This window comes from Acidovorax temperans, assembly GCF_006716905.1.
Lineage (GTDB): Bacteria > Pseudomonadota > Gammaproteobacteria > Burkholderiales > Burkholderiaceae_C > Acidovorax > Acidovorax temperans.
In genome coordinates, this window is the sequence record NZ_VFPV01000001.1 from 870,001 (window position 1) to 1,096,768 (window position 226,768).

Annotated in this window: 204 protein-coding genes, 1 tRNA gene and 8 pseudogenes (2 of these 213 running past the window's edge); 95 read left to right on the forward strand and 118 right to left on the reverse strand. The window is 62.7% G+C overall.

Annotated features, from left to right (window positions below; translation table 11 throughout):
* The 21 genes from BDD18_RS04285 to surE form a co-directional block, all read right to left on the reverse strand.
* A protein-coding gene (locus tag BDD18_RS04285; protein ID WP_066695361.1) for an adenylosuccinate synthase crosses the window boundary here: on the reverse strand, positions 1-864 show its 5' portion. The gene continues 513 nt to the left of window position 1, outside the view; the window shows 864 of its 1,377 coding nt (coding positions 1-864); it begins with the start codon at positions 862-864; its stop codon lies beyond the left edge, outside the window.
* Between the two features lie 12 nt (positions 865-876).
* A complete protein-coding gene (locus BDD18_RS04290) occupies positions 877-2,040 on the reverse strand; it encodes an ATP phosphoribosyltransferase regulatory subunit (protein ID WP_066695359.1) in 1,164 nt (387 codons plus the stop codon).
* A gap of 135 nt (positions 2,041-2,175) precedes the next feature.
* Complete coding sequence (hflC, locus tag BDD18_RS04295; RefSeq protein ID WP_044400000.1) at positions 2,176-3,081, reverse strand: protease modulator HflC; 906 nt, start codon at positions 3,079-3,081, stop codon at positions 2,176-2,178.
* Between the two features lie 9 nt (positions 3,082-3,090).
* Complete coding sequence (gene hflK, locus BDD18_RS04300; RefSeq protein ID WP_142081578.1) at positions 3,091-4,425, reverse strand: FtsH protease activity modulator HflK; 1,335 nt, start codon at positions 4,423-4,425, stop codon at positions 3,091-3,093.
* 65 nt (positions 4,426-4,490) lie between these two features.
* The gene (gene hflX, locus BDD18_RS04305; protein WP_142081579.1) at positions 4,491-5,639 is read right to left on the reverse strand and encodes a GTPase HflX; all 1,149 of its coding nucleotides are present in this window, start codon (positions 5,637-5,639) and stop codon (positions 4,491-4,493) included.
* 75 nt (positions 5,640-5,714) lie between these two features.
* Positions 5,715-5,966, reverse strand: coding sequence for an RNA chaperone Hfq (gene hfq / locus BDD18_RS04310; protein ID WP_082759041.1), 252 nt, complete (start codon positions 5,964-5,966; stop codon positions 5,715-5,717).
* A gap of 148 nt (positions 5,967-6,114) precedes the next feature.
* A complete protein-coding gene (gene der / locus BDD18_RS04315) occupies positions 6,115-7,461 on the reverse strand; it encodes a ribosome biogenesis GTPase Der (protein WP_066784597.1) in 1,347 nt (448 codons plus the stop codon).
* A 13-nt stretch (positions 7,462-7,474) separates the two neighbouring features.
* Positions 7,475-8,644 (reverse strand): outer membrane protein assembly factor BamB, encoded by a 1,170-nt coding sequence (gene bamB / locus BDD18_RS04320; RefSeq protein WP_142081581.1) that lies wholly within the window; start codon positions 8,642-8,644, stop codon positions 7,475-7,477.
* Positions 8,641-9,327, reverse strand: coding sequence for a YfgM family protein (locus BDD18_RS04325; RefSeq protein WP_066784600.1), 687 nt, complete (start codon positions 9,325-9,327; stop codon positions 8,641-8,643). Before BDD18_RS04325 ends, bamB begins: the two co-directional genes overlap by 4 nt.
* 16 nt (positions 9,328-9,343) lie before the next feature.
* Entirely contained in the window at positions 9,344-10,615 is a 1,272-nt protein-coding gene (hisS, locus tag BDD18_RS04330; protein WP_244939024.1) for a histidine--tRNA ligase, read from the reverse strand.
* 103 nt (positions 10,616-10,718) lie between these two features.
* On the reverse strand, positions 10,719-12,011 hold the full coding sequence (gene ispG / locus BDD18_RS04335) for a flavodoxin-dependent (E)-4-hydroxy-3-methylbut-2-enyl-diphosphate synthase (protein ID WP_142081585.1): 1,293 nt from the start codon (positions 12,009-12,011) through the stop codon (positions 10,719-10,721).
* Positions 12,008-12,940, reverse strand: coding sequence for a helix-turn-helix domain-containing protein (locus BDD18_RS04340; RefSeq protein ID WP_142081586.1), 933 nt, complete (start codon positions 12,938-12,940; stop codon positions 12,008-12,010). Before BDD18_RS04340 ends, ispG begins: the two co-directional genes overlap by 4 nt.
* Positions 12,933-13,766, reverse strand: a complete 834-nt coding sequence (pilW, locus tag BDD18_RS04345; RefSeq protein ID WP_142081588.1) for a type IV pilus biogenesis/stability protein PilW — start codon at positions 13,764-13,766, stop codon at positions 12,933-12,935. Before pilW ends, BDD18_RS04340 begins: the two co-directional genes overlap by 8 nt.
* Before the next feature lie 25 nt (positions 13,767-13,791).
* Positions 13,792-14,913 carry a dual-specificity RNA methyltransferase RlmN gene (rlmN, locus tag BDD18_RS04350; RefSeq protein WP_142081590.1) on the reverse strand — a complete coding sequence of 374 codons (1,122 nt, stop codon included), beginning with the start codon at positions 14,911-14,913 and terminating at the stop codon, positions 13,792-13,794.
* 87 nt (positions 14,914-15,000) lie between these two features.
* On the reverse strand, positions 15,001-15,426 hold the full coding sequence (gene ndk / locus BDD18_RS04355; protein WP_044399970.1) for a nucleoside-diphosphate kinase: 426 nt from the start codon (positions 15,424-15,426) through the stop codon (positions 15,001-15,003).
* A gap of 83 nt (positions 15,427-15,509) precedes the next feature.
* Complete coding sequence (locus BDD18_RS04360) at positions 15,510-16,937, reverse strand: pseudouridine synthase (protein ID WP_142081591.1); 1,428 nt, start codon at positions 16,935-16,937, stop codon at positions 15,510-15,512.
* Positions 16,930-17,646: an SMC-Scp complex subunit ScpB gene (gene scpB / locus BDD18_RS04365; protein ID WP_142081593.1), complete on the reverse strand. Its 717-nt coding sequence runs from the start codon at positions 17,644-17,646 to the stop codon at positions 16,930-16,932. Before scpB ends, BDD18_RS04360 begins: the two co-directional genes overlap by 8 nt.
* Positions 17,647-17,786: 140 nt before the next feature.
* The gene (locus BDD18_RS04370) at positions 17,787-18,785 is read right to left on the reverse strand and encodes an RluA family pseudouridine synthase (protein ID WP_142082515.1); all 999 of its coding nucleotides are present in this window, start codon (positions 18,783-18,785) and stop codon (positions 17,787-17,789) included.
* A 119-nt stretch (positions 18,786-18,904) separates the two neighbouring features.
* Entirely contained in the window at positions 18,905-19,834 is a 930-nt protein-coding gene (locus tag BDD18_RS04375) for a peptidoglycan DD-metalloendopeptidase family protein (RefSeq protein WP_142081595.1), read from the reverse strand.
* Positions 19,835-19,846: 12 nt separating this feature from the next.
* Positions 19,847-20,515, reverse strand: a complete 669-nt coding sequence (locus BDD18_RS04380) for a protein-L-isoaspartate(D-aspartate) O-methyltransferase (RefSeq protein ID WP_409857881.1) — start codon at positions 20,513-20,515, stop codon at positions 19,847-19,849.
* Positions 20,516-20,622: 107 nt separating this feature from the next.
* Positions 20,623-21,423, reverse strand: coding sequence for a 5'/3'-nucleotidase SurE (surE, locus tag BDD18_RS04385; RefSeq protein ID WP_044399952.1), 801 nt, complete (start codon positions 21,421-21,423; stop codon positions 20,623-20,625).
* 201 nt (positions 21,424-21,624) lie between these two features.
* Between surE and BDD18_RS04390 the strand changes: the two genes are divergently transcribed.
* From BDD18_RS04390 to BDD18_RS04400, 3 genes are all read left to right on the forward strand, one after another.
* Complete coding sequence (locus tag BDD18_RS04390; RefSeq protein ID WP_142081598.1) at positions 21,625-22,599, forward strand: NADPH:quinone oxidoreductase family protein; 975 nt, start codon at positions 21,625-21,627, stop codon at positions 22,597-22,599.
* A 96-nt stretch (positions 22,600-22,695) separates the two neighbouring features.
* Positions 22,696-24,222 carry a GGDEF domain-containing protein gene (locus tag BDD18_RS04395; protein WP_142081600.1) on the forward strand — a complete coding sequence of 509 codons (1,527 nt, stop codon included), beginning with the start codon at positions 22,696-22,698 and terminating at the stop codon, positions 24,220-24,222.
* A gap of 41 nt (positions 24,223-24,263) precedes the next feature.
* Complete coding sequence (locus BDD18_RS04400) at positions 24,264-25,820, forward strand: alkaline phosphatase D family protein (RefSeq protein WP_142081602.1); 1,557 nt, start codon at positions 24,264-24,266, stop codon at positions 25,818-25,820.
* A gap of 417 nt (positions 25,821-26,237) precedes the next feature.
* On the opposite strand, the gene tnpA (BDD18_RS04405) is transcribed toward BDD18_RS04400, so the two are convergent.
* On the reverse strand, positions 26,238-26,669 hold the full coding sequence (tnpA, locus tag BDD18_RS04405; RefSeq protein WP_026437438.1) for an IS200/IS605 family transposase: 432 nt from the start codon (positions 26,667-26,669) through the stop codon (positions 26,238-26,240).
* A gap of 201 nt (positions 26,670-26,870) precedes the next feature.
* Between tnpA (BDD18_RS04405) and BDD18_RS04410 the strand changes: the two genes are divergently transcribed.
* Complete coding sequence (locus BDD18_RS04410) at positions 26,871-27,950, forward strand: IS630 family transposase (protein WP_142081604.1); 1,080 nt, start codon at positions 26,871-26,873, stop codon at positions 27,948-27,950.
* 191 nt (positions 27,951-28,141) lie between these two features.
* Here BDD18_RS04410 and BDD18_RS04415 read toward each other — a convergent pair whose 3' ends face one another.
* Positions 28,142-29,833: a Na/Pi cotransporter family protein gene (locus BDD18_RS04415; RefSeq protein WP_244938981.1), complete on the reverse strand. Its 1,692-nt coding sequence runs from the start codon at positions 29,831-29,833 to the stop codon at positions 28,142-28,144.
* 63 nt (positions 29,834-29,896) lie between these two features.
* Positions 29,897-31,543: an acyl-CoA synthetase gene (locus tag BDD18_RS04420; protein ID WP_142081608.1), complete on the reverse strand. Its 1,647-nt coding sequence runs from the start codon at positions 31,541-31,543 to the stop codon at positions 29,897-29,899.
* A gap of 137 nt (positions 31,544-31,680) precedes the next feature.
* On the opposite strand from BDD18_RS04420, the gene BDD18_RS04425 reads away from it, so the two are divergent.
* The 6 genes from BDD18_RS04425 to BDD18_RS04450 all read left to right on the forward strand — a co-directional run bounded on the left by BDD18_RS04425 (position 31,681) and on the right by BDD18_RS04450 (position 42,918).
* Positions 31,681-33,012, forward strand: a complete 1,332-nt coding sequence (locus BDD18_RS04425; protein ID WP_103737289.1) for an IS1380 family transposase — start codon at positions 31,681-31,683, stop codon at positions 33,010-33,012.
* A 299-nt stretch (positions 33,013-33,311) separates the two neighbouring features.
* The gene (locus BDD18_RS04430; RefSeq protein WP_103737289.1) at positions 33,312-34,643 is read left to right on the forward strand and encodes an IS1380 family transposase; all 1,332 of its coding nucleotides are present in this window, start codon (positions 33,312-33,314) and stop codon (positions 34,641-34,643) included.
* 319 nt (positions 34,644-34,962) lie between these two features.
* On the forward strand, positions 34,963-36,990 hold the full coding sequence (gene dnaG, locus BDD18_RS04435) for a DNA primase (RefSeq protein WP_142081610.1): 2,028 nt from the start codon (positions 34,963-34,965) through the stop codon (positions 36,988-36,990).
* Between the two features lie 375 nt (positions 36,991-37,365).
* Entirely contained in the window at positions 37,366-39,747 is a 2,382-nt protein-coding gene (gene rpoD / locus BDD18_RS04440; RefSeq protein WP_142081612.1) for an RNA polymerase sigma factor RpoD, read from the forward strand.
* A gap of 516 nt (positions 39,748-40,263) precedes the next feature.
* Positions 40,264-41,274, forward strand: a complete 1,011-nt coding sequence (locus BDD18_RS04445; RefSeq protein ID WP_211360665.1) for a Bug family tripartite tricarboxylate transporter substrate binding protein — start codon at positions 40,264-40,266, stop codon at positions 41,272-41,274.
* Between the two features lie 69 nt (positions 41,275-41,343).
* The gene (locus tag BDD18_RS04450) at positions 41,344-42,918 is read left to right on the forward strand and encodes a methyl-accepting chemotaxis protein (RefSeq protein ID WP_142081616.1); all 1,575 of its coding nucleotides are present in this window, start codon (positions 41,344-41,346) and stop codon (positions 42,916-42,918) included.
* Between the two features lie 119 nt (positions 42,919-43,037).
* On the opposite strand, the gene tnpA (BDD18_RS04455) is transcribed toward BDD18_RS04450, so the two are convergent.
* The 5 genes and pseudogenes from tnpA (BDD18_RS04455) to BDD18_RS04475 form a co-directional block, all read right to left on the reverse strand.
* Complete coding sequence (gene tnpA, locus BDD18_RS04455) at positions 43,038-43,469, reverse strand: IS200/IS605 family transposase (protein WP_026437438.1); 432 nt, start codon at positions 43,467-43,469, stop codon at positions 43,038-43,040.
* 464 nt (positions 43,470-43,933) lie between these two features.
* Entirely contained in the window at positions 43,934-44,983 is a 1,050-nt protein-coding gene (locus tag BDD18_RS04460) for an IS110 family RNA-guided transposase (RefSeq protein ID WP_027814485.1), read from the reverse strand.
* Between the two features lie 397 nt (positions 44,984-45,380).
* A pseudogene (locus tag BDD18_RS04465) lies at positions 45,381-46,492 on the reverse strand (tripartite tricarboxylate transporter substrate-binding protein).
* Positions 46,493-46,582: 90 nt separating this feature from the next.
* Positions 46,583-47,818, reverse strand: coding sequence for a CaiB/BaiF CoA transferase family protein (locus BDD18_RS04470; RefSeq protein ID WP_142081618.1), 1,236 nt, complete (start codon positions 47,816-47,818; stop codon positions 46,583-46,585).
* An 18-nt stretch (positions 47,819-47,836) separates the two neighbouring features.
* Positions 47,837-48,820 (reverse strand): hydroxymethylglutaryl-CoA lyase, encoded by a 984-nt coding sequence (locus BDD18_RS04475; RefSeq protein WP_066783664.1) that lies wholly within the window; start codon positions 48,818-48,820, stop codon positions 47,837-47,839.
* Between the two features lie 111 nt (positions 48,821-48,931).
* On the opposite strand from BDD18_RS04475, the gene BDD18_RS04480 reads away from it, so the two are divergent.
* The 3 genes from BDD18_RS04480 (at position 48,932) to BDD18_RS04490 (ending at position 50,868) form a co-directional block, all read left to right on the forward strand.
* A complete protein-coding gene (locus BDD18_RS04480) occupies positions 48,932-49,855 on the forward strand; it encodes a LysR family transcriptional regulator (protein ID WP_142081620.1) in 924 nt (307 codons plus the stop codon).
* Positions 49,856-50,095: 240 nt separating this feature from the next.
* Positions 50,096-50,407 carry a winged helix-turn-helix transcriptional regulator gene (locus BDD18_RS04485; RefSeq protein WP_044399922.1) on the forward strand — a complete coding sequence of 104 codons (312 nt, stop codon included), beginning with the start codon at positions 50,096-50,098 and terminating at the stop codon, positions 50,405-50,407.
* 104 nt (positions 50,408-50,511) lie between these two features.
* Positions 50,512-50,868, forward strand: a complete 357-nt coding sequence (locus BDD18_RS04490; RefSeq protein WP_044399919.1) for an FKBP-type peptidyl-prolyl cis-trans isomerase — start codon at positions 50,512-50,514, stop codon at positions 50,866-50,868.
* Between the two features lie 101 nt (positions 50,869-50,969).
* On the opposite strand, the gene BDD18_RS04495 is transcribed toward BDD18_RS04490, so the two are convergent.
* The 4 genes from BDD18_RS04495 to ppsA form a co-directional block, all read right to left on the reverse strand.
* Positions 50,970-51,455: a hypothetical protein gene (locus BDD18_RS04495; protein WP_142081622.1), complete on the reverse strand. Its 486-nt coding sequence runs from the start codon at positions 51,453-51,455 to the stop codon at positions 50,970-50,972.
* Positions 51,456-51,576: 121 nt separating this feature from the next.
* Positions 51,577-53,646: a VC_2705 family sodium/solute symporter gene (locus BDD18_RS04500; RefSeq protein ID WP_142082518.1), complete on the reverse strand. Its 2,070-nt coding sequence runs from the start codon at positions 53,644-53,646 to the stop codon at positions 51,577-51,579.
* 22 nt (positions 53,647-53,668) lie between these two features.
* Entirely contained in the window at positions 53,669-54,022 is a 354-nt protein-coding gene (locus tag BDD18_RS04505) for a DUF4212 domain-containing protein (protein WP_142081624.1), read from the reverse strand.
* Positions 54,023-54,076: 54 nt separating this feature from the next.
* Positions 54,077-56,467 carry a phosphoenolpyruvate synthase gene (gene ppsA / locus BDD18_RS04510; protein ID WP_142081626.1) on the reverse strand — a complete coding sequence of 797 codons (2,391 nt, stop codon included), beginning with the start codon at positions 56,465-56,467 and terminating at the stop codon, positions 54,077-54,079.
* A 193-nt stretch (positions 56,468-56,660) separates the two neighbouring features.
* On the opposite strand from ppsA, the gene ppsR reads away from it, so the two are divergent.
* Complete coding sequence (ppsR, locus tag BDD18_RS04515) at positions 56,661-57,482, forward strand: posphoenolpyruvate synthetase regulatory kinase/phosphorylase PpsR (RefSeq protein WP_044399904.1); 822 nt, start codon at positions 56,661-56,663, stop codon at positions 57,480-57,482.
* A 209-nt stretch (positions 57,483-57,691) separates the two neighbouring features.
* Here ppsR and ahpF read toward each other — a convergent pair whose 3' ends face one another.
* Together ahpF and ahpC are read right to left on the reverse strand one after the other, a co-directional pair.
* Positions 57,692-59,260 (reverse strand): alkyl hydroperoxide reductase subunit F, encoded by a 1,569-nt coding sequence (gene ahpF / locus BDD18_RS04520; RefSeq protein WP_142081627.1) that lies wholly within the window; start codon positions 59,258-59,260, stop codon positions 57,692-57,694.
* A gap of 181 nt (positions 59,261-59,441) precedes the next feature.
* Positions 59,442-60,017: an alkyl hydroperoxide reductase subunit C gene (gene ahpC, locus BDD18_RS04525; RefSeq protein ID WP_044399898.1), complete on the reverse strand. Its 576-nt coding sequence runs from the start codon at positions 60,015-60,017 to the stop codon at positions 59,442-59,444.
* 253 nt (positions 60,018-60,270) lie between these two features.
* Here ahpC and bfr point away from each other — a divergent pair, with 253 nt between their 5' ends.
* From bfr to BDD18_RS04580, 10 genes and pseudogenes are all read left to right on the forward strand, one after another.
* Entirely contained in the window at positions 60,271-60,747 is a 477-nt protein-coding gene (gene bfr, locus BDD18_RS04530) for a bacterioferritin (protein WP_044399895.1), read from the forward strand.
* 320 nt (positions 60,748-61,067) lie between these two features.
* On the forward strand, positions 61,068-61,376 hold the full coding sequence (locus BDD18_RS04535; protein ID WP_142081629.1) for a DUF3649 domain-containing protein: 309 nt from the start codon (positions 61,068-61,070) through the stop codon (positions 61,374-61,376).
* Positions 61,373-63,157, forward strand: a complete 1,785-nt coding sequence (locus BDD18_RS04540) for a PepSY-associated TM helix domain-containing protein (RefSeq protein WP_142081631.1) — start codon at positions 61,373-61,375, stop codon at positions 63,155-63,157. The genes BDD18_RS04535 and BDD18_RS04540 overlap by 4 nt, the downstream gene beginning before the upstream one ends.
* Positions 63,158-63,161: 4 nt before the next feature.
* Positions 63,162-63,494, forward strand: a complete 333-nt coding sequence (locus tag BDD18_RS04545; RefSeq protein ID WP_142081633.1) for a DUF3325 domain-containing protein — start codon at positions 63,162-63,164, stop codon at positions 63,492-63,494.
* 134 nt (positions 63,495-63,628) lie between these two features.
* Positions 63,629-65,798 (forward strand): annotated as a pseudogene (locus BDD18_RS04550) (TonB-dependent receptor).
* A 481-nt stretch (positions 65,799-66,279) separates the two neighbouring features.
* On the forward strand, positions 66,280-67,482 hold the full coding sequence (locus BDD18_RS04555; RefSeq protein ID WP_142081634.1) for a PepSY-associated TM helix domain-containing protein: 1,203 nt from the start codon (positions 66,280-66,282) through the stop codon (positions 67,480-67,482).
* On the forward strand, positions 67,479-67,724 hold the full coding sequence (locus tag BDD18_RS04560) for a hypothetical protein (protein WP_142081636.1): 246 nt from the start codon (positions 67,479-67,481) through the stop codon (positions 67,722-67,724). The genes BDD18_RS04555 and BDD18_RS04560 overlap by 4 nt, the downstream gene beginning before the upstream one ends.
* A gap of 112 nt (positions 67,725-67,836) precedes the next feature.
* Positions 67,837-68,397, forward strand: a pseudogene (locus BDD18_RS04565) (TonB-dependent receptor plug domain-containing protein); the annotation flags it as partial.
* A gap of 157 nt (positions 68,398-68,554) precedes the next feature.
* A complete protein-coding gene (locus BDD18_RS04570; RefSeq protein WP_142081327.1) occupies positions 68,555-69,643 on the forward strand; it encodes an IS5 family transposase in 1,089 nt (362 codons plus the stop codon).
* Between the two features lie 371 nt (positions 69,644-70,014).
* Entirely contained in the window at positions 70,015-70,752 is a 738-nt protein-coding gene (locus tag BDD18_RS04580) for a DUF4198 domain-containing protein (protein ID WP_142081638.1), read from the forward strand.
* 108 nt (positions 70,753-70,860) lie between these two features.
* Here BDD18_RS04580 and BDD18_RS04585 read toward each other — a convergent pair whose 3' ends face one another.
* A complete protein-coding gene (locus BDD18_RS04585; protein WP_044399884.1) occupies positions 70,861-71,202 on the reverse strand; it encodes an HPF/RaiA family ribosome-associated protein in 342 nt (113 codons plus the stop codon).
* Between the two features lie 219 nt (positions 71,203-71,421).
* Between BDD18_RS04585 and BDD18_RS04590 the strand changes: the two genes are divergently transcribed.
* The gene (locus BDD18_RS04590) at positions 71,422-71,628 is read left to right on the forward strand and encodes a hypothetical protein (RefSeq protein ID WP_142081639.1); all 207 of its coding nucleotides are present in this window, start codon (positions 71,422-71,424) and stop codon (positions 71,626-71,628) included.
* Between the two features lie 46 nt (positions 71,629-71,674).
* Positions 71,675-72,079: a hypothetical protein gene (locus BDD18_RS04595; RefSeq protein ID WP_044399881.1), complete on the forward strand. Its 405-nt coding sequence runs from the start codon at positions 71,675-71,677 to the stop codon at positions 72,077-72,079.
* Positions 72,080-72,095: 16 nt separating this feature from the next.
* Here BDD18_RS04595 and BDD18_RS04600 read toward each other — a convergent pair whose 3' ends face one another.
* Positions 72,096-72,992 (reverse strand): LysR substrate-binding domain-containing protein, encoded by an 897-nt coding sequence (locus tag BDD18_RS04600; protein ID WP_066692308.1) that lies wholly within the window; start codon positions 72,990-72,992, stop codon positions 72,096-72,098.
* A gap of 139 nt (positions 72,993-73,131) precedes the next feature.
* Positions 73,132-73,563, reverse strand: coding sequence for an IS200/IS605 family transposase (gene tnpA / locus BDD18_RS04605; protein ID WP_026437438.1), 432 nt, complete (start codon positions 73,561-73,563; stop codon positions 73,132-73,134).
* Between the two features lie 202 nt (positions 73,564-73,765).
* On the opposite strand from tnpA (BDD18_RS04605), the gene BDD18_RS04610 reads away from it, so the two are divergent.
* On the forward strand, positions 73,766-74,203 hold the full coding sequence (locus BDD18_RS04610) for a hypothetical protein (RefSeq protein WP_142081641.1): 438 nt from the start codon (positions 73,766-73,768) through the stop codon (positions 74,201-74,203).
* 25 nt (positions 74,204-74,228) lie between these two features.
* On the opposite strand, the gene BDD18_RS22715 is transcribed toward BDD18_RS04610, so the two are convergent.
* From BDD18_RS22715 to BDD18_RS04640, 7 genes and pseudogenes are all read right to left on the reverse strand, one after another.
* Positions 74,229-74,357 (reverse strand): hypothetical protein, encoded by a 129-nt coding sequence (locus BDD18_RS22715; RefSeq protein WP_276490456.1) that lies wholly within the window; start codon positions 74,355-74,357, stop codon positions 74,229-74,231.
* A 27-nt stretch (positions 74,358-74,384) separates the two neighbouring features.
* Positions 74,385-75,139, reverse strand: a protein-coding gene (locus tag BDD18_RS04615; RefSeq protein ID WP_125958937.1) for an IS5 family transposase whose coding sequence is annotated in 2 segments (ribosomal slippage) — positions 74,385-74,806 and positions 74,806-75,139 — 756 coding nt in all. Because the reading frame shifts where the segments join, the coding sequence is not laid out codon by codon here.
* Positions 75,140-75,182: 43 nt separating this feature from the next.
* Positions 75,183-75,548 carry a hypothetical protein gene (locus BDD18_RS04620; protein WP_142081642.1) on the reverse strand — a complete coding sequence of 122 codons (366 nt, stop codon included), beginning with the start codon at positions 75,546-75,548 and terminating at the stop codon, positions 75,183-75,185.
* 61 nt (positions 75,549-75,609) lie between these two features.
* Entirely contained in the window at positions 75,610-77,046 is a 1,437-nt protein-coding gene (locus BDD18_RS04625; RefSeq protein WP_142081645.1) for an NAD-dependent succinate-semialdehyde dehydrogenase, read from the reverse strand.
* A gap of 239 nt (positions 77,047-77,285) precedes the next feature.
* The gene (locus BDD18_RS04630) at positions 77,286-78,779 is read right to left on the reverse strand and encodes an efflux transporter outer membrane subunit (protein ID WP_142081647.1); all 1,494 of its coding nucleotides are present in this window, start codon (positions 78,777-78,779) and stop codon (positions 77,286-77,288) included.
* A 96-nt stretch (positions 78,780-78,875) separates the two neighbouring features.
* Positions 78,876-82,105 (reverse strand): annotated as a pseudogene (locus BDD18_RS04635) (efflux RND transporter permease subunit).
* A gap of 47 nt (positions 82,106-82,152) precedes the next feature.
* Entirely contained in the window at positions 82,153-83,187 is a 1,035-nt protein-coding gene (locus tag BDD18_RS04640; RefSeq protein ID WP_244939026.1) for an efflux RND transporter periplasmic adaptor subunit, read from the reverse strand.
* Between the two features lie 34 nt (positions 83,188-83,221).
* Here BDD18_RS04640 and BDD18_RS04645 point away from each other — a divergent pair, with 34 nt between their 5' ends.
* Complete coding sequence (locus BDD18_RS04645) at positions 83,222-84,310, forward strand: IS5 family transposase (RefSeq protein ID WP_142081327.1); 1,089 nt, start codon at positions 83,222-83,224, stop codon at positions 84,308-84,310.
* A 154-nt stretch (positions 84,311-84,464) separates the two neighbouring features.
* Here BDD18_RS04645 and BDD18_RS04655 read toward each other — a convergent pair.
* Both BDD18_RS04655 and BDD18_RS04660 read right to left on the reverse strand, forming a co-directional pair.
* Positions 84,465-84,620, reverse strand: a pseudogene (locus BDD18_RS04655) (efflux transporter periplasmic adaptor subunit); the annotation flags it as partial.
* Positions 84,621-84,671: 51 nt separating this feature from the next.
* Positions 84,672-85,547: an alpha/beta hydrolase gene (locus BDD18_RS04660; RefSeq protein WP_142081649.1), complete on the reverse strand. Its 876-nt coding sequence runs from the start codon at positions 85,545-85,547 to the stop codon at positions 84,672-84,674.
* 210 nt (positions 85,548-85,757) lie between these two features.
* Between BDD18_RS04660 and BDD18_RS04665 the strand changes: the two genes are divergently transcribed.
* The gene (locus BDD18_RS04665) at positions 85,758-86,678 is read left to right on the forward strand and encodes a LysR family transcriptional regulator (protein WP_142081650.1); all 921 of its coding nucleotides are present in this window, start codon (positions 85,758-85,760) and stop codon (positions 86,676-86,678) included.
* Between the two features lie 34 nt (positions 86,679-86,712).
* Positions 86,713-87,048, forward strand: coding sequence for a VF530 family protein (locus BDD18_RS22405; RefSeq protein ID WP_244938982.1), 336 nt, complete (start codon positions 86,713-86,715; stop codon positions 87,046-87,048).
* A 74-nt stretch (positions 87,049-87,122) separates the two neighbouring features.
* On the opposite strand, the gene BDD18_RS04675 is transcribed toward BDD18_RS22405, so the two are convergent.
* The 4 genes from BDD18_RS04675 to BDD18_RS04690 form a co-directional block, all read right to left on the reverse strand.
* Positions 87,123-88,082 carry an alpha-E domain-containing protein gene (locus BDD18_RS04675; RefSeq protein ID WP_142081652.1) on the reverse strand — a complete coding sequence of 320 codons (960 nt, stop codon included), beginning with the start codon at positions 88,080-88,082 and terminating at the stop codon, positions 87,123-87,125.
* A complete protein-coding gene (locus BDD18_RS22900; protein ID WP_420837299.1) occupies positions 88,076-88,234 on the reverse strand; it encodes an alpha-E domain-containing protein in 159 nt (52 codons plus the stop codon). The genes BDD18_RS04675 and BDD18_RS22900 overlap by 7 nt, the downstream gene beginning before the upstream one ends.
* On the reverse strand, positions 88,231-89,688 hold the full coding sequence (locus BDD18_RS04685; RefSeq protein WP_142081656.1) for a circularly permuted type 2 ATP-grasp protein: 1,458 nt from the start codon (positions 89,686-89,688) through the stop codon (positions 88,231-88,233). Before BDD18_RS04685 ends, BDD18_RS22900 begins: the two co-directional genes overlap by 4 nt.
* Positions 89,689-89,775: 87 nt before the next feature.
* The gene (locus BDD18_RS04690; protein WP_244938983.1) at positions 89,776-92,280 is read right to left on the reverse strand and encodes a DNA internalization-related competence protein ComEC/Rec2; all 2,505 of its coding nucleotides are present in this window, start codon (positions 92,278-92,280) and stop codon (positions 89,776-89,778) included.
* A gap of 285 nt (positions 92,281-92,565) precedes the next feature.
* Between BDD18_RS04690 and BDD18_RS04695 the strand changes: the two genes are divergently transcribed.
* On the forward strand, positions 92,566-93,024 hold the full coding sequence (locus BDD18_RS04695) for a RidA family protein (protein ID WP_142081662.1): 459 nt from the start codon (positions 92,566-92,568) through the stop codon (positions 93,022-93,024).
* A 71-nt stretch (positions 93,025-93,095) separates the two neighbouring features.
* Here BDD18_RS04695 and parC read toward each other — a convergent pair whose 3' ends face one another.
* Genes parC through BDD18_RS04710 form a run of 3 tightly spaced genes read right to left on the reverse strand, consistent with a single transcriptional unit; the run spans position 93,096 to position 98,325 of the window.
* The gene (gene parC, locus BDD18_RS04700) at positions 93,096-95,453 is read right to left on the reverse strand and encodes a DNA topoisomerase IV subunit A (protein ID WP_142081664.1); all 2,358 of its coding nucleotides are present in this window, start codon (positions 95,451-95,453) and stop codon (positions 93,096-93,098) included.
* Between the two features lie 10 nt (positions 95,454-95,463).
* The gene (locus BDD18_RS04705) at positions 95,464-96,309 is read right to left on the reverse strand and encodes a lytic transglycosylase domain-containing protein (RefSeq protein WP_142081666.1); all 846 of its coding nucleotides are present in this window, start codon (positions 96,307-96,309) and stop codon (positions 95,464-95,466) included.
* Positions 96,310-96,342: 33 nt separating this feature from the next.
* The gene (locus tag BDD18_RS04710) at positions 96,343-98,325 is read right to left on the reverse strand and encodes a DNA topoisomerase IV subunit B (RefSeq protein WP_142081668.1); all 1,983 of its coding nucleotides are present in this window, start codon (positions 98,323-98,325) and stop codon (positions 96,343-96,345) included.
* A 127-nt stretch (positions 98,326-98,452) separates the two neighbouring features.
* Here BDD18_RS04710 and BDD18_RS04715 point away from each other — a divergent pair, with 127 nt between their 5' ends.
* The 6 genes from BDD18_RS04715 to BDD18_RS04735 all read left to right on the forward strand — a co-directional run bounded on the left by BDD18_RS04715 (position 98,453) and on the right by BDD18_RS04735 (position 103,415).
* Complete coding sequence (locus BDD18_RS04715; protein ID WP_142081670.1) at positions 98,453-99,670, forward strand: MFS transporter; 1,218 nt, start codon at positions 98,453-98,455, stop codon at positions 99,668-99,670.
* Between the two features lie 20 nt (positions 99,671-99,690).
* Positions 99,691-99,846, forward strand: a complete 156-nt coding sequence (locus tag BDD18_RS22045; protein ID WP_170207373.1) for a hypothetical protein — start codon at positions 99,691-99,693, stop codon at positions 99,844-99,846.
* 71 nt (positions 99,847-99,917) lie between these two features.
* Positions 99,918-100,472 carry a class I SAM-dependent methyltransferase gene (locus BDD18_RS04720; RefSeq protein WP_142081672.1) on the forward strand — a complete coding sequence of 185 codons (555 nt, stop codon included), beginning with the start codon at positions 99,918-99,920 and terminating at the stop codon, positions 100,470-100,472.
* A 30-nt stretch (positions 100,473-100,502) separates the two neighbouring features.
* Positions 100,503-101,399, forward strand: coding sequence for a 4-hydroxy-tetrahydrodipicolinate synthase (gene dapA, locus BDD18_RS04725; RefSeq protein ID WP_142081674.1), 897 nt, complete (start codon positions 100,503-100,505; stop codon positions 101,397-101,399).
* A 36-nt stretch (positions 101,400-101,435) separates the two neighbouring features.
* Positions 101,436-102,533 carry an outer membrane protein assembly factor BamC gene (gene bamC / locus BDD18_RS04730; protein ID WP_142081675.1) on the forward strand — a complete coding sequence of 366 codons (1,098 nt, stop codon included), beginning with the start codon at positions 101,436-101,438 and terminating at the stop codon, positions 102,531-102,533.
* Between the two features lie 93 nt (positions 102,534-102,626).
* Positions 102,627-103,415 (forward strand): MBL fold metallo-hydrolase, encoded by a 789-nt coding sequence (locus tag BDD18_RS04735; RefSeq protein WP_142081677.1) that lies wholly within the window; start codon positions 102,627-102,629, stop codon positions 103,413-103,415.
* A gap of 166 nt (positions 103,416-103,581) precedes the next feature.
* On the opposite strand, the gene BDD18_RS04740 is transcribed toward BDD18_RS04735, so the two are convergent.
* From BDD18_RS04740 to BDD18_RS04750, 3 genes are all read right to left on the reverse strand, one after another.
* A complete protein-coding gene (locus BDD18_RS04740) occupies positions 103,582-103,839 on the reverse strand; it encodes a hypothetical protein (protein WP_066785041.1) in 258 nt (85 codons plus the stop codon).
* A 250-nt stretch (positions 103,840-104,089) separates the two neighbouring features.
* Positions 104,090-104,608, reverse strand: coding sequence for a hypothetical protein (locus tag BDD18_RS04745; protein WP_142081679.1), 519 nt, complete (start codon positions 104,606-104,608; stop codon positions 104,090-104,092).
* Positions 104,605-105,744 (reverse strand): cupin domain-containing protein, encoded by a 1,140-nt coding sequence (locus tag BDD18_RS04750; protein ID WP_142081680.1) that lies wholly within the window; start codon positions 105,742-105,744, stop codon positions 104,605-104,607. Before BDD18_RS04750 ends, BDD18_RS04745 begins: the two co-directional genes overlap by 4 nt.
* 55 nt (positions 105,745-105,799) lie before the next feature.
* Here BDD18_RS04750 and BDD18_RS04755 point away from each other — a divergent pair, with 55 nt between their 5' ends.
* Positions 105,800-106,324, forward strand: a complete 525-nt coding sequence (locus BDD18_RS04755) for an FKBP-type peptidyl-prolyl cis-trans isomerase (RefSeq protein ID WP_044401469.1) — start codon at positions 105,800-105,802, stop codon at positions 106,322-106,324.
* A 79-nt stretch (positions 106,325-106,403) separates the two neighbouring features.
* Here BDD18_RS04755 and BDD18_RS04760 read toward each other — a convergent pair whose 3' ends face one another.
* From BDD18_RS04760 to coaBC, 3 genes are all read right to left on the reverse strand, one after another.
* Positions 106,404-106,910, reverse strand: coding sequence for an outer membrane lipoprotein (locus BDD18_RS04760; protein ID WP_142081682.1), 507 nt, complete (start codon positions 106,908-106,910; stop codon positions 106,404-106,406).
* A 207-nt stretch (positions 106,911-107,117) separates the two neighbouring features.
* Positions 107,118-107,564: a dUTP diphosphatase gene (gene dut, locus BDD18_RS04765; protein WP_066693746.1), complete on the reverse strand. Its 447-nt coding sequence runs from the start codon at positions 107,562-107,564 to the stop codon at positions 107,118-107,120.
* A 111-nt stretch (positions 107,565-107,675) separates the two neighbouring features.
* A complete protein-coding gene (coaBC, locus tag BDD18_RS04770) occupies positions 107,676-108,890 on the reverse strand; it encodes a bifunctional phosphopantothenoylcysteine decarboxylase/phosphopantothenate--cysteine ligase CoaBC (RefSeq protein WP_142081684.1) in 1,215 nt (404 codons plus the stop codon).
* 103 nt (positions 108,891-108,993) lie between these two features.
* On the opposite strand from coaBC, the gene BDD18_RS04775 reads away from it, so the two are divergent.
* The 6 genes from BDD18_RS04775 to BDD18_RS04800 all read left to right on the forward strand — a co-directional run bounded on the left by BDD18_RS04775 (position 108,994) and on the right by BDD18_RS04800 (position 114,128).
* Positions 108,994-110,652, forward strand: coding sequence for a CTP synthase (locus BDD18_RS04775; protein WP_142081686.1), 1,659 nt, complete (start codon positions 108,994-108,996; stop codon positions 110,650-110,652).
* Positions 110,653-110,663: 11 nt separating this feature from the next.
* Positions 110,664-111,521 (forward strand): 3-deoxy-8-phosphooctulonate synthase, encoded by an 858-nt coding sequence (gene kdsA / locus BDD18_RS04780; protein WP_044401453.1) that lies wholly within the window; start codon positions 110,664-110,666, stop codon positions 111,519-111,521.
* 4 nt (positions 111,522-111,525) lie between these two features.
* The gene (locus BDD18_RS04785; RefSeq protein WP_142081687.1) at positions 111,526-111,816 is read left to right on the forward strand and encodes a DUF1330 domain-containing protein; all 291 of its coding nucleotides are present in this window, start codon (positions 111,526-111,528) and stop codon (positions 111,814-111,816) included.
* Positions 111,817-111,900: 84 nt separating this feature from the next.
* Positions 111,901-113,187, forward strand: a complete 1,287-nt coding sequence (eno, locus tag BDD18_RS04790) for a phosphopyruvate hydratase (protein ID WP_142081689.1) — start codon at positions 111,901-111,903, stop codon at positions 113,185-113,187.
* A gap of 74 nt (positions 113,188-113,261) precedes the next feature.
* Positions 113,262-113,540, forward strand: coding sequence for a cell division protein FtsB (ftsB, locus tag BDD18_RS04795; RefSeq protein ID WP_044401446.1), 279 nt, complete (start codon positions 113,262-113,264; stop codon positions 113,538-113,540).
* Between the two features lie 54 nt (positions 113,541-113,594).
* Positions 113,595-114,128 carry a hypothetical protein gene (locus BDD18_RS04800; protein WP_142081691.1) on the forward strand — a complete coding sequence of 178 codons (534 nt, stop codon included), beginning with the start codon at positions 113,595-113,597 and terminating at the stop codon, positions 114,126-114,128.
* 153 nt (positions 114,129-114,281) lie between these two features.
* On the opposite strand, the gene BDD18_RS04805 is transcribed toward BDD18_RS04800, so the two are convergent.
* From BDD18_RS04805 to BDD18_RS04815, 3 genes are all read right to left on the reverse strand, one after another.
* Positions 114,282-114,644 carry a CZB domain-containing protein gene (locus tag BDD18_RS04805; RefSeq protein WP_244938984.1) on the reverse strand — a complete coding sequence of 121 codons (363 nt, stop codon included), beginning with the start codon at positions 114,642-114,644 and terminating at the stop codon, positions 114,282-114,284.
* 144 nt (positions 114,645-114,788) lie between these two features.
* Positions 114,789-115,781 carry an Hsp33 family molecular chaperone HslO gene (gene hslO / locus BDD18_RS04810; protein ID WP_142081693.1) on the reverse strand — a complete coding sequence of 331 codons (993 nt, stop codon included), beginning with the start codon at positions 115,779-115,781 and terminating at the stop codon, positions 114,789-114,791.
* A 41-nt stretch (positions 115,782-115,822) separates the two neighbouring features.
* On the reverse strand, positions 115,823-116,347 hold the full coding sequence (locus BDD18_RS04815) for a gamma carbonic anhydrase family protein (protein WP_066785023.1): 525 nt from the start codon (positions 116,345-116,347) through the stop codon (positions 115,823-115,825).
* 90 nt (positions 116,348-116,437) lie between these two features.
* On the opposite strand from BDD18_RS04815, the gene BDD18_RS04820 reads away from it, so the two are divergent.
* The 3 genes from BDD18_RS04820 (at position 116,438) to BDD18_RS04830 (ending at position 120,044) form a co-directional block, all read left to right on the forward strand.
* Positions 116,438-117,241, forward strand: a complete 804-nt coding sequence (locus BDD18_RS04820) for a ferritin-like domain-containing protein (protein ID WP_142081694.1) — start codon at positions 116,438-116,440, stop codon at positions 117,239-117,241.
* An 85-nt stretch (positions 117,242-117,326) separates the two neighbouring features.
* Positions 117,327-118,595: an EAL and HDOD domain-containing protein gene (locus BDD18_RS04825; protein WP_066693718.1), complete on the forward strand. Its 1,269-nt coding sequence runs from the start codon at positions 117,327-117,329 to the stop codon at positions 118,593-118,595.
* Positions 118,596-118,760: 165 nt separating this feature from the next.
* Positions 118,761-120,044: an EAL and HDOD domain-containing protein gene (locus BDD18_RS04830; protein WP_142081696.1), complete on the forward strand. Its 1,284-nt coding sequence runs from the start codon at positions 118,761-118,763 to the stop codon at positions 120,042-120,044.
* A 98-nt stretch (positions 120,045-120,142) separates the two neighbouring features.
* On the opposite strand, the gene xerD is transcribed toward BDD18_RS04830, so the two are convergent.
* Both xerD and BDD18_RS04840 read right to left on the reverse strand, forming a co-directional pair.
* Positions 120,143-121,042 (reverse strand): site-specific tyrosine recombinase XerD, encoded by a 900-nt coding sequence (gene xerD, locus BDD18_RS04835; RefSeq protein ID WP_066693714.1) that lies wholly within the window; start codon positions 121,040-121,042, stop codon positions 120,143-120,145.
* Between the two features lie 84 nt (positions 121,043-121,126).
* Positions 121,127-122,089 carry a tripartite tricarboxylate transporter substrate binding protein BugE gene (locus BDD18_RS04840; protein WP_142081698.1) on the reverse strand — a complete coding sequence of 321 codons (963 nt, stop codon included), beginning with the start codon at positions 122,087-122,089 and terminating at the stop codon, positions 121,127-121,129.
* A gap of 179 nt (positions 122,090-122,268) precedes the next feature.
* Here BDD18_RS04840 and BDD18_RS04845 point away from each other — a divergent pair, with 179 nt between their 5' ends.
* Positions 122,269-123,174 (forward strand): AEC family transporter, encoded by a 906-nt coding sequence (locus tag BDD18_RS04845; RefSeq protein WP_066695605.1) that lies wholly within the window; start codon positions 122,269-122,271, stop codon positions 123,172-123,174.
* Entirely contained in the window at positions 123,171-123,824 is a 654-nt protein-coding gene (locus BDD18_RS04850; RefSeq protein WP_142081699.1) for a GDSL-type esterase/lipase family protein, read from the forward strand. The genes BDD18_RS04845 and BDD18_RS04850 overlap by 4 nt, the downstream gene beginning before the upstream one ends.
* A 42-nt stretch (positions 123,825-123,866) precedes the next feature.
* Here BDD18_RS04850 and queG read toward each other — a convergent pair whose 3' ends face one another.
* Positions 123,867-124,955, reverse strand: a complete 1,089-nt coding sequence (queG, locus tag BDD18_RS04855) for a tRNA epoxyqueuosine(34) reductase QueG (protein ID WP_170207374.1) — start codon at positions 124,953-124,955, stop codon at positions 123,867-123,869.
* Between queG and tsaE the strand changes: the two genes are divergently transcribed.
* A complete protein-coding gene (tsaE, locus tag BDD18_RS04860; RefSeq protein WP_142081701.1) occupies positions 124,938-125,450 on the forward strand; it encodes a tRNA (adenosine(37)-N6)-threonylcarbamoyltransferase complex ATPase subunit type 1 TsaE in 513 nt (170 codons plus the stop codon). The genes queG and tsaE overlap by 18 nt on opposite strands.
* Entirely contained in the window at positions 125,447-126,868 is a 1,422-nt protein-coding gene (locus BDD18_RS04865; RefSeq protein WP_142081703.1) for an N-acetylmuramoyl-L-alanine amidase, read from the forward strand. Before tsaE ends, BDD18_RS04865 begins: the two co-directional genes overlap by 4 nt.
* Positions 126,869-126,937: 69 nt before the next feature.
* Here the strand turns inward: BDD18_RS04865 and BDD18_RS22410 are convergent, their stop codons facing one another.
* Together BDD18_RS22410 and BDD18_RS22905 are read right to left on the reverse strand one after the other, a co-directional pair.
* The gene (locus tag BDD18_RS22410) at positions 126,938-128,134 is read right to left on the reverse strand and encodes a methyl-accepting chemotaxis protein (protein WP_420837300.1); all 1,197 of its coding nucleotides are present in this window, start codon (positions 128,132-128,134) and stop codon (positions 126,938-126,940) included.
* Complete coding sequence (locus BDD18_RS22905) at positions 128,089-128,520, reverse strand: MCP four helix bundle domain-containing protein (protein WP_244938985.1); 432 nt, start codon at positions 128,518-128,520, stop codon at positions 128,089-128,091. Before BDD18_RS22905 ends, BDD18_RS22410 begins: the two co-directional genes overlap by 46 nt.
* A 295-nt stretch (positions 128,521-128,815) precedes the next feature.
* Here BDD18_RS22905 and BDD18_RS04875 point away from each other — a divergent pair, with 295 nt between their 5' ends.
* Positions 128,816-129,058, forward strand: coding sequence for a glycine zipper 2TM domain-containing protein (locus BDD18_RS04875; protein WP_044401408.1), 243 nt, complete (start codon positions 128,816-128,818; stop codon positions 129,056-129,058).
* 72 nt (positions 129,059-129,130) lie between these two features.
* Here BDD18_RS04875 and BDD18_RS04880 read toward each other — a convergent pair whose 3' ends face one another.
* Complete coding sequence (locus BDD18_RS04880) at positions 129,131-129,781, reverse strand: DedA family protein (protein ID WP_142081704.1); 651 nt, start codon at positions 129,779-129,781, stop codon at positions 129,131-129,133.
* Positions 129,782-129,885: 104 nt separating this feature from the next.
* On the opposite strand from BDD18_RS04880, the gene mutL reads away from it, so the two are divergent.
* Together mutL and BDD18_RS04890 are read left to right on the forward strand one after the other, a co-directional pair.
* Positions 129,886-131,916 (forward strand): DNA mismatch repair endonuclease MutL, encoded by a 2,031-nt coding sequence (gene mutL / locus BDD18_RS04885; RefSeq protein ID WP_244938986.1) that lies wholly within the window; start codon positions 129,886-129,888, stop codon positions 131,914-131,916.
* A gap of 117 nt (positions 131,917-132,033) precedes the next feature.
* Positions 132,034-133,344, forward strand: a complete 1,311-nt coding sequence (locus tag BDD18_RS04890; protein ID WP_142081708.1) for an IS4 family transposase — start codon at positions 132,034-132,036, stop codon at positions 133,342-133,344.
* Between the two features lie 49 nt (positions 133,345-133,393).
* On the opposite strand, the gene BDD18_RS04895 is transcribed toward BDD18_RS04890, so the two are convergent.
* On the reverse strand, positions 133,394-134,563 hold the full coding sequence (locus tag BDD18_RS04895; protein ID WP_142081709.1) for a glycerophosphodiester phosphodiesterase: 1,170 nt from the start codon (positions 134,561-134,563) through the stop codon (positions 133,394-133,396).
* A gap of 441 nt (positions 134,564-135,004) precedes the next feature.
* On the opposite strand from BDD18_RS04895, the gene gdhA reads away from it, so the two are divergent.
* Together gdhA and BDD18_RS04905 are read left to right on the forward strand one after the other, a co-directional pair.
* Positions 135,005-136,348 carry an NADP-specific glutamate dehydrogenase gene (gdhA, locus tag BDD18_RS04900; protein WP_142081711.1) on the forward strand — a complete coding sequence of 448 codons (1,344 nt, stop codon included), beginning with the start codon at positions 135,005-135,007 and terminating at the stop codon, positions 136,346-136,348.
* Positions 136,349-136,510: 162 nt separating this feature from the next.
* The gene (locus BDD18_RS04905; RefSeq protein ID WP_244938987.1) at positions 136,511-136,729 is read left to right on the forward strand and encodes a hypothetical protein; all 219 of its coding nucleotides are present in this window, start codon (positions 136,511-136,513) and stop codon (positions 136,727-136,729) included.
* A 39-nt stretch (positions 136,730-136,768) separates the two neighbouring features.
* Here BDD18_RS04905 and tnpA (BDD18_RS04910) read toward each other — a convergent pair whose 3' ends face one another.
* Complete coding sequence (gene tnpA, locus BDD18_RS04910) at positions 136,769-137,200, reverse strand: IS200/IS605 family transposase (protein WP_026437438.1); 432 nt, start codon at positions 137,198-137,200, stop codon at positions 136,769-136,771.
* Between the two features lie 121 nt (positions 137,201-137,321).
* On the opposite strand from tnpA (BDD18_RS04910), the pseudogene BDD18_RS04915 reads away from it, so the two are divergent.
* From BDD18_RS04915 to BDD18_RS04935, 5 genes and pseudogenes are all read left to right on the forward strand, one after another.
* Positions 137,322-138,308: pseudogene (locus BDD18_RS04915) on the forward strand (PilT/PilU family type 4a pilus ATPase); the annotation flags it as partial.
* Positions 138,309-138,682: 374 nt separating this feature from the next.
* Entirely contained in the window at positions 138,683-139,522 is an 840-nt protein-coding gene (locus BDD18_RS04920) for an alpha/beta hydrolase (protein ID WP_142082522.1), read from the forward strand.
* Between the two features lie 68 nt (positions 139,523-139,590).
* Positions 139,591-140,835, forward strand: a complete 1,245-nt coding sequence (locus tag BDD18_RS04925; RefSeq protein ID WP_142081712.1) for a multidrug effflux MFS transporter — start codon at positions 139,591-139,593, stop codon at positions 140,833-140,835.
* Entirely contained in the window at positions 140,825-141,838 is a 1,014-nt protein-coding gene (gene miaA, locus BDD18_RS04930; protein WP_142081714.1) for a tRNA (adenosine(37)-N6)-dimethylallyltransferase MiaA, read from the forward strand. The genes BDD18_RS04925 and miaA overlap by 11 nt, the downstream gene beginning before the upstream one ends.
* 10 nt (positions 141,839-141,848) lie before the next feature.
* Positions 141,849-142,523, forward strand: a complete 675-nt coding sequence (locus BDD18_RS04935) for an ABC transporter ATP-binding protein (protein WP_142081716.1) — start codon at positions 141,849-141,851, stop codon at positions 142,521-142,523.
* A 9-nt stretch (positions 142,524-142,532) separates the two neighbouring features.
* On the opposite strand, the gene BDD18_RS04940 is transcribed toward BDD18_RS04935, so the two are convergent.
* Positions 142,533-142,964 carry an Hsp20/alpha crystallin family protein gene (locus BDD18_RS04940; protein WP_142081717.1) on the reverse strand — a complete coding sequence of 144 codons (432 nt, stop codon included), beginning with the start codon at positions 142,962-142,964 and terminating at the stop codon, positions 142,533-142,535.
* A 222-nt stretch (positions 142,965-143,186) separates the two neighbouring features.
* On the opposite strand from BDD18_RS04940, the gene BDD18_RS04945 reads away from it, so the two are divergent.
* From BDD18_RS04945 to BDD18_RS04955, 3 genes are all read left to right on the forward strand, one after another.
* Positions 143,187-145,835 (forward strand): FtsX-like permease family protein, encoded by a 2,649-nt coding sequence (locus tag BDD18_RS04945; RefSeq protein ID WP_142081719.1) that lies wholly within the window; start codon positions 143,187-143,189, stop codon positions 145,833-145,835.
* Between the two features lie 485 nt (positions 145,836-146,320).
* Positions 146,321-147,376, forward strand: coding sequence for a PLP-dependent cysteine synthase family protein (locus tag BDD18_RS04950; protein WP_142081720.1), 1,056 nt, complete (start codon positions 146,321-146,323; stop codon positions 147,374-147,376).
* A gap of 55 nt (positions 147,377-147,431) precedes the next feature.
* Positions 147,432-148,547, forward strand: coding sequence for a lipocalin-like domain-containing protein (locus BDD18_RS04955; protein WP_142081722.1), 1,116 nt, complete (start codon positions 147,432-147,434; stop codon positions 148,545-148,547).
* A 120-nt stretch (positions 148,548-148,667) separates the two neighbouring features.
* Here the strand turns inward: BDD18_RS04955 and BDD18_RS22720 are convergent.
* From BDD18_RS22720 to rpsO, 23 genes and pseudogenes are all read right to left on the reverse strand, one after another.
* Positions 148,668-150,532, reverse strand: a pseudogene (locus BDD18_RS22720) (methyl-accepting chemotaxis protein).
* 311 nt (positions 150,533-150,843) lie between these two features.
* Entirely contained in the window at positions 150,844-151,299 is a 456-nt protein-coding gene (locus tag BDD18_RS04965; protein WP_066691290.1) for a DUF1178 family protein, read from the reverse strand.
* A gap of 36 nt (positions 151,300-151,335) precedes the next feature.
* Entirely contained in the window at positions 151,336-151,641 is a 306-nt protein-coding gene (locus tag BDD18_RS04970; protein ID WP_066691293.1) for a DUF2818 family protein, read from the reverse strand.
* A gap of 7 nt (positions 151,642-151,648) precedes the next feature.
* Positions 151,649-153,142, reverse strand: coding sequence for an NADH-quinone oxidoreductase subunit NuoN (gene nuoN / locus BDD18_RS04975; protein ID WP_044401377.1), 1,494 nt, complete (start codon positions 153,140-153,142; stop codon positions 151,649-151,651).
* 27 nt (positions 153,143-153,169) lie between these two features.
* The gene (locus BDD18_RS04980) at positions 153,170-154,648 is read right to left on the reverse strand and encodes an NADH-quinone oxidoreductase subunit M (RefSeq protein ID WP_066788798.1); all 1,479 of its coding nucleotides are present in this window, start codon (positions 154,646-154,648) and stop codon (positions 153,170-153,172) included.
* 13 nt (positions 154,649-154,661) lie between these two features.
* Positions 154,662-156,695 carry an NADH-quinone oxidoreductase subunit L gene (gene nuoL / locus BDD18_RS04985; RefSeq protein WP_066691299.1) on the reverse strand — a complete coding sequence of 678 codons (2,034 nt, stop codon included), beginning with the start codon at positions 156,693-156,695 and terminating at the stop codon, positions 154,662-154,664.
* Between the two features lie 31 nt (positions 156,696-156,726).
* Positions 156,727-157,035 carry an NADH-quinone oxidoreductase subunit NuoK gene (gene nuoK / locus BDD18_RS04990; protein WP_044401370.1) on the reverse strand — a complete coding sequence of 103 codons (309 nt, stop codon included), beginning with the start codon at positions 157,033-157,035 and terminating at the stop codon, positions 156,727-156,729.
* Complete coding sequence (locus BDD18_RS04995; protein ID WP_044401367.1) at positions 157,032-157,700, reverse strand: NADH-quinone oxidoreductase subunit J; 669 nt, start codon at positions 157,698-157,700, stop codon at positions 157,032-157,034. Before BDD18_RS04995 ends, nuoK begins: the two co-directional genes overlap by 4 nt.
* 50 nt (positions 157,701-157,750) lie before the next feature.
* Positions 157,751-158,263 (reverse strand): NADH-quinone oxidoreductase subunit NuoI, encoded by a 513-nt coding sequence (gene nuoI, locus BDD18_RS05000; protein ID WP_044401364.1) that lies wholly within the window; start codon positions 158,261-158,263, stop codon positions 157,751-157,753.
* A 12-nt stretch (positions 158,264-158,275) separates the two neighbouring features.
* Positions 158,276-159,352: an NADH-quinone oxidoreductase subunit NuoH gene (gene nuoH, locus BDD18_RS05005; RefSeq protein ID WP_044401361.1), complete on the reverse strand. Its 1,077-nt coding sequence runs from the start codon at positions 159,350-159,352 to the stop codon at positions 158,276-158,278.
* On the reverse strand, positions 159,349-161,487 hold the full coding sequence (gene nuoG / locus BDD18_RS05010) for an NADH-quinone oxidoreductase subunit NuoG (protein ID WP_142081724.1): 2,139 nt from the start codon (positions 161,485-161,487) through the stop codon (positions 159,349-159,351). The genes nuoH and nuoG overlap by 4 nt, the downstream gene beginning before the upstream one ends.
* Before the next feature lie 14 nt (positions 161,488-161,501).
* Entirely contained in the window at positions 161,502-162,857 is a 1,356-nt protein-coding gene (nuoF, locus tag BDD18_RS05015) for an NADH-quinone oxidoreductase subunit NuoF (protein ID WP_142081725.1), read from the reverse strand.
* Positions 162,854-163,345, reverse strand: coding sequence for an NADH-quinone oxidoreductase subunit NuoE (gene nuoE / locus BDD18_RS05020; RefSeq protein WP_044401352.1), 492 nt, complete (start codon positions 163,343-163,345; stop codon positions 162,854-162,856). The genes nuoF and nuoE overlap by 4 nt, the downstream gene beginning before the upstream one ends.
* Positions 163,342-164,595, reverse strand: coding sequence for an NADH-quinone oxidoreductase subunit D (locus BDD18_RS05025; protein ID WP_142081727.1), 1,254 nt, complete (start codon positions 164,593-164,595; stop codon positions 163,342-163,344). The genes nuoE and BDD18_RS05025 overlap by 4 nt, the downstream gene beginning before the upstream one ends.
* A gap of 26 nt (positions 164,596-164,621) precedes the next feature.
* The gene (locus tag BDD18_RS05030) at positions 164,622-165,230 is read right to left on the reverse strand and encodes an NADH-quinone oxidoreductase subunit C (RefSeq protein WP_142081728.1); all 609 of its coding nucleotides are present in this window, start codon (positions 165,228-165,230) and stop codon (positions 164,622-164,624) included.
* Between the two features lie 10 nt (positions 165,231-165,240).
* Positions 165,241-165,720, reverse strand: a complete 480-nt coding sequence (locus BDD18_RS05035; protein ID WP_005793239.1) for a NuoB/complex I 20 kDa subunit family protein — start codon at positions 165,718-165,720, stop codon at positions 165,241-165,243.
* Positions 165,721-165,745: 25 nt separating this feature from the next.
* Positions 165,746-166,105: an NADH-quinone oxidoreductase subunit A gene (locus BDD18_RS05040; protein ID WP_044401345.1), complete on the reverse strand. Its 360-nt coding sequence runs from the start codon at positions 166,103-166,105 to the stop codon at positions 165,746-165,748.
* A 68-nt stretch (positions 166,106-166,173) separates the two neighbouring features.
* Positions 166,174-166,258 (reverse strand) — tRNA-Leu (locus BDD18_RS05045).
* A gap of 116 nt (positions 166,259-166,374) precedes the next feature.
* A complete protein-coding gene (gene secG / locus BDD18_RS05050; RefSeq protein ID WP_142081730.1) occupies positions 166,375-166,743 on the reverse strand; it encodes a preprotein translocase subunit SecG in 369 nt (122 codons plus the stop codon).
* A gap of 35 nt (positions 166,744-166,778) precedes the next feature.
* Complete coding sequence (tpiA, locus tag BDD18_RS05055; protein WP_142081731.1) at positions 166,779-167,522, reverse strand: triose-phosphate isomerase; 744 nt, start codon at positions 167,520-167,522, stop codon at positions 166,779-166,781.
* Between the two features lie 2 nt (positions 167,523-167,524).
* Positions 167,525-168,511: an NAD(P)H-quinone oxidoreductase gene (locus BDD18_RS05060; protein ID WP_142082524.1), complete on the reverse strand. Its 987-nt coding sequence runs from the start codon at positions 168,509-168,511 to the stop codon at positions 167,525-167,527.
* A gap of 128 nt (positions 168,512-168,639) precedes the next feature.
* Positions 168,640-170,844: a polyribonucleotide nucleotidyltransferase gene (pnp, locus tag BDD18_RS05065; RefSeq protein WP_142081733.1), complete on the reverse strand. Its 2,205-nt coding sequence runs from the start codon at positions 170,842-170,844 to the stop codon at positions 168,640-168,642.
* 208 nt (positions 170,845-171,052) lie between these two features.
* A complete protein-coding gene (gene rpsO / locus BDD18_RS05070) occupies positions 171,053-171,319 on the reverse strand; it encodes a 30S ribosomal protein S15 (protein ID WP_005793232.1) in 267 nt (88 codons plus the stop codon).
* Positions 171,320-171,610: 291 nt separating this feature from the next.
* Between rpsO and BDD18_RS05075 the strand changes: the two genes are divergently transcribed.
* The 11 genes from BDD18_RS05075 to BDD18_RS05125 all read left to right on the forward strand — a co-directional run bounded on the left by BDD18_RS05075 (position 171,611) and on the right by BDD18_RS05125 (position 184,098).
* Positions 171,611-171,895, forward strand: a complete 285-nt coding sequence (locus BDD18_RS05075; RefSeq protein ID WP_142081735.1) for a hypothetical protein — start codon at positions 171,611-171,613, stop codon at positions 171,893-171,895.
* A gap of 95 nt (positions 171,896-171,990) precedes the next feature.
* The gene (locus BDD18_RS05080) at positions 171,991-172,620 is read left to right on the forward strand and encodes a GspH/FimT family pseudopilin (RefSeq protein ID WP_142081736.1); all 630 of its coding nucleotides are present in this window, start codon (positions 171,991-171,993) and stop codon (positions 172,618-172,620) included.
* Positions 172,621-172,638: 18 nt separating this feature from the next.
* Positions 172,639-173,226, forward strand: coding sequence for a GspH/FimT family pseudopilin (locus BDD18_RS05085; RefSeq protein WP_244938989.1), 588 nt, complete (start codon positions 172,639-172,641; stop codon positions 173,224-173,226).
* On the forward strand, positions 173,214-173,870 hold the full coding sequence (pilV, locus tag BDD18_RS05090) for a type IV pilus modification protein PilV (RefSeq protein WP_142081738.1): 657 nt from the start codon (positions 173,214-173,216) through the stop codon (positions 173,868-173,870). Before BDD18_RS05085 ends, pilV begins: the two co-directional genes overlap by 13 nt.
* 62 nt (positions 173,871-173,932) lie before the next feature.
* Entirely contained in the window at positions 173,933-174,811 is an 879-nt protein-coding gene (locus BDD18_RS05095) for a PilW family protein (protein WP_142081739.1), read from the forward strand.
* 35 nt (positions 174,812-174,846) lie between these two features.
* Positions 174,847-175,656 (forward strand): pilus assembly PilX family protein, encoded by an 810-nt coding sequence (locus BDD18_RS05100; protein ID WP_170207375.1) that lies wholly within the window; start codon positions 174,847-174,849, stop codon positions 175,654-175,656.
* A gap of 108 nt (positions 175,657-175,764) precedes the next feature.
* Positions 175,765-179,469 carry a pilus assembly protein gene (locus tag BDD18_RS05105; protein WP_082758838.1) on the forward strand — a complete coding sequence of 1,235 codons (3,705 nt, stop codon included), beginning with the start codon at positions 175,765-175,767 and terminating at the stop codon, positions 179,467-179,469.
* Between the two features lie 7 nt (positions 179,470-179,476).
* Complete coding sequence (locus BDD18_RS05110; RefSeq protein ID WP_142081743.1) at positions 179,477-179,905, forward strand: type IV pilin protein; 429 nt, start codon at positions 179,477-179,479, stop codon at positions 179,903-179,905.
* A gap of 25 nt (positions 179,906-179,930) precedes the next feature.
* A complete protein-coding gene (ribD, locus tag BDD18_RS05115; RefSeq protein WP_142081744.1) occupies positions 179,931-181,076 on the forward strand; it encodes a bifunctional diaminohydroxyphosphoribosylaminopyrimidine deaminase/5-amino-6-(5-phosphoribosylamino)uracil reductase RibD in 1,146 nt (381 codons plus the stop codon).
* 195 nt (positions 181,077-181,271) lie between these two features.
* The gene (locus BDD18_RS05120; RefSeq protein WP_142081746.1) at positions 181,272-181,901 is read left to right on the forward strand and encodes a riboflavin synthase; all 630 of its coding nucleotides are present in this window, start codon (positions 181,272-181,274) and stop codon (positions 181,899-181,901) included.
* Between the two features lie 523 nt (positions 181,902-182,424).
* Positions 182,425-184,098: a phospholipase D family protein gene (locus BDD18_RS05125; protein WP_244939030.1), complete on the forward strand. Its 1,674-nt coding sequence runs from the start codon at positions 182,425-182,427 to the stop codon at positions 184,096-184,098.
* Between the two features lie 14 nt (positions 184,099-184,112).
* Here BDD18_RS05125 and BDD18_RS05130 read toward each other — a convergent pair whose 3' ends face one another.
* Positions 184,113-185,078: a tRNA dihydrouridine synthase gene (locus BDD18_RS05130; RefSeq protein ID WP_066692840.1), complete on the reverse strand. Its 966-nt coding sequence runs from the start codon at positions 185,076-185,078 to the stop codon at positions 184,113-184,115.
* A 233-nt stretch (positions 185,079-185,311) separates the two neighbouring features.
* Between BDD18_RS05130 and BDD18_RS05135 the strand changes: the two genes are divergently transcribed.
* Positions 185,312-185,863: a hypothetical protein gene (locus BDD18_RS05135; protein WP_142081749.1), complete on the forward strand. Its 552-nt coding sequence runs from the start codon at positions 185,312-185,314 to the stop codon at positions 185,861-185,863.
* A gap of 13 nt (positions 185,864-185,876) precedes the next feature.
* Here BDD18_RS05135 and BDD18_RS05140 read toward each other — a convergent pair whose 3' ends face one another.
* From BDD18_RS05140 to BDD18_RS05170, 7 genes are all read right to left on the reverse strand, one after another.
* A complete protein-coding gene (locus BDD18_RS05140) occupies positions 185,877-187,025 on the reverse strand; it encodes a methyltransferase (protein ID WP_142081751.1) in 1,149 nt (382 codons plus the stop codon).
* Positions 187,026-187,033: 8 nt separating this feature from the next.
* Positions 187,034-187,558 carry a GNAT family N-acetyltransferase gene (locus BDD18_RS05145; RefSeq protein WP_044400098.1) on the reverse strand — a complete coding sequence of 175 codons (525 nt, stop codon included), beginning with the start codon at positions 187,556-187,558 and terminating at the stop codon, positions 187,034-187,036.
* 612 nt (positions 187,559-188,170) lie between these two features.
* Positions 188,171-189,610, reverse strand: coding sequence for a coniferyl aldehyde dehydrogenase (locus tag BDD18_RS05150; RefSeq protein WP_142081753.1), 1,440 nt, complete (start codon positions 189,608-189,610; stop codon positions 188,171-188,173).
* Positions 189,611-189,761: 151 nt separating this feature from the next.
* The gene (locus BDD18_RS05155) at positions 189,762-190,115 is read right to left on the reverse strand and encodes a hypothetical protein (protein WP_142081754.1); all 354 of its coding nucleotides are present in this window, start codon (positions 190,113-190,115) and stop codon (positions 189,762-189,764) included.
* Positions 190,116-190,186: 71 nt separating this feature from the next.
* Positions 190,187-192,793, reverse strand: coding sequence for an ATP-dependent chaperone ClpB (clpB, locus tag BDD18_RS05160; protein ID WP_066690503.1), 2,607 nt, complete (start codon positions 192,791-192,793; stop codon positions 190,187-190,189).
* Positions 192,794-192,992: 199 nt separating this feature from the next.
* Complete coding sequence (locus BDD18_RS05165; protein WP_142081756.1) at positions 192,993-193,469, reverse strand: molybdenum cofactor biosynthesis protein MoaE; 477 nt, start codon at positions 193,467-193,469, stop codon at positions 192,993-192,995.
* On the reverse strand, positions 193,466-193,696 hold the full coding sequence (locus BDD18_RS05170; RefSeq protein WP_044400080.1) for a hypothetical protein: 231 nt from the start codon (positions 193,694-193,696) through the stop codon (positions 193,466-193,468). Before BDD18_RS05170 ends, BDD18_RS05165 begins: the two co-directional genes overlap by 4 nt.
* Positions 193,697-193,795: 99 nt before the next feature.
* On the opposite strand from BDD18_RS05170, the gene BDD18_RS05175 reads away from it, so the two are divergent.
* Both BDD18_RS05175 and BDD18_RS05180 read left to right on the forward strand, forming a co-directional pair.
* Positions 193,796-194,050, forward strand: coding sequence for a hypothetical protein (locus BDD18_RS05175; RefSeq protein WP_142081758.1), 255 nt, complete (start codon positions 193,796-193,798; stop codon positions 194,048-194,050).
* Between the two features lie 15 nt (positions 194,051-194,065).
* Complete coding sequence (locus tag BDD18_RS05180) at positions 194,066-194,437, forward strand: hypothetical protein (RefSeq protein WP_142081759.1); 372 nt, start codon at positions 194,066-194,068, stop codon at positions 194,435-194,437.
* A gap of 90 nt (positions 194,438-194,527) precedes the next feature.
* Here BDD18_RS05180 and ffh read toward each other — a convergent pair whose 3' ends face one another.
* Complete coding sequence (gene ffh, locus BDD18_RS05185; RefSeq protein WP_044400089.1) at positions 194,528-195,910, reverse strand: signal recognition particle protein; 1,383 nt, start codon at positions 195,908-195,910, stop codon at positions 194,528-194,530.
* A gap of 106 nt (positions 195,911-196,016) precedes the next feature.
* Between ffh and BDD18_RS05190 the strand changes: the two genes are divergently transcribed.
* From BDD18_RS05190 to BDD18_RS05225, 8 genes are all read left to right on the forward strand, one after another.
* Positions 196,017-196,814, forward strand: coding sequence for a cytochrome C assembly family protein (locus BDD18_RS05190; protein ID WP_066695055.1), 798 nt, complete (start codon positions 196,017-196,019; stop codon positions 196,812-196,814).
* Entirely contained in the window at positions 196,811-197,041 is a 231-nt protein-coding gene (locus BDD18_RS05195) for a PP0621 family protein (protein ID WP_066695053.1), read from the forward strand. Before BDD18_RS05190 ends, BDD18_RS05195 begins: the two co-directional genes overlap by 4 nt.
* 11 nt (positions 197,042-197,052) lie before the next feature.
* Positions 197,053-198,747, forward strand: a complete 1,695-nt coding sequence (locus BDD18_RS05200; RefSeq protein ID WP_233099681.1) for a two-component system sensor histidine kinase NtrB — start codon at positions 197,053-197,055, stop codon at positions 198,745-198,747.
* Positions 198,748-198,752: 5 nt separating this feature from the next.
* The gene (locus BDD18_RS05205; protein WP_142081761.1) at positions 198,753-200,291 is read left to right on the forward strand and encodes a sigma-54-dependent transcriptional regulator; all 1,539 of its coding nucleotides are present in this window, start codon (positions 198,753-198,755) and stop codon (positions 200,289-200,291) included.
* Position 200,292: 1 nt separating this feature from the next.
* Complete coding sequence (gene ampD / locus BDD18_RS05210) at positions 200,293-200,886, forward strand: 1,6-anhydro-N-acetylmuramyl-L-alanine amidase AmpD (RefSeq protein WP_142081763.1); 594 nt, start codon at positions 200,293-200,295, stop codon at positions 200,884-200,886.
* Between the two features lie 370 nt (positions 200,887-201,256).
* Positions 201,257-204,163 (forward strand): ribonucleoside-diphosphate reductase subunit alpha, encoded by a 2,907-nt coding sequence (locus BDD18_RS05215; protein WP_142081764.1) that lies wholly within the window; start codon positions 201,257-201,259, stop codon positions 204,161-204,163.
* Positions 204,164-204,298: 135 nt separating this feature from the next.
* Positions 204,299-205,486 carry a ribonucleotide-diphosphate reductase subunit beta gene (locus BDD18_RS05220; RefSeq protein WP_066696320.1) on the forward strand — a complete coding sequence of 396 codons (1,188 nt, stop codon included), beginning with the start codon at positions 204,299-204,301 and terminating at the stop codon, positions 205,484-205,486.
* A gap of 192 nt (positions 205,487-205,678) precedes the next feature.
* Positions 205,679-206,299, forward strand: a complete 621-nt coding sequence (locus tag BDD18_RS05225) for a histone (protein ID WP_142081766.1) — start codon at positions 205,679-205,681, stop codon at positions 206,297-206,299.
* A 136-nt stretch (positions 206,300-206,435) separates the two neighbouring features.
* Here BDD18_RS05225 and BDD18_RS05230 read toward each other — a convergent pair whose 3' ends face one another.
* From BDD18_RS05230 to BDD18_RS05290, 13 genes and pseudogenes are all read right to left on the reverse strand, one after another.
* Positions 206,436-207,332: a carbohydrate kinase family protein gene (locus tag BDD18_RS05230; RefSeq protein WP_142081767.1), complete on the reverse strand. Its 897-nt coding sequence runs from the start codon at positions 207,330-207,332 to the stop codon at positions 206,436-206,438.
* Between the two features lie 24 nt (positions 207,333-207,356).
* Positions 207,357-208,394 carry a DUF3426 domain-containing protein gene (locus BDD18_RS05235; protein ID WP_244939031.1) on the reverse strand — a complete coding sequence of 346 codons (1,038 nt, stop codon included), beginning with the start codon at positions 208,392-208,394 and terminating at the stop codon, positions 207,357-207,359.
* Positions 208,395-208,856: 462 nt separating this feature from the next.
* Positions 208,857-208,961 (reverse strand): annotated as a pseudogene (locus tag BDD18_RS22725) (zinc-ribbon domain-containing protein); the annotation flags it as partial.
* A 52-nt stretch (positions 208,962-209,013) separates the two neighbouring features.
* Positions 209,014-209,916, reverse strand: a complete 903-nt coding sequence (prmA, locus tag BDD18_RS05245) for a 50S ribosomal protein L11 methyltransferase (protein ID WP_142081769.1) — start codon at positions 209,914-209,916, stop codon at positions 209,014-209,016.
* A 227-nt stretch (positions 209,917-210,143) separates the two neighbouring features.
* Positions 210,144-211,493 carry an acetyl-CoA carboxylase biotin carboxylase subunit gene (gene accC, locus BDD18_RS05250; RefSeq protein ID WP_044401556.1) on the reverse strand — a complete coding sequence of 450 codons (1,350 nt, stop codon included), beginning with the start codon at positions 211,491-211,493 and terminating at the stop codon, positions 210,144-210,146.
* Positions 211,494-211,500: 7 nt separating this feature from the next.
* Positions 211,501-211,953, reverse strand: a complete 453-nt coding sequence (gene accB / locus BDD18_RS05255) for an acetyl-CoA carboxylase biotin carboxyl carrier protein (protein ID WP_066782614.1) — start codon at positions 211,951-211,953, stop codon at positions 211,501-211,503.
* Positions 211,954-212,097: 144 nt separating this feature from the next.
* Positions 212,098-212,688, reverse strand: a complete 591-nt coding sequence (locus BDD18_RS05260; RefSeq protein WP_142081770.1) for a TlpA family protein disulfide reductase — start codon at positions 212,686-212,688, stop codon at positions 212,098-212,100.
* Complete coding sequence (locus BDD18_RS05265) at positions 212,685-213,287, reverse strand: hypothetical protein (RefSeq protein ID WP_044401564.1); 603 nt, start codon at positions 213,285-213,287, stop codon at positions 212,685-212,687. Before BDD18_RS05265 ends, BDD18_RS05260 begins: the two co-directional genes overlap by 4 nt.
* Positions 213,288-213,495: 208 nt before the next feature.
* Entirely contained in the window at positions 213,496-214,497 is a 1,002-nt protein-coding gene (locus tag BDD18_RS05270) for a Bug family tripartite tricarboxylate transporter substrate binding protein (protein WP_142081772.1), read from the reverse strand.
* 191 nt (positions 214,498-214,688) lie between these two features.
* Positions 214,689-215,423 (reverse strand): SDR family NAD(P)-dependent oxidoreductase, encoded by a 735-nt coding sequence (locus BDD18_RS05275; RefSeq protein ID WP_420837301.1) that lies wholly within the window; start codon positions 215,421-215,423, stop codon positions 214,689-214,691.
* A 2-nt stretch (positions 215,424-215,425) separates the two neighbouring features.
* The gene (gene pcaF, locus BDD18_RS05280) at positions 215,426-216,655 is read right to left on the reverse strand and encodes a 3-oxoadipyl-CoA thiolase (protein WP_142081776.1); all 1,230 of its coding nucleotides are present in this window, start codon (positions 216,653-216,655) and stop codon (positions 215,426-215,428) included.
* A 35-nt stretch (positions 216,656-216,690) separates the two neighbouring features.
* Entirely contained in the window at positions 216,691-217,341 is a 651-nt protein-coding gene (locus BDD18_RS05285; RefSeq protein ID WP_066695771.1) for a 3-oxoacid CoA-transferase subunit B, read from the reverse strand.
* Positions 217,342-217,370: 29 nt separating this feature from the next.
* The gene (locus BDD18_RS05290; protein ID WP_142081779.1) at positions 217,371-218,087 is read right to left on the reverse strand and encodes a 3-oxoacid CoA-transferase subunit A; all 717 of its coding nucleotides are present in this window, start codon (positions 218,085-218,087) and stop codon (positions 217,371-217,373) included.
* A gap of 131 nt (positions 218,088-218,218) precedes the next feature.
* Between BDD18_RS05290 and BDD18_RS05295 the strand changes: the two genes are divergently transcribed.
* The 4 genes from BDD18_RS05295 (at position 218,219) to BDD18_RS05310 (ending at position 221,564) form a co-directional block, all read left to right on the forward strand.
* Positions 218,219-219,046 carry an IclR family transcriptional regulator domain-containing protein gene (locus BDD18_RS05295; RefSeq protein WP_142081781.1) on the forward strand — a complete coding sequence of 276 codons (828 nt, stop codon included), beginning with the start codon at positions 218,219-218,221 and terminating at the stop codon, positions 219,044-219,046.
* 62 nt (positions 219,047-219,108) lie between these two features.
* Positions 219,109-219,543 (forward strand): DUF1841 family protein, encoded by a 435-nt coding sequence (locus BDD18_RS05300; RefSeq protein ID WP_044401590.1) that lies wholly within the window; start codon positions 219,109-219,111, stop codon positions 219,541-219,543.
* 193 nt (positions 219,544-219,736) lie between these two features.
* Entirely contained in the window at positions 219,737-220,219 is a 483-nt protein-coding gene (locus BDD18_RS05305) for a DUF3429 domain-containing protein (protein ID WP_142081783.1), read from the forward strand.
* The gene (locus BDD18_RS05310) at positions 220,212-221,564 is read left to right on the forward strand and encodes an ABC1 kinase family protein (RefSeq protein WP_142081785.1); all 1,353 of its coding nucleotides are present in this window, start codon (positions 220,212-220,214) and stop codon (positions 221,562-221,564) included. The genes BDD18_RS05305 and BDD18_RS05310 overlap by 8 nt, the downstream gene beginning before the upstream one ends.
* A 91-nt stretch (positions 221,565-221,655) precedes the next feature.
* On the opposite strand, the gene BDD18_RS05315 is transcribed toward BDD18_RS05310, so the two are convergent.
* Positions 221,656-222,321, reverse strand: coding sequence for a c-type cytochrome (locus BDD18_RS05315; protein WP_044401599.1), 666 nt, complete (start codon positions 222,319-222,321; stop codon positions 221,656-221,658).
* 111 nt (positions 222,322-222,432) lie between these two features.
* Between BDD18_RS05315 and BDD18_RS05320 the strand changes: the two genes are divergently transcribed.
* From BDD18_RS05320 to BDD18_RS05340, 5 genes are all read left to right on the forward strand, one after another.
* On the forward strand, positions 222,433-223,287 hold the full coding sequence (locus BDD18_RS05320; protein WP_044401602.1) for an AAA family ATPase: 855 nt from the start codon (positions 222,433-222,435) through the stop codon (positions 223,285-223,287).
* Positions 223,288-223,296: 9 nt separating this feature from the next.
* Positions 223,297-223,530, forward strand: coding sequence for a hypothetical protein (locus BDD18_RS05325; protein WP_142082529.1), 234 nt, complete (start codon positions 223,297-223,299; stop codon positions 223,528-223,530).
* 4 nt (positions 223,531-223,534) lie between these two features.
* The gene (locus BDD18_RS05330) at positions 223,535-224,134 is read left to right on the forward strand and encodes a GNAT family N-acetyltransferase (RefSeq protein ID WP_142081787.1); all 600 of its coding nucleotides are present in this window, start codon (positions 223,535-223,537) and stop codon (positions 224,132-224,134) included.
* A 21-nt stretch (positions 224,135-224,155) separates the two neighbouring features.
* The gene (locus BDD18_RS05335; protein WP_142081789.1) at positions 224,156-225,343 is read left to right on the forward strand and encodes a vWA domain-containing protein; all 1,188 of its coding nucleotides are present in this window, start codon (positions 224,156-224,158) and stop codon (positions 225,341-225,343) included.
* A gap of 129 nt (positions 225,344-225,472) precedes the next feature.
* Positions 225,473-226,768, forward strand: the 5' portion of a protein-coding gene (locus BDD18_RS05340) for an autotransporter assembly complex protein TamA (RefSeq protein WP_142081791.1). Its footprint extends 615 nt past the window's final position; the window shows 1,296 of its 1,911 coding nt (coding positions 1-1,296); it begins with the start codon at positions 225,473-225,475; its stop codon lies off the right edge, out of view.

The following is a 226,768-nucleotide window of genomic DNA, read 5'->3' on the forward strand; positions in this document are numbered from 1 at the left end:
GATACCCAGAACATAGTGAAGCATGCTGGGACCTACGCCGGCTCCCGCAGCAGCATTTCCAGCAACACAGTTGCTAGATGTCACATAGGGGTATGTTCCATGGTCCACATCCAGCAAAGTACCCTGAGCTCCTTCAAATAGGAGATTGCATCCCTCGCCATGCGCTTCATTCAGTTCACGAGAAACATCAGCCATCATGGGGCGGAGCATTTCTGCATGGCGCATAGCCTCTGCGTACACCACATCGAACTGAACTTCTCCATCTTTCAAGTAAGGAGCCAGAGCCTCTCCGAACGTGAAACGTGCCGACCCAAGGTAGGTAGTTAACACGTGGTTGTGCAAAGCTAGCAATTCCTTAAGCTTCGATGCAAATCGTTCGGGATGCTTCAAATCCTGCACACGAAGAGCTCGCCTAGCAATTTTGTCTTCATAGGCAGGACCGATACCTCGACCCGTTGTGCCAATTTTTTCAATACCGCCCTGCTCTCTGGCCGCCTCACGAGCAACGTCCAAAGCTGCATGAAAAGGAAGAATCAAAGGGCAAGCTTCACTAATGCGAAGACGCGAACGCACTTCCACACCTGCTCGTTCAAGGCCTTCGATCTCTTCAAATAACTTTGAGGCGGAGAGCACCACACCATTGCCGATGTAGCACTTCACCCCTGGGCGCATGATACCGCTGGGGATAAGGTGGAGTGCTGTCTTCACGCCGTTAATCACCAAAGTATGACCAGCGTTGTGCCCACCTTGAAAACGCACTACACCTTGGGCACTTTCCGTGAGCCAATCGACCAGCTTTCCTTTGCCTTCATCACCCCACTGAGTTCCAACGACAACGACGTTACGACCTTTGGTTGCTTTCATCTCAAACCCAATTCAAATTTCAGTTGGTTTTATTGCGCGAACTATCCATTGCCCGGAAACTTCAACAAGCTCTCGGTCACAGTTGAATTCATCCACTTTGCTCTCACACCCGGGAAGAACGCACACCACGGTTTCTCCGCGCCTGCGCAATGCGGCTATAGCGTCATTCGCAGCAGCACTCTCCAACCAAGGGGCTCTAATGGCGGCACGAAGGTCTCTGTCCGGAGTTACACATGCAATTTGCTTAACGTCCAGGCTGAAGCCTACGGCGGGCCTATTCCTACCAAAAACAGAACCTACCTCATCGTATCTTCCGCCACGCACTAACGCATCGCTGCCACCTGGCACAAACATAGCGAAGCGAATGCCGCTGTAATACGAGTACCCACGCAGATCCGCTAGATCAAAAGAGAGACGTGGAGCATTCAGCATGGACGCAAAACGTTTCAACTCACCGAGCAAACCAGAGATACCAGGTACCAGACCAAGAGTCTGTTCGGCCTCCTTCAGCACCTCGATATCGCCGAACAGGTGAGGCAAGGCTCTTAAACCTTCACGCTGGCTTTCCGGGAAAGCACGAGTAAGTCGGCCGATCTCAGCGCCATCTTTGCGAGCCAATGCTCCATGCAAATCACGCAGCAACGCTGGTGCTACCTCGACGCCATCTAATAGTCGACGAACTATGCGTACATCCGCCACATCGGTGGTGAAATCGGTAACACCTGCAGCTTCAAGACACTGCCTGGCCAACGTCAAAATCTCAACATCCGCCTCCAACCCTGAGTGGCCATAGATTTCGCTACCAAATTGAAGGGGCTCCCGAGTTGCATGAGGCTTTTCAGGCTTCGCGTGCAGCACAGGACCGCAGTAACACAAGCGCGTCACACCCTGGCGATTCAGAAGATGCGCATCAATTCTGGCTACCTGCTGAGTGGTGTCTGCACGCAGCCCCATGGAGCGCCCAGACAACTGATCCACCAGCTTGAACGTCTGCAGATCTAACGCTTCACCGGATCCGGTCAGCAATGAATCCAGGTGCTCTAGCAGGGGGGGAATAACCAACTCATAGCCATAGCTGCGCGCTGTATCGAGAAAGGCTCGACGCAACTCTTCGATGTGTCGAGCCTCTGAGGGCAGAACATCGGCAATATGATCCGGCAGGATCCAAGCAGACATTTAAATCGGTGGAGGCTGTTAAAACCGTGATTCTACCGGCTGATAGCACCGAGCCATCGAGCTTTCCTCTGTTCGCCTCCCTGGAGTACAGGCTCGGCAGCAAGCAATTGCTACCGAACTCACTCTAATTTAGCTTCAACGACGCGATGAAGACAGATTGGAAGCCTGACCGTCTCGTAGAACTTTAAAGAACTCAGAGCCTGATGGATCCACAACCATCACGTCCGACTTCTTGCTCAACGTCGCTTTGTAAGCTTCTAGACTGCGATAAAAGTGCGCAAATTGAGGATCTCGCCCAAAGGCCTCCGCGTAGATACGCGCTGCCTCTGCATCGCCTTCACCCTTCACTCTCTGTGCGTCACGGGTAGCGTTGGCAATGGCCACTTCTCGCTGACGATCAGCATCCGCACGGATCTTTTCACCTTCAGCAGCCCCTGTTGATCGAAGTTCATTCGCAACTCGCTTACGCTCCGCCTCCATACGTCGGTAAACAGATTCTGTGATTGCCTCAACGTAGTCCACCCGGGTGATGCGTACATCAACGACATCAACACCCCAAGGCTTAGCGCCACGAACCGCCCCCAGAACTTCGCGTTTTACGTCTTCCATCACGGCTTCACGCTTGAGGGAAAGCAATTCCTTGACGGTACGTTTGTTGATTTCTTCCTGAAAAGCATTGCGGACAACCCTATTGAGCTGCGCTGCGCCTGCCTCCTCGTCCAAACCCACGTTTCGAATGTACTGCGCAGGCTCAGAAATTCGCCACCGCACATACCAATCAATGACAACGCGCTGCTTCTCGGCCGTCAGCATGGGCTCAGTGTCCTTGCTATCCAAAGTGAGAAGCCGTTTATCAATGTATGAAACATTTTGAAAAGGGGGAGGCAGCTTGAAGTTCAAACCAGGCTCGGTAATCACCTCCTTGATTTGCCCAAGCGCGTACACCACACCAAACTGACGCTGATCCACTACGAAGAACATGGAGCTCATGAGCGCCAGCACTACCAAACATGTAGTAGCCAAAAATCCGATACGGTTCACAAGTTTCTCCTAACGAACTTCACGCTCGCGAGTGCGACCACTGTCTCGAGCTCTCGTTTCGAGCGGGACTGCGGTACTGGGGACAGTTGATGGAGTCACGGCTGAACTCGGAGGTATCTCCAGCGAACTGGAACCAGCTGCGTTGCCAGTGCTCTGCATCAACTTGTCCAAAGGCATGTAAAGCAAATTAGAGCCTTGACGCGACTCGATGATCACCTTGGTGACATTTCCATATATCTGCTGCATGGCATCGATATACATTCGATCACGGGTCACCTGAGGCGCCTTCTGGTACTCCGCTAAGACGGAGGCAAAACGCTGAGCGTCACCTTGTGCCTGAGCGACAATCTTGGCTTTGTAGGCGGCAGACTCCTCAGCCAAGCGGGATGCCGCACCAACAGCCCTGGGAACTACATCATTCGCATAGGCTTGGGCTTCATTCTTTGCCCTTTCACGCTCCTGCCCGGCCTTGAGCACGTCATCAAACGATGCCTGCACTTGCTCTGGCGGGCGAACTCCCCCTTGCTGCAAATTAATACCTACCACTTCCACTCCGACGCCATAACGGTCCAGGATTGTCTGCATCAGTTGGCGAACACGAGGGGCTATTTGATCGCGCTCCTCCGCCAAAGCCGTATCCATTCGCATTTTCCCGACAACCTCACGAACCGCAGTCTCTGCCGCCTGTACAACAGCATCGGACGGGTTTTTGCTCTCAAACAACCAAGCGCGGGCATCATTCAAACGGTATTGCACCGCAAATTTGATTTCAACAATGTTCTCGTCTTCGGTCAGCATCGCAGACTCTCGCAGCCCGGTGCTCTTGACAATAGCGTCCCTCCCCACGTCCGCGGACCGAATCTGCGTCACAAAAACCAATTCGTGACGCTCAATCGGATAGGGCAAGCGCCAATTGAAACCTGCGCCCACTGTCGTCTTGTATTTACCAAACTGAGTAATCACAGCTTGCTGCCCTTCCTTCACGATGAAGAAGCCAGAACCCATCCAGACGGCAAATGCAACACCTCCCAGTAGCGCCAAGCCAATGCCTGCACTGCGCATGTCCGGCTGCCCACCCCCTTTAGGCCCCCCCCCCGAGCTGCCTCCGAAGAATCCAGACAACCGGCGGTTCAAATCACGCCAGAGTTCATCCAAATCGGAAGACTGACCAGGGCCACCAGGACCAGGCCTGCGCTCTGGGCCTGCACTGCCCCTATCCTCAGGTCGATGGGCATCGTCGCCTTTATCCTCGCCACGCCCCCATCGCGGATCGTTCAGATTGAACATTCCTTGTGCGAAAGTACGCAACGATGCAAAGCGTGAGCTATGATTTTGAAAATTCATGCGCAAAATCTCTTGATCTCTGTAGATATCGTTTCATACGGCATTGTGCCGAACCGACCTGACCATTAAGTCAATTCAACGGTAGACGCTGGGGACATCTGATCGCTTTCTTTGGCCACAATTTCACCCAACACAGAGCGCAATACGCCCAAACCAGATCCCGTCAAAGCACTGACGAATACACGACGATGCTCACGTCCGGCCAACTCGTAGGAATCACTCTCAGCGGTCGGACGCAATGACTCATCCAACGCATCCATTTTGTTAAAAACGAGTAGTTGCGGAATATGATCTGCGCCGATTTCAGCAAGCACGCGCTGCACCTGCTCGATTTGTTCTGGATAGGCTGGATTAGATCCATCGACGACATGCAGCAGAAGATCTGCATCTACAGCCTCTTGCAAGGTCGCCTGAAATGCATCAACCAATCCGTGAGGCAGGTCACGAATGAATCCCACAGTATCAGACAGAGACACAGAACGCTGAGCCTCAGACAGATACAACTGCCGAGTGGTCGTATCTAGCGTTGCAAACAACTGATCTGCAGCATACGCACGAGCTTTGACCAAGGCGTTAAATAGCGTTGACTTCCCTGCGTTCGTATAGCCCACCAAAGAGATAGTGAAAGCCTCGCGCCGCTCGCGTTGCCTGCGCTGAGTATTCCGTTGGCGCTTCACTTTCTGCAATCGCTCTTTGGTGCGCTTGATTGCATCCCCAATCATCCGCCGATCTAGCTCGATCTGAGTCTCGCCTGGCCCGCCTCGCGTCCCGATACCACCACGCTGACGCTCAAGGTGCGACCATCTACGCACTAGCCGGGTACTCAGGTACTGTAATTTGGCCAATTCCACTTGCAGTTTGCCTTCATGGCTTCTGGCACGCTGAGCAAATATTTCCAGAATCAGCAGCGTGCGGTCGTTGACCGGCAACTCCAAATAGCGTTCGAGATTACGCTGCTGTGCAGGACTCAAGGCTTGATCAAAAAGCACCTCGACAGCGCCATGCATTTGCGCGAGCGAGCGAATTTCATCGGCCTTTCCGCTTCCCACAAACAGTGCCGCGTCCGGGGCTTTGCGCTTGCAGGTGATACGAGCCACAGGCTGGAGACCCGCCGTTTGGGCAAGCAAACCAAGCTCTTCCAACTCGGCGTCGAAATGGGGAAGCCCCAGATCTACACCAACCAAGATAACGGACGGTGCTGACTGGGGCTTCATGCATTCAACCTCGGCATGTCAGTTGAAGACCATGCCATACGCGTACGACGGAACCAAATAGTTGCGATGTCAGACTCAGGCAACAGCGTCAGACTCAGCGGAGTCGGCAGTCGAGAAGCTGACGGCACGACCAGGGACAATGGTCGATATAGCGTGTTTGTAAACCATCTGGGTCACTGTATTGCGCAGCAAGACCACATACTGATCAAAAGATTCAATCTGTCCTTGCAGTTTGATTCCGTTAACCAGATAGATGGAAACTGGGACGTGCTCACGACGCAGTGCGTTCAGGAACGGATCTTGGAGAAGTTGGCCTTTATTGCTCACGATATGCTCCGTGTTCAAAATGTTGTTGTAAAACCGCACCTTACCACACCAACTGACTGCCAACGGGAGAACCGTGCTTAGCCCTTAGAAACAAATGGCAAGACACATCCAGAACAATCATGGGGACAACCGGCAATGTGTCCCAACATCACGCCCCTTCTCCCTCCTTGAACGGATTGTGAGAAGTCTTCATCTCGATTCGAAGCGGTGTACCCACCAAGTCGAACTCCTTGCGGAAACGGCCTTCAAGAAACCGTTTGTAGGCGGCTGTTACGTGCTCCAGCGAATTGCCATGGATGACGATCACTGGGGGATTCATTCCACCCTGGTGGGCATAACGCAGCTTTGGTCGAAACATCCCAGCGCGTTGCGGACTTTGGAACTGAACGGCTTCCAACAGCAATCGTGTGAGTACCGGAGTCGGCATCTTGCAATTGGCTGCCTTGTACGCTTGGGCAATAGACGCCCACAGAGGACCAAGACCTTGCCTTTTTTTCGCTGAAATGAAATGCAGTGAAGCAAATTTCAGAAATGACAAACGTGACTCAATGGAACGCTCCAGCAGCTGACGCTGGTAATCGTCCACGGCATCCCATTTGTTGACAGCAATCACGACAGCCCGACCACTCTCCAGTACATACCCAGCAATGTGCGCGTCTTGGTCTGTCACACCTTGGGTCGCATCCAGAAGCAACAACACCACATCCGACGACTCAATCGCCTGCAAAGTTTTGACTACTGAGAATTTTTCGATGGCTTCGAATACGCGACCTTTGCGACGTAAGCCAGCAGTGTCAATCAGCTCGAACTTCTGGCCATTCCTTTCGAAAGGTACGGAAATGGCATCTCGCGTCGTGCCAGGCATATCGAAAGCGACAAGACGCTCCTCGCCGAGCCAAGTATTAATGAGTGTGGACTTGCCCACATTTGGTCGACCTGCGACCGCGAGCTTGATGACATCCGAGGATTCTTGTGCTCCATCTTCTTCATCTGGTTCAGGGATCTCCAGCAACGCAAAAGCCGCATCCACCAGCCCCCTGATGCCTTGACCATGCGCTGCCGAAACAGGTACGACGGCGCCAAGCCCTAGCTCATAAAACTCAGCAAGTTGAACGCCTTCCACCATGCCTTCAGCTTTGTTGGCAATGAGAATGCATGGCTTGCTCAAACGACGCAGGTATTTGGCAATGTCATGGTCTTGCGCCGACACTCCAGCACGGGCATCCACCACAAAAAAGACGACGTCAGACTCTGCAACTGCCTGCTGAGTTTGCTTTGCCATTTCGCGGTAAATACCAGCGGAGGCGTCGGGCTCAAATCCACCCGTATCCACAACAATGTATTCGTGTCTCCCTTGTCTTCCGTTACCGTAATGACGATCCCGCGTCAATCCAGCAAAATCAGCAACGATGGCGTCGCGAGATTTGGTCAAGCGATTGAAAAGCGTGGACTTTCCAACATTGGGACGCCCCACGAGGGCGATAACTGGCTTCATTAAACAGAACCTATCATTCGGGGCGGAAGCCGAAAACGCCGCCATTACGCGTAATGACAACCAGTGTGTCAGCAGCCACTACAGGAGCTGCAGCAATCCCCGACGAGTCTGTGCTGACTCGATTGAGAGGTGCTCCATCGGTACGCGACAAAAAGTGAACCCAACCTTCGCCATCGCCGACAACGACGGATCGTCCCAGCAGCAAAGGTGAAGTCAACTTGCGCAACTTGAGTCGATCCGAAGACCAGACACGGGCACCATCACTACGCCGCCAGGCAAGGACGTTGCCGTTGCTCTCAGTTCCATAAACAGTTTCGGCATCACCGTGCAAACCTTCAGAGCCATTGGCTGACTGAGTCCAAGAGACACTGGCCCGATCCCTGGTAATGTTCACACATCCAACCGCCGCCTGAAAAGCTCGCGCACAAACGGAGTCACCCACACGGCTGACTCGACCGACCAACTCGACCAAGCGCTCCACGTCATTGACGCCGCGTGGACTAGCAAGGGGCACCTCCCAACGGATAGAGCCTGTGTCAGGGTTGTGTCCAACCATACGCCCAGCAGCGCCAACGACTAACGTGTCGCCCACAGCCAAGATCACACCACTTTGCTTAAGTACCAGCGCATCTCCACCGGTTCTTGCCTGAGACCAAAGCTTTTTGCCGGTAGCCAAGTCAAAAGCGGATACAGAACGATCGGCAGCCAGCACGAAGACTCGGCCACCCGCAATCAAAGGTGCCGTAAACACCTGCGAGGGCAGCGTCTGACGCCACACCTCTTTCCCCTGATCCAGCAGGACAAGGGCATTCGCATGCGAAACCACGACGGCATATCTGCCGTCGGTACCAACCCCCGCAGATAACGGCTCTCCGACATTGGTACGCCACAAATCGCCACCTGTACGTGCATCAAGCGCAGCCACGCTGCCATCCGCAGCTGCAATAGTGACAAGATGCTCCTGAACGCGCACATCCAACGGTTTGGCACCGCCCCCCCCCACCTTCGCGGACCAAGCTTGCCTAACTCCCAGCAAAGGAACGTTTTCCCCCAATTCAGGCAGCTTCACTTTGCTCCCGCCCCACAAGGAACAGCCGCTCAACAAGGCAGCGAACAACACAGGAAAAACGCAAGCGCGCACCCGGATAGGGCCAGCTGAGGTTACGGAAGCGGCAATTTTCATTTTTTAAGCTCCTGCGAGGTAGACGCAGTAGAAGAGCCACCCAAGGGATCAACGCCGAGTGCATTCAACTTGATCTCAACCAGGCGCCTGTACTCAATTGTTTCATCTAGCGTTTTAAATGCAATCTTGTATTCTGCGATGGCGTCGGCTCGGCGATCCAATAGAACCAGCAGGTCTCCCTTGCGATCGGCAACGACGCCCTCAAACTCCGCCGGGAAATTGCCTTGCAATTGCTGCAAGGCAGAGGCGTAGTCTTTTTGCTCGAGCAAGATGGCGGAAAGACGGAGCTTAGCAATGGCCTTGTATCCAGCATCCGAGGAGTGTTCTGCCACCCAAGCCAACGCCGACTTGGCGGCATCAAGATTCCCAGAATCCTGCATCGCCTTCGCTGACGCAAAAGCCCCCATATCTGCCTGCGGCGTACCAGCGTACTTGCTCTTGAGATCCCCAAAAGCGAGTTCAACTCGCGCTTGATCTCGCGCCTGCACGGCCACCTCCACTGCATCCAGAAGAGCAGCGGCCTGCGAAGCCTGGCGATTTTGCCAATACTGGTATCCGTTCCAAGCTGCGAGGCCACCCATGACTACCAGCAATACTGCCGTGATTGGGGTACCCCATGTGTTCCAAAAATGCTTGAGTTGGTCAAGCTGCTCTTGTTCTTCTAGATCTAAGTGGTTTGCCATGAAGCTTTACGTCAGTTCAGTTGGTTGCGCGCGATTGTAGGTTGGGAGCCCAAGAGGAGACATCGTTCAAGGCCTGCTCGACCTGAGCCCCAGATCCGTCACGAAGGGATTTGACCGAAACAACCCCACGGGCCATTTCATCCTCGCCAAACACAACGGCGTAGGCCGCCCCACTACTGTCAGCACGCTTGAACTGGGATTTCATGCTACCCATGCCAGCACCTGACGCAGCACAAGCGTGCATCTGCACGCTTGTGCCCGCAGCACGCATTGCCTCAATAGCCTTGATCGCTGCAGGCAATGAAGCCGCATTTGGAATGATGGCGTACACATCACAAGCAGGGGCAACCAGAACCTTGCCTTGCTCTTTGAGCAACTCAAGCACCCGCTCCACACCCAATGCCCAACCCACAGCGGGTGCGGCCTTGGCTCCGACTTGCTCCATCAGATAGTCGTAACGCCCCCCCCCGCATATCGTCCCCTGCGATCCAAGCTGATCGGTAACGAACTCAAATACGGTCAGGTTGTAATAGTCCATGCCCCGAACGAGCCTTGGGTTCAACGTCCAAGCAATCTCATTGGCATCCAGTATGGCAGTTACCGTTTCAAAGTGAGTGAGCGACTCGGCACCGAGAAAATCGATCAGCCGTGGTGCAGCGTTCACTACATCTTGCATAGCGGGATTCTTGGTATCCAGAATGCGCAAGGGATTGCTGTGCAAACGACGGCGTGCTTCGTCATCCAATAGCGCGCTGTGCTGCTCCAGGTAAGAAATCAACGCCACCCGATGCGCCTGACGTTCATGCGGCTGCCCCAGACTATTCAACTCCAGCCGCACGTTCTGCAACCCGAGTTCATGCCAGAGCGCATTGGCCAACAGGATCAACTCTGCGTCAATCTCAGCTCCAGGGAAGCCCAAGGCCTCTGCACCAATCTGGTGGAACTGGCGATAACGTCCGCGCTGTGGCCTTTCATGGCGAAACATCGGTCCCATGTAGTACAGACGTTTGCCACCGTCATACAGCAGAGAGTTCTCAGAAACCGCCCTGACCACTCCGGCAGTGGCCTCCGGCCGCAGACTCAAATGCTCTCCGTTGAGTCGATCCTCAAAGGAGTACATCTCTTTTTCGACGATATCAGTGACTTCACCCAAACCACGCACAAAGAGTGCAGTGGGTTCGACAATGGGTGTTCGAATATTTCGATAGGCATAACGGTCCATCAAAGAACGAACCACACTTTCCAGCCACTCCCAACGAGCGGAATCTGGCGGAAGAATATCGTTCATCCCTTTAACGGACGTCACTTTTCCACTCTTCGGTGCCGCTGCAACCTTTTCAGTACTCACGTCGATGCTTTTCTATGTTGATTGAATGAGGGTGGATTAAGGCTCACCGCGCATCGGCATCTGTCGGCGAGTTGCCTCCAAACCGACGCGCGACATACCTTTCAACAATGTCCCGGAACTCCGCAGCGATGTTCTCGCCACGCAAAGTAAGAGCCTTTTCTCCATCAATGAAAACAGGGGCTGCTGGCGCTTCACCGGTACCCGGCAAGCTGATACCAATATCGGCATGCTTGCTTTCTCCGGGCCCATTCACGATGCAGCCCATCACGGCAACGCGCAATCCTTCAACCCCTGGATACTGAACTCGCCACACTGGCATTTGCGCACGCAAAAAGTCATCGATTTGCTTGGCAAGTTCTTGGAACGTGGTGCTGGTTGTGCGTCCACAACCGGGACATGCAGTGACACTCGGCACAAAGACACGCAATCCAAGCGCCTGCAGTATTTCAGACGCGACCACGACTTCCTGGTTACGAGACTCTCCTGGCTGAGGGGTGAGTGAAACACGAATCGTGTCTCCGATCCCCTCTTGCAGCAGAATGGAAAGGGCTGCGGTCGAAGCCACTGTTCCCTTGGTACCCATGCCAGCTTCCGTCAGTCCAAGATGCAAGGCATAGTCGCACCTGCGAGCCAACTCCCGGTACACACCGATCAGGTCTTGAACTCCGCTGACTTTGCAGGAGAGGATGATCTGATTACCATCCATACCCATTTCCTCAGCTCTGAGCGCGGAGTCAATCGCGGAAGAAATCAAAGCCTCGTACATGACCTGCCGGGCATCCCAAGGCTGACTTCTGCGGCTGTTCACATCCATCAAGTGGGCAAGCAACTCCTGATCAAGACTCCCCCAGTTCACGCCAATGCGCACCGGCTTATTCCACCGCATGGCGGCCTCGATCATCTGACCAAACTGACGATCCCGCTTTTCACCTTTGCCCACGTTACCTGGATTGATCCGGTACTTGGACAGTGCTTCGGCACATGCCGGAAAATCTGTGAGAAGCTTGTGGCCGTTGTAGTGGAAGTCTCCTACCAGCGGGACGTTTTCCCCCATGCGGTCGAGCTGTTCACGAATATAGGGAACCGCCGCTGCTGCCTCTGGAGTATTCACGGTAATACGAACGAACTCTGACCCCGCCTGTGCGAGCTCCTTCACCTGAATGGCTGTCCCAATCACGTCTACCGTATCCGTGTTGGTCATGGACTGAACGCGCACCATCGATCCGCCACCCACCGTCACCACACGGTCCCCCCAAACGACGCGCGCTTGCCGGGATTTACGCAAAGATGGAGCAGACAACGGAATGGGGCCCTGAGCACTGAATAGGCTAGTCACTGTTTCACCTCAAATCGAGCCACATTCTCGCGAGACACCGAGTTCAACTCGAAGAGCTTTCCTCGCACATACACATCGGTCACATCGGCGCGACCGACCACTACGCTGAACGGCAAAACGCCAGACACTGGCGCCGAATCGCCTTGGACCATTTTCTTTTCAAACACAACACGCCCAGAAGCATCACGAACTTGAACCCAGGATTCACCTCGTGTACGCACCATCAAAGGCACATTGACAGACTCGGGCGCAACCGCTGGATCAGCGGGCTGGAGTGTGACTGGTGCTGCAGCCTGCGCAACAGAGGAACTTGGTTGCGAGGCGCTCATCTGAATACCCACAGACACCGATTCACTTACTGTCGTTGCAGATGGCGAAGTAGGCAACACAGACACAGTAGCTGCATCAGGAGGAACGGGTTCGGGGGCAGCGGGAACGGCAACGGCTGGAATCTGCTTCGTGCGCCATGCATCCCAAGGCTGATACCCAGCTGGCCAATAAAAAACTGCGGCGGCGCCAGCCAGAAGCAATAGAACACTGGCTGTCAACCAAGAAGAATGCCGTGAGCTTTTAGTGGTGACGAATGTCTTGCCCGCTGTCTTGACTGGAGTATTGATATCCGTTCGCTCAGGAATCAATCGGGGAGCTTGAGACTGTGGCAGCAACGATAAAACGGAGGCGGGATCCAATTTGAGGGTACGACACACACTGGACGCCAAAGCTCGCAAAAAAACAGTGTCTGAGAGCAGATCGAAATTGTTGGACTCTAGCGCCTCCAACTTGCTCACTGGCACCTTCAACGCGACGGCCAGGGCCTCGATGTGAATACCCGCCGATTGGCGAGCATTTTTGAGAATATCTCCAGCCGTGGTTTGCAGGGCGTCAACGCCGTCCGCACTCAACTTGGACTCAACCACAGAATCACTCATTGAAAGCTCCACGCTGATAAGCGCTCAATTCCGCAGAATCGGGAAACCGCTTGCGCAACTGGTCCGCCAACTGAAGCAACGCCACGTTATCGCCAAGTGCTTTCTCCACTTTGATCCCCAACCACAATGACTCAGAGTTCGCTAGCGCGCCGTTGTTGAGGCGGCGGATGTAAAACTGCGCCCGGGTGAACTCGTTACGGCGAAACAACAACGAGGCCAAGTGATAACTGACCACTGGATTGCCGGCATCCAACTGGTAGGACTTCAACAGCGACTGCTCAGCCTCGTCATACTTTCCAGCAGCGGACTGGCAGAGCCCTCGCGCCATCAACGTCTTGCCACGAGCCATGTAAGCAGGGTTGGCCAAGGCCTTATCAAACTGCTGCTCAGCATCGAGATATCTCTTCATTTGGCATAAAAGCCAACCGTAGTTGTGCAGAAGATTGGCGTCGCCTGATCGCATCGAGACAGCCCTGCGAAAACTATCCTCTGCCTGGGCAAGGTCGTTAAGACGCATGTAAATGAGCCCACGCATGTTGTAGGCGTCTGCATAGGACGGGTCTGTAGCGAGCGACTGTTTGACTTCGTCCAGCGCAACCGTGGTCTGGCCATTTTCAAAATACTTCGCTGCCAGTTCAAGACGGATTCGAGCCCTACGCCGAACATCCGTTTCATCGGATGGCGTCACGATACCGGCGTCGGCACTGCTGGTTTGAACCCCACCGTCAGTGGCACAGCCCTGGATGAAGAGCCCGGCACCAGCTACGCCCAGCGATACCAGCGCCTTGCGGAAAAAGATATCACCTCGCCCCAACAGTCTCGCCATACAGCCCCCTATTTATATTTGCAACTCAAGTGATCGGCTTCAGCACAATGGTGCGTTGCTTAGCCATACGCTCTGCCGCACGCGTCCTGTCTTTGACGTCGCCGGCCAATTGCCCGCAAGCAGCGTCGATATCGTCCCCGCGTGTCTTGCGCACGGTGGTGACGATACCTGCATCGCTAAGCAATTTGGCAAATGCCAGCACTCGATGCTGGGGTGAGCGAAGAAGGCCGGACGCAGGAAACGGGTTGAATGGAATCAGGTTGAATTTGCACCGAACACCTGGGCCACGTGTTGGCTGCACCAGGTCAATGAGTTGCTGCGCGTGCTCGGGCTGGTCATTGACTCCGTCCAGCATGCAGTACTCAAAAGTAATGAAGTCGCGAGGAGCGTGCTCCAGATACCGGTTGCACGCATCCAGCAACTCGTGAATGGGGTATTTGCGGTTGAGCGGAACGAGGTTGTCACGCAGCGCATCACTCGGTGCATGAAGCGATACAGCCAGTGCCACAGGGCAATCTTGTGCAAGGCGATCCATCATCGGCACTACACCGGACGTAGAAACCGTAACCCGGCGACGGGAAAGGCCGTAACCATGATCATCCAGCATGATGCGAAGAGCAGGCACCAACGCTGCGTAGTTCTGCAAAGGCTCGCCCATGCCCATCATCACCACATTGGAGATCACTCGCTCAGACGTCTGCAACCGAGTACGCAGCGCGTGCTCTGCAAACCACAGCTGGGCAATGATTTCACCGGAAGTCAGATTACGACTGAATCCCTGGTGACCCGTCGAGCAAAAACGGCAGCCGACGGCACAGCCCGCCTGCGAAGAAACACACAAGGTGCCACGATCATCTTCTGGAATGAACACAGACTCCACCGCATTGCCGTCACCCACATCAAAAAGCCACTTGATGGTGCCGTCTGCAGAGACGTGTTCGCTGATAACTGGCAGCGCCTCAATACGGGCGCAGCCCTGGAGCTTTTCCCTCAGTGACTTCGCCAAATCACTCATGGCACCAAAATCCTTGGCGCCGCGCTGGTGAATCCAGCGGAAAAGCTGCGTTGCGCGGAAACGTTTTTCACCCAGCCGCTCGCAAAAGGCGATCAATGCGTCCAGGTCAAACTCTAGAAGATTAGTGGTCATTGCGGCAGCCTTGCGCGAGACCGCTCGCAGCTGTCCCCATGGCGTGAAAACCCCACTGAAGTGGGATCAGGCATGGGGACCGCCATCTCAGCGGGAGTAGATGTTCAAGCCAGGGAAGAAGAATGCCACTTCGGCTTGTGCGGTTTCAGGGGCGTCAGAGCCGTGCACAGCGTTTGCATCGATGCTGTCAGCAAAGTCAGCGCGGATCGTGCCTGGTTCTGCCTTCTTGGGATCCGTTGCGCCCATCAGCTCACGGTTTTTCAGGATGGCGTTTTCACCTTCCAGCGCCTGGATCATCACAGGACCGGAGATCATGAAATCCACCAGATCCTTGAAGAAAGGACGTTCCTTGTGCACAGCATAGAACTGCTCGGCTTCCAAGCGGGACAGGTGAGCCATGCGAGCGGCTACCACCTTGAGGCCAGCGGCTTCAAAACGGGCGTAGATCTGACCGATCACGTTCTTAGCAACTGCGTCGGGCTTGATGATGGAGAGAGTACGTTCGATGGCCATGGTATTTTTCCTGAATGGATGTTACTGAAGTTCTTTTGTCCAGCGGACAAAACCCTCGATTCTAACCGTGCTGCGCAAATAGACTAGCGACTGCGGCCTCGGCGACCGCCGCCTGTTGATTTCTGCGCTTGTCGATAACGAGAAAGACTGTCGGAGCCGATGTATCCCACAGATGTTTTCATAGGATCGGGCTGCGCGCCAGCGCGGGATCGATCGCCTGCCGACCCAGCACTTTCACCACGGCGCCCACGGGCCGCCCCCTGCGAACCGGCGGGACCGCCTGGGGCGCGACGCCCCCGCCCCGCAGCAACTCCACCACTGCGCCCCAAAGGCGGAGGGCCAGACCTGCGAGCAGCAGCTGAGCCGCCTTGATGATCAGCTCCGTCCGCATGCTGCGAACCACCCGCTGCCTTCAACAGGGAACGGATGTCGGCATCGTCAAGCTCAAGCCAAGCCCCACGTTTGAGCCCACGCGGCAGCATCATGGCCCCGTATCGAATGCGAATCAGACGGCTCACTGCATGACCGACAGCCTCCATCATCCGACGCACTTCACGATTACGCCCCTCAGAGATCGTGACGCGATACCAGCAGTTGGAGCCCTCTCCACCGCCATCTTCAATGGACCCAAACGCAGCCATGCCATCGTCCAGGCGAACGCCCTCCAAAAGGCGTTGCTTCTCTTCGTTGCTCAACGCACCCAACACCCGGACCGCGTACTCACGTTCCAGGCCAAAGCGCGGATGCATCAGCTTGTTTGCCAACTCGCCAGAGCTGGTGAACAAAAGCAGCCCTTCTGTGTTGAGGTCGAGCCGGCCTACCGACTGCCATTTGCCGTGTTGCAGACGCGGCAACTTGCGGAACACAGTGGGTCGGTTCTGAGGGTCATCATGCGTCACCACCTCGCCAACCGGCTTGTGATAGGCGATCACACGCGGTGGCGGGGGATCGATGCGATAACGAATAGGCTTCCCATTGACTTTGACCTGGTCGCCAAACTGGATGCGTTGCCCTATGTGCGCTGGCTCGTTGTTGACGGAGATACGCCCTTCCAGGATGAGTTGCTCCATTTCAAGGCGAGAACCAAGACCCGCTTGCGCCAGAACCTTGTGCAGCTTGGGCGTTTCGACCTGCGGCTGCAACACCCGTTTGACAGGCAAGGCCTCAGCATCAGCCCCCTCGTCACTGTCAAAGCGCCCGGATACAACGTCAGCGAACTGATAGCCCTGCGGAGTCTTGCCTTGTCCAGAGCGAGCATGGCGAGGCTTGGGCGACGTTGGAGTTACAGATGCTTCGGCAGTACCAGAAACGGTCGGTTCCTGGGTTTCGGACGCATGCTCTGCGACCGCCTCGGCAATTGCACTTCCATGATCAGCCACAGACGAGTCGGCCTTGCTGCTTGAACGCTTGCGCGGGGTCCGTGCTTTCGGCACGGATACAGCCGCTTCATCAACGGTCGAGGTGGAATCTGGCTGCGAGCCTTCTGCCGTCACCTGGGGGGAATCATTCATGGGAGCTTCCTGTAACGCCGTGGTCGGCATCTACATCGTCATTGCGGGGTTGTTCCACCGCCATATCAAATAAATCGTTACCCATCGGCGCAACCTGCTCCGATGGATTCTCTGCGGCACCTTCCGACGCAAGGGGGTCAGCAACATCGCCCCCCCCACGCGCCGAAGCCAAGGTGTCCAGCAGATGAGGATTGGACGTGGGATCATCCAGTACCGGCAACTGGTCCAGCGAGGCCAAACCCAGATCATCCAAAAACTGCCGCGTGGTCGCAAACAGTGCTGGACGGCCGACTGTTTCCCGATGGCCGATCACCTCCACCCAGCCACGATCCTCCAACTGCTTGATGATCAGGCTGTTGACGGTCACGCCCCGTATGTCTTCGATGTCGCCACGCGTCACAGGCTGCCGATAAGCAATGATGGCCAGGGTTTCGAGAGTCGCCCGAGAGTACCGGGGAGGCTTCTCAGGATGGAGTCGATCCAGGTATTCACGCATTTCGGGACGGCTCTGAAAGCGCCAACCGGTAGCCACCTGCACCAATTCCACGCCCCGCTGCGACCAGTCTCGCTGCAGGTCCTGCAGCAACATCTTCAGAGTATCCGACCCCAGCGCGTCATTGAAGAGCACCCTCAACTCACGCAGGGGCACCGGCTGAGGCGCACAAATCAAGGCTGTCTCAAGGACCCGCTTGGCATCCACCGTATTCATGGTTCAGCGATTCCGGGAAAGAAGCACGCCTGTTACGGCGACTTACGGATGGCAGAGATTGGTTGGGAGCGCTGGAAGCGCGCGGTCGGTACAACGACACTCAGCCCGGCGGGATACCGTCTTCGGGCACTACATGGATCTCACGACCCAGTGGAAGGATTGTAGCTCAGACCCCAATCTGCCATTGCCTCCCGCATGTCGGCGGGCAAAGGAGCATGCAAGACCAGTTGCTGTCCAGTCACGGGGTGCTGAAACGCTAGCCGGTACGCGTGCAGCGCTTGTCGACCCATTTTTCCCACCAGCGACCCACCGTAAAGCGCATCAGCCACCAGAGGATGCCCTATGGAAGCCATGTGGACGCGAATCTGATGGGTGCGCCCCGTGTGCAACGTGCATTCGACCCAACACCCTGAGTCGGCCGACTCCAGCAAGCGAATATCGGTGCGCGCCGCCTTGCCTGCATGGACCGCCAAATCCACCACCGCCATGCGCAGTCGATTACGCGGATCGCGGCCAATGGGCGCAGCCACCGTTCGCATGGCCGGGCCAGTCCACGGCTTGTGCGCCAAGGCCAGATATTTGCGACTGACTTCCCGCGCGGCAATCATGCTGACCAGGGCGTCCATGGTAGACCGATCTCGCGCTACCACCATCAGGCCGCTGGTGTCCTTGTCCAACCTGTGCACGATTCCAGCACGAGGCACCAGAGCTGCACGGGCATCGCGCCCCAACAGCGCGTTGAGCAGTGTTCCGCTCCAGTTACCGGGAGCAGGATGCACCACAAGACCCGCCGGCTTATTCACCACCAGCAAGTGTTCATCCTCATACACCACATCAATGAGAATCTGCTCGGGTCGGAACGCTTGACTCTGCAACGTGGGCCGCATCTCCAATGCCACCACGTCACCCGCCTTGACCTTGAACGCGGACTTGGATATCGGCTTGCCATTGAGCGCCACCAGCCCCTGCCCCAGCAACTGCTGCAGGTAGCTGCGGGAAAACTCTGGAACCAGTTCAGCCAAAGCGCGATCGATGCGCTCACTATGCAACGCTGCGCCAATCGGCACAGACCGAATCTCGCTCTCGCCCTGAGTGCCTTCCACCAACTCGGCATCCAGCGACTCATCCAGGCTGGGCATCAGCTCAGAGGAGTTGACCGGTTGGGAACCCTCCACGCCAGACCCCAAGTCGACGGCCACACCCTCCAAAACGTTCAAAGGGGCTTGCGCCCCTTTGACTGACTTGGCCTTGACCACGCTCAGCGCGCAGCCAGGTAACGAGCCGGATCCACCGGCTTGCCCTGGCGACGTATTTCGAAATGCAACTTGACACGGTCCGCGTCGGTATTGCCCATCTCAGCAATTTTTTGGCCACGCCGTACCGTTTGATCTTCCTTGACCAGCAAAGCCTGGTTGTGGGCGTAGGCCGTCAAAAACGTGTTGTTGTGCTTGAGGATGATCAGGTTGCCATAACCACGCAAACCCGCGCCTGCGTACACCACACGTCCGTCTGCTGCGGCCAGCACAGGGTCACCGGCTTTGCCGGCGATGTCATAGCCTTTGTTTCGCACCTCATCAAACCCAGCCAATAGCGCGCCGGAAGCGGGCCAGATGAAAGCGACATCTTCGTCGCCCGCTGCGGCTGGCGAAGCAGCGGGCGCCGCGGCTGGTGCCGAAGCCGCCGATGCGGTGGACGCGGGCGCAGAAACCGGCGCCTTGGGGGCACTTGCCGCGCTGGCAGCGGAGGCTGGCGCAACCGAAGAAGACGCCACCGGGCGCGTGACGACACCGGTATCCGCGGCAACAGCGGCTGCCGCAGCACTTGGCGGCGCAGGCACGGTGGATGTGACACGAAGCACCTGCCCGACTTCGATCAGGTTGGGGTTCTCGAGATTGTTCCAGCGGGCGATGTCTTTCCAGCCCTGACCTGTTTCCAGGCCAATGCGAATCAGGGTGTCTCCGGGCTTGACGGTGTAATAGCCGGGCTTTCCAGCATTTTCAGCACCGGGCAGAGGCTTGATGGGTGTCGCGACGACAGTACCTGGCTGAACGCTGGGGCTGGACGCATGGTTAGAAGATGTTCCGCGATCTTCCACAGGAGCCTTGTTCAGCCGGGTGCCGCAGCCTGCCAGCAGAACTCCCGCCAGCGCTACGGTAAACCCAACCACAAGACCACGCGATACGAACATAAGCAATTCCCTTTAGGCAATCCCCGATTTTAGGGGGACAAAATGAACGGGTTCGAGCACGTTTTGTTTCAAACCGTGCGCACTTTTGTCGATTACAAGCAACATTTGCTGGCCACCGGCGACAGCCATGGGAGCAACAAGTCGTCCACCCACCGCCAACTGATCGCACCAAGCCTGGGGCACAGAATCCCCCCCGGCTGCAGCGATGATGGCGGAGTAAGGCGCCCCGCTGGGGTAGCCGAGCATTCCATCGCCAAACATCAGGTGCACATTGGCCAGCCGAAAAGGGCGCAGGTTGTCACGCGCTTTCTCGTGCAGGCTGCGAACGCGCTCCAGTGTGTAAACCTCGCGGGCCAGCAAACTCAACACAGCCGCCTGGTAGCCGCACCCCGTGCCTATTTCCAGCACCCTCCCCAGCCCTGCCGTGCGTGCGACTTCGGCGCCGAGCAACAGCTCACACATGCGGGCAACGATGCTGGGTTTGGAGATGGTTTGGCCCATACCGATGGGCAAACTGGTGTCTTCATAGGCTTGGTTGCCCAGGGCGCTGTCCACAAACCTGTGGCGCTCTACCTGGCCCATGGCCTGCAACACCTGGGGTGACGTCACACCCCCAGCTGCCAGCTTTTGGACCATTCGTGTCCGAACGGCCGCCGAATCCAGCCCCACGCCCACGGCCATGGCGGCAATGGGTCTGGCGCCCAAGGCTGCAGATCTTTGAGAGGGCGCTCCCGCAGGGGTCGTCGCAGACCCTGGCAGCTTGGCCGGGAAGCCAGGGCGCCGCTGCATCAGCGAACGCCCTCGACCGCGACAGAGGCCTGCATGCGCGCGGCAGTCTGCGCCCAGTAACCAAGGTTGTCGTGATCGGTCAGATCCACTTTCAGGGGGGTCATGGATACATGCCCCTGCGCCGTTGCGTGGAAATCTGTGCCCTCCGCGTCATCCTTCGCGGCTCCCGCTCCCCCGATCCAGTACATCTTCTCGCCGCGTGGGCTGTCTTGAACAATCACCCGCTCCGCTGCATGGCGGCGGCCCAGGCGGCACAGCTTCAGCGGCTTGAGCGCTTCCAGAGGCATATTGGGGATGTTGACGTTGAGCAACCACGGCGCAGCGTCTGAAGACTCAGCAGGGTTCACCAAACGGTTACCCATGAGCTGCTGAACGATTTCACGCGCCTTTGCAGCCGCAGACTCAATCTCTCCCCAGCCCTTGTCCACCTGCGAGAACGCAATCGCCGGGATACCAAACAGATACCCCTCCATGGCAGCGCCCACAGTGCCGGAGTAAATAGTGTCATCACCCATGTTGGCACCGTTGTTGATGCCCGACACGACCAAATCGGGCCGGTAGCCCAACAGCCCCGTCAGCGCAATGTGCACGCAGTCTGCCGGGGTGCCATTCACATAACGAAAGCCGTTGGCCGCCTGGTGCACGTACAGCGGCGAATGCAAGGTCAAGGCGTTCGACTTTGCGCTGTTGTTGTGCTCTGGAGCCACAACCTCAACGTCTGCCAGGGTTTTGAGCGCCTCGTACAACGCCACAATGCCGGGCGCCTGGAAGCCGTCGTCGTTGGAGAGGAGAATTTTCATGGGTTGCTGGTGCTGAATGAGGCGAATTGTAGGGTGGGCATCGCATCTGCGTTCCCGCCCAGCGCTGCGCAGCAGACGCAGATCAACCGATGCAGCCAGCCCACGACAGACCACACCACGCCCACGTCGCTCGTGGGACATCGACGCACAGCCCCCCCACCTATGATTTGACTTCACACAAGATCAACGGAGACGCACCCCATGCACGCTTGGCTTTGCACCAACCCCACTGGCGTTGAAGCGCTGACCTGGACCGAACTGCCCACCCCCACCCCCCAGGCGGGCGAGGTTCTCATCGAAATCAAGGCAGCCAGTCTGAATTTCCCGGACCTGCTGATCGTGCAGAACAAGTACCAGATGAAGCCCCCCCTGCCCTTCGTGCCCGGGTCCGAATACGCAGGCACCGTGGTCGCAGTGGGCGAGGGGGTGAAGCACCTTCAGGTGGGCCAAAACGTGGCCTGCCTGTCTGGCACCGGCGGCTTTGGTACGCACACCATTGCCCCTGCCGCGCTGTGCATGCCGCCGCCCCCCGGGTTTCCGGCGGTGGACGCTGCTGCATTCATCATGATTTACGCCACATCACACCACGCGCTGGTAGACCGAGCCCAACTCAAGGCCGGTGAAACCGTGCTGGTGCTGGGCGCTGCCGGGGGGGTGGGCACGGCCGCCATCCAGATCGCCAAGGCCCTGGGTGCCCGCGTGATTGCCGCGGCTTCCAGCGATGAAAAGTGCGCGCTGTGCACCTCCATCGGTGCGGATGCCACCATCAACTACAGCAAGGAAAACCTGCGCGAGGCCATCAAGACCCTGACGGATGGCAAGGGGCCTGATGTGATCTACGACCCCGTCGGGGGCGACTTTGCCGAACCGGCTTTCCGCTCCATCGCCTGGCGGGGGCGGTATCTGGTGGTGGGCTTTGCATCGGGCCCGATTCCAGCGCTGCCCTTCAACCTCGCGCTGCTCAAGGGCGCATCGATCGTGGGCGTGTTCTGGGGCGAATTCGCCAAGCGCGAGCCCAAGGCCAACGCAGCCATGATGGCCGAGCTGGCCCAGTGGTATGGGCAAGGCAAGATCAAGCCCGTGATTGACCGCACCATGCCTATGGCGCAGCTGCCCCAGGCCTACGCCCACATGGGCTCACGCGGGGTGATGGGCAAGCTGGTGATGGTGAACTGACGCTAGGAACGGGCCCAGCCGCCACAAAGGGGGGCGCTTACGGCTGGGCTGTGTCACACTCGGGCACCCCGTTGCCCTTGATACTGGTGTCCGCACATGGCAGACCGTCCCCCCTACGAAATCGCGCGTGAAACGCTCAAGCAACTGGCCACCCGCCGGTTGGCACCCACCCCGGACAACTACCTCGCCATTTACGACGAAATTGCGGGCAGCCGCAGCTTCCAGCCCTTTCCGGATGCGCAGCTAAGCAGCATCCAGCGCGTGCTGCCTGCGCAAACCCCGGGGCAAAAACGGCTTCTCACCCAATTTGAAAGAGCCATCGCCACCAAAGACTGGTCGGCACTGCAAAGCGTGCTGGTGGGCTACGCCAACCTGGGGCTCAACCCTGTGGCGGCCACGCCTGTGGTGAGCGAACCTGCGGCAGTGCACATTCTTCCCGCTGACTTTGCCGAGGCACTCGCGCGGCTGATTGACAACACGCTGCCAGCCCTGGGCGAAGACGACGCCCGAGTGCACGACATGGCGACGCAGCTCATCACCTTCTTGCGCGAGCCCGATCCGCCGCTGTCTACCGTGCAGCTCATGCTCAGCAACTTCACCTACCGGCTCTCGTTTGCCACGGAGGATCAGGCCGCCATCCGCGCCAGCCTGCTGCAGTTGCTGCACATGATTTTTGAAAACATCGCAGTGCTCAGTGTGGACGACCGCTGGCTGCGCGGGCAGGCCGAATCGCTCATGGCGGCCTCCACCCCACCGCTGACGCTGCGGCGCCTGGACGATGTGCAACTGCGCCTGAAGGACGTGATCTTCAAACAGACCGAAGCCAAGGCGCGCGCCGCCGAAGCCCAGGAGCAGATGAAGGACATGCTGGCCACGTTCATCGAACGCCTGGCGCAGATGACGGCCTCCAGCACCACGTATCACGAGACCATGGAACGCTGCGCCGACCTGATCGGCAAGGCCTCCAGCCTGCAGGAAATTGCCCCGGTGCTGGCCGAGGTGATGTCAGCCACCCGCGCCATGGCGCTGGATACCAAACTCACCCACACCGAGCTGCAGGACTTGCGAGACCGCACCGACGCCAAGCATGCCGAAGTGGCCCGGCTGCAACAGGAACTCGAACGCGCCAGCACCCAGGCGCGGCACGACCCGCTGACGGGCACCCTCAACCGCAAGGGACTGGACGAAGCCATGGAGCGCGAGATTGCCCGCTCGCGCCGCCTGGGCAGCCCGCTGTGCCTGGCGCTGCTCGACATCGACAACTTCAAGAGCATCAACGACCGACTGGGCCACACCGTGGGCGACGCTGCCCTGGTGCACCTGGCCCAGGTCACCCGCGAGGTGATGCGCCCGCAAGACCTGCTGGCCCGCTATGGCGGTGAAGAGTTTGTGCTGCTGCTGCCCGACACCAATGTAGAAAGCGGCGTGGCTGCCATGACCCGCCTGCAACGTGAGCTGACCACGCGCTTCTTCCTGCAAGGCAGCGAAAAAATCCTCATCACCTTCAGCGCCGGTGTGGCCCAGTTGCACGACAGCGAAACCAGCATGGATGCGCTCCAGCGTGCTGACAAGAGCATGTACCTGGCCAAGCGCTCGGGCAAAAACCGCGTGATGGCGGCCTGACGCAGCCCCGGCGCTCCCTGCGTTCACAAGCCCGTTTACCCATGCCCCTGCAGCGCCGCCAGTGGGTCCAGCGTGCCGCCATGGCGGCTGCGGCCACTGCCCTGCCCCGGTGGGCATGGTTGCAGCCCACACCCCTGGCTGCCAACCCTTTTGCACTGGGAGTTGCCAGCGGCGACCCTGCACCCGATGGCATGGTGCTGTGGACGCGGCTGCTGCCCTCACCCGGTGAGCCCCTGCCTGCCCAAACCGTGCACTGGGAGCTGGCACACGATGAAGGATTTGCGCGCATCGTGCAAAAGGGCCAGGCCACCGCAGCACCAGAGCGCGGCCACAGCGTGCATGTGGAAGTGCGTGGGCTGGAGCCGGGCCGCTGGTACCACTACCGCTTCATGCTGGGGCCGGCCACCAGCACCACCGGCCGCACCTGCACTGCGCCCGCCCTGGATGCGCTGCCGGGGCGTCTGCGCGTGGCGTTTGCGTCGTGCCAGCGGTGGGAGCATGGCCACTACGCCGCCTGGCGCCATGTCTGCAACGACCAGCCCGACCTGGCGCTGTTTCTGGGCGACTACATCTACGAATACGCCACGCCCAAAAACACCGAGGGCCTGGCCCGCACCCACACATTGCGTTATGCGACCACGCTGGCCGACTACCGCGACCGCTACGCCCTGCACAAGAGCGACCCTGCACTGCAGGCCGCCCACGCCGCCTGCCCCTGGGCCGTGACCTGGGACGACCACGAAGTGCAAAACGACTATGCAGGGGGCACGAATGCACAGGCCGATGCCGCGGCCTTCCTGGCCCAACGCGCTGCAGCCTGGCAGGCGTTCTACGAAAACATGCCCCTGCGTGCCACGGCCCTGGCGGGCGCGCAGTTCGACCGGCTGCAGGTGCACCGCCGCCTGCCCTGGGGCCGGCTGGCCCAGTTGCACCTGCTGGATGACCGCCAACACCGCGCCCTGCAGGCATGCCGCAAACCCGGCGCCACCAACGCGGGGAGCGTGCGCCCCGCCGACTGCGCCGAATTGGCCGACCCCGCCCGCAGCCTGCTGGGCCCTGCGCAGGAACAGTGGCTGGGCGAGGGCCTGGCCGCAGATGCGAAGCACGACCACACCCGCTGGAGTGTGCTGGCCCAGCAAACCCTGTTCTCGCCCCGCCGCTACCCCAGCGGCCAGGTGGCCGCCGACGGATGGGATGGCTACCCTGCGGCGCGCGAACGCCTGCTGCAATCCATGCAGGGCCACAACCCGCGCAACACGGTGCTGCTGGGTGGGGACATCCACCAAAACTATGTGTGCAACGTGCACGCACCGGGTGCTGGCGGCGACCGGCCTGTGCTGGCCAGCGAGTTCTGCGGCACGTCCATCAGCTCACGCGCTGGCACCACGCAAGACAAGGTGGACGCCATTGCCCGCCACAACCCGCATGTGCTGCTGGCCCGCTGCGAAGAGCGGGGCTACGGGCTGGCAGACATCACCCCAGAGCAATGGACGACCACCCTGCGCGCGGTGGACAACCCCCTAGACCCGCACAGCAGCGCCCACACCCTAGCCCGGTTTGTGGTGCAAGACCGCAAGCCCGGCCCCGTGCGCGCCTGAGGGCCCGCTCGCACCATCAGACTGCCGGGCGGGGTGCGGCCGTGATTCAGGGAAACCAAGGATTTAAATAAAAATGCCTGATTAGGTACATGTCTCAGACCGATCTTCCTCAACCGTTCGGGCTGAGCTTGTCGAAGCCAGGGCGCTCCTTGAGAGCAGCCCTTCGACAAGCTCAGGGCGAACGGGTCTATCTGAGATAAGTCGCTAATCAGGTAAAAATGGGCTCTTCTAGCGAATAGTAGTGATGGAAATCGCCGCACGTCTGTAAACGACGATTTCGACGTACGACATTTATCGAGTGCATCAGTAACCATCCCCCGGCAAAGCCGGGGGCATTCGGGATGTGAGCCGCTCAAAGCGGCTGTAAGGGGTCGCTAACGCGGCCCCTCATTCTTGGGGCCACCTATCGGTGGCTACTCACCTCCATAGACCGAGTTGGTCCAACCTCTCGTCTTCCTTCTCCTGGTTTCGGATGTACTCCCGTATCACCGCTTCGTCGCGTCCCACCGTCGAGACGAAGTACCCTCGCGCCCAGAAGTGCTGACCCACGAAGTTGCGCTTTCGCTCTCCGTACACCCGCGCAAGGTGGATTGCGCTCTTGCCTTTGATAAAGCCCACCACCTGCGACACCGAGTACTTCGGTGGGATCGACAGCATCATGTGCACGTGATCGGGCATCAGATGCCCCTCTTCAACCCTGCATTCCTTTTGCGCGGCCAACTTTCTGAATACCTCACCCAGGTGTTCGCGTAGCTGCTTGTACAGCGTTCGCCTTCGACACTTGGGGATGAAGACCACGTGATATTTGCAATCCCAGGCCGTGTGACTCAAACTTTCATACTTGTCCATCGTGTTTCTTCCTTTCGTTTGCTTGGCGGCTCACGATTGAAAGTCTCTACGGTGGACAACCTCCTGAAAAGTCAAACTTCTACTGCCTCCCCGGCAGAGCCGGGGGGCCTCCTTTTGGTAGCTAGTGTGGCGTCTCAAAAATAGATAGAACTATTTTGACCGGTGTTGGTCGAATCAGCTTCCTTATAGGAGACTACACCGATGGCCCACCCTGGACGCCCCGCCACGAAACTGCAGATCACCGATGCCGAGCGCGCAGAGCTGCATGCGCGACTGCGCGTACGCAAAGCGCCCGAGGACGAGAAGCTGCGCATGCGAATCGTGCTGGGCTGCGCAGATGGGGAGTCAGGCACCATGATTGCCCAACGCTTGGGCACGACGGTGCAAACTGTCTCCAAGTGGCGGCGGCGCTACCGGGCGTATCGTCTGGCGGGTTTGACCGATGCCCCGCGCGCTGGCCGCCCGCGCAGTGTGGGCGACGAGCAGGTTCAGCTCATTGTGGACAAGGTTCGCCAGAGCAAGCCTGACAACGCCACGCACTGGAGCGTGCGCCAGATGAGTCGGCACGCTGGCGTATCGCCCGCGACGGTGCAGCGCATCTGGCATGCCTTTGGGCTGAAGCCGCACCTGCAAGAAACCTTCAAGCTATCGACGGATCCCCATTTCGTGGACAAGGTACGGGATGTGGTGGGGCTGTATATGGCACCACCCGATCGCGCCTTGGTGCTGTGCGTGGACGAGAAGAGCCAGATCCAGGCTCTGGATCGCACCCAACCAGGGTTACCACTGACGTTTGGCAAACCCAGCATGCGCACGCACGATTACAAGCGCCATGGCACAACGTCGCTGTTTGCAGCGCTGGATGTGGCCACTGGCAAAGTCATAGGACAGCTCAAGCGCCGTCACCGCAGTGTGGAATTCCTGCAGTTCCTCAAAGCCATCGATGCAGCGGTGCCTGGCGAACAAGACATTCACCTGATCATGGACAACTACGGCACGCACAAGACGCAGGCAGTGCGGGCCTGGCTAGCAGCCCATCCTCGCTACCACGTTCACTTCACGCCCACCTCAGCGTCCTGGCTCAATCTGGTCGAGCGTTTCTTTAGCCAGATCAGCGAGCAGTGGATCAAGCGCAGCGCCCACACCAGCGTTGCTCAGCTGGAGCAATCCATACGGGAATACATTGATCGTCACAACGAGGATCCCAAGCCGTTCGTGTGGCATAAAAGTGCGGACACCATCTTGGCATCTGTGGCGCGGGCAGCGAGTACCATTATTTGATGATTACTTTTGAGACACCACACTAGTGATGCACTCGATAAATGTCGTACGTCGAAATCGTCGTTTACAGACGTGCGGCGATTTCCATCACTACTATTCGCTAGAAGAGCCCAAAAATGCCTCTAGCGCTTTACCACAAAGCGTCAGCAGCTATGAAAAACATAGCAAACAAACACCTTTGCGCCATTGGGCTACTCCGCAGACTCAACACTCCGCCCACTGTCGGACTCGGCCGCAGGCCGGGTGGGTGCGCCATGGCTGAGTGTCGATAGCTCCGGCAAAGCCGCCATGCGCTGCACGGCCTTGAACCCCTGCCCCACCGCCCGGCGCAGATCGCTGAGCCGGGCAAGGTGCTCGTACACCGCCACCACATCCACCGTGCCACCTGCGCCGGCCTGCAGCAAACCCGCCTTGGCAATCTGGTACGCATCCTCGAACGTGTCACGCGCCTCCAGGGCCAGCCAAGGGCCGCCAGCTTGCGCGGGAGCATTCGCCGATTCGGGGTCGGCGGCTTCAAAAAAGGCGCGCGCCGCATCAAACACCGGCTGCACCAGGCTTTCAATGCCCGGGTGCGTTCCTGGTACAGGGCGCTGCTGGCCTATGTGATGCATCACGCGCGCCAGCGTGTCGAAGTGCGTGGCAATGCGCAACAGCTCTGGCAACTGCGCGGACACATCGCGGTGCATCTGCTGGCGGCTGACCTCACTGACAAACGCGCCGATGGCGCGCTGCAAATGCTCCACCGTGCCCAGTTGCAGGGCCAGGCGAACATCGCCCTGCGCATGGGCGGGCGTGGCGTTACGCGCCAGTGCAAACGCGAGGCTGCCCATGCGCGCCAGCTCATGGCGCAGCGCCTGCAGCGCCAGCACCGGCACGGCCGCCACGTTGCGGTCCAGGTAGCGAGGCCGTGCCGCATCCTCGTCTGCTGAGTGGAAACGTGCCAGCAGAAAACGCACCAGCGGTGCCGACAGCGGCAGCATCAGCAACACGCCCAGCAAGTTGAACAGGCTGTGGAACAGCACCAGCTGCATCACGGCGTCGCCACTGCCCGTGAGCCAGACGCCCAACGCATGGATGAGGTCCAGCAGCGGCGAGAACACCGCCAGCGCCACCACGGCCGTCAGCACGTTGAACAGCACATGCGCGGCCGCCAAGCGGCGGGCGTTGGAGGTGGCGCCAATCGCAGCCAGGATGGCCGTGAGCGTGGTGCCCACGTTGGCGCCAATCACGATGCCAGCCCCCGCCTCAACAGGCATCATGCCCCCACCCACGGCCGTGAGCGCCAGGGCCAGCGTGGCCGAGGAAGCCTGCAGCACGATGGTGAGCAGCACCCCCACCAAGACCGACAGGGTCACGCCTGCGGCATCGCCGCTGAGCGAGGGCAGAGCCTGTGGCCCCAGCCCCTCAAAGCCCTGCTTGAGCATGTCGATGCCCAGAAACAGCAGGCCAAACCCGGCCACCGCCATGCCCAGCGCACCGCGACGCGAGCCCTCGCCCGTGAGCTTGAGCGCCATGCCAATGCCGATGAACGGCAGGGCAAACGCATCAATCTTCAGCTTGAAGCCCAGCCACGCCACCAGCCAGCCAGTGACCGTGGAGCCGAAGTTGGAGCCGAACACCACCCACAGCGCCGAGGTGAAACTCAGCAGCCCGGCGTTGACGAAACCAATGGCCGCCACGGTCATGGCCGTGGAAGATTGCACCAGCGCCGTCAGCAAAACACCCGTGAACAGCCCATGCAGCCAGGTTCGCGTCCAGGCCTCCAGCATGCGCTCCAGCGCCCGGCCAGCCGCCAGCTTGAGACCATCGGACAGCATGGTCATCCCAAGCAGGAACAACCCGAGTCCGCCCAGCAGAGAAACGAACAGGGTGCTGTAAGACACAGGCGCTGTCATGCCTTCATGCAGCCATCAGCGGCAGGCTGTGCCCAGACCAGTCCCCCATGGTCACACGTCAATCGCCGTGGCCGAGCCCGCCTGCTTGCGCAGCTCAAACTTCTGGATCTTGCCGGTGCTGGTCTTGGGCAACTCGCCAAACACCACGGCGCGCGGCACCTTGAAGCCGGCCAGATGCTTCTTGCAGTGGGCCACGATGTCTTCGGGCGTGGCGGTGGCGCCGGCCTTCAGCTCCACAAAGGCGCAGGGCGTTTCGCCCCACTTGGCGTCGGGCTTGGCCACCACAGCGGCGGCCAGTACGTCAGGGTGGCGGTAGAGCACGTCTTCCACTTCGATGGACGAGATGTTCTCGCCGCCCGAGATGATGATGTCTTTGCTGCGGTCCTTGATCTTGATGTAGCCGTCGGGGTACTGCACCGCCAGGTCGCCGCTGTGGAACCACCCGCCACGAAAGGCGTCTTCGGTGGCTTTGGGGTTCTTCAGGTAGCCCTTCATGGCGATGTTGCCCTTGAACATGATTTCGCCCATGGTCTCGCCATCCCATGGCACGGGCTGCATGGTTTCGGGGTCCAGCACGCGCACGTCGCGCTGCAGGTGGTAGCGCACGCCCTGGCGGGCGTTGAGGCGGGCGCGCTCGCCAATGTCCAGGTCGTTCCAGGCCTCGTGTTTGGCGCACACCGTGGCCGGGCCATACACCTCGGTCAGGCCGTACACATGGGTCAAATCGAACCCCATCTTTTCCATGCCTTCGATCATCGAGGCCGGGGGCGCCGCCCCTGCCACCATGGCCTTCACTCCCGCGGGCACACCCACCTTCATCGCATCCGGGGCGTTGACCAGCAGGCCGTGCACGATGGGTGCGCCGCAGTAATGCGTGACGCCGTGGTTGCGGATCGCATCGAAGATGGCCTGGGCTTCCACCCGGCGCAAGCACACGTTCACGCCCGCGCGGGCAGCCACCGTCCACGGAAAACACCAGCCGTTGCAGTGGAACATGGGCAAGGTCCACAGGTACACCGCGTGCTTGGGCATGTCCCACTCCAGCACATTGCTGATGGCGTTGGTGGCTGCGCCGCGGTGGTGGTAGACCACGCCCTTGGGGTTGCCGGTGGTGCCGCTGGTGTAGTTCAAGGCAATGGCATCCCACTCGTCGGCGGGCAGCTCCCAGGCAAATTGCGCATCGCCACTGGCCAGGAAGGCTTCGTAGTCTGTGCCATGGAGCGACTGCGCAGGCGCGCCGTACAGCTCGTCTTGCACCTCCACGATGAGCAGCGGCGTAGTGGCCTGGCGCAAGGCCAACGCCTTGGCCATGGTGCCGTTGAATTCGGGGTCCACGATCACGGCCTTGGCTTCGCCGTGGTCCAGCATGAAGGCGATGGTTTCGGGGTCCAGCCGGGTGTTCAGGGCATTGAGCACCGCGCCGGCCATGGGCACGCCAAAGTGGGCCTCGACCATGGGCGGTGTGTTGGGAAGCATGACGGCCACGGTGTCGTTCTTGCCGATGCCGGCGCGCTGCAGGGCACTGGCCAGCTGGCGGCAGCGGGTGTACGTCTGGCTCCAGGTCTGCCGCAGGCTGCCATGCACGATGGCCAGGCGCTCGGGGTACACCTCGGCCGTGCGCTGGATGAAGCCCAGGGGCGACAGCGGCGCAAAGTTGGCGGGGTTGCGTGGCAGGTGCTGGTCGTACTTCGAAGTCATCACATCCATCCTCAGGCTGAAAACAGGGAATCGGCCATTAGCCCGGATATTTCACCGTAGTAGAGCCACAAACGAGGACGGCATTGCCCTTGTGTGCCCGAAAATCCAGGTGTCGAATCTTGATCAACGAGCGGGCAATGCCGAAGCCAAACTGTACCGAAGAAATTGACGTTGGGAGCATGGACTTTGGCCGGTTGGGCCGGCGCGTGGTGCAGGGGTGTTTTGACGGCGGCAGCATGACCAGCGATGGTGGCGTGATGCTGCTTGGCCAGGTCGATCGCAAGCTGGGCTTGATGGATGCGGCGGCGCGCTGCATCGCCGATCCGCGCAATCCGCTACTGATCACGCACGACGTGCGCGACATGTTGCGCCAGCGGGTGTACGGCCTGGCGCTGGGCTGGGAAGACCTCAACGACCACGGTGCTCTGCGCTGTGACGTGGCTGTGCAGACGGCTGTTGGCGTGGACCACGAGATTGCCAGCGCGCCTACGCTTTGCCGACTGGAGAAATGGGCCGACCGTGCCACGGCGTGGCGGCTGCACGAGGTGTTGGTCAATCAGTTCATCGCCAGCTTCGAGAGCGCGCCCGAAGAGTTGGTGCTGGACTTTGATGCCACCGACAACCCGTTGCACGGCCAGCAGGAGGCACGCTTCTTCCATGGTTACTACGACAGCTACTGCTACCTGCCCCTGTACGTGTTCTGCGGCCAGCAACTGCTGTGCGCCTACTTGCGGCCCAGCAACATCGATGCGGCGCAGCACGCTGGGGCTATCCTCAAGCTGCTGGTGCGCCGACTGCGCCAGAGTTGGCCGCAGGTGCGCATCGTGTTTCGGGCCGACTCCGGGTTCTGCCGCCAACGCATCCTGAACTGGTGCGAGCGCGCCGGCGTGCACTACATCGTGGGTCTGGCGCGCAATGCACGGCTGCAGGCGCGCGTGGCGTTTGCCGAACTCTCAATGAAAGACGAATACGAGCGCAGCGGGGCCAAACAGCGCATGGTCGATGAATTCGACTACGCCGCACAGAGCTGGCCGCACGAGCGGCGCGTGATCACGCGGCTTGAATGGGGCGCGCAAGGCTGCAACCCGCGCTTCATCGTGACAAACCTTGCCGGTGATCCCCAGGCGCTGTACGACGGCGTGTACTGCCAGCGCGGCGAGGCGGAGAACCGGATCAAGGAAGCGCAGGTAGGGCTGTTCGCCACGCGCACGAGCTGCCATGTGCTGCGCTCCAACCAACTGCGCATGCTGCTGGCCGCGCTGGGCTACGTGCTGGTAGAGAGGCTGCGCGCGTTGGCGTTGCAGGGCACAGAGCTGGCCACGGCGCAGATCGACACGCTGCGCATGAAGCTGCTCAAGGTGGCGGCAGTGGTGACGCGCAACACGCGGCGCATCCGCCTGTACCTGGCCTCCAACTGGCCCAGTGCGCAGACCTTCGCGCACGCCATGAGCCAGCTGCGCTCACCCTGAACACACCAGCAGCGCCTGGCCGGCGCGATGAAACAAAAACGGCCCGCAACCCAAGCCGGGGTGGGGGTCAGTGCGACCGCATTGCGCATGCCAACCATCACACCCATGGCTGCGGCCAACATCGTGGCCTTGCTCGCTCAAATCCGCGCCGCGATGCCCCGCTGCGCAGGCCGTTGCCTACATGCGTGAAATATCCGGGCTAACCCGGATATTTCACCGTAGTAGAGCCACAAACGAGGACGGCATTGCCCTTGTGTGCCCGAAAATCCAGGTGTCGAATCTTGATCAACGAGCGGGCAATGCCGAAGCCAAACTGTACCGAAGAAATTGACGTTGGGAGCATGGACTTTGGCCGGTTGGGCCGGCGCGTGGTGCAGGGGTGTTTTGACGGCGGCAGCATGACCAGCGATGGTGGCGTGATGCTGCTTGGCCAGGTCGATCGCAAGCTGGGCTTGATGGATGCGGCGGCGCGCTGCATCGCCGATCCGCGCAATCCGCTACTGATCACGCACGACGTGCGCGACATGTTGCGCCAGCGGGTGTACGGCCTGGCGCTGGGCTGGGAAGACCTCAACGACCACGGTGCTCTGCGCTGTGACGTGGCTGTGCAGACGGCTGTTGGCGTGGACCACGAGATTGCCAGCGCGCCTACGCTTTGCCGACTGGAGAAATGGGCCGACCGTGCCACGGCGTGGCGGCTGCACGAGGTGTTGGTCAATCAGTTCATCGCCAGCTTCGAGAGCGCGCCCGAAGAGTTGGTGCTGGACTTTGATGCCACCGACAACCCGTTGCACGGCCAGCAGGAGGCACGCTTCTTCCATGGTTACTACGACAGCTACTGCTACCTGCCCCTGTACGTGTTCTGCGGCCAGCAACTGCTGTGCGCCTACTTGCGGCCCAGCAACATCGATGCGGCGCAGCACGCTGGGGCTATCCTCAAGCTGCTGGTGCGCCGACTGCGCCAGAGTTGGCCGCAGGTGCGCATCGTGTTTCGGGCCGACTCCGGGTTCTGCCGCCAACGCATCCTGAACTGGTGCGAGCGCGCCGGCGTGCACTACATCGTGGGTCTGGCGCGCAATGCACGGCTGCAGGCGCGCGTGGCGTTTGCCGAACTCTCAATGAAAGACGAATACGAGCGCAGCGGGGCCAAACAGCGCATGGTCGATGAATTCGACTACGCCGCACAGAGCTGGCCGCACGAGCGGCGCGTGATCACGCGGCTTGAATGGGGCGCGCAAGGCTGCAACCCGCGCTTCATCGTGACAAACCTTGCCGGTGATCCCCAGGCGCTGTACGACGGCGTGTACTGCCAGCGCGGCGAGGCGGAGAACCGGATCAAGGAAGCGCAGGTAGGGCTGTTCGCCACGCGCACGAGCTGCCATGTGCTGCGCTCCAACCAACTGCGCATGCTGCTGGCCGCGCTGGGCTACGTGCTGGTAGAGAGGCTGCGCGCGTTGGCGTTGCAGGGCACAGAGCTGGCCACGGCGCAGATCGACACGCTGCGCATGAAGCTGCTCAAGGTGGCGGCAGTGGTGACGCGCAACACGCGGCGCATCCGCCTGTACCTGGCCTCCAACTGGCCCAGTGCGCAGACCTTCGCGCACGCCATGAGCCAGCTGCGCTCACCCTGAACACACCAGCAGCGCCTGGCCGGCGCGATGAAACAAAAACGGCCCGCAACCCAAGCCGGGGTGGGGGTCAGTGCGACCGCATTGCGCATGCCAACCATCACACCCATGGCTGCGGCCAACATCGTGGCCTTGCTCGCTCAAATCCGCGCCGCGATGCCCCGCTGCGCAGGCCGTTGCCTACATGCGTGAAATATCCGGGTTAGAGCGCCCCCGGCTGACAGGGCGCTGAAAAGCCCCGCGTCGGGGCGCCGGACAAGGGCGGCCGGGTCTTTGGTTTGTAACCGCTCTGCCGCGGCCAGCCATGGGGGAAAATACGCGCGTGTCTATCCCCCAGTCGTTCATCCAGGAGTTGCTCTCGCGCGTCGACGTGGTCGATATCGTGGGCCGCTATGTGCAGCTCAAAAAAGGGGGCGCCAACTTCATGGGGCTGTGCCCCTTTCACGGGGAAAAGTCGCCCTCGTTCAGCGTGAGCCCCTCCAAGCAGTTCTACCACTGCTTTGGCTGCGGCAAGAACGGCAACGCCATCAGCTTTCTGATGGACCACGCGGGCATGGGCTTCATCGAAGCGGTGAATGACCTGGCCCAGAGCGTGGGCCTGCAGGTGCCTGATGACGACATTTCACCCCAGGACCGAGAACGTGCCGCCGCCGCCCGCCAAAAGCAGGCCACGCTGACCGACGTGCTGGAAAAAGCCGCCGACGCCTACCGCCGCCACCTGCGCGAATCGCAGCGCGCCATTGGCTACTTCAAGGCGCGGGGAGTGTCAGGCCATGTGGCCAAGCGCTATGGCCTGGGCTACGCCCCTGAGGGCTGGCGCAGCCTGGCCAGCGTGTTCCCGGCGTACGACGACCCGTTGCTGGAAGAAAGCGGCCTGGTCATCGTCAACGAAGAAGACGGCGGCAAGCGCTACGACCGCTTCCGCGACCGGGTGATGTTTCCGATCCGCAACGTCAAGGGCGAATGCATTGGCTTTGGCGGGCGGGTGCTGGGCGATGAAAAACCCAAGTACCTCAACTCACCTGAAACCCCGGTCTTCCACAAGGGCCGCGAGCTGTATGGCCTGTTCGAGGCCCGCACCCCCATCCGCGAGGCGGGCTATGCGCTGGTGACCGAGGGCTACATGGACGTGGTGGCCCTGGCCCAACTGGGCTTTCCCAACGCCGTGGCCACGCTGGGCACTGCCTGCACACCCGAGCATGTGCAAAAGCTGCTGCGTTTTACCGATGCCGTGGTGTTCAGCTTTGACGGCGATGCTGCCGGGCGCCGCGCCGCGCGCAAGGCGCTCGATGGCGCCCTGCCCCACGCCACGGATACGCGCAGCATCAAATTCCTGTTTTTGCCCGCCGAGCACGACCCCGACAGCTATGTGCGCGAGCACGGCGCCGACGCCTTCGCCCGCTGCATTGCCGAGGCCATGCCGCTGAGCCGCTTCCTGATCGAAACCGCCAGCGACGGCTGCGACCTGGCCACCGCCGAGGGCCGCGCCCACATGGCCAGCAACGCCCGCCCGCTGTGGTCTGCACTGCCTGACGGCGTGCTGCGCCGCCAGCTGCTGGGCGAGCTGGCCCAGCTCACACAACTGCCCGCCAACGACCTGGCGGCCTTGTGGAGCCAGGCATCGGCCCACGACACGCACCGCCGCGCCCCTGCTGGCGCGGGCGCAGGGCACGCTGCCCATGCACAGCCCCACCCCACCGACGATTCCCCGTGGGGCGCTGGCGCAGACGGCGCCCCACCCTGGCAAGGCGGCCCCGATGCCGGCTACGACGCGAACTACGGCAGCGCCTATCCCTCTACCAGCGCGCCCTACCGCAAGAGCGGAGACTGGAAGGGCAAAGGCGACTGGAAAGGCAAGGGCCCATGGAAAAAGCGCGACGACAGCCCCTGGCCGCCCCAGCCCCGCCTGCCCGCCACCCCCATGGCCAGCAGGGTGGACCATGCCGCACGGCTGCTGCTGTCGCACATGGGCTTTTTGGAGCACCTGGCGCAAGAAGACCACACCGCGCTGTGCGCCCAGCCGGCGCCGCACGGCCCCTTGTTCGCGTGGCTGGAGGCACAGTTTCACGAGCATGGCCCCCAGCCCTGGGCCGTGCTGCGTGAAAGCCTGCGCGGGCACGAATGCGAAGCCGTGGCCGTGAAGGTGATGACTGGCGCCCATGCGCAAACCGAAGGCGACGTAGCGGAGCTGCGGGCCGAGCTGAGCGACCTGCTAACGCGCATTCAGCTGGAGCAGATCGAAAAGCAGCGCAACCTCGCCAGCGCTCAAAACGATTTGAACCGCTTCAAAGAACTTGATACTCAATGGCGTGCACTCAAGGCCGCGCTAGAACCAGCAGCCCCCAAGTAACGCAACGGTGCAGGGGCGTGGCGGCGCGCAGGCCACCATCCACGCACCAAAAACAAAAAGGCACACCGCAGGCCCCAACGGCTGAGAATTACAGCAAAAAGCCCTTGAAATTTACCCCTCTTGGTATAATGTAAGGTTCATCGGCAAGAGCGACAGCAGCACCTCCGAGCCGGGCCCCCTGACACGCGCGCACCTCAGCGCGGATAGGCCCACTTATCGCAAGGACTGCACACCAAATGATCGCCCAGACATCTTGCCCCTGAGGGTCTCCCCTCAAAACGCCAAGCCGTACTGCTTTGGCGTTGCCACCCGCGCCGGGATCTGTGGCGTTCGATAGCGTTTTCTTTGTGTCAGTTTTTGAATCTGAGGTTTTTCATGCCCGCTCAAAAGTCCGCGAAGCCGCCCAAGACTGCTCCAGACACCGCCGCCAAGGCTGTCTCCAAAACCGCTGCCAAAGCACCGGCCAAAGCCGCGCCCAAAAAGGCCGCTGCTGTTGCCGAGGCTGCGGACGCCAAGAAAGTGAAAAACGTGCCTGTGAAAAGTACTGCCGAGCTGATCAAAGCTGCTGATGAATTGCTGAAGAAAAAGCCTGCGCGCGCCAAGGCAGCCGCCGCGGCCACTGACGACGAAGAAGTCCCCAAGAAGAAGCCCGGCCGCCCTGCCAAGGCAGCAGCCGCTGGTGGCGAAGCCAAGGCCCCCGCCAAGCGTGGCCGCAAGCCCAAGGCCGCAGCTGCCAGCGATGACGTGGGCGACGACGCCGACCTGTCCGACATCGAAGCCGATCTGGAAGGCGAAGTCGAAGAGTCCACCGAAGCAGCAGCCACGGTCGAAAAGGTCAAGCCGCTGCGCATGAAGATCAGCAAGGCCAAGGAACGCGCCTTGATGAAGGAATTCGGCCTGGACGAAACGGTCCTGTCCGAAGAAGACCTGCAAAAGCGCCGCTCGCGCCTGAAGACGCTGATCAAGCTGGGCAAGACCCGCGGTTACCTCACGCACGTAGAAATCAACGACCACCTGCCCGACAAGCTGGTCGATGCCGAAACGCTCGAAGCCGTTATCACCACCCTGAACGATCTGGGCGTGGCGGTGTACGAGCAAACCCCTGACGCCGAAGCGCTGATCATCACGGACAACGCCCCCGCTGGCGCCACCGAAGAAGAGGCCGAAGAAGCGGCCGAAGCCGCGCTCTCGACCGTGGACTCGGAATTCGGCCGCACCACCGACCCCGTGCGTATGTACATGCGCGAAATGGGCACGGTGGAATTGCTGACCCGCGAAGGCGAAATCGAAATCGCCAAGCGCATCGAAGGCGGTCTGATGGCCATGATGGAAGCGATCAGCGCATCGCCCGCCACCATCGCCGAAATCCTGAACATGGGCGAAGAGATCCGCGAAGGCAAGGTCGTCATCTCGACCATCGTGGACGGGTTCTCCAACCCCAACGAGGCCGATGACTATGTGGCCGAAGAAGACTTCGACGAATTCGACGAAGCCGACGATGACGACGGCAAAGGCGGCAGCAAGGCACTGACCAAGAAGCTGGAAGAACTCAAGAACGAAGCGCTGCGCCGCTTCGACCGCATCCGCGAACTGTTCGAGAAGATCCACAAGATCTATGACAAGGAAGGCTACGGCACCCCTGCCTACATGAAGGCCCAGGCCGCCCTGTCGGAAGAGCTGATGACCATCCGCTTCACAGCCAAGACCATCGAAAAGCTGTGCGACATGGTGCGCGGCCAGGTGGACGATGTGCGCAAGAAGGAGCGCGAGCTGCGCCGCATCATCGTGGACAAGTGCGGCATGCCCCAAGAGACCTTCATCAAGGACTTCCCGCCCAACCTGCTGAACCTGCAGTGGGTCGAGAAGCAGGCCGCCGCTGGCAAGCCCTGGTCGGCCGTGATGGCGCGCAACATCCCGCCCATCCAGGACCTGCAGCAAAAGCTGATCGACTTGCAGTCGCGCGTCGTGGTGCCGCTGGCCGAGCTCAAAGGCATCAACAAGCGCATGAACGAAGGTGAAGCCACCTCGCGCGATGCCAAGAAGGAAATGATCGAGGCCAACCTGCGCCTCGTGATCTCCATCGCCAAGAAGTACACCAACCGTGGCCTGCAGTTCCTCGACCTGATCCAGGAAGGCAACATCGGCCTGATGAAGGCGGTGGACAAGTTCGAATACCGCCGGGGCTACAAGTTCTCGACCTACGCCACCTGGTGGATTCGCCAGGCCATCACCCGCTCGATCGCCGACCAGGCGCGCACCATCCGTATCCCGGTGCACATGATCGAGACGATCAACAAGATGAACCGCATCAGCCGCCAGCACTTGCAAGAGTTTGGCTTCGAGCCCGATGCGTCCATCCTGGCGGCGAAGATGGAAATCCCCGAGGACAAGATCCGCAAGATCATGAAGATCGCCAAGGAGCCGATCTCCATGGAAACGCCGATCGGGGACGACGACGACAGCCACCTGGGCGACTTCATCGAGGACGGTGCCAACACCGCGCCTATCGAAGCCGCCATGCAGGCCGGCCTGCGCGATGTGGTGAAGGACATCCTCGATGGCCTGACCCCCCGCGAAGCCAAGGTGCTGCGCATGCGCTTCGGTATCGAAATGACCAGCGACCACACCCTGGAAGAAGTGGGCAAGCAGTTCGACGTGACCCGCGAGCGCATTCGCCAAATAGAAGCCAAGGCGCTGCGCAAGCTCAAGCACCCCTCGCGCTCGGACAAGCTGCGCAGCTTCATCGATTCGCTGTAACAGCCCTTTGAGAGCAGCCACGGGCTGCCCCGGCACAGCCTCTACAGCCCACCGCCCTTGCACCGGCCGGTGGGCTTTTTTGTGCCTGGCGCTGGCGCCCCCGGCACCGCCACCCGATTGAAGCAAAAATGCACCCTGGCGCTTGATAGATAAGCGCCAGCAGCTATTATTTTCATAGCAACACACTATGAGACTGGCGCCAGCCCTGCGCGCAGGCACAGCATTTCATGGCCCGGCTACGTCCCACAGAACACCGTTGCAAGTCACACCAAGGCGCTTCGGATTCAGGGGATACCCTAATCCGCGGGACAGCCAATTGACAGTTTTGCAAGTCAGCATTAACGGCACTACAAAAACATCCAGGCGTTCGGTGCGGCCACCGCATGACCTGGCAAGGGCTTGAGCTGTCATCGTTGGGAGACAGAATTCAGCGCACCGTGCCCGCCCCTACCCATGACTCGTGTTGATGGCGCCCGGCGCGGCATTCACACCCCACCCTCACCCAAGGTTTTTCACATGCAACGCAGACAAATCCTCGCCCGCAGCGCCGCTTTGGCCTCCTTGTTGACCCCGCTGGCACCTGCAGCCCTGGCGCAAGCCACTGCCGCCCGCGCAGCCGCGCCTGCCGCCAAGGCGGCCAAGGTGGCGGGCACGCTGCGCATCGTCATTCCCGCCAACCCTGGCGGCGGCTGGGACCAGACGGGCCGTGCGCTGGGCGCCGCCCTCAAGGCTGTGGGCGCGGCAGACCAGGTGGAATATGAAAACATCGGTGGCAAGGGCGGCACCATTGGCCTGGCCAAGTACGCGGAAAAATACGGTAGCGATGCCAACACCCTGCTGATGGGCGGCATGGTGATGGTGGGCGCCGTGGCCCTGCAAAAGCCTGCGGTGGACATGGGCCACATCCAGCCCCTGGCCCGCCTGACCAGCGACTACCTCATCGCGGCCGTGCCCGCCTCCTCCTCCATCAAAACGGGCAAGGACCTGGCCAACGCCATGCGCACCGACCTGGCCGCCCTGCCGGTGGCCGGTGGCTCAGCCGGGGGCGTGGACCACATCTACGCCGGCGTGCTGGCCCGCGCGGCCAAGGCCAAGCCCGAAGCACTGGTGTACCGCCCCTTTGCCAGCGGCCCCGAGGTGGTGGCTTCGCTGCTCAAAGGCGACGCGGCCGTGGGCCTGTCGGGCTACAGCGAATTCAGCGACGCGCTGGCCTCGGGCAAGCTGCGGGCCGTGGGCGTATCGGCCCGGCGCAATGCCTTTGGCATCCCCGCCTTCAAGGACCAGGGCATTGACGCGGTGATGGCCAACTGGCGCGGCGTGTTCACCGGCAAGGACGTGAGCCCCGCCCGCACCGCCGAACTGCTGGCCGCCGTGGAACAGGCCACGCACCACGAAAGCTGGCAGCAAACCCTCAAGCAAAACCGCTGGGAAGCCTCGTGGCTGTCGGGCAAGGACCTGAGCGAATTCTTGGAGCTGGACCTGACCACCGCCCGCGTGATGGTGTACCTGCTCAAGCTCAAGGCCTGATGGCCCCGCCCTGGGCGGCAGGCCGCGCGATACCGGGGCAAGCGCCCCATTGATTCAGAGAGTTGACCCATGAAACTGTCCAACCACTCCATCGGTGCACGCATGGCCACGGCCCTGGGCCTGGTGCTGGCCCTGCTGCTGGGCGCAGCGCTGTTCGGCATTGCCACGCTGTACCGCACGCTGGGTACCTACGACAGCACCGTGCTGCAACGCGTGGCGCAAGAGCGCGCCGTGAGCCGCATGGAAAGCGAGTTCAAGACCCAGGTGCTGGAGTGGAAGAACACGCTGCTGCGCGGCGAGGACTCGCGCAAGCGCGAACTGCACTGGGCTGCCTTCCAGGCCAGCGAAAAGCGCGTGGCCGACGCCGCCCGTGCGCTGGAGCCGCAACTGAGCGACGCCAACGAACGTGCCGCGCTGCAGAAGTTCACCGACGCCCACGCGCAGATGGCACAGGGCTATCGCAAGGGGTTTGAGGTGTTCCAGTCGCTCGGCTTTGTGCCCGCAGCGGGCGATGCCGACGTGGCCGACATCGACCAGGGCCCGGCCAAGCTGCTCACGGCGCTGAGCGAGCAAGTGGCCGCCAGCAGCGCCGCCATTGCCCAGGCGGCCGCGCAGGATGCGCGCAACGCGCTGGTCAGCAGCTTGGTGGCGCTGGGCCTGGTGACGGGCCTGGGCGTGCTGGCCGGGCTGGTGCTGACGCGCTCGGTGGTGCGGCCACTGCGCGAGGCGGTATCGGTTGCGCACAAGGTGGCGGCGGGCGATTTGACTTCGGACATTCCGCTGGACGGGCAGGACGAGCCCGCCCGGCTGCTGCAGGCCCTCAAGGCCATGCAGGACAACCTGGAGAACGTGGTCTCGGGCGTGCGCAGCAGCGCCGAAAGCGTGGCCAGCGCCAGCGCAGAGATTGCGCAGGGCAATGCCGACCTGAGCGCGCGCACAGAGCAGCAGGCCAGCTCGCTGGACGAAACCGCAGCCTCCATGCAGCAACTGCAGACCACGGTGCAGCAAAACGCTGCCACGGCCCAGCGCGCCAGCGACCTGGCCCGCAATGGCTCGGCCGTGGCAGAGCGCGGCGGCGCGGTGGTGGAGCAGATGGTGCAGGTGGTGCAAGGCATTCAAGACACCTCGCGCCGCATTGCCGACATCACCGGCGTGATCGATTCGATTGCCTTCCAGACCAACATCCTCGCACTGAACGCGGCCGTGGAGGCTGCCCGTGCGGGCGAGCAAGGCCGGGGCTTTGCCGTGGTGGCCAGCGAGGTGCGCAACCTGGCCACGCGCAGCGCGGGCGCCGCGCAAGAGATCAAGACCCTGATCCAGGCCAGTGTGGAGCGGGTGCAGGCAGGCTCCGAGCTGGCCCACAACGCCGGTGGCACCATGGCCGAAGTGGTGTCGTCCATTCGCAGCGTGAGCGAGCTGATGCAGGAAATCAGCCACGCCAGCAGCAGCCAGACCAACGACATGCTGAACGTGACCCAGGCCATCGTGCGCATGGACGAAGCCACGCAGCAAAACGCCGCCCTGGTGGAAGAAAGCGCGGCCGCAGCCGGCAGCCTGAGCACCCAGGCGCGCGAGCTGGTGCAGGCCGTGGCCGTGTTCCGCCTGCGCCGCCAAGGCGGCCACGCCACCGCCTTGCTGCGGTAAACGGCCCAGTAACCATCCCCCGGCAAAGCCGGGGGCATTCGGGATGTGAGCCGCTCAAAGCGGCTGTAAGGGGTCGCTAACGCGGCCCCTCATTCTTGGGGCCACCTATCGGTGGCTACTCACCTCCATAGACCGAGTTGGTCCAACCTCTCGTCTTCCTTCTCCTGGTTTCGGATGTACTCCCGTATCACCGCTTCGTCGCGTCCCACCGTCGAGACGAAGTACCCTCGCGCCCAGAAGTGCTGACCCACGAAGTTGCGCTTTCGCTCTCCGTACACCCGCGCAAGGTGGATTGCGCTCTTGCCTTTGATAAAGCCCACCACCTGCGACACCGAGTACTTCGGTGGGATCGACAGCATCATGTGCACGTGATCGGGCATCAGATGCCCCTCTTCAACCCTGCATTCCTTTTGCGCGGCCAACTTTCTGAATACCTCACCCAGGTGTTCGCGTAGCTGCTTGTACAGCGTTCGCCTTCGACACTTGGGGATGAAGACCACGTGATATTTGCAATCCCAGGCCGTGTGACTCAAACTTTCATACTTGTCCATCGTGTTTCTTCCTTTCGTTTGCTTGGCGGCTCACGATTGAAAGTCTCTACGGTGGACAACCTCCTGAAAAGTCAAACTTCTACTGCCTCCCCGGCAGAGCCGGGGGGCCTCCTTTTGGTAGCTAGCTCACTTTTTCATAGCTGCCAGCGCTTGCCAGATAAGCGCTGGAGGCCTAAAAGGCTTTAAGAACCTTATATGGACGCCCCGAATAAGCCAAGCCCTCACTCACTGCTGCCAAGAAGGTAAAGATTGCACCCGTATATCCGGACTTGTTGTGGCGCGAGCCACGGTCCCTGATGGGAATCGCTGGTGGAGGTCCTATCGGTTCAACGCACTCCAAGTGCCACGTTCTTATCGGATTTCATCCACCACGGTCTGACCTGTCTTGCCATCACTTCATGATTGCTTGAGCAATCGGTTGGTTTTCTCCCGCTCCTCGTTCTTGTCGTGCCGGCGCTAGTTGCTCAGACCGACTCTCGTACGTAGCCCGGCTCGTAGCTCCTGTCATGCGCGAGCAACGCCCACACGATGCGGGCATTCTTGTTGGCCAGCGCCACCGCCGCTACGTTCTTGTTGCGCCGCTGCAGCACACCATTGAGCCAGCCACACTGCGCGCTGCCCTGGCCTTGGTGCTGGTCTTTTTTCTGGGCGTGATAGATCACCGAGCGCGCTCCGTGAATCAGCAAGGTGCGCAAATACGTGTCGCCCCGTTTGCTGATACCCAGCAGGTTTTGTTTGCCCCCGCTGGAGTGTTGGCGTGGCACCAGCCCTAGCCAGGCTGCCACCTGCCTGCCATCCTTGAAGTTCTTTGCATCCCCCAGAGATGCCACCAATGCGCAGGCCGTGATGGGGCCAATGCCGGGGATCTGCCCGAGTTTGCGACTCAAGTCGCTTTGGCGGTGCCAGGCCACGATTTGTGCCTCCAGCTCCTGCACCTGGCAGTCAAGCTCCTTGAGGTGCTCGAGCAGACGTTGTATCAACAGTCTAAACACGCCGGGCAACTCGTTGGCTGCATCCTCAATGAGCATTGGCACCCGTTGGGTAATGTGGCCTATGCCTTGGGGAACGATCACCCCAAACTCGGCCAGCAGGCCCCGGATCTGGTTGGCCTGTGCAGTGCGGGCCTTGACAAAGCCCTGGCGCACCCGGTGCAGGGCCAGCACGCCTTGCTGCTCCACGTTCTTGATCGGTACGAAGCGCATGCTCGGGCGGGTGACGGCTTCGCAGATGGCAGCCGCATCGGCTGCATCGTTCTTGTTGGTCTTGACGTAGGGCTTGACGAACTGGGGTGCCATCAGGCGCACGGTGTGGCCCATGCCCTGAAGCTTGCGCGCCCAGTGGTGGGCGCTGCCGCAGGCTTCCATGCCAATCAGGCAGGGCGGCAGGTTCACGAAGAAGGCAGCCATCTGTTCGCGCTTGAGCGGCTTGTTGAACACGGCTTTGCCGTGCTCATCCACGCCGTGGACCTGGAACACATTCTTGGCCAAATCGATGCCAATGGTTGTAATCTTCATGGTGGACGCTCCTGCTCGTTGAGGTGGAAAAACTGACATCTCCACTGTGGCACTTTCGATGCCGTTTAGGGTGGGGGCGTCCATCCCATTGGTTCAATATCTTTTTGGAGATTGCATTGGAGTGCAATCGGGACGAGTGGATGCTTCGGGTGCGCCGCATGGGCTGGTGCCCATGCAAGCAGCCGAGGCGCCAAAGCTCCAAGTTCATCGGCCCGATTTCACTCCAACCCTTCGGGCAAGTGCCTTGCCGGGCGGTCTGCGTTGTTGCACCGCTTGCCAATAGCACGGGCTATTGGCGGCGCGCTGCGCCTAGCAGCCCATCCCCTAGCCGGGCGCCCGGCAAGGCACTTGTGCAACTCCAAGAAGATATTGAACAGGTTCTAAGCCCTGGAACCGCTCAATCCAGCTTCACGTTGGCGTTTTTCACCAGCTGCGCCATGCGCGCGGCTTCGCTGCGGAAGAAGGCGGCAGCGGCATCGGGCGGGGTGAGCTTGATTTCGTAGCCCTGGGCGACGAGCGCATCGCGCGCTTCGGGCATCTCCATCGCTGCCTTGAAGGCGTTGTACAGCCGGGCCAGCTCGGTCTTGGGCAGGCCGGCAGGGGCCACGGGGGCAATCCAGCCGTCCAGCTCGTAGGCGGGCAGGCCCTGCTCGGCAATGGTCGGCACGCCGGGCAGCGAGACCACGCGCGTGCTGGTCGTCACGCCCATGGCCCGCAGTGCGCCCGACTTGATGTGCGCCGCCGCAGGGGCCACCGCCACCACCGCCAGCTGCACCTGGCCGCCCAGCACGTCGTTCATCAGCGGGCCCATGCCCTTGTAAGGGATGTGCTGAATGGCCAGCTTGGCCTGGTCCACAAACATGGCCGCGCCCAGGTGCAGGATGGTGCCGTTGCCCGATGAGCCGTAGTTGAGCACCCCCGGTTTGGACTTGGCGTAGGCGATCAGCTCCTGCACATTCTTGGCCGGCACGGAAGGGTGCGCTACCAGCACAAAGGGCGTGGCACCGATGATGGTGATGGGCGTGATGTCGGCCAGCGAATCGAACGGAATGTTCTTGTACACGCTGGGGTTGACCACGTGGTTGTTGGACACCACACCGATCACCGAGCCGTCCCAGAACCTGCTCGCCGCCTTTTTGCAGCTGTAAAAAGGCGGCGAGCAGGTTCATGCGCGCGCACGATCTGCGTGGTGCCGGTGATGCCACCCGCGCCGGGCAGGTTTTCGATCACCACCGGCTGGCCCAGCGCCTTGGCCAGGCTGTTGCTGATGGCGCGGATGGCGCCATCGGCCCCCGAGCCCGCAGACAGCGGCAGGATGATGCGCAGGGGCCGGTCGCCCAGGCTCTGGGCCCGCACCAGGCCCAAGGGTGCCAGCGCTGCAGCGCCCAAGGCAGGCGCGCCAAAGCACAGGGCGCGGCGCCGGACGGGAGATGCCAGCGCGGAAGATGCTTCGCTGTCGCCAGCACCGGGGTGCCTAGAGCCTGTGGGTTGGAAGGTAGGTGTCGTCATGGTCTTGTCTCCGTTGTTGTTGTGAATCAGGGGCTGGCAGGGCTCTGTCTGCCCGTCGTACCGGCCCGTTGCGCCTGCCCGTCGTACCTCTCAGGCCACGGCGCCCGCTTGCTGTAGCGCCTGCACCTGCTCGGGCGTGTAGCCCAGCTCTTGCATCAAAGCCGCCGTGTGCTGGCCCAACACCGGGGGCTGCAGGCGCACGCCCAGGCGCTGGCCGTCCATGGCCAGGGGCAGCAGCGTGGTGCGGGCGGTCTGCCCGGCGCGCTCGCCGTCGGGCAAAGTGATGTCGGCCAGGCCGCCAGTGGCGTTGAGGTGCGGGTCGTCCAGCAACTGCTCGGGCCGCGAGATGGGGGCGAACGGCAGGCCGTGCTTTTCAAAAATGGCGGCCAGTTCGGCCACGCTGTGGTTTGCCAGGCGTTGGCGCAGGTCAGGCATCAGCGTGGGGCGGGCGCGCACGCGGTCGTTGTTGGTGGCGAGCTGCGGGTTGGCCTTCAGGTCTGCATAGCCCATGGCGTCGCAGAAGGTGACCCACTGCGCATCGCTCACGGCGGCCAGGAAGATCTGCTCGCCCTCTTTCACCGTGAACACGTCGTACAGCGCCCACGAGGAGATGCGGTCGGGCATGGGGGCGGCAGGCTTGCCCGTCACGGCGTACTGCATCATGTGCTGGCCGACGAGGAAGACGTTGTTCTCGAAGAGTGCCGAGTCCACCTCTTGCCCGCGCCCGGTGATGCCGCGCTGCATCAGCGCCGCCATGGCGCCAATCGCGCCAAACATGCCACCCATGATGTCGTTGACGCTGCTGCCTGCGCGCAGCGGGTCGCCGGGGCGGCCGGTCATGTAGGCCAGGCCGCCCATCATCTGCACCACTTCATCGAGCGCGGTGCGGTGCTCGTACGGCCCGGCCAGAAAGCCGGTGTGGTTCACGTAGATGAGGCGGGGGTTGATCTGCGACAGCGCGGCGTAATCCAGCCCGTACTTGGTCATCACGCCGGGCTTGAAGTTTTGCGCCACCACGTCGGCCGATGCGGCCAGCTTGTGGGCCACCTCCAGCGCTTCGGGGTTGCGCAGGTCCAGCGCAATGCTTTTCTTGTTGCGGTTGAACATGGGAAAGAAGCCCGCGCCAGCCCCCAACAGGTGGCGGGTGCGGTCGCCCTCCACGGGCTCGACCTTGATGACCTCGGCCCCCAGGTCGGCCAGCACCATGCCGCAGGTGGGGCCCATGACCATGTGGGTGAATTCAACGACCCGCAGGCCCGCCAAGGGCAAGGGGCGTGGGGACGATTTGGGCGATTCGGACGGGAAAGAAGAGGTGGTGCTTGTCATGGGTGAACGATACAGAAATCAAACCGCTGCGGCGGCCAGGGTGGGCTGTGCGTGGCGGGGCAGGCCCGCCTGCCACAGGGCGCCGTGCAGGGTCTCGCCTGCCAGCCAGTCGGCTACGCGCTGGCGCAGCGCCAGCAGCGCGGGCACATCCACACCCGTGGTAACGCCCATGCGCTGCAGCATGTATTCCAGGTCTTCAGTGGTGACGTTGCCGCTGGCACCGGGCGCGTGGGGGCAGCCGCCAATGCCCGCCAGGCAGGCATCAAAACGGGTGATGCCGGTTTGCCACGCCGCATAGGCGTTGGCCAGGCCCATGCCACGCGTGTCGTGAAAGTGCGCGCAGGCCAGCCGGTCGCCCACCAGGGCGCGGGCCTTGGCAAACAGGCGCTGCACACTGGCCGGGTCGGCAAAACCCACGGTGTCGGCCAGGCTCACGCGGTCGGCGCCCGCATCGAGCAGGGCTTGCATCAGGCGCAGCACTTCGCTCTCAGCCACCTCGCCCTGCAGGGTGCAGCCAAAGGCGGTGCCCACACCGCCTTCGATCAGCGTGGCGCTGCCGGCCGCATCGCGCGCAGCGCGAATGCGGGCCACCTCGGCCACCACCTCGTCAGGGGTCTTGCGCAGGTTGGCCAGGCTGTGGGCGTGGCTGGCCGATAGGGGCACAACCATCAGGTGGGCGCCACATTCCAGCGCGCGCTCAGCCCCTCTCAGGTTGGGCACCAGCACCGACGCGCGCAGGCCCGGCAGCGTTTGCGCGTGGGCCAGCACCTCGGCGGTGTCGGCCAGCTGGGGCAGCAGGCGGGCGGGGACGAAAGAGCCCACCTCGATCTCGCGCTGCCCGGCGGCGTAGGCAGCGTTCACCCATTCAATCTTCTGCGCGGAGGGCAGCACGCGGGCGATGCTCTGCAAGCCATCGCGCAGGCCGACTTCACGCACCACGGCGTGGGTGGGGCCAGTGGCCGTAACGGCGGATGCGGGCCCGCCGGGTAAAGATGGGTTCACAGGGCTGTCTCCGAAAGCGTTGGAAGCATGCAGGTGATTCTAGAAATTCCGTTTTGAATCAGAAAATCAATTTTGGAACCATTATGATTCCCGAAAGGAACATCACAACCCATGCGCGATCTTGATCTGCAAACCCTGCGCCTGTTTGCCGCCGTGTGCGACCAGCGCAGCATTGCGCGGGTGGCCGAGCAGGAGTCCATCGTGGGCTCGGCCATCAGCAAGCGGCTGGCCCAGCTGGAAGACACCGTGGGCACGCCACTGCTGCTGCGCAAGCGCCGGGGCGTGGTGCCCACCCCGGCGGGCGAGACGCTGCTGGAGCACGCCCGCACCATGCTGGCCAGCGTGGGGCAGATCGAGCGCGACATGGCCGCATATGCCACCGGCACCCGGGGCCATGTGCGCATGCTGGTCACGGCCTCGGTCATGGCCGAATCGCTGGCCGATGATGTGGCAGCGTTCTTGCAAGACCCGGCCCACCGCAGCATCCAGATCAGCATGGAAGAGCGGGTGAGCCCCGACGTGGTGCAGGGCATCCGCGAGGGCAGCGCGTCCATCGGCATCTGCTGGGACGCCGCCGACCTGAGCGGCCTGCAAACCCGCAACTACCGCAGCGACCACCTGGCCATCGTGGCGCACGAGTCGCATCCCGTGGCGCAGCTACCCACCGTGCGCTTTGCCGATGTGCTGAGTTACGAATTTGTGAGCATGCCCGCCCTGAGCGCGGTGCAGGTGCTGCTGGCGCGCGCAGCGGCGGTGGAAGGCAAGACGCTGGCCCACCGGGTGCTGGTGTCCAACTTTGACGCGGCCCTGCGCGTGGTGCGGGCCAACCTGGCCATCAGCGTGGTGCCGCGCGAGGTGGTAGCGCCGTTTGCGCAGACCGCCCCGGTGCGCGTCGTGCCGCTCAGCGATGCGTGGGCGCAGCGCCGGTTTGCGATTTGCTACCGCGACGAGCAGGCCCTTTCGCCTGCGGCCCAACTGCTGGTGCAGCACCTGGCGCGCGCATCGGCCCACGAGGCGCCAGAGGCGCTGGCGTAGCCTTCGCACCACACCCCCAGCCAGGGGCTAAACCACCCTGCACGGGGGCCCAGTGCCCTGCAAAATCCTGCTAAAAACAAGCCCCAAAATCACCGGTCTATGGCATATGCACATTGCCTTGTGAGCTACCAAACTTGTAGCAAAATGGGTTCCGCGCTATAGTCTGAGCGCATTGGCGGGCCGCCCCGGCGCCCTGCTCCCAAATAACCGATCCAATACCTCGCGCAAGGAGAAGCATCCATGAGCTCCAAAGAAAACGCCGCCATCCACCAGCTGTTCGAACGGCTCGAATGCCGTTACGCGCTGCGCGTGCTGTGGGCCCTGCGCGACGGGCACCCCCAAACCTTCCGCCTGCTGCAAGACAGCGTGGGCGGCATCACCCCCAACACCTTGAACACCCGCATCAAGGAACTGCGCGAAGCTGGCCTGCTGGACCATGGCGCTGACGGCTACACCGTGACCGCCGCCGGGGCCGACCTGCTCAAGCGCCTGAACGATGTACAGGCGTTTGCCACCCGCTGGGTCGCCGGCCGGGCCAAGAAAGCCGCCTGAACGAAAACCTGCCCCACCGCGGGCAGTTGGTTTCAGCAAAAACACCCTCTAGCGCTTGTCCAGCAAGCGCTACCAGCTACCATTTCAATAGCAAAGGACATACCATGGCCCTCACCACCACCGCCTCTGGCCTGCAATACGAAGACACCACCGTGGGCGAAGGCGCCGAAGCCACCAAGGGCAACAACGTGTCGGTGCACTACACCGGCTGGCTGTACAACAACGGCGAGCAAGGCGCCAAGTTCGACTCCAGCCGCGACCGCAACGACCCCTTCGAGTTCTCTCTGGGCGCTGGCATGGTCATCAAGGGCTGGGACGAAGGCGTGCAGGGCATGAAGATTGGCGGCAAGCGCACGCTGATCATCCCCGCAGCCCTGGGTTACGGCGCCCGCGGCGCTGGCGGTGTGATCCCCCCGAACGCCACGCTGAAGTTTGATGTCGAGCTGCTGAAGGTTCGCTGAGCCGCCCGCGCACTTCGCCAAACGCAAAAAAGCCAACCCATCGGGTTGGCTTTTTTCATGGGGCAGAGCATTCAGGCGATGCCGGCGCGCAACGCCGTCGCTCAGCCAAACAGGGCCTTGCGCAAAGGCTCGTACTTCTCTTCTCCCACCGCCTCTTTGATCTTGGGGGCCAATGCGGCCAGGTCTTCAAAGCTGGAGGCGGATTCGACCGCCAGATTGAGCCGGAAGCCGCGCAGGCCCATGGCAGCTGTCATGGCGGTGGCGGCCGGGTAAGCGTCTTTGTAGCGCTGCTGTGAGGACCGGGCAGTTTCACTAGAACCCGACTGTGCCGCCGGGGGAGTGACACCCGCCCCACCCTGGTCGGCCGCTGGTGGCAGTGAAGCACCCCCGGCTGGGGCCAGCAGGCCCTGGGCAATCATGGTCTGCACATCGTCCTGGGTGATGCCCATGGCGGCGGTGGCAGCCAGCACCTCGCTCAGGGTGCGCTTGCCATCGAACAAGATGAACGCAGAGCGTTGCCTGGACGACAGGCCACCGTGCCGATCTTTCAATGCTTCTTGACCTGCCTGCGTTTTGACGAAAACCATGGGGCTCCTGGAAATGAACGGACTGCAACACTGACCACAGCCCTGCCCAGAGGTTGGCACAATTGGTGACAATTGGGTATCGGGGTTTATCCATAAGCCCCCGTCCCAAAAGGCTATTGGTTCAGATTTCCAGGCGCACGCCCGTGGGCACGGGCGCGGGGCGGGTGATGCGGCTCACCACAGCTGCCGCCACAAAACCGGCCGGCACCCCAAACACCCCGGCCGAGATGGGCTGGATGCCAAACCACAGACCATCGGCCAACAGCCAGCCAGGCAGCGCACCCCTTACGGCAGGTACGTGTGAAAGCAGGTAGTACACCGCCACCCCCAGGCCCGCCAGCATGCCTGCCACGGCCCCCTTTCGCGTGGTGCCGCGCCAGAAGATACCCATCACCATCACCGGCACAAAAGCCGAAGCTGCCAGCGAGAAGGAGGCAGACACCATGGTCAAAATCTCTGAAGGCTTGAGCGCCGCGACAAAGGCGGCAGACAAGGCCACCGTGAGCAATGTGAACTTGGTCAGGATCACCCGCTGCTCGGGCGATGCATCGCGCTTGGTGCCTCGGAAGTACAGGTCGCGCACCAGTGCGTTGCTGATGGTGAGCAACAAGCCATCAGCCGTGGACAACGCCGCTGCCAGCCCCCCCGCCGCCACCAGCCCCGACACCACATAAGGCAGCCCCCCCAGTTCGGGCGTGGCCAGCATGATGAGGTCAGCGCCCAGTCGAATCTCGCCAAACTGCACGATGCCATCACCGTTCACGTCTTCAATGGACAACAGGGAACTGTCCACGCGCGCCCACTGGGCCATCCAGTTGGGCAAGGCTTCAAAGCTGCTGCCCACCAGGTTCTGCATGACCTCGAACTTCACCAGCACCGCCAGGGCGGGCGCGCTCAGGTACAGCAAGGCAATGAAAAACAGCGACCACGCCACCGAGGCCCGCGCTCCAGCCACCGTGGGTGAGGTGTAGTAGCGGGTGAGCAGATGCGGCAACCCTGCTGTGCCCACCATCAGGCAAAACATCAGCGCCAGAAAGTTGCGGCGGGCCAACTCGTATTCGCGCTGCTCTTCGGGTGTGCCATTGGGGTCGCCCGCATAGGCCTGGCTGTGCGGCGGCAGGCCACCCAGCGGTTTGGCCCGCTCGTAGTTCTCGTGCATTTCACGCGTCCAGCGCTCACGGGCAGAGGCAGCGTCGCGCGGCAAGGCGGCCAGTTCGCGGCTGGCCGAAACAATCAGCCCCACATCGGCGTTTTGCGCACGCAACTGGCGAATGCGCTCGCGCCCCAGTTCGCGTTCACGCTCCAGCGCACCTTCCACATCCTGCAGACGTGCCTCCATTTCCTTGGCGCGGCGCAGGTAGGCCTGCACCACCTGGTGCTCTGCCGCCGAGTCAAGAAGCTGGGTTTCCAGCTCTGCAATCTTGCTGATCTGCTCGCCATAAACGGCCGGGGCCATGGGGTTGCCCAGTTGCTTGTAGGCCAACCAGGACACGGGAATCAAAAACGCCAGCAGCAGCACCACGTACTGCGCCACCTGCGTCCAGGTGATGGCACGCATGCCGCCCAAGAACGAGCACAGCAGCACGCCCCCCAGGCCCAGCATGATGCCGATCTCGAACTGCACCCCCGTCAGGCGCGAAGCGATCAACCCCACGCCATAGATCTGCGCCACCACGTAGGTGAACGAGCACATCACCGCCGCCAGCGCTGCAATGATGCGCGGCCAGCGCCCGCCAAAGCGCACATGGAAAAAATCGGGCACGGTGTACAGCCCCATGGCCCGCAGGTGTGGTGCAATCAGCATCGCCACCAGACAAAACCCGCCCGTCCAGCCCAGCAGGTAGGCCAGCCCACCGGCCTGCCCCGAAGTGCCCGAGAACCCCTGCAGGTACAGCGCCCCCGAGAGACTGATGAACGAGGCCGCGCTCATCCAGTCGGCGGCGGCCGCCATGCCGTTGTACATGGGCGGTATGCGCCTGCCTGCTACGTAGTACTCGTCGGAATCTGACGTGCGGCCATACACACCGATGCCGGCGTACACCATCACGGTGAGGAAAAGAAAGATCGGACCGATCCAGTGGCGCGACAGCCCCTGGTGCTCGGCCCAGGTCATGAGTGCCAGGAAGCCCAGCACCCCCAGCACGTACAAGATGAAAAACTGGTGAGGCCGCAGCCATGCGGGCAAACGCACACCCCGCCTGCGGCGGGCCTGGTTAGCCACGGCGGTGCTCCGATGGTTGCGCCCCTTCAGCCGATGCGGCACTGGCAGCCTGGGCGTCCTGCCGCTCGAACCGGCTCATGGCCCAGGCGTACACCACCACGATGGCGATGAACACCAGCACCGCCCCCTGGGCGGCAATCCAGTAGCCCAAAGGCCATTCGCCCACCACGATGTCCTGCAGATCGCGAGCGAAATAAGTGGCGACAAACGACGCCAGCACCCAAACAGCCAGCAGGACTGCCTTGAGCCACAGGTGGCGAACGTCGTGCAGATCGGGAGGGAAAGGCCCCGCGAGTTCGGGCTCGCGGGGCGGAGTTTGCTGGGGGCGTAGCGCGGAAGGTCGCATGGATCAGAAATCCCTCACGCCTGCGATCTCATGCGCCGCCCCGCTGGCCAGGCGTCAGCCGGCCAGTTGCTGCCAGGTGGCCACCACGCTGTCAGGGTTCAGCGAAATGGAAGAGATGCCTTCCTTCGCCAGCCACTGTGCAAAGTCAGGGTGGTCGCTGGGGCCCTGGCCGCAGATGCCGATGTACTTGCCCTGGGCCAGGCAGGCCTTGATGGCCTGGTGGATCAGCACCTCGACAGCCGGGTCGCGCTCATCAAAGTCCTGCGCCAGCAATTCCAGGCCCGAGTCACGGTCCAGACCCAGGGTGAGCTGGGTCAGGTCGTTGGAGCCGATGGAGAAGCCGTCGAAGAACTGCAGGAAGCGCTCAGCCAGGATGGCGTTGCTGGGCACTTCGCACATCATGATGACCTTGAGGTCGTCCTTGCCGCGCTCCAGGCCATGGGTGGCCAGCAGCTTGGTCACACGCTCGGCCTGGCCCAGCGTGCGCACAAAGGGCACCATCACCTGCACATTGGTCAGGCCCATGTCATTGCGTACGCGCTTGAGCGCTTCGCATTCCATCGCAAAGGCTTCGCCGAAGTCTTCGCTGATGTAGCGGGCCGCACCGCGGAAGCCCAGCATCGGGTTTTCTTCCTCTGGCTCGTAGCGGCTGCCGCCGATCAGCTTGCGGTATTCGTTGGACTTGAAGTCCGACAGGCGCACGATGACGGGCTTGGGCCAGAAGGCGGCGGCAATGGTGGCCACGCCTTCAGCCACCTTGTCCACATAGAAGGCGCGAGGCGATGCATGGCCACGGGCCACGGATTCCACGGCCTTCTTCAGGTCGGCATCGATCTGGGGGTAGTCCAGAATCGCCTTGGGGTGCACACCAATGTTGTTGTTGATGATGAACTCCAGGCGCGCCAGGCCCACGCCCTCATTGGGCAGCTGGGCAAAGTCAAACGCCAGCTGGGGGTTGCCCACGTTCATCATGATCTTGGTCTTGATGGGGGGCATCTCGCCGCGCTGCACTTCGGTCACTTCGGTTTCGAGCAGGCCGTCGTAGATCTTGCCGGTGTCACCCTCAGAGCAGCTCACCGTGACCAGCGTGCCGTCTTTCAGGCGCTCGGTCGCGTCACCACAGCCCACCACGGCCGGAATACCCAGCTCGCGCGCAATGATGGCGGCGTGGCAGGTGCGGCCACCGCGGTTGGTGACGATGGCGCTGGCGCGCTTCATCACGGGTTCCCAGTTGGGGTCGGTCATGTCCGTCACCAGCACATCGCCAGGCTGGACCTTGTCCATCTCGGCAATGTTGTGTACGAGGCGGACGGGGCCGGTACCAATCTTCTGGCCGATGGCGCGGCCCTCAGCCAGCACCGTGCCGTGGCCCTTGAGCTTGTAGCGCAGTTCGGCCTGGTCCTTGGCTTGGCTCTTCACGGTTTCAGGGCGTGCCTGCAGGATGTAGAGCTGGCCGTCGGTGCCGTCCTTGCCCCACTCGATGTCCATGGGGCGGCCGTAGTGCTGCTCGATCACCAGGGCGTAGTGGGCCAGTTGCTCCACGTCGGCGTCGGTCAGCGAGTAACGGTTGCGCTGCTCGGCAGGCACGTCGATGGTCTTGACCAGCTTGCGGGTGGCGGCCTTTTCTTCAGGTGTAGAGAACACCATCTGGATCAGCTTGGAGCCCAGGTTGCGGCGGATCACTGCTTTTTTGCCCGCCTTGAGCATGGGCTTGTGCACGTAGAACTCGTCGGGGTTCACGGCGCCCTGCACCACGGTTTCGCCCAGGCCATAGCTGCTGGTGATGAACACCACGTCTTCAAAGCCGGATTCGGTGTCGATGGTGAACATCACACCGGCCGCGCCCAGGTCCGAGCGCACCATGCGCTGCACACCGGCCGACAGGGCGACCACGTCGTGCTCAAAACCTTTGTGCACGCGGTAGGAGATGGCGCGGTCGTTGTACAGCGACGCGAACACTTCCTTCATCTTGTGCATGACTTCATCGATGCCCACCACGTTCAGGAAGGTTTCCTGCTGGCCAGCAAACGATGCGTCAGGCAAGTCTTCAGCCGTGGCAGACGAGCGCACAGCAAACGATGCGTTGGGGTTGCCAGCGCTGAGCTTGGCAAATTCGTCGGCAATGGCCTTTTGCAGGTCGGCCGGGAAGGGCTGGGCCTCGACCATGGCGCGGATCTCGGCGCCGACCTGCGCCAGGGCGCGCACGTCTTCAGTATCCAGGCTCTTGAGCTTGGCGCTGATCTTGTCGGCCAGGCCGTCGTAGGCCAGGAATTCGCGGAACGCGTGGGCGGTGGTGGCGAAGCCCGTGGGCACGCGCACGCCTTGCGGCAGTTGGGAGATCATTTCGCCGAGGCTGGCGTTTTTACCGCCAACGACCTCGACGTCGGTCATTCTCAGGTTTTCAAACGGTACGACCAGGGCGGTCGGGCTGAAAAGTGCAGACATGGGAAAGCTCCAGAAGTTGAAACCGGGTCTGCATGCCAGGCCCGTCGTGGCCTCTGGCAAGCGGCCATGCGCAGGCTGCAGCTTTGTCGTTGTGGTTGTAGGCCGACGGTACGCATGGTGAGAATTTGGATAATTGCGGCAATTGTAGGCCCCCGCTTCTGGCAAAGGGCTGACGCTTTTAAAAAGGGCCCCCATGCACTCGCGAACTGTATTTTTTGTGTCAGACGGCACCGGCATCACTGCGGAGACGTTCGGCAACGCCATCCTGGCCCAGTTTGAATTCAAGCCGCGCCATGTGCGCCTGCCCTTCATCGACACGGTGGACAAGGCCCACCAAGTGGTGCGCCAGATCAACCACACCGGCGAGGTAGAGGGCAAAAAACCCATCGTCTTCACCACGCTGGTCGATATGGAAGTGCTCAAGGTGATTCAGGACGGCTGCAAGGGCATGCTGCTGGACATGTTTGGCACCTTTGTGCACCCGCTGGAAGAAGAGCTGGGCATCAAGTCGCACCACCGCGTGGGGCGCTTCTCGGACGTGAGCCGCAGCAAGGAATACAACGACCGCATCGAAGCCATCAACTTCAGCCTGGCGCACGATGACGGCCAGAGCAACCGCGACCTGGCGGGGGCTGACGTGATCCTGGTGGGCGTGAGCCGCAGTGGCAAGACCCCGACCAGCCTGTACCTGGCCATGCAGTTCGGCCTGAAGGCGGCCAACTACCCGCTCATCCCCGAAGACTTTGAGCGCAAGCAGCTGCCACCCGCGCTGGTGCCCTACCAGAAGAAGATTTTTGGCCTGACCATCAGCCCCGAGCGGCTGGCCGAGATTCGCAGCGAACGGCGCCCGAACTCCAAGTACGCCAGCCTGCTGAACTGCCGCGCCGAGGTGGCCGAGGCCGAGGCGATGATGCGCCGGTCCGGCATCCGCTGGCTGTCCACCACCACCAAGTCGATCGAAGAGATCGCCACCACCATCCTGCAGGAAGTGCGGCCAGAACGGCTGATGTATTGAAGCCCATGCAGCCCCGCCGTGGCCGGCGGCATTTGCTATTTCATTGATAGCGCCCGGCGCTTTCCCTGATTGGCCTCCAGGGTGATTTACTGCCAACGCAAGCAGCCCCCCAAAGGTCAAAAACCCAGGCCACTTTCGCGGCCTGGGCTTTGCTACTTTTTATATAGCAACCAGCGCTTACTGGGTGGGCGCTGGAGGCTATTTTGGCTTCAAACCGCCGCAGGCGTGCGGATCAGGTGGTCGAACGCGCTCAGGGCGGCGGTGGCACCGGCACCCGCTGCAATCACGATCTGCTTGTAAGGCACCGTGGTGCAGTCGCCGGCGGCAAACACGCCGGGCACGTTGGTGTGGCCCTTGGCATCGATCACGATTTCGCCGAACTTGGAGAGTTCGACCGTGCCCTTGAGCCATTCGGTGTTGGGCACCAGGCCGATCTGCACGAACACCCCTTCCAGCGGCACCAGGTGCTCTTCGCCGGTGGCGCGGTCCTTGTATTTCAGGCCGTTCACCTTGCCATCAGCACCGGTGATTTCGGTGGTCTGGGCGTTGGTGTGGATGGTGACGTTGGGCAGGCTCTTGAGCTTGTTCACCAGCACTGCGTCGGCCTTGAGCTGGTCGGCAAACTCGATGAGGGTGACGTGGGCCACCACGCCAGCCAGGTCAATGGCTGCTTCAACACCCGAATTCCCGCCGCCGATCACGGCCGTGCGCTTGCCCTTGAACAGGGGCCCGTCGCAGTGCGGGCAGTAGGCCACGCCCTTGTTCTTGTACTCGGCTTCGCCGGGCACGTTCACGTTGCGCCAGCGGGCGCCGGTGGACAGGATCACCGTCTTGGACTTGAGCGTGCCGCCGTTGGCCAGCTGCACTTCGATCAGGCCGCCGGGTTGCGCGGCGGGGATGATCTTCTCGGCGCGCTGCAGGTTCATGATGTCCACGTCGTAGGCACGGGTGTGGGCTTCCAGCGCAGCAGCAAACTTGGGGCCGTCGGTTTCCAGCACCGAGATGTAGTTCTCAATGCCCAGGGTGTCATTCACCTGGCCGCCAAAGCGCTCGGCAGCCACGCCGGTGCGGATGCCCTTGCGAGCAGCGTACACCGCAGCAGCTGCGCCTGCGGGGCCACCGCCCACCACCAGCACGTCATACGCTTCCTTGGCGCTGAGCTTGGCAGCTTCACGGGCAGCAGCGCCGGTGTCGAGCTTGGCAGCGATTTCTTCCAGCGACATGCGGCCCGAGCCGAACACCTGGCCATTGAGGAACACCATGGGCACAGCCATGATTTCGCGCTTGGTCACTTCTTCCTGGAAGGCGCCGCCTTCGATCACCGTGGTCTTGATCTTGGGATTGAGGATGGCCATGAGCGACAACGCCTGCACCACGTCGGGGCAGTTGTGGCAGGTCAGGCTCATGTAGACCTCGAAGTTGAAGTCGCCGTCCAGTGCCTTGACCTGGTCGATCACATCCTGCTCGACCTTGGGTGGGTGGCCGCCCGTCCACAGCAGGGCCAGCACGAGCGAGGTGAACTCGTGGCCCAGCGGCAGCCCGGCAAAACGCAGGCTGTTGGTGGCGCCTACGCGCTGCAGGCTGAACGAGGGCTTGCGGGCGTCGTTGCCATCGGTGCGCAGGGTGATCTTGTCGCTGCGCAGGGACTGGATGGTTTCGAGCAGCTCGCGCATGTCGCGGGCGGTTTCGCTGTCGTCCAGAGAAGCCACCAGTTCAAACGGCTGCTGTACGCGTTCCAGGTAGGCAGAGAGTTGCGATTTGAGTTGGTCGTCGAGCATGGTGGCTTCCTAAAATTAGAGTTGTGGTCTTGTAGGTTTAAGGGCTTCAGGCGATTCATTCAAGCCTGATGGCCAAATTCCGGGCGAAAAAAAGCCGGACGGCATGGCGCAAGCACCATGGCGCTGTCCGGCTTTGGGGAGCACGCCAGTTGCGGCGCGCTCAGCCGATGCATGAAGCGGCTTAGATTTTGCCGACCAGGTCCAGCGAAGGAGTCAAAGTCTTGGCGCCTTCCTTCCACTTGGCGGGGCACACCTGGCCGGGGTTGGCGGCGGTGAACTGGGCAGCCTTGAGCTTGCGCAGGGTTTCCGACACGTCACGGGCGATTTCGTTGGAGTGCACTTCCATGGTCTTGATCACGCCATCGGGGTTGATCACGAAGGTGCCGCGCAGTGCCAGGCCTTCTTCAGGGATGTGCACGCCGAAAGCGTTGGTCAGTTGGTGAGTTGGGTCGCCGACCAGAGGGAACTTGGCCTTGCCCACAGCGTCGGAAGTTTCGTGCCACACCTTGTGCGAGAAGTGGGTGTCGGTGGTCACGATGTAGACCTCGGCACCAGCGGCCTGGAAGGCAGCGTAGTTGTCAGCGGCGTCTTCGATTTCTGTGGGGCAGTTGAAGGTGAACGCTGCTGGCATGAAGATCAGCACAGACCACTTGCCCTTCAGGCTTTCTTCCGTCACGGTGATGAATTCACCCTTGCCGTTGCGGTTCACAAAAGCTTCGGTCTTGAAAGGCTGGACTTGCGTATTGATCAGGGACATTGCTGTTTCCTTAAAGGGTTGGTTGACAGAACAGACTGAAGTCTAGGCTTTTTGATGCAATGTATCCAATTAATTGATTTGATTGAATCAATTGCCAATGACTATTCTACGACACGCCATCCGGGCGCCAAGGGGCACTCTAACCCTTTCCCTCGGCAGAGGGCTCCGGCGGGGCTACTCGCGCAGGGACTTGGCTTGTCAGACACCGGGGCACCCTCCACAATCGTACGTCAATAACCCACAAGGAGGCCCCATGAAAGGCGACCCACAAGTCATCGCGCACCTGCAAGCGCAACTGAAGAACGAACTCACCGCCATCAACCAGTACTTCCTGCACTACCGCATGCTCAAGCACTGGGGCTTCGACAAGCTGGCCAAGAAGGAATACGAAGAATCCATCGGCGAGATGAAGCACGCGGACTGGCTGATGGACCGCATCTTCATGCTCGACGGCCTGCCCAACCTGCAAGACCTGGGCAAGCTGCAAGTGGGCGAGGATGTGCCAGAAATCCTGGCCTGCGACCTGCGCTCGGAACAAGGCGCCCAAGCCACCATCAAGGAAGGCATGGCCCACTGCGAAAGCGTGCGCGACTATGTCTCGCGCGACCTGCTGCAAAAGATTCTGGACGACACCGAAGAGCACATCGACTTTCTGGAAACCCAGATCGACCTCATCGAAAAGGTGGGTCTGCCGAACTACCTCCAGTCCCAAATGGGGGATGCTGACTGAGGCAGTCGATACCCTCTGGGGCGCACGGCCAGCCGCCGCGCCATCGAACGGGCCTGCGGGCCCGTTTTTTTCGTCTGCACCAGGCGGCCCGCTCACTCTCCACCCGCAGCGGTCTGTTGCAACCTTGCGCCAACGCAAGCAGAACTTTACAAACAAAACAAGAATGCTTCTCAATAACTGTAGAATTCCGCGCTAGCAAGCCAGCACGAACGGGACCCCGCCGGGTGCAGCCAGCCTTTGGATCAACCCAGACTGGAGCCCCTGCCCATGCCTTGCCGCCGCCCCCTGTGCACCCACTTCCCGAGCCTCTCGGTGCAGCCATGAAAACGGCCCGAGTGGACTGGCGGTACCGCCTCACTATTTTGTCGCGCACCCTGGCCGCTGCGTTGGGGGGCTATGCACTGACGGCAGCGTTTGCCGGGGCGTTGTCGCTGGCGCTGGCCCAGGCCATGCCCCGGGTGGATGCCGTGCTCACCGCCACCATGCTGGCCTGGCTGGTCTACGCCGCCGCGGTGGCCTGGGTGTTTTATGCACGCACCAGCTGGGGCGCCTGGCTGGGCATGCTGGCACCCGCCGCCGTGATGGGCGCCATGGCCATGGCGCCGCGCTGGCTGGGGGCTGCGGCATGAGCACGGCGCCAACCACTGAGAGCGCCCTGCCCGCACAGGCAAGGGCCAAGACCCCAACCAAGGCCCCCAACGACCGCGAAGGCTTTCGCCAGGCCATGTCGTGGCTGCACACCTGGGCGGGGCTGGTGCTGGGCTGGCTGCTGTTTGCCATCTTCCTCACAGGCACGCTGTCGTTCTTTAGAAACGAGCTGAACCTGTGGACGCACCCCGAGCTGCACGGCTTGCCCACCACCGCAGCAGGCACCGAGACAAACACCGCTGAAAAAGCCCTGGCTGCGCTGCACCGCAAGGTGCCCGACGTAACCCAGTGGATCATCCACCTGCCCGACGAGCGCGATCCGGCAGTGAATGTGCTGTGGCGCGGCAGTGGCAATGGCCGCTTTGAAACCCTGCGCATGAACCCGCAAACGGGCGAGCCAGTGGACATCCGCCAGTCCATGGGCGGCGACTTCTTCTACCGCTTTCACTTCGAGCTGCGCACCGCGCAAAAAGGCCGCTGGACGCTGGAAGGCCGCTGGGTGGTGGGCGTGGCCACGCTGCTCATGTTCATGGCACTGCTCACCGGGGTGGTCACGCACCGGCGCATCTTCAAGGACTTCTTCACCTTCCGCCCCGGCAAGGGCGGCCAGCGGGCCTGGCTGGACGCGCACAACGTCTCGGGCGTACTGGTGCTGCCGTTTTACCTGATGATCACCTTCAGCGGGCTGATGATCTTCCACTCAATGTACCTGCCCAGCGGCATCGCCACGGCGTATGCCGGGGCCGATGGCAAGGTGGACTCGAACACCTACTTTGCCGACCTGCAAGGCGACCAGCCCGAGCGCCGGGCCCGGCGCGAGCCAGGCGCCAAGGTCGAGCCCCTGCCGCTGATCCCTGTGGCCACCATCCTCACTGCCGCACAAAAGCACTGGGACGGCGGCCGCATCGGCTCCATCCAGGCGCGACGCGATGCCCAAGGCAAACCGGTGGTGGAAGTCACCCGCCACGAGGGCGACCGCCTGCAATACCGCCCGCCCCGCCTGCTGTTTGATGCCACCACCGCACAACCCGTGGGCGAGCTCAACCCCACCAGCGCCGCCGTCACCACCTACGGCGTGCTGTACGGGCTGCACATGGCACGCTTCGCCAGCCCCGGCCTGCGCTGGGCGTTGTTCGGTTTTGGGCTGCTGGGCTGCCTGATGATTGCCACCGGCATGGTGCTGTGGTCCGTCAAACGCAGCGCGCAGGCCCAGCGCAAGGTTGCTGCCCAGGCCACCCCAGCCCCGCAGCGACTGCCGCTGGGCGAGCGCCTGGTGGCAGGGCTGAACATTGGCACCCTGGCGGGTCTGCCGCTGGCTTGCGCGGTGTTTTTGGCGGCCAACCGGCTGCTGCCGCTGGAACTGCCCCAGCGCGCAGACACCGAGCTGGCCTGCTTCTTCGCCACCTGGGCCCTGGCCCTGGTGTGGGGCCTGGCGTGCCCCCGCCGCCTGGGCTGGACGGCAGTGTTGGCCTTGGCTGCTGCGGCATGGGCCCTGCTGCCCGTGCTCAATGCCCTGACCACCTCCACCCACCTGGGTGCCACGCTGCCTGCGGGCGACTGGACCTGGGCGGCGCTGGACCTGGCCTTCCTGGCCGCGAGCGCCGTGCTGGGTGCCGTGGCGTGGCAGCTGCACCGCCGCCGCCCTGCCCCTGCAACCCCTGCCAGGCGCGCGGCCCGCACCCACGTAGCGGCGCCCCAAGCCCCCACACCGGCAGCGCACACCGTGCCCAACGCGGCCTCGGAAATCACCGCAGGAACCTGAAGCCATGTCCGCCTTTCTGTTTTGCTTTGCCGCCTGGCTGGCCATGGCCCTGGGCATGGACAAACACCACGAAGACGCCTTGGGCCGCGAGGCTTCCCCCACGCGCCTGCGCCACCTGCGCAGCGCGGGCTGGGTGATCTTGCTGGCATCGCTGTGGCTGGCCACGCGCACACCGGCCGGCGTGCCCGCCTCCCTGGGCGTCACGGCATGGGCTGTGGCCCTGTCGGTGGCTGCCATGGCCGCCACCGCGGCCCTTACCTGGTTGCCCCAGCGCGCTCCGCCGCTGGGTGCCGCGTCGCTGGCAGCAGGGCTGCTGGCGTACGTCAGCGGCCTCTAGCCCGGCGGGCTCCACCCCCCAGCAAACGCTCTCTTGATGCGGCGCCGCCGTGCGCAGGCAGACGCCTGCGCGGCTGTGCAACGCCCCTGTGTTTTTTCACTCTCGTTACAGGAACCACCATGCATTCATCTTCCATGCCCCGTGTGCGGCACCCTGCGCCCCTGGCCCACACCCTCAGCCCTCTGGCGGCCGCCGTGTTGCTGCTGGCCTGTGGCAACGCCCTGGCCCAGGGCACGCCAGCCGACACCAGCGCCCCCAAGGCACTGGGCGAAGTCACCATCAAGGCCGCGCCGCAAGGCGACAGCTACACACCCACAGCCACCTCGACCGCCACCAAAGGCAGCGCCCCCCTGCGCGATGTGCCGCAGGCCGTGAACGTGGTGCCAGCCCAGTTGCTGCGCGACCAAGGCGCCCGTTCGATGGAAGACGCGCTGCGCAACGTGCCCGGTGTGGCCATGAGCCATGGCGACGGCCAGCGATCAGGTGGTCATCCGTGGCTTCACCGCCATTGCTGACCAGTTTGTGGATGGTGTGCGCGACGACGCGCTGTACTTCCGCGACCTGGCCGATATTGAGCGCATCGAAGTCCTCAAAGGCCCAGCGGCCGTGCTGTATGGGCGCGGATCTTCGGGCGGCCTCATCAACCGCATCACCAAGAAACCGCAGTTTGGCGAGACCTCGGGCGAAGCCTCGGTGGGCGCGGGCAGCTACGCCTGGCGCCGCGCCACGGCCGACCTGAACGTGGGCATCAGCGATACGGCGGCCTTTCGTCTCAATGCCGCCGTGGAAGATTCGGGCAGCTACCGCGACCAGCAGTTTGTGAAGCGCCACAACTTCGCCCCATCGCTCGCCCTCAAGCTCGCGCCGCAAACCGACCTGCTGCTGCAATACACCCACGCCCGCGACAAGCGCCTGACGGACTTCGGCATCCCGGCCCTGAACGGCCGCCCGGTGAACGTGGCGGCAGGCACCTACTACGGCTCCAGCAACGCCGCGCAGGACGACACCACCACCAGCGCCATGCAGTCATTCACCGCCACGCTCAACCACCGGTTCAACGACGACTGGTCCGTGCGCAACGTGACCCGCGTTTACGGCTACACACTTGACCGCTACAACACCCTGCCCGGCGGCACCACCGACCCGGTCACCATGACCGTGGGACGATCACGCGCCTTCATCCTGCGCGACGAAAAGGGCGTGTTCAACCAGACCGACGTGACCTGGCGTAACCAGCTCGGCGGGCTCCGGCAAGAGTGGCTGATGGGCATGGAACTGGGCCAGCAAAAGAAACGCTCGGAATCCGTTTCGGGCGGGGCCGACCGGGTGTCCATCCTCAACCCCAGCGCCGCTGCGCCCGTGATTCCTGCGGCCAACTACAACGCAGACAACGCCATCCCCAGCCACACCACGCAAGACACCGCTGCGCTGTATTGGCAAAACCAGATCACCCTGGCCCCGCAGTGGAAGGCACTGATTGGCGCGCGGTATGACGTGTACGGGCAGGAGACGCGCTACGACCGCAAGCTCGCCACCCTCTCGCGCACCGACAAAAAATTCAGCCCCCGCGCCGGGCTGGTGTGGCAGCCCAGCGATACGGTGTCGTACTACGTGTCGTACAGCAAATCGTTCCAGCCCTCGGCCGAGGCGTTTGCCCTGGCTGCCAACATCACGGCCGCCGAGCCTGAAATCACCCAGAACAAGGAGATTGGCGTGAAGCTGGACCTGCTGGGCGGCAAGCTGAGCGTGACCGGCGCCCTGTTCAACCTGGAGCGCACCAACATCAAGAACACCGACCCGGCCAACCCCTCGCGCCAGATCAACGTGGGCACGCAGCGCACCAACGGCTTTGAGCTGACCGCCAGCGGCCGCCTGCCTGGCCGCTGGGACGTGAGCGCGGGCTACGCCTACCTGGACGGGCGCACCACCAAGTCGCTGGCCACCACCAGCTCGTCGCAGCTGCCCGTGGTGGCCGTGCCTGCCCTGGGCAAGGTGCCCTCGCTCACTCCGCGCAACAGCGCCTCGGTGTGGGTGATGAAAGACCTGGGCCAGGGCCTGCGCCTGGGCGGCGGCGTGAGCCATGTGGGCGAGCGCTTCACCTCCCTCACCAACCTCGTCACCCTGCCCGCCTACACCACGTTCGACGCTGCCCTGCAGTTCGCGCTGGGCGAGTGGGATCTGGACGTGAACGTGAAGAACCTCACCAACCGCAAGCACTACGTGTCGGCCCACGGCAGCAACGACAACCTGATCCTGCCGGGCTCACCCCGCGCCGTGCAAGTCACGCTGCGCACGCACTTCTGAGCACCGTGCATCCACCGGCGTGCGCATGGCCTGCGCGCGCCACTTCAAGCCAAATTGGCCTGTAGCGCTTTATCCACAAGCGCCAGCAGCTTCTATTTTGATAGCAAATACCCAATGCAGTGGAGGAGACACCCCCTGCGCAGGCACCCGGTGGTCCAGCCTGCACACCCTCCCGCTCCAGAAGAGACGCACGCGGCGTTCTGGCAGCGGGCTTTTTTCCAACACCACCGCCTTCACCACCACATCAAATACAAACAATTCCTATTTGCAATGTAAAATTCAGATTTTCTGCAAGCCACAGCCTTCCTTTTAGATCCGCTCTAAGGCTGCCGCCAGCGCCCACCGTCTTTCGATGTTTTCGGGTTGTCTGGCTTGAACCACTCCTTCTTCACCGCTACTGACGCCGCCCTGGCCGCCCCGCACCGCGGGCTGGCCCTGCGGACGTGCGCCTGCGCAACCTGCTGACCCCCGCCCCCACACCATGCTGAGCCCCACCGCCCTTCGCCGCTGGAGCTGGACCCACAAGTGGTCCAGCCTGGTGTGCACCGTCTTCATGCTGCTGCTGTGCATCACCGGCCTGCCGCTGATCTTTCACCACGAAATCGGCCACCTGCTGGGCACCGAAGTCGAAGCGCCCGCCATGCCCGCCAATACGCCGCGCGCCAGCCTCGACCAGGTGCTGGCCACCGCGCAGGCGCTGCACCCGGACCGTGTGGTGCAGTTCGCATCGCCTGCCGAGGACGATGACAACGTGTGGTTCGTCACCCTCACGCCCACGCCAGCGCCCACCGATGATTTCCGCTCGGTGGCGGTGGATGCGCGCACAGCGCAGGTGCTGGCGCAGCCCCGGTTTGACGAGGGCTTCATGCATGTGATGTTCCGCCTGCATGTGGACCTGTTCGCAGGCCTGCCGGGCAAGCTGTTCCTGGGCTTCATGGGCTTGCTGCTGCTGGTGGCCATCGTCACCGGGGTGGTGCTGTATGCGCCCTTCATGCGCAAGCTGGCGTTTGGCGAGGTGCGGCGGGACCGCTCCACACGCGTGAAGTGGCTCGATCTGCACAACCTGCTGGGCATCGTCACGCTGGTGTGGGCGTTTGTGGTGGGCGGCACGGGCATGATCAACACGTGGGCCGACCTGCTCATCAAATACTGGCAGTACGACCAGCTCTCGCTGCTGCTCAAGCCGTATGAGGGCCAGCCCATCGTGCCCGCTGCCGAACGCGGGCCGCTGCAGCAGGCGCTGGAGGCGGCGCAGGCCCAGGCGCCGGGCACCAAGCTGTCGTTCATTGCGTTCCCCGGCACAGCGTTCTCCAGCCCGCACCACAACACGTTTTTCCTGCGCGGCAATGAGCCGCTCACCTCCAAGCTGCTCAAGCCAGTGCTGGTGGATGCGCGCACGGCGCAGGTCACCGCCGCGCCCCAGCTGCCCTGGTACCTGACGGCGCTGCTGGTGTCGCAGCCGCTGCACTTTGGCGACTACGGCGGCATGCCGATGAAGATCCTCTGGGCGCTGCTGGACATCGCCACCATCGTGGTGCTGGGCAGTGGGCTGTACCTGTGGCTGCGCAAGGGTGTGCAGGCGGCCAGCCCTTCAGTCCACGCGGCGGACAAGTCTGCTGGCGTTTTTGCAGGCGGCGCATTGCCTGCATCGGGCGCAGCGCGCTCCACCGAGGGCGCTGTATGAACAAGCACCGCCGTTTCTGGGCCCTGTGGGGCTGGCCCATCGTGATGGGCGTGCTCACCACCACCGGGCTGCTCACGGCCCTGGTGTCTGACACCTGGGGCGATTGGTGGTCGTGGGCAGCGCTGGGTGTGCCGGTGGCGGTGATGGGCTGGTACAGCTGGCCCCGCAGATCCGCAGCCACTGCACACGCCGTCCCACCCCCCACCAATCCATCCGGCACGTCCGGCGCATCTCCGCGCTGAGTTTCTTGTTTCCTTGATCGCATCCTCCATGCATTACCAACCGTCACCCTGCGCCGCCCCTCTGCTGCGCCCTGCGCTGTCTGCCACCCCCATTGCACTGGCTGCGGCCGCGATGGTGCTGGCCCTGGCCACACCCGCGCTGCATGCACAGCCCACCGCAGCCCCCACCACGGCGGGCGAGGGCAAGGCCCTGTCCACCGTCACCGTCAACGCCAGTGCCGACGCATCGGCCCAAGGCCTGTCGCCCGCCTACCCCGGCGGCCAGGTGGCGCGCGGCGCGCGCGCGGGCATTCTGGGCACGCGCGATGCGATGGACACGCCGTTCTCCGCCATCAGCTACACCAACGAATTGATCCTGGACCGCCACGCCCGCAGCGTGGGCGATGTGCTGCAAAACGACCCCACCGTGCGCGTGGCGCGTGGCTTTGGCAACTTCCAGGAGTCGTACTTCATCCGCGGCTTCCTGCTCGACTCGGACGACACCGCGTTCAACGGCCTGTACAGCCTGCTGCCCCGCCAGTACATCGCCACCGAACTGTTCGAGCGCGTGGAAGTGCTGCGCGGTGCATCGGCCTTCTTGAACGGTGCCAGCCCCGCAGGCGGGGGCATTGGCGGCAGCACGCAACTGGCGGCCGACATTGCCCGCCGCTTTGGGCCCGATGGCAACACCGGTGGCTACCCCGGCTCGGGCTACCTGACGGTGAGCGCCCCGCGCACCGTGAGCCTGAGCGCCAGCGTGGACTTCTAACAGGCCGTTGAAAAATCCCCCGCCGACGCTGGCGTCGGCCAGTACGATCTGAAGCCATCGGCGAACAACCCAGACGAGGACGATGAGAGGCAACCAAGACTTCCAGGGGGCGATGTTCAGCTACATCAGCCTTGAAGAGCGCGTGCCGCAGACACACCCGCTGCGCAAACTGCGCGCCGCAGTCGATGCGCTGCTGGCGACGATGAACCGCGAGTTCGACGCGGTGTACGCCCGCCGGGGCCGCCCCTCGGTGCCGCCGGAGATGCTGCTCAAGGCCCTGCTGCTGCAGATCCTGTTCTCCATCCGCAGCGAGCGCCAGTTGGTCGAAGCGGTCAACTACAACCTGCTGTACCGCTGGTTCGTGGGCCTGAACATCGAGGACAAGGTCTGGGACCACTCCACCTTCAGCGCCAACCGCGAGCGGCTCTTCAACGAAGACTTGGCCCGCGCCTTCTTCGAGCGGGTCAAGCACACCGCCGATTGGGCGAAGTTGACCAGCGACGAACACTTCAGCGTGGACGGCACGCTGATCGAGGCCTGGGCCTCGCACAAAAGTTTCAAGCGCCGGGACGACGACCAAACCCCGACTGAGGGGCGCAATCCCGAGGTGGACTTCAAAGGACAGCAGCGCTGCAACGACACCCACGCCAGTACCACGGACCCCGATGCCCGGCTGTTCAAGAAGAGCGCGGGCGACAAGGCTCGCCTGTGCCACATGGCGCACATCCTCATGGAAAACCGCAACGGTCTGATCGTGGACGTGGAGATCACCCATGCCAGCGGCACCGCCGAGCGCGAGGCGGCGCTCGCGATGCTTGGGCGCCGGGACAACAAGAACAAGCGGGCTACGGTCGGGGCCGACAAGGGCTACGACAGCAAGGCCTTCATCAAGGGCTGCCGAAAGCTCAAGGTCACGCCGCACGTGGCGGCCAAGGACAAGCACTCGGCGGTGGATGCCCGGATCACCCGACACGAGGGCTACAAGACCAGTCAGAAGGTGCGCAAGCGCATTGAGGAGGCCTTTGGCTGGATCAAGACCGTGGGTGGTCTGGCCAAGACCAAGCTCATCGGTCAGGCCAAGCTCACGGGTCAGGCGCTGCTGTGCTTTGCCACCTACAACCTGGTGCGCATGGGCAGCATCGGCGGCTGGTGGGACGCGCATCATGCGTGAGCCCGGGGATACGTGCGCCCGAAATGGGCGAGATGGCCTGCAAACAGGCCAGATTGGCCGGTGCAATCGCTGCGCAGACGCGTCTGGGCCACTCGTTTCTTCGAAAACAGCGTCCCTGATGCGTTCGATGCCCACTTTTTCAACGGCCTGCTAAGCCTCCGAACGCTCACTGGCGCAGGCTCTGTGCAGCCCGCTGCACAGCATGGGCTGCACCCAAAAACTTTAAGTCAAAACAGCCACCAGCGCTTATTTAGCAAGCGCAGGCAGCTATCAAAACATGAGCGTTTTCATCCCCACACGCGTGGGGCTGGACGTGCTCGCCCTGTGATTTCTGCAAACCCGTTTTAACCCACCGCAAGGAGCTGACTGCCATGAACCAACGTTTGCACACCCGCGCCACAGGCCTGACCCGCAGCCTGATCGCCGCCGCCCTGCTCGCCACCACCGGCCTGGCCGCACAAGCCCACCAGGTGTGGCTGGAGCACAGCGGCAGCCAGGCCAAACTGCACTTTGGTGAATACAACGATAACGTGCGCGAAACCTCGCCCGGCCTGCTCGACAAGTTCAAGGGTGTGCCCATGCTGGAGCAATCGGTGGCAGGTGCCAAGCAGCGCGTGGAAGGTCAGCTCACCAAAGAAGCCTTCACCTACACCACCGCCGCGAATGCCGAGACGCTGTTTGCCGACGCTGCCTACCCGCTGATCGACCGCACCAAGGCCAACCTGCCCCCGCTGCTGTGGAAGCCCACCGCCCGCTGGGTGGCCAGCCTGGCCAAACCCGTGGCACCCACGGCTGCACTGGACCTCGTTCCCACCGGCAAGCCCGGCCAGCTGAAGGTGGTGTTCAACGGCGCCCCGCTGCCCAAGGCCAAGGTGGAGCTGGTGTCCCCCTCCGGCTGGGCGCGTGAAGCCACCAGCGGCGACGACGGCACCGTCACCTTCGCACTGCCCTGGAAGGGCCAGTATGTGGCCGAGGTCAAGCACAGCGACAAAACCCCTGGCGAGGCCCAGGGCCAGAAGTACGGCGAGGTCAGCCACCTCATCACGCTGAGCTTTGTGCAAGCCGAAGGCATGACGTCGCCTGCGATGCCTGCTGGCCACGCACACTGAATAAAAATGGCTGTTAGCGCTTGATACACAAGCGCCAACAGCTATATTTTTAATAGCATCAACTTGAATGCTGCCGCTGGCACTGGCGGTAAGCCAGTGCGGCGGCGCTCACCCTTGCAGGGCCAGCGGCCGGTGGCGGCCTCTGCGCGCCACGGTGGCGCGGCGCCACACCTTCAGCACATGCCGCACCGCGCGGGCCAGGGCTTCATCCAGCGCGGTGCGCCAATCGCCTGCCACCGAAGACACGACCACCTCACCCGCGCCATCGGTGCGCAAGGCAATCTGGCAGCGCTTGTCCAGCCCGCCGCGGGGGCCATTCACATCAGCCAACTGCACATCGGCCCTGGGCACCAGGGCATTCAATCGCCGCAACGCAAACCGCACGCGGCGCTCTACGGTGTCACGCATCAAGGCGGCTTCGGGGTGGCGAGACTTGAAAAGTATCTGCATCAGCGTTCTCCTTGGTTGGAGCCCTCACCTTAGTGCCGCACATGCCGCCATCACAGCAGGTTTTCTCAGAACATGGCCTCTAAAAAACCTGTGTCGCCGTCACAAGCGATATCCAATTCATTTCGATAAAACCAACGCAGTGCTCACAAAAAACCTGCTTGGTGGCACGGGTGGGAAGCCACACATTCAAGGCTGTGTTCACCACCCAGGAGATGCTCCATGAAAACCCATCGCACCTTGCGCCCCACGCTATTGCAGCGCCTGCGGGTCTTGTGGAACCAGGCCTTGCACAGGCTTTGGTATTGGTCTCAACGCAGCACCACCACACGGGCGCCCGTCCTGGTACCCGTGCGTGTGCGGGATGAGCGCCACCTGCCGCACCACCCACAGCACCAGAGGCAGCGCTATCGCCCCTACCGCGACTAACCATCACCATCGAAACCACCCACACACACTTGGAGGAAACCACCCCATGCGCAGCTACCCCCGCAACAGTCCCCAGGCCGCCGCACGCATCGTTGCGCTGCTGTTGATTGCCGACGGCCATGTCAGCCGCTCGGAAATGGATGCCCTGTACGGGCGCGACATTGAGCACGAGCTGGGCTTACCACCCAGCGCATTCGGCAAGGTGCTGCATACGCTGTGCGAAGACCTGCTGATGGGCATGCGCGACCGGCGTTTGCTCACAGGCCACATCGACGATGCCACGCTGGCCGCGCTCCTGGACGAAGTGACCGATGCCGTCCTGCGCCAAAAGGTTTTGTACTTTGCCGATGCGGCCGCCACCGCAGACCAGCATGTGGCATCGGCCGAGGCGTGGGTGATGGAAGCAGCGCTGAAGCGCTGGCACATGGAAGAAGCCGCAGCCCAGGCTTGAGGCACCGGCAACTTGCCTACCGCGGCGAGCCACCCCCGTGCGCAGCAGCCACCATCTGGCGCACCAGGGGATGGTGCTGCCCCCGGCGCGACCAGATGGCGTGCACTTCTTCGTGAATGTCGGGGCTGTCGCCCAGCAGGCGCAGCCCGCGCACCAGACCCACATCCTGCGCACCCAGCTGGCTGACGGGGAACACCCCCAGCCCACGCGCAGCAAACACCGCCAGCAGGGCGCTGTCCTCAAACTCGCCCACCACCCGGGGCCGCAGGCCCAGGTCGTGAAACCACCCGTCCAAGGTCGTGCGCAACGGCGAATGCACGGTGGGCAGCAGCACCGGCAATTCCTGGAGCGACTGCGGAAACCGGTCACGCGCTGATTTCTTGACCAGCGAGGCCGGCCCGTACCACTGCACCGCAGTGCGTGCCATGCGCTCGCTGGAAAGCCGCTGGTTGGGATTGCGCGGCGCGGCCTGGCCTGCCAACACCACGTCCAGCTGGTGCAGCGCCAGTTCGGACAGCAGCTCGTCAAACTCGCCCTCGTGGCACACCAGTCGCAATTGGGGGTGGGCCAGCACGGGCTCCAGCAGCGCATGGGCTGCCAGTTTAGAGATGCCATCTGACAGCCCGACCGACAGCCGCGCCACCGGGCTGCTGGCCGCTTCACGCACTTCCTGGGTGATGCACTCACCCAACTGAAAGATGGCTTCTGCCCGCGCGTAGGCTGCCTGGCCCGCCTCGGTCAGGGCCACGCCACGGCCCGAGGGCTTGAGCAACTGGTGCCCCAGGGACTTTTCCAGTTCTCGCACCTGCGCGCTGATGGTTTGCACGGCCATCTGCAACCGGTCTGCCGCGCGGGCAAAGCCGCCTTCCTTGGCAACCATCCAGAAGTAGTACAGGTGACGGTAGTTGAGCATGCACCCTCCGGTTCGAAAAAACCGAATAGTAACCATCCCCCGGCAAAGCCGGGGGCATTCGGGATGTGAGCCGCTCAAAGCGGCTGTAAGGGGTCGCTAACGCGGCCCCTCATTCTTGGGGCCACCTATCGGTGGCTACTCACCTCCATAGACCGAGTTGGTCCAACCTCTCGTCTTCCTTCTCCTGGTTTCGGATGTACTCCCGTATCACCGCTTCGTCGCGTCCCACCGTCGAGACGAAGTACCCTCGCGCCCAGAAGTGCTGACCCACGAAGTTGCGCTTTCGCTCTCCGTACACCCGCGCAAGGTGGATTGCGCTCTTGCCTTTGATAAAGCCCACCACCTGCGACACCGAGTACTTCGGTGGGATCGACAGCATCATGTGCACGTGATCGGGCATCAGATGCCCCTCTTCAACCCTGCATTCCTTTTGCGCGGCCAACTTTCTGAATACCTCACCCAGGTGTTCGCGTAGCTGCTTGTACAGCGTTCGCCTTCGACACTTGGGGATGAAGACCACGTGATATTTGCAATCCCAGGCCGTGTGACTCAAACTTTCATACTTGTCCATCGTGTTTCTTCCTTTCGTTTGCTTGGCGGCTCACGATTGAAAGTCTCTACGGTGGACAACCTCCTGAAAAGTCAAACTTCTACTGCCTCCCCGGCAGAGCCGGGGGGCCTCCTTTTGGTAGCTAGGTTCGAGCCAGGCTGGTGTCTATTTCTCGTCGCCATCCCCATACTGCACGCCTGTATTTCACTAAAGGAAACGATCCATGTTCTATGCCATCAGCTGGTTTGTCTCGTTGTCGTTGCTGGCGATCTGGTCGCTGCTGTGCTGGAGCGTGCATGCATTCACCGTGTGGGCCATGTCCAGCGCTGGCGCTCTGGCAACCGGTGCGGCAGGCGCTGCATCAGTGCAGGCCGTGCTGCTGCCTGCGTGGCTGCAAGGGTGGATACCGCCCGAGCTGCTGCAAACGCTGGAGAGCTGGGTCACTTCCGCAGGCCCCATGTTGCAAGGTGTGCTGGAAAGCGTGCCCGCCCTGGCTGGCGCCGTGACCGTGCTGGCCTGGGGCATCTGGGGGTTGGGAGCGATCTTCCTACTCGCCCTGGCAGTGGGCGTGCATGTGCTGATCAGCCTGATCAAGCGCAACGGTCGCTCGTTGGAGCAAGTAGCGCAAACGGCCCGCAGCCGCATGGCGCAAGGAGGCTGAACACGCGGCTACGCCGCCAGGCTATTCAGGCGCCGGGCTGCGTAGCGGCAGGCTTGGTTTGCATGGCGCGGTGAGCCGCCAGCACCAGCAGCGCCAAGAAGGCCACGGCGCCCCACAGCATCCAGCGCAGATAGGCGGGGGGCGATACGTCCACCCGCGCCTCACTAGGACGTGTTGAGAATCAGCGAGAGTTGATAACCCCAGCTGCGAGATAGATCATCGCTGCGAAGCTGCTATCCGTCTTGTCGCTGCGCATTGCGATACGTTTGAACTCCTTGAGCTTGCAAAAGAAGTTCTCGATCAAGTGGCGCCATTTGTAGACCTCCAGGTCAATCTCCAGTGGCGCTCTCCTGCGGGGCATCTGTGAGATCACCACCTGCGCCCCGCGCTTACCCAACTCCTGGATCAGCCAATTCACATCGAAGGCCTTGTCGGCAAGCAAGGCATCAAAGCGCACATCGGCAATCAGCTCTCTGACCCCTTTGGTGTCGTGGCGCTGCCCTGGCATCAAGACGAACTTCACCAGATTGCCCAATGCATCCGTCAGCGCCAGTATCTTCGTGGTCATGCCGCCCCTCGAGTGGCCTATGGCCTGGCCCGAAGTCCCCCTTTTGCCCCCTGGCCGTGCCGATGCACTTTCACAATCGTGGCATCCACCATCGCATATTCCATGTCCGGCTGCTCGCTCACTGCATCGAACAGACGTTGGAACACATCGGCCTTAACCCAGTCTCTAAAGCGTTTGAACACCGTGTTCCACTTGCCGAACTCTGGCGGCAGGTCTCGCCAGGGGCTGCCTGTGCGGGCAATCCACAGCACTGCCTCAACGAAGCGGCGGTTGTCTGTGCCGCTGCGTCCAGGATCACTTGGCTTGCCAAGGCATTGAGGCTCCATCTTGGCCCATTGCTCGTCTGTCAGTACCCATCGAATGCTCATGCGTCTATTGCATCACAGCCCTCCGAGCCGTTGTGCTTGATTCTCAACAGCCCCTAGGCTGTGTGGCAGCAAACACGCCATTGAGCCGCGCAGCCGCCGCCTCTGCCTCAGACAGTGCGCTGCCTCCCTCGAACTCGGCCGCAAAGACCTCGCCCACCGAGGAAACCAGGTACAGCAGTATCCGGTCTGGCCCCTTGCGAACGTCTTGCACACGCACCACCGCTTTCGGGTCGCTGCCCAGCGTGAACCGATGGGCCGTGGTGGCCGAAGACGTTTCGCGTTCGATGGCACAAGTGATCTGCACGTCTTTTCTGCATTCCACGCTATAGCCCCGCACCGGCCCCCAATAGGCGACGGCGAACGCCGCCACCAGCAAAGGGCCCAGCAGCAGAGGGACGATGTACTTCATGCGCAGGCGACCACGGGAGTGAAGCGGGGGCCACGGCAACGTGCGGGCACAGGCAGACTCGTTACGCGTTCATGATCGAGACCAGGCGCGTGTTCAAGTGCGCCTCCACCGCCTCGGAGCCACCTTCGGAGCCATAGCCCGAATCCTTCAAGCCCCCGAAGGGCAGCTCAGCCGCAGGCGCAGCCGCCTGGTTGATCCAGAGCATGCCCACTTCCAGGCGCTGGGCCAGCAGGTGGGCGTATTTCAGCGAGGTGGTGAAGGCGTATCCGGCCAGGCCAAACGGCAGGCGGTTGGCTTCGGCAATGGCGTCTTCGATCTTCTCGAAACCACGCACAGCGGCCACGGGGCCGAAGGGCTCTTCGTTGAAGATGCGGGCCGACAGGGGCACGTCGTTGAGCACCGTGGGCTGGAAGAAGTTGCCTTCCGTACCAATGCGCTGGCCACCTGCCGCCAGTTGGGCGCCTTGCTGCACGGCGTCGGCCAGCAGGTCAGTCATGGCGGTGATGCGGCGCGGGTTGGCCAGCGGGCCCATCTGCGTGCCTTCAGCCAGGCCGTCGCCCACCTTCAGGCTTTGGGCGTGGCGAGCGAAGGCCGCCACGAACTCAGGGCGAATGCTTTCGTGCACCAAAAAGCGCGTGGGCGAGATGCAGACCTGACCCGCGTTGCGGAACTTGGCGCCGCTGGCCACGCGAATGGCCAGCTCGACGTCGGCGTCCTCGGCCACGATGACGGGGGCGTGGCCACCCAGCTCCATGGTCACGCGCTTCATGTGCTTGCCAGCCAGGGCGGCCAGTTGCTTGCCCACGGGGGTAGAGCCGGTGAAGGTGACCTTGCGGATGACTGGGTGGGGGATGAGGTAGTTGGAGATTTCTGCCGGGTCGCCATAGACCAGGCCCACGGTGCCAGCGGGCACGCCGGCATCGGCAAAGGCGCGGATCAGTTCAGCAGGGCTGGCGGGGGTTTCTTCAGGCGCCTTGACGAGGATGGAGCAGCCTGCGGCCAGGGCTGCGGCGAGCTTGCGCACCACCTGGTTGATGGGGAAGTTCCAGGGCGTGAAGGCGGCGACGGGGCCCACGGGGTCTTTGATGACCAGCTGCTGGGCCTTGAGGTTGCGCGAAGGCACGATGCGGCCGTACACGCGCTGGGATTCGTCGGCAAACCATTCGATGATTTCTGCAGCCGACATGGTTTCCACCTTGGCTTCGGCCAGGGGCTTGCCCTGCTCTTGCACCATGATGGCGGCTATTGATTCGGCGCGTTCGCGGATCAACGCAGCGGCGCGGCGCATGGTCTTGGCGCGGTCTACGGCGGGGATGTCGCGCCAGGCTTCAAAGCCCTTTTGGGCAGCTTCCAGGGCACGGTCCAGATCGGCCTTGCTGGCGTGCGCCACCCGGCCAATTTCTTTGCCGGTGGCGGGGTTGTGCACGGCAATGGTCTTGCCGTCTGCAGCGTCCTGCCATGTGCCTGCAATGAAAAGACGGGTGTGGGGGTAGCTCATGCAAAAACTCCTGTGGTGGGAACAAAAGACGGTGGCCAGCACGGCTGTGCACCTTGGTGAGATGACTTTCAAGCCAGACAAAGTGCCGGTGCCCGGGCGAACACCACACTATAGGCGCAGCGCCAGCGGGCCGTTGTAGTTGTATGACAACCCGAGGCAAAGGTGGGGGTACTGCACCCCTGCCCTTTGCGCTCCGTCAACGGCTTGCGCCTTGCAGCGCCTGCACCTTCACCCGCTGATCAGGGTGCAGCGGCCACACGCGGAGCCGCATCGCCCCAGTCGCCGCCCAGCGCGCGGATGAGCCCCACCGTGGCGGTGTACTGGGCGGTGCGCACCTGCAGCGCCTGGCGGCGGTTGCGCAGCTCGCTGCGGCGGGCGTCCAGCAACTCCAGCTGGCTGACCAAGCCGTTGCGGTAGCGCGTGTCAGACAGCTGCGTGGCGCGGCGGGCGGCCGTGACGGCACGGCCTTGCGCCTCGGCCTGGCCAGCCAGCCAGCGCAGCGATGCCAACTGGTCTTCCACCTCACGGAAGGCCGTCAGCACCTGCTCGCGGTGGCTGGCCAGGGCCTGCTCCAGCCGGGCGTTGGCACCCTGCACTTGCGCATCGCGCTGGCCGCCGTCCCACAGGGGCAGCGAGAGCAAGGCGCTCACGCCCCAGGCGCGGGCCGACCACTTGAAGAGGTCGCCCAGCTCGAGCGATGCATGGCCCGCATTGCCCGTGAGCGTGATGGCCGGAAACCAAGCCGTTTGCGCCACGCCCACGCGGGCCTGTGCCGCCATCACGGCAGCCTGCGCGGCCGACACATCCGGCCTGCGGGCGAGCACCGTGCCGGGCACGCCGGGCGGGATGACGGGCAAGGCGGCGTCACCCGCAGCAGCGGGCAAGGCAAAGCTGCCGGGCACCTCGCCCACCAGCACCGCCAGGGCGTTGGCCAGCAGGGCTTGCTGGCGCTGCAGGGCCAGGGCTTCGGACTCGGTGGCGGCCACCTCGGTCTGCACGCGGGCCACATCCAGCTCGGCCACATCACCGGCCTGCTGGCGACGCTGCGTCAGGCGCAGGGTGTCCTGGTACGCAGCCAGGCTTTCGTTGACGAGTTGCAGTTCGGTCTGCGCGGCGCGCAGTTGCAGGTAGGTTTGCGCCACATCGGCCTGCACCATTAGGCGCGTGCTTTGCAGCAGCGCGGCGCGGGCATCGGCGTCCAGCCGCGCGGCATCGCTGGTTTGCGACAGCTTGCCAAACAGGTCCAGCTCATAAGACACATTGAGCCCGGCCGTGCCCAGCGTGGCGGGGGTGGCACTGCCCGTGGTGGCGGCACCGGCCTGGAGGGTGACACCGGCCGATGCGTCCACCTGCACCAAGCGCGCAGCGTCGGCCGAGCGCAGCAGCGAGCGGGCCTCGGCCAGCCGCCCTGCGGCTTGTTGGATGCTGGTGTTGGCACTACCTGCGCGCTGCACCAGCTCGGCCAGTGCGGGGTCTTGAAAACCCAGCCACCATTCGCCACGAGGCTGCGCCTCGGCGGGCGAGGCCACCGTCCACAGGGCGGGTGGAACGGCAGCTTGTGGGCCGCCTGCACTGAAGGCCTCGGGCACGGGCACACCGGCGTGCTGCGCGGGCACCACGGGCTGCGTCATGCAGCCCGCCAGCACCAGTGCGGCGGCCAGGGGGCCCAGCAGGCTGCGCCTGCGGGCGGAGGGGGTCGGCACGGCCCCGGGGTGATTTGCGTTGTCTGTCATGTTGAATCTCCTGCCAGGCCCACAGCCCAGGTGTTCCCGGACTGTGGGCGGCTTTGGGCGCAGGGCCTGGGCCCATTGCAAATGGCTCAAAGGCGTTCAGGCACCTTCATGGGGGTGGCGTGGCGCTGCCAGCACGGGGTGCGCGGCACTGCCTGCAGCATGCGGGGCGTGGGAAATGGGTGCCACGTGCGATCCATGCTCCACCAGAGGGCGGTTGCCTGCCAGCTTGCGCAGCAGCACGTAGAACACGGGCGTGAGGAACAAGCCAAAGGCCGTCACCCCAATCATCCCGGCGAACACGGCCACACCCATGGCGCTGCGCATTTCTGCGCCCGCACCGGTGGACAGCACCAGGGGCAGCACGCCCATCACGAAGGCCAGCGAGGTCATCAGGATGGGGCGCAGACGCAGGCGGCTGGCATCAATGGCGGCCTGCACGGGGCTGCGGCGCGCAAACTCCACGATCAGGATCGCGTTCTTGGCCGATAGCCCCACCAGCACGATGAGCCCGATCTGCGTGAACACGTTGTTGTCACCCTTGGTGAGCCACACGCCCGTCATCGCAGCCAGAATGCCCATGGGCACGATCAGGATGATGGCGATGGGCAGCGTGAGGCTTTCGTACTGCGCAGCCAGCACCAGGAACACCAGCAAGATGGCCAGCGGGAACACCAGCACCGCAGAGTTACCCGCCAGGATTTCCTGGTAGGTCAGCTCGGTCCATTCAAACGTGATGCCCTGGGGCAGCGTCTCTGCCGCAATGCGCTCGATAGCGGCCTGGGCCTGGCCCGACGAGAAGCCGGGCGCAGGGCCACCGTTCACATCGGCGGCCAGGTAGCCGTTGTAGCGCATGGCACGTTCAGGGCCAAAGCTGGGCTCGATCTTCATCAGCGCAGACAGCGGCACCATCTCGCCCGTGCTGGAGCGCACCTTGAGCGCAGCCACGTCCTCAGCCCGCGCACGGTAGGCCGCATCGGCCTGCACGCGCACGCTGTAGGTGCGACCAAACTGGTTGAAGTCGTTGGCGTACAGGCTGCCCAGGTAGATCTGCAGGGTGTCGAAGATGTCCGTCACGGGCACGCCCAGCTGGCGCGCCTTGGTGCGGTCGATGTTGGCGTACAGCTGCGGCACGTTGACCTGCCAGCTGGTGAACAGGCCAGCCAGCTCGGGCGTCTGGTAGGCCTTGCCCATGAAGGCTTTCACAGCGGCGTCCATGGCTTCGTAGCCCAGCGAGGCGCGGTCTTCGATTTGCAGCTTGAAGCCACCGGTGGTGCCCAGGCCCGCCACGGGTGGCGGCGGGAACATGGCGATGAACGCTTCCTGGATGCTGCCAAACGCCTGGTTCAACTGCATGGCCACGGCACCGCCACTTTGGTCAGCGCGGGTGCGCTCGGCAAAAGGCTTGAGCGTGACGAACACGATGCCCGAGTTGGAGCTGTTGGTAAAGCCGTTGATCGACAGGCCCGGAAAGGCGATGGCGTCTTCCACGTTCGGGTTGGTCTTGACGATTTCACCCATGCGGCGAATCACGTCTTCGGTGCGGTCCAGCGTGGCGCCATCGGGCAGCTGGGCAAAGCCCACCAGGTACTGCTTGTCTTGTGCAGGCACAAAGCCGCCGGGTACCACCTTGAACAAGCCCCAGGTAGCGCCCACCAAGGCCAGGTAGATCACCAGCATCAGCGCCTTGCGGCCAATGACGCGCGTCACACCACCGCTGTAGGCATCAGAGCCGCGCTGGAACACGCGGTTGAAAGCGCCAAAGAAGCGGCCCAGCACCTTGTCCATGCCACACGTCAGAGCGTCCTTGGGCTCGTGGTGGCCCTTGAGCAGCAGTGCGCTCAGCGCGGGTGACAAGGTCAACGAGTTGATGGCCGAGATCACCGTGGAGATGGCAATGGTGACCGCAAACTGGCGGTAGAACTGGCCTGTGAGCCCGCTGATAAAGGCCAGCGGCACGAACACCGCCACCAGCACCAGCGCAATCGCGATGATGGGGCCAGAGACTTCGCGCATGGCGCGGTAGGTGGCCTCGCGCGGAGTCAGGCCTTCTTCGATGTTGCGTTCGACGTTCTCCACCACCACGATGGCATCGTCCACCACGATACCAATGGCCAGCACCAGGCCGAACAGGCTCAAAGCGTTGATCGAGAAGCCCAGCAGGTGCAGCACCGCAAACGTGCCCACTACCGACACTGGCACAGCCAGCAGCGGAATGATGGAGGCGCGCCAGGTCTACAGGAACAGAATCACCACGATCACCACCAGGGCGATGGCTTCGATCAGCGTCTGGATAACGGACTTGATGGACGCACGCACGAACTGTGTGGGGTCGTACGCAATCCGGTACTCCACACCTTCGGGCATGTTCTTCTGGATCTCGTCCATGGCCCGGCGCACATTGGCCGAGATGTCGAGCGCGTTGGAGCCCGGGGCCTGGAACACGCCCATGCCCACGGCAGGGTCGTTGTTGAGCAGCGAGCGCAGCGAATAGTCGGCAGCACCCAGCTCCAGGCGGGCGATGTCGCGCAGGCGTGTCACCGCGCCGTCGGCGCTGGTCTTGACGATGATGTCGCCAAACTCTTCCTCGGTCGTCAAACGGCCTTGGGCGTTGATGGACAGCTGCAAATCCACGCCGGGCAAGCCGGGTGATGCGCCCACCACGCCGGCGGCGGCCTGCACGTTCTGGCCCCGGATGGCCGTGACCACGTCGCTGGCCGACAGGCCGCGCTGCGCGACCTTTTGCGGGTCCAGCCACACGCGCATGGAATAGTCGCCACCACCGAAGATCTGCACCTGGCCCACGCCCTGGATGCGCGCGAGCCGGTCCTTCACGTTGAGCACGGCGTAGTTGCGCAGGTAGTCGATGTCATAGCGGTTGTTGGGCGAGACCAGGTGCACCACCATGGTCAGGTCCGGCGCGCTCTTGACGGTGGTAACACTCAGGCGGCGCACTTCTTCAGGCAAGCGCGGTTCGGCCTGCGAGACACGGTTTTGCACCAGCTGCTGCGCCTTGTCCGGGTCGGTGCCCAGCTTGAAGGTCACGGTGAGCGTCATCACGCCATCGGTCGTAGCCTGGCTGCCCATGTAGAGCATGCCTTCCACACCGTTGATGGACTCCTCCAGCGGCGTGGCCACGGTCTCGGCGATCACCTTGGGGTTGGCGCCTGGGTACTGGGCGCGCACCACCACAGACGGCGGCGCGACCTCGGGGTATTCGGAGATGGGCAAACCGCGCAATGCGATCAGCCCCCCCCCCCCAGGAAGATGAGCACCGACAGCACCCCGGCAAAGATGGGGCGGTCAATGAAAAAACGGGACAGGTTCATACAAAAAATTCCTGATGACTCAGATCACTCACTGTGCTCACACGCGCTCACACAGCGGGCGACTTGGTGGCGCCCTGGGCTTGCTTGCGCTCGCCGGGCAGCTCTGCTTTGGCAGTCATGGGCACGGCCTTCGGTGCCAGCACGGCACCAGGGCGCACACGCTGCAAGCCGTTGACCACAATGGTCTCGCCCGCTTTCAGGCCCAAGGTCACCACGCGCAGGCCGTCCACCGGGGCGCCCAGCGTCACCTCGCGGTACTCGGCCTTGTTGCCTTCGGCCACCACCATCACAAACTTCTTGCTCTGGTCGGTGCCCACGGCGCGCTCGTTGATGAGCACGGCCTGGGTGCTGCGTGCCTGGCCCATGCGAATGCGCGCAAACTGGCCGGGGATGAGTGCGCCATCGGCGTTGTCAAACACCGCACGCACGCGCACGGTGCCGCTCTTGGCGTCCACCTGGTTGTCAATCAGCTGCAGGTGGCCGGCGTGCGGCGTGCCGCCACTGGTGCTGGTGCCCGTGCCCATTTGCACAGGGATACGCTCCAGCAACTGGCGCGCACTTTGCCCCTTGGCGCCGCTGCCCAGGTCTTGCAGGGCCTTCACCACGATCTGCTCGTCGGTGTCAAAGCTCGCATAAATGGGGCTGACAGAGACCAGCGACGTCAACACCGGCGCGCCCGCACCGGCAGACACCAGGTTGCCCACGGTGACTTCGATGCGGCCCACACGGCCCGCCACCGGCGCGCGCACCTGGGTGTACGACAGGTTCAGGCGTGCGGTTTGCAATGCGGCCTGCGCAGCGCGCAGGTTGGCATCGGCCTCGCGGTGGGCGTTCTGGCGCTCGTCGTGCTCACGCTGGGCGATGGCGCTTTCTTGCAGCAAGCGGGTGGAGCGGTCCAGCTCACTGCGCGTGTATGACACGCGGGCCTGCGCAGCCGCCACCTGGGCTTCGGCGCGGTCCACCTCAGCGGCGTAGGGGGCGGGGTCCACCGTCACCAGCAGGTCGCCCTGCTTGACGAGGGCACCCTCCTTTAACAGGCCGTTGAAAAATCCCCCGCCGACGCTGGCGTCGGCCAGTACGATCTGAAGCCATCGGCGAACAACCCAGACGAGGACGATGAGAGGCAACCAAGACTTCCAGGGGGCGATGTTCAGCTACATCAGCCTTGAAGAGCGCGTGCCGCAGACACACCCGCTGCGCAAACTGCGCGCCGCAGTCGATGCGCTGCTGGCGACGATGAACCGCGAGTTCGACGCGGTGTACGCCCGCCGGGGCCGCCCCTCGGTGCCGCCGGAGATGCTGCTCAAGGCCCTGCTGCTGCAGATCCTGTTCTCCATCCGCAGCGAGCGCCAGTTGGTCGAAGCGGTCAACTACAACCTGCTGTACCGCTGGTTCGTGGGCCTGAACATCGAGGACAAGGTCTGGGACCACTCCACCTTCAGCGCCAACCGCGAGCGGCTCTTCAACGAAGACTTGGCCCGCGCCTTCTTCGAGCGGGTCAAGCACACCGCCGATTGGGCGAAGTTGACCAGCGACGAACACTTCAGCGTGGACGGCACGCTGATCGAGGCCTGGGCCTCGCACAAAAGTTTCAAGCGCCGGGACGACGACCAAACCCCGACTGAGGGGCGCAATCCCGAGGTGGACTTCAAAGGACAGCAGCGCTGCAACGACACCCACGCCAGTACCACGGACCCCGATGCCCGGCTGTTCAAGAAGAGCGCGGGCGACAAGGCTCGCCTGTGCCACATGGCGCACATCCTCATGGAAAACCGCAACGGTCTGATCGTGGACGTGGAGATCACCCATGCCAGCGGCACCGCCGAGCGCGAGGCGGCGCTCGCGATGCTTGGGCGCCGGGACAACAAGAACAAGCGGGCTACGGTCGGGGCCGACAAGGGCTACGACAGCAAGGCCTTCATCAAGGGCTGCCGAAAGCTCAAGGTCACGCCGCACGTGGCGGCCAAGGACAAGCACTCGGCGGTGGATGCCCGGATCACCCGACACGAGGGCTACAAGACCAGTCAGAAGGTGCGCAAGCGCATTGAGGAGGCCTTTGGCTGGATCAAGACCGTGGGTGGTCTGGCCAAGACCAAGCTCATCGGTCAGGCCAAGCTCACGGGTCAGGCGCTGCTGTGCTTTGCCACCTACAACCTGGTGCGCATGGGCAGCATCGGCGGCTGGTGGGACGCGCATCATGCGTGAGCCCGGGGATACGTGCGCCCGAAATGGGCGAGATGGCCTGCAAACAGGCCAGATTGGCCGGTGCAATCGCTGCGCAGACGCGTCTGGGCCACTCGTTTCTTCGAAAACAGCGTCCCTGATGCGTTCGATGCCCACTTTTTCAACGGCCTGTTAAGTGCACGGCCTGCAGCGCACCCGCAACACGGGGGCGCACCTCCACGCGCTGCACGGCCTCCATGCGGCCCGAGAAATCGGCCCACAGCGCTATGTCTTTTTGCAGCACGGCTGCCACGGACACAGGCACGCCCTGCGGGGCGGCGCCTGCAAAAGGGCCAGAAAGGCGTGTGGGGTGGTGACTCAGGGAATCAGCGGATCAGCGGCGTCAGGAGGACTCCCGACATCGGGTGGCTTCGAAGAACCGCCGGAACTCTTCCTGCACCGCCCCGGCACAGGGGCATTCGTGCGGGCCGGTTTCCAGCAGCGGCTCGGGCCACTTCTCGGCTTTGGCAAACACATGCTGCGTGACTTGCAGGCCTGCGGCGTGCAGGCGCGCTGCGTAGGCCAGGGCTTCGTCACGCATGGGATCGGTGTCGCCCACCAACACCAGCGTGGGGGGCAAGCCCGCCAGGCGATGGGCCGAGGCAGGCACGGCATAAGGGTGCTCGGCATCGCGCGGGCAGCGCAGGAAATTGCGCCAGCCCTGAACCCACTTGCAGTCCACCGCGTCTCCGGTGGTGCGCCGCTGCGAAGCAGACCCTACGCAAGGGTCGAGCATGGGAGACAACAAAATTTGCCCGGCCAGTGGTGGGTGGGCCTGGTCGCGCGCCATCAGCGCCACGGCCGCCACCAGATTGCCTCCGGCCTCTTCCCCTGCCAGATACACCAAGGCCCCTTGCCCGCCCAGCTTGGTGCGATGGCGGTGCACCCACTGCAACACGCCATAGCCAGTGTCCACCGGCTGCGGAAAGGGCGTGAGCGGATAAGCCACCGACACCACCACAGCGCCCGCGCCTTCCAGCAAATGGGCCACGGTGTGGCCGTTGTCCAGATCACCCGAAACGAAAGCACCGCCGTGAAAATGCACCACCAGGGGCGACGCATGACCCGCCTTCTTGCGGCCATACATGCGCACTACCACAGGTTCACCGCTTGCCAGATCGATGGCGCTGTCTACACAGCGCGCAGAGGCAGGCTGCGCCTTGGCAGGGGCTGCTGCTGGGTGGGGCTGCGGGGCGGGACGAGGTGCGTCGGGCGGCATGGCGATGGCCTGTGAAGGAAAGGCGGGTAGGTTTGCGATGTTGGGAAATGTACCGGCTGCGCGCAAGCCGATAAACCCGGCAAACACCACTGCAGTGTTTCCAATCTCACAACAATCAAGGTGCTGGTTGCGTGTGAGAATTCTTCAGCGCCCACAGAACCTGGTTCTGTGGGCGCTGATCCACCCGTTGTCAGGATTCCAGGAGGGGCGATGGACCAAATACAGGCCATGCGCATATTCACCCGTGTCGTTGAAGCCGGCACATTCACGCGCGCCGCCGATTCGTTGTCGCTGCCCAAGGCCACCGTCACCAAGCACGTGCAAGCGCTGGAAGAACGCCTGCGCGTAAAGCTGCTCAACCGCACCACCCGCCGCGTGACCGTGACGGCCGATGGCGCGGCCTACTACGAGCGTACCGTGCGGCTGCTGTCTGACCTGGATGACATTGAAGCCAGCATGACCAACGCCCGCGCCAACCCCATGGGCCGGCTGCGGGTGGACGTGGGCACCTCGGTGGCGCAGTTGCTCATCATTCCGCACCTGGCGGACTTCCAGACACGCTTTCCCGACATCCAGCTCGACCTGGGCGTGAGCGACCGCACCGTGGACCTGATTGGCGACAACGTGGACTGCGTGATCCGCGGGGGCGAGCTGAGCGACCAATCGCTGGTGGCACGGCGCATTGGCAATCTGGAATTCATCACCTTGGCATCGCCCGATTACCTCGCGCGCAAAGGCACGCCGCAGCACCCGCTGGAGCTGGAAGAAAAGCACACCAGCCTGCTGTATTTTTCGCCCCAGTCCGGGCGCCACTACCCGCTGGAGTTCCGCAAAGGTACCGAGTCCATCGACATCAACGGCCCCTACCAGGTGAGCGTGAATGAAGCCAACGCCTACGTCACCGCAGCCCTGCACGGCATGGGTGTGGCGCAGATCACCAGCTTTCAAGCGCAAAAACATCTGAAGGCCGGGACCCTGGTGCAACTGCTGCCGGACTGGACGCAGCCCCTGCTCCCCATCTACGTGGTGTACCCGCCCAACCGACATTTGAGCGCCAAGGTACGCGCCTTTGTGGACTGGACGGCCGAACTGTTCCAGCGCGACCCACACCTGCAGCGGCACGAGGCGTGACCGGCGGGCCGCAGGGGCGCTTATGCTTGGGCACATGAACTCTGCCCCACCCACCGAACACACGCCCCCCACAGAAAGCAATGGGGCGCACACCACCGAGCCCGCACCCACGCCCACCCCCCCTGCCGGTGCGGCGCCTGCAAAGCAGGCGCGCAACCCGCTGCACGGCATCACGCTCGAAGCCATGGTGGTGGCGCTTGCCGATTACTTTGGCTGGGACGAACTGGGGCGGCAGATTCCCATCCGCTGCTTCCAGATCGACCCCAGCGTGAGCTCCAGCCTCAAGTTTTTGCGCAAAACCCCGTGGGCACGCGAAAAGGTCGAGAGCCTGTACCTCTTCATGCTGCGCGAACGCAGGCGCAACGCCTGAAAACACTCAAGCCTCGCAGGCGCAGCCGAGCGGGGTGAACCGGGCAGCCGTTAGACGGCCCGCCCGAGCGCCTTTCAGTCGCTCACCGCCACCAGGAAATCACGGCTGATACCCGCCCCGAGATCGTTCACCTTGTCCAGGAACTGGGTGAGAAAGGCGTGCAGGCCGTGCGACAGGATTTCATCGATGCGGCCATATTGCAAATCAGCTAGCAGGCGGCCCGCGCGGCGCTGGGTTTCGGCCGAATGGTCGTTGGCCAGCAGGTTCAGGTTTTCCACCACTTCATGCAGGCTGGCGTGCAGCGAACGGGGCATGTCGCGCCGCAGGATGAGCAGATCGGCTACGCGCCCCGGTGTGATCACGTCGCGGTAGACCTTGCGGTACACCTCGAACGCCGAGACGCTGCGCAAGATGGCGCTCCAGTGGTAGAAGTCGTTTTCCTGGTTGCGCTCACTGGCGCGGCCGAAGAAGTCGTTCTGCACGGCATGGAACTTCACATCCAGCAAGCGCGCTGTGTTGTCGGCCCGCTCCAGAAAGGTGCCCATGCGCAAGAAGTGAAAGGCTTCGTCTTGCAGCATGGTGCCCGCCGTCACCCCGCGCGAGAGGTGCGAGCGGTACTTCACCCATTCCAGAAACTGGCCGGGGTCGCGCTCAAAGGCGTTGCCCTGCAGTTGCCGGTGCAGCTCCAGCCAGGTCTGGTTGATGGTTTCCCAGACTTCGGTCGTCAGGGCGCCGCGCACAGCGCGTGCGTTCTCGCGCGCAGCGCGCAGGCACGACACGATGGACGAAGGGTTGTACCCATCGCGCACCATGAAATCCAGCACATTGGCGGGCGTGATCTCGCCGTATTTGGCCGTAAAGGCGGGAATCAGTTCGCTGATAGAGAGCAACCCCTCCCAGCCTTCGCGCGCAGCCTCTGCCGCCTGGGGCAGCAGCGAGGTTTCGTAGCTTACGCTCAGCATGCGGGCGGTGTTCTCTGCCCGTTCGGTGTAGCGGGACATCCAGAACAGATGGTCGGCGGTGCGGCTCAGCATGCGGCCTCCTTGATCGAAGAGGGCAGAGAACCACGCACATGCTGCGCACGTACGCGGTGTTGTGTTGAAAGCGCGCCTGCGGCACGCTTTACTGCCCGCTCGGCATAGCGAGACATCCAGAACCAATGGTCAGCGGTGCGGCTCAGCATCATTCAGTCCCTCCATTTCCCAGCACCCAGGTGTCTTTGGTGCCCCCGCCTTGCGATGAATTCACCACCAGAGAGCCCTCTTGCAAGGCCACACGGGTCAGGCCGCCGGCCACCATCTGCACTTCGCGGCCGCTCAGCACAAAGGGGCGCAGGTCGATGTGGCGGGGGGCTATGCCGCTTTCCACATAGGTGGGGCAGCTCGACAGGCTGAGCGTGGGCTGGGCGATGTAGCCCGCCGGGTTGGCCAGCAGTGCGCGGCGGAAGTCTTCGATCTCGGCCTGCGTGGCGGCGGGGCCGATGAGCATGCCGTAGCCACCCGCGCCATGTACTTCCTTGACTACCAGGTCTTTGAGGTTTGCCAGCACGTACTGCAGATCGTCTTGCTTGCGGCACATCCAGGTGGGCACGTTCTTCAGGATGGGTTCCTGGCCCAGGTAGAAGCGAATCATCTCGGGCACGTAGGGGTAGACCGATTTGTCGTCGGCCACGCCCGTGCCCACGGCGTTGCAGATGGCCACGTTGCCTGCGCGGTACGCCTCCATCAGGCCATGGCAGCCCAACGTGGAGTTGGGGCGGAACACCTGCGGATCGAGGAAGTCATCGTCCACGCGGCGGTAGATCACATCCACCCGCTGCAGGCCACGCGTGGTGCGCATGTAGACGAACTTGTCGCGCACCACCAGGTCTTGCCCTTCGACCAGCTCCACACCCATCTGCTGGGCCAGGAAGGCGTGCTCGAAGTAAGCACTGTTGTGCATGCCCGGCGTGAGCACCACCACCGTGGGGTCGTCCGCCGTGGCAGGGGCGCTGGCACGCAGAGTGTCCAGCAACAGGTCGGGGTAGTGGGCCACGGGCGCCACCTTGTGCAGGCTGAACAGCTCGGGGAAGAGCCGCATCATCATCTTGCGGTTTTCCAGCATGTAGCTCACGCCGCTGGGCACGCGCAGGTTGTCTTCCAGCACGTAGTACTCGCCCTGGCCCTGCGCGTCGGGCGCGCGCACGATGTCGATTCCCGCAATGTGCGCGTAGATGTTCTGCGGCACCTGCACGCCCGCCATCTCGGGGCGGTACTGGGCGTTGTTGAGGATCAGGTCGGCCGGCACCACGCCCGCGCGCAGGATGTCTTGACCGTGATAAACGTCGTGGATGAAACGGTTGAGCGCTGTGACGCGCTGCACCAGCCCCTGCTGCATGCGGCTCCACTCGTGGGCGGGGATGATGCGGGGGATGAGGTCAAACGGGATGAGCCGCTCGTTGCCTGCCCCGCTTTCGTCCTTGGCGCCATACACGGCAAAGGTGATGCCCACACGCCGGAAGATCATCTCGGCTTCGGCCCGGCGATCCTGCATCACCCCAGGGGGTTGCTGCGCCAGCCAGTGCGCATAGCGCTTGTAGTGCTCGCGCACGTCACTGCCATCAAAGGGCAGCATGGCGTACATCTCGTCAAATTTCTGCATGGACGGGCCTCCTGTAGTCAGGATAGCAAGTTGCGCGCCCGCCTTGGGGCTGGGCTGTGCAAAAGCAGCACAAACCCTGACAGGACCTCAGGGCACGGTGTGCTGCCAATAGCGCCGCCCCGTATCCCGCTCGCAGGCCACCGTGTCGGGGTAGGCAGAAGACCAGATCGCCGCACCGCAGCGGGCCGACTCCACCACGGGCACCTGGCGTTGGGCGTAGCGCTGCAACACTTCGGGTGCAGGGTGGCCAAAGCGGTTGCGGTAGCCCGCCTGCACCAAGGCGGTGCGCGGCTGTACCGCGTCCAGAAACGCGGGGCTGGACGAGGTCTTGCTGCCGTGGTGCGGAACCAGCAGCACGTCGGCTTTGACCGGAGCGGAGCGGGCCAGCAGGGTTTGCTCCTGCGCGGCTTCGATGTCCCCCACCAGCAGTGCCACGGCCTGCGCGTGCGGGCCGCCTTCCGCGCTGGCCACGCGCAACACGCAGCTTGCCGTGTTGGGGCGGGCCGGCTTGTCGGGCTCGGCGCCCGTGGGGTGCAGCACCTCAAAAACCACGCCGTCCCACACCCAGCGCTGCCCCGCCAGGCACGGTGTGGCCGGGCGCAAGCCCTGCAGCGCATGCTCGGCTTCGATCGACCCTGTCAACGCCGCCCCTGGCTGCTGTGCCAGCACGGCGGCCGCACCCCCGGTGTGGTCGGCATCGCGGTGGCTGAGCATGAGGACATCCACCCGTTCGCCCAGCGCCCGCAGCAGGGGCACCAGCACGCGGTGGCCCGCGTCGCTTTCGCGGCTAAAGCGCGGGCCTGCGTCGTACAGCAAGGTGTGTGTGGCCGTGCGCACCAGCACGGCATTGCCCTGGCCAATGTCGGGCGCCAGCAGCTCAAACTGGCCCGGCGCAGGCCTAGGCGCCTGCCAGCACAGCAAGGGCACCAGCAGCGGCACAGACCACAAGCGCAACTGCCACGGCAGGCGCATGGCCAGCAGGCAGGCGCCCAACAAGGCCAGCACCCCGGCCCACAACGGTGCTGCGGGCAAAAACACCACCGCCCAGGGCCAACTGGCCAGCCACTGCAGGCCCGCCGCCAGGGGCTGCAAAGCCCACGCCGCCAGCGACCACAACGGCGCCCACACCACCCCGGCCAGCGCCAGGGGCGTGACCACCAGCGTGACCCACGGTATGGCCAGCAAGTTGGCCGCAAACCCCACCAGCGACACCTGGCCAAACAGCAGCAGGCTCAGCGGCGTGAGCGCCAGCGTCACCACCCACTGCTCACGCAATAATGCATAAAAATGGCCTCTAGCGCCTTTAGGATAAGCGTCAGCAGCTACAGAATCAGTAGCAAACAACACCCCCACGGCCACAAAGCTCAGCCAGAACCCAGCCTGCCACAGCGCCCAGGGGTCAGTCAGCACCACGGCAGCGCAGGCCAGCAACCACACCTGCGGCCAGGGCCAGCGACGGCCGCTGAGCTGCAGGGCCGCCACCACGGTCAGCATGGTCACCGTGCGCTGCGCGGGCACACCCCAGCCGCTGAACAAGGCGTAGCCGCCCGCCAGCACCACGCCACACACCAGGGCCGCCGTGGGCGCTGGCACCGCCAGGCACAACCCGGCTGAACGCCGCCACAGCAGCCGCACCAGGGCAGCGGCCAGCCAGGCAAACAAGGTGATGTGCAGGCCAGAAATGCTCATCAGGTGCGCCACGCCCGTGGCACGGAAGATGTCCCAATCTGCACGGTCGATGGCCCGCTGGTCGCCCGTGACCAGGGCGGCCACTACTCCGGCCACGCGCTGGGCGGAGGCCTCTTCGTCTACCGCAGGGCTGCTGGCCAGGCGCTGAAAGATGGCGTCGCGCACCGACTGGCGCCATTGCTCCACCGGGTGCTGCCAAGTGGTACCCAGCCGCTCCGGGGGCTGGTCTTTGGGGCCTGCACGCACATAGCCCGTGGCCTGCACGCCCTGCTCCCACAGCCACAGTTCGTAGTCGAAGCCGTGCGGGTTGCGCAACCCGTGGGGCGCTTTCAGGCGCACGGTCATGCGCCAGCGCTCTCCTGCGCGCAGCTCGGGCGGCTGGCGCTGCAAATCGACCAGGCCCTGGGCGTCACGCAGCACGCCGCCGTACCAGGACACATCAATCAACGGAGGCACCTGGGGTGCAGTGTCCGGGCGCTCGGGGGCGCGGGCGCGGCCCGCATCGGGCGCGGCATCCGCCCACTCGGCAGACTCCACCTGCAAGCGCAGGCGCACCCCGGCCTCGGTGCGCTGGGGCATGGCTGCCACCACGGCGGTGATGCGCACGTCCTGTCCTTCCATCGCCGCAGGCAGGCCCTGCCGGGCAAACCCACTGGCTCGCAAGCCACACAGGGCAAAGGCGGCAACCGCCGCCCAGGCCAGCGTGGCCACCCACCCCCAGGCCCGCCACCAGCGCCGCCCCGCAATGTTCTGACCCAGCCAGCGCCTGCGCAGCGGTGGGTAGCACAGCACGCAGGCTCCCACCACGCCCATCGCCGCCAAGGCACTGCCGTACGCCCACATCGCCCACAGCTCGGGTTGGCACAGCTGCAGCGCGGAGCCCGCCAATACACCGCACAACATGGCAGGCAAAGGCCACAGTCTGCGAACACCGTCATCGCCCCCGTGCACACCGGGCGTTGAATGAGCGGCCTCCCCATCCCCTGGGCGGGAAGCAGGAGAGTGGCTATTAGAGGGGCTTATGCCAAACATGGGCTGATGCTAATGCGCCGTTGCAACGCCCCAAGCACCGCCGATGCAGCACCGGCTGTGTAACACTTGGCGCCGCAACACCGTGCGGACCCGGCCAGCGCTTTTTGGAGGCGCGGGCGCCCGCGCTTTCCCTCGCACTTCAACCCAAGGAAAACCATGAGCGTTTACGACAAGCTGAGCGAACTCAACATCACCCTGCCCCCCGTGTCCGTGCCTGCGGCCGCCTATGTGCCATATGTGCAAACGGGCAACCTGGTGTTCCTCTCCGGCCACATCGCCCGCAAGGATGGCAAGCCCTGGGCCGCGCAGTTCGGCAAGAACATCACCACCGATGAAGGCAAACTGGCCGCACGCGCTGTGGCCATCGACCTGCTGGGCACGCTGCACGCTGCTACAGGTGGTGACCTCAACCGCGTCAAGCGCATCGTCAAGGTGATGAGCCTGGTGAACTCCACCGGCGACTTCACCGAGCAGCACCTGGTGACCAACGGCGCCAGCGAGCTGCTGGGCCAGGTGTTCGGCGACAAGGGCGTGCACGCCCGCAGCGCCTTCGGCGTGGCACAGATCCCCATGGGCGCTTGCGTGGAGATTGAGCTGATCGCCGAACTGGCCTGATCCGGTCGCTCCACAAAAAAAGCCAACCGTTGCCGGTTGGCTTTTTTGTTTGGGTGCTGCGCGCAGCAGCATCACTCCACGCGGGTAACGGCGTTGGGCTTGAAGCCCAGGTCCGCCGCCTTGCCCTTGCGGCCGCGTGCGGCGCGGGCGTTGTTCAAGCTGCGGATTTCCAGCGTCTCATCGCGCACCTTGCCACCGCGGCCAATGCCATCCAGCCGAATGCTGCGCGTGTAGGCGGCAGCGCCTGCAAGCTGGTCCTTGTCTTCCAGGTCAATCAGCATCAGGCCCCGGCCGCCATTGGCCATGGTTTTCAGCTCGGTGATCTCGAACGTGAGGATGCGCCCACCCACCGACGCGCAGGCCACATGTGTGGCCGGCAGCAGCGGCTTGCTGCCCGTGGTGCCCGCTGCGTGCGAAGGCACGCACACCGTTTCGCCTTCGCCCAGCGAGATGAAGGCCTTGCCGCCCTTTTGGCGCGAAACCATGTTCTCGACCGCCGCCAAAAAGCCGTAGCCGCCCGAGCTGGACAGCAGCAGCGTGGCGTTGGCCGGGCCTGCAAAGTAGTGCAGCAACTGCGTACCGGCTTCCAGCTCGATCAGCGTGGTGACCGGTTGGCCATCGCCCCGCGCCCCGGGCAGCAGCGACACAGCCACCGAGTAAACGCGGCCATTGCTGCCAAAGGCCAGCAAGGTATCGACCGTGCGGCATTCGAACGTGCCGTACAGCCCGTCGCCCGCCTTGAAGGCAAAGCTGGCCGCCTCATGCCCATGGCCGGTGCGGGCGCGTACCCAGCCTTTTTGCGAGACGACCACCGTCACCGGCTCGTCCACCACCTTGACTTCGGCCACGGCCTTTTTCTCGGCCTGGATCAGCGTGCGGCGTGCGTCGGCAAAGGTCTTGGCATCCGCCTCGATCTCCTTGACCATGGTGCGGCGCAGCGAGCCGGGGTTGTTCAGGATGTCTTCGAGCTTGCCCTGGCTTTCGCGCAGCTCTTTCAGCTCTTGCTCGATCTTGATGGCTTCGAGCCGTGCCAGTTGGCGCAGGCGGATCTCGAGAATGTCTTCAGCCTGCCGATCGCTCAGGTTGAAACGTGCAATCAGCGCCGCCTTGGGCTCCTCGGCGTGGCGGATGATGGCAATCACCTCGTCGATGTTGAGCAGAACCAGTTGCCGCCCTTCGAGGATGTGGATGCGGTCCAGCACCTTGTTCAGCCGGTGCTGGCTGCGGCGGGTGATGGTGGTCTGGCGGAAGGCGATCCACTCTTCCAGCATCTGGCGCAGCGACTTTTGCACCGGCTTGCCGTCGAGCCCCACCATGGTGAGGTTGATGGGGGCCGAGGTTTCCAGGCTGGTGTGGGCCAGCAGCGCGGTGATCAGTTCTTGCTGCGGAGTCTTGCCGGTTTTGGGCTCGAACACCAGGCGCACAGGCGCGTCTTTGCTCGACTCGTCGCGCACCACGTCCAGCACGGCCAGCATGCTGGCCTTCAGTTGCGTCTGCTCCTGCGTCAGCGCCTTCTTGCCGGCCTTGACCTTGGGGTTGGTGATTTCTTCAATCTCTTCCAGCACGCGCTGGGTGCTCACGCCGGGCGGCAGCTCGGTCACCACCAGTTGCCACTGGCCACGCGCCATGTCTTCGATCTTCCAGCGCGCGCGCACCTTCAGGCTGCCACGGCCGGTGCGGTAGGCGTCGGCAATGTCGCCCGCGCTGCTGATGATTTGGCCGCCGCCGGGGTAGTCCGGGCCGGGCACGATGGCCAGCAGCTCGTCCTGGCTCAGCGATGGCGTCTTGATGAGCGCCACGCACGCATCGGCAATCTCGCGCAGGTTGTGGCTGGGGATCTCGGTGGCCAGGCCCACGGCAATGCCGCTGGCGCCGTTGAGCAGCGCGAAGGGCAGACGGGCGGGCAGTTGGCGAGGCTCTTCCGTGCTGCCGTCGTAGTTGGGCATGAAATCGACCGTGCCTTCGTCGATTTCATCGAGCAGCAGGCTGGTGATGCGGGACAGGCGCGCCTCGGTGTAGCGCATGGCCGCAGCGCCGTCACCGTCGCGGCTGCCGAAGTTGCCCTGGCCGTCGATGAGCGGGTAGCGCTGGGCAAAATCCTGCGCCATGCGCACCAGTGCGTCGTAGGCCGACTGGTCACCGTGGGGGTGGAAGCGGCCCAGCACATCGCCCACCACGCGGGCGCTTTTGACGGGCTTGGCGGCAGTGTTGCGCGTGGGGCCGCTGTAGCCCAGGCCCATGCGGTCCATCGAATACAGAATGCGCCGCTGCACAGGCTTGAGGCCGTCGCACACATCGGGCAGCGCACGGCCTTTGACGACCGACAACGCGTATTCCAGATAGGCGCGCTGGGCGTAGCCCGCCAGGGCCAGCGAGTCGCCGCCATCATCGCCAGCGGTCGTGAAATCTAAAGTGGGTTGGTCGCTCATTCGTTAGCGCTCATTCATTCGGAATCGTCGGGAGAGGTTCATGGCTGGCGCGGCTTTGCGCCACCACGGTGTCGGGCGGCAGGTTGCCGCGGTTGTGGGCGCCGCCCTGCAGTTGCATGCGCACCCGCCCAGGGGCCGCACGATGGGCCTGCACCGGCGCCGGGGGTTTGAGCTGGTGGTACAGCGCCAGCACGGTGCGCACGTAGTTCTGGGTTTCCTTGAAGGCCGGAATCTGGTTACCAGCCCGCTGCACCGCGCCCTCACCCGCGTTGTAAGCCGCCAGGGCCAGGTCCATGCGGCCGGGGAACAGGTCCAGCAAATAACGCAGGTAGCGCGTGCCCGCAGGCACATTGACGGCGGGGTCAGCCAGCTTTTGTTCTAGCGAGCGCTTGGCATCGGCCCGCACGCCAAAGCGGCTGGCCGTGGCGGGCATGAGCTGCATCAGGCCCACCGCGCCCTTGGGCGATACGGCCTGCGCATCAAAGCCCGACTCGGTGGCAATCAGCGCCTGCAGCAGCTCGTAGTCCACCGCCTGCTGCTCCGACGCGGCCCGCAGGTGGTGCTTGATGCTTTTGTAGCCTGGCGCAATGTCAAAAAACGCCAGCAGGCGCGCGCCCGCGCTGGGCATGCCATGGGGCGTGACGGGTGCGTTGGCAGGCATGTCGCGGGTCGAGTCGAACTCAGCCCCCCGGAAAAAAAGCTGGTACCGGGCATCGAGTTGCTCAGCCGCAAAGTGCGTCACCCCGCGCTCGTCCACATGCGCCCACAGGTCAGCGTGGGCTTGCTGCTGCAAAAAGCAGAGCAGCAAACCCAGCGCTGATAAGCGCAAGAGGCCAATTTTGCTAAACAACGTCATGGCAGACAGCGGGGGCAAATGCGGCTCAGCACGTCAGATATCGATCTCGACCGCATCGCCATGCAGTTCCATCAGCTCACGGCGCGCAGCAGCTTCGCCCTTGCCCATGAGCTTGGTGATGAGCCCCTCGGTGGCGACAAAGTCCACGTCGCCCAGCTGCACGGGCAGCAGGCGGCGGGTGTCGGGGTTGAGCGTGGTCTCCCACAACTGCTCGGCGTTCATTTCGCCCAGCCCTTTGAAGCGGCTGATCTGGCACTTCTCGCGCGGCACGCCTTCCTTGGCGCATTTGTCGAGGATGGCATTGAGTTCACCATCGTCCAGCGCATACATCTTGGCCGCAGGCTTTTTGCCGCGCGCGGGTACGTCCACGCGGAACAGCGGGGGGCGCGCCACGTAGATGTGCCCTGCTTCAATGAGCTTGGGAAAGTGACGGAAGAACAGCGTGAGCAGCAGCACCTGGATGTGCGAGCCGTCCACGTCCGCATCGCTCAAGATGCAAATCTTGCCGTAGCGCAGGCCGCTCAAATCGGGGGTGTCATTGGGCCCATGCGGATCCACACCGATGGCGACCGAGATGTCGTGGATTTCGTTATTCGCAAACAGGCGGTCGCGCTCAACCTCCCAGGTATTGAGTACCTTGCCGCGCAGTGGCAGGATGGCCTGGCTCTCCTTGTCGCGGCCCATCTTGGCGCTGCCGCCAGCCGAGTCGCCCTCCACCAGAAACACCTCGTTGTGGCTGGTGTCGCGGCTTTCGCAGTCCGTCAGCTTGCCAGGCAGCACGGCCACGCCAGAACCCTTGCGTTTTTCCACCTTCTGGCCTGCCTTCTGGCGCGTTTGCGCGGCCTTGATGGCCAGCTCGGCCAGCTTCTTGCCGTATTCGACATGCTGGTTCAGCCACAGCTCCAGCGCCGGGCGCACAAAGCCGCTGACCAGACGCACCGCATCGCGCGAATTCAGCCGCTCCTTGATCTGGCCCTGGAACTGTGGGTCCAGCACCTTGGCGCTCAGCACATAGCTGGCGCGTGCAAACACGTCTTCGGGCAGCAGCTTCACGCCCTTGGGGGCCAGGCTGTGCAGTTCGATGAAGCTTTTGACGGCGTTGAACAGGCCGTCGCGCAGGCCGCTGTCGTGCGTACCGCCTGCGCTGGTGGGGATCAGGTTGACGTAGCTCTCGCGCACCGGCGCGCCTTCTTCGGTGAAGGCCACGGCCCACGCGGCGCCTTCACCTTCGGCAAAGCTCTCGTTGCCGCTGTCGGCAAAGCCTTCACCTTCAAACAGGGGGATGACCGGGTCGGCAGTCAGCGTCTGCGTCAGGTAGTCGCGCAGGCCGCCCTTGTATTGCCAGGTCTGGGTGTCGCGCGTCTTCTCGTTGATGAGCGAGACAGACACGCCGGGCATCAGCACCGCCTTGCTGCGCAGCAGGTGGGTCAGCTCGCCCATGGGCAGGCTGCTCGATTCAAAGTACTTGGCATCAGGCCACACGCGCACGGTGGTGCCCTGCTTGCGCTCACCGGCCTCCAGCGGGCGGACCACCAGCGGCTCGACCACATCGCCGCCCGAGAACACCAGGCGTGCCACCTGCCCTTCGCGGTGGCTGCAAGCCTCCAGCCGCGTAGCCAGTGCGTTGGTCACGCTCACGCCCACGCCGTGCAAGCCGCCCGAGAAGCTGTAAGCCCCGCCCTTGCCCTTGTCAAACTTGCCGCCCGCGTGCAGGCGGGTGAAGACCAGCTCGATCACCGGGGCCTTTTCCTCGGGGTGCATGCCAAAGGGGATGCCCCGGCCATCGTCTTCGATGCTCACCGAGCCATCTGTGTGCAGCGTGACCTTGATCTTCTTGCCGTAGCCGGCCAGGGCTTCGTCAGCGGCGTTGTCCAGCACTTCCTGAATGATGTGCAGGGGGTTGTCGGTGCGGGTGTACATGCCCGGGCGCTGCTTGACGGGCTCCAGGCCCTTGAGCACGCGGATCGAGCCTTCGGAATATTCGCTTGCGGAAACTGAGGTGGGTTTGGCTGCCATGGCGCGGATTGTAGTGGGGCAGTGCCGCAAAGGCTGGATAAAAAACCAGTCGCGCGCGCCGTCTCTCCCACTGTATTGGTCACTGGTGTGCCAGCACAATTCGCCCAATCTGGCTACATTCCTGTGAATGCATATGAATCCTCCGAAACTATCCATGTTCCAGGTGCTGGCCTGCGGGGCTGCCATCGTCACGCTGTCCATGGGCGTGCGCCACGGCTTTGGCTTGTGGCTACAGCCCATCACCCAAGAGATGGGGTGGACCCGCCAGTCGTTCGCTTTTGCGATTGCGCTGCAAAACCTGTCGTGGGGCGTGATCGGGATCTTTGCGGGCATGGCGGCCGACCGGTTTGGCGCCTTCCGCGTGCTGATGGGCGGCGCCGTTTTGTACGGCCTGGGGCTGGCGGGCATGGCGCTTTCGCCCACCCCGCTCTTGTTTGCACTCACCACCGGCCTCTTGATCGGGGCAGCGCAGGCAGGCACCACCTACGCCGTGATTTACGGCGTACTGGGCCGGCAGATTGCGCCCGAGAGGCGCTCGTGGGCCATGGGCGTGGCCGCAGCGGCAGGCTCGTTCGGGCAGTTTCTGATGGTGCCGGTGGAAGGCTGGCTGATTGCCAGCCTGGGCTGGCAGCAGGCATTGCTGGCGCTGTCGATGGCGGTGCTGCTGATCATTCCGCTGGCGTTTGGCTTGCGTGAGCCGGGCTTTCAGGGGGCCGCCCCACCGAAGCGTGACCAGACCATTGGCCACGCCCTGCGAGAGGCCTTCAGCTACCCCAGCTTCAATTTGCTGATGGCGGGCTACTTTGTGTGCGGCTTCCAGGTGGTGTTCATCGGCGTGCACATGCCCAGCTACCTCAAGGACAACGGCTTGTCGCCCCAGGTGGCCAGCTATGCGCTGGCACTGATCGGGCTGTTCAACGTGTTTGGCACCTACATCGCGGGCACCCTGGGGCAGCGCATGCCACGGCGCTTCATCCTCTCGTTCATTTACCTGGCGCGGGCCGTGGCGATCAGCGTCTTTTTGCTGGTGCCGCTGTCGCCCCTGTCGGTCTACATCTTCTCGGCCGTGATGGGCACCTTGTGGCTGTCTACGGTGCCCCCCACCAACGCCACCATTGCCCAGATTTTTGGGGTGCAGCACCTCTCGATGCTGGGCGGGTTTGTGTTCTTCAGCCACCAGCTCGGCAGCTTCATGGGCGTGTGGCTGGGCGGTTACCTGTACGACGCCACTGGCAGCTATGACATCGTCTGGTACATCGCCATTGGGCTGGGTGTGCTGGCGGGGCTGGTGAACCTGCCCATCAAGGAAGCCCCCATTCAGCGGGCACAGCCGCAAGCGGCGTGAACAACGCAGTTTTTGCCGCCATGGATTCACATCTCCCCACCACCCCACCCCGCCGCCCGTGGCTGCGCGGGCTGGGCTGGTTTGCGGCCATCGTCGCCTGCCTGGCCGTGTTTGCGATGTACACGGTGCCAGACTTCATGGTGATGGTGGCCGACAAGGTGTGGTCGTTTTTTTGACTTCAAGCATTTCTGGCCTCTAGCGCTTGATAGATAAGCGCAAGTAGCTATCAATTCAATAGCACAACCACATGCACGGTACGGAAGCTCCCTCGGCCTGGGTCCAGCGATGGACGCATCTGATTCCACCCCACGCCACGGCGCTGGACCTGGCCTGCGGCGCAGGTCGCCACATGCGCTGGCTACAGGCCCAGGGCCTGCAAGTAACGGGCGTGGACCGCTCACCTGAGGCCATTGCCGCCTGCGCCGGACTGGGCGAATTGATCTGCGCTGACATTGAAAACGGGCCCTGGCCTTTGCCCGGCCGGCAGTTCGGGGCAGTGGTGGTCACCAACTACCTGTGGCGCCCCTTGCTGCCAACCGTGCTGGCCAGCCTGGCGCCCGGCGGCGTTCTGATTTACGAAACCTTCACCCAGGGGCATGAAACCGTGGGCAGGCCCAGCCGGGCCGATTTCTTGCTGCGCCCCGGCGAGCTGCTGCAGGCTTTTGGCGCGCTGCGCACCGTGGCCTACGAGGACGGCTACCTCGAAAACCCGGCGCGGTTTGTGCAGCGCATTGCCGCCGTGCGGGAAACACCTCACCCCGAGGCACCTGCGCGCCACAGACTGCAGCCCTTGTCTAGTTAGAATGCCCTTTTACCGTTTCCATCTGCGGACATGACCTCTTCTTCCGTGCCCCTCACCGGCAGCATCGTCGCCCTTGTCACCCCCATGCATGAGGACGGTAGCGTTGACTACCCCGCCTTGCGCAAACTGATCGACTGGCACATCGCTGAAGGCACCGATTGCATCGGCGTCGTTGGCACCACGGGCGAATCGCCCACGGTGAATGTGGAAGAGCACTGCGAAATCATTCGCGTGGCCGTGGAACAAGCCGCCAAGCGCGTGCCCATCATGGCCGGTTGCGGTGCCAACTCCACTGCCGAAGCCATCGAACTGGCCAAGTTCGCCAAGAAGGTCGGCGCCGACACGCAGCTCCAGGTAGTGCCCTACTACAACAAGCCCACGCAAGAAGGCCAATACCAGCATTTCAAGGCGATTGCCGAGGCCGTGGGTGACCTGCCCACCATCCTCTACAACGTGCCCGGCCGCTCAGTAGCCGATATGCAGCACGACACCGTGCTGCGCCTGGCCCAGGTGCCCGGCATCATCGGTATCAAGGAAGCCACCGGCAACATCGAACGGGCTCAGTGGCTCATCCGCGAAGCCCCCAAGGGCTTCGGCATCTACTCGGGTGACGACCCCACCGCCGTCGCCCTCATGCTGTGCGGCGGCCATGGCAACGTGAGCGTCACAGCCAACGTGGCCCCCAAGCTGATGCACGAACTGTGCGTGGCGGCCATTGCAGGTGACGTGAAGCGCGCCATGGAAATCCAGTTCCAGCTGATGCCCGTGCACAAGAACCTGTTCGTGGAAGCCAACCCCATTCCCGTGAAGTGGGCGGTGGCCCGCATGGGCCTTTGCGGCGGAACCTTGCGCCTGCCCATGACTCCACTGTCCAAGAGCAACGAAGCCGTGGTCGAAGGCGCGCTGCGCAGCAGCGGCCTGCTCTGAGCCGCGAAACCTCCCCGACATTCCAAGGATTTCCGAGTGAACGCAAATACCCGCCTGGGCCTGCTGGCCCTTGTTGCTGCCCTGTCAGCCTGCTCGACCCTTGAAGGCGACAAGATCGACTACAAAAGCGCCACCAAGGGCTCGACCCTGGAAGTGCCCCCCGACCTGACCCAGCTCGCCAAAGATTCGCGCTACGCCGTGCCTGGCGGCACCGTTTCTGCAGCCGCCCTGCAGGCAGGCCAGCAAGCGGCGCAACCTAGTGCCGCCAGCCAGGCCGCTGCCACCTCCATCGGTGACGTGCGCATTGAGCGCGATGGCAACCAGCGCTGGCTCGTGGTCAACCGCCCCGCAGATAAGCTGTGGGAGCCCGTGCGCGAGTTCTGGCTGGAGAACGGTTTCATCTTCACCCAGGACCAGGCCAACCTGGGCATCCTGGAAACCGACTGGGCTGAAAACCGTGCCAAGCTGCCGCAGGATGTCGTCCGCGCTGCTTTGGGCAAGGTGTTCGATTCTTTGTACTCCACTGGCGAACGCGACAAGTTCCGCACCCGCTTGGAGCGCAATGCTAACGGCGGCACCGACATCTTCATCAGCCACCGCGGCATGATCGAGGTGTATACCAACACCCAGAAGGACCAGACCGTCTGGCAGCCCCGCGCGGCAGACCCCGAGCTGGAAACTGAATTTCTGCGCCGCCTGATGGTCAAGCTGGGCGTCAGCCAGGAACAATCCAAGGCGATTGCCGCCACCGCGCCTACGCAGCAAACCCCGGCAGCCCGCATTGCCACGGTGAACAACGCGCCCGTAGTGCAACTGGCTGAGAACTTTGACCGCGCCTGGCGCCGTGTGGGCCTCGCCCTGGACCGCACCGGCTTCACGGTGGAAGACCGCAACCGCAACGACGGTTTGTACTTCGTGCGCTATGTGGCGCCCAACGCCGACAAGAAAGAGCCCGGCTTCTTTGGCAAACTCTTTGGCGGCTCGTCGGCTGCCGTTCCACCGCTGAAGTACCGCATCGCCGTGCGCAGCGAGGGCAATGCCTCCACCGTGTCCGTGCTCAACGAAGCTGGCGCTCCCGAGTCGTCCGCCAACGCAGAGCGCATTGTTCGCGTGATTGCCGACGAGTTGAAGTAACCCTCTGCCCACTCAGGCCCTGCGCCTGACGTGCCCCGCCAGCTCCCCACAGGGCTGCGGGGCTTTTTTTATGCACACACCAAAACGTCTCCCATGCTGCGACTGAAAAACCTGGGCAGCGGCAGCGCCGGTAACGCGACCTTGATTGAAGGCAGCGACGGGCTGCGCACACGCCGCCTGCTGGTGGATTGCGGCCTGGGCGTGCGGCAGTTCGCAGCCCGGCTGGACCAGGCGGGCCTAGCCTGGAGCGACATTGCGGCCATCTTCATCACCCACGAGCACTCAGATCACATTGGCTGCGCGCGGTCTATCGCACTGAAGCATCGCATCCCCATCTGGATGAGCCACGGCACACATGCCGCCCTGGGCTCCCCGGACTTCAACGGGCTGCTGTGCATTGCTCACGACCTGGAGCCCATCGACCTGGGCTGCTGGCAAGCCACTCCCTTCACCGTACCGCACGATGCCCGCGAACCGCTGCAACTGAGAGGCACCGATGGCGCAGTGCACCTGGGCATTCTGACCGACCTGGGACACGCCAGCGAGCATGTCAAAACGCAACTGGCGGGCTGTCACACCCTGCTGGTGGAGGCCAATCATGACCCTGCCATGCTGGCGGCATCGCGCTACCCTCTGTTCCTGCAACGCCGCATTGCAGACCCCTATGGTCACATGGCCAATACAGCGACCGCTGAGCTTTTGGCAGCGCTGAAACACCCGTCGTTAGGCCACGTGGAGGCCGCCCACCTGAGCGCCCACAACAACACACCCGCGCTGGCGCAGGAGGCCCTGGCCAGCGCGCTGGATTGGCCGCCTGAGCGCATCGGCGTGGCCCGCCAGACGGAGGGAACGCCTTGGATCTCGGTGGGAATGGCTGGATAGAAAGCAAATCCTGCCGGCAAAGCAAGCGATGACCCCAACGGCTGCCCCGTTGCAATCTGAGCGACGGCATGGTGCCACCAAAAACAAAAGCCCCGCTTTTTCGCAAAAGCGGGGCTTTGGAGTGGCGATGCAACCTCTCCCTGCGGAAAGGCTACCTCATCACGAATTACTTGGCTTCGGAAGCAGCGCCAGTGGCAGCGGCAGCAGCGGTGTCAGCAGCAGCCTTGGCAGCGTCAGCAGCAGGAGCGGCGGCGTCAGAAGCAGCAGGAGCAGCTTCGGAAGCAGCTGGGGCTGCAGGAGCGGCTTCAGCAGCAGGAGCGGGAGCAGCTGCGGGAGCAGGTGCTGGTGCGGGTTCTTCTTTTTTACCGCAAGCGGCCAGAGCAGCAGCAGCGATCAGAGCGGCCAGAACGACGGAGTTCTTCATTTCAAATTTCCTAGTTGGACAAACAAAAATCTTGAAAAGCCACGGCGACCGGCGCGTTGAAGCCCTGGTACGCATTGGCGCAATGCATTTGACAGTTGCACCATTTTGCGGTGCAGCCGTAAATTATATTGGCATTTAGTCAATAGTGACTAACACTGAAAAAAGGTTTACAGCAAGTTGACATAGGCGCAGACGCAACACCCTGTGGGGTGCTAACTGCGGCGCGAGCTTACCCCAGGCTTGACGAACGTCAAAGTCCCAACGTGGTGGATGGGAAACCAGGCGAACTTTTACTGCGTAGCCATTCGTTCAGAACCTCGCGCACCAGCACTCTGCGATCGGCTTCTCCTCCCGCCACGCCAGCACATCGCACCGGATCCAGTCGCTGCATGACCCACCCGGGCGACCAGAGCACGCTGGGCAATTCCAGCGGGTCCGCCGAGGGGCTTTTGCGGCAGGTCATGATGTGATCCCAAGTGCCGCGCCACCCCACAAAACGCGCGTGCCGCCGAATAACATCGTCGTAGCTGACGGCCAGCATGGTGAAGCGCCGCCCACCTTTTGCCCAGGCCTGGAGCGACTCCACGACTGCCCGCTCCCCCAGCGGCCAATCATGAAAGTTGGCATCGCTGATCAGAATTTCGGCCCAGCCCTCGCGTGCAGCAGTGGCGAAGGCGTCGCGCACCATTTGCTGAAAAGCCTCGCGCCCAGCAAACCGCCCCTCGGGCAGGCCAGAGGGGCTGGACACAGGCAAGTCGCTGGTAGTCATGGGGTAGTGGTGTCGTCGGAGCAGGCGTGCGCCCAGCCGTCATCGCACCAAATCGACAGCAACTCCAGCGCCTCGTCGCTGGCACGCTGGATGTCTTTGGAGCTGAGGTAGCGCTGGTTGGCCAGGCGGCGCATCAAAGTGGCGTCTTTGCCCCCAGCACGGTAGCTTTCGCCGTTGATGAATATGTGCTGCGCGTCGTACATCATGCGCGTGCGGCGGTCCAGGCGCACCGCTTCCAGCATGGCGCCACCATCACTGGCTTCAAACCAGACGTTGGGCTTGGGCTCAGTCAAGTATTCACCCAGGGCGCGCTCCAAGGCCAAAGGCTGCGACAGGGCACGCTCCAGCGCCTCCTTGGCAAAGGCCTGCAGTTCGGCAGGAATTGCACCCGGCTCTGCTACCGCTTCCTGCTTGGCATCGCGGTACATCTGCACCCGCTCATCCTCCGCCGCATCCTCCGACAGGCGCACCAGCAACTCCTGAGCCAGTTCGGCACGGGCGGGCGCACGGAAGCCAATCGAGTACGTCATGCACTCGCCTTCGGCAATCCCGTCGTGAGCATAGCGAGGCGGCAGGTACAGCATGTCGCCAGGCTCCAGCACAAACTCCTCCTCCGGCTCAAACTCCGCCAGCACCTTGAGAGGAACGCCTTCCTTGAGGGTCAAGTCCTTCTGGCGACCAATGCGCCAGCGGCGGCGACCGTGGGCCTGCAACAAAAAGACATCGTAGCTGTCGAAATGCGGCCCTACCCCGCCACCGTCAGTGGCGTAGCTGATCATCAAATCGTCTAACCGCGCCTCTGGCACAAACCGGAACTGTTGCATCAACTGGTGCACCGCATCGTTGTGCAGATCAACCCCCTGCACCAGCAACGTCCACTCGCGCTGGCTCATTGCGGGCAAGGAGCGGCGCGCAAACGGGCCGTGGCGGAGCTTCCAGCCACCCTTGATTTGTTGCACCAGGCGCGACTCCACAGATTCCTCGGCCGCCAGCGCAAACATCTCGGGACGCAGCACCGGTGGCTGGAAATTGGGGATGGCCTGGCGCACCAGCAAAGGCTTTTTGTGCCAATGGCGGCGCATGAACTGGGCTGGCGTGAGACCACCCAGCAGGGTCAAGGGTTGTTGGATATCCATGGATGAAGGCACCTGCCCCTGGCGGGGCTGTTGGTCAAACTGCGACAATTCTCCTATGGAAATTACCCAACAATGCGTGGTCGCGCTGACCTGGACCCTCAAAGACACCCTTGGTGAAGAACTCGACGTGCTGGATGAGCCGGTGGAATTCCTGCTGGGCGGCAACGATTTGCTGCCCCGCATCGAAGAAGCCCTGCAAGGCCACAGCGCAGGCGCCAAGCTGTCACTGCACCTGGAACCTGAGGATGCCTTTGGCGACTTCAACGACCAGCTGCTCTTCTTGGAACCCCGCCACCTTTTCCCTGCCGAAGTGGAAGAAGGAATGACTTTTGAAGGCACGGCTTTGCCCGAAGGTTGCAACCCCGATGCACCCCGTACCGGCCTGTACACCGTGGCAGAAATTTACCCTGAACACATCGTGCTCGACGGCAACCACCCACTGGCGGGCATTGCACTGCGCCTGCAACTGAAGGTGGAGTCGGTGCGCGAAGCCACCGAAGAGGAAGTAGGCCGCGGCACGGCAGGTACCGGCTTCTTCCGCATTGAAGCCCAGGCGCCCGGCAACCAGTTGCTGCACTGAAACCCGCACAAGCCCAGCACCGGTGGGATGAGCCCCCCGCATGAACACTACGGGGGTTCAACGCACTGGATGCGCTGGGTTATTGGCGAGAAATCTGGCCGTTGTAAAGGCGCACGCGGTCGCCAATGCGCAAATCGCCGGGCGAGCTCACGTCGTAGGCCCGGTAGCCGCCCTGATCGAGCTGGACCGAGATGCGATAGCCCTGGCCGTCGTCACCGGGGTTGTTGCGGCCCTCAATCGCGTTGCCGGCCACGGCGCCGCCAATGACACCCACGGCAGTGGCTGCTGCGCGGCCTGAGCCCTTGCCCACCTGGTTACCAAGCACCCCACCCACCACGGCACCCAGCACTGCGCCGGCACCCGATGTTTGCCCGCCACCGCGGCTTTGGTTATGAAGCACCTCGATATTGCTCACACGCCCGAATTCCGTGGCGTATGGGTTCTGTGAAGGCGCGGGATACGCAGGGGCTGTGCCCTGGTAGCCGCCGCCGTAATAGGGGTCGTAACGATTGCTTGCACAAGCGGTCAATGCCAACACGGCGGCAGCAGAGACGGCCGCAACGGCGGTACGGTGGAAATGGCGCATCAGTTTCTCCTTGAAGGGGTGGCAATCGGGTGCCGCGAACGCAACATGCACCCGCACGATCTAAGCACTGTCCATCACACCAACGATTCAACGCCGCATCCAGTGCACGCCGACCACAGCGCAGGTCAGTAACAAGCCCTACCAAAAGTAAGAAAAGTCTGACATAGCGGGCTGGATCACGATGAGCCGCCCTATCGCTTTGCCACTTCAGGCCGTGCCGGTAGAGCCGTAGCCGCCAGCGCCGCGCTCGGTCGCCACGAAGTCTGTCACCACGTTGAACTGGGCTTGCACTACGGGCACGATGACCATTTGTGCCAGGCGCTCCATCGGCTCGATCGTGAACGCCACATCGCTGCGATTCCAGGCGCTCACCATCAACTGCCCCTGATAGTCGCTGTCGATCAAACCCACCAGGTTGCCCAAAACGATGCCATGTTTGTGGCCCAGGCCCGAGCGGGGCAGGATCAGCGCGGCATAGCCAGGGTCCTTGAGGTACACCGCGATGCCCGTGGGCACCAGCTGCCACGCGTTGGGCTGCAGCGTGAGGGGCGCATCCAGACATGCGCGCAGGTCCAGGCCAGCGCTGCCAGGAGTGGCATAGGTCGGCAGTTGCTCGGCCATGCGCGGATCAAGAATCTTGACGTCGATCTTCATGAAACAGGTTCTCTTGGGAAAGTAAATGGGAGGCCTACGGCGAAAGCCTTCCGCGCACCGCAGAAAGCCCTGATCTTCGCCATGGCTGGCGCACAACAAGGTGCGCCACGCTCAGCGCGGCAACCGCCGAGCTATTTCTGCGACCAGTTGTTGCGCCAGTGCGCGCTTGGAGGCATGCGGCAGTTCGCGGTGGCCCTGCTCGTCCACCAGCAGCAGGGCATTGTCGTCTTGACCAAAAGTGGCGGGGCCAATGTTGCCCACCAGCAGCGGCACACCCTTGCGCAAACGCTTCGCAGTGGCATGGGCCAGCAAATCGTGGCTTTCAGCCGCAAAGCCCACGCAGTACAACGCCCCAGACTGGGCGCGGGGCGATTGGGCCACGCGGGCCAGGATGTCGGGGTTCTCCACAAAATTAAGCGCCGGGGGCTGGCCAGAGCCATCCTTCTTGATTTTTTCGGTGGACTGGCTTGCCACGCGCCAGTCCGCAACGGCCGCAGTTGCTATAAATAGAGTAGCGCCTTGCGCTTGCCCCTCAACGGCTTCAAACATATTTTGTGCTGATTTCACATCCAGCCTGCGTACGCCGCGGGGCGTGGGCAAATGCACAGGCCCTGCCACCAGAGTCACGTCGGCACCCGCTTCACGCGCAGCGCGGGCAATGGCAAAACCCATTTTTCCGCTCGAAAGGTTCGTGATGCCCCGCACGGGGTCGATGGCCTCGAACGTCGGGCCGGCCGTGATCAGCACTTTTTGGCCTGCCAGCACCTTGGGGGAGAAAAAGGCAATCACTTCTTCCAGCAATTCGCTGGGCTCCAACATGCGCCCATCGCCGGTTTCGCCGCAGGCCTGGTCGCCGTTGCCCACACCCAGCACCGTGGCACCGTCCTGCGCCACCTGGGCCAGGTTGCGCTGGGTGGCGGGGTGCGCCCACATCTCGCGGTTCATGGCGGGCGCCAGCAGCAACGGCACACGGTCGATGGGCCGGGCCAGGCACATCAGGCTCAGCAGCTCGTCGGCCCGGCCTTGCACCAGGCGGGCAATGAAATCAGCGCTGCACGGCGCAATCACGATGGCATCAGCCTCGCGGCTGAGGTTGATATGCGGCATATTGTTGGGCTCGCGGGCGTCCCACTGCGAGCCGTACACCGTGCGGCCCGACAGCGCCTGCATGGTCACCGGGGTGATGAACTGCTCAGCCGCCTCGGTCATCACCACCTGCACAGTGGCCCCCGCCTTGATGAGCTGGCGGCAAAAATCGGCTGCCTTGTAGCAAGCCACGCCCCCACTCAGACCCAGAACAATGTGTTTGCCAGCAAGCTCATTCATGGGCGCGAATTTAGCAGACCCCAGCGCGGGCTATGCACAGGCCCGCAAGAGCGCGAAGGTAGCGCCCATCTATAATCCCAATTTCCCACCACCATAAAACGACATGACCAAATTTGTCTTCGTCACCGGCGGTGTGGTGTCTTCCCTCGGTAAGGGAATCGCCTCAGCCTCCCTTGCCGCGATCCTCGAATCGCGGGGACTCAAAGTCACCCTCATCAAGCTTGACCCCTACATCAACGTAGATCCAGGAACCATGTCCCCCTTCCAGCACGGCGAGGTCTTTGTGACCGACGACGGCGCGGAAACCGACCTGGACTTGGGCCACTACGAGCGTTTCATTGAAACGCGCATGAAGAAGTCCAACAACTTCACCACCGGCAAGATCTACCAGTCCGTGCTCGAAAAAGAGCGCCGTGGCGACTACCTGGGCAAGACCGTGCAGGTCATCCCGCACGTCACCAACGAAATCCAGGAATTCATCAAGCGCGGCGCGGGCATTGGCACCGACGACGCGGTGGACGTGGCCATCTGCGAAGTGGGCGGCACCGTGGGCGACATTGAATCGCTGCCCTTCCTGGAAGCCGTGCGCCAGTTGAGCCTCAAGCTCGGCCCCAACAACTCGGCCTTCGTGCACCTGACTTACCTGCCCTGGATTGCCACGGCCGGCGAGCTCAAGACCAAGCCTACCCAGCACACCGTGCAAGAGCTGCGCAAGATCGGCATCCAGCCCGACGCATTGCTGTGCCGCGCACAAAAGCCGGTGCCGGAAGAAGAGCGCGAAAAGATCTCGCTGTTCACCAACGTGCCCGAATGGGGCGTGATCAGCATGTGGGACGTGGACACCATCTACAAGGTGCCCCGCATGTTGCACGAGCAAGGTCTGGACGGCCTGATCTGCGACAAGCTGCGCCTGAACACGCCCCCTACCAGCCTCAAGCGCTGGGATGAACTGGTGCACGAAACCGAGCACCCCCAAGGCGAAGTCACCATCGCCATGGTGGGCAAGTACGTGGACCTGTCGGACAGCTACAAGTCCGTCAACGAAGCGCTGCGCCACGCCGGCATGAAGAACCATGTGCGCGTGAAGATCGAGCACCTGGATTCCGAAACCATCGACAGCGCCAACGCCGCTGGCAAGCTGGCCAAGTACGACGCCATTCTGGTGCCCGGCGGCTTCGGCAGCCGCGGCGTCGAAGGCAAGATCAGCACCGCTCAGTTCGCCCGCGAGCACAAGGTGCCCTACCTCGGCATCTGCCTGGGCATGCAGGTGGCCACCATCGAATACGCCCGCCACGTCGCAGGGCTGGAAGGTGCCAACTCGACCGAGTTCGACCCTCAGGCCAAGCATCCTGTGATCGCACTGATCACCGAGTGGAAGGATGCCGACGGCACCATCAAGACGCGCGATGCGAACTCTGACTTGGGCGGCACGATGCGTCTGGGCGCGCAATCGTCTGACGTGCAGGCCGGCACCCTGGCCCATCGCATCTATGGCGACGTGGTGACCGAGCGCCACCGCCACCGCTACGAAGCCAACGTGAACTACCTGGACCAGTTGCGCAAGGCGGGCCTGGTGATTTCGGCCCTGACGCAGCGCGAGCAGCTCACCGAAATCGTGGAACTGCCCAGCACCGTGCACCCCTGGTACATCGGCGTGCAGTTCCACCCCGAGTTCAAGTCCACCCCCTGGGATGGCCACCCGCTGTTCAACGCCTTCATCAAGGCAGCGGTGGAACACCAGCAAGCGGCGAAAAAAGCCTGAAGGAGACGGCCATGCAACTGTGCGGATTCGACGTCGGCCTGAACCACCGGTTCTTCCTCATCGCGGGCACCTGTTCGATTGAAAGCCTGCAGATGTCACTGGATGTGGCGGGCCAGCTCAAGGAAGTCTGTACCGCCCTGGGCATTCCGCTGATCTACAAAGGCTCGTTCGACAAGGCCAACCGCTCCTCTGGCACCAGCCAGCGCGGCGTGGGGCTGGACGCGGGCCTGAAGATCCTGGACGAAGTGCGCCGCCAGTTGCATTTGCCCATCCTGACCGACGTACACGACGAATCGCAGGTCGCCCCCGTAGCCAGCGTGGTCGATGTGCTGCAAACACCCGCCTTCCTGTGCCGCCAGACGGACTTCATCCGTGCCGTGGCCCAGTCGGGCAAGCCGGTCAACATCAAGAAGGGGCAGTTCCTGGCCCCCTGGGACATGAAGAACGTCATTGACAAGGCCCGCGCTGCCGCGAACGAAGCCGGCCTGTCGGAAGACCGCTTCCTGGCCTGCGAACGTGGTGTGAGCTTTGGCTACAACAACCTTGTGGCCGACATGACCAGCCTGGCCGAGATGCGCAATTCGGGCGCGCCCGTGGTGTTTGACGTGACCCACTCGGTGCAAAAGCCCGGCGGCCTGGGTGCCGTGAGCGGTGGCGCCCGCGACATGGTGCCCGTGCTGGCCCGCGCAGGTGTGGCCGTGGGCGTGGCAGGGTTGTTCATGGAAACCCACCCCAAGCCCGCCGAAGCCTGGTCCGACGGCCCCAACGCCGTGCCGCTCAAGCACATGAAGGCGCTGCTGGAGACCTTGGTGGCCCTCGACGACGTGACCAAGAAAAACGGATTCCTCGAAAACAACTTTGGAGCCTGACCACATGCCCAGCGGCTACATCATCGCCAACGTCCGCGTGACGAACCCTGCCCAGTACGAGGAATACAAGAAATGGTCCACTGCGGCCTTCCAGGCCCACAACGCTGAAATCTGCGTTCGCGGCGGCGCAGTGGAAGTGATGGAAGGGGACTGGACCCCAGAGCGCGTGGTGATTGCCAAGTTCCCGAGCTTCGAGGCCGCCAAGGCCTTCTACCACTCGCCCGAATACGGCAAGGCCCGTGCCGCCCGCGAAGGCGCGGCCATCATGCACTTGGTCTGCGTCGAAGGCCTTTGACGCTCTGATTTTGATAGCTTATGGCGCTTTCTGCATAAGCGCTAGCACCCGATTTGACTTGAAACTTCTGTAAAAGGAAAAACCATGAGTGCCATCGTTGACATCGTAGGCCGCGAAGTGCTGGACAGCCGCGGCAACCCCACCGTCGAATGCGACGTGCTGCTCGAATCGGGCGTGATGGGCCGCGCAGCCGTGCCCTCGGGCGCATCTACCGGCAGCCGCGAAGCCATTGAGCTGCGCGATGGCGACAAGAGCCGCTACCTGGGCAAGGGCGTGCTCAAGGCCGTGGAACACATCAACACCGAAATCAGCGAAGCCGTGCTGGGCCTGGATGCTTCCGAGCAAGCCTTCCTGGACCAGACCCTGATTGACCTGGACGGTACCGAGAACAAGAGCCGCCTGGGCGCCAACGCCATGCTGGCCGTGTCGATGGCCGTGGCCCGCGCTGCCGCCGAAGAATCCGGCCTGCCCCTGTACCGCTACCTGGGCGGCATGGGCAGCATGCAATTGCCCGTGCCGATGATGAACGTCATCAATGGCGGCGCGCACGCCAACAACAGCCTGGACTTGCAAGAGTTCATGATCATCCCCGTGGGCGCCCCCACCTTCCGCGAAGCCCTGCGCTGGGGTGCGGAAGTGTTCCACGCCTTGAAGAAGATCCTGCACGACAAGGGCATCAGCACTGCCGTGGGTGACGAAGGCGGCTTTGCCCCCAGCGTGGAAAGCCACGAAGCAGCCATCCAGCTGATCCTGCAAGCCATCGAAGCCGCGGGCTACACCGCTGGCGACCAAATCGCCCTGGGCCTGGACTGCGCTGCCAGCGAGTTCTACAAAGACGGGCACTACGTGCTCGAAGGCGAAGGCGGCCTCAAGCTCACCGCCCAGCAGTGGACGGACATGCTGGCATCGTGGTGCGACAAGTACCCCATCATCAGCATCGAAGACGGCATGCACGAAGGCGACTGGGACGGCTGGAAGATCCTGACCGAACGCCTGGGCAAGAACGTGCAGCTGGTGGGCGACGACCTGTTCGTGACCAACACCAAGATCCTGAAGGAAGGCATCGACAAGCGCATCGCCAACTCGATCCTCATCAAGATCAACCAGATCGGCACGCTGACCGAAACGTTTGCCGCCATCGAAATGGCCAAGCGCGCTGGCTACACAGCCGTGATCTCGCACCGCTCGGGCGAAACCGAAGACAGCACCATTGCCGACATCGCCGTGGGCACCAATGCAGGCCAGATCAAGACCGGCTCGCTGTCGCGCTCGGACCGCATCGCCAAGTACAACCAGCTGCTGCGCATCGAAGAAGACCTGGGTGACGTTGCCCACTACCCCGGCCGCGAAGCCTTCTACAACCTGCGTTGACGTACTGCAGGGCATGCGCCGCTGTGCAAGCGCGGCGCGGCCCTGTGCTTGACCTCCTTCTCTGAGGCCACCCCATGGGCATCCGATTGGTTCCTGTTGTCCTGCTGGCGCTGCTGGTCGCACTGCATGCGCAGTTGTGGCTGGGGCGCGGCAGCCTGCCCCAGGTGGCTGCCATGCAGCAAAAAATCGAGGCGCAAAAAGCAGCCAACGCGCAGGTGCGCCAGGCCAATGAACGGCTGGCCTCGGAAGTGCATGACCTGAAAGAAGGTCTGGACATGGTGGAAGAAAAAGCCCGCAGCGAACTGGGCATGGTCAAGCAAGGCGAGGTGTACGTGCAGTTCACCCCGCGTTGAACGGCACTGCACCTGCCGCACCCCCTCCACAGCTCCCCTTAGTCTCTGACGCCCATGGCTATTCACCTCGTGGGCGCGCCGCACAGCGGAGTGCATGAACTTCTGGCAGCGCTGACTGCCGAGCTGGGCGTGCACACGGCTCAGCTGCATCCTTTGATGCAAGCCCTTCCCAGTGCTGACAGCGCGCTCCCGGCTTCACCAGAGGCTTCCTTGCCCCCGCTCACTCCCATCACTTTATTGACGGGACTCGACTGGCCTTGCCCCCCTGCCGAACAGGAAAACCGAGAACAATGCGATGCTGAACTGCGCCGCCAGCTTCAGGCCAGCGGCACCCCTTATCGGGTGGTGTATGGCAGCACCGCCCGCCGCGTGTCCACCGCGCTGGCCGCAGCCCAGGCGCTGCAAGCCGCGACCCCATCTACCGCACTGAGCCTCACACGAGCGCCCGTTGGTAGTGCAGATGGGCGGCGAGATGAGGACGATGACCAGGGGCGTTTGAAAATGCGCTCCTGGGGCTGTGAAAAATGCAGCGACCCGGTTTGCGAGCACCGCCTGTTCACATCACTGCGGCTGGCTGCCACGCGGTGACGGAAACACCGCAGCCTTGGGCTGCGGCCGAAACGTTCCTCAAGCGTCCTGCTTCACACCCTGCCGAATAGACTTGAGCAGAAGCACGATCTGGTTCGAAGCAAACCGGTAGCGGCCGTTGAGAATGGCGACCACATGGTCCCACTCCCCCTGTTAAGCCCATCGCACCATCTCGGCAGCCTGTTCGTGAAAGTAACGGTGCCGCGCCATCAGCAAAGGGTAAGCAGGGTGGTGGCCCAGCACGTCGGCGCCCACACCATGCAACCAGCGCCCCAATGCGCTGTAGTCATCCCGGCGGATCACGTCAGGGTCCAGCCCCACTGGCAGGCGCCCTTCCAGGTAGTCCATCAAGCGGGCTTTCCAGCGTTCGTGCGCGTTGATGGCGGCATCCACATCCAGCTCGGCAGGCACCGAATCTTCTGGCGGCGAAGCCAGGGCGATGGCCTCGCCAGCAGGGCCAGCCTGAGCCCCTGCGTTGGATGCCGACACTCCCAAAAATCGACGGAAAAAATCCATGCAAACCCTTCCTTCTGGGAAGGATCTTAGGAGAGGTCCGTCAAACTATCTGTCAACAATCGTCACCCTCTGGGCGGGCTCCGATCAGCACCTTGGGGCGGCACACCACACCCGCCCCATCGACCTGGGGCAAGCGGCACGGGCTTATTGAACGCCCGATGGCGCAGGCGGTTGGGCGGCAGCAGATTGCAGGAAGAGCTGCGCCGCATCCACCGCATCGAAGCGGTATTGCTGGCCACAGAACTCGCAACCCACCTCGATCTCGCTGCGCTCAGCCAGAATGCTTTCAGCCTCTTCAGCGCCCAGGCCGCGCAGCATGTTGGCCACGCGTTCGCGGCTGCAGGTGCAGGCAAAGCGCGGGCCGCGCTCACCCTCCAAGGGCTCGAAGCGCAGCAGCTTTTCTTCCCAGAACAAGCGCCGCAGAATGGTGTCCACATCCAGGGTCAGCAACTCGTCGCGGGTCAGGCTGGAAGCCAGATGGGCGATACGGTTGTAGTCTTCGTTGTGACCAATCTGGTCTTCGTTCTCGCGGTGCGATAGCCCCTGGGCCAGGTTGCCCTCGCCCTTCAAAGGCATGCGCTGGATCAGCAAGCCCGCAGCCACCTCGCTGTTGGCCGCCAGCACCAGCACAGTGTCCAGCTGCTCCGACTGCAGCATGTAGTGCTGCAGCACATCCGACAGGCGTTCGAGTTTTTCGTTATGGTCGCCGTGCAGCGGCACCACGCCCTGGTAGGGTTGCTGGCCTGGCAGGCGGTCCTTGGGATCCAGCGTGATGGCGCAACGCCCGCCGCCGCCCACATTGACCATCTGGCTCAGCCGGGCATCGGCAGCGATGTCGCAGTTGATGGTGGCGGTAGCGCGCAGGCTGAGGTCCGACTGCACCTCCGCCACCGCCACCTTCACCGGGCCATCCCCGAACACCTGCAGCACCAGCGCACCGTTGAACTTGATGTTGGACTGCATCAGCACACCAGCCGCAGCCATCTCGCCCAACAACTCCTGCACCGGTGCGGGATAGGCGCCGGTGGCCGAATTGCTGTTGCGGCGCTGCAGGACCTCGGTCCAGGCATCGGTCAGCCGCACGATCATGCCGCGCACGGGCAGGCCTTCAAACAAAAACTTGTGGAGTTCAGACACTCGGGGATTCCAGAAAAACAAAAATAGAAGGCGCGAAGATCTCAATCGATGCGGCGCAGGCCCTGCTTGAAGCGGCGGGCGTTCTCGATGTAGTGCAGCGCGCTTTGGCGCAGCCCCTCGATCTGCTCGGGCGTCAATTCGCGCACGGCCTTGGCCGGGGCGCCGATGATCATCGATCCATCGGGGAATTCCTTGCCTTCGGTGACCAGTGCACCTGCGCCCACCAGGCAGTTCTTGCCAATCTTCGCGCCATTGAGCACCACGGCGCCAATGCCGATCAGCGACTCGTCTCCAATGGTGCAGCCATGCAGCATGACCTGGTGCCCCACGGTGACGCGCTCGCCCACCACCAGCGGCTGACCAAAATCGGCGTGCAGCACGCTGGCGTCCTGGATGTTGGTGCCCGCGCCGATGCTGATGCGTGCGGTATCGCCCCGCACCACGGCGCCAAACCATACGCTGGCGTCTTCACCCAGATGCACATCGCCCATGACCTGGGCACTGTCGGCTACCCACGCGGAACCCGGCACCAGCGGCGCCACACCATCCAGTTCATACAAAGCCATGCAACACACTCCGGTGAAAAGACAAAGGGGCTGCCAATTGGTTACAAAGCGTGTGCAGTGCGCTCAGCAGCAGGGCCTAGAATTGTACGGATGGAGCTTCGCCAATGTGCATTGCAGGTTTTGCAACTTGCCGACCCTGATCAAAAATCGGCTGCAGCGCTTGCCCTGCAAGCGCAACTAGCTACATATTCGATAGCAGAGAAATTCACACCCAGCCAGGCTGAGATCGGCACCCTGCCGGGGCACCCCGAGCGCCCCCTGCTGCTGCGCCACACCGAGATGGCCCGGCGCTCACCCGCCACCCCCGAAGGGCGTGCCGTGCTGGTGCATGCCATTGCCCATATTGAATTCAACGCCATCAATCTGGCACTCGACGCTATCTGGCGCTTTGACGGCATGCCGCCGGCTTACTACCACGACTGGCTGCGGGTGGCCGCCGAAGAGGCCACGCACTTTGAAATGCTGCGTGGCCACCTGCGTGCGCACGGTTACGACTATGGCGACTTCCCGGCGCACCAGGGCCTGTGGACCATGTGCGAGAAAACGCAGCACGACATCGTGGCGCGCATGGCCCTGGTGCCGCGCACCATGGAAGCCCGCGGGCTGGACGCCACGCCCTTGATTCAGCGCAAGCTTCGGCAGGTGGGCACGTCCGATGCGTTGGCTGCCGCCACCATCCTCGATACCATCCTGCACGACGAGGTGGGCCACGTGGCCATCGGCAACCACTGGTACCGGTGGCTGTGCGAACGCGACGGACTGAACCCGGAGCCGCACTACGCCGTCCTGGTGCGGCAATACGAAGCCCCGCGCCTCAAACCGCCGTTCAACGACGACGCCCGCCGCCGCGCTGGATTCACTGAAACGGAACTTCAATGGCTGCAGCAGGGCTGAGCGAAACGCCCGGGAATTGGGCGCTCCCTAAAATGAGTCGGTTGTTTTTGCATCTTTTGAATCGTTCACACGTGAGTAGCCAGCCATGTCCACTACACCCGCCAATGCAGCGGCCTATCCTGCAAGCAACACATCGGGGCAAGCCACTGTGGCCATGATCGCGCGCCAAGCCATCGTCAATGCCCAGCAAGCAGTGATTGGCTATGAGCTGTTCAACCGTTCGCGCACCGGCATCGGGCACACCGCCGCCACCGATGTGATTCTGGTGTTCACAGCGCTGTCGCATGCGGGCACGGAAGAGCTGGTCGGCAAGAAGCTGATTTTTGTGAACTGCACGCACGAAAGCCTCTCGGGCGGCCACCTGGAACTGCTGGACCCCGATAAGGTAGTGCTGGAGATTCCGCCGCTGGGCCACGCAGCTGCGCAGGAGGTGGAAACGCGCCTGCCCATCCTCATGGGCCTGCGTGATCGCGGCTTTCACCTCGCCTTCAACCACACCGTACTCGAATCGGCTTATGCCGCCTGGTTGCCCCTGGCCGACTACATCAAGCTGGATCTGTCGGTGCTGGCCCCTGACCAACTGGCCGTGCTGATCCGCTACGCCGCACGCAACAGCCAGGCGGAGTTGATTGCCGAGAAGGTCGAGACAGCCCAGCAATACGACATGGTTTCCAGCCAAGGGGTGCAACTGTTCCAGGGCTACTGGTTCGCGCGCCCCTCGCTGGTAGAGACCAAGCTGCTCTCGCCTGCACAGGCCAGCATCGTCCACCTCATCAACCTGGTGCGCAAGCAAGCCAGCACCGACGATATTGAAGAGGTGCTGAAGAAGGATGCCGGTCTGGCGTTCAACCTCATGCGCCTCATCAACTCGGCCGGGTTTGGGCTGAACCGGGAGATCACCTCCTTCCGCCAGGCCGTGATGCTGCTGGGGCTGAAAAAGCTGTTCCGCTGGGCGGCCCTGCTGCTCACGGCCGCACGCACGGGTGCAGCGCCGTCTTCGGTGGGCCAGACCGCCGTGGTGCGCGGCCGGTTGATGGAATTGCTGGCGCTGGAGAGCATGCCCCCGGAAGAAGCCGACCAGGCCTTCGTGGTGGGCATCTTCTCGTTGCTGGATGTGATGCTGTCCATTCCCATGGAATCGGCCCTCAAGCTGCTGACCGTGCCTGACGCCGTGGCCGCCGCCCTGCTGCGCCGCGAAGGCGTGCTGGGCGACCTGCTCACGCTGGCTGAAGCCTGCGAATCGAGCGACGACGCCGTTTTCCACAAGGCGGCAGGGACACTGCACCTGAGCAGCCAGCAGATCAACATGGCCCACCTGCAAGCCCTGGCCTGGGCAGACCAGATGACCGAGTGAACTGCCCAGCGGCCCGCTTGCATGGCGCCGCTGGCGGCAACGCGCGGCTGGATGGGTGCCAGCCGCCGAGGGCTCGCCCACGGTGCTCGGGCATTGCACCGCCCCCGTCAAGACAGCGCCTAGAATGTGACGAAGCGTTCCGCTCAATCCTTTTCTAGCCGCATCATGTTGAGCACCACCGAACAAAACATCCCGCCCGCCGATACCGCTGTCCCGCAGGAAGATGTGGACGCGAGCAACATGGCCGTCATTGCGCGCCAGGCGATCGTGGACCATAACCGTGCGGTCTACGGTTACGAGTTGTTCGACCGTTCCACCGCATCGGACGCCCACACCGCCGCCAGCGATGCCGCACTGCTATTCAACGCCTTGTCCTATGCGGGCACCGAAGCCCTGGTGGGCAAGAAAACGGTGTTCATCAACTGCACGCACGAGAGCTTGGCGGGCGGCCACCTGGAGCTGATCCACCCCGAAAAGGTGGTACTGGAAGTGCCCCCACTGCCCGACACCGCAACGCAGGAAGAAATCGACCAGCGCGTGCCCGTGCTGCAGGCTCTGCGCGAACGCGGTTTTCGCCTGGCGCTGAACCAGAACGCCTTGCGCAAGCCCTACGCCAGCTGGATGCCCCTGGCCTCCTTCATCAAGCTGGACTTGCAGACCTTCAAGCCCGAGTTGGCAGGCCCGCTGGTGAAGTTTGCGAGCCAATACGCCAAAGCCACGCTGGTGGCTGAAAAGGTGGAAACCGCCGAACAGTTCCAGATGATGTCGAACCTGGGCGTGAAACTGTTCCAGGGCTTCTGGTTTGCCAAGCCCTCCCTGGTCAAAGCCACCACCATCCGCCCTTCGCAAGCCACCATCATTCAGCTCATCAACCTGGTGCGCAAACAGGCGGACACCAGCGAGATCGAAGACCTGCTCAAGAAAGACCCCACCCTGTCTTTCAACCTGCTGCGCTTCATCAACTCCTCGGGGTTTGGACTGTCGTGCGAAGTGACTTCCTTCCGCCACGCGGTGATGATCCTGGGCCTCAAGAAGCTGTTCCGCTGGGCGGCGCTGCTCATGACCACCTCACGCGATGGAGCCCCTCCTGCCGTGGGCCAGACCGCCGTGGTGCGCGGACGCCTGATGGAGCTGCTGGCGGCCGAATTGCTGCCCCCGGAGGAATGCGACAACGCGTTCGTGGTGGGGGTGTTCTCGCTGCTCGACACCATGCTGAACGTGCCGCTGGAAAAAGCCCTCGAATCGGTGGCCCTGCCCCAGCCGGTGACAGATGCCCTGCTGCACGGCACCGGCGTATTCGCGCCGTTCCTGGAGCTGACCAAGGCCTGTGAATCTGGCGATGACGCGACGTTTGCCCGCGTGGCCGACGAACTGCATCTGTCGAACCGCCAGGTCAACTGGGCCCACCTGCAGGCGCTGGCCTGGGCCGAAGACCTGAACGGGGACTGATACCCAGAACTTCTTCGCAGAGAAACCAAAAAGGGCTCCGAGCAACGGAGCCCTTTTTGCTTGCGGGGTGCAACACGGCCCCCATGCAAACGCAGGACTCAGCCGCGTGGATGGTGCTGCGCATGCAGCGCCTTGAGCCGCTCCCGCGCCACGTGGGTGTAGATGGTGGTGGTCGAAATATCGGCATGCCCCAGCAGCAGTTGCACCACGCGCAAATCCGCCCCGTGGTTGAGCAGGTGGGTGGCAAAGGCGTGGCGCAGTGTGTGGGGTGACAGGGGCACAGTGATGCCCGCCACCTGCGCCCACTTTTTCACAATCACCCAGAACATCACGCGCGTCATGCCCTCGCCGCGGTGGGTCACGAACAGGTCATCCGTCTGCTGCCCGGCCAGGATGGCGCCGCGCGCCTCTTGCAGGTAGCGCTGCAGCCAGCTGCGCGCTTCTTCGCCAAAAGGCACCAGCCGCTCCTTGTTGCCTTTGCCCATCACGCGCAGCACGCCTTCGTTCAGCCCCACCTGAAAGGTCTTGAGCGTGACCAGTTCCGTCACGCGCAGGCCGCTGGCATACATCAGCTCCAGCATGGTGCGGTCGCGCAGGCCCAGGGGGTTGCCCAGGTCAGGGGCGCTGAGCAAGGCCTCCACATGGGCCTGCGACAGGGTTTTGGGTACCCGCAAGGGCTGGCGTGCAGCCTGCAGGCGCAGGGTCGGGTCCTGGGTGATGCGGCGTTCGCGCAAAGCCCAGTGAAAGTACCTGCGCAGCACCGTCAGGCGCCGGTTGGCCGAGGTGGCCCGCGTTTGCGCATGGCGGGCAGCAAAGTAGCCGCTCAGGTGCATTTCGGCTGTGGCGTCCAGCGCCAGCGGGGGCTGCTGCTGTGCCAGCCACTGGGCGTAGAGCGTGAGGTCACGGCGGTACGCCGCCAGGGTGTTGCGCGAGAGGCCGTCTTCCAGCCACAGGGCATCTACAAAGGTATCGATCGCGCGCAGGCTGTCTTCAAGCATCCAAAAACGATAGCACGCCCACAGTACGCGCCATGAAAAAAGCCGCGCAGGCCAGGCCCGCGCGGCTTTGCTTCAGTGCAGTGCTCAGTCGAGCGTGAGCTTTTGCTTGGCCACCACGTCTTTGTAGACGCTGAACTCGGCCTTGATCTGCTCGGCAAACTGCTCGGGCGTGTTGCCCACCACGATGGAGCCGGTGTCTTCGATGCGCTTTTTCACGGCCGGGTCTTCCAGCGCCTTGCGCACGGCGGCATTGACCTTGTCCACCACGTCCTTGGGCAGGCCTTTGGGCCCCACGATGCCGTAGTAGGCCATGCGGTTCACAGGCTCCAGCCCCACTTCCTTGAACGTAGGCACATTGGGCAGAGCGGCCACGCGCTGCGGTGCGGCCACCACGATGGGCACCAGGCGGTTTTCCTTGATGAAGGGCAGCGCTGAGGGCAGGTTGTCAAAAATCATGGGCACCTGGCCCGCCACGGTGTCATTCAGGGCGGGGCCTGCACCCCGGTAGGGGATGTGCGTCACGAACGTACCGGTCAGGCTCTTGTACAGCTCCATCTGCAGATGCCCGATACCGCCGGTGCCCGACGAAGAGTACGAATACTTGCCTGCGGACTTCTTCAGCTCAGCCAAAAATGCCTTGTAGTCCTTGGCAGGGAAGCTGGGGTGCACCGCAATGATGTTGGGCGTGGCCGCGATGTTGATGATGGGCGTGAAATCGGTCAGCGGGTTATAGGGCGTCTTGGGGTTGATGGCAGGGTTGGCCGCCGTGGTGGAGACGGTGGCAATGCCCAGCACATAGCCGTCGGGCGCCGACTTGGCTGTTTCATTGGCGCCCACGATGCCACCGCCACCCGCTTTGTTTTCCACGATGACGCTCTGGCCCAGGGCCTTGCCCAGCGGGTCGGCGATCACGCGGGCAATGATGTCGGTGGTGCCGCCGGGTGCAAAGGGCACCTGCAGCTTGATGATTTTGTTCGGGTAGGCTTGCGCGGCTGCAGATCCTGCAGCAGTGGCCAGTACCAGCGCGATCCAGTGGCGACGGTCCATCGATTTCTCCTTTTGGGGTTTTCGTACGTCTGCAATGTTATGCGAATGTTTTTCCGGCGGGTCTTAGGGATTTCGCACAGATACACGGGGCATACGCGCCGGTGCGTGGTGCCCGATGCAACGGCCGGCTGATAGCCTGCCAGCCCACCCGGGGCAGGCGCTTCAGGTATTCTCGAAACGTGAATTACGCCCAGCTCCTGCTTCCAGATTTCTCCCTCATTCTGTTTGGTTACCTGCTGTGCCGGTATACCCCTCTGAACCGCTCCATCTGGCAGCCCGTTGAGAGCCTGGTGTATTACCTGCTGTTTCCGGTACTGCTGTTCCAGTCCATCGTCAAAAGCCCGATTGACGTGGGCGCCGCGTCCAGCCTGATGGCGGCGGGGCTGCTCTCGGGCGTGGCGGGCATTGCTCTGGCGTATTCGCTGCCCTACTGGCCCTGGCTGGGCTCGCACCTGGAGCGCCGCGACCATGCCGCCAGCGCACAGGTGGCGTTTCGCTTCAATTCGTTCATCGGCCTGGCGATTGCCGAGCGCCTGGCAGGCGCGCAAGGCTTGCTGATGATTGCGGTGCTGATTGGTGTGTGCGTGCCGCTGTTCAACGTGGCCGCCGTGTGGCCCATGGCACGCCACGGCGGCCAGGGCTTTGTGCGCGAGCTGCTGCGCAATCCGCTCATCATCGCCACGGCGTCGGGCCTGGTGGCCAACCTGCTGGGCTTTCGCATACCGGGCTGGATGGAGCCCACCGTCAGCCGCATCAGCGCATCATCGCTGGCCCTCGGGCTGATGGCGGCAGGCGCGGGCATGCAGTTTGGGCTGCTGGGCCGCAGCCGCCTGCTCACGGTGTCGGTCCTGTCCATTCGCCACCTGATTCAACCGCTGATTGCCTGGGGCATGGCGCATTGGTTCCAGCTCGACGCCGTGCAAACCACGGTGCTGCTGGCCTTCTCTGCCCTGCCCACGGCGTCTACCTGCTACGTGCTGGCGGCGCGCATGGGCTACAACGGGCCCTATGTGGCCGGGCTCGTCACGCTGTCTACCGTGCTGGGAGTGGCCAGCCTGCCATTCGCACTGGGATTTTTGCGATGAAACCCACCATCGACCGACGCGCCTTGCTGGGTGCCCTGGTTCTGCTGGCAGCGGGCGCAGGGCTGCCCGGCTGCGACCGAAAGCCTGCCACCCAGCCTGTGCCAGCGGGTGCCACCGTGCTGGCGCTGGGCGACTCGCTGACCTCGGGCGTGGGCGCATCGGCCGACACCGCCTACCCCACCCTGCTGGCAGCCCGCACGGGCTGGAACGTGATCAACGCAGGTGTTTCAGGCAACACCTCGGCCCAGGCGCTGGAGCGGCTGCCCGCCCTGCTACAGGAACACCGGCCCGCGCTAGTGATCGTGAGCATCGGCGGCAATGACTTTTTGCGGCGCCTGTCGCTCGAAACCACGCGCACCCACCTTCGCCGCATTGGCGAGCAGGCGCGTGCCAGCGGCGCGCAGGTGCTGCTGGTGGCCGTGCCCGGCCTATCGCTCATGGCCGCTGCAGGACACCTGAGCGACCACGAGGTGTACGCAGAGACAGCCAAGGCGCTGAAGATTCCGCTGCATGCCTATGGCTGGTCTACCGTGCTGGCCGATGCCCGCTTGCGCGCCGACAGCGTGCATGCCAATGCAGCCGGCTACGCGCGTTTTACCGATGGGCTGGTGCAGACGCTGCAAAGCACCGGATTGCTATCAAAAACGTAGCTGCCAGCGCTTATCCATCAAGCGCTATAGCCTGATTTCACCTCAAACCGCCAGCGCCCAGGCCACATGCTCGCGCACCAGCTCGCTCGGTTCGTGCGCGCGCGACTGCAGGGCGCTGCGCAGCTCAGCGCTGTCAGCCTGCCGCAGTGCGTTGCCCAGCGCCACGGCCACGTTGCGCAGCCAGCGTTCGTGGCCGATGCGGCGAATGGGGCCGCCCTCGGTCATGCGCAAAAAGGTGGGTTCGTCCCACGCAAACAGGTGCACCAGCTGCTGGCCCGACAAGCCCTTGCGCTCGTCAAAATCAGGCAGGCGGCTGACCTGGGCGAACTTGTTCCAGGGGCACACCAGCTGGCAATCGTCGCAGCCGTAAATGCGGTTGCCCATCAGGGGCCGCAACTCCAGCGGAATGGGGCCTGCGTATTCAATGGTCAGGTAAGAGATGCAACGCCGCGCATCCACGCGGTGGGGCGCCACGATGGCCTGCGTGGGGCAGGCATCGATGCACGCGCTGCAGCTGCCGCAGTGGGCGGTGACGGGCTCGGTGGCCGGCAGGGCCATGTCCACGTAGATCTCGCCCAAAAAGAAGGTGGAGCCCGCCTCGCGGTTGAGCACCAGCGTGTGCTTGCCGCGCCAGCCCTGGCCGCTGCGGGCGGCCAGCTCGGCCTCCAGCACAGGGGCTGAATCGGTGAACACCCGGTGGCCAAAAGGCCCCACCGCTTCGGCGATGCGGTCGCTGAGTTTTTGCAGGCGGGCGCGCAATACCTTGTGATAATCGCGCCCCCTGGCGTACATCGAGACAATGCCTTCTGCGGGGCGCTGCAGGCGCTGCAGCTCCATGGCTTGCCAGCCGCCCGCCTGGGCCACGGCGGGGGCGCTGTCCCGGTCGCGAGGCAGATAGTCCATGCGCGCGGTGATCACGCTCACGGTGCCGGGCACCAGCTCGGCCGGGCGGGCGCGCTTCAAGCCGTGGGCGGCCATGTAATGCATGTCACCATGGAACCCTTGCGCCAGCCACTGCATCAATCCCGGTTCTGACGCAGACAAATCCACCCCGGCCACGCCGATTTGGGAGAATCCCAGCTCGCGGGCCCACTCCTGAATTTGAGGAACGAGTTGACTGTTGCACCACATACCGGCCAGATTGTAGAAAGCCCCGGCACAGCCCAGGCCACCACCACCTGGCGCAGCGAGGACGACACCGCCGCCTGGGCCCAGCGGCTGGCAGCGCAGCCTGCGCTGGCCAACGCATTCATCACCCTGCACGGCGACCTGGGCGCGGGCAAAACCACCCTGGTGCGCCACCTGCTGCGCGCGCTGGGTGTGCAAGGCCGCATCAAGAGCCCCACCTACGCCGTGGTGGAGCCGCACGAAGCCGCACAGCTGGCCATCTGGCACTTTGACTTCTACCGCTTTGACGACCCGCGCGAGTGGGAAGACGCGGGCTTTCGGGACATCTTTGCCAGCCCCGGGCTCAAGCTGGCAGAATGGCCAGAAAAGGCTGCAGCGCTTACCCCGCCTGCAGACCTTGCTATACACATTGAAGCAATGGACGAAACCGAAAGGCAAGTCACCCTGCGTGCAGGCACCGCCACCGGCCGCAGCCTGCTCCAAGGATTGAGCGCATGACCGCTGACGCACACCCCGCCCGCCCACCGCGCTCGCCCAGCCGGCGCAGCCTCTTGCAGGCCGGCAGTTTGGTGCTGCTGCTGGGCACGCAGCAGATTGCGCGCGGCGCCAGCATCCTGGCCGTGCGGGTGTGGCCAGCGCCCGAATATTCGCGCGTCACCATCGAGTCAGATACCAAGCTGGTGGCCAAGCAATTTTTCGTGACCACCCCACCCAGGCTGGCGGTGGACATTGAAGGCATTGACCTGAGCCCTGAGCTGCGCGAACTGGTCGCCAAGGTCAAGCCCGACGATCCGAACATTGCCGGCATCCGCGTGGGGCAAAACGCCCCTGGCGTGGTGCGACTGGTGGTCGATTTGAAGCAGGCCGCACAGCCCCAGGTGTTCACCCTGCCGCCCATCGCGGCCTACCAGCACCGCCTGGTGTTCGACCTGTACCCGGCAGAGCCGGTGGACCCGCTCGAAGCCCTGATTGCCGAGCGCTTGCGCGACACCACACCCGCAGCGCCCACAGCAGGCGCCACCACAGCCCAGCCCGCCAAGCCGCACGAACCGGCCGACCCCCTGGGCGACCTGATTGCCCAGCACGCCCACCGCCCCGGGCCCAGTGCCACGCCCGCCCCGGCCGAGCCCACCCCTGCAGCCCCGCCCGTCGCCGCCAACCGCCCAGGCGGGCGCGCCACAGCTACGCAGACCGACCGCATCATCATCGTGGCGCTGGACCCCGGCCATGGCGGTGAAGACCCCGGCGCCATTGGCCCCGCCGGCACGCGTGAAAAAGACGTGGTGCTGCGCGTGGCCCACCTGCTGCGCGACCGCATCAACGCCACCACCGTGGGCGGCAACCCCATGCGCGCGTTTCTGACCCGCGACGGCGATTACTTCGTGCCCCTGGGCACGCGGGTGGAAAAAGCGCGGCGCGTGCAGGCCGACCTGTTCGTCAGCATCCACGCCGACGCCTTTACGACCCCCGCCGCGCGCGGTGCCAGCGTGTTTGCGCTGAGCCAAAGCGGTGCATCCAGCACGGCCGCACGCTGGCTGGCCAACAAGGAAAACCAGGCCGACCTGGTGGGTGGCCTGAACGTACAGAGCAAAGACCGCCACGTGCAGCGCGCCCTGCTGGACATGAGCACCACCGCGCAGATCAACGACAGCCTGGCCCTGGGCACCGTGCTGCTGGGCGAGATTGGCAATATCGGCCGGCTGCACAAGCCGCGCGTGGAACAAGCGGGCTTTGCCGTGCTCAAGGCGCCCGACATTCCCAGCGTGCTGGTAGAGACTGCCTTCATCAGCAACCCCGAAGAAGAAGCCCGCCTGCGCAGCAGCGCCTACCAGCAGCAGCTGGCCGATGCGCTGATGCGCGGCATCACCCGCTACTTCGCCAAGAACCCGCCGCTGGCGCGCAGCCGGTCGGTGTGAGGTTTGAACCTGTTCACGATCCTTTCGGGCATCGTGAACAGGACCTCGCTGGCGCCAACAACTGGCAGGCTAAGACGCCAGACGGAAAACGCTCACCACCTCGGCCAGCTTGGCCGCCTGGTGGCGCAGGCTGTCGGCAGCGGCGGCGCTTTGTTCCACCAGCGCTGCGTTTTGCTGGGTCACCTGGTCCAGATGGGTGACGGCTTCGCCCACCTGGCTGATGCCGGTGGTCTGCTCGCTCGTGGCGCTGGAGATTTCGCCAATCAGGTCACTCACCCGCTGCACCTGGGCCACGATGCCCTCCATGCTGCGCCCGGCCTCGCTCACCAGCTGGGTGCCGTTTTCCACTTTCTCGACGCTGGCGCCGATCAGGGTCTTGATCTCGCGGGCCGCGTCGGCTGAGCGTTGGGCCAGGCTGCGTACCTCGCTGGCCACCACCGCGAAGCCCCGGCCCTGCTCGCCTGCGCGGGCCGCCTCCACGGCAGCGTTCAGCGCCAGGATGTTGGTCTGGAAGGCAATGCCATCGATCACGGAAATGATGTCGGTGATCTTGCGCGAGGCAGCGGAGATTTCTTCCATGGGGCTCACCACCTGTCCCACCACTTCGCCGCCCTGCACGGCCGCGCGTGAGGCCTCGCCCGCCAACGCGGCCGCCTTGTGTGCGGTATCGGCATTGTTCTTGACGGTGCTGGTCAGCTCTTCCATCGACGCGGCGGTTTCTTCCAGGTTGCTGGCCTGTTCTTCGGTGCGCTGGCTTAGGTCAGCATTGCCCGTCGCAATCTCGCTGGAGCCGGTGGCAATGCTGTCGCTGCTGAGGCGCACCTCGCCCACGATACGCACCAGCGAGGCCTGCATCTGCTGCATGGCCAGCATCATCTCGGCCACCTCGCCCCGGCCACTCACCTGCACAGGGCGGGACAAGTCGCCCTCGCCGATACGGCGCGCCACGCCGCTGACTTCGCTGAGCGACTGGCGGATACGCGCCACCAGCACCCACGACAGCACCACCAGCACCACCAGCAACGCCAGCCCCGCCACACCGGCCACCACCACCGCCATGCGATACGAGCGGATGAGCGCATTGGCCTCAGCCGCCTGGGCTTCCGAGCGCTCAATCTGGTAGGCCACCATCTTGTCGGCCACGGCGTTGTAGCGGTCTACCACCGGTGCAAACTCCTTCAAGGCAAAGTCCCTGGCCTGCGCCACGTCGCCCGCCTTCTTCATGGCCAGCGCCTTGTCGCGCGTTTCCAGGTACGACTTGCGCACGGTGGCCAGTTCTTCCTGAATGCGCAGCCCACCGGGGCTTTCTCCAGCTCGGTGTAGCGCTGCTGCACCTTGGTCGTGTCGGCCGTGGTGCTGCCCATCACGTCCTTGAAATAGCCTTGCAGGTCGTCCCCATCGGTTTGTGCGATGGACAGCACCCGCGTGGCGTTCACCGCAATGTTGCTGCGCCAGCGCAGCGCCAGTTGCAGGCGCTCCACCTGTTCGTGGCCCAGTTCTTCCACCGTGGCGCCCAGTTGCTGCACCCGCACCAGGCTCAGCGCCAGGATGACCACCAGGGCCAGCACTGCCACCCCGGCCAGCAGGCTGATCTGCTGGGCAATGGTCAGCCGGTTGAGCCCCTGGGCGGGATGAGAGGTGTGTTCAGACATTGAGCACTTTCCCTTCTTGTTGTAGGCCGGTTCAACCGCGTGACGCACTCCTTGACGTGTGCACCAGCCCGGTCGGGCCCTGATGATTTCGTGAAGCAACCCAAGCCACGATGAACCTCTGCCGGTGCGGTGACAAGCCCATCCCCCCCCGCATTCACCCCAATTCCTACAGAAGCGCAAGCCCAGGGCTGACACCGCGCAGGGCGGCAGCGATTCACAGTGAAGCCATGGGCCAGACCACCGGCTGCCAAACGCGAAGGCACCGGCCCACCTCCACTTGCGAAAGGAACACACCATGCTGCAAACACGTCATCTCATCGGGGCCACGGCCCTGGTTGCTGCCCTGGCCATGGGCGGCTGCGCGTCCAACCCCACCAATGCACAAATCGGCACGGGGGTAGGTGCCGCCGCTGGCGGCCTGGTGGGCAATGCGGTTTTTGGCGGCACTCTGGGCACCGTGGGTGGTGCCGCAGCGGGCGCACTGATCGGCCACGAAATTGGCGAAGACAAGGACCAGCGCCGCGCGCCGCGCCGATAAGCAGAGTACAAGCAAAAAGAGCTGCTAGCGCTTATCCCAAAAGCGCTAGCAGCTCTTAATTCAATAGCAAATTTAGGACTGCGCAGGCTGGTTGCGCCCCGCCTTCCACGCGCTGGCAATCGCAATCAGACCCGGCACCAGGATCAGCGCCCAGATGATCTTGTCCAGGTTTTCCTTCACCCAAGGCAGGTTGCCAAAGAAGTAGCCTGCCGTGGCAATGCCTAGCACCCACAGCAGCGCGCCGCCCACGTTGTAGGCCGTGAACTTGGTGCGGCTCATTTCCGCCACGCCCGCCACAAAGGGCGCGAAGGTGCGAATGAAGGGCATGAAGCGTGCAATGACGATGGTGATGCCGCCATAGCGCTCGTAAAAGTCATGCGCCTGGTTGAACGCCCGCTTGTTGAACCAGCGCGAGTCTTCCCACTGGAACACCTTGGGGCCAAAGTAACGCCCGATGGTGTAGTTGCACTGGTCGCCCAGGATGGCCGCCACGATGAGCACCACGCACGCCAGCGGAAAATTCATCAGGCCCGCGCCGCACAGCGCGCCCACGATGAACAGCAACGAATCCCCCGGCAGAAAGGGCATGACCACCACGCCGGTTTCCACAAACACGATCAGGAACAGCAGCGCGTACACCCACATGCCGTAGCTCTGCACGAACGCCTCTAGGTATTTGTCTACGTGCAGAATGAAATCGAGCAGAAAGGTCACTATTTCCATGAACGGGCCTTGCGTGGCTGGGGTGAGGAGGTTGAAAGCAGCGCGCATTATCCCCATCACCCTGCTATCAAATCCCCATGGGGCCGACGCCTAAAATCTGGCGGGTGAACCCAACCCAGCCCACCTCCGAAGTCTCCGCGCCCGAAGCATCCCTGCCCGGCACGCGCCGCCCGATCCGCGACCTGCCCGACGAACTCATCAGCCAGATTGCCGCTGGCGAAGTCGTGGAGCGCCCCGCCTCGGTGGTGCGCGAGCTGGTAGACAACGCGCTGGACGCGGGCGCCACGCAAATCACCGTGCGGCTGCTGGCCGGCGGCGTGCGCCTGATTGCGGTGGAAGACGACGGCCTGGGCATTCCGCCCGAAGAGCTGCCCGTGGCACTGCGCCGCCATGCCACCAGCAAGATCACCAACCTGCACGACCTGGAAACCGTGGCCACCATGGGCTTTCGGGGCGAGGCGCTGGCGGCCATCAGCTCGGTGTCGGAGATGGCCCTGCTCTCGCGCCCGCCCACGCAGGCCAGCGCCTTTTTGCTGGACGCGCGCAGCGGCGAGCTGCGCCCTGCCGCCCGCAGCCAGGGCACGACGGTGGAAGTGAAAGAGCTGTTCTTCTCCACCCCCGCGCGCCGCAAATTTCTGAAGACCGATGCGACCGAGCTGGCGCACTGCATTGAATCCGTGCGCCGCCACGCGCTGGCGCGGCCCGATGTGGGCTTTGCCATCTGGCACGAGGGCAAGCTGGTGGAGCAGTGGCGCGCCACCTTTGTGCCCGGCGAAGGCAACCCGCAAGACGCACTGGCCCGCCGCCTGTCGGACGTGCTGGGCGAGGACTTCGTCACCCAGTCGGTCGCCGTGCAGCACCGCGTCGGGCCGGTCACGGTCACCGGCCGCGCAGGCTTGCCCGACGCCGCCCGTTCGCGCCCCGACCACCAGTACTGCTACGTCAACGGCCGCTTTGTGCGCGACAAGGTGCTCACCCACGCCGCTCGCGCCGCCTATGAGGACGTGCTGCACGGCCACAAGCAACCCATCTACGCGCTGTATGTCGAGATCGACCCCGCCCGCGTGGACGTGAACGTGCACCCCACCAAGATCGAGGTGCGCTTTCGCGACAGCCGCGAAGTGCACCAGGCTGTGCGCCATGCGGTGGAAAACGCGCTGGCCGCGCCCCGCGCAGCCCTGGCAGCGGCCCAGGCCGCACATGCTGCGGGTGCGCCAGCCGCCACCGCACCGCACCCTCAAGGTTTAGAGCAAAAACAGCCTGCAGCGCCCATGTGGCAAGCGCAAGCTGCTATGAAATTTGAAGACCGAGGCCACCGCGTGCAAGACCTGCAGGCCCTGTGGTCACCCCGCGAGATAACCCCCAGCGTGCCGGACGCCGCGCTGGGCGGGCTTTGGGCCCCTTCTGCACAGCCTGCGGGGGTTGCGTCCGCAGAAGCTGCCCCCAGCGCAGTAGCCCCAACGCCCAATGCCGCGAACAGCGCCGTGGACGATGCGACACGCGCCGAGGCCATGGTGTGGCCCGGGCAGCGCAGCGACAACGCATCCACCTGGCCCCTGGGCCGCGCCGTGGCCCAGTTGCACGGCGTCTACATCCTGGCCGAAAACGCCCAGGGTATGGTGGTGGTGGACATGCACGCTGCCCACGAACGCATCGTGTACGAGCGCCTCAAATCCCAGGTGGACAGCGGCGCCCGCATTGCCAGCCAGCCGCTGCTGATCCCCGCCACCTTTGCCGCCACCCCGCAGGAAGTGGCCACGGCGGAAGAATCCACCGACGTGCTGGCCCTGCTGGGCATGGAGGTGGTCCCCTTCTCGCCCAAGACCCTGGCCGTGCGCGCCGTGCCCACTACGCTGGCCCACGGCAACCCGGTGGAACTGGCCCGCAGCGTGCTGGCCGAGCTGGCCGCGCACGACGCCACCACCGTGGTGCAACGCGCCCGCAATGAAATCCTGGCCACCATGGCCTGCCACGGCGCGGTGCGGGCCAACCGCAAGCTCACGCTGGACGAAATGAACGCCCTGCTGCGGCAGATGGAAACCACCGACCGATCGGACCAATGCAACCATGGCCGCCCCACCTGGCGGCAGCTCACGATGAAAGAGCTGGACGGGCTGTTTTTGCGCGGGCGCTGAGCCCCACGCGTCTGCGAAAACACAAAAGCCCGCAATCGCGTAATGCCAGTCAGTTAAGCCCGCAGGCGGCTTGATCCAGTAAAAGGGAGCGTGTTCAACACGTTCCCTTTTTTCTTGATGAGCCTGCTTGCAAACGCCTTGCGCGAGACCCTGCCCCGAGTACCTGATCGCCTCGAGCAGCTCAGCGCGTTGATAGACCCTGCCTGGATCGCACAGGCGCTGGGGACCAGCGGCAAGGCCTCCATCCGCCGGCGCAAGCTGCCTGCCGAACATGCCGTGTGGCTTGTGATCGGACTGGCGCTGTTTCGCGACCGGCCACTGTGGCAGGTGGTGCAGCAGCTGGATTTGAGCCTGGATGGACAAGCGCCGCCTGCACCGAGTGTCAGCGTGCAAGCCCGCCAGCGCCTGGGCGAGGAGCCTTTGGCCGAGCTGTTCGCTCTACTGACCCAAGCCTGGAGCCGTCCTGCGGTGAATGTGCGCCAGCCACTGCGCGTACTGGCTGTGGATGGTGTGGTCTGGTCGGCGCCGGACACCCCTGAGAATCGAGTCGAACTGGGCAGCTGCAGCAACCAGCATGGCCTCTCGCCCTGGCCGCAGATCCGCGCCACTTGCCTGATGGACACACACAGCCACGAGATGCTTGATGCCAAGCTCGGCGCCATGGACTGCGGCGAATTGAGCCTGGCAGCGCAGTTGCGCGGCGAGGATCACTCCGTGACCCTGTTTGACCGAGCGTACTTCTCGGCAGCGTTCCTGTTGGACTGGCAGGCTGCGGGTACGCAGCGCCACTGGTTGATGCGCGCGCGGGACAATCTGCGCCATGAGATCGTCCAGCAACTGGCGTGCGGCGATGCGCTGATCCGCATGCCGGTGTCCCCGCAAGCGCGCAAGGCACACCCGCATCTGCCCAGCCACTGGCAGGCACGCCTGATCGAGGTGAGCGTGGGTGGACGGCTGCGCCGCTTCATCACATCCTTGCTGTGTCCCCGCACGCATCCGGCGCAGGAGCTGGCCGAGCTCTACCACCAGCGCTGGGAGATCGAGTTGGGGTTCCGGGAGATCAAGCAGACCCTGCAGGAAGGTGAGCCGGTGCTGCGCAGCAAGCAGCCCGCGCTGGTGCGCCAGGAGCTGTGGGGTGTGCTGATCGCCTACACACTGCTGCGCCGCTGGATGCGCGAGATGGCAGCGCACGTCCAGGTCGAGCCCCAGCGCATCAGCTTCCATACGGCCAGCTACGCCATCGTGAACTTACTGGCGGTCCCCAGCCTGGACTCTGCGGGCACCTTGCCCAAGCAGTTGGCAGCCCTGTTGGCGCAATCGCGACACTTCGTGCTGCGGCCACGCCGCACTGGGCGCCGCTTCCCAAGGGTCGTCAAAAAACGCGCTTCCAAATTCCCAACGAAAAAATGCCAGTCAGCTCTTAACTGACTGGCATTGCGCAATCGCGGGCTTTTGTTTATTGGCAGCGCTGGCGCGATCAGTTGTCGCGCGCAGCCTTGGCAGTGTCGGTGAAGTCGCTGAACACGCCGTCCACCCCCAGGTTGAAGAACAGCTTGTACTCGGCCTTGGGGTCGCCCTTGAAGTCCGACGCCAGGCGCTTGGCTTCATTGCGGAAGGTGTAGGCATGCACAAACAGGCCTGCGGCGTGGGCGTCCTTCACCACCGAGGTGGCGGGCATCATCACGCGGTCGCGCTCGTCGATCTTGCCGTCGCCGTTCAGGTCGTCGGGCTTTCCGTCCTTGTTGGCGTCCACCTGCTTGGAAGGGATCAGGTACGGCTTCCAGGGGCCAATGCCATCGGCGTAGGTCTTGATTTCCTTCAGGCCTGCGGGGGTCAGCAGGCTGGCAAAGGTGCGCGAGTCGCCGGCCACGGCAAAGTCATAGGGCTTGTCGTAGGGGGCCGTGAGGTCCATGCTGCCATCGGCGTTCACGTCGTTGGCATCCACCAGCTGCACCAGGCGAACCTGGGTCTTGGTGCGCAGGTACTTGAGGTTGGACACCTCGAACGACTGCACGATCACCGGCGACGCCTTGGTGGTGTAACCGTACTTGGACAGCACGGCCAGCAGGCGATCTTCCAGCGGCAGGCCCAGCTTGGCGTGGTAGGTGGGGTGCTTGGTTTCGGGGTACACGCCCACGGTGCGGCCGGCCTTGGTGCCTTCGGCCTTGGCCAGGTCCAGCACTTCTTCAAACGTAGGGATCTGGAACTTGCCGTTGAACGACTGGTCACGGTCCGACAGGGGCTGCACGGCGCGCAGGGTCTTGAGTTCGGCCAGGGTGAAGTCAGAGACGAACCAGCCTTCTTCGTTCACGCCGTCCACGTTCTTGGTGGTCTTGCGGCTGGCGAATTCGGGGCGGGTGGCCACGTCGGTGGTGCCGGTGATGTTGGGCTCGTGGCGGGCCACCAGCACGCCGTCCTTGGTGGCAACGAGGTCGGGCTCGATGAAGTCGGCGCCCATGTCGATGGCGAGCTTGTAGCTTTCCAGCGTGTGGTCAGGCCGGTAGCCGCTGGCGCCGCGGTGGCCAATCACCAAGGGGGTGTCGCCGTTGAGTGTGGGGTAGCTGGGGCTGTCGCTGCCGCCGCAGGCTGCCAACGCAAGGGCTGCCGTCAGCGCCAGGGCCGCAGGACGAATGCTGAATGTGTGCATGAGCGCTTCTCCTCTTGGGATGTCCTGCATAACCCTCGCGAGTCGGTGATAGTGCGGATCGGGATGGGCCACAAGGCATCTTTTTGCAGCCAATAGCCGGGCTATTGGCAAGAAAAGCAACGCAGTGGACTGCCCGAGGCCGCGCTATCACAGACCGCAGGGAGTTATGCAGGACATCCCTTGGTATGCGTGTAGTGAACCGGCCGACTGTGGGGGCATTCTGTGACAACACCATGACGGTGCATAGGGGTAAGCACCCTACCTTGGCCGCCGCCATTCACACCCCACGGCGGTGCATTCGAGCACCAATTCAATGCAAAAAGGCCACCAATTCACCAAGCTTGTGCAGATTTTCGGCATGACCTTATGACGCTTTGACATAATGTCGCATTGCAGCAAGCAACGGCTGCTTTTTTTTGACCTCCACAAGCCTCTTCAACCATGAAATACGACTCCGTTGGCAGCTTCCTTTCGCAGGTGGCTCTTCGCAATCCCGGTCAACCTGAATTCCTGCAAGCTGTCACGGAAGTGATGGAAAGCCTGTGGCCTTTCATCGAGAAGAATCCCCGCTACGCAGAGCAAGGCCTGCTGGAGCGTCTGGTCGAACCCGAGCGCGTGGTGATGTTCCGCGTGTCCTGGACGGACGACGACGGCACCGTGCAGGTCAACCGCGGCTATCGCATCCAGCACAGCATGGCCATTGGCCCCTACAAGGGCGGCCTGCGCTTCCACCCCTCGGTGAACCTGTCGGTGCTGAAGTTCCTGGCATTCGAGCAAACCTTCAAGAACGCGCTGACCACCCTGCCCATGGGCGGCGGCAAGGGTGGCTCCGACTTCGACCCCAAGGGCAAGAGCCCTGCAGAAGTCATGCGCTTTTGCCAGGCTTTCGTGACCGAGCTGTACCGCCACGTCGGCCCCGACACCGATGTGCCTGCAGGCGACATCGGCGTGGGTGGCCGCGAAGTGGGCTACATGGCCGGCATGTACAAGAAGCTGGCCAACAACGCTTCCAGCGTGTTCACCGGCAAGGGCCTGAGCTTCGGCGGCTCGCTGATCCGCCCTGAAGCCACTGGCTACGGCACGGTGTACTTTGCCGACGAAATGCTCAAGACCCGCGGCAAGTCCTTCAAGGGCATGCGCGTGTCGGTGTCCGGCTCGGGCAATGTGGCCCAGTACGCCGTCGAAAAGGCCATGGAACTGGGCGCCAAGGTCGTCACCGTGTCCGACTCCAGCGGCACCATCATTGACGAAGAAGGCTTCACCCCAGAGAAGCTGGCCATCCTGATGGACGTGAAGAACCACCACTACGGCCGCGTGAGTGACTACGCTGCCCGCACCGGTGTGAAGTTCGAAGCAGGCGTGCGCCCCTGGCATGTGCCGGTGGACATCGCCCTGCCCTGCGCCACCCAGAACGAGCTGGACGAGAACGACGCCAAGCTGCTCATCAAGAACGGCGTGCTGTGCGTGGCCGAAGGCGCGAACATGCCTTCGACCATCGAAGCGGCCAAGGCCTTCGAAGCCGCTGGCGTGCTGTACGCCCCCGGCAAGGCATCCAACGCCGGTGGCGTGGCCACTTCCGGCCTGGAAATGAGCCAGAACGCCATGCGCATCAGCTGGACCCGCGAAGAAGTGGACGCGCGCCTGCTGCAGATCATGCAAGGCATCCACGCCGCCTGCCTGAAGTATGGCAAGCGCGCCGATGGCAGCGTGAGCTATATCGACGGCGCCAACGTGGCGGGCTTCGTGAAGGTGGCCGACGCCATGCTGGCCCAAGGAGTGATCTGACATCCATGCCGCACAGGGTGCCGAGTGGCGCCTGCCGGTCAACACCAAGGGGCTTCGGCCCCTTTTTTCATGGGCGTGTCGGTGGATGTGCCGATGCCGGTATGCTCACTGCCTGGACAATATGTCAGCAAAGGTAACCCCTTTCCTCAAGGAGACGCGCGCGTGGAAATTTTCAGCTTCCTCAATCTCATGGTCGAGAAGGCAGGCTCTGATCTGTTCTTCAGTGTGGGAGCCCCTGTCAACTTGAAGATCGAGGGCATTACCCACCCGCTGAAAATGCCCGCGCTGCGCCCGGGGCAGGTCAAGCAAGTAACCATCCCCCGGCAAAGCCGGGGGCATTCGGGATGTGAGCCGCTCAAAGCGGCTGTAAGGGGTCGCTAACGCGGCCCCTCATTCTTGGGGCCACCTATCGGTGGCTACTCACCTCCATAGACCGAGTTGGTCCAACCTCTCGTCTTCCTTCTCCTGGTTTCGGATGTACTCCCGTATCACCGCTTCGTCGCGTCCCACCGTCGAGACGAAGTACCCTCGCGCCCAGAAGTGCTGACCCACGAAGTTGCGCTTTCGCTCTCCGTACACCCGCGCAAGGTGGATTGCGCTCTTGCCTTTGATAAAGCCCACCACCTGCGACACCGAGTACTTCGGTGGGATCGACAGCATCATGTGCACGTGATCGGGCATCAGATGCCCCTCTTCAACCCTGCATTCCTTTTGCGCGGCCAACTTTCTGAATACCTCACCCAGGTGTTCGCGTAGCTGCTTGTACAGCGTTCGCCTTCGACACTTGGGGATGAAGACCACGTGATATTTGCAATCCCAGGCCGTGTGACTCAAACTTTCATACTTGTCCATCGTGTTTCTTCCTTTCGTTTGCTTGGCGGCTCACGATTGAAAGTCTCTACGGTGGACAACCTCCTGAAAAGTCAAACTTCTACTGCCTCCCCGGCAGAGCCGGGGGGCCTCCTTTTGGTAGCTAGCCTATTCGGTGATGAACGAGCGCCAGATCAGCGAGTTCGAAGCCAAGATGGAGATGAACCTCTCGATCTCGGCCGAAAACCTGGGGCGCTTCCGGGTGAACGTGTTCGTGCAGCGCGGCGAAACCGGCATGGTGATTCGCTACATCAAGAACAAGATTCCGCCGCTGGCTGCCCTGGGCCTGCCGCCTGTGCTGGAAAAGCTGGTGATGCGCAAGCGCGGCCTGGTGCTGGTGACGGGCGCCACGGGTTCGGGCAAATCGACCACGCTGGCGTCCATGCTCAACTACCGCAACGAAAACGCCACGGGCCACATCCTCACCATTGAAGACCCGCTCGAGTTTCTGCACGCCCACAAGCTCTCGGTGGTAGACCAGCGCGAGGTGGGCATTGACACCCATTCCTACGAAGAAGCCCTGAAAAACGCCCTGCGCGAGGCGCCCGACGTGATCATGATCGGCGAAATCCGCGACCGCAATACCATGAAGCAGGCGATTGCCTACGCAGAAACGGGGCACCTGTGCCTGTCCACACTGCACGCCAACAACGCCAACCAGGCGATGGAGCGGGTGATCAACTTCTTCCCCGAAGAAGCGCACCGGCAGTTGCTGGTGGACCTGAGCCTGAACCTGGCGGGCGTGGTGTCGCAGCGGCTGATTCCCGGCCTGCACGAAAAGCTGGTGCCGGCGGTGGAAGTGATGCTCAACTCTTCCTACATCTCCGACCTGATCGCCAAAGGCGAGTTCTCGGGCATCAAGGAGGCCATGGGACGCAGCACCGAGATTGGCATGTGCACCTTTGACCAGGCGCTTTACCAGCTCTACACCGAAAACCGTATTTCGCTGGACGAAGCGCTGCACAACGCCGACTCGCGCACCGACCTGGCACTGCGCGTGCGCCTGGCAGCAGGGGTTTCGACGCAGGACGCTGGCGATCTGTCCATCGACACGTCCTCGCCCATCCAGTCGGCTGCACGGTTGGCTTGACGGCAAGCGCGCGGATGCAGCACTGGCCGTTTCCGCCGTTTTTTAGGGATGCCGCAGGGGAAGACACCCTGGCGGGGGCAGCGGCCATCGTCTTCACCACCACGAACGAAACCCGCCACGGTGCACTGGAGCGGTTTGACCTTCAGGCACAGCTGACCGTACTGATGCCGCACGAAGGGGCTGCCGCCATCACGCTGCCTTTCTCGGCCATCAAGAGCATTCAGCTCATGCCGCCCATTGTGCTGACCTCTGACGAGGAACCCACCCGGCGCTACCAGGCTGCGGGTGGGCATGCGGTCAACGCCACGCCTCGCCCCTTCACCGTGCAGTTCACGGATGGCGAACTTTGTGGTGATGCGCGAGTCACCCCGAGGATGAAAAGAACCCCTCTTGTTCTCTCGCTGGCCCTGGTAGCGGCCGTGAGCGTGGGCTGCGCCACGCTCGACGCCAAACAGCGCGAATGGATTTTTCAGCCCAGCGACCGCAGCTGGGGCGGCGCGCAGTCCACCGAAGGCATGCAGGATGTGTGGATTGAATTGCCCACGCAGGCCGACGGCAAGCCAGAGCAACTGCACGGCCTGTGGCTGCCGCAGCCGCAGGCTGATGCGCCCGTGCTGCTGTACCTGCATGGTGCGCGCTGGAACGTGGCGGGCTCGTCCGGCCGCATCCGGCGCATGCACGAGCTGGGCTTTTCGGTGCTGGCAATTGACTACCGGGGCTTTGGTAAAAGCAGCGCCGGGCTGCCGTCTGAAGCGTCTTCCGCCGAAGATGCGCGCGCCGCTTGGCAATGGCTGGCCGCCCAGTACCCCGACCGCCCCCGCTACATCTTCGGCCACTCGCTGGGCGGCGCCATTGCCATCGAACTGGCGCGCCAGGTGCAGGACGAACAGGGCACGATGGTGGAAGGCACCTTCACCAGCATTCCTGACGTGGTGAGCACCTTCCGCTGGGGTTGGCTGCCCGTGTCGCCGCTGATCACGCAGCGCTTTGAGTCGGTGCGCAAGGTGGGCGAGATTGGCTCGCCCCTCTTGGTGGTGCACGGCAGCGAAGACCGCCTGATCCAGCCCGCGCTGGGCCGCAAGCTGTACGAGGCCGCCCAGGAACCCAAGCAATTCGTGCTGGTGGAAGGCGGCTCGCACCACAACACAAACGCCATCGGCCAGGGCCAATACCGGCAGGCGATGGCCTCGCTGTTCCGCCTGCCCACACGCTGAATCCACACCGCGCATCACAAGGCCGCACGGGCCTGCGGCCCGGCACCATCTGGTACGCTCAGCCGGTTATGTCTGCACCTTCCGCCACTGCCGGCGCCGCGCTTCCAACGCCTTCCCATCCCTCCGCCAGCCTGGCCATCGTGGTGCTGGCGCTGCTGCTGAGCATTCAGCCCGTCACCACCGATTTGTACCTGCCCGCGCTACCCGCCTTGACGCGCGACCTGGGCGCCAGTGTGGCCGCGGGGCAGCTCACGCTCAGCGCCCTGCTGCTGGCCTTTGGCTGCTCGCAACTGGTGTGGGGCCCGCTGTCAGACCGCTTTGGCCGCCGCCCTGTGCTGCTGGCGGGCCTGGGCATTTACGCGGCGGCATCGGTGGGCAGCGCCCTGGCACCCAGCATGGCCCTGCTGGTCGTGTGGCGTGTGCTGCAAGGCGCAGCCATGGGCGCGGTGGTGATGTGCGCACGCGCCATCGTGCGCGACCTGTACACCCCGCTGGCCGGTGCGCGTGCCATGTCCAAGGCGCTTACCGGGCTGGGCATCGTGGCCTGCCTGTGCGCCCCCGTGGGTGGCCTGCTGGCACAGTGGCTGGGCTGGCGCGCCGCCCTGCTGGCCCTGACGGTGTACGCCACCGCCACACTGGCCCTGGTGGCCCTGCGCATGCCCGAAACCATTTCCCACAAAAACCCCCAGGCCCTGCAACCCGGCACGCTGCTGCGCACCTGGCGCCTGGTGCTGGGCCACCCCAGCTTCTGGGCCTTCACACTGCTCACCACCGCCACTTATGGCGGCCTGTTCACTTTCCTCGCAGCCTCGTCATTCGTGTTCATCGAAGTGCTGCAGCTCACCCGCACGCAGTACGGCTGGGTGATGCTATCCACCAGCGTGGCCTACTTCTGCGGCACCTTTGTGTGCCGCAACCTGCTGGCGCGGCTGGGGCTGCGCCGCTCGGTGGCCATTGCCGGGGCCCTGAGCCTGGCCGGTGGCACGGGCCTGGCCCTGGTGGCACTGGCTGGCTCACAAAACCCGGTGGCCCTGCTGGCACCGTTTTACCTGTTCATGGTGGCGCACGGCATTCACCAGCCCTGCGGGCAAACAGGCTCGGTGGCGCCCTTTCCGCAAGCGGCTGGCGTGGCATCGGCCATGAATGGGTTCGTGATGATGCTTGCCGCCTTTGCCACAGGGGGCTGGGTGGGCTCGCACCTCAATGGCACCGTATGGCCCCTGGTGCAGGGCGTGCTCTTCTGGTCGGTGGTGCTGGGCGCCACGTCCTGGACTTTGGTACAAAAATTTGGAGAACCGCGACATGCTGCCTGAACACCTGCCCAACATTGCGCTGGCAGGCCCCACCGCATCGGGCAAAACCGCCGGGGCGCTGGCCCTGGCTGCCGTGCTGGGGCGGCGCATGCCGGTGGAGATCATCAGCGTGGACTCGGCCCTGGTGTACCGCGGCATGGACATTGGCACCGCCAAACCCACCGCGGCAGAGCGTGCCGCCGTGCCGCACCACCTCATCGACATCCGTGACCCGCTGCAGGCCTACAGCGCCGCAGAGTTTGTGCAAGACGCCACGCGCCTCATTGCCGAGATCCGCTCGCGTGGCGCCCTGCCCCTGCTGGTGGGCGGCACCATGCTGTACTTCAAGGCGCTGCTGGACGGCATTGACGACATGCCCGCCGCCAACCCCGAGGTGCGTGCCCAGCTTGAAGCCCAGGCCCAGGCCATTGGCTGGCCCGGCATGCACGCCGAGCTGGCCAAGGTAGACCCCACCACCGCCGCCCGCCTGGCACCGGGCGACAGCCAGCGCATTCAGCGCGCACTGGAGGTGTGGCATGTGTCGGGCCAGCCGCTGTCAAGCTTTCACACTACAAAAAAAGGAGCTGCCAGCGCAAGCGCAGCAAGCGCTACAGCCCTTTTTTCCTTAGAACCAGACAACCGTGCCTGGCTGCACGAACGCATTGCCCAGCGGTTTGACGCCATGCTGGCGGCAGGCTTCATGGACGAAGTGCGCGCCCTGCGTGCACGCGGCGACCTGCATGCCGACCTGCCATCCATGCGCTGCGTGGGTTACCGCCAGGCGTGGGAAGAGCTGGACTACCAGGCCCGCAAGGGGCCCGATGCGCCGCTGAACATCCCCCACTTTCGCGAGCGCGGCATCGTCGCCACGCGCCAGCTCGCCAAACGCCAGGTGACCTGGCTGCGCAGCATGCCCGAGCGCCACGCCATTGCCTGCGACCATCCCACCGCCGTGGCCGAACTGGTGCAAGCCGTGCTGCTGCGGCTAAACCAGGCCGAGCGCAGCGCAGGCGCCACTGCCTGACCTGTCACCCATGCCCACCCACAGCACGCTCACCATTCAGAACCTGGGCAAGCACTACGGCGGCACGCCCGTGTTCGCTCAGGTCGACTTCGCCGTGCAGCCCGGCGAGTTCGTGGCCATCGTGGGCGATTCGGGCGTGGGCAAATCCACCCTGCTCAACTGCCTTGCGGGGCTGGACCAGTGGGACGAAGGCGACATCACCTACACCGCCGCCAATGGCACCGCCACCCGGCTGGCCGATTTGGACGACACCGCCCGCGCCTTGTGGCGCCGCGCCCATGTGGGGTTTGTGTTCCAGGCCTTTCACGTACTGCCGCACCTGGACGTGGCGCAAAACGTGGCCCTGCCGCTGATGCTGCTGGGCCAGACAGACCCTGCCCGCGTGCAAGCCATGCTCGATGCCGTGGGCCTGGGTGCGCTGGGCAGCCGACTGCCGCAACAGCTCAGTGGCGGGCAACTGCAGCGCGTGGCCATTGCCCGCGCCCTGGTGCACCGCCCCGGCCTGCTGCTGGCCGACGAGCCCACGGGCAACCTCGACCCCACCACCGCCGCGCTGGTCATGAACTTGCTGCTGGCCCAGACGCGCGAGCAAGGGGCCTCGCTGGTGCTGGTCACCCACTCTGACGCTGCCGCTGCGCGGGCCGACCGCGTGCTGCGCCTGACGGCCAGCGGCATGGTGGGCTGAAGCCTTCGGTTACTCGATGTGCAGGCGCTGCGCGTTGCTGGCCTGCTTCTTGGGCAGGGTCAGCGTCAACACGCCGTTGTCGTACTTGGCCTTGGCCTGGCTGGCGTCCACATCGGCGGGCAGCGCAAAGCTGCGGGCCACCTGGCCAAAGTAGCGCTCTGAGCGCAGCACCTTTTCGCCGTCTGTTTGCTGGTCGTGCTGGCGCACCTCGGCGCGCAGGCTCACCACATTGCCTTCGAGCGAGACATGGATGTCCTCCTTGGCCACACCGGGCACCTCGGCGTGCACGGTGTAGCCGCCGTCAGACTCTTTCACATCCACTTTGATCTGTGCAGGCGAGGGCAGGCCGTCGCCGTGCAGCGGGCGCACGTAAAAACCCTGCGCCACATCTTTGAAGAACTCGTCCAGCAAACTGCCGCCACGGGGAATCAGAGAACTCATGGTGATGCTCCTTGAAAGTTGTGTGGAATTCAACATCTCTGGCGCACGGCTGGCACCAGACCTGCAGGCAGCCAGAGGCAGAAACCTCCACCACCTTCCCTTCCAATTTACGGCCCGCGTTCTGCCATTTCAAGAGCCCCCGCCGGGCCAACATGCGCGGGTTGATGTGCCTCAAAAAGCCCCAGCCACCGCCCCGCGCAGACCGGCCTGCACAATGCCCCCATGCTCGCACTGCTTCGCACCTTCTCGTGGCAAGACCTGCGCCACCACCCCTGGCGCAGCGCCGCGGCCATGGCGGCGGTGATGCTGGGCGTGGCGCTGGCGTTTGCCGTGCACGTCATCAACGCATCGGCGCTGGACGAGTTCTCACAGGCCGTTCGCGCCGTCAATGGCCAGCCCGACCTGGAAGTGCGCCCCATGCAAGGCACGCTGGGCGAAGACCTGTTTGCCCAGATCGCCACCCACCCCGACGTGGCCCGCGCCAACCCGGTGCTGGAGGCCACGGCCATGGCCCGCCCTGTGGCGCTAGCCCCCGTCGCTGCCCCCGTCGCCCTGCGCCTGCTGGGGGCCGATGCCCTGCTGCTGCCCGCCATGGCCCCAGTCCTCATGCCCCGGCCGTGGGAGGGCGCGGCGCGTGATGCCCTCTTTGCCCCCGCCACCGTTTACCTCAACCCCGCTGCGCTACAGTCGCTGGGCGTGCCGCCCGAGGGCAGCCAGCCCCGCCCCACGCTGCAACTGCAAACCGGCCTGCGCACCCTGGCCGTGCAAGTCGCAGGCACCGTGAGCGCCCCCGGCGCACCGCTGGCGGTGATGGACATTGGCGCCGCGCAAGACCTGCTGGGCCGCGTGGGCCAGCTCACCCGCATCGACCTGCAACTGCAGCCCGGCACCGACCGCAGCGCCTTCCAACAAGCGCTGCAAGCCCTGCCCGGCTGGCCCGCACAAGCCACGCTGGCCGAGCCGGGCGATGCGGCGCAGCGGGTGAGCAACCTCTCGCGCGCCTACCGCGTCAACCTGACCGTGCTGGCGCTGGTGGCGCTGTTCACCGGGGCGTTTCTCGTGTTCTCGGTGCTGGCCCTCAGCGTGGCGCAGCGCGGGCCGCAGTTTGCGTTGCTGGCCGTGCTGGGTGCCACGCCGCGCCAGCGGCTGGCGCTGGTGCTGGCCGAATCGGCCCTGCTGGGCGTGGCGGGCAGCCTGGCCGGGCTGGCTTTGGGCACCGCTCTGGCCAGCGCGGCGCTGCAGTTGTTGGGTGGCGACCTGGGCGGTGGCTACTTTGCCGGGGTGCAGCCCCGCCTGCAGTGGAGCCTGCCCGCCGCCCTGCTGTACGGCAGCCTGGGCGTGGCCGCCGCCGTGGCAGGCGGCTGGTGGCCCGCCCGCGCCGCGCAGGCCCTGCCGCCCGCGCAAACCCTGAAGGGCATGGGCAGTGCCAGCGGGCGCGCCGGGCGGGGCTGGGTTGGGTTGGTTTTGATAGCTGCTAGCGCTGGTTTGGCGGCGCTTCCGCCCGTTTTTGGCATCCCATTGGCGGCCTATGTGGCGATTGGCCTGCTGCTGGTGGGCGGCATTGCGCTGCTGCCCTGGGGCGTGGCCTGGCTGCTGCAGCGCCTGCAGCCGCTGGCAGCGCGCCACCCGCTCACCCTGCTGGCGCTGGAGCGCGCCCGCCGCATGCGCGGCACCGCCGCCATTGCCGTGGGCGGCGTGGTGGCCAGCCTGAGCCTGGCCGTGGCGCTGACGGTGATGGTGGCCAGCTTTCGCGGCTCGGTCATCCAGTGGCTGGACGCAGTGTTGCCCTCGCCGCTGTACGTGCGCTCGGCCCTGCAAGCTGCGGGGGGCGACGCCGCTCTGCTGCCCCCCGGCTTTGCCGAAGTGGTGGCCCGCCTGCCGGGTGTGGACAAGGTATCGCCCCTGCGCACCAGCCCCCTGCAACTGAGCGCCACCCGCCCCGCTCTCACCGTGCTCAGCCGCCCGCTGGGCACCGACCCCGCCCAGGTGCTGCCCCTCACCGGCCCGGCACTGCCCGTGCCTGCGGGGCAGATCGGCGTGTATGTGAGCGAGGCGGTGGTGGACCTGTATGGCGTGCGCCCCGGCCAGGCGTGGCCCGAGCTTTCCAAGGCTTTTATGCCTGCAGCGACCGACCATCAAGCGCAGGCAGCTACGTTTTTCATAGCAGGCGTGTGGCGCGACTATGTGCGCCAGACCGGGGCCATCACCCTCGACAGCGCCGCCTACCAGCGCCTGACGGGCGACACCCGCATCAGCGACCTGGCCCTGTGGCCTGCAGACGGGGTGGACATGGCCGCACTGCAAAGCCGCATCCGCAACGCGGCGCAGCAGGCCAGCGCGGCAGCACCAGCGGGCACCAGCGACTCAGGTGCCGCCAACCACAGCGCGGATGGCAATCCGCCCCTGGTCGAATTTGTCTCCGCCCAATCCATCCGCGAACGCTCGCTGCAAATCTTTGACCGCAGCTTCGCCGTCACCTACTGGCTGCAGGCCGTGGCCATCGGCATCGGCCTCTTCGGCGTGGCCGCCAGCTTCAGCGCCCAAGTCCTGGCCCGCCGCAAAGAATTCGGCCTGCTCGCCCACCTGGGCCTCACCCGCCGCCAGATCCTGGCCGTGGTGGCAGGCGAAGGCGCGGCATGGACGGGCATCGGTGCCATCGCAGGCGTGCTGCTGGGCCTGGCAGTGTCCGTCGTGCTGGTGCACGTGGTCAACCCGCAGAGCTTTCACTGGACGATGGAGATGAACATCCCCGCGCCGCGCTTGTGGGCGCTGTGTGCGGCGGTGGTGGTGTCAGGCACGGTGACCGCGTGGCTGGCCGGGCGGGCGGCGGCGGGGAGGGATGCGGTGATGGCGGTGAAGGAGGATTGGTGAGAGGCGTCAAAGACTGCAGCGGAGCTGCTCAAAGAACCATCAAAAGCTTCATACCCCACTCACTGGTCAAATTTAAGTCCACTTGATCCCTACTTATGCATCCACTAATAATTTCAGGAAAATTCAAAACATAATTTCCACAAAACAACAATTCAGCAAAGGAGCTCTCAGTGGACCGAAAATTACTGAAATTACCGTTTCGAGCAAGCAGTACGCCAGATTGGGTTTGCCCGGCTTACGAACTAACCGAGCATGTTCTTCAAGAAATATACGAACCACGAATCAAGAAACTAAAAGCCATCGCAAAGAAGGTGAATAAGAAAAAAGGTCCCGGCAGCTAATTTATTCAAAATTATCCGACCGGCAAAAAAACTAACTGGAAGACGATTGCGTAAAACGTGAATTTTCTACTCAAATGCCAAAAATTGACTATTTGAGCCTTTGAGTAAATATTTGCCGACGATCAATCCACTCAAACGATCCTCATGACCCTCCCCTCCCCCTGGCTCCACGAAGCCATCGCCCGCATCGAAGCCGATTACCAGCGAAGCGCCGACACCCACCTGATCCCGCTGCGCCTGCTCGCCTTTGCTGCGCACGGCATTGACCTGTACCTCAAAGACGAATCCACGCACCCCACGGGCAGCCTGAAGCACCGGCTGGCGCGGTCGCTGTTTTTGTATGCGCTGTGCAATGGCTGGCTGCATGAGGGCTCGACGGTGGTGGAGGCATCGAGCGGCTCCACTGCAGTGAGCGAGGCCTACTTTGCGCGACTGCTGGGCCTGCCGTTTGTGGCGGTGATGCCGCGCAGCACCTCGCCCGAGAAGATTGCGCAGATCGAGTTTCACGGTGGGCGCTGCCATCTGGTGGGCAGTGCGGGCCAGGTGTATGAGGAGGCCCGAGCCATTGCGGCGGAGACGGGCGGGCATTACATGGACCAGTTCACCTATGCCGAGCGGGCCACCGACTGGCGGGGCAACAACAACATTGCCGAGAGCATGTTCACCCAGATGGCGCGCGAGCGGCACCCGGTGCCGCGCTGGATTGTGGTGGGCGCAGGCACGGGCGGCACCAGCGCTACCATGGGCCGTTATGTGCGCTACCAGCGGCATGCCACGCAGGTGTGCGTGGCCGACCCGGCGGGTTCGGTGTTCAGCGCCTACCACCGCACGGGCGATGCCAGCCTGACGGCCCCCGGCTCGCGCATTGAAGGCATTGGCCGCCCACGGGTGGAGCCGAGCTTTATTCGCACGCTGGTAGACCGCATGGTGGATGTGGCGGATGTGGATTCGGTCGCCGCCATGCGGGTGCTGTCGCAACTGCTGGGGCTGCGCGTGGGGCCATCCACCGGCACCAACTTTGTGGCGATGCTCACGCTGGCGCATGAGATGCGTGAGCGGGGCGAGAGCGGCTCGATCCTGTCGCTGCTGTGCGATGCGGGGGAGCGGTATTTGCCCACGTACTACAACTGCGACTGGGTGCACCAGACGATGGGCGACTGCGCAGGCGCAGAGCAGCGCCTGAACGCGCTGCTGGCCTGACACCATGGCTGGCTTGCCCCCTTGGCCACAGTCACAGCCCCCCACAGCGGCGGGCATGTCACCACGCTTTGCCCGGCGGCAGTGGCTGGCCTGGGCATTGGTCATGGCTGGTGCCGCCACGGCGCGTGATGGCTTGGCGTTGCCAGCGAAGACCTTGCAGTTTCCGCGCGACCACGGCAGCCACCCTGACCTGCGCACCGAGTGGTGGTACATCACCGGGCACGCGTTTGCGGATGGCCGGCCCTGGGGGTTTCAGGTGACGTTTTTCCGCTCGCGCATGGATGCCACACAAACCATGCGGTCAGCGTTTGCCGCCAAGCAGCTGCTGTTTGCCCACGCGGCCATTACCGATGTGCAGGGGCAAAAGCTGCTGCACGACCAGCGCGTGGCGCGCGCCGGGTTTGGCGTGGCAGAAGCCAGCGAAGCCGACACGGCAGTGCGGCTGCGCGACTGGAGCTTGCTGCGGCAGAACGCGCCGGGCCCTGGCGCGGATGCAACTGCAAGCCGCTATACCGCACGGATCACGGGTGAGCAATTTGGTTTGCAACTGCAGTTTGAATCCACCCAACCCTTGTTGCTGCAGGGGCAGCGGGGTTTGTCGCGCAAGGGGCCGTTGGCCGAACAGGCCAGCTACTACTACAGCCAGCCCCAGCTGGCCGTGAGCGGCAGCATGGTGGTGGGCGGCCGCACCCTGCCCATTGACCCCACCCGACCTGCACGCGCCTGGATGGACCATGAATGGAGCGAAGCCCTGTTGGCAGACGATGCAGTGGGGTGGGACTGGATCGGGATGAACCTGCACGACGGCAGTGCGCTCACGGCCTTCCGGCTGCGGCGCGCCGATGGATCGGCGCTGTGGGCTGGTGGATCGTTCAGAGGCGCGGGCCAGATAACGCCACAGGTGTTCTCAGCCACCGACGTATCGTGGCGCCCGCTGCGGTGGTGGACCAGCCCCCAAAGCGGCGCCCGCTACCCAGTGCAGTGGGAGGTGCAAACCCCGGTCGGCACCTACACGGTGAATGCGGTGCTGGACGCGCAAGAGCTGGACAGCAGTGCGTCTACCGGCGCGGTGTATTGGGAGGGGTTGTCGAACCTGACCCACGCCAATGGCCAAGCGGCGGGCCGCGGTTATCTGGAAATGACGGGGTACACCAAGGCTATGCGACTGTAGCCGGAATGCCTTTGGGCCAACCACAGCGCGGCAGGCAGGGCTGAACCCAAAAAAAGAGCCTGGGGCTGGTAGCCGCAGGCTCTTTGAACGGCGCGCCACCACGCGCCAAACATGAAGAACTCAGTCCTGGCTCAACGCCAAAGCCTGCCCCCGTTGGGGTGCAGCACTGCTGGCCCATGAACCAACGGTGCCGTGGTCGAGCTTGAAGCCGGCTACGGCTTCTGCCAGCGCCACCGCCTGGTGTTGCAGCGATTGCGCGGCGGCGGTGGCTTCTTCCACCAGGGCAGCGTTTTGCTGGGTGGCCTGGTCCATCAGCGTCACGGCGCTGCCCACCTCGGCAATGCCCGTGCTTTGCTCCTGGCTGGCCAGGCTGATGTCGGCCACGATGGTGGTGACCTTGCGCACGCTTTCCACCACCTTGTCCATGGTGGCGCCAGCCTCTTGCACCAGCTTGCTGCCAGCCTCCACTTGCGAGGCCGATTCGCTGATCAGCTCCTTGATCTCCTTGGCGGCTGTGGCGCTGCGTTGGGCCAGCGTGCGCACTTCAGAGGCCACCACTGCAAAGCCGCGCCCTTGCTCACCGGCGCGGGCGGCCTCCACCGCAGCGTTCAGGGCCAGGATGTTGGACTGGAAGGCAATGCCGTCAATGACACCAATGATGTCCACGATCTTGCGGGCCGAGGCGTCAATTCCGCCCATGGTCTGCACCACCTGGCCCACCACCGTGCTGGCGTGCGAAGCCACTTGCGAAGCGCCGGTGGCCAGCTCGTTGGCTTGACGGGCATTGGCGGCGTTTTGCTGCACCGTAGCCGTCAGCTCTTCCATGGCGGCGGCGGTTTCTTCAAGCGAGCCTGCTTGCTGTTCAGTGCGTGCCGACAAATCCTGGTTGCCGCTGGCAATCTCGGTCGAGGCAAGGCGCACCGACTCCGAAGATTCGCGGATGCTGACCAGCACCTTGGCGATCTTGTCCACGAACTGGTTGAACGACGTGGCAATGGCGGCCAGCTCGTCCTTGCCCTGGGTTTCCAGACGGCGTGTGAGATCGCCCTCACCCGATGCGATGTCACGCAGCGCATCGCTGACCAGGCCCAGACGACGCAGCTGGCGGCTCACGGCCACTGTCAGCAGTGCCACAGCCACCAAGACGCTGAGCACGGTGATCAGGCCAGCGATCTGCAGCATCACGGTGACGGCATGGGTGGCTTCGGCGCGATCGATGGCAATGGCCAGGGTCCATGGAGTGCCTTCCACCTTGGCTGCGTAGAGCATCTGGTCTGCGCCGTCGATCAACACATCGGCACGCGTGCTGTCAGAGGCCAGCTTCGTGAGCATGCCAGCATCAATGCCTTTGGCAATTTCTGAGGCGGGCTTCAGGGCCAGATCCGCCTTGGGGTTGGCCAGCAGTTTGCCTTCCCCATCAATCAGGAAGGCAAAGCTCTTGGAGATGGGACGAATGGCGGCCACTTTTTTGGTCACCGTGTCCAGATGCATGTCGGTACCCACCTCAGCCGTGGGTTGACCTGCGGGGCCTACGGGTTCAGCGAAGGTGATGGTGAGCTTGCCAGGCTCGCGTCCACATAGGCAGGCGTCAGCACCGGCGCACCGGCCTGCGCTGCCTGCTTGTACCAAGGCCGGGCGGTGCCGTCGTAGCCCTCGGGCATGGGGTGGTCAAAGATATTGCGCTTGTCGGCTTACACAAAATACGTGTCGTCGAACGCGCCGGCCTGTTTGGCTGCCCGCAAAAATGGCAAAGGCTCTGACTGGCCCACCGCCAGTTTCAGGGAGCCCGTAATACGTTGCTTCTCACGCACCCATTCCGCCAACTCGTTGGCGTGTGATCGGGTGACCTGCCCCACCCGGTAATCCAGCTGCGTCAGCGTGTCCTTGCGCACCATGAAAAAGGTGGCCAAGGCCAGCGTCAAAAGAGAGAAAACGGTGATCGCTACGCAAATGGCGATCAATCTGGCGCGCAGGGTTTGAAACATATCACCACCTGAAGTATGTAAGTGTTTGCAAATTATGGAGCGCCCTAGCCTGCTTGTATCTAGACATTTCCACGACTTCAGGATCGTTGCTGAGCGAATACGAACGGCCCATCTGCCAACGCGCAACCGCTCGCAAGATACCGATAGGCCAAACCCAACAACGGTGGGCCTAAGCTGGGCAAAAAAGGGAGAAATGGCGCGAACTGCTTCGGTGCAGGCAGCACCGCACCGGGCTGGATACGCACAGAGGCAGAACTCATGCCCTAGGCCCGCCCCCCCACGAAAGCAGCGGCGCAGACCCGGGCAAGCGTCTATTGCAGCGGCTCTTTCAGTGCTGGGGGCAGCGGCAGCACCGGAATGCCCTCTTCCAGCAGCTGCAGCGTTTGATCAATGTTTGCTTGCCCACGAATGGGGCGTTGGTCAGCTTCACCCCAATGCATTTTGCGGGCTTCTTCGGTGAAGCGTTCGCCCACGTCCTCAGACTGAGCAACAGCTTGCCGCATCCGCTGCAGCCACGCCGCAGCCTGCGAAGCGTCTGAGGGTAGCTGAGGCGGTGGCGAAGGTTCGGCGGTGGGCACCTGCGCACTGGCTGACGCCGAAGCGCGCAAATTCAGGCGCGGAGCGCTGAGGCGTTTTTGTATCTGGTCATCCCCACACAGAGGGCACTGAACCAGCCCTTTGCCAAGCTGGGATTGGAAGTCTTCCTCTGACGCAAACCAGCCTTCAAAGACATGTTCGCTACGGCAGTGCAGATCCAACACCTTCATGGTAACAATCGCTCAGAAGGAAAAAGCTCGGCAGACTCAGCTATGGCGCCGCAATAGATACCGGTACACAAAGCCCGGAAACGCCAGCGTGAGAAACAACGTACCGGTGATGGCGTAGAACTCCCACCCCTGGGGAGCATTCTGGCCAGCACGACGCTCCAGCAACATCGCAAAGCCGCCCACCAGAAAGTACAAGACGACCAGTTCCACCAAACGGATGAGCAACCCTTTGCGAGGCGAAGCCACAGGCCCCACCAACGCCACCCGGTGGTTGAGGAAAGGCAAGTTGGCCGCCACCAGAGCAGCCAAAATCACCAGCCAAATGGCAGCGGTCTGTGACACAGACGCCTCAGGTCGCCAGGGCGCGGACGATAGCGTCAGCGCACAGTGCCATCAAACCGCCTGGCAACAAGCCCAACACCAGCACCAATGCGCCGTTCAAAGTCAAGACAAACCGAACGTCGAGCGGAGCGGATACGCTGGTGGCGGTCAATGGCGCGTCGAAATACATCACCTTCACGACGCGCAGGTAATAGAACGCACCGATCAGCGACATAACCACTGCAAACACGGCCAGCGCGATATAAGCGGTCTGCCCAGAAGCCAGCAACGACTGCAGCACCGCCAGCTTGGCGTAGAAGCCCACCAGTGGAGGAATACCAGCCATGGAGAACAGGCAGATAGCCATCACACCTGCGTACAAGGGGCTGCGCTGGTTGAGACCCGCCAGATCCGAAATCTCTTCGCTTTCAAAACCTTCGCGAGCCAACAGCAGAATGACACCGAACGTGGCCAAGGTAGTCAACACGTAGGTCACGACATAGAACATCGAAGCGCTGTATGCGTTCTCCGCCACGGCCGAATTCACCTGCCCGTTGATCACCCCGGACAGCAGGCCCAGCAACACAAAGCCCATTTGAGAAATGGTCGAGTACGCCAGCATCCGCTTGAGATTGGTCTGCGCGATGGCGGCCAGGTTACCAATCAACAGCGAGCCGATGGCGAGCACAGCCAACATTTGCTGCCAATCGATGGCCAAAGGCAGCAGTCCGTCTACCAGCAAGCGCATGGTGATGGCGAACGCAGCCAGCTTGGGCGCGCTACCAATCATCAGTGTGATGGCGGTGGGAGCACCTTGGTACACATCAGGAATCCACATGTGGAAGGGAACCACACCCAGCTTGAAGGCCAAGCCAGCCACGACAAACACCAAACCAAATACCAGCACCTGGTGCTTGACCTGACCCGAAAGCACGGCCTTGAACACTTGCCCGATATCCAAAGAACCTGTGGCGCCATAGAGCATGGACAGGCCGTAGAGCAAGAAACCGCTGGCCATGGCACCCAGCACGAAATACTTCATGGCCGCTTCGGTCGCGGTCGCATTGTCGCGGCGCAAGGCCACCAGGGCGTAGCTGGACAGCGTCAGCAGCTCCAAGCCCAGGTAAATGACCAGGAAGTTGTTGCCGGAGATCATGATGAACATGCCCAGCAAGGCAAACATCGAGAGCGTGAACATTTCGCCGCCGCGCAGCATGTCGCGGTCTGCAGCGTAGGGGCGTGAGTAGACCAAGGTCACCATGACTGCAATCGTGGCAAAGCACTTGAGCCAATTGCCCATGGCGTCACTGACCACCATGTTGCCGAAACCATAAAAGGTGTTGCCACTGCTGGCGTACACACCTTCGAGGGCAGCCACCACAGCCAGTGTCAGCATGGTCAGCACATAGGTTGCCGTGCGACGGGGGCTCTTCACCCACAGGTCAACCAGCGCGATCACGCAGGCCATCACAAGAAGCACGATCTCGGGGTAGACCGCAAGCCAGCTGATGTTGTCAATCATCTCAAATCTCTCTGTTCTGTCTGTCGGTCAGTTCAGCTTTTGCAGGGCCACATGCTTGAGCAATTCAGCCACCGAGGTATCCATCACGTCGGTGAAGGGGCGTGGGTACAAGCCCATTGCCAGGACGGCAATCGCCAACAGCGACAAAATCAGAAACTCGCGGCTGCCGATATCGGTCAGTTCCTTGACGTGGCTGTTTCCCACGGGGCCCAGATAGACACGCTTGAACATCCACAGTGTGTAGGCAGCGCCAAAAATCAACGCGGTTGCAGCAGCCAGGCCAATCCAGAAATTCGCTTTGACAGCGCCCAGAATCACCATCCACTCGCCCACAAAACCGGCAGTGCCCGGCAGCCCGCAGTTGGCCATGGCAAACAACAATGCAAACGCAGTGAAGTTGGGCATGGTGTTGACGACGCCACCATAGGCAGCAATCTCACGCGAGTGAACGCGGTCGTACAACACACCAATGGACAGGAACATGGCACCCGACACAAAGCCGTGCGCAATCATCTGAACCAAGCCGCCAGAGACGCCCAGGTCATTGAAGATGAAGAAGCCCAGCGTGACAAAGCCCATGTGTGCGACCGAAGAGTACGCCACCAGTTTCTTCATGTCTTTCTGGACCATGGCGACCAAACCGACATAGATCACAGCGACCAAAGACAGGGCAATCATCAGCCATGCCCATTCGCGCGATGCATCTGGAGCAATGGGCAGCGAGAAGCGCAGGAAACCATAGGCGCCCAGCTTCAGCATGATGGCCGCCAGCACGGCGGAACCACCCGTAGGAGCCTCCACGTGCACGTCAGGCAACCAAGTGTGCACAGGCCACATCGGCACCTTGACTGCAAACGCTGCAAAGAAAGCGAAGAACAACAGTGTCTGGGCCGTGCTGCTCAGTGGCATCTTGTGCCAGGCTGCAATATCAAAGCTGCCACCTGATTGGTTGTACAGGTAGATCAGCGCGATCAGCATCAACAGGGAGCCGAGCAGCGTGTACAGGAAGAACTTGAAGGCCGCGTAGATCTTGTTTGGACCACCCCAGATACCGATGATCAGGTACATCGGGATCAGCGTGGCTTCAAAAAAGACGTAGAACAACATGCCGTCCAAGGCCGTGAACACGCCAATCATCAGCCCCGACAAAATCAGGAAAGCGCCCATGTACTGGTTGACGCGCTCTGTAATGGACTCCCAGGAGGCCAACACCACAATCACTGTGATGAAAGCTGTCAGGGGCACGAACCAAAACGAAATACCGTCAACGCCCAGGTGGTAGTTGATATTGAAGCGCTCGATCCAAACCGCTTTCTCCACGAACTGCATGGCAGCAGTACCCGTCTGAAAGCCGCCATACAAAGGCAGGGTCACCAGCAGACCGGCCAGCGCACCAATCAATGCAATCCAACGCACTGCACGCGCGTGCTCATCGCGCCCCAAAGCGAGCAAAACGGCACCAAAAACGATAGGCGTCCAGATTGCGAGACTCAACAACGAACTCATTTTGTTGTTTTCCTTATTTGATGAGTTGCATGAAGAAGTCGCCCCAGACAAACCAAGTCATCAGTGCGAACACACCCAGAATCATCACCAAGGCGTAGTGGAAGATAAAGCCCGACTGAACCCAGCGCACCACGCCAGAAATAGCGCCGACCAGCTTCCACGAGCCGTTCACCACCCCTCCATCGATGATGGCCTGATCGCCGACCTTCCAGAGGCCAACACCCAAGGCACGAGCTCCCTTAGCCAAGATGTTCTCGTTGATCCAGTCGAGGTAGTACTTGTTTTCCAGCAGGCGGTACAGAGGCTGTACGCGCGCCTTGATGCCTGCGGGCAAAGCGGGGTTGACCATGTACATGTAGTACGACAAGGCCACCCCAGCTAAAGCCAGCCAGAACGGTGCAGTTTGGAGACCGTGCAACGCCATCGCCACGGGGCCGTGGAAAATCTCGCCCAGTTTGGCCATTGCAGGGTGCTTGGCTGCATCCACAAAAATCACGTCTTTGAAGAAATCGCCAAACAACATGGGCTGAATGAACATGAAACCCACCACCACCGATGGGATGGCCAGTAGCACGAGAGGAACCGTCACCACCCAAGGAGATTCGTGGGGCTCATGATGGTCATCATGCCCGTGGTGGTCACCATGGTGAGCATCAGGGTTCTGGTCAAACCGCTCCTTGCCATGGAAGACCAAGAAATACATGCGGAACGAATAGAACGCGGTCACGAAGACGCCAGCCAGCACCGCGAAATGCGCGAACCCAGCAGCAGGAAGATGGCTGAAATGCACGGCCTCAATGATGCTGTCCTTGGAGTAGAAACCCGAGAACAGCGGAGTACCAATCAACGCCAGGGAACCAAGCAACGAAGTGATCCAGGTGATCGGCATGTACTTGCGTACCCCGCCCATCCAGCGGATATCTTGGTTGTGGTGCATGCCCATGATGACGGAGCCAGCGCCCAAGAACAGCAGAGCCTTGAAAAACGCGTGCGTCATCAGATGGAACACGGCCACCGAATAAGCGGAAGCGCCCAATGCCACCGTCATGTAACCCAACTGCGACAGCGTGGAATAAGCCACCACGCGCTTGATGTCGTTTTGGATGATGCCCAGGAAACCCATGAACAGCGCTGTGATGGAACCAATCACCAGGATGAAATTCAGAGCGGTGTCTGACAATTCAAACAAGGGCGACATGCGCGATACCATGAAAATGCCAGCAGTCACCATCGTGGCCGCGTGAATCAACGCAGAAATGGGAGTGGGACCTTCCATCGAGTCAGGCAGCCACACATGCAGCGGAAACTGCGCCGACTTGCCCATGGCGCCGATGAACAGGCAGATGCAAATCACTGTGACCAGCATCCAGCCAGTGCCCGGGAAGTTCAGAGCACCAAGTTCGTTCGATTTCGCGAAGATTTCACCGTAATTCAGGGTGCCTGTGTATGCGGCGATCAAACCGATACCCAGAATGAATCCAAAGTCACCAACCCGATTCACCAAAAAAGCCTTCATGTTGGCAAAAATGGCCGACGGCTTGTTGAACCAGAAACCGATCAGAAGATAAGAGACCAGGCCTACTGCCTCCCAGCCGAAGAACAGCTGCAGCAGGTTGTTGCTCATGACCAGCATGAGCATGGAGAAAGTGAACAGCGAAATGTAGGCAAAGAAGCGGTTGTAGCCGTCGTCTTCCTCCATGTAACCGATGGTGTAGATATGGACCATCAGCGACACAAAAGTAACCACGACCATCATCATGGCGGTCAGGCTGTCAACCAGAAAGCCCACTTCCATCTTGAGACCACCAACCACCATCCACGTGTACAGCGTCTCGTTGAAGCGCGCGCCATCCAATGCAACGCTCTTGAGCGTCATGGCAGAGAGAATAAAGGCAACCAGCACACCCAGGATCGTCAGCGTGTGGCTGAGGCGACGCCCAATCCAGTTGCCGCCAAAGGTTGTACCGAATACGCCAGCCAGCAAAGCGCCCGCCAGCGGAGCCAGCGGAACAGCCAGGAGCGTTGAAGCAGAGAGGGTTTGACTCATTCTTGAGAACCTAGGGAATACGGGTGGCTCATCAACCCTTGAGGGTGTTGAGGTCTTCTGCGTTGATGCTGGTCTTGTTTCGGAACAGCAGCACCAGAATGGCCAGCCCGATAGCGGACTCAGCTGCGGCCACGGTCAAGATAAAAAACACGAACACCTGCCCGTGCATGTCATCCAGATAATGGGAGAACGCGACAAAGTTCATGTTGACGGCCAGCAGCATCAGCTCAATCGCCATCAACAAAACAATCAGGTTCTTGCGGTTCAGAAAAATGCCGATGACCGACAAAGCAAACAGCATCGCACCCAGCGACAGAAAATGCCCCAAAGTCAAAGTCATGCTTTTTTCTCCTCGACTGGCGCCGCTTCTGGCAAAGGTTCGGATGGTTTCTGCGTAGCAGCCACCTTCACCACTTCCAGACGGTCGCGAGCGCGAACACGAACCTGGTTCGCAGGGTTGATCGCCTTGCTGTCCTTGCGCTGGCGCAGCGTCAGGGCAATGGCAGCGATCATGGCCACCAGCAGAATCACAGCAGCGATTTCAACGGGGTACAGGTACTGTGTGTACAGCAGCTTACCCAGCGCCTTGGTGTTGGAATATTGGACGACCTGCCCTGCAGCATCCAACAAAGGAGCTACAGCCTTCGGCTCCTCAAGGCCGCGGAAGCCGCCCATGAGCACAGCAGCCATCTCCAGCGCAATCAAGGCGCCCACCGTAGCTGCCAGAGGGAAGTGCTTCCAGAAACCCTTGCGCACAGTGTCGATGTGAATATCCAGCATCATCACCACGAAAAGGAATAGCACCATCACGGCGCCCAAATAGACCAGCACCAGTGCGATAGCGAGAAACTCTGCCTTCAGAAGCAACCAAACAGCTGCCGCCTGGGAGAAAGCAAGAATGAGATACAGCACCGCATGCACGGGGTTACGTGCGGTGATGACGCGGAAGGCTGCAAAGAGCAGCACAACCGAGAACAGATAAAAGAAACCAGTCTTGGCATCCATGGATCGGGTCTTTATAGAGAGTCTGGCAAACAGGCTGAGTCCAACACCGATCAGCGGTATTTGGCGTCTGCAGCCTTGGCCGCAGCAATTTCGCCTTCGTAGCGGTCACCCACTGCCAAGAGCATGTCCTTCGTGAAATACAGGTCGCCCCGCTTTTCGCCGTGGTACTCGAAAATGTGCGTTTCCACAATGGAATCCACTGGGCAACTTTCTTCGCAAAAGCCGCAGAAGATGCACTTCGTCAAATCGATGTCATACCGGGTGGTGCGACGCGAACCATCATCACGGACGTCTGATTCAATCGTGATGGCCATCGCAGGGCAGACAGCTTCGCAGAGCTTGCAAGCAATGCAACGCTCTTCCCCATTTTCATAGCGACGCAGTGCGTGAAGACCACGGAACCGAGGGGACAGAGGTGTCTTTTCCTCAGGGAATTGAACGGTCACCTTGCGGCGGAATGCATAACGCCCCGTAAGGGCCATGCCCTTGAGCAATTCCACGAGCATGAAGCTCTTAAGGAAGTCTTTGAAAGAGAAAGGTGCAGCAGCAACAACGGCAGTCATTTGTGTCCCCGCTTATTTCCAGATATTCCAGGGCGAGAGCAACCACCCGCCCACCAGTACCAGGCACACCAACGTGACTGGAATGAAAATCTTCCAGCCCAGACGCATGATCTGGTCATAGCGGAAGCGAGGAAACGTGGCACGGATCCAGATGAACATCGAGACGACCAAGAACGTCTTGGCTGCTAACCACACCCACCCGGGAATGAAGGCCAAGGCGTCAAATGGAGGCAACCATCCGCCCAGGAACATCAGCACGGCAAGGATGGACACCAGCCACATGCTCGCGTATTCCGCCAGGAAGAAAATGGCGAAACCCATACCCGAATATTCAACCATGTGTCCGGCCACAATTTCTGCCTCGCCCTCGACCACGTCGAACGGGTGACGATTGGTCTCAGCAACTCCGGAAATCAGATAAACCAAGAAAATCGGCAGAAGGGGCAACCAGTTCCAGGACAACAGCCCAAAACCGTGCGACGCCGCCCAACCTCGGGCTTGGCTTGCAACGATTTCTGTCAGGTTCATGCTGCCTGACACCATGATCACGATCAGGAAGCAAAAGCCCATCGCAATTTCATAGCTCACCATCTGCGCAGACGCACGCAGCGCACCCAAGAAGGCGTACTTCGAGTTGGAAGCCCAACCCGCGATGATGACGCCGTACACCTCAATCGATGTGATGGCCATTACCAGCAAAAGACCCGCATTGACGTTGGCCAGAGCCACATCAGGACCGAAGGGAATTGCGACCCAGGCCGCCAACGCTGGCATGATCGCCATCACGGGCCCCAGAACAAACAAACCCTTGCTTGCTGCTGTGGGCTGAATAATTTCCTTGGTCAGAAGCTTCAGTGCGTCAGCAATCGGCTGCAACAGTCCCAACGGTCCGACACGGTTGGGGCCATGACGTACTTGCATGAAACCCAAGAGCTTGCGCTCCCACAGCGTCAGATAGGCCACGGCGCCCATCAGGGGAGCCAGAATGCAAACGATCTTCAGCAAGATCCAAAGAACAGGCCATGCCGCAGCTGTCCACCAGCCGAAGGGAAGCAGGCCAAGGCCGGCGTTATAGAGCGCGTCAATCATGCTGCCACCTCTTCACGTGCCATACGCGCATCTGCGGTCAATTGCAAAGATGGGGAGCGACGCACCAGGCCATCCAGCTGGTAGATGGAAGCCACCACGGGTTCGCCTACTGCACCGGAGCCCGAAGCAGTCACGCCGCCAGTCACCGCATTGGACAATTGAGCCGCATCGATCCGGGAGAACGCGCCAGGTGCAGCGTTCGTAGCGCGTACCAACACGTCCTGCGACGTTTCGAAATCAAAGCCAGGAATCTCCAGCATATTGGCCAATACGCGGAGCACCTTCCAAGCAGGCCGCGTATCGCCCAAAGGACGCACGACTGCATGGAAGCTCTGCAGGCGCCCTTCCGCATTGATGAAGCTACCCGAGGTTTCGGTGAATGGGGCGATAGGCAGGAGAACATCGCTGAACTCCATGTTGGCTTTGAATGGACTCAAGGTGACAACCATTTCGGCGCCTGAGAGCGCGTCGGTGGCGCGTGCGCCGACCGAAGAGTCGTGCACAGGCTCGTTGTTCAGAAGGAGAACCGCCTTGAGACCACCCGACAACATCTGGGCCGCGTTCAAACCACCCTTGACGGGATGGGCACCCACGAACTGTGCACCGACGGTGTTAGCAGCTTCAGTCAAATAGCCAACCGTGGCACCGGTGTGCTCACCAATCCAATTGGCCAGAGCCAGCAACTGCGTAGCTTGGGCATGGTGTGCTGCGGCGTTGCCCAACAGCACCGCTTTGCGCTCACCCGCCATCAGCGAACGCGCGACAGCTGTAGCAGCGTCATCGATAACAAACGAACCGGCGGGCCCCGCCACACCCTTTTCTTGTGCAACCGCTGCCGCAATACCGCCCAGTGCCTGCATCCATTGGGAGGCCGCGTGCTTCAAGAGGTGCTTGACAGGAATGGCCCAGTCACGCTCAACCGAATCCAGTGCGATGACTTGGCAACCATGGCGAGCCGCCTGGCGAATCCGTTGTGCAAACAGAGGATGATCCTTACGCAAATTGGACCCCACCACCAAAACGCTCTGCAGCGTGGAGAGCGATGCAATGGAGGTGCCCAACCAGCGGATACCTTCTGGAGCGCTGAATTCAGCGTTGCGCAGACGGTAGTCGATGTTGTCACTACCCAAGCCGCGTACCAATGCACCTGCCAAATACAACTCTTCCACGGTGCTGTGCGGACTCACCAGCGCGCCGATGGACTCGGCGCCATGGTCATGGCGAATGTTCTTGAGGCCGTTGGCAACGTACTCCAGTGCTGTTTGCCAGTCCACTTCCTTCCAAACACCGCCCTGCTTCAGCATGGGCTGAGTGAGGCGATCTTCGCCATTGAGCGCTTCATAGGAAAAACGGTCACGGTCCGCGATCCAGCACTCATTCACTGCTTCGTTCTCAAACGGAACGACGCGCATCACCTTGTGGTTTTTGACCTGGACGATCAAGTTTGCACCGGTAGAGTCATGTGGGCTCACAGAGCGGCGGCGGGACAACTCCCAGCTGCGCGCGCTGTAGCGGAAGGGCTTGCTCGTCAATGCGCCGACGGGACAGATATCAATCATGTTGCCCGACAACTCGGAATCCACCGTGTCACCACTCACCGTGGTGATTTCGGAATGCTCACCACGATGGATCATGCCCAGTTCCATGACGCCAGCCACTTCTTGGCCAAAGCGCACGCAGCGGGTGCAATGAATGCAGCGGCTCATCTCCTCCATGGAGATCAATGGGCCCACATCTTTGTGCAGCACAACACGCTTTTCTTCTTCGTAACGCGAAGAAGAGCCGCCATAACCTACAGCCAAGTCCTGCAACTGGCATTCACCACCTTGATCGCAAATGGGGCAATCCAGCGGGTGATTGATCAGGAGAAATTCCATCACCGACTTCTGGGCCTTGATCGCCTTGTCGGATTTGGTACGGACCACCATGCCTTGCGTCACGGGCGTTGCGCAAGCTGGCATCGGCTTTGGAGCCTTCTCAACGTCTACCAGGCACATGCGGCAGTTGGCAGCAATCGAGAGCTTCTTGTGATAGCAGAAATGTGGGATGTAGGTGCCTGCTTTCTCAGCCGCATGCATCACCATGCAGCCTTCGGCAACTTCTACTTTCTGACCGTCCAGTTCAATTTCAACCATATGTGTTCTCGCAATCAGGCGGATGCGGCAGCTTGCGAGCCTTTGTTCCGGATCAATGCCTCAAACTCAGGACGGAAATGCTTCAGCATGGCACGCACAGGCATTGCTGCGGCATCACCCAAAGCGCAAATTGTTCGACCCTGGATGTTGTCGGCAACAGAGTTGAGCAAGTCGAGATCGCCATCACGGCCTTGCCCATGCTGAATGCGGTCGATCACACGCCACATCCAGCCCGTGCCTTCGCGGCAAGGCGTGCATTGGCCACAGGATTCGTGTGAATAGAAATACGACAGGCGCAGCAGGCTTTCCACCATGCTCCGCGAATCATCCATCACGATCACGGCGCCAGAACCCAACATCGACCCCGCCTTGGCGATGGAGTCATAGTCCATCGTGCATTCCATGATGATGGAAGCAGGCAGCACAGGGGAAGAGGATCCACCAGGAATCACGGCCTTGAGTTGACGTCCCTTACGAACGCCGCCCGCCAGCTCCAGCAATTTGGAGAAGGGGGTTCCCAGGGGGATCTCGTAGTTTCCGGGATTCTCCACATCGCCAGACACCGAGAAAATCTTGGTGCCGCCGTTGTTTGGCTTGCCGCATTCCAGATAGGCTGCGCCGCCGTTTCGGATGATCCATGGCACAGCGGCAAATGTCTCGGTGTTATTGATCGTGGTCGGCTTGCCGTACAAACCAAAACTCGCAGGAAACGGAGGCTTGAAGCGTGGCTGTCCCTTCTTGCCTTCCAGGGACTCCAACAACGCAGTTTCTTCACCGCAGATGTAAGCTCCAAAACCGTGGGCCGCATGCAGCTGGAAGCTGAAGTTGCTTCCCATGATGCCGTCGCCCAAATAGCCCGCCGCACGCGCCTCTTCCAGCGCCGCTTCGAAGCGTTCGTAAGACTGGAAAATTTCACCGTGAATGTAGTTGTAACCCACGCTGATGCCCATCGCATAGGCGGCAATGATCATGCCTTCAATCACGATGTGCGGATTGAATTGCAGGATATCGCGGTCTTTGCAAGTTCCAGGCTCACCCTCGTCCGAGTTGCAAACCAGATACTTCTGACCAGGGAAAGAGCGCGGCATGAAGCTCCACTTCAGCCCCGTAGGAAAGCCTGCACCCCCACGACCACGCAAGCCAGACTCTTTGACCGTTGCGATCACTTGATCTTGCGTCAAGCCTTCTCCGCCGTCCTTACCCAGGATGCGACGAAGTGCCTGGTAGCCACCGCGAGCCTCGTAATCCTTGATGCTCCAGTTGCTGCCATTCAGTCCTGCATAAATCTGCGGGTTGATATGGCGATCATGGAAACAGGTCTGAACACCTGTCGCCTTGAATTGCGAAAGAATTTCTGCGGCAGTGGTCATTGCTTGCCCTCCGCTGCACGCAAACCGTCCACCAACTGGTCTAGTTTGTCGTTGTCCATAAAACTGCACATGGTGCGGTCATTCACCAGCATCACTGGCGCATCGGCACAAGCGCCCAGGCACTCGCACTGCTGCAAAGTGAACAAACCATCCGCAGTCGTCTCGCCCATGGAAACACCGAGCTTCTGCTCCAGATGGCGCAGGGCCTTTTGACCATCACGCAGTTGGCATGGCAAATTGGTGCAGACATTGAGCTTGTACTTGCCAACAGGTTGCTGGTTGTACATGTTGTAGAAAGTCGTGACTTCATGCACCGCAATCTGGGGCATGCCCAGGTAGTCGGCGATCACGGCTTCGCTCTCGGCACTCACATAGCCTTGCTCTTGCTGCACGATGGAAAGGCAAGCCATCACGGCAGACTGCTTCTGGTCTGCCGGGTACTTCGCCACTTCGCGCGCGAATCGCGCCAACGTCGCTTCGGTAATCATCGGTCAATTTCTCCGAACACGATATCCATGGTGCCAATGATCGCCACCGCATCGGCAATCATGTGTCCCCGAGCCATTTCATCCAGCGTGGCCAGGTGCGCAAAACCAGGGGCACGGATCTTCAAACGATAGGGCTTGTTCGCGCCATCGCTCACCAAGTAGATACCAAACTCTCCCTTGGGATGCTCCACCGCTGCATAGGTTTCGCCTTCAGGCACGTGAAAACCTTCGGTGAACAGCTTGAAATGGTGAATCAACTCCTCCATGTTGGACTTCATGGATTCGCGCGAAGGGGCGGCAACTTTGTGGTTGTCAGTGATGACCGGCCCAGGGTTGGCGCGCAGCCAATCCACGCATTGCTTGATGATGCGATTGGACTCGCGCATTTCCTGCACACGAACCAGATATCGGTCGTAGCAATCACCCGTCTTGCCAACCGGAATATCAAAATCGACCCGATCGTAAGCATCGTAAGGCTGCGTCTTGCGTAAATCCCAAGCGATACCAGAGCCACGCAGCATGGGTCCTGTCATGCCCAGATTCAAAGCACGCTCAGGCTTTACGACCCCAATACCCACCGTACGCTGTTTCCAGATACGGTTGTCAGTCAGGAGAGTTTCGTACTCATCCACGCAACCTGGGAAGCGCTTCGTGAAATCGTCGATGAAGTCCAGCAAAGAACCCTGGCGATTCTGATTCATCGCCTCCAGCGCTTTGGCGTTCTTGATCTTGCTGACTTTGTACTGGGGCATCGTATCGGGAAGATCCCGGTACACACCACCCGGACGGAAGTACGCAGCATGCATGCGCGCGCCCGAAACGGCCTCGTACATATCAAAAAGATCCTCACGTTCACGGAACGTGTAGATCAGGATGGTGGAACTGCCGCAATCATTACCATGCGAGCCGAGCCACATCAGGTGATTCAGCAAACGCGTGATTTCCGAGAACATCACACGGATGTACTGCGCACGCACAGGCACCTCAATGCCGAGCAACTTCTCGATGGCCAGGCAATACGCGTGCTCATTGCACATCATGGACACATAGTCCAGACGGTCCATGTATGGCAAAGACTGGATGAACGTCTTATGCTCAGCCAGCTTCTCAGTCGCGCGGTGCAGCAAGCCAATGTGCGGATCAGCACGCTGAACAACCTCACCGTCCAGCTCCAGAACCAAACGCAACACACCGTGCGCCGCAGGGTGCTGGGGTCCAAAATTCAGGGAATAATTTTTGATTTCAGCCATGATGGTTCACATGAGCGCAAAGCAGCTCAGTGCAGGCCTCCGTACTTGTCTTCGCGAATGATGCGAGGCGTGATTTCACGCGGCTCGATGGATACCGGCTCGTAAACCACGCGGCGTTGCTCGGCGTCGTACCGCATTTCCACATGGCCAGACAAAGGGAAGTCCTTGCGGAAGGGGTGGCCGATAAACCCATAGTCGGTCAAGATGCGACGCAGGTCATTGTGACCATCGAACACGATACCAAACAGATCGAAAGCCTCGCGCTCGTACCAGTTGGCAGAGTTCCACAACTCAGCCACCGACGCCATCATTGGAAAATCGTCATCAGCACAGAACACCTTGACGCGTACACGCTGGTTCAGACTGACCGACAAGAGATGGGAGACCACCGCATATCGCGGACCTTCTTGAACGGCATCTGCGTAGGTGGAATAGTCCACACCACACAGGTCAATCAACTGCTCGAATTTGCATGCATCCGAGTCACGCAAGATACGCATGGACTCCAGGTAGTCCGCAGCAGCTACCGTCACCGTCACCTCATCCAAGGCGAGCGTGACCTGACGGGCCTTAGCACCCAAGGCCGCGGCAATGTTCTTTTTGAGCTCTTCAGGCCGAATGGCTACAGCAGTCATCATCAACCCTTCAAGCGCGAGCGATCGTATTGGTGCGGCGGATTTTTTGCTGCAACTGGATGATCCCGTAAATCAGCGCTTCCGCTGTTGGAGGGCAGCCAGGCACATAAACATCCACAGGCACGATGCGATCACAGCCACGCACCACTGAATAACTGTAGTGGTAGTAACCACCACCATTGGCACACGAGCCCATGGAGAGCACCCAGCGCGGCTCGGACATCTGGTCGTACACCTTGCGCAGCGCAGGAGCCATCTTGTTGCAGAGGGTTCCGGCAACAATCATCAAATCCGACTGACGAGGGCTGGCACGAAACACTTCCGCGCCAAATCGACCAATGTCATAACGCGCAGCGGCGGCGTGCATCATTTCCACCGCACAGCAAGCCAAGCCAAACGTCATGGGCCACAAAGAACCGGTCTTGGCCCAATTCACCACCGAGTCGTAACTCGTGGTGATAAAGCCTTCCTTCATCACGCCTTCAATCATCGCACTCGTCCTTGTTGAAGCTCGATCATTCCCAATCCAACGCGCCTTTTTTCCACTCGTAGGCAAAGCCCACAACCAGAATGGCAAGGAAGATCGAGACCGCTACGAAGCCTGTCATTCCCACCTCATGCAGGGTCACCGCCCAGGGAAAGAGGAATGCAATTTCCAGATCAAACAGAATGAACAAAATGGCTACCAGGTAGTAGCGCACGTCGAACTTCATGCGAGCGTCTTCAAACGCTTCGAAGCCGCATTCATAAGGGGAGTTTTTGGCTGCATCTGGGCGATTAGGGCCCAACACATAACCAAGCACCAAGGGGACAACGCCTACGGCAATGCCAACCAAGATGAACAAAAGGACGGGGAGGTACTGATCGAGGTTCATCGTGAGGATGCTCACCGCTGTAGCCAAACCTGCGGGACTTGTACAAGTGCACAGGCTGGCTTTTGTTTTGGTGCCGTCGGCGAGACTCGAACTCGCACAGCTTTCGCCACTACCCCCTCAAGATAGCGTGTCTACCAATTTCACCACGACGGCTGATGTTGCATGTTTGGATGGCATGAGGAACCGCGAGGGTTTTGGCTTTCCAAACAATCCAGAATTCTACCCCGGAAAACCCTCGATAGGCATCAGGGTAGCCAATTTAGTGCAGATTATTTAGATGGAATCTGGGCAGCACCAGAAGCTGGAGCGACAGGGGCAGCAGGCACTGCATCCGCAGCACTTCCGGAGGCAGGGATGACGGCGGCCGGGGTTTCCAGAACACTGCCTGAGCTGGCCGGGCGCGAATTGCCAAAGTAGGCCAGCGCCAGCGTCGTGATGAAAAACACGGCCGCCAACACGGCGGTAGTACGGGAAAGGAAGTTGGCGCTTCCGCTGGCACCAAACAAGCTGCCGGACGAGCCGCTACCGAACGCAGCACCCATGTCTGCCCCCTTGCCGTGCTGCACCAGAATCAAACCGATCATTCCCAGGGCCGCCAAGATTTGTACAGCCAGGATCACGTTCACCAAAACATTCATGTTCACTCCTAAATTAATAGCTATTAGCGCTCAGCTCACCGGGCTGCAGCGATGATCTTGAGAAAATCTTCCGCCTTCAACGAGGCGCCTCCCACGAGGCCGCCATCAATGTCTGGCTGAGCAAGCAATTCGGCAGCATTCGCCGCGTTCATGCTGCCGCCGTAAAGCACGCGAACACGATCCGCGTGAGGAGTGGCTGCCGTCAACTGCGCACGCAGCACAGCATGTACTTGCTGCGCCTGCTCAGGCGAAGCAGTACGACCCGTGCCAATGGCCCACACAGGCTCGTAGGCCACCACGATTTCGCTGATGCAATGGCCATTCACATGGATCACGGCAGCCAGCTGGCGCTTGACTACAGAATCCGTCTGACCAGCCTCCCGCTCTTGCAGAGTCTCGCCCACACACACGATGGGCGTGATGCCGGATGCCAAGGCCTGGCGGGCTTTTTCTGCAACGACCGCATCCGTTTCACCATGGTACTGACGACGCTCAGAGTGCCCCACCAGCGCGTAACGAACGCCGAAATCCTTCAACATCGCCGCCGACACTTCACCGGTATAAGCCCCAGAAGCAAAGGCCGAGACATCTTGCGCACCCAATGCGATGTTGGCACCGGACAGCAACCCCTGGACTTGCGCCAAATAGGGAGAAGGCACCGCCACAGCCACATCGCAAGCAGGCGTTCCAAGCCCTGCAAGGAGCCCCTTGACCAGAGCTTCGTTGGCAGCAAGGCTGCCATTCATCTTCCAGTTGCCTGCGATCAGTTTCTTTTTCATGTTTACCACGTCAAAACAATCTTGCCAGTGTGTTGATTGGATTCCATCAATGCATGAGCAGCCGCAGCATCACCCGCATCAAAGGTCTGGTAGATGACAGGACGAACCTTACCCTGCTCAATGAGCGGCCAGACCTGGGAACGGAGGGACTGCGCTATGGCGGTCTTGAACTCTACAGACCTGGGTCGCAGGGTAGAGCCCGTGATGGTGAGTCGGCGGCGCAGCACAAGCCCCGCACTGAAAGAGCTCTTCACCCCGCCCTGCACGGCAATGATGACCAGCCGCCCATCTTCAGCGAGGCACTCCACCTCACGCGCCACATAGTCACCGGCGACCATGTCCAGCACCACATCCACGCCACGCCCATTGGTGATTCGCTGGACTTCTGCCACAAAGTCCTGTGTCTTGTAGTTGATGGCATACGAGGCACCCAGCTCAATGCACGCTGCGCATTTTTCGTCGCTGCCCGCCGTAACAATCACAGTGGCGCCCCACGCACGGGCCAGCTGGATGGCAGTCACACCGATCCCGCTGCTCCCGCCTTGCACTAGGAGAAACTCACCCGCTTGCAGACGCCCTCGATCGAAGACATTGCTCCACACGGTGAAGAATGTTTCCGGCAGAGAAGCCGCTTCGATGTCATTGAGCCCCGCAGGAACCGGCAGGCACTGCCCGACGGGCGCGACACACCACTGCGCATACCCACCGCCAGCCACCAAGGCGCAGACCCGGTCGCCCACCTTCAAACCTGCAGACGCCATAGCCTGTGTGTCGCCGGCCTCAATCACGCCAGCGACCTCCAGGCCAGGCAAGTCAGACGCACCCGGCGGCGGAGCATAGTGCCCCGCGCGCTGCAATACGTCAGGCCTGTTGATTCCGCTCGCCGCCACACGGATCAACAATTCACCCACACCCGGCTGGGGCACAGGCCGCTGCCCGAGGCGGAGCACGTCGGGCGCACCGAAGGACGAAATCTCCACAGCACGCATCAAACGTTCGGTCATAAGTCTCTGCTCTTTAAAGCAATTTAAGCTGCCAGCGCTTATGGGTAAAGCGCTGGCAGCTACAAATTCAATAGCAATTTAATCCACTAGCGGGCCGGCAGACCCGCCGGACCTTATTGCTGTTGCTGCTGTTGCTGGTCAGCCGACTGGCGACCACCTTCTCGGCTTTGGCGTGGCTCACGCTCGCCGCGCTCTGCAGGCGCAGGGCGATCACCACCGCCAGCAGGACGCTCTGCCAGCGCCTTCATCGACAGTTTGATACGACCCTTTTCGTCGGTTTCCATGACCTTGACCTTCACGATCTGGCCTTCTGCCAAGTAGTCCGACACCTTTTCCACGCGCTCGTGGGCGATCTGGCTGATGTGCAGCAGACCGTCCTTGCCGGGCAGCAAGTTGATCAGCGCGCCAAAGTCCAGGATCTTGGTCACAGGACCTTCATACACCTTGCCAATTTCCACCTCGGCCGTGATCTGCTCGATGCGGCGCTTGGCTTCGTCAGCCTTGGCGGCCTCAGTCGCAGCGATGGTGATGGTGCCGTCTTCCTCGATATTGATCTGGCAGCCGGTTTCTTCGGTCAGCGCACGGATGACGGCGCCGCCCTTGCCGATCACGTCACGGATCTTCTCGGGGTTGATCTTCATGGTGTAGAGCTTGGGCGCGAAGTTGGACACTTCGGTCTTGGCTTCACCCATGGCTTCTTGCATCTTGCCCAGGATGTGCATGCGCGCTTCCTTGGCCTGGGCCAGTGCCACCTGCATGATTTCCTTGGTAATGCCCTGGATCTTGATGTCCATCTGCAGGGCCGTGATACCACCCGTGGTACCTGCCACCTTGAAGTCCATGTCGCCCAGGTGATCTTCGTCACCCAGGATGTCGGTCAGCACGGCAAAGCGGTTGGCGTCCTTGATCAGACCCATCGCAATACCCGCCACATGCGCCTTCATGGGCACGCCGGCATCCATCAGCGACAGGCAGCCGCCGCACACCGAAGCCATGGACGAGGAACCGTTGGACTCAGTGATTTCCGACACCACACGCATGGTGTAGGGGAATTCTTCCTTGGTCGGCAGCACAGCCACCAGAGCACGCTTGGCCAGACGGCCGTGGCCGATTTCGCGGCGCTTGGTCGAGCCCATGCGGCCCACTTCGCCGGTGGCGAAGGGAGGCATGTTGTAGTGCATCATGAAGCGGTCTTCGTACTCGCCAGCCAGCGCGTCGATGCGCTGTGCATCACGCTCAGTGCCAAGTGTGGTCACGACCAGCGCCTGGGTTTCGCCACGTGTGAACAGGGCCGAGCCGTGGGCGCGGGGCAGCACGCTGTTGCGGATTTCGATGGGGCGCACGGTGCGGGTGTCGCGGCCGTCGATGCGGGGCTCGCCAGCCAGGATCTGGCTGCGCACGATGCCGGCTTCGATGTCGAACAGCATGCCTTCGACCTTGACGGAATCGAACTCCACGCCATCGGCCTTGAGGCCAGCCATCACGGCAGCGTAGGCTTCACGGCAGGCTTGGGTGCGGGCTTGCTTGTTGCGGATCTGGTAGGCAGCGCGCAGTTTGTCGTCAGCCAGTGCGACAACCTTGGCGATCAGGGCTTCGTCCTTGGCGGGCGCTTCCCATTGCCACACGGGCTTGCCAGCGTCGCGCACCAGTTCGTGGATGGCGTTGATGGCCACGTTGCCTTGCTCATGACCGAACACCACGGCGCCGAGCATGATTTCTTCAGACAGCTGCTGGGCTTCGGACTCCACCATCAGCACAGCGGCTTCGGTGCCCGCCACCACCAAGTCCATCTGCGAGTTCTTACGCGCAGTCTGGCCGGGGTTCAGCACATATTCGCCGTTGATGTAGCCCACGCGGGCGGCACCAATGGGGCCGTTGAACGGAATGCCAGAGATGGCCAGAGCCGCACTGGTAGCGATCAGGGCCGCGATGTCAGCGTCCACTTCGGGGTTCAAAGAAATGGTGTGGATGACCACGTGCACTTCATTGAAGAAACCTTCGGGGAACAGCGGGCGGATCGGACGGTCGATCAGGCGGCTGGTCAGGGTTTCGTGTTCGCTGGGCTTGGCTTCGCGCTTGAAGAAGCTGCCGGGGATCTTGCCAGCGGCGTACGTCTTCTCGATGTAGTCCACCGTCAGCGGGAAAAAGTCTTGGCCGGGCTTGGCGGACTTGGAAGCCACCACAGTGGCCAGCACCACGGTGTCGTCAATGTTCACCAGCACGGCGCCGGAGGCCTGGCGGGCGATCTCGCCCGTTTCCATGATGACGGTCTTGTCGCCCCACTGAAAAGACTTGGTGACTTTGTTGAAAATACTCATTATTAGCTCCTAATTTAATAGCTGGTAGCGCTTTACCAGTTTGGTCTGGAGCGGAATTCAGAACACGATGCCATTCCAGCGAGACTGCCCCATTTGGCAGCAAATGCAATCTCGTTGGAATGACACAGCTTCGCTCTGTTTTGCCACTCCGAAGTAAAAAACGCCTGAGCTAGCGAACTAACCCAGGCGTTTTTGCATGCAATAACGATTACTTGCGCAGACCCAACTTGGCGATCAGCGCGGTGTAACGGTCAGCGTCCTTGGCCTTGAGGTAGTCCAGCAGCTTGCGACGACGGCTCACCATGCGCAGCAGGCCGCGGCGACCGTGGTGGTCCTTGGCGTGCGTCTTGAAGTGAGGAGTCAGTTCGTTGATGCGGGCCGTCAGCAGGGCCACTTGCACTTCTGGGCTACCAGTGTCGTTGGCAGCGCGGGCGTTGGCCTTGACAACTTCGGCCTTGATGGAGGATGCGATCATGATTTTCCTTTGTGAGCTTCGAGAGTGAAGCCTGTTTACTTGCGCCAGAAGCTGGAAGGTCTACTGGCGTGCGTCTTGCACCATGCAAAACTTGCCGATTATAGCGCCCACCCTCTTTGTTGCCTTTGGCCACCGCAAAGAAGAACGAGACCATCCTGCATCTACGGGATTCTTCGTGGTTGGCGGCAATGGCGCGCGTGGCAGGATGGCGCTGCACGCCATAGCGCCCGCCCAGAGCACTACCCGCCGCGCGGCTGTGCTATGCAATCAACCCATTTCATCGAGCACCCTATGCCGCCCTTTGACACACCTACCGCCCGCCCCCACCACCGATTCGGTGCCCTACTGACCATCAGCCTTGCCTCTTGCCTGCTGGCCAATCCCAGCGCAGCAGACGCCGAACAACGCAAACGCAACAAGGCCGACACCAGCGAATCGGCCAAAAAGAAAGGTACGACCAAAGTCACCTCTCAACGCAGCTCGTCTGAAGAGAGCCGCGCGGAGCGGGATCGCCGCTTGTACCGCGAGTGCAAAGGCATGCACAACGCCGGCGCCTGCCTGGGCTACACGCGCTAACCCGTCAGCCAGCAAGGCCACCGCTCGTCCTTACTGCAGCGCCATCAGTCAGGGCACGGTGGAAGTGCCAAAGCGGCATCGTTAGCATTGCCCCCATGCAATTGTCCACCACTTCCTGCGCTCGCGGTGCCCACCCTCGCTGGGGTGCGTCACACGCCAGCCGCGGAGTTACCGCCATAGAGCTGATGGTGGTCGTAGCCATCATCGCCGTGCTAGCAGCCTTGGCAGGGCCCAGCTTTACCGCTCTGATTGAACGCTGGCGCGTCCGAGACGCGGCCGAAACACTGACATCCTCCATCTACTACGCCCGTTCTGAAGCCATCAAACACGGCGGCAACATCATCATCATCAAAAACCCCAACAGCGGCGCCTGCACCACGGCCGACGGAAACACGCAATGGGGCTGCGGCTGGCGCATTTTTTTTGATGCCAACGGCAACCGTGCCCAAGACACCTGCGTACCCGCTAACACCCCCAATGAGTGCGACCTGCAGGTCACCGCAGCCCCCACACGGCTGACGATCACCCTGACCAGCAGCACCGGCAGCCTCTCCTTCGACCGCTGGGGTATGCAGTCCCACACCGATGCAGCAGACTCCACGCCCGACGATCTGACCTTCAAGCTCATGCCCTACGGCAAAACTGCGAGCGATGCCAGCGCAGCAACCCTCTGCGCAGTTCGCGGCGGCCGCATCGTGCGCAAGAAGGGCTCTGACACCTGCTGAACACCCCGCGGCACAACCATGGGACATGACCACCTCACACCTCCGCACGCCATGCAGGCGGCTCGCCCCACAATGCAGGGCTTCACGGCCATCGAACTGATGGTCGTGGTGAGCATCATTGCTGTTCTCGCAGCCCTGGCAGGCCCCTCCTTTACCCAGATGATCGAAAGCTGGCGCGTGCGCGATGCCACGGAATCCCTGCGCTCCACGCTGATTTTTGCCCGCTCCGAAGCCATCAAACGCGGCGGCCAAATCGCCATCCACAAGCTGCCCAACAACACCAACGGCTGCACCAGTGCCACTGGCAACCGCGATTGGGATTGCGGCTGGATCGTCTGCCACGACACCGACAACAGTGGCACCTGTACCAGCACCGAGCCGGTACTGCAGCGCATCGAAGCCCCCGCCAAAGTACAAGTGACCCGCACCGGCGGCAGCGTCAGTATCAAGCTCAACCGCTGGGGCTTGGTCGATGGCACCTGGCTGGGTTTCAGCCTGGTACCGCTGGACAAATCCACAACCCACCCAGGCGCACGCGGCGTCTGCATGAGCTCGGGTGGACGCATCCGCATTCTTCTCCCTGAGGCCATTCCATGCACCGGCTAACACATTTCAACCCCGCTGCAGCCCGACGCCAGCACGGCATCAGCCTGATCGAATCGCTCGTCGCCATCGTCGTCATGGCGCTGGGAATTCTGGGCATTCTGGGTGTGCAGATGCGCACCCTCACCGACACATCCACCACCGTACGCCGCGCCCAAGCCATCCGTCTGATTGAGGATCTGAGTGAGCGCATGAGGGTCAGCCCCAATGCGCTGCTGAGCATCAAAGATTACGAGTCTGGTTACGACAAGAAGGGGGGCGCCCTGACCGCCTCCGACTGCGCTAGCACGGCCTGCACCCCGGCCGAGCAGGTCAAGTACGACCTGAAACAATGGAAAACAACGGTGGAGCAAACCCTTCCGGGGGGACAGGCAAGCATCTTTCTCGCACCGGGCGAAACTGTTGACACCAACCGTCGCCAGCTAGGTGTGATCATTGCCTGGCGCGAAAACGAGCGTGAAGGCACCAAAACCGACGCAATCGACGCGAGCAAGTTTCGCGCTACCGACGGTACCTTTACCGCGGGAACCGACACCGCCAACGCTTGTCCCACCGACAAAACCTGCCACCTGCAATACCTCCCGGTCGCGGCCCGCTGTGCGCCCTACGACAACGGCAGTGGCACCAAGGCGCTTTACTGCTCGTAATGAAAGTTTGCCATGAGCTCAAAAACCATAGCATTTAACGCTGATTTGGCAAGCTCCACACCATGAAAACTCTCCAAATACCCCCCCGTCAAAGCGGCGTGACACTGATCGAGCTAATGGTTGGCTTAGCCATCGGCCTGCTGGTCGTCGCGGTCGCCATGGGCGCACTGATGGTTTCGCGTGGCATCTCTGGCACCGTCAGCGACGCCAGCGGCATACAGCAACAGGGCGCCTACATCTTGCGGGTGGTCAGTCAGCAACTGCGCCAGACCGGCTCGCTCTATCTGAACCCTGACCCAGTTGGAGGTAACAGCACCGACGTGCTGAGCCCTGTGGCCTTCGAAATAAAGGCCGACGCTGTGGGCAGCGGAAACAGCTTCATTCAGGAAGAATCCCTCTCGGGCGCTGGCACCAGCGTAACCACCGCGTTCAGACGCTACCAGGACAACGTTTTCCTGGCTGACAACGCAACAAGCACCACCATCGGCACCGACTTTCTGGCCCGGAACTGTGTGGGCGCACCGGGCAACAGCAGCACCGATCAGCGGGTCGAAAGCATCTTCACCTTTGACAGCACTACAAACGAACTGCAATGCGGCGGCAATGGCACCGCTGCACAGCCGATCGCGCAAAACGTTGCGCAGTTCCAGGTCACCTACATGGTGCAAACAACCGATGCTGCCGGAAACACGACCGTGCAATACGTCAAAGGCAGCGACATGCCCGCCGCCGCCACCGACCCCACATGGCGCCGCGTGCAGGGCGTGCAGGTCTGCCTGGTGCTCTATGGCAGCGAGCCCATCGACATGCCTGCAGGCAGCAGCTACACCGACTGCGCGGGCACCAGTGTCAACATGACCACCCTCACCGGCGAACGCAAGAACCGCATGCACCTGCTGTTCCGCAATACCTATCAGTTGCGCAGCCAGGGGCTGCTCTGATGCGCGCCCCCACAGAACACCGCAAAAAGGCAACCATGCCCCACCCACTGCGCCCCGCCGCCCCCCGCCCCCCCGCCGACTGCGGGCACGGGCAACCCCTGCCAGCCGTTGCCGTGCGCCAGCGGGGCGTGGCATTGTTTGTTGTCATCGTCTTCGTCATGCTGTCGATGCTGCTGGCTCTGTGGGCGTCACGCACCTCACTGTTCAACGAGATGGTGGTGGGGAACGACGCGGACTACCAACGCGCCTTCGAGGCGGCCCAGGCGCTGCTGCAAGACGCTGAACTCGATATTCGCGGCGAAATGGCGGATGGCACCCCATGCACCGCATCTCCATGCCGCGCCTACACCAGCGGTGTATTGCAGTTTCCGGGTGACACCAATGAAATCAATCCTTTGATAACCACGCTCGAAGGCGAAACAAAGCGCTGCAAGGATGGCCTGTGCGCTCGGCGCGTGGGCCGGCAAGACTTCTGGAACTACAAAACAGCAGACACCCCCATCAAACCGGCCGCCAACACGGCCCTGGGAGAAGTGCCGCTATCCGACCTCATGGCCGTGGGTGCCCGCTACGGCCAGTTCACCGGCGCACAACTGGGCAGCAGCACAGCGCCCGCCAACCCCATCCTGGCCGACCCTGATGCGGGACGGTACTGGATCGAAATCATGCGCTACAGCGACACCGCCAAAAGCGCCAACCTGATCGTGGACACCTCCACCAGCCAATTGCCGCTAAACCTTGATGTGTACGTCGTCTTCCGGATCACTGCTCTGGCTATCGGGCGCAAGCCCGGCACCACCGTCGTGCTACAGGAAACCTATGCCCGGCAGCGGACGAAAGATTGAAACCCTGCGCTGCATCACTATAAATTCGATAGCTGCTAGCGCATGCCAGACAAGCGTTTCATGCCATTTTTGCGTCTTTTTTTGAATTTACCCCTGAAGGAGCAAACCATGCCCCGCACCAACCGTCTCCCCTTCCAGAAGAACCTGCTGGCCATCGCCATGGGCGCCGCCCTGACCCCCACCTGGGCGCTGGAACTGGTACAGGAGCCGCCGCTGCCCACGTCCAAATCAGCCTTTGTGGCACCGAATGTGATTATTTCGGTGGATGATTCAGGGAGTATGAATTTCGGCGTTAAAACCGACTACACGGTCCCGGATACTACTGGACCGGGATACTCCGTGCCTGACAGCAACGGAAAGTGGAAAGACGATGCCAGACGCGTCAATGTTTTGAAATATGCGCTGAAAGAAGTTTTCAGCAACAAAAATTTAATACCAGAGAACAAACTGCGGATTGCCTGGCAATCCATGAACAACGGAACTCAAAAAAATGTCAACGCTGCGGGTATGGTCATCAACTCCATGCGCCCCATTGATGCGGTCGTAGGGACTAATAAGGTACATCGCGACAATTTCCTTGCTTTTATCAATGGGTTGGCACCGGGCAGCGGCACCCCCTTGCATCGGCTTCCCAGCCAAGCAGACGCCTACATGCGGCGCGCGCTCAACAGCAGCAGCCCATGGGCTACCGACCCTGGTGGAACCGGCAGCAAAGCCACAGAATACCTGGGGTGCCGCCGTAATTACCACATCCTGATGACCGACGGTCGCTGGAACGGCACGGTTTCCGGCGGTATCCAGGATGGCACTGATTGGCCAGCACTGGGCGACCGGCAGGCGTACAGCACCACATCCAACCAGACAAAAATCTATTACGACGATTATTCCGATACGATTTCCGACTGGGCATTCAGAAGCTGGATGGATCCTTTACAAAATTCTGCAAGCTTGAAAGATTCAGACAAGCTCAAACCATCCAAAATTTATGAAGAGGCACCGGCAACAGAATTATTTACCGCAACCAGAGATAAATTCAAATATGTAACGATCTCTGGATCCGGTAAAAGAGCCAAGTGCGAAGCGTTGCCTGGGGAGTGGAACAGCGTTACAGATCTGTGCAAAGTTAAAGATGGTACCGAAACAAAATCGGTAAATTTACAGAAATATTGGAATCCAAAATACAACCCTGCGACGTGGCCGCACATGGTCACTTACACGATTGGCTTCAGTAATGACGCCGTGACTTGGCCGGGGGCCAGCAACATCGTTGGGCCCACATCGCAGGTTCCGTTTGGCTATGACAAAGGCTTCATCGATCTGGTTACCGGCTTTGAAACCTGGCCCGCCATGGATAGTGAAGAGAAGCGTGCGCTCGATTTGTGGCATGGTGCCATTAATGGCCGTGGCCGCTTTTATGCGGTCTCGGAAGCCGAAGACCTTGCCAAGGCTTTCACCGAGATCATCGGCAAAATCAACGAAGAAAGCGTGCCCCTGCCCGATGAAATCGCTGGCGGCGGCAGCACCAGCGGCTACAACGTCTCGCAAAGCAATGCGGGCATTTTTGCATCGACCTACAGCCCGAAAAGGGGTTGGAGTGGCTCGATTACAGCCACGCGTGCCATTGAGCCGGAGGAGTATGCCTGCCCTACTAAAGCCGACCCCAATCTCAAGTGCATACGTTTCCCAGACACCATCGCCGGCTGGCAAGGAAAGTCCACAGCCGACCGGCTTGACGAGGCTTGGCCTGCGGACGGCGCCGTGGACACCCGGCTGGTTCTGAGTTGGAGCGACGGCACGAATCAAGGCATCCCGTTTAAATGGACTTCCAGCGATGCCATCGGTTACAGCACGGCGCAACAGCTCGCGCTGCTCGGTGAAACTTCGGGCGACACCACGCTGGACCCACTGAAAACCAAAGGCATCAACATCGTCAACTACATCCGGGGCGACCGGAGGCTGGAAGGCACCACCACCGACAAGCCGCTGCGCGTGCGCTATAGCCGACAGGGGGATGTGGTCAACTCCGAAATTTGGTACACGGGGCGTCCATCCAGCAACTATGGGATGGGCTATTCAAGCTTTGTGACAGCTCAGAAAAACCGCACGCCCATGCTGTATGTGGGTGGCAACGACGGTATGCTGCACGGGTTCTCGGCCAAGGATGGCAAGGAGCTGATTGCCTATGTCCCACGTGGCGTGGTAAGCGGGCTCAAAGACCTGACCGACAAGGACTACCAGCACCGCTACTACGTCGATGGATCTCCCATGACCGGCGACATCAAGGACGGCAGCGCCTGGAAGACCCTGCTGGTGGGCACGCTGGGCGCCGGCGGCAAAGGCTACTTTTTGCTGAATGTGACCGACCCCGACGGCTTTGGCACGGCCAGTGCATCGACATTGGTGGTGCTGGATCGCACCCGCGGCAACAGCGAGACCGCTCCCAACTGCAGCGGGCTCACGGGTGCGGCAAAAGCCGCGTGTGACACCGCGGTGGAAGAAAACAAAGACATCGGCAACATCACCGCCCAGCCTGGACGCAACCCCGCCAACAAGCAAGAGGCCACGCAAATCACGCGCCTGAACAACGGCCGCTGGGCTGTGGTGATGGGCAATGGCTACAACAGCACCAATCAGCGCCCGGTGTTGCTGGTGCAGTACCTTGATGGCGACAAGAAGCTCGTGCGCATTCAGGCGACAACCGATGTCACAGATCCGAAAGTCCCGAACAACGCCAGTGACAACGGCCTGGCATCACCCGCTCTGGTGGATCTTGATGGCGATGGCAAGACCGATGTGGTCTATGCGGGCGACAACCTGGGCAACCTCTGGAAGTTCGACCTGACCAGCACCGATGAGGCCCAATGGAAAGTGGCCTTTGGCGGCATTGACAAAAACAATCCAGGCAGCGGCAAACCGCTGTTCACCGCACGCGGCCCCGCCACGCTGACCAGCACCACGCGCGACAAGGTGCAACCCATCACAGCCCCACCCATCGTTCGCCCCAACGACCGCAGCATGACCGTGGGCACAGGCACCAGCGCCAAGACGTTGCCTGTCGGCGGCATGATGGTTGCCTTCGGTACGGGCCGCAACCTCACAGCCACCGACCGTCGCACTGACATTACGCAGCCGGTGCAAACGCTGTATTCGGTGCTGGACAACACCCGCTATCGCATGAAGACGGACAAGTCCTCACTGGAAGTCCACCCCGGCGCAGGCGACTGCAGCAGCGCACCCGCCACCTGCATACCCACCCCCGCGCAGGTGGGCACCATCGCCGACGATGGCAAACCCCTGGCCAAGCAAACCATCACCACAGTGTCTGGCGACGACGCCACCGTGACCGCCACCGAGGAGCTGAAAAAAGAAACCTGGAAAGACTACAAGGGCTGGTATGTGGACTTGCCGTTCAAAGGTGAGCGACTACTCAAACCCATGCAGTTCTATGATGGCAGCAATATTCTTGCGGTCTATAGCGAATCGCCCTCGGGCACCAAAAACAGCGAGAGCGACAACATCAACGAAAGTTGCGTGCCGGTGAAAGTGGACACCAGTGCGGGCAGCCAGTTCCGCACGTTTGTCAACATCATGGATGGCAAGCGCCCCACGGTCCAGCTGGTGGACACCGACAACAACGGCATCTACAACTCTGCAGACAACAACGTCAACCGAGTGGCGGTGAAGACCGGTACACCAGTCCTGATCACCAAACGCGACCGCATTCAGGATCTCACTGGGGGTGGAGGCGCGCGCGACACCCTGAACCGCATGCCCGAACAATCCATGCGCCCCAGCTGGCGCCAACTGAAGTGAAAAAACAATGACTCGTCATCCGCAGAAAGCGCAGCTTGGGTTCACCCTCATAGAGCTCATGATCGTGGTGGCCATCGTCGGGATTCTCTCGGCGGTCGCCTACCCTAGCTATACCGAATACGTCCGGCGCGGGCACCGTGCGGATGCGCGCGCAGGGCTGTTGCAGGCACAGCAATGGCTGGAGCGAGCCGCTACCGCCACAGGTGCCTATCCGACGGAGTTACCTGCCACGCTGACCTGGGCCAACGACTCCACCAAGCGCTACACCATCTCTATTGGCGGCCCTGCTACCACATCCACTTTTACGCTAACGGCCACCCCCAGAGGCGCCCAGGTGGGCGACAAGTGCGGCAATTTCACCGTGACCCATACGGGCTTACGTGGTGCCAAGGGCGTTACCACGGGTGATATCGTGACTGAATGCTGGAGCAAATAGCCACTGCGCTACCATCGACGGCGCAATGACAGTTTCCGCGCCCTCCACCATCCGCCAAGCGCTTGGGCTCGCCACCCAAGCGCTTTTTCTTTCCAACCCCAATCCCCGCGTAGGGTGCGTCATCACCTCTCGGACGGGCGAAATAGTGGGCAAAGGATCTACACAGCGTGCTGGAGGACCCCACGCAGAAATCATGGCCCTGCGTGATGCGCAAGCTCGCGGGCATGACCTGCAGGGGGCAACCGCCTATGTGACACTGGAGCCGTGCTCTCACCACGGGCGCACAGGCCCATGCTGCGACGCTTTGATTGCAGCTGGAATCGCAAAAGTGGTAGCTTCGCTTGCCGACCCGAATCCACTCGTGGCAGGGCAAGGCTTTGCCCGCCTGAGAGCCGCTGGCGTTGAAGTCTCGGTGGGCGACGGAGCGCAAGAATCCTTCGAGCTCAACATCGGGTTCTTCAGCCGCATGGTGCGCAAAACACCTTGGGTGCGGATGAAAATGGCCGCTTCGCTGGACGGGACCACTGCCCTGCCCAACGGTGAAAGCCAGTGGATCACCTCGTCTGCGGCGCGGGCGGATGGGCATGCCTGGCGGGCGCGGGCTTGTGCGGTGTTGACCGGCATTGGCACCGTGCTGGAAGACAACCCCAGGCTGGATGTTCGCGACGTAGCCACGCCGCGCCAGCCCCATGTGGTGGTGGTGGACAGCTTGCTTCAAACCCCGCCAGACGCTCGCCTTTTGATAGCAGGTCGCGCTTGCTACATCTACTGCGCAGCCCCTAACGACACTGCATTTCAAGCGAGAAAACAAGCGCTGGAAAGCCAGGGTGCCGTGGTCGTGGAGCTACCGAATGCCCATAACAAAGTGGACTTGTCAACAATGCTTGCAGACCTGGCCAGCAGAGGAGTGAACGAACTGCATGTAGAAGCCGGCACCAAACTCAATGGCTCCTTCATTCGTGAGGGGCTGGTGGATGAAATGCTTGTGTATCTGGCCCCTTGCATGCTGGGAGAAGGGCTTGCAATGGCCCACTTTGGCCCTCTGACCCAGCTGGATCAAGGCCTCTCGCTGGACTTCAAAAGCGTGGAAAAGATAGGCCCTGATGTGCGCATCCTCGCGCGGGTAAAGGGACGGGACAACTTTTTGGCCATGCCGACTGCTGAGCTTTAGCAAACTCCTTCGCAACAGCGCTGCGAGTGCCTTTGGAAGATTTGGAAACACAACGATAGTGCAGATTCGTTGCGGCCACATCTCAAAACAGCCGCAAAGCACCGGCATCGGTCTTGCCAGATACTCGACATATTTCGACGCACAAAGCTCTTTCGGGCTTTTGCGCTGTACCCATTTTTAAAGTTCAATCACGCCATGTTCACAGGAATCATCACTGGCCAAGGCCAGATCACAGAAGTCGCTGCATTGGGGGCCACAGCCTCGCACGGCAAGCGCTTGGTCATTCGCGCCCCAGAGGGCTACCTGGACGATGTGGGGCTGGGGGACAGCATTGCGCTCAATGGGGCGTGCATGACGGTGACCACCCTGTCGCCTGACACCCAGCAGTTCACGGTGGATATTTCGGCAGAGTCGCTGCTGAAAACCACGGGGCTGGACACCCCAGGGCCCATCAATATGGAAAAAGCGCTGCGTGCCAACGACCGCCTGGGGGGGCATCTGGTGTCGGGTCATGTGGACGGGCTGGGCCAGGTGACGCACTTTGCCCAGGTGGGCGAAAGCTGGGAGTTGCGCATCATGGCGCCCCGTGATTTGGGGCGTTACCTGGCTTACAAGGGTTCGATCACGGTGAACGGCGTGAGCTTGACGGTGAACCGCATTGCCGACTCTGCCGACGGCTGTGAGGTCAGCATCAATCTGATTCCGCACACGGTGGAAAACACGGCCCTGGGCACGCTGAAGGCGGGCAGCCGTGTGAACCTGGAAATCGACCTGATTGCGCGCTATGTGGAGCGCATGGTGACTGCACCTGCGGAGGCGCGGTAACGCTCCCACCAACGGTTTGGCTGCAGCTTGGCAGGGCCCTGCGGCACCCCTCCACAACCTGTGGCTGATCCGCTCCAGTCCATGCCAACCACAAGCTGTGGCGTTGGACTGCACTTCACACCTGCGCGATCAACGCTATCAAAAATATAGCTGGTAGCGCTTACGGAATAAGCGCTAGACCCGCTTTTCTTTGAAATCTTTCTACAGCTCGGGAGTGAGCAGCATGACCCGAGCAAGGCCTCTGCGTCTTGCTGCAGCGGACTTCCGCCGTGCCTGCACAGTCAGCGCACCAGGCGACGAACAGGCCACGCACCCCTTCAAACCACCGGCCAAGACCCTGACTCCAAGCTGTTGAGCCGGGGCGTTGTCCGACACATGCCCAGCGGTGCGGCACGCTACAGTGGGGCGCGGCTTCACCGCGGTTTCACCCCACACCATGCACCCTGCCCCCGCCCCTGTTCAGCGCTTCACTCAGCGCCCAGCGAGATTCCGGTTGTTCGCGATTTTTTCGCTGCTGATCGCGATGGGCATTGGCATGGCACTCACGGGCTGCGCGGGTTTGCCAGGGAACGTTGATCGCCCCGTAAGCCGCGCGCTGGCCGACCCTTCCAGCACGGCGCTGGCCAGCATGGTGCAGGAGCAAAAGGCTGCCGCCAAAGCTCGCCACCCTTCGGGATTCGTGCTGCTCAGCGGCGCACAAGCGGCCTATAGCAGCCGTCTGGCACTCGTGGAATCTGCGCAGAAGACGCTGGATTTGCAGTACTACGCCATCCATGCCGACGTGAGCACGCAGCGGCTGCTGCAAAGCGTGGTGGCCGCCGCAGAACGTGGTGTGCGGGTGCGCGTGCTGCTGGACGATCTGCACAGCACCGGGCGAGACGCGCAGGTGATGCGGCTGGCCTTTGTGCCCAATGTGGAAATGCGCATGTTCAACCCGCTGACGGGTGCACGCAATTCACATCTGGGGCGCATTTTCAGCATGGTGGGCGACTTCTCGCGGGTGCAGCAGCGCATGCACAACAAGCTGTTCATTGCCGACAACACCTTAGGCATTGCGGGCGGTCGGAACCTGGGCAACGCCTACTTTGGCAACGATGACGCGGGCAATTTTGTGGACCTGGATGTGCTGGCAGCCGGGCCCGTGGTGCAAGAGCTGTCCCAAACGTTCGATGCCTACTGGAATAACCCACGGGCCTACCCGGTGCAGTCGCTGATCTCACGCCATCAGCTGCTGGAGATGCAAGCCAGCATGCGCAAGGCCGCCGAAGGGGATGGGGACAGCAGCGACACACCTGCCGAGGGTTCCACCCCCACAGCCCCCACAGAAGCCGAGCGAAAAACGACACCCGAGCAGCAAGCCCGCATCTGGAACCAGGAGCCCATGGACCTGAAGGCTGCGCCTTGGACCTGGGCCCCTGCCGCCGTGCTGGTGGACCACCCCGCGAAAATTGCCGCCGAAGGCGGCGAGCAACCCACGCCCGCACCACGCGCAGCGCTGCCAACCCCCAAGAACACACCAGAACTGGGCCCCACAGACCCGCAGCAGGACACGGTGGTGGACGGCTTGCTGCAGCTGATGGGCCAGGCCAAGAAGGATTTGCTCATCGTCTCGCCCTACTTCGTGCCCGGCCCGGACATGAAGCAGGCGTTTGCTGCAGCGCGGGCCCGGGGGGTGCGCGTGCGGGTGTTGACGAACTCTCTGGCGTCCAACGACGCGCCCATCGCACACGCGGGGTATGCGCGCCACCGCCCGGAATTGCTGGCCACGGGCCTGGAACTGTACGAGATGCGCAGTGAACTCTCAGGCCTGCGCAGCGTGCTCCAGGGCACGGGCAGCAGTGGTGTCACCGGGTCCAGCGGCGACTCCAAGGCCATGCTGCATTCCAAGCTATTGATCCTGGACGGGCGCCTGCTGGTCATCGGCTCGATGAATCTGGATTTGCGCTCGCAACTGCAAAACACGGAAATTGCCCTGCTGATTAGCAGCCGGAGCCTGTCGACACGCGCCACAGAGCAAATCGAAGCCGCCCTGGAAGATGCCGCTTGGCGTGTGGAGCAGGACAGCGAAGGCAGGCTGGTGTGGCGGGCGCCCAAAGACAGCGGGCTGAAGGACGCCACCGCCGAGCCCGACACCAGCGCCCCACTGCGCTGGCTGGTGCGCATTCTGGGCTGGTTTGCGCCCGACCACCTGCTGTAAGCGAGAAGACTTTTTCAGCCCTGGGCTTGCAGCTGCAAGGCAGCAATCCAGCGGGTGATTTCGCGCTGGTCGGTCAACGTGCGCACATGTTCAAACGCCAGCTCAGCCTCTGGGTAGCGGCGGCGCAGCAGGTTGAGCCACTGCTTGAGCCGCCCGGCGCGCTGGCGCGGCTCCAGCCCGTCGCACACCAACTGCCAGAACGTGGCCAGCTGGGGCAGCAAGTCGGCCCACTGCACGGTGTCGGAGCCCGCACGGCCCGCATCGGCCGCGCGAATGGCGCGTGCCAGGCCAGGGTCTGCCACCGCGCCACGGCCCAGCATCAGGGCGTCGCAGCCCGACACCGCGCGGCAACGCTGGGCGTCTTCCACCGTCCAGATCTCGCCATTGGCCACCACCGGAATGCGCACCGCGTCACGCACCTGCGGAATCAGCTCCCAATAAGCGGGCGGGCGGTAGCCATCTGCCTTGGTGCGCGCATGCACCACCAGCTCTGCCGCGCCGCCGTCCTGCATGGCCTGCGCGCATTCGCGCATCAGCCGGGTGTCGTTAAAACCCAGGCGCATCTTGGCGGACACGGGCAAATGGGCGGGCACGGCCCGGCGCACAGCCGCCACCACAGCAGCAATGCGCTCAGGCTCCTGCAGCAGGGCTGCGCCGCCCCCGTGGCGGTTGACCACCTTGGCGGGGCAGCCAAAGTTCAGGTCAATGCCTTCGGGCTGCAAGGCCGCGAGCCGCGCGGCATTTTCGGCCATGCACACCGGGTCTGACCCCAGCAACTGCGCACGCACTGGCACACCGGCCAAGGTGCGGCTGCCGTTGAGCAGCTCGGGCACGTAGCGCAGGAACACCTTGTCGGGCAGCAAGCTGCCCGTGATGCGGATGAACTCCGACACGCACCGGTCCACGCCACCCACGCGGGTGAGCACGTCACGCAATACAAAATCCAAAAGCCCCTCCATCGGGGCCAGCAACAAGGTCATACCCATGCATCCCTGGGTGGTCCACGTGCTGGGGCACGGGCCACCCATTTCAAGCCAAAAACGGCTCTAGCGCTTACTCATCAAGCGCCATAAGCTATTAAATATATAGCAGACAATCTTTGCAGCCCGTATGCTTCCAGCGAGCCCGCCAGGGCAGACCGGCACGGCAGGCGTCATCGCCATGTCACGGTGCGCTGCTGCAATGCTGGCCACCGCCTTTGCGATTGCCCGCCATGCTGCTCCTCAAAACCGACAAAGCCCGACAGGAACTCGCTCCCGGCATGCGCACCCTGAGCCTGCGCGAGCGATCGCTGCTGCTGCTGGCCGAAGGCAAGCCTTTGGCCGAATTGCAGGCCATGTACAGCGGCGGCGGTGCCGAGATTGTCGAGCACCTGCTCAGCCAAGGGTACCTGTCGCTGTCTGCACCCGCGGTGCAAGACACTTTGCCCACCCCACCCGCCCACACTCAGCCCTCAGCGCTGCGCCCAGAGGCAGTCACGCCGCCTGAGCCCAGTGACCACCTGCGGTCGCTGGCGGGTGCGCGCATGTACCTGTTCGATATTTGCGAACGCCTTTTTGCCCGCCGCGACCCGGCACTGGCGCAGCATTTTCACAGCGCTCTGCGCGCAGCCCGTGACCGGGACAGCATGCTGCACGTGGGGGAATCGTTGCTGGAGGAAGTGTCGCAACTGGCGGGCGCCGAGCGAGCCGAGACCATTCGCGAGCGCATGAAGCAACTTTTGCCCCGCGAGCAGCCCCAGGACATGGCCCTGGCGGAGGCCTAAGCCTCCCTCCAGATCAGGCCAGGCCCAGGCGCCACAGCGATGTGACTTCCGCTGCGCGTGCGGTATGCAAGGCATCCGACGCGTCGGCCGACTTGCCGTGCCGGGGCTTGACGTCTTGTCGCCCCAGCACCGTCAAGCCGCCCTGCGCAATCCATTCCAGCAGTTCTTCACGCGTGCGCAACTGCAAATGTTCAGCCAGGTCCGACAGAATCAGCCAGCCTTCGCCGCCGGGCTCCAGGTGGGCTGCCAAACCGGCCAAAAACCCGCGCAGCATGCCGCTGCCCTCGTCGTACACCGCCCGCTCAACGGGCGAGCTGGCCCGTGCGGGCAGCCAGGGCGGGTTGCACACCACCAGCGGGGCCTTGCCCTCGGGGAACAGGTCTTGCTGTTGCAGCTCGACGCGGCTCGTCAGACCCAGGCGCTGCAAATTCTCGCGCGCGCAGGTCAGCGCACGCGGGTCCTGGTCGGTGGCCACCACGCGCTGCACACCACGGCGCGCCAGCACGGCAGACAGCACGCCCGTGCCCACGCCAACATCAAAGGCGAGAGTCTTACTGGGCAGCGGCGCCTGCGCGACCAGATCCACATATTCCCCACGGACCGGCGAAAAAACGCCGTAGTGCGGGTGAATGCGGTTGCCCGGCGGTGCGCCCAGGGCGGGTATTTCCACGCCCTTCTTGCGCCATTCATGGGCGCCCACCAGGCCCAGCAGCTCACGCAGCGAAGCCACCACGCGATTCCCGCTGGCGGGGCCCCAGGCCTCAGTGCAGGCCTGGCGCAGGTCGGGCGCGCGGCGCAGCGCAATCGTGTAATCGCCTTCCAGCACGATCAGCACCGACGACAGCACCCGCGCACGCTGCGCCTGCGCCTGCCGGTGCAGGTGAAAAGCTTCCGCAGGGGTGGCCGCTGCCGCTTTTTGCGCCGCTTTGGCCGCCACCTTGCGGGGCTTGCGGTCTGCGCGGCGCATCAGCGCCTGCAGCAACATACGCGCGTTCTGGAAATCGCCCGTCCACAACAAGCCCGTGCCTTCACAGGCCATGCGGTAGGCTGTGTCGGCGGGAAGGGTGTCGTCGGCAGCGATCACGCGGCGCGGAGCCGAAGCGCCACTTTCAGAGCGCCACTGGGCGGTGTGGGACTGGCCCTGGCTGCTCCATTCGATCATGGCAGGGCTCAGCCGTTGATCGGGCGCTTCAGGCGCACTTCTTCGATCTTGACGCCACCGATGATGGCCGTCTTGGCGGTAGACAACTCGCGCTTGAAGCCGGCCAGCTCATGGAAACGCAGAGCGCGTTCATTGCGCAGGGGCACCCACGCGGTCACGTTGGTGCAGCCTTCTTCCTGAAGGCCGTCACGGGCGGCATCCCACAGAGCCAGGCCAACGCCTTGGTTCCAGTGCGTGGGAGCGGCGTAGATGGCCCAGATTTCACCGGTGGTGGGGCGGGACTTTTCATCGCGCGAGCGGTCGTAGCCGACGAAGCCGACGATCTTCTCGCCGTCAACGGCCACCTGGACTTGGGGCTCGCAATATTCGATGGCCTCGCGCCAGTAGGCCTGGCGCTTTTCGACCGATGACATGGCTTTCAATTGCTCGTCTGGCACCAGTCCTTTGTAGGCCTCTTGAGCAGAGACGGTGTGGATCTGGGCAATGGCTTTTGCATCGCGAAGCGTGGCGGGACGAACCTGGATACTAGACATGGAAAAACCGAACGAAAACAGGGTGTAAAAAAACGAAAGGAGCGGCATTGTCGCCGCAAACGGTTTTTCACCCTTTTGTGCTCGGTTACACCATGATGTCAATGCACGGTTTTTCTCGTGGTTTTGGCGCCTTGCAACACCCTGTTTTTGCACGGCGTATGCCGCAGCCGAGCCCCTTACGCAATGGCCAACGCGTGGCCTGTGGAGGCCGCAGACACCGCCTGCGCAGCGCGCTGCACCGAGGCCCGCTTGTTGCGCGGACGGGGCACGTGCACCGCAGGCGGCAAGCCATTGTTTTGAAGACGATCAACCTCAACCCTGTGCGCATGGATCAACACCCGCGAGGCGCTCCTGCGTGCGTTGAACAGGTTCTTGAGGAAAGTCTAGAAACCGCCCCGGCGCGCGTCCATCGCACCAATGGACTAGCCCGGCACGCCGCTTTGTGCGCAATACTTGCTGTAGGCCTGCCCATCTTTTGCTCGTTGATGACCACAACCTGTTTCGCACACCCGAAGACCACACGACGGTGGTTGGCCCCTGAGCTTTGAGGCTGCCGCAATGGCAGGGTTGCGGCAGCGAAGCGCTGTCGCCCCAAGCGCTGTGGGCCAGTGGTCAAAGCAGGCGGCGTATCAACGCCATGATGCGTTCCATGCGGGGGCCGTAAGGCGGGTACAACAGCGACCCCATCGACCAGCGCGACTGGACCAGCACCGACTTCTGGTGGCAAAACTGCAAGAAGCCTTGCTCGCCGTGGTAAGCCCCCCAGCCGCTGTCGCCTACGCCGCCAAACGGCAGGTGATCGTGCGCGATGTGCATGAGGGTGTCATTCACCGTCACACCACCACTCACGGTGCGTTGCAGCACGTCGTCACGCACCGCCTCGCTCTGCCCAAACCAGTACAGCGCCAACGGGCGCGGCCCTGCGTTGATGTGGGTGATGGCATCGTCCAGCCGCTCGTACGAGACCACCGGCAGGATGGGGCCAAAAATCTCTTCCTGCATCAGCTGCATGGCCGACGTTGCGCCAAACACCAGCGTGGGCAGCATCTGGCGGCTCACGCCATCGCCCAGCGTGCCAGTGGTGTGCACTACGGGCTTGCCGGCAGTGGGGTCGATGGTCTGCACCTCAGCGCCCTGCGTTTGGGCCTGCTGCAGCATGGTGCGCAGCCGCGCATGGTGGCGAGCTGTGATGATGGAAGCGTAGTCGCCATTGCCCTCGATGGTAGGAAACAGCCGTGCCACTGCTGCGGCATAGGCCTGGGCAAACTCACCTTCACGGCCACGCGGCAGCAGCACATAGTCGGGTGCAATGCAGGTTTGCCCGGCGTTGAGGAGCTTGCCGTGCGCGATCTTGAGGGCTGCGTCCTTCATGTCGCAGTGGCCGTCGATGATGCATGGCGACTTGCCGCCCAGCTCCAGCGTGGTGGGCGTGAGGTTTTGCGCCGCAGCCTGGGCCACCTTGCGCCCGACAGCCGTAGAGCCGGTAAAGACCAGGTGATCGAAGGGCAGCGATGCGAACAAGGCTGCCAGGTTGGCATCGCCTTGCACCACGCAGAACTCGTCGGGGGAGAAAAACTGCGCCACCAGCGCTGCCAGTTGCGCCGAAGTGTGGGGCGTGAGTTCACTGGGTTTGAGCATGACCCGGTTGCCTGCTGCCAACGCGGTGATGGCCGGGGCCAGCGCCAGCTGCACCGGATAGTTCCACGGAGAAATCACGCCCACCACGCCCAGGGGCTGGCGGGCAATCCAGGCCGTGGCGGGCTGCAGCACCAGGGGCGTGGACACTTTCTTGGGCTTCATCCAGCGCCCGAGGTGGCGCAGGGTGTGCGACAGCAAGCTGCGCAGCACAAAAAAGTCTGCCACCTCCGTCAGCAGCGGTGATCGCATTCCGAAGTCTGCCTGCACGGCCGCTGCGAGCACGGGGCCGTGTTCGTCCAGCATTTTCTGGATGCGCAACAGGCGCTCTCGGCGCACCAAAAGCGGCACATCGACGTGCTCACGACTGGCTTGCCGCTGGAGTTGGAAATGGGCGTGGATTTCGGCTGGGGTCATGCCAAGATGATAGGAGACCAGGGCCAAGGTCACGTCACCAAAGGGCACATGAGCCCACAGGACTACAGGCCTGCCGTGGCGTTGCGTCCGCCACCCGACGCAACGCCCGCAGGTGGCCCCACGCCAGGGCCGCCGGGCGGTTCAACAGGCTTCAGCGCACTTCGCGCGGGACCACATCGGTGACGTCTTGGGCACCCGGCAGCATGCCGCCACGGCGCGATGCGGCAGACTCTTCAGGGGCTGCATCCGCTGCAGGAGAGGCACGGCGCGCGGTGGTCCAGCGCTCGGTCGAACGAAACACGGTGCCGAAGCCGGTACGCGGGTCCATGCGCATCACCCAGGGGGTGACGGGCTTGCCGGTCAAACGTGCCCAACCCGCGCGCAGCGCCCACACCAGTGCCAACACCATCACGGCGGCGACGAGGCTCAAAAACAGCACCACGCCCATCGCAACCACCACGACACGCAGCACCAGGCGAAGTACACCTGCAACAAATTCGTTCAAACAATACCTCTCATTCACAACTGCGATGCGGACAAAGCCTCAAACGAGGCCCTGCCCGCACCGGGGGCGGCTCAACCCTGCGGCACAGCGCTGAACTGGAACACCCCAGGTTCCAGCACGGGGTTCACTGTCACAGAAATGACGCTCTTGGGCGGGAAGCGCCCTTCCAGCAGCAGCTTGGACAAGGGGTTCTCGATGCGCTGCTGGATGGCCCGCTTGAGCGGACGTGCACCAAACACCGGATCGAACCCCACCTTGGCCAATTCTGCCAAGGCAGCGTCAGACACCTGCAGTTCCAAATCCATCTTCGCCAGCCGGGTTTGCAGCAGCTGCAGCTGGATCTTGGCGATGGAGGCAATGTGCTGCGCATCCAGCGCGTGGAACACCACGGTTTCGTCAATGCGGTTCAAAAACTCGGGGCGGAAGTGGTTTTTCAGCTCGCCCCATACCGCGTCCTTGATGTCCTGCGAGTCCTGGCCCACCATGGCCTGGATCAGGTGCGAGCCGATGTTGCTGGTCATCACGATCACCGTGTTCTTGAAGTCCACGGTGCGGCCCTGGCCGTCGGTCAGGCGGCCATCGTCCAGCACCTGCAGCAGCACGTTGAACACGTCGGGGTGGGCTTTTTCCACCTCGTCGAGCAGCAACACGCTGTAGGGCTTGCGGCGCACGGCTTCGGTCAGATAGCCGCCCTCCTCGTAGCCCACGTAGCCGGGCGGCGCGCCGATCAGGCGGGCCACGGAGTGCTTCTCCATGAACTCGCTCATGTCGATGCGCACCAGATGCTCTTCGCTGTCGAACAGAAAGCCCGCCAGCGCCTTGCACAGCTCGGTCTTGCCCACGCCCGTGGGGCCGAGGAACAGGAAAGAACCTGTGGGGCGGTTCGGGTCACTCAGGCCCGAACGCGAGCGGCGGATGGCATTGGCCACGGCGGCAATCGCCTCTTCCTGCCCCACCACACGCTCGTGCAGCTTGGTTTCCATCTGCAGCAGCTTGTCTTTTTCGCCCTGCATCATCTTGGCGACGGGGATGCCCGTAGCGCGGCTCACCACCTCGGCAATTTCTTCCGCACCCACCTGGGTGCGCAGCAGGCGGTTGGGGGTGGACGCGCCGTCCTTGCCCTCTTCCTTGGCCTGGGCTTCCTTGAGCTGGCGCTCCAGATCCGGCAGCTTGCCGTATTGCAGCTCAGCCACCTTGTTGAAATCGCCCTTGCGCTTGAGTTCCTCGATCTGCTGCTTCACTTTCTCAACCTGCTCGCGCACCTGCTGGCTGCCCTGGGCCTGGGCTTTTTCAGCGGTCCACACGTCCTCCAGGTCGGCAATCTCTTTTTGCAGCTTGTCGATCTCTTCCTCCAGCAGCGCCAGGCGCTTTTGCGAGGCCTCGTCCTTCTCCTTCTTCACCGCCTCGCGCTCGATCTGCAGCTGGATCAAGCGGCGGTCGAGCTTGTCGATGGCTTCGGGCTTGGAGTCGATTTCGATCTTGATCTTGGCCGCAGCCTCGTCAATCAGGTCAATCGCCTTGTCGGGCAGGAAGCGGTCGGTGATGTAGCGGTTCGACAGCTCGGCTGCAGCCACGATGGCCGGGTCGGTGATCTCCACCCCATGGTGCACTTCGTACTTTTCCTGCAGGCCGCGCAGGATGGCAATGGTGGCCTCCACGGTGGGCTCGCCCACCAGGATTTTCTGGAAGCGGCGCTCCAGCGCAGCGTCTTTTTCGATGTACTTGCGGTATTCGTCCAGCGTGGTGGCGCCCACGCAGTGCAGCTCGCCACGCGCGAGGGCTGGCTTGAGCATATTGCCCGCGTCCATCGCGCCTTCGCCCTTGCCCGCGCCCACCATGGTGTGCAGCTCGTCGATGAAGACAATGGTCTGGCCCTCGTCCTTGGCCAACTCGTTCAGCACGGTTTTCAGGCGCTCTTCAAACTCGCCGCGGTACTTGGCACCGGCCAGCAGGGCCGCCATGTCCAGGCTGAGGACGCGTTTGCCCTTGAGCGATTCAGGCACTTCGCCCGCCACGATGCGCTGGGCCAAGCCTTCCACAATCGCCGTTTTGCCCACGCCGGGCTCGCCGATCAGCACGGGGTTGTTCTTGCTGCGGCGCTGCAGCACCTGGATGGCGCGGCGGATTTCGTCGTCGCGGCCAATCACCGGGTCGAGCTTGCCCGCGCGAGCGCGCTCGGTCAGGTCCAGGCAATACTTTTGCAGCGCGCCACGCTGGCCTTCGGCCTCAGCGCTGTCTACCTTCTGGCCGCCGCGCACGGCGTTGATGGCGGCTTCCAGGCTTTTGCGGGTCAGGCCGTTGTCCTTGGCGATCTGGGCGGCGTCGCCCTTGCTATCGGTCAGCGCCAGCAAGAAGAGTTCGCTGGCAATGAACTGGTCGCCGCGCTTGATGGCTTCCTTTTCAGTGGCCTGCAGCACGCGGCCCAGCTCGGGGCCGCCCTGCACCTGGTCGTGCCCCTGCACCTGCGGCAGGCGCTTGATGGCAGCTTCGGCCGCGCTGGTCAGGCCAGGCACGTTGGCGCCCGCGCGCTGCAGCAGCGCTTTGGGGCCATCGTCCTGCTTGAGCATAGCCAGCAGCACGTGCACGGGTTCGATGTAGGCGTTGTCGTGGGCCAGGGCCAAGCTTTGGGCATCGCCCAGGGCTTCCTGGAACTTGGTGGTGAATTTGTCGAGACGCATGGGTCAATATCCTCCGAATTTCAAAGCATTTGGGGCATACACTGCCTCATTTCAAGGCGCCTTTTGACAGAAGAGATTGACGTGCGTCAGCAAACCAAAATGCAGCAGACCGCCTGAATTGCTACTTTTTTAATAGCTACTAGCGCTTACCTATCAAGCGCCAGAGCCATTTTTTACTGATATTCCTGGCCGCAGGGCTTCACGCATTGCTCGCCGTGATACCCCAGCGCGCCAGCGCCGCATCGTCGCTCACCCGCGCATCCACCCAGCGGGCGCCCTGGGGGGTTTGCTCCTTTTTCCAGAACGGGGCCTGGGTCTTGAGGTAGTCCATCAAGAACTCGCAGGCCTGAAAGCTCTGGCCCCGGTGGGCGCTGGTCACGGCCACCAGCACGATCTGGTCGAGCGGCTGCAGCAGGCCCACGCGGTGAATGACGCGGGCGCCCAAGATGTCAAAGCGCCGGAAAGCCTCCTCCACCATGGCTTCGATGGATTTTTCCGTCATGCCGGGGTAGTGCTCCAGCTCCATCGACGCCACGGCGTCGCCCTCATTGCGGTCGCGCACGGTGCCCACGAAGCTGCACACAGCGCCCACGCCCTTGTCGTTGCGGCGCAGTTCGGCGATTTCATGTGAGAGGTCAAAGTCCTCGGTCTGGATGGAAACGCGTGCGTAGGTCATGGTGCGCGGTGCAGGCGGGGCGCGGCCAGCAGGGCGCGCTCTTCTTCGACAAATTTTTTGAGCTGTTGCAGCGCGGGCGACGGCGGCAGCTTTTCCAGCAAGGTCTGCAGCCGGGTGATATCGCCCACCGTGGGCGCCACCTTGATTTGCGCCACTGCGGCGGTGTGGTTGCCGGATTGGATCAAGGCCAGTACCTTGTTCGGCCATTCACTTTTGGGTCTTGCCATGGAGATGTTGTTGGTAGTTGGGCAGGATTGTCTGTAGCATTCGCCCGCACTTTACCCCCACCGCAGCCCTTGCGCGACCGATCAGCCCCTCATCTGCCCATGGCCACACAGACCATTACCACCGACCAATACAAGCTCTACCCCTCGCCCCGCAACCAGTACCGCGAGATTTTTGAGCACCAGGTGTTCGTGCCCTACCCCTACGCCATCATTGACCTGGAAGTGATGGAGCTGGCGGGCAAAACCACCCTGTACGCTGCCTGCCGCCTGTCGGACATGAAAATGGGCCAGGTGGTGACCTTTGAGCTGGCGCCCGACCAGGCCAAGTTCGAGCGCCTGTTCACCCCCGATTGAGCCGCCCCACCGCCCATGCACGAAGAAGACAACCAGATCCACGTCCCGCCCTCATTCCTGGCGGTGTATGCCGACAGCCGCCAGCGCCTGCGCGAACCGGCTTCGGTCGTCCGCAACCGCTACGAGCTGTGCGAAGACCTGGCCGGGCACCTGGTGGAGCAAGCGCAAACGCTGTACCACGTGCAAGCCCCGTCGGAAGCCGAGATCTTGCTGCGCATCCACGCGGGGCTGTGCGCGGCCGAGTCCGGCGTTTCAGTAGGCGAAGCAACCTGGATCACCATCCGGCTGGCAGAGCTGCTGAACTGGCCATGCCCCGTACTCACCCCGCCCACCGCCGAGGATGGGGCCGAAGGTGATGGCCCGCCCAGCCCACCACAGCAGCCATGAAAAAAGGCGCAAACCCTGCAAAGGTTTTGCGCCTTTTTGGCCTCTAGCGCTTATCCAACAAGCGCCAGCAGCTATTGATTCAATAGCAGATCAAGAGCCACCAAACGGCATCTTGGGCATGCCGCCCAGGCCTTTCATGCCGCCCATGCGCTTCATCATCTTCATCAGGCCGCCGCCCTTCATCTTCTTCATCATGTCCTGCATCTGCTCAAACTCCTTGAGCAGGCGGTTCACCTCTTGCACATGCACGCCAGCACCGGCCGCAATGCGCTTTTTGCGGGTGGCCTTGATGAGGTCAGGCTTGCGGCGCTCCAGCGGCGTCATGCTCTGGATGATGCCTTCCTTGCGCTTGATGTCTTTTTCGGCCTTGTCCATGTCGATGGAGCCCGCCTTGGCCGTGAGCTGAGAGGGCAGCTTGTCCATCAGGCTGGAGAGCCCGCCCATCTGCTTCATCTGCTGGATCTGCGCCAGGAAGTCATTCAGGTCAAACCCGTCGCCGCTCTTGACCTTGGCCGCCAGCTTCTGCGCGGCTTCCATGTCCACACCCGCCGTGACCTGCTCCACCAGCGCCACGATGTCGCCCATGCCCAGGATGCGGCCCGCGTGACGTTCGGCGTCGAACACTTCGAGGCCGTCGATCTTTTCCGACACACCCGCAAACTTGATGGGCGCGCCGGTGATCTGGCGCACCGACAGCGCCGCGCCACCGCGCGAATCACCGTCCAGCTTGGTCAGCACGATGCCGGTGAGCGGCAGCGCTTCTTTGAACGCCTTGGCGGTGTTGATGGCGTCCTGGCCCTGCATGGCGTCCACCACAAACAGGGTTTCAACAGGGTTGATGGCGGCGTGCAGGTCCTTGATTTCCTTCATCAAGGCTTCGTCAATCGCCAGGCGGCCGGCGGTGTCCACCAGCAGCACATCAAAGTAGTGCTTCTTGGCGTAGTCCAGCGCGGCGTTGGCAATGTCCAGCGGTTTCTGGTCAGGGGTGCTGGGGAACCACTCGGCACCGGCCTGGGCGGTCACGGTCTTGAGCTGCTCGATGGCCGCGGGGCGGTACACGTCGCCCGACACCGTCAGCACCTTCTTCTTGCGCTTTTCAATCAGGTGCTTGGCCAGCTTGGCGGTGGTGGTGGTTTTACCGGCACCCTGCAAGCCCGCCATCAGGATGACGGCGGGCGGCTGGGCGGCCAGGTTGATGTCGGCCACGCCTTCGCCCATGGTGGCGGCCAGCTCGCGGTTGACGATGCTGACCAGCGTTTGCCCCGGCTTGAGCGAGCCCAGCACCTCCTGCCCCAATGCCTTTTCCTTGACGCGGGCGATGAAGTCGCGCACCACGGGCAGGGCAACGTCGGCCTCCAGCAGCGCCATGCGCACCTCGCGCAGCATGTCGGTGACGTTGGATTCGGTGATGCGGGCCTGGCCGCGCATCTCCTTGACGAGTCGCGTGAGTTTGTCGGTGAGTGCGGAGGCCATAAGGGGTTCTGGAAAGGTTCCGGTGTGAGCCGCAACCTGCACGCAAGTCAAAAGCAGGCAGGTTTGCCAGGGCGCTGGCAGCGGGCGAAAGGCTAAACTGTGACCCATGATTTTACCCAGTGCTTCCCCCGTCAGTTGGCTGCTGGCCCTTGCCGCCGCCTTGGCATACGCCGCACCCGCCGCAGCCGCTTCCCGCCTGGGGGCGGCGGCGTCGCGCAATGCGCTGCTGGCGGCCTGGGTGCTGCACGGCGCCTTGCTGGTGTGGGGGCTGTGGGGCGAGGCGCCGCGCTTTGGCTTTGCCCCCGCCTTGTCCATGACCGCATGGCTGGTGCTCACGGTGTATGCGGTAGAGCGCCAGTTGTTTCCGCAGATGCGGGCCCGCTGGATGCTGGCCGCGCTGGGCGCTGCCACCATCGTGCTGGCGCTGCTGTTCCCAGGGCAGCCGCTGCATGTGAAGGCATCGGCCTGGCTGCCGCTGCATCTGGCGCTGGGCATTGCCTGCTATGGCCTGTTTGCAGCGGCGGTGGTGCACGCCTGGCTGATGACGCGGGCCGAGCGCCACATCCGGCAGGCCGAAGACCCTGACAGCGGAATCCCCTTGCTGACGCTGGAGCGCCTCACCTTTCGTTTTGTGACGGCCGGTTTTGTGTTGCTCAGCGCCACGCTGCTGGCCGGCTGGCTGTTCAGCGACATGCTGTATGGCCGCGCCTGGCGCTGGGACCACAAGGCGGTTTTCTCGTTCCTGTCGTGGCTGGTGTTTGCGGCGCTGCTGCTGGGGCGGGCACGCTTCGGCTGGCGCGGGCGCAATGCGGTGCGCATCCTCTATGCAGGTTCCGCATTGCTCATGCTGGCGTATGTCGGCTCACGCTTCGTGCTTGAAGTGATTCTGGGCCGCAGCACATGAAGTACCTGGTTTTGCTATTGGTGCTGGTGGTGGCTTTCGGCTTCTGGAAAAGCCGCCGCAACCTTGCGCAACCCAGCCGCCCCCACCAACCCAGCCCCCCCACGCCTCAAGACATGGTGGCGTGTGCGCACTGCGGCCTTCACCTGCCGCGCACTGACGCCATCGTCCAGTACGGCGCCCACTACTGCTGCGCAGACCACCTGCGCGCAGGCCCTTCGCACCGTTGAAAGGCGCCTTCTTGAGCGATAGCCGGCTGTTCCCCACCGAAGCCCCCTTTGTGCGGCTGTGGCGGGGCTTTCTCACCGGCCGGTTGATGATTGCCGTGGCACTGCTGGTGCTGCAGCTGCTGGGGTACGCCTTCAACCAGACGCAGGCATTCACACCAGCCGTGCTGGCGGTGTGTGTGGCCTATCTGGTAGCCACCGTGATGCTGCGGATTCTGGGGCGCCACGCCCCACCCTACCCAGGTACCGGACCGCACTGGCTGCCTTCGATCGGGGTGGACATTCTGGCGGTCTCCGCTCTGCAGCTGCTGCACCCCGGCACCATGAACTACACACCCTTGTTCGGATTGCCCATCCTGATGGCGGCCGTGCTGGGCACGCTCACACTGGCCCTGGGCACCACGGCAGCGGTCACCTTGCTGCTCTTGCTGTGGGCCTGGTGGACGGGAGATCAATCGTCAAGCGACGACGCGCAACGTTACCTGCAAAGTGCCCTCACCGGCACAGGCTACTTTGTGGTGAGCTATCTGGTGCATCAACTCTCTGCCAGACTGGTGGGCGAGCAGGAAGTGGCCGAGCGCAGCCGCATGAAGGCGCAGGTGCAGACGCAGATCAGCACCCTGGTGATCGAACATTTGAACGATGGTGTGCTGGTGGTGGACGAGCAAGATACCGTGCGCATGGCCAACCCCGCTGCACAGGCTTTGCTGGGGGATGGGCAGAACACGGCGCTTCCCTTTTCGCTGGGAAACTGTGGAGGCTGGCAGCCGCTGGTCGCACTGGCCCACCGCACCTTCGACGAAGAGCAGCCCCAAACTGCCGACGTGGCCCTTCTCCATCCTGGCGAAAGCCCCATGGGCCTGCATGTGCGCACCTGGCTCACCTCCACCCCCAGCGATCAAAACAGCCGCGCAGAGCGGGTGTGCGTGATGTTTCTGCACGACCTGCGCGAAATGGAAGCCCGGCTGCGCACTGAAAAGCTGGCGGCCATGGGCCGCATGTCTGCGGCCGTGGCGCATGAGATTCGCAACCCCCTGGCGGCCATCGTCCAGGCCAACGCATTGCTGGAGGAAGACTTGCAGGACCCTGGCCAGAGGCGGCTGGCGCAAATGGTGCAGCAAAACGCCGACCGGCTGGCCCGCATCGCCGAGGAGGTGCTGGACATCGCCCGGGTACAGCACCAGATCAACCATGCGCCAGGTGCCACCCTGGCGCTGGATGCCAGCGTGGCACAGGTGTGGAGCGACTGGAGCAGCCAAGACCCGGCGCGGCGGCGCGGGCAGGTGTCGCTGGAAACCTCGATGGTGCAGGTGGAGTTCGACCCCGAGCACCTGCGCCGCGTGCTGGTGAACCTGCTGGACAATGCCCTGCGCTACATGGGCCCAGAGGAAGACTCGCTGGTGGTGCAGACGCGCACCAGCCCCGCTGGGCAGACCACACTGCAGGTGTGGAGCGACGGCGCCCCCATGGACAAATCCGTCGAGCGCCATCTGTTTGAGCCCTTCTTCTCGTCCGAGAGCCGGTCCAGCGGCCTGGGGCTCTATATTTGCCGCGAGCTGTGCCAAAGGCATGGCGCATCCATCAGCTACCAGCGCACCACACGCGACACCGCGCGTGGAAAAGTCGGTGGCAACGCATTCACCGTCGCGTTTCGCCGCACCATACGCCCCGTGGAACCCGCCACGCTTTTCGACTCGATCGTGATCTGAGAACCATGAACGCTCCCGCCGCCTCCATCCTGGTCATTGACGACGAGCCCGACCTGCGCACCCTGTATGAACTAACCCTGCTGCGCGAGGGCTACCGCGTGGAAACCGCATCCAGCGTGCAGGAAGCACGCGAACAACTCCAGAGCCGCCTCTTTGATGTGGTCATCTCGGACATGCGCCTGCCCGACGGCTTTGGCATGGAGATCCTGCAAGACCTGCGTGACCAGCAACGCCGCGAACGCTGCGTGGTCATGACCGCTTACGGCTCCGCTGAAAATGCCGTTGAAGCCCTGCGGGCGGGGGCATTTGACTACCTGACCAAGCCGGTGGACCTGAAACAGTTTCGTTCAGTGGTGGCCTCGGCCGTTCAAGGCACCGGAGCAACCCCCGCGCCGCGCGCCCCCCGCGGTGGACCGGCGCCCCGCAATCAGACAGCAGACGCAAGCACTTCCACGCTCCATTCATCGCTGGATCGGCTGGTGGGAGATTCGGAAGCCATGCGCAACGTCAAGCAGCGCATTGCCAAGGTGGCCCGGGGCATGGCGCCGGTGCTGGTGCGTGGCGAATCAGGTACAGGCAAAGAGCTCGTCGCGCAGGCCCTGCATGCCTGCAGCCAGCGCGCAGAAGGCCCGTGCATTGCGGTGAATTGCGGCGCCATCCCAGAAAACCTGCTCGAAGCCGAATTCTTCGGTGCCCGCAAGGGCTCCTACACCGGCGCGACACAGGACAGGGACGGCTACTTCCAGGCAGCGCGCGGAGGCACCCTTTTCCTGGATGAGATCGGAGACCTGCCCCTGGCCATGCAATCGAAACTGCTGCGGGCCATCCAGGAACGCAGCGTGCGCCCGCTGGGCTCCACCCAGGAAGAAACGGTGGACGTGCGGATTGTGAGTGCCACCCACCGCGACCTCGCCGCCGACGTGCAGACGGGCAGATTTCGGCAGGATTTGTATTACCGCCTGAACGTCATCGAAATCGTCATCCCACCGCTGCGCGAGCGCAGGGAAGACCTGCCCGCTTTGTGCGCCACGCTGCTGGCGCGCATTGGCCAGGACTCGGGCATGCCTGTGCCCCGGCTCACCGAACAAGCCTTGCAGGCGATTGCCACCCAACCGCTCACGGGCAACGTGCGCGAGCTGGAGAACGTGCTGCACCGCGCAGTGGCATTGACTGAAGGGGATGAGCTGCAAGTTGAAGCGTTCTCGTCTGGCAGCCCCACCGCCCAGGGCTCTGCGCACCCCGCAGCAACCTCACATGCGCTACAGACACCCCGCAAAGCACCCTACGAACCTCCATCCTCGATGACAACCCACACTGGGGCGGAGCAGGATGGCGCTGGCACAGCCCCCCTGCCCAACGATTTGCAGGCATGGCTGGACCAGCAAGAGCGCGATATTCTGATCCGCGCACTCAAGGAAACAGGCTTCAATCGCACCGCCACGGCGGCGCGCCTAGGCATCAGCCTGCGCCAGATCCGTTACCGGATTGCACGCCTGAACATCGGTGTGCCCAACGACCAGGATTTTCAAGACGAGATCGGCTGAGATGGCCGGTTTGCAATCCGTATGGGAAGGGGGATGGCATCGCGGCGCGGTGCGCCTACCGTCGCCTAACTTCGGCCCCCGCCCCCTGGGAGCCTTGCAGGTGGTGGACTTGGTCGTCGTGCATTCCATCAGCCTGCCGCCCGGGCAATACGGCACTGGCGCTGTGCAGCAGTTGTTCACCAATGCCCTGGATTGGGATGCCCATCCCTATTACCAGCAAATCAAAGGCCTGCAAGTGTCTGCGCATTTTTTTATTGAGCGCAACGGTCGGCTCTGGCAATTTGTCGACTGCGACCAGCGCGCCTGGCACGCTGGCCAGTCTTTTTATCGCGGCCGGGCCAACTGCAACGACGACTCCATCGGCATTGAGCTGGAAGGCCTGGAGGGTTTCACATTCGAGTCCGCCCAATACGAAGCCCTTGGGGAGCTGTGTCGCCATTTGATCGAGCGCTACCCCTTGCACTATGTGGCAGGACACGAACACATCGCCCCAGGCCGCAAACAAGACCCCGGCCCCGGCTTCGACTGGGCCAAGCTGAGCAGCGAATTGCCTGTAAACATCCTTGAGTTACCGAGTCAAGCGACCCCCAGGTAAACCCGACCTCTTTTCAGGTTAAAACACAGCGGCAGATTCAGGGTAGGATCGCGCCCCTTCGAAACCTCCATCCAAGCTGTACGCGCCCCTGCGGGGCAAATTCCGCGACAGCCCGCGCAGCCACAACATTTGACGCGCCAAACCTTGCGATCACGCGGGCTTGACTGCCATGCATTCCTGCGAAGTGGCTCTTGAACCACTGGTTTGGAGCACTCACCCAGCCAAGGCATTACACTACCGGTAGTGTCTTGAACACGATCGACACACCATATATAGTGTGCAACAACCAAAACGGTTGCACACGCCTAGCCTTTGCAGCAGCCCCGACCTGCTGCCATTTCTCCCCCGCCAGCCCACAGAGAGGACACCCATGCAAGCTGCTTTGAACACCCCTGCCACCCCGCACGCGACCCCTGAAGAGACCGCAGGCGACGCTGCCAACACAGCAGCCAATGCGCAGGGCCACTACCAGATCATTCGGCGCAATGGCGCGGTGGTCCCGTTCGAAGCCCCCAAGATTGCCATCGCATTGATGAAGGCGTTTCTGGCCGTCCACGGCACCCAGGGCGCTGCTTCGGCCAGCGTGCGTGAAGTGGTGGATGCACTGACCCAGGGCGTCACCCGCGCGCTGATGCGCTCGCGCCCAGGAGGCGGTACCTTCCACATTGAAGATGTACAAGACCAGGTCGAACTGGGCCTGATGCGCGGCGGCCACCACGAAGTGGCGCGTGCTTACGTTTTGTATCGCGAGCGCCGTGCACAAGAACGCGCTAACCAGGTTCAGCAACAGGCCCCAGCGGCCCCCGCGCTGCATGTTCTGGAAAATGGCCAGCGGGTTGCCCTGGACCCGCGTCGCCTGCAGTCGCTGATTGAATCGGCCTGTGTGGGACTGGGCCAGGATGTCAAAGCTGACCCCATCGTGGCAGAAACCATGCGCAACCTGTACGACGGCGTCCCCATGGACGAGGTGTACAAGGCTTCCATCCTCGCAGCCCGCACCCTGATCGAAAAAGACCCGGACTACACCTACGCCACCGCACGCCTGCTGCTGCACACCATCGTGCGCGAAGTGCTAGGCCGTGATGTAACCCAGGACCAGATGGCCCAGGCTTACACCGAGTACTTCCCTCAATTCATCCAGAAGGGCGTAGATAACGAACTGCTGGACCCACGCCTGCTCAAGTTCAACCTGGCTCGATTGGCCTCCGCGCTCAAGCCCCAGCGCGACCTGCAGTTTGACTACCTCGGCCTGCAAACCCTGTACGACCGCTATTTCCTGCACGTCCGCAAGACCCGCATCGAACTGCCACAGGCTTTCTTCATGCGCGTCGCCATGGGCCTGTCCCTCAACGAGGCGGACCCAGAAGCCCGTGCCATTGAGTTCTATGAAGTGCTCTCCAGCTTCGACTTCATGTCGAGCACGCCCACGCTCTTCAACAGCGGCACGCTGCGCTCGCAACTGTCCAGTTGCTACCTGACCACCGTGCCTGACGACCTGGACGGCATCTACGAATCCATCAAGGAAAACGCCTTGCTGTCCAAGTTTGCGGGCGGCCTGGGCAACGACTGGACGCGCGTGCGCGCCCTGGGCTCGCATATCAAGGGCACCAACGGCGAATCCCAAGGCGTGGTTCCCTTCCTCAAGGTGGTGAATGACACGGCCGTAGCAGTCAACCAGGGCGGCAAGCGCAAGGGCGCCGTCTGCACGTACCTGGAAACCTGGCACCTTGACATCGAAGAATTCCTGGAGCTGCGCAAGAACACCGGCGATGACCGCCGCCGCACGCATGACATGAACACGGCCAACTGGATCCCTGACCTGTTCATGCGCCGCGTGATGGAAAAGGGCACCTGGACTCTGTTCTCGCCTTCCAACGTGCCTGATCTGCACGACCTGTTTGGCGCAGAGTTCGAGAAGGCCTATGTGGCCTATGAAGCCAAGGCCGCCAGTGGCGAACTCAAGCCCAGCAAGACGGTGCAAGCCACCGACCTGTGGCGCAAGATTCTCACCATGCTGTTCGAAACTGGCCATCCCTGGATCACGTTCAAGGATGCCTGCAACGTGCGCTCGCCCCAGCAACACGCTGGCGTGGTGCACTCGTCCAACCTGTGCACGGAAATCACGCTCAACACCAGCGACACCGAAACAGCGGTGTGCAACCTGGGCTCGGTGAACCTGCGCCAGCACTTGAAGAACGGCCAGATTGACCACGAGAAGCTGAAGAAAACGATCACGGTGGCCATGCGCATGCTGGACAACGTTATCGACATCAACTACTACGCGGTCAAGAAGGCGCGTGACTCCAACCTGCGCCACCGCCCTGTGGGCCTGGGCCTGATGGCGTTCCAGGACAGCCTCTATGAATTGCGCATTCCTTACGCGTCGCAAGAAGCTGTCGAGTTTGCCGATCGCTCGATGGAAGCGATCTGCTACTACGCCTACTGGGCATCGACCGAGCTCGCCAAGGAACGCGGTCAGTACTCCAGCTATAAGGGCTCGCTGTGGGATCGCGGCATCCTGCCTTTTGACACCCTGGACATGCTGGCGCAAGCCCGTGGTGGCTACGTTGAAGTGGACCGCTCGTCCACCCTCGACTGGGATGCTCTGCGCAAGAAGATTGCACAAGACGGCATGCGCAACTCCAACTGCGTTGCCATCGCACCCACAGCCACCATCTCCAACATCATTGGTGTGGACGCATCGATCGAACCCTCGTTCGGTAACCTGTCGGTCAAATCCAACCTTTCCGGCGAGTTCACGGTCATCAACGGAGGTCTGGTGCGCGACCTCAAGCGGCTGGGTCTGTGGGATGACGTGATGATCATGGACCTCAAGCACTTCAAGGGTTCGCTGCACCCCATCGACCGTGTGCCTGCAGATATCAAGGCGCTGTATTCCACGGCGTTTGAAGTCGAACCCAAGTGGCTGGTGGAAGCCGCTTCGCGCCGACAAAAGTGGATCGATCAGGCGCAGAGCCTGAACATCTACATGGCTGGCGCTTCGGGCAAGAAGCTTGACGACACCTACAAACTGGCATGGGTGCGCGGCCTCAAGACCACGTACTACCTGCGCACACAAAGCGCTACGCACGTGGAAATGAGCACCGTGAACACACGTCAGCTCAACGCCGTGTCGTCGGGGCCAGAAAGCGTATCGGCCCACGCCGCTGAAGGCTCGGCAGCCACGCTGGCCAGTGCAGCGCCTGGTAGCACCGTGCCTGCCACCGACGTCAAATTCACAGCCATTGACGACGTCGCATGTGAGGCGTGCCAGTAACTCCATGTAGGCGGAGTACTCCTGATCCAGAAGTGCTCCGCGCATGTGCTGTGAAGCAACAAAACGTTGCTGCATAACGCTTCAGTGCTTTTCTTTTTGCAGCACTCCTTTCATAATCCGATCACTGGAAAACCTATGCTGACCTGGGACGAAGAAGTCAAGCCCTCATCGCAAAAACCAACGGACGGTGGCCTGCAAAACGGCCACCAGGCAGCGCAGTCGCCGCTGCCCATCCAGACACCTGCATTGCAGCCAACAGCTGCTGCAATTCCCGCGGCCACAGCTGCCGCTCCTGCAGCCACTCATCGCCGAGTGAACGCTGCCGACAAGCGCATCATCAACGGCCAGACCGACGTCAACCAGCTCGTGCCCTTCAAGTACAAGTGGGCATGGGAGAAGTACCTTGCGACCTGCGCCAATCACTGGATGCCGCAAGAGGTGAACATGACGCGTGACATCGCGTTGTGGAAAGACCCCAACGGCCTGACCGAAGACGAGCGCCGCATCGTCAAGCGCAACCTCGGTTTTTTTGTCACTGCAGATTCGCTGGCCGCCAACAACATCGTGCTGGGCACCTATCGCCATATCACGGCGCCTGAGTGCCGCCAGTTCCTGCTGCGCCAGGCATTCGAAGAAGCAATTCACACCCATGCGTACCAGTACATCGTGGAGTCGCTGGGCCTGGACGAGAGCGAGATCTTCAACGCTTACAACGAAGTCCAATCCATCCGTGACAAGGACGAGTTCCTGATCCCCTTCATTGAAGCGATCATGGACCCCAACTTCCACACAGGCACCCCTGAAGCCGATCAGACGCTGCTGAAGTCGTTGATCGTTTTCGCCTGCCTGATGGAAGGGCTGTTCTTCTACGTAGGCTTCACGCAGATTCTGGCGCTGGGTCGCCAGAACAAGATGACTGGCGCTGCCGAGCAGTACCAGTACATCCTGCGCGATGAATCGATGCACTGCAACTTCGGCATCGATCTCATCAACCAGCTCAAGCTTGAGAACCCCCACCTGTGGACCGCAGAGTTCAAGGCAGAGATCAAGGCCTTGTTCATGAAGGCCGTCGAGCTGGAATACCGATACGCCGAAGACACCATGCCCCGCGGCGTGCTGGGCATGAATGCCTCGATGTTCAAGGGCTACCTGCGCTACATCGCCAACCGCCGCGCAACGCAGATCGGCCTGGAAACCCTCTTCCCCAACGAAGAGAACCCCTTCCCATGGATGAGCGAGATGATCGACCTGAAGAAGGAACGTAACTTCTTCGAGACCCGCGTCATCGAGTACCAATCGGGCGGCGCCCTTTCTTGGGATTGATCCCATCGCGCGCTTTCTGGCCATGGACGCTTACACCACACCCCGCACACACACCTCGGCGCTGCCTTGGTTTGTGCGGTGGTGTTCCCGTATTCATGGTGATGGAGCTACTGCAGCGTCCATCACCATGGATCGCTTCCTGTCCACTGTAGACGGGGAGTGCTCTTTGCTCACTGACCCAAGGAGAACATGATGGCAACTGCGAAAAAACCGGCCGCCAAGAAAGCCGCCCCAGCAAAAAAAGCGACTCCCGCTAAACCCGTAGCTCCAGCGAAGAAGGCCGCTGCTCCAGCCAAGAAGGCTGCTGCCCCAGCGAAGAAGGCTGCTGCCCCAGCGAAGAAGGCTGCTGCCCCAGCGAAGAAGGCTGCTGCCCCAGCGAAGAAGGCTGCTGCCCCAGCGAAGAAGGCTGCTGCTCCAGCCAAGAAGGCTGCTGCTCCAGCCAAGAAGGCTGCTGCTCCAGCCAAGAAGGCTGCTGCTCCAGCCAAGAAGGCTGCTGCTCCAGCGAAGAAGGCTGCTGCTCCAGCCAAGAAGGCTGCTGCTCCAGCCAAGAAGGCTGCTGCTCCAGCCAAGAAGGCTGCTGCTCCAGCGAAGAAGGCTGCTGCTCCAGCGAAGAAGGCCGCTGCTCCAGCGAAGAAGGCCGCTGCTCCAGCGAAGAAGGCTGCTACTCCAGCGAAGAAGGCTGCTGCTCCAGCGAAGAAGGCTGCTGCTGCAAAGAAAGTGGTGAAGGCTCCAACAGCCCCTGCCGCTCCCGCTGCTCAGACCACGCTGAACCCCCAGGCTGCCTGGCCGTTTCCCACAGGCACCAAGCCCTGAGGAAGCCCAGCGCTCCAAGCCCAACCCGGTGCCCTGCACCGGGTTTTTTTATGGCTGTACGGGGAGCGCCTTGAGCACAGTGTCAAAGGCCCGCTCTGGATGGCAGGCCAAGCCCCTCAGTCCCATCACGCTCCCATCACGCGGGGGTGAAATCCAGGACATAGTTCTGTGGGCCACGCTGCGCAATCTTCAGCGCGCCCACCTTGTTGCCCAGTTCAGCACACCGCGCCAAAGGCCAGCCCTGCTCCAGACCAAACAGCAGGGCTCCACGCCAAGCGTCACCGCACCCTGTTGGGTCCACCACGGCCGCTGGCTGCACAGCTTGCACTCGCTCACGCTCGCCATCCACCCACACATCACAACCTTCACCGCCCAACGTCACTACCAGGCCCTTCACCTTGCGCGAGATGTCTGCCAGGCTCAAGCCGGTGCGGTCGCACAGCATCTTGCCTTCGTAGTCGTTCACCGTCACCCAGGTGGCTTGCTCAATGAATTGGGTCAACTCAGCGCCATTGAACATGGGCAAGCCCTGGCCCGGATCGAACACGAAAGGGATGCCAGCCGCCACGAACTGCGCTGCATGTTCCAGCATGGCATCGCGCCCATCTGGCGAGATGATGCCCAGCTTGATATCGGGATGGGATTCGATGCGGGTGATGTGCGCCTGCATCATGGCCCCCGGGTGGAACGCCGTGATCTGGTTGTTGTCACGGTCGGTCATGATCATGGCCTGCGCCGTGTAAGTGCCGTCCACCTGCTTCACATAGCGGTCACTGATACCCAGCGCAGCCAGGCGCTGCAGGTACTCGCCACCGTCTGTTCCCAGCGTGGCCATGGGCAGGGGCTCGCCACCCAGCAACTTGAGGCTGTAGGCGATGTTGCCTGCGCAGCCACCGAAATCACGACGCAACGATGGCACCAGAAAAGACACGTTGAGGATGTGCAATTGATCCGGGAGGATCTGCTCGGCAAACCGCCCCTCAAAAGTCATGATGGTGTCGAACGCCAGGGAACCACAGATAAGAGCGGCCATAAAAAGCAATCAATAAAAGAAGAATCAGGGATAAAACGCCAGCAGGCGATAGCCCGCCACGCGGGCGCCGCCAGTGGTCACCAGCACCGACACGGAAGCACTCCATTCGCCGCCCGCGGCAAGTTCCTGCGGAGCGCCCATGTCAGCAGGCAGCAATACACGACGCAAAACAGGTTGATCCTGCGCATCGGTCAGCGTCAGCTCCACCGCCGGCATCTCCAGCGCCACGGTGGAACGGCTCTTCATCGTGACGGCGAGCACATAGCTGTCGCCCCGCGCCTTGTTGAAGGAGGAGCTGTCGATGACCACCTCTGCAATTTGCCGCAGAGGCGCCAGTTCACACCCCAGCGGCTCGCATAAGGCCAGCAAGAGGGGGCGAAGCTGTGGTGCCACGGCAGCCAGGCGGTTGCGCTCATGCACAGCCACCTGCGCTGCGAGTGCAGTCGCCAAAACCAATCCCAGCACAACCAGCCCACTGCGCACCAGGGGCTTGCGCCAAAACGCCCGCCGGCGGGCTGCTTTGACGAAGCTGACATCCTCCGTCGCGTCAGGCGCCTCATCGTCTTCGCCCTCGCTGCTTTGGTCAGCGCGCAGATCTGGTGTTGCCGACTTCACTTCCTTCACACCAGTGGCTTCGTCGATCGAAGGAAACTCCACCGATGGCAAAGAGGGCTTTACAGACTCCTCGGCATCGGCAAGAGACTGCACTTCAGCAGGAGGAAGTGCGGGCAAGGATGCCAGAACATCCATGCCATCAGCAGTCATGCCCTCCACGCCACCGTCGCTCACCACATCTGCCTGCAGCGGCTTGGCAGGCACTGCCTGCTCTGCACTGGTCGCGGTGACACCATCCGCCTGCGAAGCGGTTGGCGAAGGCTGTGCATCACACTCCAACGTCAGCGGAGTGTCTGCAAAGTCTTCAGCGTAAGGCAGCTCATACCCTCCGGGCTGCGGCACCGGTGCTGCAGGCGTCTGCGCCACGGCTTCCGAAGAAACCGCCGAGGAATACGTCGCACGAAGAGGTTCCTGCAGCACCAGCTCCAGCATGTCAGGCGACAACACGCGGCTTTCCTGCCGCCCTGCAAACTCGGGCGGAGGTGGTGGAGGGGGCGGAGCAACCGGAGCCTTGGGCGGCACGCTCGGGGCATCTGCCCCCTTCCAGGCAAAGGTAGCAGCAGGCTCAAAAATGGGAGGCGGCTCCGCACCGACCAGTGGAGGCTCCGCAGCCAGAAAGGCAGGCGGTACCGGATCGGGCACCGACAAGACTTCGGCGGGGCGAGCAAAAGGTGCCTCAGCCAAAACACCGGCACCCGACGGGGCTGGCGCATTCCCTGACGGCGCGTCAGGCTCCACAACAACCCGAGAGAAAGCTTTTTGGACAGGAGCCGGAGGAGCCCCCCATGCGCGCGAAGAATCATCCGCCCGCGCCACTGGCATGGGCGGTGGTCGCACGTCGGTCAGCGATACGTCGGGCAAAAGCGCTGGTGGGGGCGCTGGCATGAGCGATTCGGACGCATCAAACACCTCGGCGCAGTGACCGCAGCGCACCCAGCCATCAGAAATGCGCAACTGGTCCGCGACCACCTTGAATTGGGTCGAACAGGCGGGGCAGCGTGTGATCTGGCTCATCTGCAATGGATTGTAGAGCGCAGGCCCCACAGCCCGCGGGGCCTCGCAAGGCTCAACGGCTGGCGGTCATCAAAATCCAGCCGTCTTCCGAATCGGCCACTTGCAGTGGCAGCCAGGGGGCATAGGCCTCCTTCAGCTCGTCTGCCTGCCGCTCCAGAATGCCGGCCAGCACCAGGTGTCCGCCAGCCGCTACATGGCTGCACAGCAAGGGGGCCAGCACGCGCAGTGGCGTCGCCAGGATGTTGGCCAGTACCGTCTGGTATTCACCCTGGGCCTTGTCGGGCAGGCCCGCCTTGAGCTGCACGCCATTGGCCTGCGCGTTTTGCAGGGTGGACTCCACCGCCGCGGGGTCAATATCCACCGCATCAATATCCACCGCACCGAACTTGGCAGCACCAATGGCCAGGATGCCCGAGCCGCAACCATAGTCAAGCACACGCCCCAGGGTACTGGAGCCATCGGCAGCCACCGTGCCGTTGCGCGCAATCCAGCGCAGGCACATACGGGTCGTGGGGTGCGTGCCCGTGCCAAAAGCCAGGCCGGGGTCCAGGCGGATGCTGCGCACAGCCTGCGGTGGCAACTCATGCCAGGTCGGCACGATCCAGAAATCGGGGGTGATGTCCACTGGCGCAAATTGCGATTGGGTCAGCCGCACCCAGTCTTGCTCAGGCACTTCGGCAACGCCCAGCACCTGGCAGCCTTCAAAAAAGTCTTGTACGGTCAGCAGTTGCTGCGCCTCTTGGGCAGCATCGGCCGTGGGGAACAGTGCCACCACGCGGCTGCGCTGCCATCCATCCTTGGGCGGGGGCATGCCGGGCTCGCCAAACAGGGCCTGCTCGGCATCGGTCTGCGCATCGGCGTCTTCCACCGAGACGCTCAAGGCGTCCAGCGCATCCAGCGCGTCGCTCACCGCTTCAATGCGGTCTTCAGGGCACATCAGGCTCAGCTCAAACATGAAAAACGCCTCTTTGCAAAAATGAAATGCTGGCACCCGTTTCCGGGAGCCAGCATGTGAACCCACTGTGGCCGCACCAGCCCAAGACTGGAATCAGCCTAACAAACACCAGACGCCCGCAGCCCCCCGCAAGCCACCGCCGCGCTGGCGGTGTCTCCCTTCCCGAATGGCGCAGCCATTCGGGAGAAAGGGGAAGGCGCGAAGCGCCTCAGGGGTTTGTACGCAGCCTAGCGTTTGTGTTGCGACAGCCACTCTTCCAGATAGTGGATGTTGGTGCCGCCCGCCATGAACTTGGCATCCACCATCAGCTCGCGGTGCAGCGGCACATTGGTGTTGATGCCTTCGATCACCGTCTCGGACAGCGCCGTGCGCATGCGGGCCAGGGCCTGCTCGCGCGTGTCGCCGTGCACAATGATCTTGCCGATCATCGAGTCGTAGTTGGGCGGCACAAAGTAGTTGGTGTACGCGTGCGAATCCACACGCACACCGGGGCCGCCTGGCGCGTGCCAGGTGGTGATGCGACCGGGGGACGGAATGAACTTGTAGGGGTCTTCCGCGTTCACCCGGCACTCGATGGCGTGGCCACGGATCTCGATCTGGCGCTGGGTGAAGGGCAGCTTCTCGCCAGCCGCCACCATGATCTGCGTCTTCACGATGTCCACGCCCGTGATCAACTCGGTCACCGGGTGCTCCACCTGCACGCGGGTGTTCATTTCAATGAAATAGAACTCGCCGTTTTCGTACAGAAACTCGAACGTGCCCGCGCCGCGGTAGCCGATCTTCTTGCAGGCCGCGACGCAGCGCTCGCCGATCTTCTCGATCAGCTTGCGCGGAATGCCGGGAGCAGGCGCCTCTTCAATAACCTTCTGGTGGCGGCGCTGCATGGAGCAGTCGCGCTCACCCAGGTACACCGCGTTGCGGTGCTTGTCGGCCAGCACCTGGATTTCGATGTGGCGGGGGTTCTGGAGGAACTTCTCCATGTACACCGCAGGATTGCCAAACGCAGCACCCGCTTCGGCCTTGGTCATCTGCACCGCATTGACCAGGGCAGCTTCGGTGTGCACCACGCGCATGCCGCGGCCACCGCCGCCGCCAGCGGCCTTGATGATGACCGGGTAGCCGATGGCCTTTGCGATACGGCGAATCTGCACCGGGTCGTCGGGCAACTCGCCTTCAGAGCCGGGCACGCAGGGCACGCCAGCACGGATCATGGCCTGCTTGGCCGACACCTTGTCACCCATGATGCGGATGGACTCGGGCGTGGGGCCGATGAACTGGAAACCGCTCTTTTCCACGCGCTCGGCGAAGTCGGCGTTTTCGCTCAGAAAGCCGTAGCCAGGGTGGATGGCTTCAGCATCGGTCACCTCGGCGGCCGAGATGATGGCCGGCATGTTGAGGTAGCTCAGGGGCGACGGGGCGGGCCCGATGCACACGGCCTCTTCGGCCAGCTTGACGTATTTCGCATCGCGGTCGGCTTCGGAATAGACCATGACGGCCTTGACTCCCAGCTCGCGGCATGCGCGTTGGATACGCAGAGCGATCTCTCCGCGGTTCGCAACCAGAATTTTCTTGAACATGAGCGCCTTATTCGATGACGAACAGCGGCTGTCCGTATTCCACGGCCTGGCCGTTTTCGCCCAGGATACGGGTCACGGTGCCCGACTTGTCGGCCTCGATCTCGTTGAGGATCTTCATGGCCTCGATGATGCAGAGGGTCTCGCCTTCTTTGACCTGGCTGCCCACTTCCACGAAGGGCTTGGCGCCGGGACTGGACGAACGGTAGAACGTGCCCACCATCGGCGACTTGACCACATGGCCCGTGGGGGCTGCGGCGGCAGGACTGGGCAGTTCGGCCACAGGGGCCGCAACGGGCGCTGGCGCCACGGGGGCTTGCATGGGCGCTGCCACATATTGCTGAACCACGGCGCCGCCGCTCTTGACGATACGGACTTTGCCTTCGGCCTCGGTGATTTCGAGTTCGGAAACGTTTGACTCGGAGACGAGGTCGATCAAGGTTTTGAGTTTTCGCAGATCCATGGAAGCTCCAACGGCTATAAAACTAAATAGGGCGCGAATTTACTCTAATTTCGGACTACCTCAGCGATTGAGAGGTAATTTTCATCAACATCGAGGCTGATGGAGCGCATCAAACGCTGAAAAAGCCCCATGAAGGGGCTTGGCTTACCGCAGATGGACCCACTGCTGGAGGTCATCGGGCGTCACTTGCCCCATTTTACGATGCAGCACCCGGCCCCCCTGCCCCAGCACCACGGTGAAAGGCAGGCCACCGGTGAGGTTACCCAGCGACCGGCCCAGCTCCGTGCCGCCCAGGCCCGCCAACCCCACGGGAAAGTCCAGCGGCAGCCGGTCCAGAAACTTGCGCACAGACGAAGGCTGGTCGATCGCCAGGCCCACCACCTGCCAGCCCTTGGACACGTTTTCCCGGTAAAACGCGTTCAGCATGGGCAGCTCTTCCACGCAGGGCGGGCACCAGGTGGCCCAGAAATTCAGCAGCACGGGGCGGCCCTGCAGGGCTTTCATGGCCAGCGGGGCACCGCCTGTGGGGGTGTCAAACTCCATGCTCCACAGGGCTGCCTCGGCGCCATCTTGCATGGCGTGGGGCTGAAAGCGCCACCAAGCCAACCCTGCCCCGCCCAGCGCGGCAGCCCCGGCCACGGCGCCATACAGCCAGCGCCTGCGCGATGTGGGGGCAGGCTGGGCGGCGGGTTCAGCAGCGCTGGCGCTGCGGGAAACGTCGGGCGGCAAACTCATGGGGCAGTCTCTTCCAGAACACGGCGCACGGCCGTCACATCGCCACGGGGGGTGCGTCCCTTGGCATCGGGTTTCAAGGCGCCACGCAGGTCGTCCAGGTCGTAAATCATCAGGTGCACGCCGATCATCTCCTGGAGTTCAGGGCACTTGCTGCCCAGGCTCAGGGCCTCGACCGATTCCCCATGAAAGCCCGTCACCGTGCGCGGCTCGTAGTCCACATGGTGGTCGATCAGGGCAATCTCTGCCGACTTGGGGTCATCGCAGAACAGCTGGATATAGATATCAGACAGGCGCGTGGCCGTGCCATGCCAGACCGAGCCCGCCAGATGCGGCCGAAACTCGGCCATGCGCACCATCCACACCAGCGCCAACTGGCGCAGGGCGCGCAGTTCGCGTGGCTGGGTGTCAGCACAGAAAATGTCGAGGTATTCGCGCACCGCGTCTTCCACCTGGTCGTTGTCAGGCAGCGGGGTGCGGGCGGGCAGACCCATTTCGCGCACGGCGCGGCGCTTGGCGGGGCCCCATTCGAGTCCCTCTTCCACAACGATGCGGGCCGTGGTGGCGGCAATTTCGGCAGTCAGGGGGTTGGAAACAGGCATGGAGGAACCCTCGCAGCATCAGCAGCCGACATTGTCGCGTGAACGCAAACAGGCACCGATCGTGCGCCCGTATGGCACCGAGGGTTTCTCAGGCTGTCAGCATTTGCTATCTTTATGATAGCTGCTGGCGCTTACCCAGTAAGCGCTAGCATGCTTTTTTCCTTAAACCCAGGCATTCACCTGGGCCAGGCCCGGCAGGCGGGGGAAATCAGTCCAGGCTGGCGCCGGACTCTTTCACCACCTTGCCCCACTTCACGCTTTCGGCCTGGATGAAGGCTGCGAACTGCTCAGGCGTTTCGCTGTAAACCTCGGCGCCCTGCTCGTTGATCTTCTTCTTCACATCAGGCTGGGCCAGCACCTTGACGATGGCGGCGTTCAGCTTGGCCAGCACGGGTGCGGGCGTGCCTGCGGGGGCAAACATGCCAAACCACGACGTGGCCTCGTAGCCGGGCACGCCCGCCTCAGCGATGGTGGGCACGTTGGGCAGCTCGGGCGAGCGCTTGGCCGTGGTCACCGCCAGGGGCACCAGGCTGCCGCTGCGCACATGCTGGATAGCCGACGGCATGTTGTCGAACATGATGCCGATCTGGTTGCCCATCAGGTCCGTCACCGCAGGGGCACTGCCCTTGTAGGGCACGTGCTGCATATCCACCTTGGCCAGGCTCTTGAACAGTTCGCCCGACAGGTGGATGGAGCTGCCATTGCCCGAAGAGCCGAAGTTCACTTTGCCGGGGTTGGCCTTGGCGTAGGCGATGAGGTCCTTCACGCTCTTGTAGGGCTGGGCGGGGTTGGCCACCAGCAGGTTGGGCACATTGGCCACGCGGGTCAGCGGTGCGAAGTCCTTCACGGGGTCGAAAGGCATCTTCTTGTACAGGCTGGCGTTGATGGCGTGGGTGCCCACGGTGCCCATGAACAGAGTGTGGCCGTCCGGAGCAGCCTTGGCGGCCGCCTGGCCACCGATGTTGCCGCCTGCGCCCGCGCGGTTGTCCACCACGACGGATTGGCCCAGCTCAGCCGTCAGCGCCTGGCCGATGATGCGGGCCAGGATGTCGGTGGTGCCGCCTGCGGCGAAGGGCATGATGATGGTGACGGGCTTGGTGGGGTAAGCCTGGGCCAGGGCGGACGTACCGCCGAGCAGACCAGCGCCCAAAACGACGGCCGAAGCGATGGAACCCAGGGCGAAGCGGCGGGTGGCGTGGGAATGTTGCATGGAGGTCTCCTTCAAAGAAGCTGGTGGACAAAAATAGCGTTTGGTGGGCCACGTCCCAATCGCCACAGCGTTTGAGACTGGCACGGCGCAGGCACGGGACGCCGAGGAAGGGCTGCCCCCTTCCCGAATGGCGAAGCCGTTCGAGATAAGAGGGAAGAGGGAAGGAGCGAAGCGACTCAGGGGTTGTCACTTCACACCGGCGCCACGCCCAGCGTGGTGCCGCCGCAGACGTACAGCACCTGACCGGTGATGAAGCCGTTGTCGGGCGAGAGGAAAAACATCGCCGTGCGCGCCACGTCTTCGGGCGTGCCCATGCGGCCCACGGCAATGCTCTTGAGGATGCGCTCGGTCTGCGGCGCGCCCTCGGGGTTGCTCTGGCGGAACAGCTCGGTGGCGATGGGGCCAGGGCCGATGGCGTTGACGGTGATGCCGTCGCGCCCCAGTTCCATGGCCAGCGTGCGGGTCATGCCGATCATTCCGGCCTTGGTGGCCGAGTAGACGATGCGGTCGCCCTTGCCCAAAGCGGCGCGGGACGACATGTTGACGATGCGGCCCTGCCCGCTGGCACGCAGCGTGGGCAAAAAGGCCTGCACCAGCAGCATGGGCGCACGCAGGTGCAGGCCCACCACATCGTCCAGCTGCTGCGTGGTGGCGGTGTCGATGGTGCCGGGGCGGGTGGCGCCCGCGTTGTTCACCAGTGCTGTCACGTTGTGCTGGGCAGCCATCTCGGCCGCGCGTTCGCGGGTGGAGGCCTCGTCCGTCAGGTCGCCCTGGTACGAGGTGAGCAGCGGGTGGCTCCAGGTGGGCAGCACGTAGTCGAGGTTGACCACGGCCCGGCCCTGGGCCAGCACGGCTTCGGCAATCGCACGGCCAATGCCGTTGCTGGCGCCGGTAACGACGGTGACGGGGGTGCGGGTATCAGCCACGCTCACACCCGCTCGATGATCAAGGCAATGCCCTGGCCCACGCCAATGCACATAGTGCACAGCGCGTACTGGCCCGCGTGCTCGTGCAGGCGGTTCACGGCCGTGGTGACCAGGCGGGCGCCGCTGGCACCCAGCGGGTGGCCCAGGGCAATGGCACCGCCCCAGGCGTTCACACGGGCGTCATCGTCCTTCAGGCCCAGGGCGCGCAGCACGGCCAGGCCTTGGGCGGCGAAGGCTTCGTTCAGCTCGATCACGTCCATGTGATCCAAGGTCAGGCCAGTTTGCGCCAGCACCTTCTGCGTGGCGGGCGTGGGGCCAAAGCCCATGATGCGCGGGGCCACGCCCGCGGTGGCCATGCCCACCACGCGGGCGCGGGGCTTGAGGCCGTACTTGGCGGCATGGGCCTCGTCGGCCAGCAGCAAGGCGCAGGCGCCATCGTTCACGCCAGATGCGTTGCCCGCCGTCACCGTGCCATCAGGCCGCACCACGCCCTTGAGCTTGGCCAGCGCTTCCAGGCTGGTTTCGCGGGGGTGCTCGTCCTGGCTGACGATGATGGCGTCGCCCTCGCTACCGGAGGGGCCTTTCTTCTTCTGCGGGATGGTGACGGGCACGATTTCGCGCGCCAAGTGACCGGCCTTGATGGCGGCCACGGCGTTGAGCTGGCTGCGCAGGGCCATCTGGTCTTGCGCCTCGCGCTCGATCTGGAAGTCCACCGCCACGTTCTCGGCGGTTTCTGGCATGGAGTCCACACCGTACTTTTCCTTCATCAGCTTGTTGATGAAGCGCCAGCCAATCGTCGTGTCGTACACGGCGTTGTTGCGGCTGAAGGCGGTTTCGGCCTTGGGCATGACGAAGGGGGCGCGGCTCATGCTTTCCACACCACCGGCAATCATCAGGCCGGCTTCGCCAGACTTGATGGCGCGCGCGGCGCTGCCCACGGCGTCCAGGCCGGAGCCGCACAGGCGGTTGATGGTGGCACCGGGCACTTCAACGGGCAGGCCCGCCAGCAGGCTGCTCATGTGGGCCACGTTGCGGTTGTCTTCGCCAGCCTGGTTGGCGCAGCCATAGAGCACATCGGTCACGGCGGCCCAGTCCACACCGGGGTTGCGCTCCATCAGCGCCTTGATGGGGATGGCCCCCAGGTCGTCAGCGCGCACGCTGGAGAGGGCGCCGCCGTAGCGGCCAAAGGGGGTGCGGATGGCGTCGCAGATGTAGGCTTGGGATTGGCTCATGGAAGATGTCTCCTTGTTAGCGGCTCAGGGTTCAGTCAGGCTGCGGGGCGAATGGGCAGGCCCACCAGTTGTTCCAGCTCGGGCAGGGTCAGGCCGGGCACCATGTCGATGAGCTGCAGCCCGGTGGGCGTGCAGGCCAGCGTGCACAGGTCGGTATAGATGCGCTTGACGCAGCCCACGCCCGTGAGCGGGTAAGTGCATTGCTGCACCACCTTGCTGGCGCCTTGCTTGGTCAGCAAATCCATCATCACCCAGGTCTGCTTGGCACCAATGGCCAGGTCCATCGCACCGCCCACGGCCGGAATGGCGCCGGGCTCGCCCGTGCTCCAGTTGGCGAGGTCGCCCGTGGCCGACACCTGGAAGGCGCCCAGCACACAAATATCCAGATGGCCGCCGCGCATCATGGCGAAGCTGTCGGCGTGGTGGAAATACGCGCCACCGGGCAGCAGCGTCACGGGCTGCTTGCCGGCGTTGATCAGGTCGTAGTCTTCATTGCCTGCGGCGGGCGCGGGGCCCATGCCCAGAATGCCGTTCTCGCTTTGCAGGATGACTTCACGCCCTTCAGGGATGTGGTTGGCCACCAGGGTGGGCTGGCCGATGCCCAGGTTCACATAGGCACCGTCGTGGATGTCCTGCGCCACACGGCGAGCCAGGTCGTCTTTGCTTCGTTTTTGATAGCTGCTCACGCTTGTTCCTTCTGCGCTAAGGGCGCTTTTTATGCAGACTTCTTGAAACCACCGGCCTGGGTGGCGGTGCGCTCGATCTTCACCACATGGCTCACGTAGATGCCGGGGGTGACGATGGCTTCGGGGTCGAGTGCGCCCAGTTCCACCACGTCGTGCACGGTGGCGATGGTGGTCTTGGCAGCGGTGGCCATCACGGGGCCAAAGTTGCGGGCCGACATGCGATAGGTCAGGTTGCCCCAGCGGTCGCCCTTCTCGGCCTTGATCAGGGCCACGTCGCCGTAGATGGGGTACTCCAGCACGTACTGCTTGCCGTTGATTTCGCGGGTTTCCTTGGGCGAGCCGTCGGCGTTGAGCGCCAGTTCGGTGCCGTAACCCGTGGGGCAGAAGAAGGCGCCAATGCCCGCACCGGCAGCGCGCAGGCGCTCGGCCAGGTTGCCCTGGGGCACCAGTTCCAGCTCGACCTTGCCGCTGCGGTACAGCTCGTCAAACACGTAGCTGTCCACCTGGCGTGGAAAGCTGCAGATGATCTTGCGCACCTGCCCGGCCTTGAGCAGCGCGGCCAGGCCGTGGTCGGCATTGCCAGCGTTGTTGTTCACCACCGTCAGGTCGCGCGCGCCCTGCGCAATCAGCGCCTCAATCAGTTCGCCAGGAATACCGGCGGTACCAAAGCCCCCGATGAGCACCGTGGCGCCATCGCGCACACCGGCCATCGCCTGGGCCGCCGAGTCAGCTATCTTGTTGATCATGAAACTGTGTCCCCACAAAAAAGAACTTCAGGAATGGGCCAAAACACGAACCCGAAGCCGCACCCGGCAAAGCATGAGATTTGTTCATATAGCGAACTTTTGTTCGTATAATGAATTATAAAGAAGTCCCGATGACAACGCCTGAAAACCACGACGCCCCCTCGGGCTTGCCCGCGCCCGCCTCCACCCCCAAGCCGGGCGACAGCTATGTGCAGTCGTTCGCGCGTGGGCTGGAAGTGATCCGCTCCTTCAGCGCCAGCGCACCCCAGCAGACCCTGAGCGAGGTGGCCGCGCACACCGGCCTGACCCGCGCCGGGGCGCGCCGCATCCTGCTCACGCTGCAAACGCTGGGTTATGTGGAAAGTGACGGCAAGCTCTTTCGCCTCACGCCGCGCATCCTCGACCTGGGCTTTGCCTACCTGTCGTCACTGCCCCTCTGGAACCTAGCCGAGCCGCTGATGGAAGACCTGGTGGAGGAAGTGCGCGAGTCGTCTTCGGCCGCCGTGCTCGATGGCCTGGACATCGTCTACGTGCTGCGCGTACCCACCCACAAGATCATGCGCACCAGCCTGGGCGTGGGCTCGCGCCTGCCTGCAGCCTGGACTTCCATGGGCCGAGTGCTGCTGGCCAGCCTGCCCGAAGACGAGCTGCAAAGCCGCCTCGCCACACTGCCCCTGCAGCGCCACACCGCCCACACCGCCACCGACCTGCCCACCCTGCTGGAACGCATTCGCCAGGCGCGCACGCAGGGCTGGTGCCTGGTGAACCAGGAGCTGGAAGAAGGCCTCATCTCCATCGCCGCACCGCTCACCAACCGCTTGGGGCAAACCGTGGCCGCTCTCAACATCAGCGGCCAGGCCAACCGCACCAGCGCCGAGCTGATGCAGCAAACCCTGCTGCCGCCGCTGCTGCGCGCGGCGCAAACCATCTCGCGGCTGATGGGCGCACCGCGCCGCTGAACCAGCGCCATCCAAGCCCCCGGCCCCGCCAGGGCTGGGCGTGCGTGCTACCCTCCCGCCCCATGTTCAACCCTACCCAAGCCGATGTGCGCCGCTTTCTGTGCGGCGTGCACGCCAAAGCCCAAAGCGGCGCGCCCATGGAAGCCATCGAAACGCTGGCCAGCCTGTGGATTGCCGAGCACCCCGAATACCACGCCGACCTGGCCGACGTAGATGCCGCCATCGCCCGCAACTACGACGAAACGCCCGCACAGACCAACCCCTTCCTGCACCTGTCAATGCACCTGTCGATCAGTGAGCAATGCAGCATTGACCAGCCGCGCGGCATCCGCCAGGCAGTCGAATTGCTGGCCAAGCGGCTCGATTCGCTGCACGACGCCCACCACGCCGCCATGGAATGCCTGGGCGAGATGCTGTGGGAAAGCCAGCGCTCCGGCCGCCCGCCCGACGGCAATGCCTACATCGCCGCCGTGCAGCGCCGCGCTACGCGGGACTGATTTCGCGCAGCGCATCGTGCCATGAATTCGCGCTATGAATAAATGAGCACCTTGCGCTTATTACAAAAGCGCTAGCGGCATATTTGGCTTAAATACTGACACCACTGCACAGGCTGCAACTGCGCCACACAAGCATGCAGCCCACTCGGGAGTCGTGCTTTCCCGACAATGGCCCCATTGACCTGGAGGCCCCATGCAAAGCACCCACCCCACCCCATCGTCTTCACCCGCCTTGCCCACAGCGCTGCCCACCTCCGTGGCCTGGCTGGGCTATGGCGGGCTGCTGCCATTTGCTGCACTGGCGGGCATCGGCTGGTGGGCGCCGGGCACACCGCTGTGGGGCACGGCGCTGCTGGCCTACGGCGCGGTCATTCTGAGTTTTGTGGGCGCGCTGCACTGGGGCTTTGCGATGGTGCTGGGCGAGCTGAGCGACCGCGAACGCACGCACCGCTTTGTGTGGAGCGTGGTGCCATCGCTGCTGGCCTGGCCTGCCGTGCTGCTGCCCATGGCAGGCGGGGCGGCCTTGCTCATCGTGGGGTTTGCTGCGCACCTGGTGCAAGACCTGCGCCTGGCATCCCGCGCGGCACTGCCCGCCTGGTACCTGCCGCTGCGCTGGCGCCTCACGGTCACCGCCTGCGTTTGCCTGGCCCTGGGCGCGGTGGCTGCCCATGGATGAACGCCCAGACCCACAGCCCGCCGCTGCCCCGCCCAGCGCCACAGCATCTGTACCCAGCGGCCGCTGGAGTCGCATGGCGCGCATGGGCACCCTGGCCACCGGGCTGGCCGGCGGCATGCTGGCCGAAGGCGCGCGCCAATGGGCGCAAGGCAAGCGCCGCAGCGCCCGCGACTTGCTGCTCACCCCCGCCAACGCCCGCCGCGTAGCCGACCAGCTCGCACAGTTGCGCGGCGCGGCCATGAAGGTGGGGCAACTGCTATCGATGGATGCAGGTGAGCTGCTGCCGCCCGAGCTGGGCGAAATCCTGGCACGCCTGCGCTCAGACGCCAAACCCATGCCCATCGGGCAGATGGACGATGTGCTGACGGCCGCCTGGGGCGCGGGCTGGGACGCGCGCTTTGCGCAGTTCGGCTTCACGCCCATCGCGGCGGCCTCCATCGGCCAGGTGCACCGCGCCACCACCAAGGATGGGCGGCAACTGGCCATCAAGGTGCAGTACCCCGGCATACGCCAGAGCATTGCCAGCGACGTGGACAACGTGGGCACGCTGCTACGCGTCTCGGGCCTGCTGCCCGCCCACCTGGATGTGGCGCCACTTTTGGCCGAGGCCAAAAGGCAGCTGCACGAAGAAGCCGACTATCTGCGCGAAGCCCGCTGCCAAGCGCAGTTTGCAGCCCTGCTGGCCGACGTGCCGAACCTGCGCATTCCCACCGTGCACGCCGACTGGACCACCGAGAACGTGCTGGCGATGGACTACGTGGAATGCGTGCCCATCGAATCCCTGCAGCGCGCACCCCAGGCGCAGCGCGACGAGGTGGCCAGCACCCTGATGGGCCTGCTGTTCCGGGAGCTGTTCGAATTCCGCCTGGTGCAGACGGACCCCAACTTCGCCAACTACCGCTACGACAAGGCCAGTGGCCGCACCGTGCTGCTCGACTTTGGCGCCACCCGCGCCTACGGCAGTGAAGTGGTGGAAGCCTACCGGCGGCTCATGCGCGCTGCCATGCACGGCCACCGCGAGGGCATGGACGAAGCGGCCCAGGCCATTGGCTACTTCGGCCACCACATCCAGCCCCACCAGCGCAACGCGGTGATTGATCTGTTCGCGCTGGCCTGCGAGCCCCTGCGCCATGCCGATGGCTACGACTTTGGCACCAGCGACCTAGCCCAGCGCATCCGCACGGCGGGCATGGCGCTGAGCACCGAAAAAGACTTCTGGCACACCCCACCAGCCGATGCGCTGTTCTTGCACCGCAAGCTGGGCGGGCTGTACCTGCTGGCTGCCAGGCTCAAGGCCCAGGTACCGGTGCAGGCGCTGGCACGGCCGTATCTGGAGCAAGGCTGACTCGCGTCATCAGCGTTGCGCCTCAAACTGCAAATCCGCCAGACAACAAAAAGCCCGCCGAAGCGGGCTTCTTGGTGAACCGAAGAATGGCTCAGCGAAAGCGCGACTGGGGCACCACCTGCAGATCACCTTCCACAGAAGCCAGGTAGTTGGCCAGGGCCTTGAGTTCGGCGTTCGAGAACTGCTTGGCAATGCCGCCCATGATGGCGTTGTTGCGGCCCACGTTGGCGTTGCGTGCGTCAGCCTTGTAGGACTTCAGCGCTACAAAGAGGTAGTCGGCGTGCTGACCAGCGATCTTGGGGTAAGAAGGATCGATGGGCTTGGCGAAGTTGTCGCCGTGGCAGGACACGCAAGCGCCCTTCTTCAGCAGCTCAGCCACTTGCACGCTGGGTTCGCGGCCGGGCTTGGCGGGCAGCTCGGTGCCCTTCTTACCGTGTTGTTCGTAGTAGGCCGACACGTCGGCGATGTCTTGTTCAGACAGCGAATCGGCAATACCGCGCATGGTGGGGTGCTTGCGGTCGCCCTTCTTGTAGGCATCAAGTGCCGAGGCGATGTACTTGCCGCTCTGGCCCGAAATCATGGGCACCTTGTGCACTTCAGGGAAGCTGGATTGGTAGCCAGGAATGCCGTGGCAGCCAATGCACATGGCGATTTTCTTTTCGCCGGCCTTCACGTCTCCCTTGGCTTCCTGGGCGTGAGAAAAAGCGGTCACAGAAGCGACAGCCAAGGCAAATATCGTGGTCAACGTCTTGTTCATTTTGCGCGCACAATCTCGTGGAGGTTCAGCTTCAGCTCTGGGCCCAGATCAGCGGCTGATTATAGCCAGCGCTTGTCAAGCCCATTCATCAACGATTCGGTGATTTCCCTTATGAAATTTCGCGGTTCCCAGAATTACGTCGCTACCCAAGATTTGATGTTGGCGGTGAATGCAGCCATCACCCTGCAGCGGCCGCTGCTCATCAAGGGCGAACCCGGCACCGGCAAGACCATGCTGGCCGAAGAAGTGGCCCAGGCCCTGGGCATGCCACTGTTGCAGTGGCACATCAAGTCCACCACCAAGGCGCAACAGGGCCTGTACGAATACGACGCGGTGAGCCGCCTGCGCGACAGCCAACTCAACGATGGCGACAGCGCCGAGCGGGTCAAGGACATTCGCAACTACATCGTGCAAGGTGTGCTGTGGCAGGCCTTCACGGCCGACCAGCCCGTGGCGCTGCTGATCGACGAGATTGACAAGGCCGACATTGAATTCCCGAACGACCTGCTGCGCGAAATCGACCGCATGGAGTTTTACTGCTACGAAACGCGCGAACTCATACGTGCCAAGCACCGGCCGCTGGTGTTCATCACCTCCAACAACGAAAAAGAGCTGCCCGACGCGTTCTTGCGCCGCTGCTTCTTCCACTTCATCAAGTTCCCTGAAGCCGACACGATGCGCCAGATCGTGAACGTGCACTTCCCCACGCTCAAGAGCGAGCTGCTCACCGTGGCGATGAAGACGTTCTACGACGTGCGCAACCTGCCGGGCCTGAAGAAGAAGCCTTCCACCAGCGAGCTGATCGACTGGCTCAAGTTGCTGGTGGCTGAAGACATTCCGCTTGAAGCCCTGCAAAGCGCCGACAACAAGGTGGCCGTGCCCCCGCTGGTGGGCGCGCTGCTCAAGAACGAGCAGGACGTGAGCCTGTTCGAAAAGCTGGTCTTCATGAACCAGAGGAACCGCTAAGTGAGCGACATCACCACCGGAAAACTGCTGGCCAACGGCGTGGCCGATGCCGTTGGCTTTGTGGGCGGGGCACTGCTGGGCTTTTGGGCCGGCCAGTGGCTGGGCGTGGACATTTTTGCGCCCGGCTACGGCACCGGCAGCCTGATTGGCATTGCCCTCGTGGGCCTGGGCGGCGGCCTGGGCCTGCACGCAGCGCGGCGCTGGCAAACGCGCCGCCAAGACAAAACCGCAGGCAAGGAGTAGCGCGATGGCTTTTGTGGAACCCGCGACCCTGCGCGAACGCGGCGTGCGCCTGGAGCCGCTGGCCGCATCGCACGAGGCGGGCCTGCGCGCGGCCGCAGCCGATGGCGAGCTGTGGAAGCTGCGCATCACCTCGGTGCCCGAGCCCGAAAACACCGGCAAATACATCGACGATGCACTGCGCATGCGCGCCGAAGGCAACCGCTTTGCCTTCGCCGTGGTGGACGACACCACCGGCACAGTGCTGGGTACCACCAGCTACCACGACATCCTGCCCGCCGTGAAGCGCGTGGAAATTGGCTACACCTGGTATGCCAAGAGCGTGCAGCGCACCCATGTGAACACCACGGCCAAGCTCTTGATGATGGGCCACGCCTTCGACACCCTGGGCTGCCATGTGGTGGGCTGGCGCACCGACAACTTCAACTTCGCATCGCAGCGCGCCATCGAGCGGCTGGGGGCCAAGAAAGACGGCGTGATTCGCGGCCACGCGCTGCGCCGCGACGGCACCATCCGCGACACGGTGATGTACAGCATGCGCGCGGGCGAATGGCCCGAGGCCAAAGCACAATTGCTATACCTTTTAGAGCGGCACGCGCTTGCCTAGCAAGCGCTGGAGGGCAAAATCATGTTGATTGACTTTTTCTACACCCTGCGCGCGGCCAAGCTGCCCGTGTCTGTGAAGGAATACCTCACCCTGCTCGAAGCCCTGCAAGCCGGTGTGGTGGGCCCCAAGTCAGACGATGCCTGGGCGCTGGACGATTTCTACAACCTCTCGCGCCTGACCTTGGTGAAGGACGAGAAGCACTACGACAAGTTTGACCGCGCCTTTGGTGCGTACTTCAAAGGCGTCGAATTGGTGGCCGATTTCACCAAGGAGATCCCTGCCGACTGGCTGCGCAAGATTCTGGAAAACGAGCTGACGCCCGAGCAGAAGGCCGCCATCGAGAAGATGGGCTGGGACGAGCTGATGGAGACGCTAAAGAAGCGCCTCGAAGAACAGAAAGAGCGCCACGAAGGCGGCAACAAGTGGATTGGCACCGGCGGCACCAGCCCGTTTGGCCACGGCGGCTACAACCCGCAAGGCGTGCGCATTGGCGGCGCGGGCAAGAACAAGAGCGCCGTGAAGGTGTGGGAACAGCGCGCCTACCGCGACTACGACGACACGCAAGAGCTGGGCACGCGCAATATCAAGGTGGCGCTGCGCCGCCTGCGCAAGTTTGCGCGCGAAGGGCATGAACTGGAGCTGGACCTGCCCGACACCATCCGCAGCACGGCGGCCAACGCGGGCTACCTCGACATCAAGATGGTGCCCGAGCGCCACAACAACGTGAAGGTGCTGCTGCTGATGGACGTGGGCGGCACGATGGACGAGCACATCCAGCGGGTGGAGGAACTCTTCAGCGCCGTGAAGACGGAGTTCAAGCACCTGGAGTTCTACTACTTCCACAACTGCGTGTACGACTTCATGTGGAAGAACAACCGCCGCCGCTTTGCCGAGAAGTTTCCGACCTGGGACATCATCCGCAAGTACAACAAAGACTACAAACTGATCTTTGTGGGCGATGCGACCATGAGCCCTTACGAAATCCTGCAGCCCGGCGGCAGCGTGGAATACAACAACGAGGAGCCGGGGGCGGAGTGGATTCAGCGCCTCACCCACGCCTTCCCGAAGTTTGCGTGGATCAACCCCGAGCCCCAGGGCGTGTGGCAGTACCGCCAGAGCATCAGCATCATCCAGCAGCTCATTGGCAACCGCATGTTCCCGCTGTCACTCAAGGGGCTGGAAGACACCATGCGCCTGCTGTCGAAGTAGCGCTGCGCCAGCGCGTGCTGCCACGGCCGCGCGGCCGAAGCTGTCCTACACCGGGCGCCTGTTTTTGCAGGCATAGTGCGGGCCAGTTGCCGCCATACTTGCGCATTGCTGCGGCATTGCCTCCGTTCCATGATTTCTTCTTCGTCCGTTTTTACTTCTCGGGTGCACGCACCGTGCAAGGCGCAGCCTCATCCAACGCCGACTCTGTGGTCGGCGTTGCTGCTATGTGGAGCGCTGGTTTTGCAGGGGTGCAGCGTGCTGTCGCCCCGGCCAGGGGCTGAACCCGCCGCTGCGGTCACCACCGAAGACCAGCCCGCCTTCAGCCTGGAAGTGAAGGCCCCCGACTCGGTGCGCGACACGCTGGAGCGCCACCTGGAACTGCAGCGCTTTCGCCTGTTGCCCGATCTGCAAAACGAAGAACTGCGCCGCCTGTTGCACGCCGCCGACGCCAACGCCCGCGAACTGCTGGGCACGCTGGGGTACTTCGCGCCCACCATTGCGATTGAGCTGCGCGAAGCCGCAGCGCCACAGCCGCCGTACGCCGTCACCTTCACCGTGGAGCCCGGCCCGCAGACGCGCGTCACGCAGGCCGACATCCGCCTGACCGAAGGGGCTGAAACCGAGCCCGGTGCCCGCGTGCGCCAATTGCAACGGGTTGAAAGCAACTGGGCGCTGCCCGCAGGCAGCCCCTTCACGCAAGGCGCCTGGTCAGGCGCGAAAAGCAGCGGTCTGCGCCAACTGCAAGTGCGCAGCTACCCCACCGCCAGCATTGCCAGCAGCCGCGCCGAGGTGGATGCCGACACCCACGAAGCCAAGCTGGCCGTGACCTACGACCCCGGCCCGCCCTACCGCTTTGGCCCGCTGCAAGTGCGCGGCAGCCAGCGCTACGACCCCGATGGCGCGCGCCGCCTGGCCCGCCTGCCCACTGGCAGCGTGTACGACGAAGCAGAAATGCTCGATGCCCAGCAACGCCTGGCCAACAGCGGCTACTACGACGCGGTGTTCCTCACGCTGGACACCGAGAGCCCCGACCCGCAGGCAGCCCCCGTGATTGCCCAGGTGCGTGAAGCCAAGCTGCAAAAACTGGTGTTTGGTGCTGGCCTGTCCACCGACAGCGGGCCGCGCCTGTCGGTGGACCACAGCCACAACCAGTGGCCCACGCACGGCTGGCGCGCGGTGAACAAACTGTCGCTCGACAAGAAAGCCCAGCAACTGGGCACGGGCTGGACCGCCCTGCCCAACGACAACGGCTGGCGCTGGTTCACATCGGCCCTGGCACAGCGCCAGCAGACGGGCGACTACGACGTCAACAGCGTGGAGGTGCTGGGCGGGCGCAGCAAAAGCACCAAGAACATCGACCGCACCTACTTTCTGCGCTACGACGCCACCCGCCCCCAGGGGCTGAACGCCCCCGCCGACAGCGCT

What these genes read in the sequence shown, in the direction of transcription:
- BDD18_RS05130 (WP_066692840.1), bottom strand. Translation starts at nt 185,078, where the DNA reads ATGACCTTGTTGCTGGCCCCGATGGAGGGGCTTTTGGATTTTGTATTG.
- BDD18_RS05220 (WP_066696320.1), top strand. Translation starts at nt 204,299, where the DNA reads ATGCTGACCTGGGACGAAGAAGTCAAGCCCTCATCGCAAAAACCAACG.
- bamB (WP_142081581.1), bottom strand. Translation starts at nt 8,644, where the DNA reads ATGAAAATTGCCGCTTCCGTAACCTCAGCTGGCCCTATCCGGGTGCGC.
- BDD18_RS04540 (WP_142081631.1), top strand. Translation starts at nt 61,373, where the DNA reads ATGAGCACGGCGCCAACCACTGAGAGCGCCCTGCCCGCACAGGCAAGG.
- BDD18_RS04720 (WP_142081672.1), top strand. Translation starts at nt 99,918, where the DNA reads ATGCACGGTACGGAAGCTCCCTCGGCCTGGGTCCAGCGATGGACGCAT.
- BDD18_RS04425 (WP_103737289.1), top strand. Translation starts at nt 31,681, where the DNA reads ATGCCGAAGCCAAACTGTACCGAAGAAATTGACGTTGGGAGCATGGAC.
- BDD18_RS05265 (WP_044401564.1), bottom strand. Translation starts at nt 213,287, where the DNA reads ATGCCTGTTTCCAACCCCCTGACTGCCGAAATTGCCGCCACCACGGCC.
- tnpA (WP_026437438.1), bottom strand. Translation starts at nt 26,669, where the DNA reads ATGGACAAGTATGAAAGTTTGAGTCACACGGCCTGGGATTGCAAATAT.
- accB (WP_066782614.1), bottom strand. Translation starts at nt 211,953, where the DNA reads ATGGATCTGCGAAAACTCAAAACCTTGATCGACCTCGTCTCCGAGTCA.
- tnpA (WP_026437438.1), bottom strand. Translation starts at nt 73,563, where the DNA reads ATGGACAAGTATGAAAGTTTGAGTCACACGGCCTGGGATTGCAAATAT.
- BDD18_RS04595 (WP_044399881.1), top strand. Translation starts at nt 71,675, where the DNA reads ATGCGCAGCTACCCCCGCAACAGTCCCCAGGCCGCCGCACGCATCGTT.
- BDD18_RS04390 (WP_142081598.1), top strand. Translation starts at nt 21,625, where the DNA reads ATGCACGCTTGGCTTTGCACCAACCCCACTGGCGTTGAAGCGCTGACC.
- kdsA (WP_044401453.1), top strand. Translation starts at nt 110,664, where the DNA reads ATGCAACTGTGCGGATTCGACGTCGGCCTGAACCACCGGTTCTTCCTC.
- BDD18_RS04865 (WP_142081703.1), top strand. Translation starts at nt 125,447, where the DNA reads ATGACCGCTGACGCACACCCCGCCCGCCCACCGCGCTCGCCCAGCCGG.
- BDD18_RS05140 (WP_142081751.1), bottom strand. Translation starts at nt 187,025, where the DNA reads ATGATCGAATGGAGCAGCCAGGGCCAGTCCCACACCGCCCAGTGGCGC.
- BDD18_RS05060 (WP_142082524.1), bottom strand. Translation starts at nt 168,511, where the DNA reads ATGCGTGCTGTGGAGATTTCGTCCTTCGGTGCGCCCGACGTGCTCCGC.
- ftsB (WP_044401446.1), top strand. Translation starts at nt 113,262, where the DNA reads ATGGGCATCCGATTGGTTCCTGTTGTCCTGCTGGCGCTGCTGGTCGCA.
- rlmN (WP_142081590.1), bottom strand. Translation starts at nt 14,913, where the DNA reads ATGACCACTAATCTTCTAGAGTTTGACCTGGACGCATTGATCGCCTTT.
- BDD18_RS05290 (WP_142081779.1), bottom strand. Translation starts at nt 218,087, where the DNA reads ATGATCAACAAGATAGCTGACTCGGCGGCCCAGGCGATGGCCGGTGTG.
- BDD18_RS04600 (WP_066692308.1), bottom strand. Translation starts at nt 72,992, where the DNA reads ATGCTCAACTACCGTCACCTGTACTACTTCTGGATGGTTGCCAAGGAA.
- BDD18_RS05300 (WP_044401590.1), top strand. Translation starts at nt 219,109, where the DNA reads ATGTTCAACCCTACCCAAGCCGATGTGCGCCGCTTTCTGTGCGGCGTG.
- BDD18_RS04375 (WP_142081595.1), bottom strand. Translation starts at nt 19,834, where the DNA reads ATGTTCGTATCGCGTGGTCTTGTGGTTGGGTTTACCGTAGCGCTGGCG.
- BDD18_RS04955 (WP_142081722.1), top strand. Translation starts at nt 147,432, where the DNA reads ATGTCACCACGCTTTGCCCGGCGGCAGTGGCTGGCCTGGGCATTGGTC.
- eno (WP_142081689.1), top strand. Translation starts at nt 111,901, where the DNA reads ATGAGTGCCATCGTTGACATCGTAGGCCGCGAAGTGCTGGACAGCCGC.
- BDD18_RS04820 (WP_142081694.1), top strand. Translation starts at nt 116,438, where the DNA reads ATGGAGCTTCGCCAATGTGCATTGCAGGTTTTGCAACTTGCCGACCCT.
- BDD18_RS22905 (WP_244938985.1), bottom strand. Translation starts at nt 128,520, where the DNA reads ATGTCTGAACACACCTCTCATCCCGCCCAGGGGCTCAACCGGCTGACC.
- BDD18_RS05335 (WP_142081789.1), top strand. Translation starts at nt 224,156, where the DNA reads ATGTTGATTGACTTTTTCTACACCCTGCGCGCGGCCAAGCTGCCCGTG.
- BDD18_RS04570 (WP_142081327.1), top strand. Translation starts at nt 68,555, where the DNA reads ATGAGAGGCAACCAAGACTTCCAGGGGGCGATGTTCAGCTACATCAGC.
- BDD18_RS04750 (WP_142081680.1), bottom strand. Translation starts at nt 105,744, where the DNA reads ATGGATATCCAACAACCCTTGACCCTGCTGGGTGGTCTCACGCCAGCC.
- ahpF (WP_142081627.1), bottom strand. Translation starts at nt 59,260, where the DNA reads ATGCTCGACGACCAACTCAAATCGCAACTCTCTGCCTACCTGGAACGC.
- bfr (WP_044399895.1), top strand. Translation starts at nt 60,271, where the DNA reads ATGAAAGGCGACCCACAAGTCATCGCGCACCTGCAAGCGCAACTGAAG.
- BDD18_RS04920 (WP_142082522.1), top strand. Translation starts at nt 138,683, where the DNA reads ATGAAAAGAACCCCTCTTGTTCTCTCGCTGGCCCTGGTAGCGGCCGTG.
- BDD18_RS04840 (WP_142081698.1), bottom strand. Translation starts at nt 122,089, where the DNA reads ATGGACCGTCGCCACTGGATCGCGCTGGTACTGGCCACTGCTGCAGGA.
- BDD18_RS22900 (WP_420837299.1), bottom strand. Translation starts at nt 88,234, where the DNA reads ATGATGCTGAGCCGCACCGCTGACCATTGGTTCTGGATGTCTCGCTAT.
- BDD18_RS04945 (WP_142081719.1), top strand. Translation starts at nt 143,187, where the DNA reads ATGCTCGCACTGCTTCGCACCTTCTCGTGGCAAGACCTGCGCCACCAC.
- BDD18_RS04560 (WP_142081636.1), top strand. Translation starts at nt 67,479, where the DNA reads ATGAACAAGCACCGCCGTTTCTGGGCCCTGTGGGGCTGGCCCATCGTG.
- BDD18_RS22045 (WP_170207373.1), top strand. Translation starts at nt 99,691, where the DNA reads ATGGATTCACATCTCCCCACCACCCCACCCCGCCGCCCGTGGCTGCGC.
- BDD18_RS04785 (WP_142081687.1), top strand. Translation starts at nt 111,526, where the DNA reads ATGCCCAGCGGCTACATCATCGCCAACGTCCGCGTGACGAACCCTGCC.
- nuoE (WP_044401352.1), bottom strand. Translation starts at nt 163,345, where the DNA reads ATGATTACCGAAGCGACGTTGGCGCGATTCGCGCGCGAAGTGGCGAAG.
- BDD18_RS05320 (WP_044401602.1), top strand. Translation starts at nt 222,433, where the DNA reads ATGAAATTTCGCGGTTCCCAGAATTACGTCGCTACCCAAGATTTGATG.
- nuoH (WP_044401361.1), bottom strand. Translation starts at nt 159,352, where the DNA reads ATGATTGACGCGCTCTATAACGCCGGCCTTGGCCTGCTTCCCTTCGGC.
- BDD18_RS04555 (WP_142081634.1), top strand. Translation starts at nt 66,280, where the DNA reads ATGCTGAGCCCCACCGCCCTTCGCCGCTGGAGCTGGACCCACAAGTGG.
- BDD18_RS04450 (WP_142081616.1), top strand. Translation starts at nt 41,344, where the DNA reads ATGAAACTGTCCAACCACTCCATCGGTGCACGCATGGCCACGGCCCTG.
- BDD18_RS05315 (WP_044401599.1), bottom strand. Translation starts at nt 222,321, where the DNA reads ATGAACAAGACGTTGACCACGATATTTGCCTTGGCTGTCGCTTCTGTG.
- nuoL (WP_066691299.1), bottom strand. Translation starts at nt 156,695, where the DNA reads ATGAGTCAAACCCTCTCTGCTTCAACGCTCCTGGCTGTTCCGCTGGCT.
- BDD18_RS05105 (WP_082758838.1), top strand. Translation starts at nt 175,765, where the DNA reads ATGCCCCGCACCAACCGTCTCCCCTTCCAGAAGAACCTGCTGGCCATC.
- BDD18_RS04395 (WP_142081600.1), top strand. Translation starts at nt 22,696, where the DNA reads ATGGCAGACCGTCCCCCCTACGAAATCGCGCGTGAAACGCTCAAGCAA.
- miaA (WP_142081714.1), top strand. Translation starts at nt 140,825, where the DNA reads ATGCTGCCTGAACACCTGCCCAACATTGCGCTGGCAGGCCCCACCGCA.
- BDD18_RS05125 (WP_244939030.1), top strand. Translation starts at nt 182,425, where the DNA reads ATGGGCATTGGCATGGCACTCACGGGCTGCGCGGGTTTGCCAGGGAAC.
- tnpA (WP_026437438.1), bottom strand. Translation starts at nt 137,200, where the DNA reads ATGGACAAGTATGAAAGTTTGAGTCACACGGCCTGGGATTGCAAATAT.
- BDD18_RS04290 (WP_066695359.1), bottom strand. Translation starts at nt 2,040, where the DNA reads ATGTCTGCTTGGATCCTGCCGGATCATATTGCCGATGTTCTGCCCTCA.
- BDD18_RS04895 (WP_142081709.1), bottom strand. Translation starts at nt 134,563, where the DNA reads ATGCACACATTCAGCATTCGTCCTGCGGCCCTGGCGCTGACGGCAGCC.
- BDD18_RS05215 (WP_142081764.1), top strand. Translation starts at nt 201,257, where the DNA reads ATGCAAGCTGCTTTGAACACCCCTGCCACCCCGCACGCGACCCCTGAA.
- BDD18_RS04665 (WP_142081650.1), top strand. Translation starts at nt 85,758, where the DNA reads ATGGACCAAATACAGGCCATGCGCATATTCACCCGTGTCGTTGAAGCC.
- tpiA (WP_142081731.1), bottom strand. Translation starts at nt 167,522, where the DNA reads ATGAAAAAGAAACTGATCGCAGGCAACTGGAAGATGAATGGCAGCCTT.
- BDD18_RS05205 (WP_142081761.1), top strand. Translation starts at nt 198,753, where the DNA reads ATGAACGCTCCCGCCGCCTCCATCCTGGTCATTGACGACGAGCCCGAC.
- BDD18_RS04485 (WP_044399922.1), top strand. Translation starts at nt 50,096, where the DNA reads ATGAGCTCCAAAGAAAACGCCGCCATCCACCAGCTGTTCGAACGGCTC.
- BDD18_RS22405 (WP_244938982.1), top strand. Translation starts at nt 86,713, where the DNA reads ATGAACTCTGCCCCACCCACCGAACACACGCCCCCCACAGAAAGCAAT.
- ampD (WP_142081763.1), top strand. Translation starts at nt 200,293, where the DNA reads ATGGCCGGTTTGCAATCCGTATGGGAAGGGGGATGGCATCGCGGCGCG.
- BDD18_RS04620 (WP_142081642.1), bottom strand. Translation starts at nt 75,548, where the DNA reads ATGAAGTACATCGTCCCTCTGCTGCTGGGCCCTTTGCTGGTGGCGGCG.
- queG (WP_170207374.1), bottom strand. Translation starts at nt 124,955, where the DNA reads ATGTGGTGCAACAGTCAACTCGTTCCTCAAATTCAGGAGTGGGCCCGC.
- BDD18_RS05175 (WP_142081758.1), top strand. Translation starts at nt 193,796, where the DNA reads ATGGCCACACAGACCATTACCACCGACCAATACAAGCTCTACCCCTCG.
- pilV (WP_142081738.1), top strand. Translation starts at nt 173,214, where the DNA reads ATGCACCGGCTAACACATTTCAACCCCGCTGCAGCCCGACGCCAGCAC.
- BDD18_RS05180 (WP_142081759.1), top strand. Translation starts at nt 194,066, where the DNA reads ATGCACGAAGAAGACAACCAGATCCACGTCCCGCCCTCATTCCTGGCG.
- BDD18_RS04815 (WP_066785023.1), bottom strand. Translation starts at nt 116,347, where the DNA reads ATGGCTTTGTATGAACTGGATGGTGTGGCGCCGCTGGTGCCGGGTTCC.
- BDD18_RS04740 (WP_066785041.1), bottom strand. Translation starts at nt 103,839, where the DNA reads ATGAAGAACTCCGTCGTTCTGGCCGCTCTGATCGCTGCTGCTGCTCTG.
- BDD18_RS04660 (WP_142081649.1), bottom strand. Translation starts at nt 85,547, where the DNA reads ATGCCGCCCGACGCACCTCGTCCCGCCCCGCAGCCCCACCCAGCAGCA.
- BDD18_RS04890 (WP_142081708.1), top strand. Translation starts at nt 132,034, where the DNA reads ATGAGCCTGCTTGCAAACGCCTTGCGCGAGACCCTGCCCCGAGTACCT.
- BDD18_RS04875 (WP_044401408.1), top strand. Translation starts at nt 128,816, where the DNA reads ATGCTGCAAACACGTCATCTCATCGGGGCCACGGCCCTGGTTGCTGCC.
- BDD18_RS04690 (WP_244938983.1), bottom strand. Translation starts at nt 92,280, where the DNA reads ATGTTGTGCGGTGTATTGGCGGGCTCCGCGCTGCAGCTGTGCCAACCC.
- BDD18_RS04830 (WP_142081696.1), top strand. Translation starts at nt 118,761, where the DNA reads ATGTTGAGCACCACCGAACAAAACATCCCGCCCGCCGATACCGCTGTC.
- BDD18_RS04950 (WP_142081720.1), top strand. Translation starts at nt 146,321, where the DNA reads ATGACCCTCCCCTCCCCCTGGCTCCACGAAGCCATCGCCCGCATCGAA.
- BDD18_RS04360 (WP_142081591.1), bottom strand. Translation starts at nt 16,937, where the DNA reads ATGAATGATTCCCCCCAGGTGACGGCAGAAGGCTCGCAGCCAGATTCC.
- BDD18_RS05120 (WP_142081746.1), top strand. Translation starts at nt 181,272, where the DNA reads ATGTTCACAGGAATCATCACTGGCCAAGGCCAGATCACAGAAGTCGCT.
- hflX (WP_142081579.1), bottom strand. Translation starts at nt 5,639, where the DNA reads ATGAAGCCCCAGTCAGCACCGTCCGTTATCTTGGTTGGTGTAGATCTG.
- ffh (WP_044400089.1), bottom strand. Translation starts at nt 195,910, where the DNA reads ATGGCCTCCGCACTCACCGACAAACTCACGCGACTCGTCAAGGAGATG.
- rpoD (WP_142081612.1), top strand. Translation starts at nt 37,366, where the DNA reads ATGCCCGCTCAAAAGTCCGCGAAGCCGCCCAAGACTGCTCCAGACACC.
- BDD18_RS04430 (WP_103737289.1), top strand. Translation starts at nt 33,312, where the DNA reads ATGCCGAAGCCAAACTGTACCGAAGAAATTGACGTTGGGAGCATGGAC.
- BDD18_RS05195 (WP_066695053.1), top strand. Translation starts at nt 196,811, where the DNA reads ATGAAGTACCTGGTTTTGCTATTGGTGCTGGTGGTGGCTTTCGGCTTC.
- BDD18_RS04805 (WP_244938984.1), bottom strand. Translation starts at nt 114,644, where the DNA reads ATGGATTTTTTCCGTCGATTTTTGGGAGTGTCGGCATCCAACGCAGGG.
- gdhA (WP_142081711.1), top strand. Translation starts at nt 135,005, where the DNA reads ATGAAATACGACTCCGTTGGCAGCTTCCTTTCGCAGGTGGCTCTTCGC.
- BDD18_RS04480 (WP_142081620.1), top strand. Translation starts at nt 48,932, where the DNA reads ATGCGCGATCTTGATCTGCAAACCCTGCGCCTGTTTGCCGCCGTGTGC.
- BDD18_RS05110 (WP_142081743.1), top strand. Translation starts at nt 179,477, where the DNA reads ATGACTCGTCATCCGCAGAAAGCGCAGCTTGGGTTCACCCTCATAGAG.
- BDD18_RS04585 (WP_044399884.1), bottom strand. Translation starts at nt 71,202, where the DNA reads ATGCAGATACTTTTCAAGTCTCGCCACCCCGAAGCCGCCTTGATGCGT.
- BDD18_RS05170 (WP_044400080.1), bottom strand. Translation starts at nt 193,696, where the DNA reads ATGGCAAGACCCAAAAGTGAATGGCCGAACAAGGTACTGGCCTTGATC.
- BDD18_RS04745 (WP_142081679.1), bottom strand. Translation starts at nt 104,608, where the DNA reads ATGACTACCAGCGACTTGCCTGTGTCCAGCCCCTCTGGCCTGCCCGAG.
- BDD18_RS05150 (WP_142081753.1), bottom strand. Translation starts at nt 189,610, where the DNA reads ATGACCCCAGCCGAAATCCACGCCCATTTCCAACTCCAGCGGCAAGCC.
- BDD18_RS04775 (WP_142081686.1), top strand. Translation starts at nt 108,994, where the DNA reads ATGACCAAATTTGTCTTCGTCACCGGCGGTGTGGTGTCTTCCCTCGGT.
- BDD18_RS04410 (WP_142081604.1), top strand. Translation starts at nt 26,871, where the DNA reads ATGGCCCACCCTGGACGCCCCGCCACGAAACTGCAGATCACCGATGCC.
- BDD18_RS05295 (WP_142081781.1), top strand. Translation starts at nt 218,219, where the DNA reads ATGACAACGCCTGAAAACCACGACGCCCCCTCGGGCTTGCCCGCGCCC.
- clpB (WP_066690503.1), bottom strand. Translation starts at nt 192,793, where the DNA reads ATGCGTCTCGACAAATTCACCACCAAGTTCCAGGAAGCCCTGGGCGAT.
- BDD18_RS04940 (WP_142081717.1), bottom strand. Translation starts at nt 142,964, where the DNA reads ATGAGTTCTCTGATTCCCCGTGGCGGCAGTTTGCTGGACGAGTTCTTC.
- BDD18_RS04490 (WP_044399919.1), top strand. Translation starts at nt 50,512, where the DNA reads ATGGCCCTCACCACCACCGCCTCTGGCCTGCAATACGAAGACACCACC.
- nuoK (WP_044401370.1), bottom strand. Translation starts at nt 157,035, where the DNA reads ATGACTTTGACTTTGGGGCATTTTCTGTCGCTGGGTGCGATGCTGTTT.
- BDD18_RS04935 (WP_142081716.1), top strand. Translation starts at nt 141,849, where the DNA reads ATGCCCACCCACAGCACGCTCACCATTCAGAACCTGGGCAAGCACTAC.
- BDD18_RS04505 (WP_142081624.1), bottom strand. Translation starts at nt 54,022, where the DNA reads ATGCGACCTTCCGCGCTACGCCCCCAGCAAACTCCGCCCCGCGAGCCC.
- BDD18_RS04850 (WP_142081699.1), top strand. Translation starts at nt 123,171, where the DNA reads ATGAAACCCACCATCGACCGACGCGCCTTGCTGGGTGCCCTGGTTCTG.
- BDD18_RS04995 (WP_044401367.1), bottom strand. Translation starts at nt 157,700, where the DNA reads ATGGATGCCAAGACTGGTTTCTTTTATCTGTTCTCGGTTGTGCTGCTC.
- BDD18_RS04645 (WP_142081327.1), top strand. Translation starts at nt 83,222, where the DNA reads ATGAGAGGCAACCAAGACTTCCAGGGGGCGATGTTCAGCTACATCAGC.
- ahpC (WP_044399898.1), bottom strand. Translation starts at nt 60,017, where the DNA reads ATGTCCCTGATCAATACGCAAGTCCAGCCTTTCAAGACCGAAGCTTTT.
- BDD18_RS05310 (WP_142081785.1), top strand. Translation starts at nt 220,212, where the DNA reads ATGGATGAACGCCCAGACCCACAGCCCGCCGCTGCCCCGCCCAGCGCC.
- xerD (WP_066693714.1), bottom strand. Translation starts at nt 121,042, where the DNA reads ATGCTTGAAGACAGCCTGCGCGCGATCGATACCTTTGTAGATGCCCTG.
- BDD18_RS04545 (WP_142081633.1), top strand. Translation starts at nt 63,162, where the DNA reads ATGTCCGCCTTTCTGTTTTGCTTTGCCGCCTGGCTGGCCATGGCCCTG.
- BDD18_RS04760 (WP_142081682.1), bottom strand. Translation starts at nt 106,910, where the DNA reads ATGCGCCATTTCCACCGTACCGCCGTTGCGGCCGTCTCTGCTGCCGCC.
- prmA (WP_142081769.1), bottom strand. Translation starts at nt 209,916, where the DNA reads ATGTTTGAGCTGAGCCTGATGTGCCCTGAAGACCGCATTGAAGCGGTG.
- scpB (WP_142081593.1), bottom strand. Translation starts at nt 17,646, where the DNA reads ATGAATACGGTGGATGCCAAGCGGGTCCTTGAGACAGCCTTGATTTGT.
- BDD18_RS04610 (WP_142081641.1), top strand. Translation starts at nt 73,766, where the DNA reads ATGTTCTATGCCATCAGCTGGTTTGTCTCGTTGTCGTTGCTGGCGATC.
- BDD18_RS05025 (WP_142081727.1), bottom strand. Translation starts at nt 164,595, where the DNA reads ATGGCTGAAATCAAAAATTATTCCCTGAATTTTGGACCCCAGCACCCT.
- dapA (WP_142081674.1), top strand. Translation starts at nt 100,503, where the DNA reads ATGACCTCTTCTTCCGTGCCCCTCACCGGCAGCATCGTCGCCCTTGTC.
- secG (WP_142081730.1), bottom strand. Translation starts at nt 166,743, where the DNA reads ATGAATGTTTTGGTGAACGTGATCCTGGCTGTACAAATCTTGGCGGCC.
- BDD18_RS04325 (WP_066784600.1), bottom strand. Translation starts at nt 9,327, where the DNA reads ATGGCAAACCACTTAGATCTAGAAGAACAAGAGCAGCTTGACCAACTC.
- parC (WP_142081664.1), bottom strand. Translation starts at nt 95,453, where the DNA reads ATGAGCGACCAACCCACTTTAGATTTCACGACCGCTGGCGATGATGGC.
- pilW (WP_142081588.1), bottom strand. Translation starts at nt 13,766, where the DNA reads ATGGCGAGACTGTTGGGGCGAGGTGATATCTTTTTCCGCAAGGCGCTG.
- BDD18_RS04675 (WP_142081652.1), bottom strand. Translation starts at nt 88,082, where the DNA reads ATGCTGAGCCGCACCGCCGACCATCTGTTCTGGATGTCCCGCTACACC.
- BDD18_RS04495 (WP_142081622.1), bottom strand. Translation starts at nt 51,455, where the DNA reads ATGGTTTTCGTCAAAACGCAGGCAGGTCAAGAAGCATTGAAAGATCGG.
- ribD (WP_142081744.1), top strand. Translation starts at nt 179,931, where the DNA reads ATGACAGTTTCCGCGCCCTCCACCATCCGCCAAGCGCTTGGGCTCGCC.
- BDD18_RS05270 (WP_142081772.1), bottom strand. Translation starts at nt 214,497, where the DNA reads ATGCAACATTCCCACGCCACCCGCCGCTTCGCCCTGGGTTCCATCGCT.
- BDD18_RS05225 (WP_142081766.1), top strand. Translation starts at nt 205,679, where the DNA reads ATGGCAACTGCGAAAAAACCGGCCGCCAAGAAAGCCGCCCCAGCAAAA.
- BDD18_RS04580 (WP_142081638.1), top strand. Translation starts at nt 70,015, where the DNA reads ATGAACCAACGTTTGCACACCCGCGCCACAGGCCTGACCCGCAGCCTG.
- BDD18_RS04625 (WP_142081645.1), bottom strand. Translation starts at nt 77,046, where the DNA reads ATGAGCTACCCCCACACCCGTCTTTTCATTGCAGGCACATGGCAGGAC.
- BDD18_RS05035 (WP_005793239.1), bottom strand. Translation starts at nt 165,720, where the DNA reads ATGATTGAAGGCGTGATGAAGGAAGGCTTTATCACCACGAGTTACGAC.
- BDD18_RS04825 (WP_066693718.1), top strand. Translation starts at nt 117,327, where the DNA reads ATGTCCACTACACCCGCCAATGCAGCGGCCTATCCTGCAAGCAACACA.
- BDD18_RS05030 (WP_142081728.1), bottom strand. Translation starts at nt 165,230, where the DNA reads ATGACTGCTGTAGCCATTCGGCCTGAAGAGCTCAAAAAGAACATTGCC.
- BDD18_RS05095 (WP_142081739.1), top strand. Translation starts at nt 173,933, where the DNA reads ATGAAAACTCTCCAAATACCCCCCCGTCAAAGCGGCGTGACACTGATC.
- BDD18_RS05075 (WP_142081735.1), top strand. Translation starts at nt 171,611, where the DNA reads ATGCCGCCCTTTGACACACCTACCGCCCGCCCCCACCACCGATTCGGT.
- BDD18_RS04685 (WP_142081656.1), bottom strand. Translation starts at nt 89,688, where the DNA reads ATGCAGAAATTTGACGAGATGTACGCCATGCTGCCCTTTGATGGCAGT.
- BDD18_RS05305 (WP_142081783.1), top strand. Translation starts at nt 219,737, where the DNA reads ATGCAAAGCACCCACCCCACCCCATCGTCTTCACCCGCCTTGCCCACA.
- der (WP_066784597.1), bottom strand. Translation starts at nt 7,461, where the DNA reads ATGAAGCCAGTTATCGCCCTCGTGGGGCGTCCCAATGTTGGAAAGTCC.
- coaBC (WP_142081684.1), bottom strand. Translation starts at nt 108,890, where the DNA reads ATGAATGAGCTTGCTGGCAAACACATTGTTCTGGGTCTGAGTGGGGGC.
- BDD18_RS04980 (WP_066788798.1), bottom strand. Translation starts at nt 154,648, where the DNA reads ATGAGTTCGTTGTTGAGTCTCGCAATCTGGACGCCTATCGTTTTTGGT.
- BDD18_RS04755 (WP_044401469.1), top strand. Translation starts at nt 105,800, where the DNA reads ATGGAAATTACCCAACAATGCGTGGTCGCGCTGACCTGGACCCTCAAA.
- BDD18_RS05165 (WP_142081756.1), bottom strand. Translation starts at nt 193,469, where the DNA reads ATGACCTACGCACGCGTTTCCATCCAGACCGAGGACTTTGACCTCTCA.
- tnpA (WP_026437438.1), bottom strand. Translation starts at nt 43,469, where the DNA reads ATGGACAAGTATGAAAGTTTGAGTCACACGGCCTGGGATTGCAAATAT.
- BDD18_RS04590 (WP_142081639.1), top strand. Translation starts at nt 71,422, where the DNA reads ATGAAAACCCATCGCACCTTGCGCCCCACGCTATTGCAGCGCCTGCGG.
- nuoI (WP_044401364.1), bottom strand. Translation starts at nt 158,263, where the DNA reads ATGACTGCCGTTGTTGCTGCTGCACCTTTCTCTTTCAAAGACTTCCTT.
- pcaF (WP_142081776.1), bottom strand. Translation starts at nt 216,655, where the DNA reads ATGAGCCAATCCCAAGCCTACATCTGCGACGCCATCCGCACCCCCTTT.
- BDD18_RS04735 (WP_142081677.1), top strand. Translation starts at nt 102,627, where the DNA reads ATGCTGCGACTGAAAAACCTGGGCAGCGGCAGCGCCGGTAACGCGACC.
- BDD18_RS04400 (WP_142081602.1), top strand. Translation starts at nt 24,264, where the DNA reads ATGCCCCTGCAGCGCCGCCAGTGGGTCCAGCGTGCCGCCATGGCGGCT.
- BDD18_RS04370 (WP_142082515.1), bottom strand. Translation starts at nt 18,785, where the DNA reads ATGCCCAGCCTGGATGAGTCGCTGGATGCCGAGTTGGTGGAAGGCACT.
- BDD18_RS05260 (WP_142081770.1), bottom strand. Translation starts at nt 212,688, where the DNA reads ATGAGTTTGCCGCCCGACGTTTCCCGCAGCGCCAGCGCTGCTGAACCC.
- ppsR (WP_044399904.1), top strand. Translation starts at nt 56,661, where the DNA reads ATGCACTCGCGAACTGTATTTTTTGTGTCAGACGGCACCGGCATCACT.
- BDD18_RS05230 (WP_142081767.1), bottom strand. Translation starts at nt 207,332, where the DNA reads ATGGCCGCTCTTATCTGTGGTTCCCTGGCGTTCGACACCATCATGACT.
- ppsA (WP_142081626.1), bottom strand. Translation starts at nt 56,467, where the DNA reads ATGTCTGCACTTTTCAGCCCGACCGCCCTGGTCGTACCGTTTGAAAAC.
- surE (WP_044399952.1), bottom strand. Translation starts at nt 21,423, where the DNA reads ATGAAAATTCTCCTCTCCAACGACGACGGCTTCCAGGCGCCCGGCATT.
- BDD18_RS04965 (WP_066691290.1), bottom strand. Translation starts at nt 151,299, where the DNA reads ATGAAGGTGTTGGATCTGCACTGCCGTAGCGAACATGTCTTTGAAGGC.
- BDD18_RS04460 (WP_027814485.1), bottom strand. Translation starts at nt 44,983, where the DNA reads ATGAAGATTACAACCATTGGCATCGATTTGGCCAAGAATGTGTTCCAG.
- BDD18_RS04340 (WP_142081586.1), bottom strand. Translation starts at nt 12,940, where the DNA reads ATGAGTGATTCTGTGGTTGAGTCCAAGTTGAGTGCGGACGGCGTTGAC.
- BDD18_RS04710 (WP_142081668.1), bottom strand. Translation starts at nt 98,325, where the DNA reads ATGGCAGCCAAACCCACCTCAGTTTCCGCAAGCGAATATTCCGAAGGC.
- BDD18_RS04705 (WP_142081666.1), bottom strand. Translation starts at nt 96,309, where the DNA reads ATGACGTTGTTTAGCAAAATTGGCCTCTTGCGCTTATCAGCGCTGGGT.
- BDD18_RS04470 (WP_142081618.1), bottom strand. Translation starts at nt 47,818, where the DNA reads ATGACAAGCACCACCTCTTCTTTCCCGTCCGAATCGCCCAAATCGTCC.
- BDD18_RS05330 (WP_142081787.1), top strand. Translation starts at nt 223,535, where the DNA reads ATGGCTTTTGTGGAACCCGCGACCCTGCGCGAACGCGGCGTGCGCCTG.
- BDD18_RS05145 (WP_044400098.1), bottom strand. Translation starts at nt 187,558, where the DNA reads ATGTCTAGTATCCAGGTTCGTCCCGCCACGCTTCGCGATGCAAAAGCC.
- rpsO (WP_005793232.1), bottom strand. Translation starts at nt 171,319, where the DNA reads ATGATCGCATCCTCCATCAAGGCCGAAGTTGTCAAGGCCAACGCCCGC.
- ndk (WP_044399970.1), bottom strand. Translation starts at nt 15,426, where the DNA reads ATGGCCATCGAACGTACTCTCTCCATCATCAAGCCCGACGCAGTTGCT.
- BDD18_RS04535 (WP_142081629.1), top strand. Translation starts at nt 61,068, where the DNA reads ATGAAAACGGCCCGAGTGGACTGGCGGTACCGCCTCACTATTTTGTCG.
- BDD18_RS05080 (WP_142081736.1), top strand. Translation starts at nt 171,991, where the DNA reads ATGCAATTGTCCACCACTTCCTGCGCTCGCGGTGCCCACCCTCGCTGG.
- dut (WP_066693746.1), bottom strand. Translation starts at nt 107,564, where the DNA reads ATGAAGATCGACGTCAAGATTCTTGATCCGCGCATGGCCGAGCAACTG.
- hflK (WP_142081578.1), bottom strand. Translation starts at nt 4,425, where the DNA reads ATGAATTTTCAAAATCATAGCTCACGCTTTGCATCGTTGCGTACTTTC.
- BDD18_RS05190 (WP_066695055.1), top strand. Translation starts at nt 196,017, where the DNA reads ATGATTTTACCCAGTGCTTCCCCCGTCAGTTGGCTGCTGGCCCTTGCC.
- hisS (WP_244939024.1), bottom strand. Translation starts at nt 10,615, where the DNA reads ATGAACGATATTCTTCCGCCAGATTCCGCTCGTTGGGAGTGGCTGGAA.
- pnp (WP_142081733.1), bottom strand. Translation starts at nt 170,844, where the DNA reads ATGAGTATTTTCAACAAAGTCACCAAGTCTTTTCAGTGGGGCGACAAG.
- BDD18_RS05100 (WP_170207375.1), top strand. Translation starts at nt 174,847, where the DNA reads ATGCCCCACCCACTGCGCCCCGCCGCCCCCCGCCCCCCCGCCGACTGC.
- BDD18_RS04715 (WP_142081670.1), top strand. Translation starts at nt 98,453, where the DNA reads ATGCATATGAATCCTCCGAAACTATCCATGTTCCAGGTGCTGGCCTGC.
- BDD18_RS04880 (WP_142081704.1), bottom strand. Translation starts at nt 129,781, where the DNA reads ATGGAAATAGTGACCTTTCTGCTCGATTTCATTCTGCACGTAGACAAA.
- BDD18_RS04800 (WP_142081691.1), top strand. Translation starts at nt 113,595, where the DNA reads ATGGCTATTCACCTCGTGGGCGCGCCGCACAGCGGAGTGCATGAACTT.
- BDD18_RS05135 (WP_142081749.1), top strand. Translation starts at nt 185,312, where the DNA reads ATGCTGCTCCTCAAAACCGACAAAGCCCGACAGGAACTCGCTCCCGGC.
- BDD18_RS04380 (WP_409857881.1), bottom strand. Translation starts at nt 20,515, where the DNA reads ATGGCCGTGGGCGTGGGGCTGGATTCGGCGGCCGTTCGGACACGAATG.
- BDD18_RS04420 (WP_142081608.1), bottom strand. Translation starts at nt 31,543, where the DNA reads ATGACTTCGAAGTACGACCAGCACCTGCCACGCAACCCCGCCAACTTT.
- nuoF (WP_142081725.1), bottom strand. Translation starts at nt 162,857, where the DNA reads ATGACCACTGCCGCAGAAATTCTTTCGCAATTCAAGGCGACAGGTGTT.
- BDD18_RS04630 (WP_142081647.1), bottom strand. Translation starts at nt 78,779, where the DNA reads ATGACAGACAACGCAAATCACCCCGGGGCCGTGCCGACCCCCTCCGCC.
- BDD18_RS04925 (WP_142081712.1), top strand. Translation starts at nt 139,591, where the DNA reads ATGTCTGCACCTTCCGCCACTGCCGGCGCCGCGCTTCCAACGCCTTCC.
- nuoG (WP_142081724.1), bottom strand. Translation starts at nt 161,487, where the DNA reads ATGGTTGAAATTGAACTGGACGGTCAGAAAGTAGAAGTTGCCGAAGGC.
- BDD18_RS04695 (WP_142081662.1), top strand. Translation starts at nt 92,566, where the DNA reads ATGAGCGTTTACGACAAGCTGAGCGAACTCAACATCACCCTGCCCCCC.
- BDD18_RS05040 (WP_044401345.1), bottom strand. Translation starts at nt 166,105, where the DNA reads ATGAACCTCGATCAGTACCTCCCCGTCCTTTTGTTCATCTTGGTTGGC.
- BDD18_RS04445 (WP_211360665.1), top strand. Translation starts at nt 40,264, where the DNA reads ATGCAACGCAGACAAATCCTCGCCCGCAGCGCCGCTTTGGCCTCCTTG.
- accC (WP_044401556.1), bottom strand. Translation starts at nt 211,493, where the DNA reads ATGTTCAAGAAAATTCTGGTTGCGAACCGCGGAGAGATCGCTCTGCGT.
- nuoN (WP_044401377.1), bottom strand. Translation starts at nt 153,142, where the DNA reads ATGATTGACAACATCAGCTGGCTTGCGGTCTACCCCGAGATCGTGCTT.
- BDD18_RS05085 (WP_244938989.1), top strand. Translation starts at nt 172,639, where the DNA reads ATGGGACATGACCACCTCACACCTCCGCACGCCATGCAGGCGGCTCGC.